We start from the raw sequence: 230,686 nt of genomic DNA on the forward strand, positions 1-230,686 counted from the left end.
TTTTCTTTTTCCTTTTTTATATCCCTACGAGCAGGAATTATCATTATTTTTCTATCATCCATTAAATCACCGCCTCTATCTTAGAATAAACATATTCAGCTTGAGCAAATGGCTCTTCATATTTTTCTTCAATTTTCTTTAAATTAAATTGTAGTCTAATTTCTAGTTTTCTATTTGCAGGTTTAAAATTTCTTCCTAATTTATTTTTTCTTTTCTCCCTTTCTTCCTGTGCTTTATGAAAGATTTCTTCATCAATAATCTTTGGATGAAATTCATCTCCTAAATAAGTTTTGTTTTTCAGTATTCTTCCAATAGAGCTATGTGAGCCTTCTAATCCAGCCATATTCCCTGATTTTTGTATAGAGAAACCTAAAAGGTAATTATTAAATATTTTTCTAATCTTTTCAGATTCTTCTTCATTAACTTTAATTTCTCCATTTTTTACTACATATCCAAATAACATATTCTTTCACTCCAGTTCTTCTTGAAAGACTAAACCACATTTCAAATGAAATTCTATTTTACTTCTTGTCTCAACAAATATATGATCTACTATTTCTCTAAAGTAATCTTCATTAAATATAGTCAGATACCTTTGATTCATAAGTAGTTTATTCAACTTATTTAGCTCTTTAATTTTAAAGGATATATCTATTTTTTCTTGAATCTTTTCTTGCTTTTTCTGATTTAAAACTTCTAATTTATTATCTATCCTTTGGATTTCTTCACTGTAAGAATTATCGTCAATTAGTTTAGCTTTAAGTAAATCATTTAATCTCTCATGCCTTCCATGAAGTCCTTTTATCTCTGCGCCTATCACTTTTATATCTTTTTCTACCATACTGCCATTGTCTTTAGTCAACTCAGTTAAAGGTTTTTCAATAACAAGTTTCCTAGAAAAAATCAACTTATTTACCATGTTTAGAAAAGCTACTTTTATATCTTCATCTCTTATAAACTTAATACTACAACTATCTGGATTTGATAGTCTAGTTTCACATGTCCAAGCTATATAAGAAGTATTATTTGTAGAATAATGAGTTCTTCTTTTAAACTTTCCTCCACAATCTCCACAAATAATCTTTCCTGAAAAGGCATATCTATTTTGATATTTTTTACTTGAGTCATTTCCTTTCTTTAAGGCGTTATATTCCATTAAGTCTTGTACTCTTTCAAAATCTTCTCTTTTAATAATTCCTTCATGATTGTTCTCAATAAAGTACATATCTTTTTGCCCTTTATTTCTTTTTCTTTTATAGTTATGGTCAGTAAATGTCTTTTGTAAAATAGCATCTCCTACATACTTTTCATTTTTCAAAATATTGTTAATCGTTCCCTCTACCCACTTTTCTCCCTTAGGTGAAGGTACATTCTCTTTATTTAATATCTCTGCGATTGAATAAGCTCCTTTGCCTGATAAGTAATGTATAAAAATATCCTCAACTATCTTTTTCTTTTCTCTATTAACCATTAAATTTCCATCTTCTACATCATATCCAAATGGAGCATAACCATGTTTATATGTTCCATTCTCTATCCTTCGTCTAAAGGACCACTTATTATTTTCAGAAATAGACATTGATTCATTTTCAGCAAGAGAACTTAATATTGTAAGGATTAATTCACTTTCCATACTCCCAGTGTTCAGGTTTTCTTTTTCAAAGTAAATAAATACGCCTAGATTCATAAGCTCTCTTACTATCTCTAAACTATCAATTAAATTCCTTGAAAACCTTGATATTGATTTTGTTAGAATTAAATCAATTCTTCCCGCTCTTGCATGCTCTAATAATCTTAATAAACCTTCTCTTTTTTCTACTGATGTTCCTGTAATTCCTTCATCATAGTAGACGTCTATAAATTTCCAGTCTGGATTTTTAGTAATATAAGAATAATAATGTTTCTTTTGATTTTCTAAACTTTCCAGTTGGTCATTACTTGAAGTCGAAACTCTAGCATAGGCAGCAACTTTCGTTTTTAGTTTCTCTCTTTTCTCTTTATTAACATCTAGTTTTCTTACCTTTTTCAATCTTTCACCCCCTTTTTGCAGTGTGTATATTACCTCTTAAACCAGTTATTAGCAACGGTTTAAGGCAATAGTTCCATTAAGAATGGTGTGTATTCTTCCTTTAATAATTCTTTGATTTTTGAATGTTCTTCCTCATCAATTAAAGCTAGTTCTAACATATTATCTATAATATTTTTAGCTCTAAAATAATCAATTTCGTTATAAATTTCATTTTCAGTCATACTTTTCCTCCTAAGCTACGTTACAGATTTATAAAAATTAATTCCTTCATAACTCTTAGGACAAAAAGTGTGATTTTGAGTAAAAAAATAAACCTATGAGAAAAATCCCATAGGTTTTGTATTCTTATACTCTTTTTCCATAATCAAGACTAATCCATCCAAGTCCTGATTTTAATCTTCCCCATCCTTTTAATGAGCCTTCCCCTGTCTTTACTTCTATTATTGTAAACACTCCTTTCCCAGTATACCTACCTATCGTCTTATAATTGACTCCAGGTCCTGTTCTTATATTTAGGTTAGATATATCTACTTTAAATAAAAAGGAAGATGTGTTGGAATTATGAATGGGTAATTTAGCTTCATTATTTAATTCTTTCCTTACATCTTCTCTAAATGTATTCATATCTTTTCCATGTTTTGGAAACCAATGCATAACATCTGAATGATTTGATGCGATTCCTTTAGAGTATCCTTCACTGTGACAAATAATATTTTTCTCATTTAAACCATACATCTTACATAAAAAGATACAGAGTTCTACTGCTTCTCTATATACTTTATTGAAATACTCTCTATCCAATAAATTATCTTCACAAATTTCAAAACTTATATAACTGTTGTTTCCACTACCACCACAGTGCCAAGCTCTGTGATTCCATGGAAGTGTTTGATACGTTGCTATAGTTCCGTCTTTTAATTTTCCAATAAAAGCATGGACACAAACTTGTCTTCCATCGGGATAATACCTATTCCAGTGATTGCCATATTTATTTACTCCTAAATTTCCATCATCCGGTCCTACATATCTTTTTAACCAAGAATTATTAGCTCCCGTTGAATGAACCATAATTCCAGTTGGTTTTATTTTTACTCCTGCTATATAGCAAGCATTTTTAGTTAAGATTTTCTTTTTAAGATTCACTACTATCCTCCTTATTATGCAGTTGTATTAATATTTCTTTTAATTTCTCAGGTATTGGAAGTCCAACTGTTGATGCATTTTCTAGTAAGGAAATCCCCTCATTTGAAAGATAAAAGAATATTACTGCAGTTCTAAGGACAGCATTTCCTTCTTTGAGAAGATATAGATCTAATAAGTTGGCCACTCCTACTACTATAAATATAATTATCTTCTTGATTATCCCTTTTGCCCCTACACGACTGGAAAGTCTTTTTTCAACAATCGCTCTTAATATTCCAGTAATGTAGTCTACAGCTATAAAAATAATCAGCACATAGATAAATCCATCTATCCCTCCTAAATACCATCCTAAAAAGCCACCAATGGTACTAAATATTATATTTATAAAATTGTTATTTAACATCTTATCTACTCCCATGACTTTCTTTGTTTTCCTTTAATTTCCATATATTCATTTCCATATTTAATATTATCTACAAAAGTAATATCATAATTTTTATCTCGAAATGTAATTGTTGTATCTTCATCTACTTCAGGGTTATATCTGATTATGAATTTAACCTCCTTGTGTAATTGGAGCTGTGCTGCAGCAAAATATTCCTCCCCATGTAGATTTGTTACATAAGCCCAAACTTCACCTATTTCAACAAGTTCTTCCTCACTATTTCCCCAATCATCTTGAGTAAATTCTGATTTTTGAAGTTTAATTCTATGCTTTAACCTTCCAATATTCATTAAAACACCTCTTTCCTATGTGGATAAAGAACTGCTCTCATCATCTTAATCAGTAAGTTTAAATCTGCATTTTCTCTATTTTCATAAAGATAGGCCACCCCATATAGGATGGCCTGTTTAATACCTTCAGGAATGGTTTCGTATTCAGAAATTGGATGTCTTAGAATATTTTCACAAATACTTTGAGAAGTAACCATTAAGCTAGAAATCAACTCATCTTCTATGTCATTATCTACTCTAAGATAAAGCTTTACATTCTTTAAATCCAATTCCATATTAAGCACCTTGTTGGATTACTTTTATTGCTTCAGGTAGTATTAATTTAGCATCTACTCTTTGAGAACCTAAAAATCCCACTTGTCCATTCGTTGCATATAATTCGTTAAGTCTTTTAAAACTTCTACCCTGTCTATCAGCAATCCAGTAGAAAGAAAAATCTCCAAATAAAACTGTTTTAGCAGATGCTGCTATTTCAGGAATAAAAGAAGATGTATAAACTGGACGATTTAAAATTTTATCTGGCTCTCCTGCACTTACTGATGGTTGCCAAATATATTGTCCATTAGTATCTTTAAGCTTTCTGATTTCCTTTAATGTCTTTTCATTCATCAAGAATACTGAATTTTTACGGTATCCTTCTTTTATGCTGTAATATAAATCTATTAAGTTATCAAAAGTAATTTTTGCTCCAGCTGAAGTAGTAACAGATACTTCTGCTCCACCTATTTCAGATAAAATACCAGTAGGTTTTCCTTTCCCATCTCCTATAAAGAATGCTTCTTCTTCCTTTGTACCTATTCTTCTAGCAAACTCTCTTGCAATATACTCTTCCATATTAAAAGCTGAATCATTTAATAATTCTTCAGATATTTTTATCATAGTCCCTAATTTATGAGCACCTAGCGTCACTTGGTCGAAAGCTACATCACTTTCTTCATAGACTCCTTCCTCTGCTATCCAAGATGCAGTACCCTTTGTTGTTGCTACTGGAATTAGTCTTTCTCCATAAGAAGTTTGAATGGTCTTTGCTATTTTTCTAAGGATATTTTCTTCTTCCAAGCTTTCTATAATCTGTCTTTCAAATTCGTCTGGTACTAAATACCCTCCTTCAGGATCCGTTCCTACTTTTAGTGAATTTATTAATTCAGGATTCTTGTGTCCTTTCATAGTATTCCAAAAGGCTTTACTATACTCCTTATTATCATCTTTTTTACTTGGGTTATTTAATAATATATCCCTAATTGGCCTATTCAACTCTAAGTCAATGCCTCGCTGTCTTTCCAATCTATCAATTTCTTTTCCTAATGCTACTACTTCTGACTCCATTTCTTCATAGGTTTTTGTATCTTCTTTTGATAATACTTCTGAACCCTTTTGATGCTCGTCTAAAAAAGCTTTCGCTTTATCCCATAAGTTTGCTCTCTTTTCTCTTAATTCTATAATTTTATTCATGATTTACCTCCTAAGTAAATTTAATCTTTTCTTTAAAGTTTCTATATTGGTTCTATCTGCATTTCTCACTTTCATTTTTTGTAAAAGCGAATTTGATACTCCTCGTCTTGAAAATACAAAGTTTGATGCTATGTTTTTTCTTTTTCCATCTTCCATTACTAAATCAGCAAATCCCATTTCTATTGCCTTGTTTGAATTCATCCAAGTTTCCGCATCCATTAGTCTAGAAATATCATTTCTATTTAATCCAGTTTTTATTTCATAGGCATTAATAATGGATTCTTTCACTTCTGATAACATATCTATTGTCTTTTTCATTTCTTCGCTATCTCCAATGGCTACAGTAAAAGGATTGTGTATCATCATTAATGCAGTTGGTGCCATTTGTACACTTGTACCTGCCATTGCAATAACAGAAGCCGCTGATGCTGCTATGCCATCAATCTTTATAGTTATATCTCCTTTGTAGTCCATAAGCATTGCATAAATTCTACTAGCAGCAATACAATCTCCACCTGGAGAATTTAACCATATTTCAATATCTCCAGTATCTGAAAACAACTCTTCTTTAAAAATATTTGGAGTTATATCATCGTCATACCATGACTCTTCAGCTATAACTCCACTAAAGAATAGTTGCCTTTTCCCTTCTTCATTTTTTACAAAGTTCCAAAACTTATTCAATTTTTTCCTCCTCTCTGTACAACTACACATCTATTCACCTCGTCCATTTGGCCCTTGCTCATAGTGTGAGACTGTATCTGACCTACCTTCCACTTCATTTTCTTGTGGGGGTAGGTCATTATAAAATGAACCCGACTTAGTTAAAGGAAGCATATTCCCATTTACTAAGTACAAATCTCCACCTTCTTCCTTTGGTATTTTATTTAAGTTTTCCAATTCTCTTATATCGTTTGCACTCATCCAGCCATTTTGCCTTCCTACTGCATATCCATTCATACGGCTTTGATAATCTCCTCTTAGCAAACCATCTAGATTGAATTTAATAAAAAGCTTTTCTTTTTCTTTTGGAAGTAATAGACTTTGTTGCATTGCTTGTTCCCACCGAATCACCCAAGGATCCAATGTATATTTCACAAATTCAAGAGATTGTTGCTCAATATTTGAAAAACTGGATTTCTCTAAATCTCCTACCATATGAGGTGGAACTCTAAAGATTCTAGCTATTTCATTTATCTGAAATTTTCTCGTTTCTAAAAATTGTGCTTGATCTGGAGGAATGGACATTGGTGTAAACTTCATTCCTTCTTCTAATACCGCTATCTTATTTGCATTGGATTTGGAAAACTGTGTTTGCCAACTTTCTCTAAGCTTTTCTGGATCCTTTACTATTCCAGGATGTTCAAGTATTCCTCCAGGATTTGCGCCATTAGAAAAGAATGTAGCCCCATATTCCTCTGTTGCTAGTGCCATTCCTATTGCGTTTTTTGCCATAGCAATTGGTGAATATCCAATTAGTCCATCAAATCCCAACCCTGGTATATGAAGGACTTCTTCTTTCCTAAGAATTATTTTTTCAGTCCTTCCAAACTCATCTTTTTCTCTAGTGTATTTGTATTCAAGCTCTCCTCCTGCACTTCTTGATACTTCAATTTTGCTTGGTATTAATGGATAAAGTGCCACTATTTCATTTCTTCCGTTTCTAATAATTTGTGCATAAGCATTCCCCCATAAAAGAAGATGACACATCATAGTCTCTCTAAAAATAAAGGATGTCATTTCATGATTTGGCTCATCGTGTAAAAGGCGGTATAAGGAGTGATTCACTTTTTTTTCTTTTCCTCCATCATCTGTATATCTATATAAATGTAGAGGAAGACCTGCTATACTCTCAGCTAAAATTCTTACACAAGCATAAACTGCCGTTTGAGTTAAAGCAGTCTGCTCATTAACTAATTTTCCAGATGTTGTTGGTCCAAATAAAAAAGATAAGCTAGAACCAATTCGATTCCTAGGCTTATCTCTAGAATTATTTGTACCTTTATAGGTGAACAATTTTTTAAATATGTTAATATTATCATCTCCTTCCTTGCATCAAAAAAGCACCTACTACTTAGTAGATGCTCAACGTAAATCATTGTTTTGTTAATTTCTTTAATCCTAATATATAAGACAAATTTTTTATTACTAGACCATCATCTGCCTTTATGTTTTTCTTTTTTCTTTTGTTGCTTTAATTCAAATATTCGCTTAGATTCTGCTAGTTTCTCCTCTTTGCTCTTCTTTTTACGTATTTTCTTATTCTGTTCATGTTGCAATTGCAGAGCTTGCTGTGACTTTGTTCCAACTCCAGTATCTTTAAGTTGTTTCTTCACATATCGCTGCATTCTTTTAGGATTTTTCTTTTTTTCTGTTACAACATCTTCTATAGATGAACTAAATTGTAAATTATCATAATATTTCAATATAAATTCATATACTTCATAATCCTTTGGTTCAGAACCAAAGGTAACCTTAGCTACTGATAATTTTCCTTCCTCTCTCCTTTCAAATACTCCCACCCAAAACGGATTTTCAAAATACACTGTAAGTTTACTATTCATCATAGTCCCTCCTTTGTTGGTAAAAACAAAGAATGGACAACCCGGAGGGGCAGGTTACTTACCCTGTACTAACAAACAGGACGGCCGGGCTACCTACCGGCTCTAGTACATCTATTATGTACATTGCGTTTTTTCCTTTGCACTCATATAATTTAGAATTTTTTCTTTATTAGAATAATATCATATAAAAAACACCTCAAACATTACATAGATAATAATTCTTTTTGTTTCTTCTTGCTAAGAGATGAAAATACTAGGTTATAAGATTTATCTAACATCTCTCTTAGTAAATCGTCTGATATATTACCATCAACTTTAACAGAATTCCAATGAGTCTTATTCATATAGTAGCCTGGAATGATATCCTCAAACTGTTGTCTTAAAAAGTCTCCCTCTGAAGGTTCTAATTTAAGTGTAATATAATATGGTTTATCATCTTTGTCTAAACAGATAGCTACAAATAATTTATCTGCAATAGTATATCTAATCCAATTCCATTCCACTTTCAAATCTTTTTTAGCAGCTTTTTTATTCAATAAATACTCATCAATCCAATCATACTTCATTTTCTCACCTTATTCATTTTATTTTTAATAACCACTTTTAAAAATATAAATTTATCTTTCAAAAGGTTTGTTAAAAGACCCTATCTCAATTAAATTTCCTTCTGGATCTGATATAAAACAAGTTCTCTGTCCCCAAGGTTCCGTTGTGGGTTCTAACACTGAAACAGCACCTTTACTTAATACTTCTCTATATTTTTTGTCAACTTCCTCAAAGCTATCAACATATAAGGCAATTTCAAAGTGTCCATTAAACCCTTTTATATACTCATATTTTCTACTTGTCATCTTTTCAAAATTACTTCTTTCATACAATAGAAAAAGGGTTCCATCTTTAATTAAGTAAACATTATCTGCGTCTTCATCTTCTTTAATTTCAAATCCTAATACATCTCGGTAAAATCGAATCATTTTAGGCATATCGTTTACGAACAATCCAAATCCATCTAGTTTCATTTTTTTCTCCTTTAAAGTAGAATTTATCTTTATCATCATATTACCATAATAAAGATTATAAATCATTACATAAACAATAATCCTCTATTATCATAGACACTTTCTTCATTGTTATTCCCACATCTTATTGCTCTATCTAGTGCCATAACAGTTGCCACAACTCCATCTATCTTTTCCGTTGATTTTTCTTTGTCAGGTTTTATATTTCCAGCTGGATCTGTTCGAATAAAAATATTATCCATCATCCACCTTAATACAGGCTGTCCTCCATGAGCTATTTTCTTTTCAAGAGTTAATTTCATAAGCTCTTTAGTTGGAGGTGACATATCTTTAAAACCTTGCCCAAATGGTACTACTGTAAATCCCATACCTTCTAAATTTTGAACCATTTGAACTGCTCCCCATCTATCAAAGGCAATCTCTCTAATATTATATATTTTGCCTAAATCTTCTATAAATTTCTCAATAAATCCGTAGTGAACTACATTTCCCTCTGTTGTTAAAAGATGTCCTTGTTTTTTCCATAAATCATAGTTAACTTGATCTCTTGAAACTCTTAGTTCCAAGTTATCTTCAGGTAGCCAAAAATATGATAGTATATAATATTTATCTTCTTCATCTAAGGGTGGAAAAACTAAAACAAATGCTGTTATATCCGTAGTACTTGCCAAGTCTAAACCACCATAACAAACCCTTCCTTTTAGTTCTTCTGGTTTAAACTTAAAAGCACATTCATCCCATTTATCCATTGGCATCCATCTAATAGATTGTTTTACCCACTGATTAAGTCTTAACTGTCTAAACGAGTTTTCTTCTGCTGGGTTTTGCTTTGCAGAATTATATGCATCTTCAACTTTTTCCATTGGAACCGTTATTCCAAGAGACGGATTTGCCTTTTTCCATACTTTTGAATCTCCCCAATCTTCATCTTCTTTTGCTCCGTAGATAACTGGATAAAAAGTAGAATCTGTTTTTCTTCCCTCAATAATATCTAAAGCCTTTTGATGAGTTTCATAACAAATAGACTGTGTATCTGTTCCTGCCGTTGTAATTAGAAAGTATAAAGGTTGAGCTCTTGCATCTCCCGAGCCTTTCGTCATTACATCAAAAAGCTTTCTATTAGGCTGAGTATGAAGTTCATCAAATACAACTCCATGAATATTAAACCCATGCTTTGAGTAAGCTTCAGCAGACAGTACCTGATAAAAACTATTTGTTGGTAAATATATAATTCTTTTTTGAGATGCTAATATCTTAACTCTTTTTGATAAGGCTGGACTCATTCTAACCATATCTGCGGCCACATCAAAAACAATTGTAGCTTGTTGTCTATCAGCAGCACATCCATATACTTCTGCTCTTTGTTCTCCATCTGCACATGTTAAAAGTAGTGCTACTGCAGCTGCAAGTTCTGATTTTCCTTGTTTCTTAGGTATCTCTATATACGCAGTATTAAATTGTCTATATCCATTTTTCTTTACTACTCCAAATAAATCTCTAATAATTTTCTCTTGCCAATCAATAAGTTTAAATGGTTTCCCAGACCATTTTCCTTTTGTATGTTTTAATAATTCTATAAATGCAACTGCATAGTCCGCTTTATCCTTATCATAATAGGAATCTTCAGCCATAAATTTTGTTGGTTTATATTCTTTTAATGCTCTCATCCCATATAAGTCACCTCCCAAAGTTAGGGTATAAAAAAATAGAGCATAAGCCCTATTAAAAAGTTATTTTTACTATTTATTCTATCCTATTTGAATAAGGATCAGTACTATACCATAAAGCAATCTCATTTTTTGTATCTCTTGTCCAAGTTATAGCAAAGTCAAAATTTCGTTCACCGCAATTACTAAAAACATCAATATCAAATCCATATTTCATAGGTATTTCTTTTTCTTCCTCTATAATAATTCCGTCAAATTCATAGACTCCTTTATATTCATAAATTCCATTTTTATAAAATCCACCAAAATCTCCTTCTACACCAAACATAAGCAAAAAATTTTCATGTTCAAGCGAAAAAGTTTCTTGAAATTCTCCACCCGCATAATCTAGAGAAAAATCTTCTTCTGTTTCAATGATAAATTTAATGTTATGTTTATTTCCATCTGGTTTAAAATTAAATCTCAATGTTAAGGCTTCTTCAATTCCATTCCATTTTTTATCTATTAATGTTCTGTAAACCATAAAATCTTTTTGATTTCCATCAAAAAACATTTTAACTGTTCCAATTGGAATTATTAATTTTTTAGTTAAAAATGGTACTTTTTCATATTTTATTTTAGGAAACATTTTCTCACCTCTTAAAAAGATTATAGTTAATTCTATAGAATATATTCTACTTATCTAAATTTTATAAACTATTTATTTTTTACTATACATTACTTAGCTATTATTATAATATCTCACATTTATCAATATTGTAAACAACTGACAAGCTACTACCATTATCCCAATTCACCATAATTGAACCTATATCATCTACTCCAATTACTGTTCCTTCTGTTTCTATAGGTGGTGCATATAAATCATCCATTTTGACAAGTTTTACTCTTGTTCCTTTCAAATAAGTTTCTCTTAAATACTCCAATGTCTTAGTATCAATCAAAACCACTCACTCCTTTAATGACATATTCGCTCTAAAAGGTGTTAATATCAAGTGTTTCAGACTTTATTTGTTGGTACTATTTATCTCATAGTAAGAAAGTTTTGCACCATCTCTTATTACAAAAATATCTGTTGTTTTACCAACTTGTTCAATATATCTTTTTACAATGACGTCAGAATATTTTTCATCAAGTTCTATAGTGTAACAGATTCTATCTGTTTGCTCACAAGCAATAAGTGTTGAGCCACTTCCACCAAAAGGATCTAAAACAATAGAGTTTGTCAGACTTGAATTTAATATTGGGTAGGCAATTAATGGTATAGGTTTCATTGTTGGATGGTCCTTATTCTTACTTGGCTTATCAAACTCCCAAATAGTTGATTCTTTCCTTCCTGTATACCATTTATGTTTACCTTTTTTCTTCCAACCGAAAAGAATTGGTTCATGTTGCCATTGATATGGACTTCTTCCTAAAACAAGGGATTGCTTTTTCCATATACAAGTTCCAGACAAATAAAACCCTGAATCTTCAAATGCTTTTCTAAAATTTAGTCCTTCTGTATCAGCATGAAACACATAAATAGAACCATCATCTGCTAGGTACTTTTCCATATTTAAAAAGGAGCTAAGCAGAAATTCATAAAATACTGATTTTTCCATGTTGTCATTTTTGATCTTTCCTGCTTGACTTTCATAATTCACATTATAAGGAGGATCTGTTACAACTAAATTTGCTTTATTTCCGTCCATTAGTTCCATATAAGTTTCTTCTTTTGTACTATCTCCACAAATGAGTCTATGTCTTCCTAAAATCCAAACATCACCACTCTTACTAATAGCTGGGTTTTTAAGTTCGTCTTCTACGTCAAAACCATCATCTTTAATTCCGTCTTTTAAATCATCTTTAAATAACTCATCTAGTTCATAAGGTTCAAAACCCATAATGGAAAGATCAAAATCAACACCTTCAAGTTCAGTAATTAAATCTGTTAGTTTTTCTTTATCCCAATCTCCACTAATTTTATTTAAGGAAACATTAAGCGCTTTTTCCTTATCTTCATCAAGTTCAACTATTACACAGTCAATTTCATTATGTCCAATATCTTTTAATACCTTTAATCTTTGATGACCTCCAACAACTCTACTTGTAGTTTTATTCCAAATTACTGGCTCCACATATCCAAAGGTTTCTATTGAACGCTTTAATTTTTCATATTCTAAATCTCCAGGCTTTAAATCAATTCTCGGATTATATTCAGCAGGTATAAGTTTATCGATAGCAATCTTTTTAATGTCCATAACTATCCACCACTTTTTTTAGCTTTCCATACTTAACTTGCTCCCATGGAAATAAAATTGAATTAAAATGACCATAGCAAGCAGTATCTCTATATATTGGTATCTTTAAATCTAAATAATCAATCATTCCATTTGGAGTAAGAGAATAATTGTCCTTTATTATTTCAACTAAAATATCATCAGGTACAATTCCTGTTCTAAATGTATTTATATTTACTGCCACTGGTTCAGCTTTTCCTATTGCATAGGATAAAGCTACTTCACATTCTTCTGCTATTTCATCAGAAACTATCTGCTTTGCAATATGTCTTGCCATATAAGCAGCTGTTCTATCTACCTTTGTTGGATCTTTTCCACTGAAGGCACCTCCACCATGAGGTCTTCCTCCATAGGTATCAACCATTATTTTTCTGCCTGTAAGACCTGTATCTGCATCAGGACCACCTTCAACAAATCTTCCACTTGGATTGATTAAAATTTCTGTTCTATCATCAATCTTAATATTAGTAAAAATAGGTAGAACTACTAAGGACATAATTTCTTCTTTTAAAATATCTACATTTTTAAATTCCGAATGTCTAATTGAAAGAACTACACTTTCCACTCGTTTTGCTTTTCCATCTTCATATTCAATGGAAACTTGAGACTTTCCATCTGATAATATGCCCTCAATTATTCCATCTTCCCTTAGCTTATCGAATCTTTTACATATTTTATGAGCATAAACTAATGGTAGTGGAAGTTTTTCACTAGTTTCATTTGTGGCATAACCATACATAGTCCCTTGGTCACCAGCACCTAGAATTGAAAATATTGAAGTTTTCTTCTCCCTTTGCTCTAGCGAATAATCTACTCCTGTTTTTATATCTTCACTTTGTTTATGAAGATACACATGAATTTTATATTTTTGAGTTTCATAACCTAATTTCATTAAAACATCTCTTACAATCCATCTAATATCTAATTTTTCTTTACAAGTGATTTCTCCAGCAATTATAATATGACCTCTCGTTGCCATAACTTCTACTGCAACTCTTGAAGCACGATCTTTCATTAATGCCCAATCTAAAATAGCATCGGAAATTTGGTCACATAATTTATCTGGGTGTCCTTTACATACACTTTCTGCTGTTAATAGAGTTTTCATATTTTCTCCCTTCTATTCATTTCTTCTTAATAATCTCTCCATTGCATCTTCTCTAGGATTCCCAGTAAATGCAGTAAGAGAATTTTGTTTTACAATATCGAATATTTCAAACCATAGTAGATTTGCTTGCTTTTGAAAAGACTGACTCATACTTACAAAAGGACTAGCTATAGCTCCTCCAGTTGTAGGATGCTTTCCTAAAAGTCCATATTCACTAATAGCTTCTTCACATTGAATAAACCTGGCAAAAGCTTGAGAGTATGATTCTAGTAGTCTGCTATTAATTAACTTGTCACATCCTCTTTCTTTAAGCCACATCCATGTTTCCTTAAATATTTCATCTGCTCCTAGAGGTTTTCCATCTCTTTGTTTCTGTGAAAGATACTCTGATGGATCAGGCATATCTTCTCCAAATAAATCTGAGTCTACATATAGTTCATTTGTTTCTAAAATTGTACTTTTGGGAAAGTCTGGAATATCCATTATTTCTGTTGCTTTTCCCTTATTTACTTTATCGATCAGTGGTTCTGGTCTTTCTCCAGCTCTAGGCCTTCTACCACCTCTGTACGTTCCATCTCTTGCGATAGTATCCCCTCCATCTTTATCGCTCACATCGTCCTTTCAGTCCTTATTCACGGTGTAAGACTGTATCTGACCTACCTACAAAATCACAGATTTTGGGTTAGGTCATTAATACCCTGTTTGAACTGCAATTTTTGTGCGTGAGAGGCCCCCACCGTTCCCTTTTTGCCTTCCTTTTAGAGATTTGACCTCCCCCTTCAACTCCTTCTCCATCGGTCACCCTCAAGGGCTGTAATCCTTGAGTGACATGATTTACAAAGTGCCATAAGATTTTCTTCATCATGTGTACCTCCTTTTGATAAAGGTACTATATGATGGACTTCTTCTGCAGTCTTTATTCTTTCTTCTTTTTTACACTGCTCACAAAGTGTATGGGACTTAATATATTTATCTCTAATCTTCTTCCAACGGTATCCATATCTTTTCTTTGTTTTTGGATCTCGTTTATACTTCTCATAATGTCTTCCTGTTTCTTTTTTATGTTTGTCACAGTAGCGTTCATGTACTAATTCAGGACATCCTGGAAAAGCACATGGCTTTGCTGGTTTTCTTGGCATCTACTTCACCTCATAAAAATAGCCCTGGAATTTATATTCCAAGGCTTTATATATTATTTTGCTATCTTAATACTATCATAAGCCTATACTCTCTTTCTATCACATTTACTCTCCTCTTTTGGAATTTGAATTTGTCCGATGGCCTTATTGTGAATCCTAAATATATGTTGAATACTAAAGTTCATATCAACTGCAATTTGCTCAAAGTTTAAGAAACAAAGATATCTCTTTTCTAAAATAGTCTGGTGCTCCTTATTCTTAATTTTATTAATTACACCAATGATTTCTCTTTTTAAATCAACCAACCGAATAATGTCTTTATTAATTTCTTCTTGCAATGTAATTATCTTTATAATGGTATCTTCCATTTTAGATGTACTTTCATTTCTACTTCTAGGCATATCAGATAATGTGGTAGTGGCCTTTGTAGCTAATGAATTTAACATATCAATTTGCTCTATCTTATTGTTTATTCTTTCATCTAAATAAAAAGCTTGAGATAGGTATTCTTTTGCATTCAATCAACCACCTCCAAATTAGCTTTCACTGCATCAATTAACAAATCTTGTGTTCTTTCCTTTAGTTTTAGTGCTTTCATAACTTTTTCATCAATTGTATCCTTCGTAATAATATGATGAATTACTACATTTTCCTTTTGTCCTTGTCTATTAAGTCTAGCATTAGTTTGTTGATATAACTCTAAGGACCATGTAAGTGAAAACCATATTAGTGTTGAGCCTCCTGCTTGAAGATTTAGTCCATGGCCAGCTGAAGCTGGATGTATTGTAGCAATAGGAATTCTACCTTGATTCCATTCTTTAATATCAGAACTTGTTTTTAATTCCCTTACTTTCATTCTTTCTTTAATTCTTTTGATATCTTGCTTGTACCAATAAGCGATTAACACTGGTTTCCCATTTGCTCCTTCAATTAAGTCTTCAAGTGCATCTAGTTTTCTATCATGAATCTTTATACTATTTTTATCTTCATCATAAATAGAACCACTGGCCATTTGAAGAAGTTTATTTGATAAAGATGCAGCGTTTATTGCATCTATTTCTTTGTCTTTTAGTTCCACAACTAACTCTTTTTTTAGAGTTTCATATATATTTCTTTCCTTTTCATCTAATTCAACTACAACTTCATTTATTATTAACTTTGGCATTTTAAGATAATCTTCTGCTTTCATGGATACTGTTATATCCGATATTTTTTTATAAATTGATTCTTCTGCAAATTCTCTAGGTTTATAGGAATATATGATATTGCCATTTCGTTTATCTGGTTTAAAATATATCTCTCGATATTGCGTGATAAATCTTCCTAGCCTTTTACCCATATCAAGTAATCTAAATTCTGCCCACAAGTCCATTAAACCATTACTACTGGGAGTGCCAGTAAGTCCTACTATTCTTTTTACCTTTGGTCTTACCTTTATAAGTGACCTAAACCTTTTTGATTGATTAGACTTAAAACTTGATAATTCATCAATGACTAACATGTCATAGTCAAAAGGTAGATTTGATTTATTAATTAACCAATCTATATTTTCACGATTGATTAAATAAATATCCGACTCTTCTTTAAGTGCTTTTATCCTTTCTTCCTTTGAGCCAATTGCTACTGAATATTTTAGAATGTCTAGGTGGTTCCACTTTTCTATTTCATCTGGCCAAGTATCTCTTGCAACTCTTAGTGGTGCAATTATTAATATCTTTCTAACTTCAAAACTATCAAAAAGTAAATCTTTAATCGCTGAAAGGCTTATAACTGTCTTTCCTAACCTAAGCCCATATCAAGGAATATAGCAGAGATTGGTTTTTCTTGAATATAATTAATAGCATACTTCTGATATTCGTGCGGTATGAACTTCACTAGGCATCACCTCCCATAGTTTTAATGATATTTTCTATATCTCTTTTATTGTCTAAAATAAAAACCTTAAATCCTAAATTTCGTAGTTGTTCTATTCTTCTTACCTGTATTGGTCTGGGTACTTCTTTAGGCCTTTTTACTTCAACAAATCCTACTTTGCCTTTAGGAAATAGTAAAATTCTATCTGGTACTCCCATCATGGAGGGTGTAATAAATTTAAGACATTGTCCTCCATGTTTCTTACATTCCACTACAAGTTCTCTTTCTATCTCTTTTTCTAACATAAAACCTCCATTTTATGGGAAAGTGTAGGTCTGTGTAGGTGTTATCTATACCTTTTTATATATATAATTTTTTTATTTACTATATAATACCTATAGAAATAACTTACACGACCTACACTATTAAGCAAATTCAGACTTTAGTTTTAGTCCTAAGATTATATTTCCTTTATTAGTTCGCTTTCTTTTATATCCTTCAGATTCTAAAGCATTATAAAAGTCTGAAGTACTTCTTGTGTACTCTCCTGTTCGCATACAAAATGACCTATACTCACTGTATAGCTCTCCTGACTTCTCACTAAAGCTTGGATCTGTTTCACAACAAGTCTCAAAAAATCTTGCTATCCAGTCATTATCCGATTTATATTTCTTAATGGCATTGATAACTTTCTGTGGTAAACTTATTTTAAATTCCTCAGCAATTACTTTCTTTGCTCCTTCAATTATCCAATTTAAAATAGCTCCACCAGAATTTTTATATAAATAATCTGTATAGTTCTTTATGTCGGACTTGCCTTCAATTTTCGCCTCAAAGGGAATAACGATAAGTCTTCTCCATGTTCCTTCATCAATTGCTCCAACCTTAGGTAGATGATTGGTATATAGGACCAGAGTATGAGAAGGTGTGAATTTAAAAGGTGCTTTAAATTTCTTCTCAGCATAAATTTCATCTGTAGAACACAACTGCTTTACATTTGCAGTGGAAAGTCTCATTCCTTCTTCTAGTTCCGATGCAATTAATAATCTCTTTCCCTTTGTTTCTGCTAACTCTGGTTTAGCATTTCTTTTACATCCTACTGTCAAAATATCTGATGATATTGAACCGCTATACGTTCCTAAAACTCTAGATATAACGTTCCAAAATGTTGACTTTCCATTTCTACCATCCCCATAGGCAATTATCATTGCTTCTAAATACACTTTTCCTACTACTGACATTCCTGCAATTTTCTGAACATAATATATTAAGTCCTTATCTTTGCAAAAGAAAGTATTTAAAGCATCCTCCCATAGCTCTTTACCTTCTATATTAGGATCAATGCTTGTCTGTTTTGTAATAAAATTAGATGCATCTTTCCCTATATCTGCTCCATCTAAAAGATTGATAGTATATGTTGGTGTATTTAATAAAAACTCATCTCTATCTAGTTCAATCTGTTCTATTTCAACCATGGGCATTACTTCTTTTGTTGTGGCATTAATAAATCTGGTATCTCCTCGTTTTATTGCATACTTTTGATAATTTACTGCAATCTGATATTTTTCAAAGGAATTTCTTTGCTCTATATTAAATAATTCTATTGCCTTTTTAGTAGATAGACTCTCAATTAAATCTAGTGCTCCGTTTTTCTTCATTTCCTCTCGTAACTCTAAAAGCTTAATCGTTGCTTCTTCAAGTTGTCTATTCACCAATTCTTGCGAAAGTGCCTGTGCTTTTAAATCTGACTCCTCCCAATATGACCCGTTGTAGACTAAAAACTTTGTAGCTGGTGAATATCTAACTATATCTCCAAACTCTTTAACAAAAACCTCTGCTTGAGAAAGGTCAGAATACTGCTCTGGCTTTAATTTAAAATCAACAGCATACTTTCCAGGTGGAATATATCCCTCTTTGGAAGTTATTTTATTTCCAAACTTTAGTGCTGATTTCCATATCTTTTCAAGCTCACTATCCTCCAGTGGTGGTGAGCATAAAGCAGCTTTTTCTTCAAAAAGCTTTCTTGCCATGTCAGTGTTTCCATATCTTATTAAGACTCTTCCAGCATAATGGCTCATTGAAGAATTTCTATTTCCTTCAAGAATTAAATCTTGCTCACTATCCCATGACTTAAAATCATCTTTTATTGTTTCAGTTACATACTTTTCCCCTCTTATAACCTCAACTTTAGGTTCTTCTACTCCAAAAAAGAATCTTGCACCATCTAATGCATTTTTATCAAAAAACGGAAAATATTCTGACAGTTCTTCTTTTACCATAGTATAGACATCCACTTCTTTTATTAATGGAACTGGAAAGTAAATGTGCATTCTTGGTCTTGCTTCTTTTCCATATTTTGCCCTATTGTGATTTCTGCTATATACAACATAAAACTCCGTATTAGGAAATGAATATTTCACATCCTTAATATCAATCCAATCCTCTGGACTTTCAGAGTGATCATTATCTATATCCATTGGAATACAATCCGATTCTAAAAAATTATCTTTAGAGCGATAGTTATTTTTGTACCTGGCCATAACATGGTCATAACTTGCTGCTTTTTTAAGTGACGCTATATCTGTAATATCTATTTCTATTGGATAGAGGCAATTTTTACTATTACCTCTATCCCTTGATACATATAATCTCAATGCTTATCCTCCTTCTCTATAGAATAAGAACTTAATCCTTTTGATAAAATTTACATTCAAATCCATCTGCATCAAGAACAAGACCATCTGCCCAATCTGGCACTACTCTCATTACTTGATTTACTTCTTCTATACTTGATTTGTTTTCTTCTATTTCAATGACAACTTCATCATGAACATGCATTACAATATGAAAGCCTTTATTTTCTAGTCTTAGCATCGCTTCTGCTAATATATCTCTTGATACTCCTTGAACAATATTTTCTACAAATTTACCTCCATAGGATTCAATTCGCCCCCATTTATTTCCAACTATTGTTCCTTCATAAGTTATAGACTCTCCAGCAAAACGGTTAACTCCAATTCTTGGCTTTACATAGGAAAGGTTTCTTCCACTTGGTAGTCTTATAAAGAGAATTCCTTTCTCATAAGAAAAAACTAGTTTATTAAACTTTTCTTTAGAGCGACTTTTTATCACTCTTTTTATTACTGTATCTATATCCCACCATAGTTTTACAATATTAGGATTTGCACTTCGCCAGGAATCAACAATGTCTTGTAATTCTTCTTCATTTAAACCCATCTCTATGGCACCCATAGCCTTTAATGCCCCAACTGATCCATTATATCCACAAGCAAGCTCTGCAATTTTACCTTTCTGCCTAAGTTCACCATTAATACCATGTTTTACTACTGGTACACCGAACATTTGACTAGCCGACTGACAATAGATGTCTTCACCTCTTGCAAAAGCATCCATTCTCCACTCTTCTCCAGCAAGCCATGAAAGTACCCTAGCTTCAATAGCAGAGAAATCCGATACTATAAATCTACATCCATTTTTTGGAATAAAGGCAGTACGAATTAACTGTGATAAAATATCTGAAGGACTTTCATATAGTAGTTTCAAGGTTTCAAATTCACCATTTCTAACTAATGAGCGAGCAAGCTCTAAGTCTTTTAGATTATTTCTCCTTAAATTTTGCACTTGAATTAATCTTCCAGAATAACGTCCTGTACGATTCGCTCCATAAAACTGAATAAGTCCTCTTTCTCTTTTATCTTTACCTTTTACATTTTTCATGGATATATATTTCTTTACACTTGATTTGGATAGTTCTTGTCTAAGTTCTAATACTTCTTTTATATCTCCTTTAGCTGTTTCAAGCGCCAATTCTACATCTTTTTTAGCAAGAGACTTTATTTCTAAACCTTTATCGTTTAACCATTTTTTAAGTTGAAGTGGTGAATTTGGATTCTCAAGTCCAGTTAGTTCTATTGCTCTTTTCATATTTTCTTGATATAAGTCTTCGTCAAGTTTTATAGCATTTTCAACTAACACTTCATCTATCTTTATTCCTCTGTCATTTATGTTTTGGTCGATATGATAATTGTCCCATTCAAACTTTGGCATTGAAAAATGAGACAACCTTTCATGGATTTTAAGTTCTGTTTCCACATCTCTTTTGTTATATTCTTTGAAGGTTTTCCATTTTCCCAAATCATCTTTAGGTAAGTTTCTTGTTCTCATATAATTTTCTTTAGTTGGTTTACAAGGCATGGAGAAATATCTAATTAGAGCTTTTCCTTCATTCATCTTTTGTTTATCTAGATTTAATACTTTCCCTACTTTTTCAAGTGATAGTGGTAGTCCTAAATAAGCTGACCAAACCATAGTGCAATACCAAGATTCTGTACTTAAACTTTCACCTAAAAACTTTGATAAACATACTCTTTCAAAATTTGCATTAAAGGCCCATTTTTCTATATTTTCATCTTTAAGGGCATTCATTATTTCTTTAGGAATCTTCTCTCCCTGTGCTAAATCAATGACCTCGACTTCACTATCATCAATGGAATAGGAAAAGAGAAGGACTTCAAAGTCCCTACTCTCAGCATATTTATATACTCCACATTTTGTTAAGTCCTTTGATGCAAAAGTCTCAATATCTATCATTAATTTCTTCATTTGTTTTCTTTCAACTTTTTCTTTACATAGACATAGGCATCAACGGCATTTTTAATTACAAAATTTGCTAATAATATTCCTATAAATATGACAATAAACCAATCTAGTATTTGCATATAGTTACCTCCTATGATAAAAAGTCATCATCGTTAAAAGATTCAAAATCTTCAGATGCATTCGTTCTAGCTCCTAAAGGTTCTCCATCTTTTATCTTCTGAATATTACCAAGTCCACAAGCGATTCCTTTATTACCATTTACATTAAATGCATAAAAGTTAATGGATACTCTTGCATAAACACCGCTGTATACTTCCGATCTATCGAGAATCGGCTCAACACTTGCATCAACTATTTGTGGTGCAGTCATAGAATTAGCATTAATAAAATATGCATCTTGATAGGCTTCATCATCCTTCTCAATATCTCCATCCCTTAATGGAAGTTTCAATGCTTTCTTATTTGGCTTTTTGCCACCAAATTTTCCAATGCCATCCTCAATTGCTGCATCAATTGCTTTTTCAATCTTTTCAATAGTTTTTGTATCTGACTTTGGAATAATAATTGACACTGAATATTTTTCTTTACTTCCATTGATACTCTTAGGCTCCCAAACATTTGCATAGCTTAATCTCACTGTTCCAGTTACTACTTTTGTTAAATTTGTCATATTAATTTACCTCCATATATTTTGCTTTCGTCAGTTTCTTTAGCCAAATCAAAGATTTGGACTTCGTGACATCTGACCTACCTACAACCCACTATCGTTCGTTGGGTTAGGTCATAAAATTCTTCTTTTACTGTTTCTATTTCTTCTCTCTTATCTGATCTAGATACCAATGTCGGTTTTCCCTTAGGCTTTTCTAAAAGATCAGATAATAATTCATTAAACCTTTCTTTTCCAAGTAACTTAGTCATCGCTGTAATACCTAATAGTTTTTCTTCATAAGGATTTAACCCTTCTTTTATTACAATGTCAGCTACTTTTTCTTCATTTACATATTTTCTATTACTTCTACCTTCAACTAATTTATAGTTTTTCCACTTCTTACCTTCTAGTGCTTTTCCTAGAGCATAGTCTTTAATATCCTTACTCCATGAATCAATTTGATCTAGTATTTCCAATATCTCCTCTATTTCAGAATCTGAAAGTAGAGGTGGAAATTTAAATTCTTCTTTTGCAATTTCAAGAGCTACTTCTACTCTTTTCCTACAAGTATTTTTTGCCTTGCAGAACCTACACCACTCACCACTTTTATATTCCCCTTCACCTTTGTATGCCAATTCTGCCTTAGGTTTTATAACTTCTTTGGCCCATTTATATAGCTCTATTGGAGTTCTTGTAAATACTGAAATGTTCTCTCTTCTAGGTTGATAGATATGCATTGTCACTGTTTCAATATCATAAATATCGTCAAATAAATTTAGTGCTCCTAAAGAATAAAGCATCAATTGACTATTGTTTTCTGCATCTACTAAAATTCCTTGGCCATGTTTATAATCAATAATATGAAGTTCTCTATCTCCAAGAATGATACAATCTGCTGTTCCAAAAGAATCTTTAGCAAATTTAGATAAATCAAGTCTTTCTTCTATTAGGACTAATGGCTTTTCATACTTAGAAATTATTTCAAATACATAATTTACATAACCTTCGGCGCATTCTTCCATCTCATCATTGTAAAAGTCTAAATCATGAATTGATTCCTTAGTATCCATTCCTAATACTCTTTTTAATTTGTTTTCACATAACTGATGTGCGTTGGTTCCTTCTAACGCATATTCACTAGTCTTTTCAGTAAATTCTTCTGAAAGTCTTACGCTTGGTGGACAGTTTATCCATCTATAACTTGCAGATGCTGATAATATTGCATGACTCATCTAAGGTCCTCCGCATCTTTTAATAAAGCTGAGAAATGTTTTTCATCTATTTGTGATAATTTCTTCGCCCCATATTTTTGAAGCAGTTCTCTTATTTTTTCTGTATAGCCTGCTCTAGATTTATCAGCTAATACTCTTCTTACATCTTCAAGAGTGATTGATTTTTGTTTTAAATGTTCTTCTATTGAAATTTGACCGTCTATCTCAGGTGTAACTCCTTGTTGTTTATCAATTTCAATAAGTAGCTCATTTATACTACTTATAAGACTTTCTGCATCTTTTTTGATTTCTTTTAACAGTTTTTCCTTTGACATATTCATCCTCCTTTTCACTTTTTTCCATAATTTGTCTTGCTAGTTTTCTTGAGACAATAGATATTGCCATCAAACTTTGAGCCATTTCAACTTTTGACTTATCTGTCATTTAAAAAGTCCTCCTTTCATAATTCTTAGGACATCCAATCTCTTTTTGAGTAATTCATTTAAGAGAAGTTTCTTCCTTCATATCTCTTAGGACTTTCATTTCTATTTTGAGTAAAGAACTGGAGACTAATCTCTCCAGTCCTCCATTTTTTCTTGAATTATTGGTAATAGCTTATTCTTTACATTGTTCACTGTCTTCTGAGAGCACCTTACTTCTTTTGCAACTTCTCTTTCTTTCATTTCATATATAAGAAGTAGTTCCATAATTTTTTGGTCTCTCTCCTGAAATTCAGAAAGAACTTCATATAATGCTTCTTTTAAAAGATTAAACATAGCTACCTCTTCAATATTTATCTTTGAAACAATCTCAAATCCCGCTTCTTCCTCTGCTCTTTCTAAAGATAAAGGAAGTCCTAAAGGTTTATTATTTGTAAACCCATCTTCTATGCTTGCAACTTGAACATATTCATTATTTTTTGATTTTGATAATTTGATTGTTTCTTTTTCTCCCAGTTCCTCTAAGTTTTTATATGCACGTTGTATTCGCTTTTTTTCTTTCCAGACAGGTTGCATGTATGCCTTGTACACTTCTTCACTTACTTCCACTTCTTTGCCTTGAATTTCTAAATATCTCTTTTCCATTTTTTGTCCTCCTGAACTAGCCAGGTGACATCAAGGCAAAGAATAAAAATAGGTCTGGATTTCGATACACCAGACCTAGATATAGCCAAAGAGGGTACACTAAGATAAGGCTATCGATACAGAACTTCCTAACTTTTTTCTTAAGTTAGAAATCCGTATAAATATCCTTTGCCTTAATGTACACTTCAGGCTGAAATATTATTTATTTGTACATCTACTATATAAATAGAATTTCCATATATTTTTACTATTTCTTTTTGAAATTCCTATTTATAGCTATATTCTATGTTGTATTATGTAATTAGTCCCGGACATGAAATGTCCGAAAACATGCATAAAAATAACCCTATAACAGTAATTTATAATTTACTATCATAGAGTTATCTCTAAATTCAGATATAAAAAAAAAACGGACATGAAATGTCCGAATTTAAAAAAATATTTTTAAAAGTTTTTTGAAAGAGGATCTAAATTAAGTGATTCTAATAATTTATTTGCTTCATCCACTGTTTTACATATGTTTAATATCAAAGAAAGCGTCTGCCCTTCATCCATTGTTTCAGGAATTTTACATGGTGATATGTCTATTAATCTCTTACTCACTGTAGGTGGAAGTTCTAAAGCTATACATATTGCTATTAAAGTTCTTATTGATGGGTTTGCTTCCTCTTTTTTATATCTACGTATTGTCTTTTCATCGCAATAAGATTTTTCTGCTATTTTCTCTAATGTCATATTACTTTCTTTAATTAAAAATTCCAATGCTGGTCCAAATGCAGATGGCATGTTTCTTAAAAGTTTTGTTGTTTGACTTACATAATTAGCTAGGGCTTGTTGTGAATTTTCATTCTCCCCTTCTTTAGAATTAAAATTAACTTGAAAACTAAATTCTTGATCAATTACTCTACATAAATAACATTCTGTATAAAATCTTCCAAGTTTGGACGAAGTATGTAAAACTTCTATTTCAAAAACTAAACAACACTCATTCATATTTGATTTTGCATAATTTGTAAGTTCATATTGTCCAAAAAAGTTTTTTTGAACATACTTAGGATCATCTAAAATCACATGGGCATCAATATAAGCATATACACCACTATCTATCAATTCTTTTAAACTTGGATTTTTAATATACTCAATTGCCAAGTCTATTGTGTCTAATGAATAAGTTTCATTTTCTTTCAATTTATAGTTTGAATCATAGTGTGGTTCTATATATCTCCCATTTAAATATATAAAAGCTCCCTTTGCTTCTTCAAAACCCGTATCTATCATTCTTATTTTTGCTGACTGTTTAGATACGCCAAAAAATTCCGATAAATCACTAATTACATCTTCTATAACATCTATTAAATTGTCTGAGTTAGATATAGTTAAATTCTTCCTTATATATTCTGAACACTTTATTTTAAATGTGGTTATAGGCATCTGTATTCTAGGAGCAAGTGAATTAGCTTGCCACTCCATCCACTTTAAGCTTTCTTGATCTTTATCTCCAACTTCTCCTGTTACTTTGCATGAAATCATATTTAAATCTGAATTATAGAGTCTCTCTAATTCAAAACCTTTTTTATGAAACCTCCAATGCACACATTCATGAATAATAGTATTGTTTACACTTCCTATATTTCTTAAAAAGAAGATATTAGGATCTACTATTATAGTCCCTTCTTCGAAAAATATTTTATTAATTTCTCCATCAATAAATGTTTCAATAGTACATGGCTCAAATATTATAGATCCAAATACAGAGTTATCATCACTTATCTCATGTTCTTCTATTTCTAATCCTAATCTATCAGCTAAAACAACTGGATTTACTGGAACGATATTCTCTTGATCTAATACTTCAGGATAAAATTTTTCTAAGAAATCGGTCGCAATATTATCAAGGTTGTCTTTTTTCATATATGGTATTAATGTCTCTGATAACGGATTTTTTAATTTTGGCTCCAAATTATATTGATTAATATCTAGTATGGAAAAATCTTTAAATCTATTTCTAACAGATCCTATACATTTTACAATAATCCATGGATAGATAATATCAAAATCATCGCCCTGCCTTCCATATTGTGTTAATGCTATTTCAACTTCAGATATAATATAAATTAAAGAGTCACTATCATATGATGCATCAATATGTATATTTTTTATAATTATGTTCATAACTTCTGAATCGTCAAAATTTTCCATCTTATAAGATAATGTTTCCAAATATTCTTTATTATTTTGTGTATATTCAACTATTTTGCCACTTATTTGATCAAATAAATATTTCTCAATATAATCTTTTATCGATATACTCATATGATTCATCCCTCCAATTATATCTAATAACTTTTAAAATTTTATTTATATTTTATACTTTCCTACTCCACTAATATTAAAAATTTGAAAATATAAATATTAATACTAGTTAAAAAGATATCTTATTAGTATTTTACAATAGATGTTTTAAACACTATAAGATATCTTTTTTAACAAATTTTTATTATTAATAACTACTTTCTATCAAACTAATATTTTCTAATTTATAACGTTCACCATATATACTTAAAATATCTTTTGAAAAATTTTCAAAATTCAATTCTGAATATTCAAGATCAAAATCTTTTTTTAATAGATTATCTTTTTTTAATTCTTCAGTTGACGAATATAACTTGGGAACCTCTTTATTAAAATCAACTATTAACAAAGCTACTCTTTCATATCTATATTTTTCATTGGATCCATCACTTAATGTTCTATTATTCATTGCTGTGAAAAAGGAAATATACTTTTCAAGATTTATTCTTTCTTTTTTAAATCCAATTCTATTTTCTTTGATTAGTTCTTCATCATATTCATGGGTAGGTATTAAATAAACCTCACCTAATACTACTTTAGGATATCTCAAGTGTAGATTAAGTGATTCAGCAAATGTTCTTTCAAATAGTGTATCTGAATTTTTAGCTACACTACTCATCTGACTTCTGACATTAATTATAAGCATATTTGAGGAATATTCCATTCCGTACTCATCAGTAATACCTTCAAAATTTAATGGACCCCAATCTATTTTAACTGGTTTCTTTTCATGATTTCTAGGTAATACTGTTATATCTTGATTTTTTTGTTTCAAAAATCCAGCAACTTTAATTTCTGGTTTAGTCTCATATAGTCTAGGATAAACTAAATCTGGATCAACCTTATGTTTAATTAACTGTTCTTTAACAGCATCGTGTATCAAGTTAATAAGGGTAGATGATCTGATTGCACTAGTTTTTCCCTTAGTTCCACCTTCCATGATTGATTTTTCAAGTAAAGTTTTAAATTTTACCAATTGCGAATCTATAAATTGCATTTTCCACCACCTATATTTATATTATATAGATAGTTTATCATACATGAATTTGATTTAATAGATTTAAAGCTTACAAATTAATTGAATAAATACTTTGTATATATTCATCTAACTCTTTTCCTGTTAGTTCTTTAATTTTATTTACTTCTGCTTCTGATAAAAAAGGAATCGTAAAATTTTGGATATATTTTTTTTGATAACAAAAATAGCCTCCTTCTATCGGGTAACTAGTATTTTTAATATAATAATCCATAACACTTGAATTTAATATTTTTTGCATGATTTCTAACTCAAACTCATTGTTTTCATATATAGCATATCCATTACAAAATAATGTACTATCATTATTATCATACTTGAATTTTGGAACATTTGAGAATGTTGGAAATAAAAGTTTTTTCCCAGAATTTTTCAAACCTTGTGTTCTTCCATAAGCATACCACTTAACTGAATTTCTCTTTCCTTTATCCCTTCCATCCAATATATTTTTTTGAGCTAATAAATATTCATATGTAAAAGGATATTTAGAAATAAATTCTTCCTCTTCAATAATTTGCAATACACCTTTTTCAAATTTATAAGGAAATATTATATATCTCTCTGCTTCTTCTAAGCTGTTTACTTTTTTTAATTCTGGTACTTTATATATTTTTCTTATTAAGCCACTTTCAATATTATATCTTTTTTCTCCAACTATTTTATAGTACCCATCAAAATCTTTATCTACCATATATACATTATCTCTTAATGTTGCTATTCCAGTTCTTATATAAGGTTTTAAACTATACTGCTGCCCTTCAATCAAATCTAAATTATTTCTAATAGTAGTATCTACTAATTTCCATGAATGAGAATCCAAATTATTGATACTAATTTTAATTGTTCTTTTCTCTAATTCTAATTTGTTTTCTAGTATTTTTTCAATTTCTTTATTTTTTTCTAATTTAGTATATAAAAAATTTGATTTAATTGTATTTCCTAATTTAATAATACAATTATACGTTCTAACTGGTTTAAATAGCATGTTGTCTGTAAAGTCTATAACATGTTCAATAGATTTTTTTTCTGTTAAATACTTTCTTAATATTTGGGCAGAAGAAATAGTAAAAATATTATTTGGAATTATAAATGAAATTTTACTTTTTCTATTCCTTAAATAATTAAATGCATTTTCAATAAATGCGTAAAAAATATTGAAAACTCCTTTATTACAAGTTATATAATTGGTCTTTAAAAAATCAATTTCACAATCCTTCATATCATGAATGTTGTAATATGGAGGATTCCCAATTATATAGTCAAATCCTTCAACTCCAAATTCTTGAATCCAGTTTATTTTTAATGAGTCTGCTAATAGTAAGTTTGTTTTTAAAAGCTCTGTGTTTTCACCATTCATTAAGCATAAAATTTCCAATACAATATTTGTAATATTAATACAATTTATATCTATATCTATTCCAAAAATATTATTATTTACAATATCCACAAAAGATAAACCTGTTTTTTTGTTAATTATCTCAGCCGCTGAAACTAAAAAAACCCCTCCTCCGCATCCAGGATCTATTATTTTTGTATCTTCATTAAATTCTTCTAAAATATTTACAATAAAATCAGATATATACTTTTTTGTATATACAGTCCCTACACTCTCATTTAAATGAAAAGTGATCCTCTCTAATTCATCTATTAAATCATATAATTTCATATCTTTTATTTTCAAGTCTATCTCACATTTCATTTCTAATGTCAATAACTCGTTTTCTTTGTTTAAATTTAACATTTTAAAACTTGTATGATCTAGATTATTATTACTAAAAAAACTATAAACAGTATATCTTATTAGCTGTTCTCTTATTTTTTCTGCTTCTATTATCATAACCACCTCTTTCGTATTACTATTACTTTTATATCATTTAGTATCGTACCATTGCTTTTTATATTTATCAACTACTGTAATATGCTAATTCTTGCATATAAGTATAGATTTTGAAATTAAAACTAATATAACTAATCTTACCTACATTTTGATAATTATTCACTACAATTTTATAAAAGTAATTATTTTCACATTTTGATATATTTCCAAATACTCTAGCATTTTTTATCTATATTTTATAAGATCAATTTGAAAACTCCTTACAAAAAGATTATCAGGTTTGCTATTAAACATTACTATTCTTTGTAAACCTGTATCTTCAGTACTTTAATATTATTTCCTTTCAATCAATGCAACACACTCCACATGCATTGTATTAGGAAACATATCGCATAATTCTATTTCTTTAATTTCAAATTCATACTCTTTCAAATATTTCAAATCTCTTGAAAATGTTCCAGGATTACATGATATATATTCTATTTTATTTATTTTAGATTTACCTAATATTTCTATCAAATTTCTATCTAATCCCTTTCTTGGTGGATCTACAACCACTATATCTATATCATCTTTTAATAATTTTTCTATTTCATTTTCACTTTTACCATGAATAAATTTAACATTTTTTATATTATTTAATTCTTTATTATAGTTTGCATCTTTTACTGCATCCTTTACTATTTCTACACCTATTGCTTCTTTTGTTTTATTTCCAAAATATATAGTTGTTGTTCCTATTCCACAATATAAATCTAGTAGTTTTTCTGTTCCTTTTAGATCCATTTGTTTTAGTGCTATATCATATAATTTCTTTGTATTTTTACTGTTTACTTGAAAAAAAGATTTTGGAGAAATTTTAAATTTATAATCTCCAATCATATCTATAAATTCTTTTTTAGAATATATTAAATTTACCTCTTCTCCCATAAACTCGTTATTTTTCTTTTTATTTACTGAATAATATAATTCTATTATTTCTTCTATTTGTTCTAATTCTTCAAATAATTCCTTTTTATTTGAAAAATTCTCTTTTGCTACTGTTAATGTTAATTGAATTTCATTTAAATAATTACTTCTTATGGTTATATTTTTTATTATTCCTTTATTTGTTTTATGCTCATAACCTTCTATATTGTATTTTTTTACTAAATTTGAAATTTTTTTCATTACCTTATTAATAGCAATACTTGCTACTATACATTTGTCTATGGATATTAATTTATGAGATTTTTTATAATAATAGCCTAAATTACATTTTGAATCTACTTTTAATTCAATTTTATTTCTAAAGTTACAAGGATTTTCTAAACCTATAATATTTGTATTATCTACATTAAAATTACCTATTCTAGATATTTGATTTTTAACTAAATTTTTCTTAAGTTCTAATTCCTTTGAATAATCTGTTTCTTGCATTGTACAACCTGTGCAAACTTTTGCATATTCACATTTAGAATTTATTCTATAAGAACTTTTTTCAACAGTTCTAATTCTTTTTCCAATAATAAAATTTTTCTTCTTTTCTAAAACTTCTATGTCTACTATTTCATCTATTACTGTATCTTCTGCAAAATAAACTAAATTATCCTTTTTAGCTACTCCATTTCCTTCTTCTGTTATATCTATTATTTTTAAGTTTTCTACTTTCATATTGACCTCTATTCTTTACTTGCCTTTCAATTATACCATGTCCCTTATGATATATTATTGTCTTTTACTTTATATATACTATAATTTAGTTATTTGTAGATTGAGGCTAGAAATCCAATATCTATAAATAATAAAACAGAAATTACATTTATCAAGTAAATATTTTAATAATTTATATTAAATTTGATGTTATACTATATTCAGGTGATTATATGGATATAAAAATTGAAAAACTAAAATTAGAAGATGCAAAAAAATTATTTGAATTTGAAATATATAATAAAGAATATTTTGAAAAATTTGTTCCTAGCAGAAGTAATGATTATTTTAATTATGACTCTTTTTTAGAAATATTAAATACTTTATTAATTGAGCAACAAAATGCCATATCTTTTTTCTACTTAATAAAAGATATGAATGATAATATTTTAGGAAGAATAAATTTAACAGATATTAACTATTCTGAAAAATCTGTAGATTTAGGCTATAGAATTGGAAAAGATTATATTGGAAGAGGAATAGCTTCAAAAGCCTTGAATTTTATAATTAATGCTATAGATACTAATACAATTGAAATAATCAATTCTAAAACCACTACAAATAATATTGGCTCACAAAAAGTTATGTTAAAAAATAATTTCAAATTTTTATATGAAGATAAAAACGAGTTTATTTTTAATGAAATTAGAGAAAAGTTTGTATATTATAAATTAGAAATAAAAAAATAGAGACTAAGTCTCTATTTTTATTTTATCACTTTAAATGAATTTAAAATTTTATCAACTGTATCAGTTTCTTCATAATAAGAATCATATCCAATAAGTGATATTATAATGAATTCTTTTTCATCTTTATCTATTATATATATTTTTGCTGTACTCAAAATATCTACATTATCCACATAAGCTTTTAACTCTGTGGCGTTAAAACTTCCTATTTTTCTAGAATTTTTTGTAATATCATCTTTCTCTAATTCAAAATCCTCATCTTCTATTAATTCATTTGTTATTTCTTCAACTACATTTTCTTGTGTAGGAAAATCGTCTTTACTTACAGAATATATATATATTCCTATTGGATCTATCTCTGCTGAAAACAACTCTTCGTTTGAAACATCTACAGAAAATTCTTTTGGTAATCCTATACTATAATTTTTATCTTCTAATTCAAATTCATTAGTTTTTAATGTAACTTCTTTATCTTTTACCTCTTTAGTTATATCTTCTTTTGTATTCTCTTTACTTTCGCAACCTGCAAAAATAAATAGAGAAAAGATTAGTATAAATATGAGTTTTTTCAAGTTTATCCCCCCAAATATAGCACCTATACAATTATATTACTATAATTTAATTATATATACAATTTTTCTTTACTTATAACTTTAATCTGTATCTAGCCAAGCTTAAATTGTATAATACAATACTTTTTTACATGCTATAATTTTAATACTATAATGAGGTGAATCATGAATAAAAATTTACAAATTTATTATTTAGGTATAAAAGATGCTATTCCTATTGGATTAGGATATTTTGCTGTATCATTTTCTTTTGGGTTACTCGCAAAAAATTTTGGTTTAACAGCTTTTAAGTCTTCATTAATATCTCTAACTAATTTAACTTCAGCTGGACAATTTGCTGGTATTGAAATTATTAATAAAAATAGTCCCTATATTGAAATGGCTATTTCTCAATTAATAATTAATTCAAGATATCTTTTAATGTCTAGTTATCTATCACAAAAAATAGCTTATAATACCGCTTTACCTAAAAGGTTACTTATGGCTTTTGGAATTACTGACGAAATATATAGTTTGACAATTTCAAATCCTAGTAAAATATCTCCTTACTATATTTATGGTGCAATGTCTATTGCTATTCCTTGTTGGACTCTTGGCACTTTAACTGGAGTTATAGCTAGCAATGCTTTAAATCCTAAAGTAGCCTCCTCGTTAAACATAGCTTTATATGGAATGCTAATTTCTGCAATTATTCCTTCTACTAAAAACAACAAAATTATTACTGGAATAATAACTATTTCAATGTTCACTAGTTTTCTATTGAACATAGTTCCGGTTGTAAATAATTTTAGTCCTGGTATTAAAATAATAGTACTTTCTCTTTTAATTACAACATTTGCCGCAAAATTATTTCCTCTAAAGGAGTATGAAGATGAATAATATATATATTTACATACTAATTATGGCTACAGTAACCTATTTAATAAGAGCTATACCATTAACTTTAATAAGAAAACAGATAAAGAACAATTTTATAAAATCTTTTCTATATTATGTACCTTTTGTTACACTTTCAGTAATAATATTTCCTGATATTCTATATACTACTAATAGTATATTTGCTTCTATAACAGCTTTTATTATAGGTATTATACTATCTGTGAAAAATTTAAATATGATAATAACTTCTGTATGTATGTGTCTTATAGTATATATATTAGATTTTATTATTCCTATAATATAAAAATGAACTTAAATTGAAGTAAGTTCATTTTTATATTATATATTTATATTTGCATTTATCTTATTAAGAAATATAACTTTTTGATGTTGTTAATTTAATAACTTCCTGATTTGTTAAAATTATTTTCTCCTTATCGACTTTCTCAAGTTTAGCAATACACTTTTACAAATTGAAAAAATAATAAAACCATTACTACTAAAAATATTTTTCCATTTACCAAGTTTCTATTTCATATCCATCAATTCTTTCAAATTTTGTGGCATATTATTTACCAAAGCCTTTGCCAAGTATTTAGTTGGAATAGTGCTATCATTTTTTATCCATTCTAATATTGTATATGCAAAACCATATGTAAAAAAATTCAAAGAAAATAATAATTCTTTATTATTTATAATAGTTTCGTAATTATAATTAAAGAAGTACTTTACAATATTTTCCTTTGTTTTCTTTATGTACCATCTGGTAAAACTATTACTTTGATCTAATGTAATAATTTGTCTATAAAAACTTTCATTCAATAACATTAAATCAAGATACATTTTTAAAGCATTTAAGCTAAACCCAAATTTCTTCATATATTCATGCCCTATTGATACATTACTAATATGAATATAATAAATTAAATCGTCTATATCACTAAAGTATCTATAAAAGGTTTGTCTTGAAAAATCACTATTAGAAACTATATCTTTAACAGTAATTTTATCCACAGGACTATCTTTTAATAGTTTCAAAAAAGATTCTACAAATTTCACCTTAATATTCTTGGATTTATTCATTTACATCCCTCTCTCGTTATTATCCATTATACTATATAAAAGATAATTTTTTTCTAATTTTAAATACTCTAATATTTTTAAAACATAAGTTTCATAATTAAAAATTGTAAGTTAAAAGTTACATTTTATATTATTGTAAATTAAAAGTTACAAATTCTATTAGTATAAATTGATTGAAAAAAAAACATATGAGAAAATATATTATATCTTAAGTAATTATTTCTTATTAACTACATAAAAACATTTTTTAAATGCTAAAATGTGATTTTTTAAGAAAGGAGGAAAACGATAACTTATCACATTTGCAATATTATATGAAATATTACATTAGTTCACTACTCATTAATGAGTTTAAGTTTTTGGTATTAATTGTAGAGGATATCTACAGAAAACATCAAAAATATGTGTTGAACTGTCTCAGAATACAATTTTACTTATGGTACTCATCTGTTATTAAACGATTAGCAATTTGTAAATTTAGTAGAAAATTCTCTAATTAGTATATTTGATAATGATTATGTATATAATATAAAAACCTACTATTGGGACTAAAATTCTACTGTACATTTAAAAATTATTCCTTAAACATTTGTATTTATTAAGTAATCTATTGGTCGTATTATATATCTTTATCAAAATATAAAATTTGATTTATATGAGTCACAGTTCATAAAAAGTGTAGCATTGATTACAAAAGTTACACTAGATTTTTAAATAACTAAATAACCTAAGGAGGTGTTTATTGTGGATAAAATATCTACGAATTATATTGATAGTAAAGAAAATGAATTAATTGAATTAGCAACAAAGATTTGGGAACACCCTGAAGTTGGATTCCATGAAGTAAAAGCTTGTGAATGGACCGCTGAATTTTTGAAAAAAGAGGGATTTGATGTTGAGGTTGGAAGCTTTGGAGTTCCTACATCAATAAGAGCTACTTTTGGTAGTGGAAAACCTGTTATTGGGCTTCTAGGAGAATATGATGCTCTTCCTGGAATGAGTCAAAAAGTTAGTACAAAAAAAGAAGCTGTTGAAGATGGTGCTCCTGGTCAAGCATGTCAGCACAATTTACTAGGTGTAGGTCACGTTGGAGCTGCCATAGGATTAAAAAAAGAAATGGAAGAAAATGGTCTTAAAGGTACTATTGTGTTCTATGGCTGTCCTGCTGAAGAAACCCTTACTGGTAAAGGTTTTATGGCTAGAGGTGGAGCGTTTAAAGATTTAGATGTTTCATTCTCATGGCATCCAGGAACATCTAATATTGTAATGAGAGGTACCATGACAGCTATGAATACTTTTAAATTACATTTTAAAGGTATAACAGCACATGCTGGTGGAGATCCTCATAATGGAAGATCTGCTCTTGATGCAGTAGAGCTTACAAATGTTGGAATAAATTATTTAAGAGAGCATGTAACAGATGATGTTAGAATGCACTATTCAATTACTAATGGAGGTCAAGCACCAAATATAGTTCCGGACAAGGCATCAGCTTGGTATTTTGTCAGAGCTTTAAGTAGAGAAGCTGTTGTTGATACTTATGAAAGAATGATAAAAGTAGCAAAAGGGGCTGCCATGATGACAGAAACAGAAGTTGAAGTTGAATACCTAGGAGGATGTTATAATACTCTAAGTAATAATGTTCTTGGTGATCTTATATTTGATGCAATGAATGAATTACCTGTTCAAAATTGGTCTAAAGAAGATATAGAATTTGCTAAAATATTAGAAGAAACTAAAACAAATAAATCTGGTGTTTTTGAAAGTGGAGAAGTTGGCGAACAATATTTATATAGTGAGAAACCTTTAAATATTTATTCTGATAGTTTTGGTTCTACAGATGTTGGTGATGTTCAACACTTAGTTCCTGGTATAATGTTTATGACAGCGACAGCTAATATTGGTGCCGCTGGACATAGTTGGAACAACACAGCTTGTGCTGGTAACTCTATTGGAATGAAAGGTATGATTTTTGCAGCTAAATCTATGGCTAAAGCTGGACTAAAAATATTAGAAGACCCTAGTTTAGTGGATAAAGCAAAATCTGAATTCGAAAAATCTATGAACGGAAAAACTTACATTTGCCCTATAACTGACGATATTAAATTACCTGAGTAATTTAATTATAAACATTAAAAGAAACTTTCCTCAAAAAAAGAAACTTCTAAATAGAAGTTTCTTTTTTATTTTTTAGTTCATTTAATAGAGATTTTACAGACTTCATTTTTCTAGGATCTACAAATTCTTCTTCTATTTCAACTAATGGTCCTAGCACAAAATTCCTATTATATATATCTATATGTGGTATATGAAGATCCACTTCATCTACTATCTTATCTTCATAATAAATAATATCCAAATCTATTGTTCTAGGTCCCCAAGTTATTTTTCTAACCCTATCTAATTCCCTTTCTATATCCATTAACTCATTTAATAATTCTCTAGGAGATAAGTCAGTTTCTACTTTTATTACCAAATTCAAAAAATTTTCCTGCTCAGTATATCCATAAGGTTCTGTTTCAATTACTGAAGATTCCTTTAATATTTTTCCAACTCTTTTAGAGATTAAATCAAGTGCAGATTTAATATATTTTTTTCTTTCTCCAATATTAGATCCTAACGCTATAAAAGATATCATATAAGCTCCTCTACCATTCTAACAGCATCTAGATTTTCTTTTACATCATGTACTCTCATAATCTCTAAGCCTTTAAGCTTAGCATATACGGAAACCCCTATTGTTCCAAATAATCTATCATTTGCATTTTCTAGACCTAATGTCTTACCTATAAAAGTTTTCCTAGAAACAGCTAATAAATGTGGTACTTCTAATGAATTAAAATACGATATATTTTTAAGCAGTTCTATATTATGTTCTGTAGTCTTACCAAATCCTATCCCTAAATCTATTATTATTTTTTCCTTACCTACTCCATTTTCACATGCATAATTCATTTGTTTCTTTAAAAAATCATAAACATCTTGAACTACATTGTCATATTTAGGTTCTACTTGCATAGTTTTAGGTTTTCCATTTATATGCATTAAAATTAATGGTACATTAGATTTTGCAACTATATCAACCATTTCTTTATCAAAAGTTAATCCTGAAATATCGTTAACTATATCTACTCCTGCTTCAATAGCTGCTTTTGCTGTTTTAGCTCTATAAGTATCTACTGAAATTAAAATATCAGGATGGAGTTCTTTTATTTTTTTTATAACAGGACAAACTCTAGCTATTTCTTCTTCCGCTTCAACTGGCTCAGAGCCTGGTCTAGTTGATTCTCCACCAACATCTATGAAAGTTGCTCCCTCATTTATTAATTTAATAGACCTATTAATTGCATCATCTATATTATAAGTTCTAGAACCCTCATAGAATGAATTAGTTGTTACATTAACTATTCCCATAGCTTCCATTTTAGTAAATTCTCTTCTTGTTCCATCTTTTAATATGATATAACTCATTAATTCATATCCTCACTAATAATTTTTGCAAAAGCATTATGATTATGTATACTTTCAAAACTTTCAACTAAAATTTCATATTTTTTAGATATATTTTCTTTTTCTAATTTCAATTTCACTTCTCTGCAAACGTCTTCTACAAATCTAGGATTATTGTAAGCATATTCTGTAACATATTTTTCATCTGGTCTTTTTAATAATGCATATAGTGGTGAAGATGCTGAATCTTCTGAAATTTTCACTAAATCTTCAATCCATATAAATTCATTGGATTTTACAGTTATTGAAACGTTTCCTCTTTGGTTGTGGGCACTAGCTTCAGATATTTCTTTAGAACAAGGACATAAAGTAGTTACTGGAGTTATTACTGTCATCTCAAACTCTAACTCCTTATCTAACCAAGCTTTATAATTTACTCCTACATTTATATATGATATTTTTTTAGAAACTGGTGCTTCTTTTTTTATAAAATATTCAAATTGTAATTCTATAAAACTTTTTGTAGCTCCTAATTTTTCTTGAATTATTGATAGTATATTTTTTATGTGATTTAAATCTATTCTATTATTTTCCTGTATAATGTCTACAAATCTAGACATGTGCGTTCCTCTTTGTTCAGGATCTAAATCTACAGATAAACTAATTTTTGCATGAGTTGTCTGCCATTTACCATCTTTGTTTTTTATTTCAATAGGAAATGTTAAATCTTTTATTCCTACTTCATTTAAATATACTCTTCTTGTATCTTTTTGTTGCTGTACATCAATCATGACTACCCCCTATACACTAGTCCAGAAGTTTTTGTTTCCCATACCTCTATTTCATATAATTTACAGTTATCTCTTTCAACCATTGGATATAATTTATCCCAAATGTAAACTGCAATATTTTCAGCTGTTGGCTGTGTAATAAAATTATTAATATAACTATGATCAAACTCTTTTAAAATATTATCTTTAACTAAATGTTTCAATTCTACAAAGTCAAAGACCATATCTTCGCCATCTCTAGTTCCTTCAAGTTTAACTACCAATTTATAAGTATGTCCATGTAATCTTTCACATTTACCTTTATAATGTATCAAATTGTGTGCAGCATCAAACTCAAACTCTTTAATTAAAATCATACTATTCTCCTTAAATATATATTTCTAATACTCTTAAAATGCTTTTTAACAAATTATTTTAATTATCTCAATATTTTTCAACAATATATTTTCTAAGCTGAGAAATAAGATACAAAGAACCTGTTACTAAGATTATATCATCTTCCTCATAATCTAAAATCGCTTTATCTAAAGCTTCCCTTGGTTTAGGATAAACTTCTAAATTAAAAGTGAATTCTCTTAACTCTTCTTTCATATCATAAACCGTCATCTTCCTTGATTCAAATGGCACTTCTGTTAAATAAAATTTTGCTGGAAGGCTTGAAATTTTCTCAAATATATTTTTATGTGATTTATCTTTTAATACTCCCATTACTACTCGTAATTTATTAAAATTACTATTTTCAAAAAAATTAATTAAATAATCTATTGCATCGTCATTATGTGCTCCATCTAAAATAATTTTTGGAGTACTAGATATTATTTCTAATCTTCCTGGTAATTTTGATTTCTTTAATCCATTTCTAATATTCTCTTCAGAAACATCTGCTAATTTTCTATCTACTAAACTTTCAATAGCTAATAATGCTAATGAAGCATTATATATTTGATGTTTTCCTAGCATTTTTATTTCTAACATTTCATATTTTCTGAAGTTAAATATATTACCATTCGAATTTTGCTTTACAATTTTAATATTCTTAAAATCTAATATATTAAATTTACTATTTTTTTCTATACATACATCTTTAATTACATCAGTCGCCCTATAATCAGATGGATAAACTATAACATTTTCATTTTCTTGTATTATTCCTGCTTTTTCATAAGCTATTTCTTCAATAGTATTTCCCAAAACCCCTATATGATCCATAGAAATACTTGTTATTATAGATAATAACTTATCTCTAAAAATATTAGTAGCATCGCTTCTTCCTCCAAGACCTACTTCTATTATTGCATAATCTACTTTTTCTTCCTTAAAATAAAGTAGCATTGCAGCTGTCATAGCTTCAAAAAAAGTTATATAGTCATCATTTTGAGATTTTATTTCCCAATTGCTTTTAACATATAATAAAAGATCATACAATTTTATAAAACTTATGTATTTATCATTTATTTTTATTCCATCATTGTATCCATCTATATTAGGACTAGAATAAACTCCAACTTTATGTCCTGCTTCCAATAAAATAGACTTAATATAATTACTTACTGAGCCTTTTCCATTAGTACCACCAACATGAATTACTTTTAAACTTTTTTCAGGACTGTCAATATATGAAAGAAGTAATTTCATTCTATCTAGTCCTAAATCCATTCCTTGTCTATTCCAGTTGTTGGATTCTTCAACAAATAAGAATTCACTTATCTCTTCTAAAATTTCAAAATAAATATTTGTTTGTGCCTTGTTCATTGTACTAATATCTAAATTCTTTATATCATTATATATTTCAAAAATATTTTCTCCATGATTTAATTCTATAATATTATTATCTTTCAATTTTTTTATTATACTGTTTTTATTAACATTTACAATTTCACTCACCTAAATATCTCCATATACTAAACTTCTAACTAAATAAACTGTCCCTTATATATTAACACTTTATAAATAACTTTTTAATTTATTTATTTTTTCACAAATTTATACTATTGCAAAATAAAAACACCAGTATAATACTGGTGTTTTTTGAATATTTGTAAAAATATAAATATTATCTTTTTGAAAATTGTGGACTCTTACGAGCTTTCTTTTGTCCGTATTTTTTACGTTCAACTTTTCTAGGGTCTCTAGTTAAGAAACCTGCTCTCTTTAAAGTTGGTCTTAATTCTGCGTCAACTTCTAACAAAGCTCTAGCAATTCCATGACGAATAGCACCGGCTTGACCTGTGTATCCACCACCTTTAACATTTACATATACATCATAGCTGTCTATGTTTTCTGTTAAAGTTAAAGGCTCTCTAGCTATTACTTTCAAAGTATCAAAATCAAAATATTCATCTATTGTTTTTTTGTTTATTATAAATTGTCCATTACCTGGTACAAGTCTAACTCTAGCAACTGATGTCTTTCTTCTTCCAGTTCCTAAATATTGTATATTAGCCATTATATATTCCTCCTATTCCTTATATGTCTAGAACTTCTGGTTGTTGTGCTTCGTGATTATGATCAGGACCTGCATAAACTTTTAACTTTTTATACATTTGTCTTCCTAATTTATTATGTGGAAGCATACCTTTAATTGCTAGTTCTAATACCTTTTCAGGCTTTTTATCTAATAATTCATTATAAGAAATAGATTTTAACCCACCTGGAAATCCAGTATGGTGTCTATATACTTTTTGTTCTGCCTTGTTTCCTGTAACTCTTATCTTATCTGCATTGATTATTATTACATAATCTCCTGTGTCTATATTAGTTGAAAATATAGGCTTATTTTTTCCCCTTAATATAGCAGCAACTTCACTTGCAAGTCTTCCAAGTACTTTGTCTGTAGCATCTACTACATACCATTTTCTTTGGATATCGTCTGCTTTAGCAACATAGCTTTTCATTTTTTACCTTTCCTTTCCTTTTTTACAATATTTTGACTATTTAGACATCGCTGTCAAAAAGCGATTTTTCTCCCACCAAGCATTTAATTAATCGCACCCTTGGCCACTGGCGATTTTTTGAATATTATTAAAAAGGACTGGAGAAGTCATTTTTAACACCAAATAAGTATATAGTAATTTTAGTATTTTGTCAATTAAATATAATCTCTTTTGTTTAATATGTTATAATTATTTGTACTATAATTTTAATAAAGAGGTTGTAATGAAAATTTTAATATCTACAGACGCTTACATACCTATGGTTAACGGAGTTGTAACTTCTGTTAAAAACTTAAAAAGAGAGCTATCTGCAATGGGACACGAAGTTAGAGTACTTGCTTTATCTCAAACTAAACATTCTTATAGAGATGATGATGGAACTTATATTGGTTCTATCGACTTTTCTAAAATATATCCTACTGCTAGAGTTTCTTTGAAATCTTCTCATACGCTAGTAGATGATTTAATTGATTGGAAACCAGATATTATACATACTCAAAGTGAATTTTCAACTTTTCACATTGCAAGAAAAATTGCGAACAAGTTAAATATACCTATGGTTCATACTTATCATACATTATATGAAGAATATACGCACTACTTTTCCCCTAGCAGAACTGCTGGAAAATTCATTGTTCGAAAATTAACTAGAAATATTTATAAAAAAAGTAATGCTATGATTGTACCTACCAAAAAAACTGAAAAAGTTCTTAATAGTTATGACCTTTATGATAATATTTATACCGTTCCAACAGGATTATCCTTAGATAAGTTTAATTTCCGATATGATAAGGAAGAGCTTGAACTTCTACGAGAAGAATTAAATATTCCTAATGATTCTAAAGTTTTAGTTTCTGTTGGTAGAGTTGGAAAAGAAAAAAATCTTGAAGAACTTATTGACTTTGTTAATATGTTTGATAATAAAAATATTGTTTTAGTGATTATTGGAGATGGACCTAACAGAGAATTTTTAGAAAAAGTGGTAAAAGAGTTAAAACTTCAAAATAATATTATATTTGCTGGCATGATACCAAATGAGCAAATAAATATATATTATCAAATGGCAGATTTGTTTGTAAGTGCATCTACTAGTGAAACCCAAGGTTTAACTTATTTGGAAGCTTTAGCTAATGGTGTACCTGTACTTTGTAGAGATGATTTATGTTTAGAACAAGCTGTAGTAAATGGTTTTAATGGTTATAGATACAATACTTTTAAAGAATTTAGCAAATATTTAAACAATTTAATTAATGATAGTACTTTATATGATAAACTTGCTATTAATGCCGAAAAAAATGTACAAGAAAAATATTCAGCTACAGCTTTCGCAAAAAATATTTTTGAAATATATAAAAAATTTGTTGATTAAACCAAATTTATTTAAGTTTAATTTTAGTTTGTTATAGTATAACTATAGTATTATATAATTAAGAAGGGATTTTTATGAAAGAAAAATTATACAAATTTATGGCAGGTAGAAATGGTGCTAATCAATTTTCAAGATTTTTATCAATAACCGCATTGGTATTATTAGTTTCAAGTTTAATTAGTAGCATGGTTTTTAAAAACAATGTTGGCACATTTCTTTCTTATATGGCTCTTCCAATATTACTATATTCTAATTTTATAGTATTTTCTAAGAACCTTACAAAAAGAAGGGCTGAAAATCAAGATTTTTTAAATTTAAAATATAAAATATTTCATAAGTTTAAAAATATCAAAACTAGATTCTCTCAAAGAAAAGAATATAAATTTTTCAAGTGTTCTAATTGTAAAACTTTGCTCAGAGTTCCTAAAGGTAAGGGAAAAATTAAAGTTCACTGCAAAAAATGTGGAAATGATATGATAAAGAAAAGTTAATTAACTTTTCTTTTTTTATTTTGTAAATGCTTAAAAATATGTTATTTTTATATTTGAATTTCAAATATTATTATGTGAGGATACAAATGATTAATAAATTAAATATAAGTGCAAAAAATGTTATAAATAATTTACGTGAGTTAGCTGAGCTTACTTCAGATGATAACGGCGCTCAAAGACTAGCTTGGACTGATACTTGGCAAAAGGCTAGAGAGTGGTTTGAATTTAAAGCTAAAAAATCCGGTGCTAAAGTTACAATAGATTCAGCTGGGAATATGTGGGCTAAGTTAGAAGGTGTTTCGTCTGAAGCAATAGCTATTGGTAGTCATATTGATAGTGTTCCTAACGGTGGTTGGCTTGACGGTGCTCTAGGTGTTGTCGCTGGCTTAGAAGTTCTAAATCTCTTTTCTAATTACAAGCCTAAAAAAACCATTTATGTTGTTAATTGGGCAGATGAAGAAGGTGCAAGATTTGGTAGAAGCTGCTTTGGGTCTGCTGCTGCTTGTGGAAATATTACAACAAAAGAAATGGCTGCAAGAATAGATTTAAATGGAATAAAATACGAGGAAATTATCAAAGAATATGGTGTTAATCCTAATGAAATTCTAAATTCATCAAATGAATTCAAAGAGTACAACATAAAAAAATATTTAGAACTTCATATTGAACAAGGTCCAGTTCTAGAAAACAAAGGTAAAGATGTAGCTTGTGTTTATGGTGTAGCTGGAGTAGAAAGACATTATTTTGACTTTGTAGGACAATCTGCTCACGCTGGCTCCTTCCCTATTTTTGACCGTAAGGATGCTTTTTTAGCAGCTGCTGAATCGGCTTTAGAATTTAGAAAAATAGCCTTAAAATATGATGCATTTTGTACTGTTGGAGAAGTTTTTATTTCTCCATGTGTCACTACAATAGTTCCTGGTCAATGTACAATATCATTAGACCAACGCACTATAAATAATGACGATTTAAAAAGTATGTTTACAGAAGCTAAAGAAGTAGCTTCTAGAATAGCTAAAGAAAATGGTGTAAATGTTACCACTAGAAAAATCCATTCTATAGAACCTGTTTTATTTGATGACAAGTTAGTAAATCTATGTAAAGAGTCAATCAAAGAAGAAACTGGATATGATTTTTCAATCTATTCTGGTCCACTTCACGATGCTGTTGAAGTAGCTAGAATTATGCCTTCTGTTATGATGTTTGCAATGTCAGAAAATGGACTATCCCATACAAAAGAAGAAAACACACCTAATAGTAGCTTAGAAACTGCCATTAGAGCATTTTTAAGATTATCCAATAAAGTTATTAAAGATTAATATATGAAATATAAATAATAGTTATTTAACAATTATTTATATTTTTTGTTTTATTAGTAATACTTTTTTATCAATAAACTTAATTTAGAATTGGTCAACTTTTAATATTTCCTATATAATGATTGAGTAGAAAATATAAACGGATGGAGGTGTTTAAAATGATTTTAAACAAAGGTAAGAAAACAAATGCTGCTAATAAAAAAGAAATTGAAAAAAATCTACACATCGCAGCAATGCAGGAAGAAAGCTTAATTATCTCTAGATTAAAAACTACTAGCACAGGACTTGATCAAGAACAAGTTTTAATAAACCGTGAAGTTTATGGAGATAATAAAGTTACTGAGCGAAAAAAAGATTCTACTTTAAAAAGATTATTTGATTCTTTTGTAAATCCTTTTAGTGGAATTTTGTTTTTCTTAGCTATAATCTCAATTTACACAGATATTATTTCCCCTGATCCTGAGGATAAAAATGCAATATCTGTAATTATAATTACATCTATGATTATAATTAGTGGGATGCTTAGATTTGTTCAAGAAATTCGCTCTGGAAATGCAGCAGATAGTTTACTAAACCTTATAAAAACAAAATGTACAGTTCAACGAGATGGTAATCAAGAAGAAATATTACTAGAAGACTTAGTCGTTGGAGATATTGTACATTTATCTGCAGGAGATATGATTCCTGCTGACATAAGACTAATTCATACAAAAGACTTGTTTATTAGTCAATCATCACTAACTGGAGAAAATGAGCCCGTCGAAAAGACTTCCAAAAAAGCTGAAAATGAAGAATCTTTAACTAATTATACTAGTTTAGCTTTTATGGGAAGTAATGTAATAAGTGGCTCTGCTTTTGGACTGGTAGTGGCTACTGGTGATAATACTCTATTTGGAATGATGGCTAAAGACATTCAAAAAGAACCTGTTGTTACAACATTTGAAAAAGGTGTTAACTCAGTTTCTTGGGTATTAATTCGTTTTATGTTAATAATGGTTCCAATAGTTTTTTTAATTAATGGTTTTACTAAAGGTGACTGGATACATGCTTTCACATTTGCTATTTCAATAGGAGTTGGACTTACTCCTGAAATGTTGCCTATGATTGTAACAACTTGCTTAGCTAAAGGTGCTGTTGCAATGTCAAAAGAAAAAACTATTGTAAAGAATCTAAATTCTATTCAAAATTTTGGTTCAATTGATATATTATGCACTGATAAAACAGGTACTATTACTCAAGATAAAGTAATTCTTGAATATCATTTAGATATTGAGGGAAAAGAAAATACTAGAGTTTTAAAACATGCCTTTTTAAACAGTCATTTCCAAACGGGATTAAAAAACTTAATGGACATTGCAATAATAGAATCTACTGAAGATGAAAAAGAAAAAGAAACTTCCCTACAAGACTTGGATAAAAAATATAGAAAAGTAGATGAAGTACCTTTTGATTTTAATAGAAGAAGAATGAGTGTTGTAGTTGAAGATTCTAATGGTAAAAGACAAATGATAACAAAGGGAGCTATTGAAGAAATGCTTTCTATTTGTGATTTTGTAGAATATCATGGAGAAGTAATCGAACTTACAGAAGAAGTCAAAGAAACTGTATTAAAAACTGTTATCGACCTTAATGGTGACGGCATGAGAGTTTTAGGAATTGCTCAAAAAACTAACCCTGCACCTATTGGTGAATTTTCAGTAGATGACGAAAAAAACATGGTTTTAATAGGATATTTAGCATTTTTAGATCCACCTAAAGAATCTACTAAAGAAGCTATTGAAGTATTAGCTGAATATGGAGTAAATGTTAAAATTCTTACTGGTGACAATGAACATGTAACAAGATCAATTTGTAAAATGGTAGGTCTAGAAGTTAATAGTTTACTAACTGGTTCAGATATTGAAAAAATGTCTGAAAAAGAATTGAAAAAAGCTGTTGAAACCACTTCTGTATTTGCAAAAGTTTCACCTTCTCAAAAAGCACAAATAGTAGAGCTTTTAAGGGAAAATGGTCATTCCGTTGGATTTATGGGAGATGGAATTAATGATGCTGCTGCTATGAAAGCATCTGATGTAGGAATCTCTGTAGATACAGCTGTAGATATTGCCAAAGAATCTGCTGATGTAATTCTACTTGAAAAAGATTTGATGGTACTTGAAAAAGGAATAATTGAAGGTAGAAAAACCTATGCTAATATGGTTAAATATATCAAAATGACAGCAAGTTCAAACTTTGGTAACGTGTTTGCTGTTTTAATAGCAAGTGCTTTTATACCATATAATCCAATGACAAGCATACAATTAATCTTTCTTAATCTAATATATGATATATCTTGTACTGCAATACCTTGGGATAATGTTGATAAAGAATTTATAAAAGAACCTAAACAGTGGGATGCCTCTGGAATAGTAAGCTTCATGTTATGGTTAGGACCTACTAGTTCAATATTTGATATTTTAACTTATGTTGTTTCTTATTTTTTAATATGTCCTATATTTGTACCTGGTGCAGAAGGAAGACTATTTAACGCTATACCATTATCTGAAGAATCTGTAAGAGATACCTATGCTATGATGGCACAAGCTATTTGGTTTGTTGAATCTATGTGGACTCAATCATTAGTTATTCATATGATAAGAACTCCAAAAATACCATTTATTCAAAGTCATGCATCATTCTCTGTTACTTCATTATCATTAGCAGGAATAATAATTGCAACAATGATACCATTTACAATTTTTGGTGAAATGATAGATTTATATCCTTTCCCATTACAATATTTTGTAGTTTTATTAGCGACTGTTGCTCTATATATGATATTAACAACTATTGTTAAAGATAAATATATAAAACGATATGGTAAATTACTCTAAAAAAAGCTGGAATTAAATTCCAGCTTTTTTTATTATATTAATATATTTGTTTCATATACAGTAACTTTTTATTACTTAATATTATATTCAAAATTACTATCAATATCCCTTATCAGACTTTTATTTATAATTTTTTAATAAACATACAATCACTTTTAAAATAATGATAACTGCTTATTTTCTTTCTTATATTCACTTATAATATCCTTCATATTATATAAAATATTATGTTTATTACACTCTTTCACAAAAATATTTGCTAATTCTTTAGTTCTTAATGCATTATGCATATATGCTGTTGATGGGTATTTTTCATATTTTTCTAATACATTCGGAAATTTTTCTTTCAATTTTTTATAATAATATTCTTTTTGAATATCCCTTAATGTTACTCCAAACTTAGGGTAAATAAATTTTACTTTGCATTCTTTTGCTTTTCTAACAATATTAACTATATTTTCTTCACTATCTGTTATAAAAGGTAACATTGGTGTCATTAAAATTCCAGTGTATATACCATTTTTCGATAATTTTTTAATAGTATCAAATCTTTCTGAAAAAACGCTAACAAAAGGTTCTATCTTCTTTGAAATATTGTCATCATATGTTGTAATAGTCATTTTTACAATACAACTTTGCTTATTAGTAATATTTTTAAAAATATCAATATCTCTAGAAACCAAACTACTCTTAGTTTCCAAAGACACTCCAAAATTGTATCTTTCTAAAAGCTTTAATGCTTTTCTAGTAACTTCCAATTTATTTTCAAATTTATTGTAACTATCTGACATAGCTCCTATTCCTACTACACCTTTTTTCTCTTACTTCTTAATTCTTTTTCTAAAATTTCTATACAGTTCTTTTTTACTCTTACCTTATCAAAGTTTTCAATGCGATATTTTTCACTTCTGCTATCACAGTATATACAACCATGGTTACATCCTCTATACAAATTCATATTATAGTCAATTCCAAACCAGTTTTCTCCATATTTACCTGCTGAACTAAGTATTGATTTAGCTTCTATAGTTTCCACAATATCACCAATTCCAAATTTAATTATCGCTAGTATAACATATTTTTTATTAATTTTTATAATTTTAGGTAAAGAAAACTTTACATATCAAAAATATAGTAGTATAGTTAAGTAAAGATATCTTTACTTAAGAGGTTGTAAAATGAATGTACATAATAGAATTAAGCTAATTCGTGAAGAAAGAGAAATTCCACAAAAAGATATGGCTGCTGCTTTAGGAGTTTCTAGACAAACTATGACTGCGATTGAAAATATGAAATATAATCCTAGTCTTGAACTTACTTTAAAAATATCAAAGTTTTTTTCTTTACCTGTGGAGGAAATCTTTGAATTAATTGAGGAGGGTTAATTAAAAACTATGATATACAAAATATGTTTATTTATATTTTTTTCATTTGGTATATTTATGTTCTACAGCGTTGGTAATTTAATTTATACTTTATTTAAAGTTAGCAAAAAAGAGTATGACGAACTTCAAAGAAAAACAATTCTAGACAGTTTGGCTTGTAGTATGCTATTGATATTATTATTACACTTAATACAATTTATTGTTGGTTCTGTCATTGGAACTTACTATCCTGTAATAACACCTGTTATTAAGAATTTCAAAATAAACTACCTTTCTTGGAATGAAGGATTTTTATCAATTAACAGCTTCTTTTTTGACTGTACAATTATAAGTATCTCTTATATAGTGTCTAAATACAAAAATGGATTAATAAGCAAAAAACAATTTCTAACTCCTATTTTTATTATTTTTACAGTTATTTTTATAATTATTTTAACTATGTTAACTTCAAGTATTTATAATGCATAATAAATATTTACAATTATTTTGACTTTTTTTATACTTTTTGATATATTACCTTCTATCAATGCTATTTGTTTGCTAGTTTCTTTAAATATTAAATAGCTAAAATACTTTTAAACTAGAGACAGTTTTTTCTGTCTCTTTTTTTATACATATTCTCAGAAAGACGGTGATATTATCAAATTACTATCAAAATATTTAAAAAGAAATAAACTCTCTATTTTTCTTTGTTTTATAGGTGCTTTTGGATTTGTTGTTACAGAAATAGGAATTCCAAAATTATTTGCAGATGGAATTAGTGCTAGGTTTATGAATGGAGACACTAAATATATTATTATTTTGGCCTTGAAAATGTTCACTTGTGCAATAATAGGAATTATTTTATTAATCTTACTAGCATATATTTCAAATAAAATGACTTCAAGAATAGTAAAAGATATGAGAAATGATTTGTTTTCACATATCCAAACTTTTTCAAGAGAAGAATATGAAAAACATAATATTTCAAGATTAATAACCAATATAGTTAATGACTGTTATATTATTATGCAATTTTTAATTATGATAATAAGAACTGGTTTTGTAGCTCCACTAATGTTTGGATTTAGCTTCTTTTTTATATTTAGAGAAAGTCCTAAAATATCTTTTTTTACAATAGCTACAATTCCATTATTACTAGTAGGTGTATTTTTTGTAAATAAAATAACTCGTATACTTTCTAGTAAGCAACAAAAAAAACTAGATAATATTAATCAAAATATGAGAGAATCTTTAACTGGACTTAGAGTTATTAGAGCATTTAATAGGGAACAATTTCAATTTAATAGATTTGAAAATCTTAATAATGACTACGCAAGTTATTCTAAAAAGTTATTTCAAAAAGTTGCCTTAATATCCCCTATATTTACTATTATTTTTTCTATTTTAATGATTACAGTTGTTTATTTAGGTGCTGACTATGTAGATAAAGGAATCTTAGAAATAGGTTCTATGTCAGCTTTTATAGAATATGTATTTCATGCATTGTTTTCTTTTTTAGTTTTAGCAAATGTACTTGTTATGTATCCTAGGTTCTCCGTTGCTATTAATAGAATATATGAAGTTATTAATACTTCTCCTACTATTTATACTAAAGAAAAAAATGATTTAAAAATTACTAATGGAAAAATAGAATTTAAAGATGTAAGTTTTTCATATGCTGATAGTTCTAAAGAACATGTTATTGAAAATATAACTTTATCAATTAATCCTGGTGAAACCATTGCTTTTATTGGTAGTACAGGAAGTGGTAAATCTACTTTAATAAGATTAATACCTAGGATTTTTGATGTTTCAAAGGGAAATATTTTAATAGATAACCACGATATTAGAGATTATAGTTTAGACGAATTAAGAAGTAACATCGGATTTGTTCCTCAAAAAGCAGTTTTATTTTCTGGAACTATAAAAGAAAATTTATTATTTGGAAATAGAAATGCCACTATGGAAGATTTAGAAAAAGCATCCTATATTGCACAAGCTAAAGAATTTATAGAAAGTAAAGAAAATAAATTTGATGAAATTTTATCTGAAGGTGGAACAAATCTATCAGGTGGACAAAAACAAAGACTGTGTATAGCTAGAGCTTTAATAAGAAAAGTGCCTATATACATTTTCGATGACATTTTTTCAGCCCTTGATTATAAAACAGATGCAACTTTAAGAAGAAGATTAAAAGAAGAAATAAAAAATTCTACATTTCTAATAGTAGCTCAAAGAGTTGCTACTATAATGGATGCAGACAAAATATTTGTTTTAAATAATGGAAAAATCGAAGGTTGTGGAACCCATAAAGAGCTTTTAAAATATAGTAAAGTTTATAGAGAAATCGCTGAATCTCAGCTGTCTAAGGAGGAGTTGAATTATGAATAGTTTTAAAAGACTTTTTTCATATATAAAACCTTATAAATTTAGATTTAGTATATCTATGTTTTTCTCAATACTTTATACTTTTACACGTTCAAGTCAACCATTTTTAATAGGTCTTGCTATTTCACAAGTTGCTAAAGACATCGGAAATGACAATCCTATAAATTTAAATTATATATTTTTCATTGTAGTTTTATTAGCTATTACTAGTATTTTAGATACTATTGGAGATTATTTTTCAAATTATATTTTATCTGATGTTGTTCAAAAAAGTATGAGAGATATAAGAAATGAAATTAATATTAAAATTAATCTACTTCCTGTTTCATATTTTGACAAACATAAACAAGGTGATTTATTAAATAGAATTACGACTGATGTTGACGTTGTAAGCAACGCAATGCAACAGGGGGCTTTAAAAATATTAACTTCAATACTAATACTTCTTTTTAGTATAGTGTTTATGTTTATACGTTCTCCTTTTTTTGCCCTTATTGCCTGTGTAATATTTCCAATTTGCTTTTTAATATACAAATTTTTATATAAGAAAAGCCAACCACTATTTAATGAATTACAAGACTCTCTTGGTGATTTGAATGCTTATACAACAGAACATCTTTCAGCTTATGAAGTAATACAACTATTTGGACAAGAAGAAATAGTAATTAACGATTTTAAAAAAATTAATAAAAGAATAGAAGTCGGTGGATTTAAATCTAACTTTATGGCTAGTATTACAAATCCTATACTAAATCATATTGTTCATTTAGCATATATTGGATTATTTATAGTTATTGCTATGACTATTTTAAATAAACCTCTCTATATTGGTGGATTTTTACTTGCCTCAAGCATCGACGTTGGTGGACTTCAGTCTTTTATACAATATGTTTGGCAAGCAAGTAGCCCTATCCAAGATATAACTCAACTATCAAATGTGTTTCAAGCTGCTGTTGCTTCTTGGAAAAGAGTCATAGACTTCTTAGATGAAAAAGAAGAAATTTTTGAAGATTTACCTGTTCCTATGAATTTAGAAAGTGCAAAAGGTAATGTTAATTTCAATCATATAGCTTTTGGATATTCAGAAAATAAACTTTTAATGAAAGATGTAAGTATAAATGTAAAAAGTGGTCAAAAAATAGCTGTAGTAGGCGCTACTGGTGCTGGTAAAACTACTCTAATTAATTTATTAATGAGATTTTATGACTTAAATGGTGGTTCTATTACAATTGATGGAGTTGACATGAATAAATTTACCAAAAGTCAATCTCGTTCATTATTTGGATTAGTTTTACAAGATCCTTGGTTATATCATGATACAATAGCAAACAATATTCGTTTTGGTAATTTAGATGCTACTGATGAAGAAATTGTTGAAGCAGCAAAAATAGCAAATGTAGACCATTATATAAACACATTGCCTCAAGGATATAATACTATTTTAAACGAAGAATCCTCTAACATCTCTCAAGGACAAAAACAGTTAATAACAATAGCTAGAGCACTTGTAAAAAATCCTAAAATTTTAATATTAGATGAAGCAACCAGCTCTGTAGATACAAGACTTGAAGTTCTAATACAAAAAGCTATGGAAAATGCAATGAAAAATAGGACTAGTTTTGTAATAGCTCATAGACTTTCTACTATAAGGGATGCCAATTTAATACTAGTTATGAGTAATGGTTCTATCGTAGAACAAGGAACTCATGAAGAATTATTATCGACAAATGGAACCTACAAAGAATTATATGAAAGTCAATTCTCTACTGGTGTTGTAGAATAATTTTATTAATTATATAATTTGTTTAATAAAACAACTTAAGGAGAAAATAATGAAAGAATATAAATTTGTAGAAGTCGAATTTACTGGATTAGTTAAATCAACACTATATGCTCATAGAGAAATTATAGAAGAGTATGCTAAAAAAGGTTACACATACATTAATGCTATACCAACAGAACTTGTTGGATATGGTTCCATTAAAAAAATGGATTTAGTTTTTGAAATAGAAAAATAAATAATTTATAAAAAAACAAGCTAGATAGTCTAACTTGTTTTTTTATATTTAAATTTGATTTTTAACTAGCTTCATTAATCACTAATTAACTCTTTACCATTTAACATATTTTTACATATAAATAGGATTAAGAAAGATATTAAGAAATTCATTACTAAAGGAACATAAGTTATTAAGTTCATAATATTTATTCCTGCTTTCATAGTAGGTAGAATCATTACTACTATAACTACCACTGAAGGTATAAAACAAATAGCTATTATTAGCATTCTCAATAAACCTTCTAAAACTTGATTTGATCTACTTTTAAATATTTTTAAGGCTAAAACCGTACTACTTGTAGTCAAAAATGCAAAACCTAAGAAAGTAATAGCATAAAAAATAATATTATAAATATTTTCTTTCAATATTATTCCAGAAATAACTACTGCTAAAATAGAAGAAACTCCTGTTTTTACAATTACTGGTAGTATAATTGCTATAAGTTTTTTTAGTGGTGAATCTGGTATTAAATATATCATATAATTTTCAAATTCTTTTTTTAACCCCTGATTTTGTGGAGACACAAATAAATATAATACCAACATATACACTACCATCCCAAATGACCCTGAAAAAGCTCCTATCGCAACATATGCAACTATTATAATAATATCTTGAAAAGAAACTAGTTGATGTGTTTTTTTGAGCTCTAAGATAGTTCTTGAAAGTAATGCCCATGCTCCTTTTAAAAATTTAGAATTTTTTAGATTTTTCTTTTTAACTTTTGTAGATGTTGAATTATCTCCAGCTTTAATTCTTTTTCTATATTCACTAAATTCTACTGCATCTGACAATGCTTTTTCTTGATAATTTCCTTTGAAATTTGTAAATAAAAAGTAAATTATTAACGATATAATTGCTAACAACAACAACCCTAATGCTGTAAAAATGTAGTTTTGTTCAATAAAGGATACCATTGCAAGTTTTCCCCAACCAAATATTGGAACAAAATAAAACATTTCACTCATTATAAAATATTTAAATGCTTCATTAAAATCCATACTATTTTGTATGATTTGTATAACAAATGGTATAGCTATGGCTACTACAAATAATCCCCCAACTATTTTTGAAATATTTTTAAATTTAGAATAACAAATTTGTATTATATATAAATAATCTATTAATAACATAAAACAAAAATTTATCATAAAAACCACTAAAAATGTAATACCTAACATTAATGGTGCAAATTTAATATTTGAAAATGACATAATTCCTAAAAATAAAGATAATAGGCCATAAAGTACACTAAATAAAGCTATATTAGCCATTAAATACTTCATTTGTTGCTTTTTACTAAATGGTCCTGAGAATAAATAAAAAGCATCATTATCATAAAAAAGTGCTTTTCTTGAAGATAGCAATGTGAACATCATCATTAAAGCAGTAAATCCAAGTATTATCATTATTGTATTTTGCACATCAAAATTTGCAGTATTCGCTATTGTATCTTTAAAAAATAAAGTACTTACAAAACTTACACCATAAAATAATACAATAAACACTGTAAATATAGCACTTGATGGTTTTCTGAATAAATTTCTAATTATACCTTTTTGTTTATTAAACCATAATTTTTGTAAAGCTGTCATAATTATTCTCCATCTGTATAAGTGAAAAATATATCTTTTAATGTATTTTCACCTAGTTCTTCTCTTCTTACATAATGAACTACTTTACCATGATGTAATATGTATGCTTCATCCCATTCATGTAACATGTCTATAATATGTGTACTCATTAAAATTGCACAGCCATCTTCTCTAAGCTTGTGTAATATTTTAAAAGTATCTTCTATACTCGCAGGATCAAGACCTATCATGGGCTCATCTACTAGTAAGGCTTTAGGCTGTATCATTAAAGATAACACCATACTTAGTTTTTGTTTCATACCCTTGCTAAGCTCTTTTGCCAAAGACTTTCTCTTTTTTACTAATTTAAATAGTTTAATATATTCATCTGCTATATCTTTATAATTATCAATCTTATAAGCACTTCCAATAAAATCAATATGCTCATCTACTGTTAATAAGTCAAATAATACAGGTACTTCTGGAATATATCCAAAGTTTTTCTTTGCTTCTAATGTATCATTCTTATAACCACAAATTTCTATATTTCCATCAAATTCTAATAAATTTGCTATAGATTTAATAATCGTAGATTTTCCTGCTCCATTAGGTCCCAATAGTACAGTTATTTTCCCTGGTAAAGCTTCCATACTCACATTATCCACAGCTTTGAATTTGCCATATTTTTTTGTAACTTTTTCTAAATTAATCATTCAATACCTCCTTATTAATATATTAACATATTAATACAATCTTTCAAATATTTTTTGTTAATATACTTAATTACTTTGGTAATAACTATAATAAATAATATTTATTATTATCTGGAAGTTTGTCTCTTCCTTATTTTAAAATTGAATAAAAAAAGTAAAAAACTACGATAATTGTAGTTTCTTACTTTTTAAAATTTCTTACATACTTACACTTTTCATAAAAATTTGTTATATCATTTTTCATTTTTATAAACTGCCTAATTCTTATAAATAAGACAACAAACACAATATATATAAACTATAAACGTTCTCTTATTAATAAGAATTGTACGATTTAATGTTTAAATACCCTTTGTAGAAATTTTGTTTTATTCATTTTTTCTAATTACCTTTTTTGAAAAAAACTTCTAAATCCCTTAATCTTTTGAATCTAAATAAGGTTTTATATAATCGGAATAGTCTTTCATCCAACTTATACTATTCCATTCTCCAGTAGGATTGTTTCTATCATTTTTTTGTTTTTCACCTAGAGAGGAACGGCCATTTTTGATATGCTCTTCTAATTTAGACATTAATTCTTTTACCACTTCTGGATATTCATTTATAACATTATTTAACTCTCTTGCATCTTCTTTTATTTTAAACAGTTCACAAGGGCCATAATAAAATAATTTTGCTCTTAAATCAGATCCACCATCTTCTACCATATTTAATTTCCACTCAGATGTACGTATAGAAAATCCTCCATTTGCAGAACTACTAATTAAACTATCTCTTACTTCTGTATTTTCTCCATTCCATATAGATAAATTTGAAAATGAGTCTTCTGCTGTTTTATCATCCAATTTTACTCCTAATAATTCTGCGAATGTAGCAAAAAAATCAGTATGACAAATCATTTGCTTTGCTATGCTTCCCTTTTTTATTAGTTTTGGATAACAGACAATTGTAGGTTCTCTATGCCCACCTTCCCATATATCCATTTTATGACCACGATAAATTCCGCTAGGATTATGGCCTAATTTTTTTAATTTAGGGAAATCCGCTATACCTGAAGCACCATTATCACTAGTAAATACAAAAACCGTATCTTCAAAAATACCTTTGTTTTTTAGAGTAGATATAATTTCTCCAATATATCTGTCCAGTTGTAATACAATATCTCCATAAGAACCTATTTTTGAGCTACCAAAGGCATTTTTATCTGGAAGAATAGGTCCATGAATTAAATGACATGGATAATATATAAAAAATGGATCTTCTGATTCTGAATAATCATTTATTAAATCTAATACTTTTTCTTGCATTATATTTGGGCATTCATCATGTTTGTATTTATCACCTATCACACCTAACTGCCAATAATGAGGCTGTTTTGCAGTTTTTCTATCTAAATTGGGTATGCCAGTTACCTTATATGGAATTTCTGTAGCTTTATCGTTCTCTATATACACAAAAGGTGGTTGATCCAGAGAAGCCGCAGTACCATAAAAATAATCGAATCCATATTGGTTAGGACCAAACTTAATTTTTTTGCTATAATCAATATCTATTCCTTCTACTGTGTAGGTATTATAAGTAGGATCAAAAATATTGTCTCTTCCGAATAAATATTTTTTATCTATATTGTCTGGATAATTTTCAGGTATCAATTCATAAGCATCAAAATCCGGATATTCCTTATACACCCAATCCATTCCTAAATGCCATTTTCCAACAGCTGCTGTATTATATCCTTCATCCTTAAAAAGATGTGCTATAGTCTTTCTATCATGTTCAATAAGTGTTTGAGAATCTCCTTTTAACAACGACGATTTTAAAGATGAACGCCAGTTATATCTTCCTGTTAACAATCCATACCTAGAAGGTGTGCAAAGACTACTTGAAGAATGAGAATTTTCAAATCTCATTCCCTCTTTTGCTAAAGAGTCAATATTTTCTGTTTTTATTTTTCCATCTTGATTAAAACAAGATACATCTCCTATTCCTAAATCATCAATTAACATTAAAATAACATTAGGTTTCTTTTTTTCCATTTTTATCCCCTCTTTTTCAAAGTTTGAACAACATCAGCAATATCATCTTGGCAAGAAATTAAAAAATCTAGATATCCACAATAATTTTCCTCATTATTTAAATACATATTGTACCTTTGACGCTTACAACCGCCTCTACAAATATTATATATTGAACAATCTTTGCAATATTTTGAAATTAACTGTTTAGAATTAATAAAATTTTGCATTGATGAATTGTAAAAAATATCTCTAATTGTATTTTTTGTAATATTCCCCGAATAATAATCATCTAATACATAAAAATCGCATGGAAAAACATCTCCATTTGCTTCAATTACATACTGAGGACTACAATTTCCAGTAAAACCACAATTTGGTGCTTTACCATTTTTCAAAAGAGAAATAACATTATCAAAAAAATTTATACTTATGTAATTTCCTCTATCCCATTCTTTTTTCCACAATATAAACAATTCTTTATAAAAATATGCAAATTTTTCAGGTGTAAGTGTGTAGCTTGATTTTTTTTCTACATAAAGCTCATCCATACATGGAATAAATTGAATGTATTTTATTTTTTCATCTAATATAAATTGAAATATTTCTCTTGGGTATTCTGCCATTTCATTAGTTAATACAGAAAGTATATTATAATCTACTCTATATTTTTCAAGGTATTTTTTAGAATCCATAACTTTTTGAAAACTTCCCTTGTCATTTAAAGTAATTCTATTTTTGTCATGAAAATATTTTGTACAATCAAGCGATAATCCAATTAAAAAATTATTAGTTTTGAATAAACTACACCATTTGTCAGATATATCTATTCCATTAGTTTGCAAACTATAACTTACATTGTTTTTGTTTATATTTTTACGTTTTACATAATCTATAAAACTCTTATAAAATTCTATTTTTATAAGAGTGGGTTCACCTCCTTGAAACGCAAAATTGACACTATCACCTTTCTCCAAATCAAGAAAAATATTATCTATTAATTTTTCCATTACAGATTTAGTCATTTTCCCATAATTACGAATTTTACGATTTTCAATTTCATCTTTGTAAAAACAATATTTACATTTCAAATTACAACTTCCAGAAACTGGTTTTATTAAAACAGAAATATCCTTCATATCTATTAACTACTTTCCTTAAATATATTCATTCTTTTATGTAGACAAACTAATATAAAAATATATAAAAATATTTATTTAATATCTATACCCCTACATTATTTTGTTCAAACAATATCTTTATAAAAGGAGTATATAAACAAGTATTTACATTCTTCATACTATAATTAGCATTATTAATCATAATTTTATAGGAATATAATATATTTTCAAAGAAATCCTTATCAAAATTATGACTTTTGCATATAAAATATTATTTAAAATACTCATTTGAGTTTATATATAAGATTAAGAATATTTCAACTTTAAAATGAAAATTTAAGTATAAAAATCTCATTAAAATTTTTCGTTATCTTTTTTTGAAAACGATTGACAATTGACGTTGTATGAATTATAATTTGAGCTTGAATGTATATAATAAAAAAACAAATAAAAGGGGAATATAATCATGAGTAACGACAATGTAGTATTAGCAAGAAACACGGAGAACGCTCCAAAAAGTTCTATAAGTTCACAAACTGTAGCTTTCTCTCATTATAATAATCTTTCAGCTCAATTACCTATTGATCCACAAACTGGTAACTTAGTATCTGGTGGCATTAAGGAGCAAGCTGAACAATGCTTTAAAAACATCAAATCTATTGTAGAAAGTATAGAACATACTATGAATGATGTTATTAGAATAACTATTTTTGTAAAAAATATAAAAGATGTAGATGCTGTTAATGAAGTTTATAAAACTTTCTTTGCAACTTATCTTCCATCAAGAACAGTAGTTGCTGTTAACGCTTTACCTATGAATGCTTTAGTTCAAGTAGAAGCTCTTGTTTCAAACGGAGTAGGAACAATTCCTAATGCACCACAAGCAGGAGATCTTATAAAGCTTACAAATAACACAAGTAAAGCACCTATATGTCCTTTATCTACACAGACTGTTGCTTTTTCACATTATAATAATATTTCTGCTCAATTACCTATTGATCCTTCTACTGGAAGATTAGTAATTGGTGGAGTTAAAGAACAAACTAGACAATGTTTAAAAAATATTAAAACTATTTTAGAAAGTATTGATGTCCCTTTTGATGATATAGTAAAAGTGACTATATTCCTTAAAAATCTTTCAGATGCTGATACAGTAAATGAAGTTTATACAACTTTCTTCCCAGATTCAGCAATAGCTAGAGCTGTGGCTTATGTTCCTGCTAGAACAGTTGTTTCAGCTTCTGCATTACCAATGGATGCACTAGTTCAAATTGAAGCAGTGGTATCTCATGGAGACGGTACTCCACCTCAAGCTATAGAAGATAGACATGGAATTATAGTAGAAGCAAATAACACAAAAGATGCTCCTATAAGCTCTCTTTCTACACAAACTGTTGCTTTTTCACACTATAATAATATTTCTGCTCAATTACCTATTGACGCAAAAACTGGTAAAATTGTAGATGGTGGAATTAAAGAACAAACTGAACAATGTTTAAAAAACATAAAGTCTATTATAGAAAGTGTTGACCATGTTATGGAAGATATGGTTAAAATTAATATTTTCCTTAAAAATATAGAAGATATTGATGCTGTAAACGAAGTTTATACAAAATTCTTCCCTAATGGAACGCCTGCAAGAAGAGTTGTTGGTGTATCTGAATTACCTGAAGGTGCTTTAATTCAAATTGATGCAATCGCAGGTAACGCTGAAGGAACACCACCTATCGTATAAAATATTAAAAATTTAAAATAGCTATCTCTAATTATGAGATAGCTATTTTTATATTAATAATAGTTTAGTAAAATAAAAAACTATTATTCTACATTATAGATTCATATTTTCTAAATTTTTTAATATTCATTGCTATGTAGCATCATAGTACTATTTTAAATATCTTCCTTTTCAAGCATCTATTCAAACTAAAATCATTATAAATAATAATATTATTAAAATTCAATTTGAAGATAATAGTACTTTAAATCTTCACAATTTTTATATCTCTTTGTTTTATCTGAGCTTAATCCATTTCCAACAAAAGTCTTCAATGATTTATTTTTGATACTGTCTATATTCGTCTTACCAGTCATTACAAAGCACAGTAATCGTGTTAAAGCATACGTTTCATGTAAAATACTATAGTTGTTAAACCCCTCTAATATTAACTCAGGATCATTATAGTATCCTTTAATTTCTGTATTAAAAGATGTTATATTTAGTTTAGGATTCTTGATAAGACCAAAATCAGATACTTTAGCTACTACAATATCCTCATAAATTTTAACAAGAACATTCTTAGGGCTTATATCTCTATGAAGTAATTGCTTAGAGTGAATATAATCAAATGCTTTAAGAATTTGCAAGCAAATTCCTCGCCTTTTAGTTATTGATAGTTTAGTATTATTTTTTTCTATATACTCATCCAAAGTATAATCCATATATTCCATTGTATATTCGTTCTTACTTTCATTATATTTATAAACTTCAAGAATATATGGAGATTTACATTCATTCAAATAATTAAATTCTTCACGAAAACGACGAATTTCTGTATCATTTAATGACTTAATCGCCCTTTTTAAAGCAATTTTTTTGTTATAACTTTTATCAATGTAGCTATATACATTCGCATAAGAACCTTGTCCAATTAACTTTAAGTTGTACGAAGTAGTAACACTTCCTGAAATTTCAATAGTTTCTGACATTTTAAATATAGGAATTGTATAATATAAATCTATTTTTTCCATATAAGGTGGAATTTGACTTCCCCCACTTGAGCTAAGAAACTCAAGACATTTTTCAATTTTAGAAAAATAATAGCTATCAATATCAAAAGAATATTTAGATGATTTCAAACCTCTTTGCAAACTTTGAGTAACTTCAAGAATCTTGATTAAATCTCTACTAGAATCAGCCCAAAAATGTGCTCCATATTCATTAGTTGGAAGTCTATTATTCATTAATTTAAATAAAGACACCATATTGGAATGTAAAGTAGAAAATATTTTTCTTAAACTTTTATTATAAACTCTATTATATAAATATAAAAATTCTATATTTTCCAAGTGTATCAATTCTCTATATTGTGACTCTATAAAGTTTTCAAAATCCAATTTAAACACCTCTATCAATTTATATTATAAAAAAGCAACAAGTCTAAATTAGACTTGTTGCTTCTGGCACCCCCAACCGGACTCGAACCAGTGAATCTCCCTTAGGAGGGGAGTATTATATCCAACTTAATTATGGGGGCAAAATTTAAAATCCTAACAGTGTTGCTGATGTATCAAAAATATTCGAAACAAATCTTTTTACTCTAGTCCCAAAAGAAGCTGCTTCATAATCTTCTTTTACAATTAAATCAACATTATATACTTTACCATTATTTGCTTTAATTGACAATGCTCCTATAGAATCTCCCTTTTTTAAAGGTAATTCTATATCTTTTTTTATATTTTTATTTACTTTTATTCCTTCACTCTCATCATACAATAATTCTAGTTTTTCGGAAGGGTAAGTTTCTATCTTACCATTTGATACCTTATTTAATTTCACTATATCGTAAAGTTCATCTTCCTTTACTATTTCTGCATAGTTATAATTTGAGCTGGTGTAATTTATAATATTTTCTGTTACTTCTTCTCTTATTTCCTTTGTTTCTGCTCCCATTACTACTGAAATAAATCTAAAATCCTTTATTTTTTCATTTTTTATAGGTTTAAATGTTGATACTAAACAAAAGCCAGCTTCATCAGTTGTCCCTGTTTTTAAACCATCTACTCCAGGTATTGTTTTTATAAAAGGTATTGTACTTTCTCTTTTAAATTCTAGGTTTGGAAAATCTAGTGATATAGTAGAAGAAAGCTTTAATATTTCTGGATGTTTTTCTATAGCATATTTAGACATTGTGTATACATCTTTTACCGACATTGTATTTTCTTCTTTAGTTATACTGTCTGGCAGTCCATGAGAATTAACAAACTTAGCTGTAGTAAGTCCTATTTCCTTTGCTTTGTTATTCATTAATTCTACAAATTTTTCTTCTGAACCAGATATCTTCTTTGCCAAAGCATAAGCTGCATCATTTCCAGAAATTACTATTAATCCTTTTATTAATTCATCTACTGTTGGAACTTCTCCAACCTCTAATAATAATGATGAACCATCCACAGCCTGAATATCATCTGTTACAGGTACTGTATCTGTAAGTTTTATAGTTCCTTTATCTAAAGCTTCTTTTACAATTATATATGTCATTACTTTTGTAATGCTTGCAATAGGAAGTACTTCTTCCTCATTATATGAATTTATGATAGTGTCTGTTGTGACTTCACCAATCATATAACCTTTTGTTTTATCTTCAAAATTATCCATTGAAGCTAATGCTATATTTGGATATGTAAATATAAAAAGTAATATAAATGCTAGTATATGCTTAATTTTCTTCATTTCAACACCTCCTTATCATTATACAATAAAGAAAGTAAATATTGAACATTGTTACCATATTGTAAACTTTTGACAAATAATATGTTTAATTCTTTAATATGTAAAAAATAGACATCGTACGATGTCTATTTCCTTTACTTTGTTATTTTTCCTAATCCATTCATGTATGGCTTTAACACTTCAGGTATAGTTATTGTTCCATCTTCATTTTGATAATTTTCTAATATTGCTGCAAATGTTCTTCCTACTGCTAATCCTGAACCATTTAATGTATGAGCAAATTTAACTTTTCCATTTTCATCTCTATATTTAATATTTGCTCTTCTTGCTTGAAAGTCCATAAAATTACTACATGAAGATATTTCAACATATCTATTATAGCTAGGCATCCAAACTTCTATATCATAAGTTTTTGTTGAGCTAAATCCTAAATCTCCTGAGCACAGCATAACCACCCTATAAGGTATATTCAATTTCTGTAAAACTTCTTCTGCATCTTTAGTTAATTTTTCTAATTCGTTAAAACTTTCCTCTTGAGTTGTAAACTTAACTAATTCAACTTTATCAAATTGATGATTTCTTATTAATCCTCTTGTATCTCTTCCTGCAGAACCTGCCTCCGCTCTAAAACATGGTGAATAAGCAGTATAATGAATCGGTAATTTTTCTACATCTAAAATTTCCCCACTAAATAAATTTGTTACTGGAACCTCTGCTGTTGGTGCTAAAAACAAATCTTTAGCTGGAACATAAAACATATCGTCCTCAAATTTCGGAAGTTGACCTGTACCAAACATACTGTTTCTATTCATCATAACTGGTACCCATACTTCTTCATATGTTTGCTCTATCGTGTGTAAGTCTAACATAAAGTTAATTATAGATCTTTCAAGTCTTGCTCCTTGACCTTTGAATACTGAAAATCTTGAACCTGCAATTTTAGTAGCTCTTTCAAAATCTAAAATATCTAAGTCTACACCTAAATCCCAGTGTGCTCTTAGCTCAAAATCAAATTTTCTAGGCTCACCCCATTTTCTAATTTCAATATTTTCTGTATCGTCTTCACCATCTGGTACTTCTTCTGAAGGTGTATTAGGAATACTTGATAAGTAATTGTAAATTTTTTCGTCTAATTCTTTAACTCCTTCATCTAATTTTTTTACTTTATTAGAAAGCTCTTTCATTTGAGCAAATATTTCTGTTGTATCTTTTCCCTCTTTTTTCAACATTGGAACTTGTTTTGAAATCTTATTTTGCTCAGCTTTCATATTTTCAACTTCTTGAATTATTTCTCTTCTCTTATTATCAGTATCTAAAAGTTCTTGAATCGGAAAGTTTCCATGTCTTTTTTCTAAAGCTTTCAGTACCCCTTCTTTGTCATTTCTAAGTCTCTTTATATCTAGCATAATTCCTCCTTATATGTTTTTATTAAGTTTTACCTCAACTATTTTGTATTTTATTAAGTTCATAAAACACCTTTTACTTAACAAGGTATAATAAAAAAACAAAAAACTCATCCCTCAAAAAGGGACGAGTTATACCCGCGTTGCCACCCTACTTACGATAAAATATCGTCACTTAATTGGCCTTAGCTCAAGGACGGATTCTATAGTATTCAATATTTGTTTACACCAACCACAAACTCTCTATGCTTGAATAGTTATATACTACTTCCTATCATCACTATATTAAATTATGAATAATTATAGCATATATAATATTTATTAACAAGTTTCAAACTATGCTACACTTTTCAAATGTTAATTATACATATTAAATATTCTTTAAAATCTCAAATATTTGATATGTATCCTCTACTATATAATCTGCTCTGGATATCTCAAGTTCTTTTTTGCTACCATAACCATAGGTAACACCTACTGTCTTTAGTCCAAATGATTTTCCACCTAAAATATCATATTTTGTATCACCAATCATATATGCTTTTTCTATTTCAATTCTATAATTATCTAAAATATACTTAATTACATCTGTTTTTTTAGATATTTTATGATCTAAAGTTGCTCCTGAAATAAAGTCAAAATATTTAGTCAATTTATGTTGTTCTAAAACTCTTCTAGCAAAAATTTCTGGTTTAGATGTGGCAAGAATAATTTCATTACCTTTATCTTTTAATTCGCATATTACCTCTTCTATACCTTCATAGATGAAATTTTCATATAATCCATTATCTTTATAGTATTCTCTATAAATTTGCATAATATCATCTGCTTCTTCTTCAGAAAAATTATAATGTTTAATATATGAATCTATTAATGGTGGTCCTATAAAATCATTTAATATTTCTTCTCTATTTTCTTCTATTCCCAATTTTTTTAATGAATACTTAATAGAGCTTTTTATTCCTTTTCCTGAATCTACTATTGTCCCATCTAAGTCAAATAAAATATATTTTTTATCCATATATACCTTCTTTATTTAAATTACAATTTCTATAATTTCTCTAGGACTATGTACTATATAATTAGGACTAGCTGATTCTAACTCTTCAATAGTACCATATCCATATGAAACGCCTATAGTTTTTACTCCAAATCTTTGACCTGTTAAAATATCATAATTTCTATCCCCTATAAAATATGAATTAGTTAAATCCAATTTAATAAGTTCTATAAATTGGTTCATTAAGTCAATTTTAGTTACTTCATAGTTATTCCAGTCTATTCCTACAATGTTATCAAAATTTTCAAATATACCCAGATTTTTCAAAATCCTATAAACAAATACTTTGGGTTTTAAACTAACTATTGCAATTTTATATCCCATTTTTTTCAATTCTTTTATTACATCAATAATGCCTTCATAAATTCTAGCATTTAATACCCCTTGCTCTTTGTAATAATCTCTATAAAAACTCACTAAATAATTAGCCACTTTTTCATCTACCTTGAAATACTTCATGTATGAGTCTATTAATGGATATCCTATAAATTGATTTATTATTTTTTCATCTACTATATCTAATTTAATTTGTTTTAAGGAATATTTTATAGATTCTTTCATACCTTCAAAAGAATCTATAATTGTGCCATCCAAATCAAATATAATATATTTATCTATCATATTCATCATCTCTTATTTCTATTACTACAATTTTAGATACTATCATAAATAAAAAAGAAGCTTTGCGCTTCCTAATTATTTCTAAATCTAGTAAGAAATTCTTTAGTTCTTTCATTTTTTGGATTTTCAAAAATTTCTTTAGGAGTTCCTATCTCTGCAATTACCCCTTTATCCATGAAACAAACTCTTGTAGATACATCTTTTGCAAAATCCATCTCATGTGTAACTACAACCATAGTTATTCCTGATTTAGCTAAATCTTCCATTACATTTAAAACTTCTCCAACCATTTCTGGATCAAGCGCAGAGGTTGGCTCATCAAATAATAATACTTCTGGATTCATTGATAGTGCTCTTGCTATAGCAACTCTTTGTTTCTGTCCTCCAGATATTTGTGAAGGCTTAGCATTGATATATCCTTCCATACCTACTTTTGATAAATATTCCCTTGCAATTTTTTCTGCTTCATCCCTGTTTCTCTTTAATACTTTTACTTGTCCTACTATGCAGTTTTCCAATATTGATAAATTATTAAATAAATTGAATTGTTGAAAAACCATTCCCACTTTTGCTCTATACTCGTTTTCATTAAAGGAACTATCCATAATAGATTTATCATGGTATAGTATATCCCCTCCAGTAGGTTCTTCCAATAGATTTATACACCTTAACATTGTAGATTTCCCTGATCCTGATGAACCAATTACAGAAACAACTTCTCCTTCAGAAATTGTCATAGTAATATCTTTTAAAACTTCAACATCTCCAAAACTTTTTTGTAATTTATTTAATTTTATAATATTATTTCCCATGTACAGCACCTCCTGTACTTGATTCCATTACAAAACTTGTTGTATTAAACATTTTCTTTTCAATCAATCTTAATATTCTAGTAGTTGTAAACGTAAGCACAAAATAAACAATAGCTATTATTATATATGTTTGGAAATATAAATTAGTTGTCCCTGCTACAGATTTACCCATAAAGAATAATTCAGTAACTGATATTACATTTAAAACTGATGTATCTTTTATATTTATAACAAATTCATTCCCTATTGAAGGTATTATATTTTTAATAGCTTGAGGTAATATTACACTTATCATAGATTGAGAATGAGACATGCCTATTGCTTTGCATGCTTCGTACTGGCCATTGTCTATAGAATTTATTCCACCTCTAACAACCTCTGACAAGTATGCTCCAGTATTTACCGACACTACCAATATAGCTGTTGGAAGTATCTCTGTATTAATATTAAATGCATACTGAATTCCATAAAATATTAGCATAGCTTGTACCATCATAGGTGTTCCCCTAAAAATTTCCACATAAGAAGCTAATAAAAAATTTATTACTTTCATTATATAATATTTAAATGCATTTTTTTTCTTGTTTGTTTGAATATTTCTAACTACTGCTACTAATAATCCAATTAGAAAACCTATTAAAGTTGCAGATATGGCAATTATCATAGTATTACCAACTCCGCTTAAAAATAACGTTCCATAAGTTGTTACTATGTTTTTCATCTGCTGCCAAAAACTAAGTTTTACTGGCTCTTTTCCTTCTTCAACTGTATCTTGAAGTTTAACTGCTTTATCCATAATATCAAGTCTTTCATCTTCAGAAATTCCTGATAATACACCATTTATTTTTGATGTCAATTCACTATTTTTCCTTAGCCCAACGGCTATAGAAGTATCTTCTGAACTAGTTTCGAATCCTTTACCTTTTTCAAATTCAACAAAAGTTAAATCAGTATTAGCAGCAGTTGCTGATAATGCTCCTGGTCTCTCTGAAACATATCCATCTACTTTACCTGTTTTGGTATTAAGTATCATAGTAGAAAAAGTATCCATTGCATTCTGTTTTTTTACACCTTTTATTTGATCTATTACGGTATAATGAAATGTACTTAATTGACCTGTAATTTTAGCACCTTTAAAATCTTGTATTGATTCTGCTTCTGCATAATTACCTTCTTTTTTTACAACTATTACTAAGTCAGATGTATAATAATTTTCTGTAAAATCAATTTCCTTTTTTCTTTGTGCAGTTGGAGACATACCTGCAATTATTGCATCTATCTTTCCACTTTGAAGTGCTGGTATTAAACCATCCCATTCTATTTTTACAATTTCTAATTTCAAGTCCAATTTATCAGCAATTTTTTTTGCCATTTGAACGTCATATCCATTAGCGAATTCTCCCTTGCTATTGGATACCTCTATTGCATCATTTTCATCATTTGGCTGAGTCCAATTAAATGGTGCATAGTTTACTTCCATTCCGACTCTAAAAACTCCTTCTGTTGTTGTAGTTTCTGCCTTACTTATTGGGATATTAAAAAATAATCCTGATAAAAATACTAAAACTAATGAAAATGAAAAGAATTTTTTAAAATTCATTCTAAACATTTTTTCAATCCCCCTTATATATAACTTATATCAGTATACCATAATTTATTGATATATACATTTTTAATTTATTTACTAAGCAAAATAAAAAATAAAGTATTTATTGTGTAAATACTTTATTTTATGGAGAATAATAAACTGTTAATTTATATAAGTTTATTAAATTATATAGCTTAAAAACACTCACTAAAAATATTATTAAAAATTTAAATTCTATTCCAAAAGATTGAAGCATTATTGATATAAATAACATGATACCAATTAATAAGTTTAAAGTTATTAATTTATGTGTTGTCTTAAGATATATATCTATTTCTTTTATATACTTTAATACTATATTAATTATAAATATAGGTATTACTAATAAAAATATTTCATTTATAAATTGAAATAAATCTCCAAATATTTTTATTTTGTATAATTCTATATACATTTCAAATAAAAATAAACTAAATGTTATAAAAATTATTATAGAAAAATATTTAAAACTCTTTTTATGATTAAATAACCCTCTACTTCCAGAATATAAAAGATAGATCCCTACTATATTAAGTAAAATTGTCCTGATATTATCTTTTTCTATGAGATATAATGGATTTAAATATATCAAAAGTATTCCTATAAATATCTTTAACATCGTTCATCAAGCCATTGTATATAATTTTTTATTACAGTATCTTTCTTTTTTTCATTAAAAATTTCGTGATATAATCCAGTATAAATTTTTAATGACTTATCCTCTGAAGATATATCGTTATAGAATCTTTTGCTTGCTTCTTTAGATACAATTTTATCATCTCCTCCATGCCCTAAAAAGCAAGGATAACTGTACTTATTTATATTTTTAAATATATTTTCTGTTGCTTTTACTGTAAATTGATTTAAAAAACCTATTGTTGCTTTTTTTAGTACTAAAGGATCATTTTTGTATTCTTTGACAACTCTTTCATCTGATGATATATAATCATCTACAAGATTTGGAATATAAAACCTCTTAAATGGTCTTGAAAGCATTCGCATAAGTGGTTTTTTTAATCCTGATGCAGCATTAATATATCCCAGAGCTGCTCCTGAAAATAATTGTCCGTTTAATATATTGGGGAATTTTATACCGAAATTAGCAGTTATATTTCCACCCATACTATGGCCTAATGTAAAAATTTTAGTTTCATTATTTCTTTCTTTTACATATTCTACAATTTCAAAAAGATCATCTATCATATCCTTATAACTTTTCATATGTCCAAGTTTACTCGAACTAAGTCCATGTCCTCTAGCATCATATCTAAAAACAGAATATTTTTTTTCATTTAGAATCTTTGTTATATAATCGTATCTACCTATATGCTCTGCAAATCCGTGTACTATTACTATTACTGCTTTAGGGTTCTCTATATAATTTTCTTTATATCTTAAATTTACACCATCTTTAGTAACAAAATATTTATCCATATATATATATCTCCTCTAGTATATAATATATAAAAAAAAAAGTTAAAGCAATGCTTTAACTTAATAATATATTTCCATTAGATATAATCCACTTGCTGCTATAGTTGGACCTGCAAATACCCTATTTTTTTCTTTAAAAGCATTTTTTATCCAGTTTATATCCCTTTTGCCTCTTCCCACTTCAACTAAAGAACCTATAATAATTCTTATCATGTTCCTTAAAAAGCTCTCTGCTTCAAAATAAAATATTATATCATTTCCTTCTTTGTGTATTTCTAACTTATCTATTTGTCTAATAGGATTTACTTTTTCAGTATTTTTAGAAAACGATGTGAAATTATGTCTTCCTAAAAATAATTTTGAACATTCAAGTATTTTATTTAAATCTAAATAGTAAGGGATATGTCCTTTATAATTTCTAAAAGCAGGATGCATGAACTGTTCATTATTTAAAATATACTTGTACATTTTACCTTTTGCCGAAAATCTAGAATGAAAATCCTCTCTTGCTTCTTCTACTTTTACTACTTGAATTTGATCTTTAGTTAAATAATGATTTATTCCTGTCAATAGAGATTTATTGGTAACATTATTCTTTACCCTTATATTTATTACTTGCCCATATGCATGAACCCCTCTATCTGTCCTTCCTGCTGCAATTATATCTATATCTTCTGATAAAAGATAGTTGATAGCTTTTTGTACCTGACCTTCAATTGTTATCAGATTATCTTGTTTTTGCCAGCCATAATAATTACTGCCATCATATTCTAATGTCAGTTTTATATTTTTCATATAAGATACCTAGTGCTTATTATTACAGCTAAAAATATCAATAACAAAATTATTCCAACATAATCCCTTTTTTGATATTTCAATTCATTTAATCTTGTTCTTCCTTCTCCACCTTTATAACATCTCGCTTCCATAGCTGTCGCTAGTTCATCAGCTCTTCTAAAGGCATTTATAAATAGCGGTACTAATAATGGAACCAAACTTTTAGCTCTTTTTAATATATTTCCTGACTCAAAATCAGCTCCTCTAGCTGTTTGAGATTTAATTATTTTATCTGCTTCTTCAAATAAAGTAGGAATAAACCTTAATGCTATAGTCATCATCATTGCCAATTGATGTGAGGGAAACCCAATTTTTGATAGAGGTGTCATCATAGACTCCATTCCATCTGTTAAGGATATAGGGCTAGTAGTTAAAGTTAGTAATGAAGTTCCCAAAACCAAAAACACTAACCTTAGTGCCATAAACACGGCTGTTTTTAAACCTTCTTTTGTTATATGAAATATCCAAAATTCGTATATTACTTCACCTGTTGTCATAAAAGTATTTATAATAAATGTTAATATAATAATAAAATATAATGGCTTCAATCCCTTAAGTACAAATTTTACTGGTATTTTAGTAATTTTTAATATAGAAAAAATTACTAGTGCAACTGGAATATATACTGGTATTTTATTTATCATAAATATAGCTATAATATAAATAATAACAGCCATAATCTTTACTCTTGGATCTAGTTTATGAATTATACTATTTCCAGGAAAGTATTGACCTATTGTTATATCTTTAAGCATCTTTACTCTCCTTTAAATAATTTTTTAATATTCCGTAAGCCTCTTCAACAGTTATGACATCTGTTGGAATATTTGCACCTTTTTCTTTCAATTTAAGCATAAATTCTGTAACTTGAGGTACATCTAGTCCTACTTTTATTAACTTATCAGGTCTTGCAAAAATTTCTTTTGGAGTTCCGTCCATATATATTTTTCCACTATCCATAACTATAATTCTATTCACTAGTCTAGCTACATCTTCCATACTATGTGAAACTAAAACAATTGTCATATTATGCTGTTCATACAATCTTCTAATCTCATCCAGTATCTCATCCCTTCCTCTGGGATCTAACCCCGCTGTTGGTTCATCTAAAACTAAACAATCGGGTTTCATAGCTAAAACTCCCGCTATTGCAACACGTCTTTTTTGTCCTCCTGAAAGCTCAAATGGAGACTTGTTTTTTATATACTCAAAGTCTAATCCTACTATCTCACATGCCCATTTAACTCTTTCTTCGGTTTCTTCTTCTGTACATCCAATATTTGTAGGTCCAAAAGCTATATCCTTGTATACTGTTTCTTCAAATAACTGATATTCAGGATATTGAAAAACTAGACCTACTTTTTTTCTTATTTCTATTTTATCTTTGCTTTTTTCTGATGTATCAATATCATCTACATAAACTTTACCTTTAGTTGGAATCATTAATGCATTTAAATGTTGAACTAGTGTAGATTTTCCACTTCCAGTATGCCCTATTATTCCTATAAATTCATTTTTTTTAATATTTATTGATACATTATCTAAAGCTACTTTTGAGAAAGGATTATCTGCATTATATATATAAGAAACTTTATCAATTTTTATTTCCATACTTCATCCACCAACTCATTTACCGTTAAAACTTCATTATCAATATTGAAGCCACTCTGATTTAATTTAAAAGCTAGTTCTGTAACTTGTGGTACATCTAGTCCTAATTTCTTCATCTTTTCTACTTTAGAGAATACTTCTTTAGCTGTTCCTTCTAGCTCAACAAGTCCATCGTTCATTACAAATACTCTATCGGCTAAAACTGCCTCTTCCATAAAATGAGTTATATGAATAATGGTTTTTCCCTCTTCATTTAGTTTTTTTATAGTCCTTACTATTTCACTTCTACCGTTTGGATCTAACATAGCTGTTGGCTCATCTAATAATATACAATCTGGGTTCATCGCTAAAATTCCAGCTATTGCTATTCTTTGTTTTTGTCCACCTGAAAGAAGAGCAGGTGAATGCATTTTATACTCATACATATCTACTGTCTTTAATGCATTATCTACTCTTTCTCTTAATTCTGGCATTGGAACCCCTAAATTTTCAGGTCCAAATGCTACATCTTCTTCAACTATAGTAGCTACAAGTTGATTATCTGGATTTTGAAAAACCATTCCGCAAGTTTTTCTTATTTCCCATATGTTTTTTTCATCTTTTGTATTGAGACCATTAACAATTATATCGCCTTCAGAAGGTATCATTTGTGCATTTATGAGTTTAGCTAAAGTAGATTTACCACAACCATTATGCCCTAATATTGCTATAAATTCTCCCTTTTTTATATTTAAATCTATTCCCTTTAAAGCTTTAATTGAATTTGCTTCATCTTCAGCATCATAATTGTATTTTAAATTTTTAATTTCTATAATATTTTCATCCATAAGTACTCCTACACTTTACTAGAATACTATACCATAACAAATCTTTAGGTACAATTCTAAAGATTTATTTATATTCTGCTCTTTCTCCACCTATTAATTTTGGTCTAATCCTTGCACCTGTTACTTTAGCTTCTCCTATATAATCTGGTTTTATTCTAAGGGGTATACAAACATGCTTCATATGCATACCAATCATTGTAAGACCTATATCTAATCCATAATCTGCCTTTATAAATTCTACTACTACAGGATCTTTAAATAAGCTATATGAAGCCGTTGCAAAAGAACCTCCAGCTTTTGGCTTTGGTACTACTGTAACTATTTCAAAATTAAATTTTTCTGCAACGTTCCTTTCAACTACTAATGCCCTATTTAAATGTTCACAGCATTGTGCCGCCATATATAATTTATTTTCTTCACATAATTCTATTAATGTTTTAGAAATAGTTTCTCCTATTTCATAATTTGAATTTGTTCCTATTTTAGAACCCATTACTTCACTACTACTACATCCTATTACTAATAATTTTTCTTTTTCAAATTTGCACTGTGATTTTAAAGATTCAAAAGATTCTCTAATTTGTTTTCTAAGTTCTTTCATTTTACACCTCGTAATAAAAAAGCTGGGTATACACCCAGCTTTGGTTAAATTTCTTCTAAAGTTTCTATAACTTCTTCAGAATCGTCTACTTCTTTTCCTTCATAGTTTATTTCAATATTATCATATCTTTTAATACCAGTTCCCGCTGGAATTAATTTACCTATGATTACATTTTCTTTTAAGCCAAGTAGATAATCTTCTTTCCCTTTTATTGCTGCATCCGTTAAAACTCTAGTAGTTTCTTGGAATGATGCTGCTGATAGGAATGAATCTGTTGCTAAAGAAGCTTTAGTAATACCTAGTAGTGTTCTATATCCAACAGCTGGATTTTTGTTTTCACTATTAAGTTTTTCATTTTCAATTTCAAAGTCTCTTATATTTACCATACTACCTTCTAAGAAATCAGAATCACCGGCATCTTCAATTTTTACTTTAGATAACATTTGTTTTATTATAATCTCAATATGTTTATCATCGATGTCAACACCTTGAAGCCTATATACTTTTTGAACTTCTTTAGTTATATAATCCTGAACTCCATCTGGTCCTTTTACTTGAAGAATATCATGAGGATTAACTGAACCTTCTGTTAGCAAATCTCCCTTTTCAATTCTATCTCCATCTTTAACTTTTATTCTAGCACCATATGGTATTGCATAGATTTTTTCTTCTCCATCATCACTAGTTACTAAAATATCATGTCTTTTTTTATTGTCTACTACTTGAACAGTTCCTGCAATTTCAGTAATATATGCAAGTCCTTTTGGCTTTCTAGCTTCAAATAATTCTTCTACCCTTGGAAGACCTTGAGTTATTCCTACTCCAGCTATACCTCCAGAGTGGAAAGTTCTCATTGTAAGTTGAGTACCTGGTTCTCCTATTGATTGTGCTGCAATTATACCAATAGCTTCCCCAATATTTACAGGCTTACCAGTAGCAAGGTTTCTTCCATAGCACTTAGCACAGGCTCCATGAGCTGACTTACATCCTAATACTGACCTTACTTTTACTTCTGAAATTCCTAATTCCTTGATTTTATCAGCAATTTCTTCTGTTATCATTTGATTCTTTTGAACTACAAGTTCTCCAGTTTCAAGATTTAGAATATCTTCAAAAGCATATCTACCAATAATTCTAGAAGCCATTTCTTCTATAACTTCTTTGCCTTCTGTAAAATCTTTAGCAACTATATACCTATCTGTTCCACAATCATCTTGTCTTACTATTATATCTTGTGAAACGTCTACTAATCTTCTTGTAAGATATCCTGAGTCGGCTGTTCTTAATGCTGTATCAGAAAGTCCCTTTCTAGATCCATGAGTTGATATGAAGAATTCTTGTACAGATAATCCAACCCTAAAGTTTGATTTTATAGGAATTTCTATAGTTCTACCAGCTGCAGAACTCATAAGTCCCCTCATTCCAGCTAACTGTCTAATCTGATTTGTGGAACCCCTAGCTCCTGAATTAGCCATTATAGCCAAGTTATTAGTTGGATCTAAATCTTCAAGTAATGCTTTTGTAACATCATCTGTTGCCTTATTCCAAATATCTATTACAAATTCATATCTTTCATCTTCAGACACAAGACCTTTTCTCAATAAGCTCTCATATTTTGCAACTTCTTTGTCAGCTTTATCTAGAATTTCTTCTTTCTTAGCTGGTACATTTATGTCACCCATGGATATTGTAAGTGCAGCTATTGTAGAATACTTATATCCTACAGACTTAATGTAATCTAATAGTCTTGCTGTCCCAATATTCCCATGTTTTCTAAAGCATGCATCTATAATATCTCCTAAAGTTTTCTTGTCAACTAATTTGTCAATCTCTAATGAATATTTATCTTCTTCCCTATTTACATACCCTAGATCTTGAGGAATACCTTCGTTGAAAATAAATCTTCCTACAGTTGACTCAACTAGTTTACCCCTATCATCTTCAGAAGTTTTTATTCTAACTTTAACTCTAGTATGAATTGACACATCCTTATTTACATAAGCTCTTGTCATTTCATCATAATCTTTAAATATTTTTATTTGTTCTGGCTTTTCATCTATATCAGATGTTAAATAATATGCACCAAGAACCATATCTTGAGATGGCGTTGTTATAGGTCTACCATCTTTTGGTGCTAAAATATTATTTGTAGACATCATCAAAAGTCTTGCTTCTGCTTGAGCTTCTACCGATAAAGGTAAATGTACTGCCATTTGGTCCCCATCAAAGTCAGCATTATATGCTGTACATACCAACGGATGTAATTTTATAGCCTTTCCTTCAACTAGCATAGGTTCAAAAGCTTGAATTCCCAATCTATGAAGTGTAGGAGCACGATTCAATAAAACTGGATGATCTTTTATAACTTCTTCTAAAACTTCCCATACCTTATCATTTGCTCGTTCAACCATTTTTTTAGCATTCTTTATATTATGAGATATTCCTTGTCCTACAAGTTCTCGCATTACAAATGGCTTAAATAACTCTAATGCCATTTTCTTAGGTAATCCACATTGATAAAATTTCAAGTTAGGTCCTACCACTATAACTGAACGACCTGAATAATCTACCCTTTTACCAAGCAAGTTTTGTCTAAATCTACCTGTTTTTCCTTTAAGCATATCTGATAAACTTTTAAGTGGTCTGTTTCCTGGTCCTGTTACTGGTTTACCCCTTCTACCATTATCAATTAAAGCATCTACTGCTTCTTGAAGCATTCTTTTTTCATTTCTGACAATAATATCTGGTGCACCAATATCTAATAATCTTTTTAATCTATTATTTCTATTAATGACTCTTCTATACAAATCATTTAAGTCAGAAGTAGCAAATCTTCCACCTTCAAGTTGAACCATAGGTCTTATATCTGGTGGTATAACAGGTACTACATCCAATATCATCCAATCTGGTTGATTTCCAGATTGTCTAAAAGCCTCTATAACTTCTAGCCTTCTAACTATTCTAATTTTCTTTTGACCTGTAGCTGTTCCAAGTTCTTCTTTTAATTCTTCATATTCTTTTTCAAGATTGATAGAAAGCAATAATTCCTTTATTGCCTCTGCTCCCATTCCTGCTACAAAGTCAACACCTTCTGTATATTTCTCACAAGCTTCTCCGTATTCATATTCTGTAAGAAGCTGTTTTTTATATAAATCTGTTTTTCCTGGATCAATAACAATATAACTAGCAAAATATAAAACTTTTTCCAATGCTCTTGGACTCATATCTAAAAGCAATCCCATTCTTGAAGGAATTCCTTTGAAATACCATATATGTGAAACTGGTGCTGCTAATTCTATATGTCCCATTCTTTCTCTACGGACTTTAGATTTTGTTACTTCAACTCCACATTTTTCACAGATAATCCCTTTATATCTAATTCTTTTATACTTACCACAGTTACATTCCCAGTCTTTTGTTGGGCCAAATATCTTTTCACAGAAAAGTCCTTCTTTTTCTGGTTTTAACGTTCTATAATTTATTGTTTCAGGCTTCTTCACTTCACCATAAGACCATTGTCTAATTTTTTCTGGAGAAGCCAATCCTATTTTCATTGAATCAAAAGTATTTAATTCTTCCAAGGAGTCTCTCCTTTCATAATATAATGACTACTATTACATAAATTCGTTATTATTAGTTATCTAGTTCTGTATCTTTTTCAATTACAGTAAATCCAAGTTCTGAATCTGTTTTATTTCCTTCACTTTCATAGTCATTAACTATTTCTTCTGTTTTAGTATATTCATTTTCTATACTATGGAAATCAACTGATTCTTCATCATTTTCTTTGAAAAATACTTGGTCCTTCTTTTCATTTAATAATTTAACATCTAATGAAAGTGACTGTAATTCTTTAATTAATACTTTGAATGATTCTGGTATACCTGGTTCAGGAATATTTTCTCCCTTTACTATAGATTCATATGTTTTAACACGTCCTACAATGTCATCTGATTTAACAGTTAATATCTCTTGTAATGTATGTGCTGCACCATATGCTTCTAAAGCCCAAACTTCCATCTCTCCAAATCTTTGTCCTCCAAATTGAGCCTTTCCACCTAGTGGTTGCTGAGTGACTAAAGAATATGGGCCAGTTGAACGAGCATGTATTTTCTCATCTACTAAATGGTGAAGTTTTAACATATACATATAACCAACTGTAACTTTATTATCAAATGGTTCACCTGTACGACCATCTCTTACCCTAATCTTTCCGTTTTCTGGATATCCTGCTTCTTTAAGAGCTTCTAATATATCCAAATCGCTAGCTCCATCAAATACTGGAGTTGCAACTTTCCAACCCAATTTTTTAGCTGCCAATCCTAAGTGAACCTCTAATACTTGTCCTAGATTCATCCTTGATGGAACTCCTAATGGATTTAAAACTATTTCTACTGGTGTACCATCATCTAAATAAGGCATATCTTCAACTGGTAAAATCCTTGAAACTACCCCTTTGTTACCATGACGTCCACACATTTTATCTCCTACCTGAATTTTCCTCTTAGTAGCTACGTAAACTCTTACAACTTGATTTACCCCTGGTGATAATTCATCTCCATTAGCTCTAGTATAGACTTTTACATCTACTACTATTCCTGTTTCACCATGAGGAACTCTAAGCGAAGTATCTCTTACTTCTCTCGCTTTTTCACCAAAAATAGCCCTAAGAAGTCTTTCTTCTGCAGAAAGTTCAGTTTCTCCTTTAGGAGTAACTTTACCAACTAAAATATCACCACTAGTAACTTCTGCACCAATTCTAATAATTCCCCTGTCATCAAGATCTTTTCTTAAATCTTCCCCTACATTTGGAATATCCTTAGTAATTTCTTCAGGTCCTAATTTTGTTTCTCTTGCTTCACTTTCATGTTCTTCAATATGAAGTGATGTTAAATGATCATCTATTACAAGTTTTTCATTTAATAGCATAGCATCTTCGAAGTTATATCCTTCCCATGTCATAAATGCTATTAAAATATTTTTACCTAAAGCTATTTCACCATCTTTAGTACTTGGACCATCTGCTATAATATCTCCAACTTTTACTTTATCTCCGACCTTTACTATTGGTCTTTGGTTAAAAGTTGTACCTTGATTAGATCTTTTGAATTTTAATACTTTATATCTCTCTACTCTTTTATCACTATCTCTAGTAATCTGAATTTCATTGCTTGCTACTTTTGTTACTGTCCCATCTGTCTTACTTAAAACTACTACTCCAGAATCTTTTGCTGCAGTATACTCTATACCAGTACCAATAATTGGCGCCGATGTTTCTAGTAAAGGAACCGCTTGTCTCTGCATGTTTGATCCCATTAGTGCACGTGTAGCATCATCATTTTCCAAGAAAGGTATCATAGCTGTACCTACAGAAACTATTTGTTGAGGACTTACATCCATATAGTCTACTTTCTTTTTAGGATAAATATCATTTTCACCGTTATACCCACGTCCAAGAACTCTTTCGTTTATAAATTCTCCATTTTCATCTAATGGTTCATTAGCTTGAGCTATTATGAAAATATCTTCTTGGTCTGCTGTTAATAGGTCTATTTTATCTGTAACTATTCCATTTTCTACTTTTCTATAAGGAGTTTGTAAAAATCCATACTCGTTAATACTAGCATAAGTAGTCATAGATGTTATAAGTCCAATATTTGGACCTTCTGGAGTTTCTATTGGACAAATTCTGCCATAATGTGAATCATGGACATCCCTTACTTCTGCTCCGGCTCTATCTCTACTTAAACCTCCTGGTCCAAGTGCTGACATTCTTCTTTTATGTGTAAGTTCAGCTAATGGATTTGTTTGATCCATGAATTGAGAAAGCTGACTTGATCCAAAAAACTCTTTTATAGATGCTACTACTGGTCTGATATTTATTAAAGCTTGAGGTGTAGCTAAATCTGGATCTTGAGTTGACATTCTTTCCCTTACAACTCTTTCCATTCTTGAAAGTCCAATTCTAAATTGATTCTGTAAAAGTTCACCTACCGCCCTTACTCTTCTATTTCCTAGATGATCTATATCGTCTACTTCTCCAACTCCATAGAATAAATTAAACTCATAAGATATACTAGCTAATATATCTTGAGGTGTAATATGAATAGGGCATAACTCTTGATAGTTTTCTTTTATTGCATTTTTAATATCTTTTTCATCTTCATAATTTTCTAAAATTTCTTTCATTTTAGGATAATAAACTTTTTCTGATAATCGCATGTCAGATATATCAAAATCAATATCAAATGCATTTATATCAACAAATCTATTACTAATTACTCTTATCGTGTTTTCGTCTTTTACTACATCTAGATAATAAATTCCGGAATCTTCAATGTTTTTTGCTGTTTCATTGTTTATATACTCATCTTTAGAAACTAGTATTTCACCAGTTTCTTCATTTATAACATCATATGCTGCATAAGTTCCAACTATTCTATCTACAAGTGATAGCTTTTTGTTGAATTTATATCTACCAACTTTCGCTAAATCATATCTTCTACTATCAAAAAACAAGTTATTAATTAAAGGTTCCGCTGATTCTATTGCTGCAGGATCTCCTGGCTTTAACTTCCTATAAATTTCAAGTAAAGCTTCTTCTCTTGTATTCGATACTTCTTTTTCAAGCGTTGCTCTTAATTCTTTTGTATCCCCTAATGCTTCTATTATCTCTTCATCTGTTGGGAATATTAGCGCTCTTAGTAATGTAGTAACTGGCAATTTTCTAGTTCTATCAATCCTTACACTAATTACTCCATTTGCATCTGTATCATATTCTAACCAAGCTCCTCTATTAGGAATTACTGTTGAAGAATATAATTTGTTACCAGATTTATCAATTTCTTCTCCAAAGTATACCCCTGGCGAACGAACTAGCTGACTTACTATTACTCTTTCAGCTCCATTGATTATAAATGTTCCACTTTCAGTCATTTTAGGGAAATCTCCCATAAAGACCTCTTGCTCTTTAACTTCTTCTGTGTCTCTGTTAATTAATCTTACCTTAACTTTCAAAGGACAAGAAAAATTAGCATCTCTGTCTTTAGCCTCTTGTTCAGAATATTTTGGAGTATCTTCTAGATAATAGTCAATAAATTCTAGTACCAAAGAACCTGCATAATCAGAAATAGGACTTATATCATCAAATACTTCTCTAAGTCCATCTTTTAAAAACCAATCATAACTATCCTTTTGCACTGCTATTAAATTAGGAAGATCTAGAACTTTCTGAATGCGAGAATAACTAACGCGCTCTGTGTTTCCGTACTGTTCTTTATGCATAAGCAATCCACCTCTCTAAAACGAAAAAGAAAAAATAATATATAAAACTTATACTTTTCTACATAATTATCCACTTTTAATATTGCATCTACATATTCTATCACAAATATATTCTACTATCAACTTTTTTATTGTTTCTAAATTTAAAATAAATAAAAAAAGAAGATTGGTTATAATCAATCTTCTTTTTTTATTTATTTTTTCTTTTCTCTGTTTCTCTTTAAATCTCTAGCTATTAATTCATCCAAAACTAGTTCATATCCTTCTGCTCCATAATTTAAATTTCTATTAACTCTACTTATAGTCGCAGTAGATGCTCCAGTTTCTTTTTCAATTTCATTATAAGTTTTTCTTATTTTTAATAGCTTAGCCACTTCTAACCTTTGTGTTATTGAATGAAGCTCCCTTACAGTACAAACATCTTCAAAGAATTTATAACAGTCTTCTTTATCCTTCAACATTAATACTGCATCAAAAAACTCATCAAGCTGTTTGCTTTTTAATCTTGACTCTTTAGTCAATGTATCACTCCTATCTAGAATAGACCAACAATTTCCCCAGTTGGTAAAACATCTATGTTATTTGCAGCTGGCACTTTTGGAAGTCCAGGCATAGTCATTATATCACCTGTTAAAACAACAATAAAGCCTGCCCCTCTAGATACTCTTAAATCTCTTACTGTAACAGTAAATCCTGTTGGTGCTCCTAATAACTTAGGATCATCTGAGAAAGAATATTGAGTTTTAGCCATACATACTGGATAATTTTCTAAACCTAAATCTGAAATTTCTTTTAATTTCTTTTTAGCCTTTGATGTGAAGTCTACGCCATCTCCACCGTATATATTTTTAACAATTGTTTCTATCTTTTCTTCTATAGATTTACTATCATCATATAAATAATGGAAGTTATTTTCGCTATTTTCTACTTTATCTACTACAATTTTCGCTAAATCAACAGCGCCTTCTCCACCTTTTGCCCAAACGTCACAAATAACAGCTACTGTTCCCGCTTCTGTAGTCAATTCTTTTAATAATTCAACTTCTTTTTCTGTGTCAGTTGGGAATTTATTTATTGCAACAACAACTGGAATTCCAAAGCTACCCATATTTTTAATATGTCTCTTTAAGTTTTCAAAACCTTTAGCTAATGCTTCTAGATTTTCTGTTCCTAAGTCTGCCTTAGCAACTCCCCCGTGATGTTTTAAAGCTCTTACTGTTGCAACTATTACTGTTGCATCTGGAGTTATTCCTCCTAAACGGCATTTAATATCGAAGAATTTTTCTGCTCCTAAATCACCACCAAATCCAGCTTCTGTAACAGTATAATCTGCTAATTTCATAGCCAATTTTGTAGCTACTACAGAGTTACAACCATGTGCAATATTTGCAAAAGGTCCACCATGTAAAATAGCAGGAGTATTTTCTAAAGTTTGAACTAAGTTAGGGTTAATAGCATCTTTCATTATTAAAGCTACTGCACCTTCTGCTTTTATATCTTTTGCATAAACTGGTTTTCCATCATAAGTATAAGCAATTAAAATATTAGAAATTCTTTCCTTTAAATCTTCTAAACTTGTACTTAAGCATAAAATTGCCATTACTTCTGAAGCTACTGTAATATCAAATCCATCTTCTCTTGGAACACCATTAGGTTTTCCACCCAACCCAACTACAATATTTCTTAAAGCTCTATCGTTCATATCTAGAACTCTCTTCCACAATATTCTTCTAGGATCAATATTTAATTCATTTCCTTGTTGCAAGTGGTTGTCTAATAATGCTGATATTAAGTTATTAGCTGTAGTTATAGCATGGAAATCTCCTGTAAAATGCATATTTATATCTTCCATTGGAACTACTTGTGCGTATCCTCCACCAGCTGCTCCACCTTTAACTCCAAAACTAGGTCCTAAAGAAGGTTCTCTTAAAGCTGAAATTGCAGTTTTGCCAATTTTATTAATCCCCATTGATAAACCTACATTCATAGTAGTTTTACCTTCTCCTGCTGGAGTTGGATTAATTGCTGTAACTAAGATCAACTTACCATCTTCTTTATCTTTTAATCTATCTAGTAATGTTAAATCTACTTTAGCTTTGTAATTTCCGTATAAATATAAATCATCTTCCTTTATGCCTAAACGTTTGCCTATCTCTATAATTGGTTCCATTTTGGCTTCTTGAGCTATCTGTACGTCTGTTTTCATTTTATGCCTCCTTAAATTCTTTCCTGTATTAATATAATAACAACTTTTTCTAAGTAAAGCAATAGCAACAAAAAATATTAAGTATTTTTAATATTTAAAGTCCGAATGTACTTAATTAAGATTACCAATAAGTTAATGGATCAAGTAAAGGACTTTATAGTGATTTACTTGATCCATTAAAATTATTTTTTGTTCTTTTTAGATTTATACCTTAAATCTGCATTTAATATTTTCTTTCTAAGTCTAAAGCTTTTTGGAGTTATTTCTACTAATTCATCTTCTTCAATAAATTCTAAAAGTTCTTCTAAACTCATACGTTTTGGAGGTGATAATTTTAAAGCCTCATCTGCTGAGCTAGATCTAATATTTGTTTGTGCTTTTTTCTTACAAACATTTACCTCAAGATCTAATCCTTTAGGGTTAGATCCAATTACCATTCCTTCGTATACTTCTTCACCTGCAGCTACAAATAGAATCCCTCTGCTTTGTGCAGCATTTAATCCATATGCTGATGCTTGTCCTGTTTCAAACGAAATCAAAGATCCTGTACTACGTCTAGGTATATCTCCTCTTAATAGTGCATATTCTTTAAATTCAGAATTCATTACTCCACTACCTTTGGTATCAGAAATAAATTCTTGACCATATCCTATTAATCCTCTAGTAGGTATATCAAATTCCAGTCTTGTATATCCACCTTGAGATGGTTTCATATTTGTTAGCTCAGCTTTTCTTTGACCCAATTTTTCTATTATTGTTCCAACAAACTCTTCATCTACATCAATAGTTATTGACTCTATAGGTTCTAATGTTTTTCCATCTTCATCTTTTTTAAATAAAACTTCTGGTTTAGAGACTTGGAATTCATAGCCTTCTCTTCTCAAGTTTTCTATTAATACAGAAAGATGTAACTCTCCTCTTCCACTAACTCTAAATGAATCAGTGCTACCTGTTTCTTCAACTCTTAAACTTACATCTGTTTCCAGCTCTTTGAATAGCCTATTTCTTATTTGCCTACTTGTTACAAATTTACCTTCTCTACCTGCAAATGGACTATTATTAACTAAAAAATTCATCGCTAGAGTTGGTTCTGAAATTTTTACAAAAGGTAGTGCCCTTACATCTTCTGGTGAACAAATAGTATCTCCTATACTTATTCCTTCAACTCCTGTAACTGCTACAATGTTTCCTACTGAAGATTCATTAACTTGAATTCTTTCTAATCCTTCAAACTCATATATATTAGTTATGTTTATTTTTTGGTTCGTTTCTTTATTATTATAGTTAACTATATATGCTAAATCATGTTCTTTTATAGAACCAGCCTCTATTTTACCAATACCTATTCTTCCTACATATTCACTATAATCTGTTGTAGATATTAATAGTTTAAGTGGCTTATTTATATCCCCTTTTGGTTCTGGTATATAGTCTATTATAGTTTCTAACAACACAGACATATCATTAGTTTTTTCATTATAATTTTTCGTAGCATAACCTTCTCTTGCAGATGCAAATATAAATGGGGAGTCCAAATATTCTTCTCCAGCATTTAATTGAATAAATAAATCTAAAATCTCATCTATTATTTCTTCAGGCCTTGCTTCTTTTCTATCTATCTTATTTATACATACTATTGCAGGTAAATTTAATTCAAAAGCTTTCTTTAGCACAAACTTAGTTTGTGGCATTGGTCCTTCAAAAGCATCTACGACTAAAACTACCCCATCTGCCATCATAAGAACACGCTCGACTTCTCCACCGAAATCAGCATGTCCTGGAGTATCTATTATATTTATCTTATAATCTTCATACTTAACAGCTGTATTTTTTGAAAGAATAGTTATTCCTCTTTCTCTTTCAATATCGTTACTATCCATTACTCTGTCTTTTACATCTTGGTTTTTTCTAAATACACCACTAGATTTCAATAATCCATCTACTAGTGTAGTTTTTCCATGATCAACATGGGCTATTATTGCAACATTTCTTATCTTGTTTTTTAATGACATCATTTCACTTCCTTAATATTCAACTTTAAAAGTATAACACTAATTGGCAAAAAAAAATAGAAGCTGTTTATAAATACAACTCAGCTACTATTTCATTTTTATTAATTATTAATTTATCTGTAAGTTTTTTTACTATAAATAACCCTCTACCATAAGTTTTATCTATATCTAAAGTATATTTTTCTGAATCACACTCTATTCCATTGCCTTGATCTTTTACCCGTATTGCTATTTTTTTATTTTTTTCTATTTCCACACAAAGATAAACTTTTTTATTGCAGTCACATTTATTACCATGCTCTACTCCATTTACCATTAGCTCTGCAATTATAAGTCTTAAATTATATAGTAATTCTTCATTATCAAAATATCTAGAAATATTATTAGTCATAATTTTAGCAATGTTTGTAGCATTTAACACATTACTATTAATATATTCCTCAAATTTATACATCCCTATCACCATTCTATTTTTACCCCAAGTTTTAAAATATATAACAAATATTTGGCATATAAATATTAATATATTTATTAAGTGTTTAATAAAATATTTTAGGGTATAATTGTAATGTAGAGTTATGAAAGGAGAGGATATTATTATGAAAAGATATGTTTGTCAACCTTGTGGTTATATTTATGATCCAGCTGAAGGAGATTCTGAAGCTGATATAGCTCCAGGTACAGCTTTTGAAAACCTTCCTGAAGACTGGGTATGTCCAGTTTGTGGAGCTGAAAAAGATATGTTCGAACCAGAAGATTAATTAAATTATTTATAAAAGTGACTTTAAAGTCACTTTTATTTTTTTACAAAAAAAGAAGTGCATAAGCACTTCCTTATTTTAATCAAATCCTTCACCAAACTCTATAATATTTTCTATTTGTTTTAGTACCAATTCTAAATTGATCTTTTTTTCTGAGCTATATGGAATAATTAAATCTAGATCTTTCACCTCTAAAGTTTCTGCTATTGTTTCTAAATTTTTTTTCCACTTATTTTTAGATATCTTATCTAGTTTATTGGCAATTACAAAACCTGTAAATCCAAATGACAAAATCCATTTATACATCTGAATATCATTAGCTGTAGGCTTGTGTCTTATATCCACAACTAGAATTACTTCATACAAATTATTTCTATTATTTAGATAAGTTTCTATTATTTTAGCCCAGTTATCTTTTTCTGATTTAGATACTGAAGCATACCCATAACCTGGTAAATCTACAAGTCTAAATTCTTCATTAATATTATAAAAATTTACCGTTCTCGTTTTTCCTGGTTTAGAACTTGTCCTAGCTAAATTCTTCCTATTAATTACTGAATTTATAAAGCTAGACTTTCCTACATTAGACCTTCCAGCAAATGCTATCTCTGGCACATTCTCCTCTGGATACTGACTTAGCGTCGCTGCAATTGTATCCAATCTACTACTTTTTATTTTCATCATTACTCCATTTTTAATGGATTATTGTCTAGCTGCCATTTCATTATTGAATATATATAATCCTGACATACTTCCATTTATTCTTTCTAATCTTTCTATAATGTCATTAAAAGATGCTTCTTCCTCAACTTGCTCTGATATATACCAACGTAATAGGTCTTCTGTTGCATAATCGTTAATATCCCTAGCTTCTTCAAATAACATTCTTATTCTTGATGTAACTAGTTTTTCATGCTCTAGTGCTGATTTGAATATATCTTCTAAACTGTCATACTCAGATTTTGGTTCAGCAATAGCCTTTAATTTTACATTATAGCCTAAATCTAAAAGATAAGCTTTTAATTTATCTGCATGTTCTAATTCTTCTGCTTCTTGTTTATATAAGAAATTCGCATATCCTGACCAACTATTTATTTCACACCAATGAGCCATAGCCCTGTAAATATAAGCTGATTCTAATTCAAAATTATACTGTTCATTTAGATTGTTTAATAAATTTTTGTTATCCATTTTTATCTCCTTCTTTACTTTTATTATTTTCAATATATAAATTTAAATAAATTCACATATTCATACTAACTTAAATAACCTGCTCCAATATTATACCCTATTATCTGTTAAAATAACTACATAATCTATTGATTTTTAGAATATTACATTGATTTATAGTATAATATTAACAATAATTGTGTAATTTATCAGCTATTAGGAGAAAATTTATGAAAAAAAATAAAAAACGTAAAAGTAATAAAAATATAAGTTTAATCTTTCTGTTTTACTTACTTGTATTCATAACAACCTTGTTAATATATAAACCTAATGAGTTAGATATAAACTCAACAGAGAGTGGTGAAATAATAACTCTAGACAAAAATAAAAAACAAGAAGAGTTTGATTTTATAGTAGAATTTTTAAAAAATGATTATCCATATTTATCTATTAACGAAAAATATATTAACAATACTTTAGATAATATAATTTCAAATTATGAAAATAAATTGTTAGAAACAAAAAGTGATGTTGAATATGAAAAAACATTGCTAGATTTTTTCGAAGAATTTAAACAGCCGAATTTATTTCTAATAGACTCAAAAAAATACTTTACTTATAAATCACAATTAGAGGATAATTCCGACTCGCCGTGGTCTTTAGTCTTAAATGATAAAAATGTATTAGCAAGGTATAGTGAATATAAAGACACTTCTGATGATACTTCTTCAGAAAGTGGAATATCTATGGAAATAATAAACGAAAATAAAACAGCTTATATTAAAATACAAGATTTTAATCCTCTAGCTATAAAAAAAGATTCTAGTTTATTAACTGAATTTATTAATGGATTAGATGGTTATTCCCATTTAATTATTGATATAAGGGATAATAATGGTTCTTCTATAGAATATTTATTTGAAAATATAATTACCCCTTTAGCACATAATACCTTGGTTATGAATTCGGTTATTCTAGAAAAAAATGAAAAATACTCAGAATTTTTAGACTACTATAATTCATATAGTTATTTTGACCTTGATGATAAATTTTATAAATCCAATAAAATATCTGGTAAAGATATAAGCAATGATAAATTAGAAAATTTTCCTCTTTACAAAGAATATAAAATAAGAATACAGGAAAATAAAGATAATTTATTTGACGGAGAAATTTATATACTTCAAAATAAAAATACAAGTAACGCTGCTGACTTTTTAAGTCAATTTTCTAATATTACAGATTTTGCAACCACCGTTGGACAGTTCACTTCTGGAAATGGTATTAATTTAAATAATGCATTTATAAAGTTACCTTACAGTAATTTTGTAATATCTACCCCTATTGGAATGGGTATAAACGAAGAAGGTTCTGCAAACACAGAATATGGTACATATCCTGAAATAGAAATAAAAGAAAATTCTGACTCTTTAGAAGTTTTACTAGAAATGCTAGATTAGTAGCATTTCTTTTTTTATTTGTTAAGTAATTTATCATACATTTGTTGAAGTCTATCTTCATTCTTGTAAATTTTATAAAAAGATCTATGATTTCCTATTCTGTAAAGTATTTGTTCGTCAGTATTTGATTCATTAAGTTTTGAAAATAAATTTAAGTATTCGTTCTTATCTAGTTTCGAAAAAAATTCTAAAGGATTATTATTTTTTATCGCTAGACCTTTATATTTATTAAGTTGATTAAATATATCAAAATCCATTGTATGTTTCTGACTTTCAAAAATGTTATATAAATTATATTTTTCTTTTAAATCTATTTCAAAATATGAATTTACAATTGAACAAGGCAATAAATTACTAACCTCATACAAAAAAATATTACCTTTAAAGTCAACTCTTTGTAAAGAAAAATATAATATCCTGTTAATCCATCTATGTTCAGTATGTGCATCAAATGGCGATACTATGAATATATTATCATATTTTTTAGATATTAATTTTTCTTCTAATTCTATTACTGCAAATTCCTTATAATTTTCAACATCGTTATTCTTAACTTCTAGTATTGATAAATCATTTAATTTGAGTACTTCTTTTAATTTATAGGCTTCTTCTTTTCTAAGTTCCTTAGTATTTTGTTCCTTCTTGCTTAAACTTCCTCCACTGTCTGTCATGTATAATAAATCTACAGTTTTATTATTAAGAGTATTTTTTAAAAATATTCCTCCTAATCCTATAACTTCATCATCTACATGTGGAACTAAAACTAATGTATTTTTTAAAGATTTATTTAAATCCATCTTAACTAGATTTTCTTTATCCACTTGGTAGTTAGTATATATTTTTTTTATTTCACTAATATTTTTCAATTTTATTGGATAATATAGCAATTTAGCTAATATATCTTTAATTCCCATTATTTATTACCACTTTTCTAAATTTTTTTCCGAATAATTTTAATATAAAAATTTTACCATAATTTTCAAATCCAATTTTATAAAACATTCCCTTAGACTTAAAATTTATATTATCTACAATAACGTATATAATTTTATATTTTCCTAAAGAATTTTGTAAAATAGAATCTATTAAATTTGTTCCTAATCCAAATTTCCTGTATTTTTCAAAAATATAAACATCATAAATATATAGTTCATCATGACTCAATTTGCTTTCATAGCCTGTCAGTCCTTCTTTTATTTCTTCTGTCATAGTCCAGCTATAACCAGCTATCTCGTCTTCGTAATATATGACATATCCAATATTATTTAAACTATCTATCTTTTCATAAAATTGTTTATATTTAGTATGAGTAAATTCTTCTGTGCTCTCTTTTAATTCTTCTATTATTTCCCTATTTATTTTTTTTATTTTATAAATCGTTTTTTTTATTTGTAATTTTTCAATATTTAACTTCATTAAATAATTCTTAGAATAAAATCTACTAGACAAAGAAATAAATACTCCCTTTATTCCCTTGTCCTTAATTTTTTTTAAAATCTTATTCATTATATTATGTCCTTTAACTTTCTTAGTTTATTAAATAATTTAATCTTAAGATTTAAACTAACAAATTCATCGTATTCATACACAATATTATTTTTATTTGCCCATCTATATTTCCATGGATATCTTCCAGCTCCAAAATCATAAATTCCTTTAAATTCTTTATTTATTAAATATTTAAATGTTTCTATATACAATGTATTATTGGGTCTATAATCATAGTATTTATAATTGTAACCTGTATTCCATTCATAATATATATCATCATATAAATAACAAATTTTATAAACTATTATTTCTTCATTTTCATTTTTTAATAAAAATATAACTACATTTTCATTGTCTATTATTAATTTACTGTATATATCTCCTTTAAAATCATCTGATAATATACTATATCTACTAGTTCTATTTTTTTCCTTATTTAAAAAATCTTGTTCTTTCTGGTGAATATCTGAAATATCAGCAAATATTTTTTCGTCAATTTGATTTCCTATTAATATTTCAAAATTGTATTTAGCATCCCTTAGTAGTCTATTTTTATAATTTTTCATATTTTTAGATATATTAATATCATTTAATTTATATATTTCAGAAAAATCCAATTCAGGAACTTCTACAAGATAATTAAGTGAATTATTTAGTTTGTCATTGCTTAAAATATAGTTCGCTAATTTAGACTGAAATTCAATATAACTTAAATTTATTCTATCAAATCTATCTCTGTTTTTTTCTATAAAACTAAATATTTCTTTGAAATATAAGTTAGATTTTCCATTTTCACTTATTATAATATCAAAATAATCTCCAACACCTATAAACTTTAACTCTCTAATTTCTCCTATTTTGGTTTTTCTCTTTTCAATATACAAAGGAGCTACCGATAAAAGTTCTGTATTTTTTTCTAAAATCACTATAAAAAGTTCATTATTTTTATTTACAACTTCTTCTATCCAATATTTCAAGTAATTAAATGTTGAATAATATTTTACATTTGAACCATCTTCTAATTCTTTCCACTTTTTTTCAATTCTTTTTAATTCATCTAAGTTTTTTATTATTCTTAATTCCATTTAATTTGCTCAACCTCATATCTTAATATATAAACTCTTTATCTAGTTTTATATTTCATTTTTTTTAGTTTTTTTAATTTATTTATAGAATATAGCCCTGTTATTATAATTATTGAAATTTCAGTTATAATCATCCCCTCTACAAAACCAGGAGATTTATATTTAAACTCTATTTTCTGATTACCTTCATCTAGGTAAGCCCCCACAAAAGCTTCTTTATATGGAACTATTTTTTTTTTCTTTCCATCTACATAAAGTTCCCAGCCTTCGTTATATGGAATAGAAGTGAAGAAATACCCATCATTTAATACCGTAATATTTCCTTTTATATTCGAAGAACTATATTCATCAATATTAATAATTTCACTTGAAAGCTTTTCATATCCTTGTTGAAATACTTCTTCATTTAATAATGCTAATTTACAATAATAATTTCCATCATCTTCATCTATTAAATCAACTGAAACTTTAACTTTATCGCCCTTTTGATAATATCCAGAAGGTATTACTGTATTTTCTCTAGTTTCGTATTCGTTAAGAGCATCTTCTTTTCCTATTTTTACTTTCCAAACCAAATTTTTATCAGACTCCAAATAATAAAATCCTGTTTTTGGTATATTATACTCTATTTCTATTTTTCCTTTTTCCTGACCTTCGTCCATCTTATAATCATAAGTATCATTTAAGGAATTAAATAATTCTATATTTTCAAATGTTACATTGCTTTTACTTATAATATTAAAAACATTATCTTTTATTCCTGTAAAACTTTTGAATAATGTATTTTGATTATTTATTAAACCACCAGCATAATTTACATTAGGCGAATTTTTATCTACCATGAAACCTAAAGGTAAAGCTTTATGATTTCTATATAAAAACGTATTATTTTCTTTATCTACCAAATCCATAGTAAAATTATCATTCAACTTTTTATTTTTTGATACTAAATATTTTATATCAAATATAGAATTCGTTACTGGAGAACCATAATTATAAAAATATCTGTTACTAAGTGGATATGATGGTATTCCTATATCATCTAAAAACTTTGAGATTCTAGCATCTATAGTTGAAGAAAAGAATGATACTCCATTATATTGGTATAATGGCGGGTCATTAAATGTAAATCTATCAACAACTTCCATTCTATAAAATTTACCTTTTTCTTTTTTATCAGCCTTTTTCACTAGCGCTTCTATTTCAGATCTATTTTGGTGAAATTGAGAATATGTTGTTTTACCAGCTGTGCTTAGCCCTATAAATGCATTTGCTGTTATTTCTGCTATTATTAATATAAATAAAATTATTCCATATACTTTTTTAGTTTTGTAATTTTTTAAATACAACAATACTAAATAAACACTAAATAATATTATATTAGCTATTAAAATAGGTAATTCTCTATTTCCTGCAAGTAATACAACTATACCCAAACTCATTATTCCCAGTGCAATAAATTCTTTACTAGCTAGCTTGTTTAAATTTTTGTACCCTTTGTATGACAATACGATTACAACAAAAGAAAATATAAACGTAAATCTATAAGGAAGCATATTAGTGTATCTTAAACCATGCCATATATAATTTAATATATTTATATTTGTACTAAGTATTAGAAAAACTAACACCATAAATGATAATATTTTTTCTCTTAATTTTATTTCTTTTGAATAATAATAAACTACCAAAAGAAATAAACAAATCAACCCTGAATATATATTTGGTAATCCCTCTGTGACAGTTGGATAATTAAATGCCAACATATTTGACAATACATCTAAAAAGGATTCATATATTTCCATTTCTCCCTGAAATGGACTGGCTGTTTTGTACACCTTCCCTAGACCTATGAATGTAGGTATTAAAATCCATGCACATAAACCTGCTGATAGTAAAGATGATCCCAATACAGCAAATCCCTTTTTTATAAAATTAGTAAATTTTACTTTTATATTTATTGAATAGAAAAAATAAAAAATCACTATAAATATACATATAAATATACTCATATAGTAATTTGTCAACAAACATAAAGCTAGTGACCCCAAGTACAATCCATACTTATTTTTTGTAATAGCTTGTTTTAATCCAAGTGCTACAAGTGGGAGTAATGAAACTACATCTAACCACATAATATTCCAATAATATCCTGCTAGAAATCCACAAAATGCATATAGTAAAGAAAAAATCACGACTGTATAATCTTTTTTATTGTATATACTTTTCAAATACATCAAGCAAAATAAACTGGCAAAACTTATTTTTAAAGAAATTAAAACAGCAAAAAAATAACTTAATAACTTTGCTGGGACTAATATTGATAATAAATTTAAAGGACTTGCACAGTAGTAAGCCATTAAAGATAAAAAATCTGTCCCCATTCCCATATGCCATGAATAAAATATAGATTCTCCTTCTAGGATTTTTCCTCTTAATTCAGCTAAAAATTGATAATATTGGTGATATGCATCTACAACAAGTATCTGATTATCACCGAATGGATAATATTTAAATACAATATATAAAATATTTAATATGATAAACGGTATAGCAAAAGCTAATATATGAAAATAATTTTTATTGTTTCTTATTTTATTAATAATTTTTAAAAACATAATCCCTCTCCTAATCGTCTATGAATATTATAACTTAAAAAACAATAAAAAAAGGATAGGTAACTATCCTTTTATAAGATTTATTCTAATGAATCATTTATTAAAGCTGTTGCTTCAATTTCAATAACTGCATCTTTTGGTAATTTAGCTACTTGAACTAAAGCTCTAGCTGGTTTATGATCACCAAAGAAGTTTGTATAAACTTCGTTAATAGCATCGAAATCAGCAATGTCTTTTACAAAAACTCCCACTCTAGCTATATCTGTTAATTTTCCACCTGCAGCTTCAATAATTGCTAAAACATTGTCTAAGCTTGTTTGAGTTGCTTCTTTTACTTCTGTAACTAAGTTACCATCTTTGATTGGTAATTGTCCTGATACTAAAACTGTATCTGCTCCTTTTAATCCTCTTGTTCCTTGTGAATAAGGACCAATTGCTGCTGGTGCTTTGTGTGTTGTAATAAATTCTACGCTCATTAAAATTTCTCCTTTAAATCTATATTTTTTTACTCCAAAGTCTTTCTAAATCATAGTACTCTCTAAACTCTGGTGTAAATACATGTACTATTATATCACCTAAATCCACTAGAATCCAGTTCCCATCTCTATAACCTTCTTTACCTAGTAAATCAAGGTTATTTTCTGTGGCTATTTTTTCTACTTCATCTGCAATAGATTGAGTTTGATTTGCAGTATTACCTGTAGCAATAACAAAATAATCTGCTAAAGCTTGTCCATTTTCCAGCTCTATAACTTCAATATCTTTAGCTATCTTTTCTTCACATGCTTCTTTTATTAAGTTTATCTTATCCTTCAACATATCCTCCTAATAAGCTATTTCTTAGTAATATAGTATTAATTGAAATTTCTTGATTTCTTTTTATTAAGTATAATATAGTATTATTTATACTTAATATTATAGCACTATTTAAATCTAATAATGATTTTTCTCTAATTTTCTTTACATTATTGTAATTTCTTCCAATTTCTGTCTTATCAGCTAAGTATAACACCTTTTCAAAATCATTCATATTTAATCTTCCTGTAGTATGATATATTATAGCGTTTAATATTTGCACATCTTTGATTTTGTATTTATTTTTAGCCACTATAGCTCCTAATAAGCAATGCTCCAAAAAAGGATTACGAAATTCTTTAAATTCTTCTTTACTTATTAATAAATTAAATTCTTCAGAATACAAATTTTTATAAGTATCCTCTTTTCCTTTTGCACAGTCGTGTAAAAGAGCTGCTATTTTAATTTTTTCTTTATTTATATTATATAAACCTGCTAATTCAATAGATTTTTCGACAACTCGTAAAGTATGTTCGTATCTAGATTTTTTCAATTTATCTCTCAAATCATTTTGAATATCTTCAAATCTACACATATAACCCTTCTTTTTCTATATATCTAAAGGTATTATATTCCAAATAATATCTTGGATTTTGCCCATTTCTAAATCTTTCTCTAATATTTGTTGATGAAATATCCAGAAAAGACGTTGGAATTTCTTCTATATTGTATCCTTTTAAATTTAATTCAACTATTTTTTCTCGAAGTAGCTCTATGTTTTTATAAGATCTTCTAGCTACTAATATTTTTGTTTCAGATAAAAATTCTTTATACTTATACCAACTTTCAATACTCATTAAAGAGTCTTCTCCCATTATAAAATAAATTTCTTCAATACCATATAATGACTTTAAATATTTTACAGTTTCAAAAGAATAGCTTCTTGATTTTTTGTTTATTTCAAAATCCGAAATTTCAAAATTGTCATTATTGCTAGTTGAAATCTTAACCATTTCAAATCTTTTATGACTTGATACTATTTCTCTATCCTTATGAGGAGGTGTACCTGCTGGCATAAAAATTATTCTATCTAACTTTTTAAACTCTAATGCTTCTTGAGCTATTGCCAAATGTCCTATATGGATAGGATTAAATGTCCCCCCCATTATAGCTATATTTTTATTTTGGCAATTCAATTTTCTTTTCCTTAGATTCTCTGTAAACAACAAATTTAGATCCTATTATTTGAACAAATTCTGCATTTAAATTATCCAAAATAGTTTCAACTATTTCATTTTTATCATCCAAGTTATTATTTAATATCTTTACTTTTATTAATTCTCTCTTCTTTAGTAAATCATCTAATTGTTTCAAAGTATTCTCTGAAATTCCACCTTTACCAATTAGTAAAAGAGGTTCCATATCGTGAGCTAACCCCTTTAGATACGCTCTTTGTTTTGGATTAATCATATATCCTCCTAGTCAAAATATTCAAATTCCATTTCACCAACTATAACATAGTCTCCATCTTGTATCCCATTTTCTTTTAATTTAATAAAAACTTTTTTATCTGTTAAAACTTTTTGGAAATGTTTTAATGCCTCATTGTCTTCAAAGTTAGTTCTATAAACTAAATCGTCTATTAAAGGTCCTGTAACTATATAAGTATTATCTCTTTTAGTTATTTCATAATCAGGCTCTTTTTCATCTTCAAATGGAATATATTCTTCATCATATGTCTCATATTCAAATCCTACTTCTTTTAATATTTCCCATATTTTATATTTTAATTTATCTATTCCCTCTGTTGTAGCTGCTGACATTTCTATTATGTCATCTACTCTATCTACAAAAGCGTTTTTTATACTCTCTAGTCCTTCTTTTGCACCTTGTAAGTCTATTTTATTTGCAACTATGATTTCTTTTTTATCAGCTATTTTTATATTGTATGATAATAATTCTTTTCTTATTGAATTATAATCATCTACAGGGTTCCTACCTTCACTGCCTGAAGCATCTAATACATGAACCAATACCCTAGTTCTTTCAACATGCTTTAAGAAATCAAATCCAAGCCCTACTCCTTCACTAGCTCCTTCTATGATACCTGGAATATCTGCAATAACAAAAGATTCTCCCTCTCCTATTTTTACTACTCCCAAATTAGGTTCTAATGTTGTAAAGTGATAATTTGCAATCTTAGGCTTAGCTTCGCTAATTATTGAAAGTATAGATGATTTTCCAACATTAGGAAGACCTATCAAACCAACATCTGCTATAAGTTTTATCTCTAATTTAACTATCCTTTCTTGCCCTTTTGTACCAGGTTCAGCAAATCTTGGAGCTTGTCTTGTAGAATTAGAAAACTTAGCATTTCCTCTACCGCCTTTACCTCCTCTACAAACAAGATATTCTTCACCATGATACTTCATGTCATGAATTACTCTATCTGTATCGTAATCCTTAATTAATGTACCTATTGGAACTTTAAGATATAAGTCTTCTCCTTTTTTACCGTACATTCTTTTAGTTCCACCATTTTCACCATTTTCAGCTTTGTAATGTCTCTTATAGCGAAAATCCATAAGTGTTCTTATACTCTCATCAGCAATGATGTAAATACTTCCACCATTACCACCATCACCACCAAAAGGTCCTCCTGATGGTTCAAACTTTTCTCTACGAAAAGCTACTGCTCCATCTCCGCCTCTTCCTGCTTTTAATTCAATTTTTGCAACATCTATAAACATATTTTTACCTTTTCCTTTAACTTTATACTACTATACTACAAATTGTGAAATAAAAAAGCAACACTAATAAAGTGTTGCAAATTTTTAAGCTAACTCTTGTCTTGGGTAAACTGAAATTTGTTTTTTATCTTTACCCTTTCTTTCGTATTTAACTATACCATCAATAGTAGCGAATAAAGTATCATCTCCACCTTTACCTACATTGTTTCCAGGATGGAATTTAGTACCTCTTTGTCTTACTAAAATATTTCCAGCAAGAACAAATTGTCCGTCACCTCTTTTAGTACCAAGCATTTTTGCAGCACTATCACGACCATTTTTAGAACTACCTACTCCTTTTTTACTAGCAAATAGTTGTAAGTCCATTTTTAACATATTATCGCACCTCCTCGTATTCGACGCTAATATATTCATTATAAGTATCTTTTATACTGTTTAAAGCTAATTTTAAACTATTTAAAATCAGCGACGTAGATTCTACTTCTTTACTTGTCATACCTTCATATCTAATTTTAAGCTTACTAATATTGTTATCAATTTCGTAATCTATAAACTTCTCTACTTTTACTATTTCTGTCAAAGTATTAATTGAATTTATAAAATAAACTGAAACTGCAGAGCATACAATATCTTTTCCACTTTCGTCAAATTCAGCATGACCTTTTGACTTTATTTCAATAATTCTATCATCTTTATCTAAAGTCAAAACAATTTCAATCATACTAACCTTCTATAGCTTCAATTTTAATCTTAGTGAAAGGTTGACGATGTCCTTTTTTCTTTCTATAGTTTTTCTTAGGCTTAAATTTAAAAACTATTACTTTCTTACCTTTGCCTTGAGCTTCTACTGTAGCTTTTATTTTTGCTCCTTCTACATTTGGACTTCCAACTTTAACATTGTCTCCATCAGCAATTAAAAGTACATTATCAAATTCTACAGTTTCTCCAATTTCAGCATTTAATTTCTCAACATAGTAACATTTTCCTGCTTCTACATTATATTGTTTACCACCTGTTTGTAATACTGCGTACATTTAGTGCACCTCCTTATTTTAAGACTCGCCAGGATAAGGTGACTATGCTTTAAAACCTTGCCTGAGCGGTTACACACTCAATTAGTATATAGTAATCTTATTTAATTGTCAATCTTTATTCTTGTTCTAATAAATTCTAAAAGTCCTATATTTGAGATACCATAAAATTTTATTTGTGTATATTCTTTTAATTTATTCTCAATAAATTTACATAAAATTTTCATATCTTTTGATTTAATATTTATTATATCTATCAAAATAATTCCACTAATATCTCTAAGCTCTACTTGTCTTATACTTTCTGATATAGCTTCTTTATTTATTTCTAAAAAATTTGTATCTTGTCCACTATTTACATCAATAACTGTTAAAGCTTCTGTATTTTGTATTACAATATTTGAATTTTGAAGAATTTCAATTTTTTCTTGTTCAAGACTTAATAAATCTTTTGATATATTTTCATCATATTCATAATTATAATTTTCTTCATAAATTATTTCTTTATCTTTAAAATATTCTTTTAGACTATTAAATTTTTCTTTATTGTTTGTTATTATATAATCAAATTTACCATCTATAAATTCATATATATATTTTATATTTGAATAAATTTTTCTAGGTATTGGTAAAAATTTAGATTGTTTTATAATAAATTTATTTATATTTTTTAAAGAATAATTTTCTTCTTTTAATTCTTCAATAGCATAATTCAAACTATCTGTTCTAAATGTAATTCCTTCAAAAGTTGATAAATCATTTTCTAATATGAATTTTTCTTTAATTTCTTTTTTTATTTTTTTTGAAAAAGTATTCTTCTTCCTATTTGGGTAATAAACTAATTTTTTACCTGATATTGAATAATCCGTTGTAAATTTATCGAATTTATTTGAATCTGTCTTTTTATATAGTTGTACTATAATTTCATTCCCTAATTTTACACCTTTAGGAATATGTCTCTTTTCAATACAAGCTTTTACATCTTTTTCTATCTCTATAATATAACCTTTGATACTATGAAGTTCTTTTGTTACCTTAGCTATATAAACATCATCTCTTAGCGAATAATCGTTAAATATATTTAATTTTTTTAGTTTATTATTTTCCGATAAACCAATAATGGTTTTATTATTATCTGTATAAATAAAATAATATTTCATTACAAGTTAAAAATTCTTTCTATTATATTTCTGTCCATTTTGTATTCTGATATTCCCAAGTATACTTCCCAAATTTCATATAAATCTTCATTGCTAATATTACTGTCTATTAACTTGTCTGCAATAACTATATATCCTTCTTTTTCTATTTCTTCTTTTTTTCTTCTATTAATTTTACTTCTAACAATCCTATTATTTATAAAATATTTTTTAATATTTTCTATGTTTTCAATGTTCTCACTTATTAGTTCTACATCATCTACTAGATTTATTTTTCTTAATTCCATATTTAAAATTAAATAATCATAACCTTTTATATTGTTTAATTTTTTATAATCTTCATCTTTCAATGTATATTTATCTTTTTTAAAAGCACTTGGAAGAATATCTAAATTATCGTTTACTTCTGTTTTTCCTTGTTCTAAATTACAAATTTGTGAAAAATAATCTAAATTGTCATAAATAATATAATTTTCTACTTCAAATAAAATTTCCAAATCACGATTGTCATCCATGTTCACTACTAAAACTTTTGCATCTTTAGATAAAAAACTAGAAAGACTTGATATGTACAAGTTCTTTCTAGTTTTATCTTCAGATGAAATACATACTATTTTCATCTCTACCTCTAATTAATCAGCATTAGCCTCTACTTGCCCATCTTCTGAATTTCCAGAAGGTGTAACTTCCATAGCAGCTGCCATAATATCTCTAAACATCGGTGTAATATTTGACGATGTACCTGCTTGCGTTACTACTGCAACTACAACATATTCAGGATTGTCATATGGTGCAAAACCTATTGTCCATCCATATTCATCATATTCTTCACCTGTTACTGGATTTTTAGTTCCTACCTCTGCTGTACCAGTTTTTACTCCAAGCTTAAAAGGTAACTTTCCATATATTTTTGCTTGTGACCCAGTTTCAGCTGCCATTTTTGTACCTTCTCTAATTATCCTTAAATAATCATAATCATCTAGATTCAGTCTTTCTGGCGATGGTGAATTTTTGTAAATATATTCTCCATCTCTACTACTTACAACTCTATCAACTATACTCAATTTATTTTTATATCCATCATTTGCTATAGTTGCCATGTATCTTGCCATTTGTATTGGAGTGTAGGCATTTTGTCCTTGTCCTATAACAACGTTTAAACTATCACCTTGCAACCACTTAGACTGATCCAAGAAATTATATTTTACTTGATATGAAAAAGAGTCTTTTTCATTTTCTTTCTTTCTATCAGGATCAAATCCTAGTTCTTCAAGTCTCTTCTTAATTTCAGAATCAGAAATTGATGGTTCATCTATCCAATTGCTCATTTCTGTTATTTTTTCGTTTAATTCTTCCTCTGAAGTATCAGAATCTTTTAAGAAATACTTAGCATTTTCTTGCAAATATTTAACATACAAATTCTTATATGTTCCTAATTTAACTTTTCTATCAGGTAAAGTTCCCAAACTTTCTGCTGGCATATTTATATCAATTCCAGTTTTTTCTCCTAGTCCTAAAGACTTTGCTGTTTCTGATATATCATCTACTTTTAACTGAAAACTTGAACCATCTCTCGAAGCTGATGACAAACCTTGTACAAGATTAAAATAATAGTAGTTACAAGAATCTCTTATCGCTTCCCTTATGCTTTCATTTCCATGAACAGATCTAGATCTATTCCAAATAGCACATCCAAAAGTTCTTCCTCCAACATCTATAAAACCTTGACATTTTAAAGTAAAGTTTGGACTTAATCCACTTTTTAATCCTGCTAAGGAAGATGCTAATTTAAAAGTAGATCCTGGCTGTATTGCAGATTGCATTGATATATTTAAAAGTGGTCTTGCTGCTAACAAATCTTTTTCATTTTTGGGGTATAGACTCTCCCAATCACTCGAAGATATTCCCGTCGAAAACATATTTAAATTAAAGTCTGGTTCATTTGCCATTGCAATAACTTCTCCTGTTTTTGCATTTAGCACAACCGCTGCTCCACTAGTCGCTTTTGAATAGGAGTTTCCTGAACTAGATCTAGAAAGAGTTGTATTTCCCCAGTCTGAATTATAAACACCATCTCCTTGCAAGGAACTTATAGTTTCTTTTAAAGCCTTCTCTGCTGCATCTTGTATATTAATATCTATTGACGTGTAAACATCATTTCCTGGTATTGCCTTAGTCTCACTTAAAGTTTCTGTTGTATTTCCCCTATTATCTATTAATACTCTCTTCTTTCCATTTGTACCTTTTAATGATAATTCTTGACTTTCTTCCACACCTGTCTTACCAACTAATGAATCCTTAGAATAATTTTTGTTACTAATATATTTATCAATTTCTGCTTGAGTAGAGATTTTTCCCATATATCCAATAGCATGAGCTGCAAGGTCTCCGTTAGGATAATATCTTATAGATTCTGAATCTACAAAAATTCCTGAATCATCACTAAAGTTTTCCTCTATCTTAGAAAATGTGATTTTACTTATATTATATGTAAGATCTAATGGAGCATATCTTAAATCTCCATGCTTAGAAATTCTATCATATAGTATCAGCATATTATTAGTATCATATTTCGAATACTCTACTATATCTTCTTCGTCAATTCCAAAGTTCAATGTATTTTCTTTTATAGCTTCATATAAGTCCTCAACATTATCTTCTTTTGAATTTAGTTTATTTGCCTTATATAAATCATCAATGTTTTTTTCATAACTATAACCCCATTCTGTAACACTTATTCTTGGAGTTATATTCTTTTGTGTATTTATTGATTGAGCTATGAATTTTATATCATCTGATGTTACAAATTCTTCTAATAAATTATTATCTATAATTAAACTTTTTAATTTATCTTTTGCTGTTAGATTTTTATCTTCATAACCCTTTTTATAACTTATTATGGCTTGGGGATTGTCTTTGTCTTTCTCATCTATAGTAACTTCTAGATTATTGTCAATGTTGTTTTTATTTAATAGTTTTACTGCCTTTTCAGCTGGAATTATAGCAGGTTCTTCTGAATTAACTTTTAATGTTACATTTGTTAACAAATCATCTATTGAAGAATTTCTCACAATTTCTGTAAAATCAAACTTAGCACTTGTTTTCATCGTTATATTTGAATAGGTTTTTGATAGTGAAGATTTTGTTTCCAATAGTTTTTCCTTATCTTCTAAACCTATTTTTTCTATTACTAAATTATCTTGAAGGTTCTTCTCTTCTATAACTTTATATGCTAGCTCTCTTCCAAGAGGATGATTTAGTATATTTCTTATTATACTTTCATCATTTTTCACATAATTACCCAAAAACTGATATGGAGTTTGTCCTTCTTTATATCCATTTTTTTGCAAAAATTCATTCTTAGTGTCTGTAAACTCAAGATTTCCATAACCTGAATCTAAAGGTATATCTAACCCTTTTTTCTTAATAGAATTAATTACTCTATCTACTACTCTAAAATTATATACGCCTTGTTTCGTTTCTTTAGAATATTCCTTGTTTATTATCTCCAACATCAATTCGTTGTCTTTTATTATCTCAACCGTTTTATTAATAGGAGATAAATCTTCCTTTGTAAAATCTTTCTCACTTTTAAAAGTTATTAAATTTAGTGCTATAGAATACCCATCATTATAGTTAGCTCCATCTTCTTCTAGCAATCTGCTTAATTTCAACAAGTTTTCATTCTTTGTTTTTTGATCTAATTTGCTAAAATCGTCTTTCATTATTGAAGCTGTATATACAACTTTGTTACCTGCTAATAATTTTCCGTTTTTATCATAAATATTTCCTCTAGGTGCTATAACTTCAACTTCCCTTAACCTTGAGTTTTCTGATACGTCCCTATAATAATTTCCTCTAACCAATGTTAAATAGCCTAATCCTATTATTAATAAAAACATCATCAAAAATAAGATTATTTGTACAGCATAAAATCTATCATACCCTCTATATTTATTTATTAACTTTTGTATTCTATTTCTGATTCTATTCATTTTTTCTCCATTTATAATCTGAATCTAGGGAAAACAAAAATTTTCTTAAATAAATGGAATACTAATACATACAACAATGAATTAATTATAATTTCTATAATTATTGGTCCCAAAATATAGTTTAATAAAACTATATTTTGTCCTATTAGTTTACCAATTAAAACATTGCCAATATAGCTTCCTATTGTTGCTATAATTGTCAATATTAATCCACTTCTAACATAATCTTTGTTTATTCCAACTTCTGAATTTCCTATTATAAAGCCTATCACAAAATATATTAATGCTCTAACACCTAATATTTTAGAAAAAAGTATATCTTCTATTAAACCTATAATAAGTCCACTAAATCCTCCAAAATATGGTCCAAATCCTATTGATAGTCCAATTACAACTGGAATAGATAAATTTGCATGCACTCCAAATATATCTATTCTAGATACTACCGTTGTTTGTAAGATTAAATTTATTAAGACTATTATACATATTTTTAATTTATTCATCTTTTATTTCCTGTTCGTTATTTAATACTAAAACTCTATACATATTTTTGAAATTAACTGGTGATTCTATTACAACTTTTTTCTTAACTGCATCATCTTCTACTATTTCTTTAATTTTACCTATATATAGATTTGGTGGGTAAATTCCTCCAAGACCAGATGTATATATACTATCTCCAACTTCTATAGAAGCTCCTGATTCATACATATATCCATTTATAATATTTCCATCTCCTCCTGAAATAACACCTATTTCTCCATTTCTAGAAATTTTAAAAGATACCTTGTTGCTTCCATCCATTATTGAAGTTACCTTTGAAAAGTTAAGTCCCACTTCAGTTACAGTTCCCACTAAGCCTTCTACTATTACATCATCTTCATTTAAAACACCTTGTACTATTGTATCTTTTTCCTTTACCCCAGCCATACTTCCCTTGTCAATATTAAATCTAGAGTATATATTTGAAGGATCCAAACTTGTAATATAAGCTTTTATTAAATTTAATTTCGAATTCTTTATTAGTTCATACTCATCCTTTAGATATTCTTGATTATCTATAGTTTTTTCCATATTCTCTACTTCTTCTTTGAGTTTTATATTCTCCAAACTCAATTCTGAATTTTCTCGTCTCATATCAGCAGATCCAAAAACAAATTCAAACCCTTCAATAACCTTTGAAGAAGTAAAGTATATAACTTTTGTAATCGGTGTAGTAATTGTAGCTATAACATTGCCTCCAAAAGATATAATCTTACTATTTCCATTGCTTGTAACAATCAAAGATATTAAAAATAGTACCGTTATTACAAAAATTATACCTTTTCTTTTTTTGTTGCTATATCTGAATTTATCGTTCATCTTTATTACCTATCAGTATCCTTGTTTTTTTAGACAAAACTTTTAGAGCCTTTCCTACACCTATACCTGTAATATTAATCGGATTTTCAGCAACTGAAGTATGAATCTTAACATTTTCTTCTACCGCTTCTGCTAGTCCGTCAAGATTTGAAACTCCTCCACATAAAACAATACCATCTATTATTATCTCTCCTGAAATTTCTGGTGGAGTTTTCTCAAGCACATCTCTAATAGATGATAAAGTTTCATTAACAAGAGGTATTACACAATCCAATAAACTTTCTGCTTTTATTTCTAAAGTCTTTGGCATACCTGTTACTAAATCCTTACCACTAATTATCGTAGTTCTTTTTAAATTTTCATTTTTTAAAGTACAAATAACATTTTTTATATATTCACAAGTAGAATTTCCTACTAACAAATTATGTTTCTTTTTAATATAGCTTCTAATGTCCCTATCTACATTATCCCCGCCATACTTTATAGATTTACTAGAAACCACTCCTGCTAAAGATATTATTGAAGATTGTATTGTACCTGCTCCAATATTTGAAATTAAATGTCCTTTAGGTTCATTTATATCTAATCCCATTCCAATAGCCGCTGCAATGTTTTCTTCGACCAATAATACATTTCTACAACCTGCATAAATGACTACATCTTCTACAGCTCTTTTTTCAACATCTGTTAAAAAAGACGGAACTGTAATCATTGCTCTAGGCTGAAAAACAGAAAATCCACTATTAGCTTTTTTCACAAAAAAAGTTAGCATGGCTTGTGTCAATTCAAAATCTGCTATAATTCCATTTTCCAACGGTCTTACTGCCATAATATTTTCAGGAGTTTTTCCCAACATATTCTTAGCTTCTATACCTACTGCTAAAACCTCATATGTAGTCAAATCTATTGCAACAACTGAAGGCTCATTTACTAATATATTTCCATTTGCATCAGATATTATAGTATTTCCTGTTCCTAAATCTATACCTATATCTCTTGCAAAAAATCTTAATAAAGATGGCATTTTTTTTACTCCTTAAATAATTTTTTCTCTTTAAAACTCAAAAATTGGCCATCACCAATAATTAGATGGTCCAAAACTTTTATTCCTATAATATCTCCTGCTTGTAATAACCTTTCTGTTATAAGTAAATCTTCTCTACTAGGTTCTATATCACCACTTGGATGATTATGAACTAATATAATTGAATTAGCACTTTTTTTAATTGCAGGTTTAAAAACTTCTCTCGGATGTACTAAAGACTCATTCAAAGTTCCTTTTGATATAAATTCCTTTGAAATTATCTTGTTTTTTGTATCTAAAAGAAGAATATAAAAATATTCTTCTAGCTTATGTTCTAACTCATACCTGAAAATATTGGCAACAGAAGTAGGACTATTTATTTTATATTCTTGTATATTCTTTCTTATATTAAGTCTTCTACCTAATTCTAAAGATGCTAATATTCTACAAGATTTAGATAATCCAACACCCTTAATTTCCATTAATTCATCCGTTGAAATATCCATATGATTTGCCTGTGATTTTATTTTTAATAGTATACTTTTAGATAACTCTACTGCATTATGTTTTTTTGTTCCAGTACCTATAATTATTGCAAGCAATTCTTCATCTGAAAGAGAATCTATTCCATATAGAATCATTTTTTCTCTAGGTCTATCCTCTAAATCTAAATCTTTTATTCTAGCATAATACTCAATTTTATTTTTTGTATCTATCATTTCAACACCTTAATAAGTTTATCTGATATAAAAATAGAAGATAGTCCCACAAAATAACCTGTAAAAACTCCTAAAATTAAAAGAGCTGGTAAATATATAAATATATTAAAATTGTTTAACACTATACCTGCAACAAATAGTTGTCCAACATTAAAAGAAAATGATCCTAATTCGCTAATTCCTACTGGACTTAAATATTTTCTAAATTTCCAATATGCTATTCCCATAACTATACAACTTAATATAGCACCAGTTAAGCTGTAAGGTAGGGATGCTACTTTTCCTGTAACTAAAACTAATAACATGGATTTTAAGACTGTAACTATAATAGCTTCTTTTAGTCCAAAGCAAATTATTGTAACCAAAATCACTACGTTAGCCAATCCTAATTTCGCTCCTGCAATTGGAACTGGTAAAGGTATAATTGCCTCAAACATAGAAATAGCTAAAGCTAATGAAACTAAAATAGATAAAAATACAATTTTTTTCATAATCAATAATTTATTGCATCTAGTTCTGTATTCTTTTCATTATTTTTGATTTGTATAATTAATCTATTTGGAATACAGACTATCATTTCTCCCATATTTTCAATATATCCTTGTTTAACATCAAGCTTATCTGGACAGCTAGCCTCTATTACATGAATTTTGCCATTTCTTATTTCTATGACATTCTTTCCAAATTTTGTCTCTATAGGATACCTTCCATTTGTATTAGAATCTATTAATATTTTTTTTATTTCTTTACTGTCTACCTGTATGCTTATATATTTATTTTCACTATCAAAATTTGATTTTTGGATTTTAAAAAATAATAATATTGCAATAATTACTATTGCAATAATTACTATTTTATCACCTTTTGTTATTATTTTTTTCATAGAATATTCATTAATAAGTTTATCATTAAAAAATACCTTTTACAAGGTTATAAAAAAGAGAACCTTATAAGATTCTCTTTTTTATAACTAACTATATTTATTTATTTTTTATTGCAAAAGCACCTTCATAATCTATTATTGTATCTCTTGGACATTTAACTATACACATGCCACAATTTATACAATCATCAGTATCTATATATGCTAAATTATTTGTTACTGTAATAGCATTTACTGGGCATTCTTTTTCACATATTTTACATCCAATACATCCAACTTCACAATTTGATCTTACATCTTTACCCTTATCTTGACTGTTACATAAAACATATACATCTTGATCGTAAGGAGTAAGTTCTATAAGATTTCTTGGACATATTCCTATACACATCTCACAAGCTGTACATTTTTCTCTATCTACCACAGCTACACCATCTAATATATGTATTGAATCAAACTGACAGACATCAACGCAAGTTCCACATCCTAAACAACCTGATGAACAAGCCTTGTTTCCCCCTTGTAAAGATGCATTTACTCTACAATCTCTAATTCCTGTATATTCAAACTTACTCTTAGCGCATTCTTCAGTACCCTTGCATTTTACAAAAGCTACTTTTTTTGCTGCAGCATCTCCTACTCTTCCTAAAAGTTCTGAAAGTCTTTCTGTTAAATCAGCTCCTCCTACAGGACAAGATGATAATGATGCATCGTCATTTATAATAGCAGCTGCTAAACCATCACATCCAGGAAAGCCACAAGCTCCACAATTAGCACCTGGTAATTCACCTCTAACCGCTTCAACCCTTTCATCAACTGGTACATAAAAAAACCTAGATGCAACATATAATATTATTGCAAATAAAATTCCTAAACCTCCTAGGACTGCTAATGCTATTAATATACTATTTATATCCATACTGTCCCCCTATTTTACTAAACCTGCAAATCCTAAGAATGACATCGCCATTAGTCCTATAGCTACTAAAGCTATTGGCACTCCTTTAAAAGATTTAGGCACATCTGCTAATTCTAACTTTTCCCTAATTGCCGCTAAAAATACAATTGCAATAAAGAAACCTATTGAAGCTCCTATAGCAGAAGCTATCGTTTCAATTAAGGTATATTCTTTTTGTATATTAGCTATGGCTACTCCTAAAACTACACAGTTTGTCGTTATTAATGGCAAGAATACCCCTAGAGCACTATATAATCCTGGTGTCATTTTTTTCAATACCATTTCTACAAATTGAACCAATGTAGCAATTACAAGTATGAATACAATTGTTTGTGTATATTCCAATCCCAGTTTATTAAGAATTAAATGCTGTATAAAATAAGTAACTATTGAAGCAATAGTTATAACAAAAGTAACAGCGGCTCCCATTCCTGTGGCAGTTTCAGTCTTAGTAGAAACTCCTATTAAAGGACAAATACCTAAAAATTGACCAAGTACAAAATTGTTAACAAATATATATAATATTAATATTTTAAAAACACTTGATAATATTTCCATTTCTATTCATCCTCCTCTTCTGCTTTTTTCTTTCTTTTATATAAAATGTAATTAAATGCTGCCAATATAAATCCTAAAAGAATAAATGAACCTGGTGCTTGTCCTATGATTCCTATAGGTTTTATTTTATCTCCACTAAGAAATTCAAATCCAAATATAGATCCTGCTCCTAAAACTTCCCTAAACAAAGCTAAAATAGTTATAACTAATGTATATCCTATACCATTTGCTACACCATCTACTATAGATTGTACTGGTCCAAATTTTGATGCAAATCCTTCAGCCCTAGCTAAAATTATACAGTTTACAACTATTAAAGGAATAAATATTCCCAGTTGAGCATATAACTCGGGCATATAAGCTTTTATTACTAAGTCTACAATTGTAACAAATGTTGCTATTACAACTATATAACAAGGAATTCTAATATCATCAGGTATAAAATTTCTAAGTACTGAAATTACCAAATTAGATAATATTAGTACAAACATCAAAGATACTCCCATCCCTAGAGCATTTATAACTGAAGTACTAACTCCAAGTACTGAGCATAAACCTACTAATTGGATTAAAACTGGATTATTCCCTATAATTCCATCTTTTAATATTTTTTTAAATCCCATAGTAATCCTCCTATTCTGCAATAGATGCTAATGCATCCACGGCACCATTAAGTCCATTTAATATTGCTGTTACAGATATAGTAGTTCCCGAAATAGCTTGTATTTCATTTTCTGAACTTGGATTAGTTGCAGATACCATTTCTTTATCCATGTTTTTTCCCACGACAGAACCTATAAATGGCTCTTCTGTAACTTGACTACCAAATCCTTTTGTTTCTGAATGACTTAATACTTTATATCCTGTTATGTTATGGTCTTCTTTATTTACTCCTATTACAAAAGTAATATCTCCACCATATCCACCTTTTCCTATTGTTTTAAAAACATATCCTATTATATCTTCTCCAGAATATGCAAATACTATATCATCAATATTAGTATTTGCCTCTTTTATTTTTTCTAGTTCTTCTTTTGTATCTACATCCATATCTCCTATAGATTTAAAAGAATCTGCGCCTTCAAATACAACCTTTAAAGAGTCGGCATATTCTTTCTTAGCTCTTTCCTCAATAACAGGAGATGTAACACCGTTGACTAATGCTAGCAATACTGCTGCAATAGCTGTGATTACAAATAATTTCACTGCTAAAACTATAGCATTTTTCATTATTTCTTACCTCCTCTACCATATGATTTAGGAGTAGTTAATTTATCTATCAAAGGAGTTGCAATATTCATTACTAGTATTGAATAAGACACTCCTTCTGGTAATGAACCGAATTTTCTAATGCACGCTGTAATAATACCACAACCAATGGCAAATATTATTTGTCCCTTTTTACTTACTGGAGCTGTTGCATAATCTGTAGCCATAAAGAAAGCTCCTAGTATTAAGCCTCCATATAAAACTTGGTTTAGTAATTCATTAGCAGGTATTCCTACTAAAAATAACATAACCACTGTTGTCAATATGTATAATAAAGGTATTCTTATTGAAATTACTTTTTTAAGCAATAAGTATCCTGCTCCTATCAATAGACAAACTGCTGATACTTCACCTATGGTACCTGGCATATTCCCTACAAATGCATCCATCAAGGTAACCTCGCCACCAGCTAAAGGTGTAGCTACAGTTACCGCATCTACTCCAAGTTTTGCATGTGGAGCAGTAAAAGACCCCATTTCTAATGGCCATGATGCCATTATAGCTGCTCTACCTGCTAAAGCAGGATTCATAAAGTTACTACCTATTCCTCCAAATAATTGCTTTACTACTATAATTGCAAACAAACTTCCAAAGGCTACCATATATAATGGTATATTTACGGGTACATTATATGCTACTAAAATCCCCGTTACAACTGCTGATAAATCTGTAATAGTAACTGGTTTTTTTGTTATCTTTTGAAAAATTAATTCTGATAATACCGCTGTTATTACTGAAACTAATGTAACTATTAGAGCTCTAATTCCAAAGAAATAAAATGATGCAGCAAGAGCTGGTACTAAAGCAATAACAACATCCCTCATTATTTTAGAGCTTGTATTAGCTGACCTAATATGTGGTGTTGCTGATACTGTCAGAATTTCATTCAATTTTGAATCATCTATTTTATTAATATTATTCTCCACAATATCCCTCCTTACTTTTTACTCTCTGTTGCGCGTAATTCTCTTTTTCCATGTCTTATTGACTCTACTAATGGTCTTTTAGAAGGACAAACATATGAACAAGATCCACATTCTATACAATCCATTACGTTTAATTTGTTTGCTTCTTCAAATAAATTATGAGATATATTTTGCTCCAAATATAATGGTAGCAATAAAGCAGGACAAACATCCACACATTTTCCACATTTAATACATGGACTTACAACTGGTGGTTTGGCCTCTTCTTTGTTCATAACTATAATTCCGCCATTAGCTTTTAAAGTAGGAGATTCTATTGTAAATTGTGCTTCTCCCATCATTGGACCACCAATTATAATTTTACCAGGTTCTTCTTTAAACCCTCCACAAAACTCTAAGATTTCTTTTATAGATGTCCCAACTTTTACTAATATATTCTTAGGATTAGCTATTGCTGATCCTGTAACTGTAACCACTTTTTCGTAAAGTGGCTTACCTAATACTACTGCATCATATATTGCTGCGGCAGTACTTGAATTTATTACTTGAACTCCTTCTTCAGTCGACCTTAATGAAGCGGGCATTTTCATATTTAATACTGAATCTATTAGCCTTCTTTGGTCACCTTGTGGATATTTTGTTTTTAGTACTTTTACATTTATATTGTCATAATTTTTAGATGCTTCTTTTACCTTAGATATTGCTCCTGGCTTATTATCTTCAATTCCTATGTATCCATTTTTAGCTTCCATAGCTTTTAAAACAATATCCAATCCTATAACTACTTTTTCTGGATATTCTTCCATAACTACTTGATCACCTGTTAAGTAAGGTTCACATTCAGCACCATTTACAATTACATGATTTATAGTATCTTTAGGATTTCTACTAATTTTTACATGAGTAGGAAAACCTGCTCCTCCAAGACCTACTATACCTGCCTCTCTTACCCTTTTTACAATTTCTTCTGGTTTTAAGTTTTTGTAATCATCATTGTAAGATTTGAAACCTAGCTCTTCTTCTCCGTTTGATTCAATAACTAGTGCTTTTGTTTTTACACCACTAACTGTTATTATTTCTTCAATTCCTTTTACGACACCACTTACACTTGAATGAACTGGCGCAGTTATGGTAGCGTTTGCATCCCCCACTTTCTGACCGACCTTTACTTCTTCTCCAACCTTTACCAGTGGATCACAAGGTGCACCAGTATGCTGATGTAAAGCTATTTTTACAAATTTTGGACTCGGTCCCTCTTCTATTTCACATTTATTGGTAAATTCTTTAAAATCATGCATATGAATTCCACCTTTAAATGTTAACTCCTTATCCATAACACCCCTACCTTTCTCAATTGTATTTTGGTGCAGAGAAAGGGATTTGAACCCTCACGAGCTGTACTCACTACCCCCTCAAGATAGCGTGTCTACCAATTCCACCATCTCTGCATATCAATTTATATATTAAATTTGATATAACTAATATTATACCAAAATTAATTAAAATTCATAGATAAAACTCTTTATCTGCTTAAAATAATTTTTAAACCATCTAAGCGGAGATTTCTCCATTCCGTCTTCTAGAGTTTCCCCTTTATAATACCTAGTATATACTTCGTATTGTTCATCTACTTTTACTACATAATTTTTAGCTTCTTTTATAGGTATATTTTCTAAACCTACACCATTCTTTCCTACTATTCCGTCTTTTATCCAATTATCCACATTTCCCATACCTCCATTGTATGCAGCTATGGCTAAATCATTATCTTGAAAATGACTTATTAAGTATGAAAGATAATATGTTCCAAGTTTTATATTTGTTTCAGGATCTTTTAAAATATCGTCTGAATAATCAACATCTATTTTTTCGGCCACCCATTTACCTGTATCTGGGATTATTTGCATTAATCCAACTGCATTCATATGTGACTTTACATCTTCTTTAAAGTTACTTTCTACTTTTATTACTGACATAATTAACAAAGGATCAACATCATATTCTTCAGAATATTTATTTACATAATTTGTATATTCTACTGGTCTTGTCACTGTACCATAAGATACTATAGCAAAACTAGTTAAAATACCCAATATAAATAAAACTAATATAAATATCAAAAATCTTTTAACTATCTTCATTTAACCTCTCCATCTTTAAAATTTCATTAACTTGCTTTTTTAAATTAACAAAATCATAATTATTTTCTATTATATAATCTATACTTTTCTCAAAGCTCATTATATTCTTAATATTATACATTAAATGTTTAGCTTTTGCTCTAGAAATATCATTTCTTTTAATGAGTCTCTTAATCTGTATTTCCTCTTTCACATTTATAAATATAATTTTATAATTTGCTATATGCTTTTGTATTATTTTTTCTACCTTATAATATAGAGGCAACTCTATGAAAATAATATCTTTATTACTGCTTTTTATTATTTCATATACCCTATCCATTACTAAAGGATGTACTTCACATTCTAACTTTTTTTTCTTTAATTCATCATTATATACAATGTCTCCTAGTTTTTTTCTATCTATTTTATTATCTTTAATAATTTCCTTGCCAAAGCAACTTGCTAATTTTTCTTGGACTTCTTTCTCTTCATATAGCAAATGAACTATTTTATCTGACTCTATTGTTAAAAATCCTTTTTCTTTTAAAATTTTAACTACTGAACTTTTCCCAGAAGCTATAGAACCTATTATAAAATAAATTTTCTTATTTTGAATCATACCAACTATTTCCCACATTTATATCCGCTCTTAATTCTACATTTAATTTAACAGCATTTTCCATAGTGTTCTTTAATAGTTTTTCCACTTTTTCAACTTCATCATCAAAAGTTTCTATTATTAATTCATCGTGAACTTGTAGTATTAATTTTGACTTAAATTTTTCTTCTTTTAATTTATTATAAACTTGTACCATAGCTATTTTTATAATATCTGCTGCTGACCCCTGTATTGGAGTATTTAGAGCAACTCTTTCACCAAAGCCTCTTATATTAAAATTTTTAGAATTTAATTCTGGAATGTACCTACGTCTATGCATTATTGTCTCAACATAACCCTGTTCTTTCCCTATTTCAACTATATCCTCCATATATTTTTTTATTCCTTTATAGGTATTAAGATAGTTTTCAATATATTCTTTTGCTTCTTTTCTTGTTATTTTCAAGTCTTGGGAAAGACTATAATCTCCTATACCATAAACTATTCCAAAGTTTACAGCTTTAGCATTTGAACGGTCTAACGAAGTTACTTTGTCAATGTCTACGTTAAAAACCTCTGAAGCTGTTTTAGTATGAATATCTATATTATCTTTAAATGCATTAAGCATTATCTCGTCATTTGCTAAATGTGCTAAAACTCTAAGTTCTATTTGTGAATAATCTGCATCTACTAATTTTTTTCCTTCTCCTGCAACAAATGCCTTTCTTATTAATCTTCCCTCTTCTGTCTTAACAGGAATATTTTGTAAATTAGGATCTATAGAACTTATTCTACCTGTAACTGCAATAGTCTGATTGAATGTAGAGTGTATTCTTCCATCTTCTCCTACTAATTTTAATAATCCTTCTATATATGTTGAATTTAATTTCTTAACAGTTCTATACCTTAAAATTCTTTCAATTATTTCGTGACTTCCTGTTAATTTATCAAGTACTTCTGCATCTGTAGAATATCCTGTCTTTGTTTTTTTAATTACTGGTAGATTTAATTTTTCAAATAAAATTTCTCCTAATTGTTTAGGACTATTAATGTTAAATTCTCCACCTGCATCTTTATATATTAATTTTTCTAGCTCTTCTATTTCTTTGTCAAATTTAATGCCTAAATCTTTAAGGTATTCTTTATTAACACTAAACCCTTCAAACTCCATACTTGCAAGAACTTTAACTAATGGTAATTCAATTCCATAGTAAAGTTCATGCATTTCTCTTTCTTCTAATATATCTATTAATGATTTTCTCAAATCTTCCGTAACAGACATATACATGGCTATATATTTCCCTAAAATCTCTTCTTCAACATCTAAGTAGTTTTTCTTTTTCTTTCCCTTTCCAAAAACTTCCTCACCTGAAATTAAATCTCTATTTAAATATATTTTTGCTGCTTTATCTATTTCGTATTTAGACTTTGAAGGGTCTATTAAATATTCAGCTATAGTTAAATCTTCATAAGGTGCTTTTATTTCTATTTCATTTAAAAAGGTATAGTAAAAGTCAGATTTAGAATCGTAACTTATTTTTGTAATACTGTCATTTTCAAACACTTCTTTAAAATCTTTTACTACATTTTTTTCTTTTAAATTAAATATGCTTACTTCATCTTCTCCTATAATTTTTATTGCCAAAATTTCTGGACTACTGTAAATATAATTATCACCATTGTAAAAAATATGAAATACGAATCCTTCTTTACTACTTTTTATCTTTGAAATAATCTCGGAACTATCATTTTCAAATTTAAAATTAAAATTTTCTTCATATTCTATTTCTTCTAATGGAAGTTTTTTTATAAAAGAATTAAATTCTAACTTTTCAAATTTTTCTTTTAAATCATTAAATTCAGGGTCTTTTGTTTCATATTTTTCAAGTTCTAAATCCATAGGTACATTTAAAAATATTGTTCCTAACTTTTTACTTAAATAAGCCAAAGTTTCATTTTCTTCTAATTTTTTCTTTAATGCTTTTCCTGAAACATTATCTATATTTTTATATACTTCTTCTATTGATCCATACCCTTTTATTAACTTTAAAGCTGTCTTTTCTCCAACACCTGGAACACCTGGAATATTATCAGAGGCATCTCCCATTAATCCTTTAACATCTATTAATTGTTCAGGAGTAAGCTCATATTTTTCTTTAATTGCATCTAAATCGTATATTTCAACTTCTGAAATTCCCTTTTTAGTTAATAAAACTTCTATATTATTATCAACTAACTGAAGATAATCTCTGTCTCCTGTTACTAAAAGAACTTCATATCCTTCTTCTTCACCTTTTTTTGCTAAAGTACCTGCTATATCGTCCGCCTCATATCCATCTTGCTCTTCAAACACCACATTCATAGAATTTAAAATATCTTTAAGAATTCCAAATTGACTACTTAGTTCTGAAGGTGCTTTATCTCTATTTCCTTTGTAAGCTTCATAGTCTTCATGTCTAAATGTAGGTGCAGATCTATCAAAAACAACTACTATATTATCTGGTCCATATTGTTCTACCATTTTATAGTACATATTTAAAAATCCATAAACTCCATTTGTAAAAATACCATCTTTAGTAGTTAAATTTCTTATTGCATAAAAAGCTCTAAAAATCAAACTTGAACCATCTATAATCATAAATTTCTTTTTCATGTTTCAATCCTCCATATAGAAGTATATTATATTATCAACTTTTGGTAAATGCAAAGCCTATTTTATAAAACTAACTGTAACTACGGATAGATTTGTTTACTTAAAAATGCTATAATTAATAACGTATGGGGATGATATTGGTTTCGACGGGGATACTGAATTTAGAATAGCGAGCCGTTTTCGTCTATAAACGTAAAAAAAGGACAAATAAATATAAACGCTGAAGATAGAAATTTAGCATTAGCTGCTTAATAGCAGCCTAATAGTCAATTTAAGCTTTCTCGCAACTTAAATCTGACTTCATAATTAGCGAGACACTTAACTGAGAACGCTTCAACTCAGTTATAGTATTAAGAAGCTACTTGATATATCAATTTGTTAGTTGTTTGATATTGATGGAAATTTAATGCAACTAACTGCGCTCGGAGAGATTCTTTTGGATGTATTTTCGGACGTGGGTTCGACTCCCACCATCTCCACCAACAAGAACTAAAACGCTGAAATATCAACGACGTGGCAGGTATATATGTTATAAATGTCCTACCAGTGTCCTACGAATAAAGAGATTTGATTTTCTTAAGTCATATCTCTTTTTTATTGTCTAAAAACATAATGAATATTTATGTATATATTTAAGGAATAAATTATTAATAATTTTATAGAAAACTTTAAGAAAACACTTGACTATATACTTTTAATAGTATATAATATAATTAGCAAATGAGAAAGGAGGAATTAAAATGTGGCTGACATAATAAAAGAAGCTCTAGCAATAGTAACTTTGATAGTTGGAATTCGATATACTTTCCACAAAGGCACCGAATTAAAACTAAAGAACAAGCTACTACGCAAAGAGCTTAACAAGAAGAAGCGGAGGGATTAACCTCCTTCCCTTCTATCTTTCTTCTATTATACCACATTGAAATAGATCTATGTTTAAATATATAGCTGTAATTTTAATAATAGTGTTACTTGTTTTGTCAGTTAGAGCATTATACTATTTTATTAAAAACAAAAAAGTTAAAAAGGACATTAAAAGATATGATAAAAAATAACATAAATAAATTACTAGATAGTAAAAAAATAACCATATACAAAATAAGTAATGATTTAGATACCCGATATGCCACTATGCATGACTTAGTTAATCGTGAAGATTTATCAAAAACTAGATTTGATATTTTAGTTAAAATTTCCAGATATTTAGACTGTTCGGTTGAAGATTTATTTGAATATGTAGAGGGAGATAAGTAACTCCCTCTTTTGATGTTTAAATATACACATTCCTTTTAAAATACCCCTTATTTACTCTTGTATTAAGTAAGAGGTATCAAAGTATGGCTTGATTCTATAGGGTATTTTACTGTTTTTTCAGTTTTTAGAAAAAAACATATATTCTCTAATAAACATTATTAACATAACGATAACCGCTATAATAATATATATTTTTCTTAATGAATTAAAGTATAAATTTAGAAATAATATAAATATGATAAATATCAAAGCATCTATTATGCTCCATTTTTTACGCATATGCTTTTTTGAAAAATATATGTCTTTTATTAATATTATTGTAATAGGGATTAAATAAAAATATTCATTCACTTTTTTCTTCCAAAAAATGAACATGGTTAAAACCATTAATATATTCAAAAATAAATTTATATTTAAAGCTGTTGATTTTTTTATTTTAAATTCCCTCATTATTTATCTCCGCAAACATACACAATCCTTTTTAAGGCATCCCCTCTAAATTAACTACCTTGCCTGTAGCTGTATGACTTTTTATAAAACCAGTATAATTACTATTCTTATAAAAAGAAGTTTTTGATCTTCTTTGGTATTTGAGAACTAAGTGACCTTTCTTGTATTCTCTTTGTTCTGAAACTATTTTTATATAGACATTAGGTATTTTTGATTGTAAAATATGAGTTGTTATGCCAACAACAACAGCTGTACCTGCACCCATTTTAAGAATCGAACCTATAATGGCTGAAACAGCTGCTACCCCTAAACCTATTAAGAATACTTTATCTGTTTTAGTAGTCCCCGCATAATGCCATTTATTCCAAGATGCTGCCGCTCTAGCTACTATCCCTGTATTAGTAGTTGCTTTATCTTCGTTAGCATTTGTTTCTGTTCCTAATTCAATTTCTTTAATTATATCATCATTTTCTTTAACTACGATTTTATTTTCAACATTTTCAACTTCTATAATATCATTACTTTTATTATTGGTAATTTTATATGAATACTCACCATTACCATCTATAAATGTCTCTGCAATAGATGTACTGCCATCTTCTTCTATAAATGATGTTTTCTCATAATTTTCATTTTTCTCAAGTACTTTATAGTCCACGCTTGCCAATGCTTTTGATGGTACTACTGATATTAAACTAATCGTAACAAACATTAGCAATCCAACTATTCTTTTTACTTTGATTTTCATTTATTATTCTCCTAACTTTTTTATTTTTTATACAATCGATTATATTAATTTTAGTATACTGTAAATCATTTTTTTACTTAACAAAAACGAATATTTATATTTGAAATTTTGCTTTTATATTACTATTAGTTCATTTTGTTATATTTTGTTAATTTTCTTTCAAAAACAAGTAATTATTCCTCTTGTTTTGTAACAAATCAAGCTCCAAATTTGTAATATATATATTACCCTTTTTAATTCCATCAAAAAAAAAGGTAGGTTTTACCCTACCTATCTTCTACTCATCTATTTTATTATATTTATCTGTAGATACTTTTATAACCGAGCCTATAAAAACTGCAATAGCATTTATAACTATTACAGCTATTTCAGTATATTCAAATGAAACTGCAGCTCCTACTGTTCCTACTAATGCTGATAATGCGGGTAACAATAATATTGCTACCCATTTTAATATGTCATATGTTTTATTACTTATCATAAATATCCTCCTTATACCTTATATGTCTTTTTAAAAAATACCATGTCGCATACATTTAATTTTCTTACTTCTTTTAGTATTTCTGCTCCTGTTTTTCCAGGTACAAAATAATTCAAATATCCTGTATGACTTCCTTTTGAATCTCCTAACCCTATAATGTAATTTATTTTTCCTTTAAGTCCTTCATAATTAAAGTCTCCACTATAAGTTACTACTGGATTGTATGATGGATAAAATTTATTTCTTAATATTCTTAAAGCTTCTTGGTAATCATCGTCTTTATTGAATTTATTAAGTGCTGATATTACTACCGGTGGTTTTGTACCAAAATTACTCATAAAATCATCTCCTTTATCATTATTTGTATTTATTGTGTTATTTGTACTTCCAGTTGCGGAACCGCCTTTTTTCAATTGGTTATAGTATTTTTGTACTAAATTTTTAAAACGTGTCCAACCTAAATCTAAAGTTTTATGAGGACAATATTTTCCAGAATAATCTTGATGTTTTGTTAGTCTATCCATTCCCCAACCATACTGAACTAATAGTTTTGCAGCTAAGAATGCACCATTATCCTCAGCTTTTAAGAAAGTAGCAGTATCACTTTTACTACGACAAATTTCTATTCCTATTCCATATCTATTACCTGTACCGTTTCCATCTCCAGCGTGCCACCCATTCCTATTTAAAAGAATGCCTTGTATAGCTTCTTTTTCGTCAACAGCATAATGGAAAGAAACTTTATTATTATTTCTTATCATGTACGAAATTTCATTTAGTGCTGAAGCTGAATTTGATGTGTTGTGTATAACTAATCTAGTTGGATTCATTGCATAAGGGCATTTAATTTTATATTTACTAGATGGAACAAGCATTTGAACTATTCTTAAGCTTTTACTCATCGCCTTCACCTTTTCCGTCCAATGAGCTTCCCTCATAATTATCTGTTCCATTTTTAATTCTTTCATCTTCGGTTATTTTCCCCAACTCATCGTCATATTCTATAACTTCATCTGGTTCTAAACCTATAAATTCTTTACTCATTTAATCACCTCTTTATTTCTTCTTTAACTATTTTCAATCTTTGCACTTCAGAATATAATCTCTCTGCTGTACCATTTCCGCCCAATTGCTTATATGGTTCAAATAGATATCTTAAATCTTCTAAATCGTCCAATGTTACACTTCCTTTTTCGATAAGTTGAATTGTTGTCATATATATCTTGTTGTGTAATATAGCAAGTTGAGTTTTTTCTATAAGCATAATTCTTTCGTTGGATTTTTCTATGTTTGTCTTTTTCCAATTGAGGTATTTTTTTAGTATTCCACTTATAGATAATCCTGTTATTATTAGTACTATCGTATTAATATTTGAAATAATTTTTAAAAAACTTTCCATTTCTCACCACCTTTTAAGCAATAAAAAAAGACACTCTATGTTGTCTTAAATTGAGTAGTTTAATACTATATTCTGTGAAACTGTGCCATCTATTTTATTGATAACCTCTGATTGTGTTGCCTTTATATATGCATTCAAGTTTACTTTTCCACTTTCCGTTATTTCAGCATATATTAAATGAACTGTTAGAGAATCAAATCTATAGGCTGATGATGTCCATTGGCTTATTCTTGGTCTAAAATTTATTGGTAAAACCCAACTTCTTACAGTAGCTGTTGGAGTCCCAGCCTTTATTATCATATTTACTTGATTTCCAAATCTCTCCAAACTGTAATTAGTAGATGTATGACTTATATTTACTGGTTTGTCTGTTAAATTGTTATAGTTAACTTTCGGTAGTGTTATAGGTGTTTTACTTCCATTATTTTTTGTTAATGTTATTGTTTCACCACTTATAGAAGCATTTGTATACATCTGTGTTAAGTCTGGTTTATTTATCAAATCATTGTAACTACCACTAAACCCTTTAGGAAGATTTAATATAATACTTGGTGTACTAACATCTTTTTCAAACCACGCTTCCAATGTATTATCTATAGAGTTTATAGTTAAAGTTTTTATATGATTAGATGTAATATCTTTCAAATTATTTAAATCTAAGGCTATTTGCCCTAAATCTCCATCTGATAAATCATTTTTAATATCTTCCCATGCAGATATAATTTCATTCATCTTTATAGTTCTTTGCTCTTCATTATAATTGTGGTTTGAATCATTAGTGATGAAATCTTGAAATTGTAAAGCCCATCTTTCAAATGAACTCCTTCTATTCTCTTCGGAAGATATCCTCGTATTTTCATTTGCTATCCTAGTGTCTTCATTTGTTTGAAAAACTTCGAATTTGCTAATCCAGTTTTTAAATTCTGTTGTCCATTTATTCCAAGTTGCCTTCCAACCTGTGGCTGTATTTTCAATTATATTCCACCAGTTGTTAAATGTAGTTGTTCTTTCTTCGTGTGCTTGTTTTCTTGCTTCTTCGGTTTCAAATATATCATTCATAGATGCTTTTACTTCTTCTGCTCTTTTTGCACTTGCTTCTGCTTCTGTTGCACTTTTTGTTGAAGTTTCTACATTGGCATCTATCTTTTCTATATTTTCTTCTAGATATTTAGCTACGTCATATATAGGTACTAATTTGTTGTTAATCTCTATATATTCATCTTTTATCTTTTTAACATCTTCTTGAAGTGGCAATACTTCATTTTTAATTTCTATCGCTTTTTCTAGAAGCATTTCTGCTTTTTCATTAGCTCCATCAAGTAACACAAGTATTCGTTTCATATACTCATAATCTATTTGTAGGTTTATGTCGTCAACATCTCTTATTCTTCTGTCTTTGTATATTTCTAATGTACCTACTTTAGTTAATACAGTTCCTGTATCATCTGATAAGAATAATTGATAGTATGCTCCTGTGTCCCAATGTTGAAGTGATTCACTTGTGAGTAATACATCAAAAGATTTGTCTTCTTGTCTAATTCCTTCTAATTCGTACTTATCCCATTTTGTGATAATCAACATCTTAAAAGTATATCCTTCTGTATTTACTACTTTGTTATTTTCGTCTGTTATTAAGAAGTTTAATACTCTTCCAGTTTCATTTTGCCCTACTTGGATTTCTTCTCTATATCCTTGGGTGAAACTAACTTTGTATTTATTTTCTCCTATCTCTTTTACACCCATTTATACCTCCTTTCTATACTCTGTTTTCCAAATATTTTAATCTTTGCTCTATATTAGCAATCGAGTATTGCTTTCCGTTTTGAATCCACAGCCCACCTTCTATTATTGGACATTTAAGTCTAGGAGTTGTCATCCCATCCAAAGCTGTGACCTTTTTAAAGAATCTAATTGGATAATCTCCATACATATCAGCTGAAGAGTGTTTATTATTCATATCAAAAACCATATATGGTCCAATTTTACCTTGATTATATTCTCCGCCTTGGATAGTACTTGTTATAGCCAAATACCTATTTCCAAAGTGCGACCAAGATCCACCATCTCCATAGGAATTAAGCTCAGTAACTTTTTCTCCGTCATTCGAAGGGCTATAAAATGTAATTTCAGGACCAGAAATCTCTATTGCTTTTTTTTGGTTAAACTGCGTTTCAATATCTCCTTTTAGGAACATTTTCCCTTGGTCATCTATTCCGAATATTCTTTTTCCAGAAAAGCTATATATGTTATAACCATAGTTATTTAACGTAAATGATGAACTTGATCCATCAGGACGACCTTTCATTTCAAAGGTTCCTTTATCTAAATTTAATATTACCGTTCCTTTTTTATCTTGTAATGTACCAGCTTTTATTAAATCCGCAGTTAAAACACCAGTATTTATAAAATCCGCTACTATTCCGCCTTTTATAGTAATAGCTGTTGAAAAAGGACCATTATATCCATTACTAGAAAACCCTATTCCTTCTTTATTCATACGAATTACATTCTTTGCTTCTGCAATATTGCTATTGTCCATAATTAATATTTCATAAGGTTTATTGTCAGCATCTTTCCTAGTTATTACATGACCGCCTTTATTTCCAGTTATTACATCTTGTGCGTATTGCATTGCACCTGTTAAAAAGTCTGTTGCTTCATCAATTTTGTTATTTAATTGATTGAATGTAAAATTCATAGATGATAAATCCCTTTTAAAGTTTCCTATAACAAGTGATTTATACCTTTCACCCAAAGCATCATATTTGTACTGAACCACTTGTGATTTTACATCAATCCCTAACTTAGGAACTTTGACAGTAACATAATCATTCAAATTTAATGTTTGTAAAAAATTTAGTTTTTTGTATGCTTCCGTTTTAGAAAGTTCTACAAAGTCTACTTTCATACTTATAATGGGTTCATCAATTTTATTTTCACTAAATTGTTTTTCAGCTCTATCTCTTACAAGAGCTTCTATTTCTTTAATCGGTAGTTCCTTTTCCTCTTCTTCAAGTGTTACCCTGTATTCTTTCACTCTGGGTATTGGATATTTATCCTCTAATGGACTATCTATATATTTTTCAGGAAGATAGTATACTTTATTTCCTTCATCAACCCATGTTGGTAATAGTGATGTGACAACTTCTGATGTATCCAGTTCGTCTTCTATTCCTATTAAGTTTTTGCCATATTCTATGATATAACCATTATCCTTGCCATCAGCTAAAATATTTATATCAAAATTATCTCTTTCTAAGAGTCCTCCCCACTTATCTAGTATGCAATTATCACTTCCCATAATTGCTTCTACTGGGTTTTTTCTAATATAATATGCTGTATTGTAAACTTGAAGGTTGCTATATCCTCTAAATCTGTGCTCTACTTTTGCATTTTCCAATATATAATTCAAAGCTCCCATTGCACTTGTTTCTACAGGTCTAACATCTAACAAGAAATTTCCACACAAATCATAAAAGATATGCTCTGCATCAACTAATATTTCATTAAGAGTCTTTGTAGCCTTCGTAATTCTAAATAACTGTTCACCTCTTGGAGTTTGAACTTTTAATATGTTTAATTCTTTCAATAAATCTACATATTCCAAAGAGGCTTCTAACCCTAAATTAAACATGCCATTTGTCTTCTCTTCAACTTCACAACTATATGGTTTTATAACTGTACCATTATGGGTGAAATCAGTTTCCAATTGATCGTATACTTTTACCATAATCTGCACCACCTAGGCTTTATTTCAATATTACAATTTATTCTTTTTATAGTATTTTCCCCCTTTTTTAAAACAGGAAATAACCCTTCAATCTTTTTTTCCTTTTTATCATATTCTGAATAACAAACACCTAATTCACTATCAATGAAAGCATGGTCAATCACATCATACACTTGTATATAATTGTTACCAATCCAAAAAGAGAGATTACCTTCTCCCTTGAGTTTTATTAAAGGTTTAGCCGGTATAGAGTATTCGTTGTACAAAGTTAATGAATTTTCTTCCAAAACTATAGCATTTTCACCTACATCTAATCTGAAAAATGGTTGTATTTTAAAAGGGACTTCAATATATCTTGTATTAAGTCCCCTTACCTGTACTATTTTATAATCATCATATACACTTGCTTTGTAAAATCCTCCTGGCTCTCTAGATATTTTCAAATTTCCTTCTCCAGTTAGCCAGTCGTCAAAATTAACATTTCCATCTTTATCGTATAAAGTAATTGTCCTAGTATATCCATTGTATTTTCCTGTACGTTCAATAGGTGTATCGGAGCGACCTGGGATATTGTCATATATTATTACTTCTTCTTGAGGTTTAACTTTCTCCCCTATATCACTAACATAAAGGTTTCTAAAATCCATGTTACTTTTTCCTTTAAATTCTATTTTATCCAAGACCAACTCCTCCTATCTCTCTACGATTTCTAGATTCTATTTCCTCGCTTATTAATGGTGCTAAAACTCTAGCTAAAGTTCTATCTCCTATATTTATATTTATAGGTTTGGATATTTTCTCGAATAATGGTACCAATGCTGAATAATCGCTATTTCCAGTAAAACCTAATTCTTTTAATGCACTTGCTAATATACCACTTAATTTCTCTATTGGTAATACAGCTTCTGCTCCTGCTTCTCCTACTCCATGAACGCCATTTGGGGTGTTAAATAACGTTGGGCTTTGAAATATTGCTCCATCTTTGTGCCACTCTATTCCAAATGTTGGAACTTGCGGAGGTGCTAAAGAAAATTTACCATTTATTACAATTTTAGGCAGTTTCAAATCTGGCAATTTCCATTTGAATTTAAAGAAACTTTTTATTTTATCGATAGCTTTTTTAACAACATCTCTTGCGCCATTTATTTTGTCTGAAATAGCTGTTTTTATTCCATTGAAAATGGTACTTACTGTATTTTTAGCAGAATTAAAAGCTGTTGATATACTTGTCTTTATTCCATTTACTACTGTTGATACCTTAGTTTTTATTCCATCCCATATTGTGGAAATAGTTGTTTTTATACCATTTACTATTGTTGATACGGTATTTTTAATAGCATTCCATACTGTAGATATCACAGATTTTATACTATCCATTACGGTAGTTACTTTTGTTTTTATAGCATCAAAAACGGTGCTTATAGTTGAACTTATTGCATTTATAACTGTAGATACTGTGCTTTTAATACCTTCCCATATAGTTGAGAAGAATGTTTTTATCCCTTCCCATATTGGAGTTATAAAATCTCTTATAGCTGTCATTACGGTATTTATAACTTCTGATACTGCATTTATTGCAGAGCTTACTTTTTCTTTTATATACTCCCAAGCTCCTATTATTATTTCTTTACAATTCTCCCAGATAAATCTAAATGGTAATGTAATCAAGTCAAAAGCTAATCCAAAAATCTCAGCAATAAACTGTATAGCTACACTTATAATATTTGTTATAGTCTCCCAAGCTATTGATACAGCTTCTGTAATTCCTGTCCATATACCAGTAAAAAACTCTACTATTCCAGTCCATATTCCTACAAAGAATTCCTTAATTGCATTTAATTTTTCAGAAAAGAAAGTTGATATTCCTTCCCATATTCCTACGAAGAATTCTTTTATTCCTGTCCAAAAACCATCCCAAGAAGTTCCAAACCAACCTAATACCACATCTACTTGAGCTTTTATTTTATCTAAAAATCCTTTTAATGTATCTATTACACCTTTCCAAACTGAACCAAATACATCCTTTATTCCTTGCCATACTCTATCCCAATCACCTTTGAATATTCCAATGAATATATCTAATACACCTAAAATTACACCTGTAACAGTCTCTATCGTATTGGCAATTTGTTTAAATGCATACTCAAATACTGGTGCTACAAAATCACAAAAAGCCATCCATACTGCTTTAATAACATCTGTGATACTTTCAAATTTAAATCCAAGTTCATTTAATCTATCAACTATTCCTTGAAAGAATCCAGAAAGAGTATTTTTTATTCCTTGCCATATGCCAGTTATCTTATTTCTAAATTCTTCATTTGTTTTCCATAAAGTTATAAAAGCAGCTACCATTGCTACAATTACACCAATAACAACTCCTATTGGTGCACCAAGACCAGCGAATACTCCTTTTAAACTTCCTAGAACTTTAGCAAGTCCTGCTGAAGCACCACTTGTAGCGGAAACTCCTGTTTTAACAACAGCTAATGCATTTGAAAATATACCTATAACCGAAAAAATCTTAGAAAACACTAATAATAGAGGCCCTATACATGCTGCTATAGCTCCAAAAGTAACTACCATTTTCTTAGAGCCATCAGACAAATTATTAAATTTATCAACTAAATCTTTTATCCATCCCGCTATTTTTGAAATTGCGGGAGCTAAAACATCCCCTATTGAAATAGCAGCAGTTTCCAAAGCACCTTTCATTTCTTCAATAGCCCCGCCAAGTCCACCATTCATGGTTTCAGCCATTTCAGCAGCTGCGCCTTCTGAATTATTAAGAGAGCCTGTCAATTCATTTATCTTGTCTGGTCCAGCATCCATTAATGCCAACATTCCAGATAGGGCTTCTTGACCAAATAATGTTGTTATTGCATTTTGCTTTTGTTCATCGGTTAAACCACTAGTTTTGCTTTGTAATTCTCCAATTATGCTACCTAATGGTTTCATTTTTCCTTGAGCATCAAAGAACTCAATTCCAAGCTCTCCCATGGTTTCTTTCATAGCCTTAGTAGGTTTAGCTAGCCTACTAAAAGCACCTCTAAGAGTTGTTCCTGCTTGTGAACCTTTTATTCCTGCATCTGACATTATCCCTATTGCTGATGCTGTTTCTTCTATACTTAACCCTAAAGCTGATGCTACTGGTCCAGCATATTTAAAAGCTTCCGCCATATCTACAACTTCAGCATTAGTGTCTGCCGCTGCTCTTGCAAAAACATCTGCGACGTGTCCTGTTTCCGATGCATCTAAATTAAATTGTCTTATTGCAGTTGCCGCTGCCTCTGATGCTAAACCCACATCTTTACCACTAATTGCAGCTAAATCTAAAACCCCAGGCATTGCTGACATAATTTCTTTGACTTCAAAACCTGCACTAGCCATATTTTCAAAACCTACCGCTGTTTCTGTCGCACTAAATACTGTAGAAGCTCCCAAATCCAAAGCCTGCTTTTTAAGTGCCTCAAATTCTTCTCCAGTTGCTCCCGATATAGCTTGAACTCTTCTCATCTGACTATCAAATTCAACAAATGTCTTTGTAGAAGCAGCTGCTATTGCTGTTAAAGGTAACGTAACTCCTTTAGTTAAAGCACTTCCCATTTTCCCAGTTGTTGAACTAAGTTTGTCCATCTTTCCAGAAAACTGGTTTAGCCCAGAACTAACATTGGCATATTCATTTGCAAATTCTTGAGCTGTCGTTTTAGTTTCTAGCAATTCTTTTTCAAGTTTGTTTACTTCTGTGGCATTCTCGCCATATTCAGCCTTAGTTAATTCCAATTGTTGTTCAAGGTTTTTAGTTTGAGCCGCTGTATTTTCCATTGCAGACTTAAGATATTCTTGTCTGATTTTTAATTTGTCAGATTCTTTGGCATTATTACCTAAACTAGCAATCTGTAAATCATATGACTTTGACAATTTTTCAGCACTAGACTGTAATTTTTCTTGTTCTCCAGAAAGTTCGCTCAATTTGGATTTTCTTTCCTCACTTGCTTTAGCAGCTTCTCTTTCTGCTGGAGTTAAATTATCCAATTGTCCTTTATAAGACTTTATTTGGTTTTCTGCTTTTAATACTTCTCTACTTAAAGCATCATACTCATCTTGTCCTATATCTCCTCTTTCTAAGGCAGCAACTGCTTGCTCTTGTGCTATTTTTAATGTTTTTAGCTTTTCTTCCGTATTTGATATAGCTTCAGATAAAACTCTTTGCTTTTGTGCTACAAGGTCAAGATTTCCTGGATTAAACTTTAAAGACTTTTCTATGTCTCTTAATTGTTGGTTTAAATCTCTTGATGTTTTATTAACATCCTTCAAGGCTGATTGTAGTTTGGTGGTATTCCCGCCAATTTCAACCGTTATTCCTTTTATATTTCCTGCTATATTTCTCACCACCTTGTTTTTAGACATAAAAAAAGACAACCTATAAAAGTTGTCTTTAAGTTATATTTAAAAGTTGTCAAAATCTGCTTGTGTTGCTTTTATTACCATTGGTTTATCTTTTTTCTTTTCTTCTGAATGATACGAATTATTATAGGTAATTATATAATCGTTAATTTGTCCTATTTCCATATCCTTAAAATCTTCTATAGATAAACCCCTTTGTGTTGCAGCAACCATTATCATATCGATCGTTACTTCTTCATCGGACTCTGTTTCTTTTTTTTTGATTCTATAGTTGTAGATAGTGAATTTAATAAATCAGGGAATACTTTACCTACAACATCAAATATAGGAAATTTTTCAAAACTGCCTAACCAAGATTCAAAATCTCCTATATTTTTATCAGCTGTTAAAGCCAAAGCGTATAAGATTTTATATACATCTAAAAGCTCTATATCTTCAGCATTATCTAAAACTTGAGGTAATAAAGAAACAATACCAGAAATTCCAATCTCTGATTGACCATTGCCATCTTCTTTTATTACTTCTGTTAATGGAACAATAGCTTTTATCATTGGCATTATGACTTTTAGTACATCTTGCTTAAATACCTTCTTGTAGTTGAATGCAAATATTGCACTACAACTAAATTTCACATCCCTATTATCTATTTTTACAGTTATCATTTATTAAGCCTCCGGTGTTGTAAATACTGGTTCATAAGGAGCATCGAAAAACTTAGCATATGCTTCTGGGTTTCTGTCCTCATATAATTTAGCCTTAACTAACTTATCTTTTAATCTAGGCATCATTTTAAAAGTAAATACATTAGCGGTAGGTTCTACACTTTCACCTTTTGTTGTTTTTTCGTCAGATGGTCTTTGGCTCATTGAGCAATAAAAACCAAATACTCTGGCATTATTTTGATCCCCTATAAATTGAAAAGATATTCCAAAATTCTTTTGTTTAGCTTCTGACGATTCAATTAAAGCTCCGTTGTTATCCTTTATAATTCCAAGTATTTTTGTTTCCATTTCTTCTGGTAATTGATATGATTCCCATTCTCCTTCATATCCACCATTTGCTGATATTGTTACATAAGCAGAGTTATCAGCGTATATTGTTGAACTATCCCCTATAGGAGATAATTTCATTGTTACAGCTCCCAAAACCCTTATTGGTGTTTTAGCATATTCTATATCTTGTCCATTCTCATTTTCTATTGGCCATATGTGTACATTCTCTATACCATATTCGTATTTATTATTTTTCCCTTCCATTTGTTTCCTCCTTAAATGTTGTAAATTATTTCAAATATATTTTCTTCAGAAATAAAAATATCCTCGGATTTTTCCCAAGGATATTCATTTTCATTTAATATATTTTCTATTGTATTTTCTATTTTTTCATCTTTCTTTTCAAAATAAAGCTCTAATCTATAATTGTTTTTTGAACTGTAAACCGAGTTATCAGCTTCTATTTTTTTAACTCCATCACCCAAGTAAACAATATAAGGTGGAGTTAACTTATCTTTATTTCTCCCATATTGAATAGGTTTATTTAAAGCATTTTCTATTAATTCAAATATTTTATTCATTTTCTAATAGTTTTTTAACTCCTTTCTCATACTCTTCAACCATAAGTTTTTCAGTTGGAGCAAAGTGAGGAGTTGCAGAAGTTCTTCCACCACTTCTTGTAGCAGCTCCAAATTCTGTAAGGTGAGTTAGACTCGGTATTTTTTCATTATGGAGTACAAAAGTATTATTTACTCCTAAATATTGTGTAGTTATAGAGAAACCCTTGTAATACTTAGGTCTATCTCTAGGTGCAAGTTTTTTTATTTCTTTTAAACCTTTTTCAGCAACTTCTGCTCCTAAATTATCCAATCCACTTCTGACTCCAGAAACATATTCATCGATTATACTACTCAATTCTTTATCTAAATTAATTGCCAATTTTCTCACCTACTGTAAGTTCTATATAATCATTGTTTCTATAAGTTTTTAATACTTGTAATTCTTGATTTTTATATATCACTTTCTCTTGCCCTTCATATTCAAAATCGTGTAGTACCAGAATATATGAAGGTTTAAGTCCTTGACTTCCTGCATTATAAAACTCTACCCTAGATATGGATTTTTCATTGCAAAAAACCTCTGCTTCAACTTTCTCTTCTATGTGATTTTTAGATTCATCATATCCTATTATCTTTACTTCTACTAAAATTACTACTTCATCAAATGTCAGCATTTTTATTACCTATAATGAGATTGTGTAGCCTCCATTGTAAGTGCCTTGGTAGTCCGCTTTGCTCTCCTTTGTTTTCATATCTGTAACAAGCATAATCAGCTATAAACATTTGATGTGTTAGATTCTTAGAGTCTAGTATTAAACCTTGGATCTCTTTTAATTCTTTTTCGAGACCATCTATAATAGCATTTAGATAATCATCTCTTTTACTACTAGATATTCCCAATCTAGCCTTTACTAACTCTAGTGTTCCCATATTATCAACACCTTTATTTTTCTTTTGTTTCTTCTTTTATTTCTTCAACAAATTTTCCAACTTTCAAAATTTCTTCATATCTTTTTTTGGATATGGAAAAGGTGTCTCCAACATCTCGGATAACACCTTCTTTTTTATCTTTGAATTTTACTTTAGTTATTACTTTCATATCTAAGCCTCTGGTGTTGCTGATTCTGTTTTAAACACAACTCTCTTGAAAAAGTTTTTGTGAACCACTTTACCATCGTGTCTTCCAGTTACTTTGAATCCAGTTTGTTCTTCAACCCATTTTAATCTATCATTTGTGTCAAAAGTAGTTCCTTTTCTATCAGCCCATAAATATCCATTTTTGAAATCTCCTACAACCACTTCTCCTGTTGGTACTGTTTCAGATATTCTTATTGGCGTACCATCTGGTAAAGTTTGTCCTAATCCATATACAATCTTTCCATTTGCATCTTTACCATATGTTTCTGGTAAAACTTTTGAATAGTATGTGTTTCTATTCATTACAGCGATTGTCTTTTCTGGTACATAAGGTAAAACTTCTCCATCTGCTCCATAGCCTAAACTTCCCACAGCTTCTAATATTCCTAAAATATTAGTTATTTCTGATGTTTCAGTTACTAAAGTTCTTATTCCTTCTGGTTGTTTCTGTGCTTCTCCTAAACCATTCATTATAGCTTCATCTTTAAATTTAGCTATTGCTTTGGCAAATTCTTGCTCTATATAATTAGCAAAATCAATCATAGAGTCTTCAATTAGTGCATTACATACAAATACATATCCTCCAAGTTTAAACCCGTCTATTTGTATTTGATTTAAAGCTCCTAGTGTTGATTCTTGTAATGCTGAACACATTTCAGTCCAGAATAAAGTTGGAGAACCACTATTCATTACTAATCTTGCAGTACCTTTTAAGTTAATAGTATTTACTTCTTTAGTTAATACTGCGTAATCTCCTACTCTATGTTGTATAGCCAACATAACTTCTTCAGGAATTATTAAGTTGTGATTTTCTAACCCTCTTTTTTCTACTACTGCTATTCTTAAGTTTTCGTAGAAATCTCTTACTTCTGGTGTTGATAATCTATTTAACATTTGTTCCCTTGTTTCGTATTTATTTACTTTCAATATTTTGTCCCCCATTCCTCTTGTTTTAAAATTTGCATTAAAAAAAGAACGCTCACCATCAGTTTTTTCTACTTCTGAAGTGGGTTCTTTAGTTTCTGTTTCTTCTTTTTCTGCCTCTAAGTCTTTAATTTCTTTTTCTAAAGTTGATATCTTAGTTTCTAAGTCCAATAATTTTTTAGAATGTTCCTCAACAGTTTCTTCAACAGTTTTCTTTTCATCGTCTGTTTCTGCTTCGTTAATAGCTTCTTCTATTTCTGCTTCCCTCAACTTTAATTTTTCCAATTCTTCCTTTGTTCTTTCAAGTTCTAAGTTTTTATCTTTAATATATTTATTTAACATTAGTGCTCGTAGTGCCATTTTTTAACCTTCCTTTCATGGTTTCTCTCCATATTTTATTTTGTGTTTCTTCTAATTCTTTTAATTGCTTTTGTCTAGCAGCTATATTTGTCGTTGGGTATGCCGGAAATGTAACTGGACTAACCTCAAATAAGTCAATATCTCTAATCGTTATTTTTGTTGTTCCATCTGAACGATTTTCTATTCCCTCATCTAAAATATAAAAACCAAATGAGCAAGCATTTATATCCCCTCTTTCAATACGATAGTAAATATCTCTTGCTTCATTATCGTTTAAATTTATCCTAACTTTTCCATACAATCCCTTTTCATCAGATTTTAATTCTAAAGTATTATTACCTGTTCTCCCCAACACTATAGCTGTATCATGATTAAATAGACATCTAACATCTTTGCCTTTTAAATTCTTTTCAACAGCTTCTCTTGTTATTTCTTCATATACTCCTGAATAAAGTTCTGTTTCTTCGTTATACCTTATAAAGTAACCTTCTATTATTTTTTCATCTTCATTCTCAACACTTCTAAATTCCGACATAAAATTCATTACTCTATCATTCAATATAATCACCTCCTAGCTTGCTCTGATTTCCTATTTTTTCTATCGGTATAAAGTTTTCTAGTATTACTATTTCATCAAGCCCTTCTTTTGGACTAAGCCCGACCCAATCTCTTACTTCATTACCTGTCATAATTCCTTTTACATATAACTCACTCCCTAAACTTCCCAATTCTTGTAAATCATACGCATATAAAGACCTTGAATTGAATTTAAAATATAAATTAGAACTTATTAGTAGTTTCTTTGTTAGCTCTTGCTCAATGGCTTTTGCAATTGTCAAAACTCTAGTACGAATAAAATTGTTGTATTCCTCTTTGTTAAACTCTCCTACTCCCAATAAAAAAGCAGGTATACCGAGTATTCCTGCAACTGTTAATTTATCTAATTCAATTGTGTCTGATATGGCTATGTCATTTAATGTAAGAGGCTTAACTTGTTCTACTTCTAAAAGTTCCGTTGGGATAATCCAAGGCTGTCCAGCTTCAGAACTCTCTAAAAATTTCTTGTATACTCCATTCCTTCCCTCATCCGAACTTAATTCGGCAGTATTTGAATCAACTTTTACTATCAAACTCGGTATTACTTTATTACTCATAAATTCATTAATAGTTTTTTGTGACTGTCTTAAGTTTTTAGCAACATCTTTTAAAACTACTTTGTAACTTTCACCTTTATATGGTTTATCCATTTTAGGATTTATAACAAAATGTAATAGTTCATCATGTCTATAGATTTTGCCATTTATTTTTATACTATACCCATAAACTTCTTCTTTGAAAGATACTTTACTTTGATTTACAGGGTACAAGTCCATAATTATATCTTTCTTTATTTTAGGATATACAACAGAATTCCCCTCAAATAATAAAGTTTTTACAATCCAATGCACCCAAGTTTGTCTTGTCATATAACTACATGGGTTTACGTCTATCTTTTTTGATAATGTATTTTTTACTCTCTTATCACCATTGTCTGTATTCTCTATAAGATGAATTGTCATATTTGAAATTAAATCTGCTATTCTTTCAATAGCTGTTCTTATTTCTGGACTATCACTTAATCTTGTATAGCCTGGAACACATAATGTATTATTATCACTTTCAATCCACCATTGCATATATGGATTTTCAATTGTTGGTTCTGCTCTTGCTTTTATTCTTTTAAATGGATTCCACAATATTAATCACCCTTTCCTAACCAGCCTCTAGCTGTTTTTCTCTTTTGTAAGTTATTAAGCATTCTACAAGCAGCAAACACACTTGCGTCAAATAAGTCTATTCTCATTTCTGCCATTACTTTTTCATATTGAATCATATCATCTGTTTTTTCTATACCATGAACATTTTCAACGCAGTATTCATATGCTTGTGAATGTAAATAATATAAGTTACCCGCTATTGCTTTTTGCTCTATTCTTCTAAATCCTTTAGTTTTATTTATAAACAGTTGCGGTTCATCTATTATGTTAAACTTGTTTTGTTTCATATACAGAAAGAACTCTTCACTAAACTTTTTGTCAAACCCAATTTGTTTTATATTGAAACCTTTATCTCTCATAGCTTTAAACCATTCAATAACATCGGTGTAATCTGTTATATTTCCATTAATCATTGTAAGCCAACCATCGTCTTTCCAACCAAACAGTGGTATATTGTCTTCTTCGGCTTTCAAATAAGCTCTAGTTACTGGAAAGAAAGCGTGAGTTATTATTATGTCTACATCTTTATATGACCCATACAAAGCTGTCGCTGTTAAGTCATGAAACTTCGCTAAGTCAGCACCACCAAACCATTCAATATTTAATTTTAATAAATCTTCAATAGTCCAATTATATTTACTATCTGAATTTTTAAATGTATCTAAATTAAAATAAGACCTTGTAGATGATGTATAAATGTTTAATGACTTAGCCAGAAAATCTTTTCTTTGCTGAGGATCATTCTGTGCTTGCATTGCATCATTTATCATATCCTGAGGTCTTATTGAAACCTTATATGCTGGATTTGCTTTTTCATGTTCAATTGGATTTGTAAAATCTACATTTCCGTCTTTATCTTCATCAGCTTTTGCTATAAATACAAAATATTGTTCATCTTCTATTTGTTTAGTAAGTATCTTTTTACAGTACTGCAATCTCCTATAACAAAAAGAATTCATATTATCTCCTGCAGTTGTAATTCCTATCATTAGTTTATTAGAATAAGCTTTCATAGCTTCTTTTATAATATTGTATTGCTTTGGAGATTTATAAGCATGCAATTCATCAGCTATTGCTATATTACAGTTTAATGAATCCTGTCTATCTGGATTTGCTGCTAGTGCTTCTATTCTCATAGAACCATCGGCAAACTCTCTAGCTATAGAATGTTCGGAGTTATTATCTAATATTCTAAAACTATCTTCATCTTCTCCCATTTGTTTAAGATTAAACCTAATGAAGTTAAAACTTTCTAACGCTTGTTTTAATGCTGCACCAACTATGTAACATTTAGCTCCAGACTCTCTATTGTATAAACTTAAAGCCCATGCCAAAGCTGCTGCGAATGATGTTTTTATATTTTTACGAGGAATAAATATAAAAGCCTCTTTAAATCTTCGTATGTTTTTGCCTTTTATCCAAAATCCCATAAGATTATATATAATATATTTTTGAAAAGGTTCTAATAAAAAAGGCATTCCTCTTAAAGGAGTGCCGTCTTGTTTTTCGCCTTGCATATTTACAAATGAATTTTCTATTATATCTATTACTTTTTCAGCTTCCAAAGGTCTAAAATCATATTTATTACTTTCTATATCTTCTTTAAATCTTTTACAGCCTTCTATTTGTTCTTTATTAGCTAGTTTTTTACCTATTATAATATCTTCAACATATTTTATTACCAAATCATAATTTTTGTAAACTAAATTTTTATTTTTTACTTTAGCCAAGGTTTGCCAACATTATATCTAATTTTGATGTACTCTTTTTTTCTGCTGAAATACTTTCTAAAGATTTTGGATTTAACCCAAGTCTATCAGAATAAGTAACTATGTCTTTTCTTAAACTTTCCATCGCAGAATAAAGAGGAGTTTTTCGCATATTTGTTGCACCAGCTTTATTTGTATATTCTTCTTCTATTTGGTAATTACTATTTTCAAATTGTTTTTCAAAAGAAATGTATTGTCTTAGCAAACCTGCGTATATACCTATTATTCTATTATACTGAGTTTTATATATCCCTAATTCTTCCATTTCTTTTATTGTATCTTTCTTTAACTTTTCAATTGTTGGTAATCTTGTTTTTTTAGTCGCCAATTCAACACCCCCTTTTGATAATTAGTCGCATAGTTGGAAAAGGCTGACCCCCCTCGTTCCCTGTTAAGTTAATTTCGTTCCTGTTAGGTAGGGGGATATTTTATTTTTAATTCTTTCAGTCCATTCAAGTCCAAGTTTAGTTAATTCTCCAGTTGTCCTATTATGCATTTTGTTGTGACAATCTTTGCATAAACTTATTAAATTTAATTTATTCCAAAATAAAAAAGGAAACATATCAGCTATATATATATGATGTACTGTGTCAGCTTGCTTTATCTTTCCATATCTACTACATTGCTTACAAAGATAATCATCTCTTCTCAACACACACTCTCTAGTTTTAATCCAACGCTTTGATTTGTAATTGTTACTCATTCTCTTTTATATATTCCTCTGTCCATATTTTTTGAATTAATGTTACTACTTCTGGTGTGAGCTTAGTTATATCTACACCCATGTTATTTAATAGTTGTGAGTTTCTTTTCATAATCAATATATTCCTCATTACACTTGTAAGCAATGATGCTACTTCCATATTAGTTAATTCATTCAGCAATGCTCCATCTAGTATATGTTGATGGAGTTTATCTATTTTATTTTGTTTTTCTTTATCTAACATATTAGACTCCTTTAATATATTTCTCTGTCCAATGAATCAGCATTACCCCTGTGTCCTTAGTTGTTATATGCTTAGTATTTATCCCCATATATTCGCACGCTTCTTTATTCTCTGGTAACTGCATTACCTTAAGCATTATACTTGATAGTGTTGCAGATACTTGTTCAGCAGTCATACCCTGCTCATTTATGTAATCTATTATCTTACTATCTAGGTTATTCATTTTAATTTTATCTATCATTTAATCCTACCTTTATTGACGTTGTAATATCTTTCCTTTTTATTCAACTTTTTAAATTCTTCTTCTGTGAGTATCCTTTGTACTGCAATCTTCAATTCTTTGCTATAAGGATACTTATTATTATCAATTAATCTCCTACACTTTTCTGCCATTTCTCTTGTGTGAAAATGAGCGTGTTGCTTATACTCTCCATGCTCTCTCTTTAAAAGATATGGTCTTTCTAGCTTAGGAGTATGTATTATTGATAGGTTCATAATTCCTCCCGTTACATATCCAGCGCCCTCCCGCTTATAACTTTATGATATGTATTCTCCCACTCTATTTGAGTAACCTGTTATTGACTTATTCATATATTTTATATATTATGTAGTTGCCTAGTTTTTCATATGTAAACTTCCTATTAATATGTATGCTAGGTACTAGAGCCTCTTGGTAGGCTCTTTTTATTGCACTAAAAAAGACACTCTTAGCGAATGTCTAATTTAGAAATAAATTTAATATAAATATAAAAAGGATTATATGAACTCTTGCTTTGGTGCACCACATGAGATTTGCACTCACATTCTGTTAATAACCGCATTATCTAACTATGCTATAGTACATAATAACCTCTACACAGGGCATACCTGCCTATAAAGGAGTAGAGGTATTGTCATCTAATTAGGCTAGAAGAATATAAATAGGTCAACAGATTGATTACCGGACTTTCAATCTCCGATTATCTTCTAGCTGTATCACATTGCATCATGTAACGATATACACAAGATAATTTAAAATAAACTATCTTGGTTGGTTCTAACACGAACCGTTCCCTCATTCGATAGAGATATCTCTTCAACTATCGCACTATAATTATATCATAAGTGTTAGAACGCTAATAGACCAAAACGGTCGGATTTTACAATTTAAGTAATTCTAGTGCTATTTTATGCTTATCTTGGACTGTAGTTTTACCTAAATGTATTTTTTTTGATATATTTTTAAAAGAATATCTATTGTAATATCTTAGCTTAATAATTCTTATCATATCTATATCGTTTAAATCCTCTATAGCTTTATCTGTCTTGTTAATCTTAGAATGAATTTTCAATATCCTTTTAATTATTCCTCTTTCCAAATCTACCATATTAGCTATTTCATCTGCCATATCTGGACTAGTACCACCTTTAGGCATATCCGAATATGTAATAGCTTGAACTCCTACCTTGCCATAACATTTTATTCTGATTTCATTTAATTGATAGTATAGCCTCTCTAGTTCTTCTTGGTAATAGCTATAGCTTCTAAGTATCTTCTTCTTTTCTTCTATGTTCAATTAACCACCTCTAAAAGCTGCTCGTCTAGTTGTCCTATCGCTAATCTATGCTTTCTTTTTATAGTTCTTTCACTAAGATATAGCTTTTCTGCTATCTCGCGTATTGTCATTCCATCAATATATTTAAGTTTCAATAATCTTTTCATATCACAATCGTCTATGCTATCTATAGCTTTTTCTATTTTTCTTTTTGTTTCCTTACTTGTTTTTATAAAGTTAATCAACTCGTTAATTTCATCTAAATATGAATCTATATAATCATCAAACATTCTATAGTCGTTATCCTTAGGCATATCTCTAAGTCTTATAGCTCTAGGAACTTTTAAATCTTCTATTCTTCTTTCTAAGTATTGTAATCTACTTTCTTTTCTTCGTATTTCTTCCTCTAGGTAATTAAAACCTCTTAAAATATCCTTTCTTTTTTCTATTTCAATATTCGCAAACAATTAATCACCTCTAAGTTTCAGCCCATTCTTTAACTTTTCCAAAACTACCAAACATCTTTTTCTTTACTACCTTTTCATTCTTTACCTTAGCTACTACATATTGGTTTTCATTAATCATTGTGTAGTAAATACCATCTTTACCACCATATGCTATTAGTTTATCCATCTTGCGCTCATATATTTGTTGCATTTAATTACCTGCTAAAAAGGTACGTCATCAGGATCTAGTTGAAACGCATCATCACCTAGACCAAAGTTGTTCCCTTGTTGGTAGTTCCCTTGATTAAATCCTGCGTTACTTCCTTGATTATCCCCTTGACTGCCTATAAATTCCACTCTGTCTGCTACTACATCAGTTCTGTATATTCTATTTCCGTCTTGCCCTTCATATGAGCTAGTTTGTATTCTACCTTGTAAAGCTACCTGTCTACCTTTTGATAGATAATTAGCTACTAATTCAGCAGTCTTGCCCCATGCTATGCAACTTATGAAATCTGCAGTCAGCTGTCCGTTTGCTTCTGCTTCTGCTCTTTTGTCTTTTGATAGTCCTCTATCCACAGCAACGGTAAACCTACACATAGCATTTCCACCTTGTGTATATCTTAATTCTGGATCTCTAGTTAATCTGCCTATTAAAATTACATTATTCAATGTTGTTCTTCTCCTTCAAGTCTTTTATTAGTTTATCTTGCTCTTTTATCTGTTCTTCTAGCCTTGTGTTTATAGTGTTTATTCTCTGTCTTTGTTTCCCTGTAGTGTAAACACTTTCTACAAATAAAAATAATGCTATTAATACTATTATTGTTTGCCAGTTAATTCTATCTTTCATCACTTTCCTCTTATACAAATATTGTTGGCGGTTCTGGTAATTCATCTTCTAATGGTCTCCACATATGTAAACAATGCTCATGTAAATTTACATAGTTAGATTTTTTAGGATGATATTGTACTACTGTTTCATCTTCTTTGAAAAAGATATCTTTTATGTAATTCATCTCATCCCAAGTAGGAGTTTTTGATTTCTTACTTACAGAACAATGCTCCCATCCACCACCAAAGCTAAATACTATAAAGCAAGTCCCGCCTTTAGGCACTTTTATATGTCCACATAATCCGTCCTTGCCTTCTTGTTTTACTTTTAATTTTTCCTTTATTTCATCTATATCTTTCATTCCTTATCCTCCAATTTCGCCCTTAGTCTTATATTTTCTAGCTTTAATCTCTCTTTTTCGTCTTGCAATCCTTTATTCTCTTTTACAAATCCAATAGAAGCTATCACAAAAAATATAGCTATTGTCCAGCCTATCGTTCCAATTATTGCTGATACCATTTAGTCCTCCACTCTCTCAAATACACAGTCTAGTTTTAAATCTGTAATATCAACGTTTATTGACCTTATTAAATCTAATCCTTTTATTTCCCATGTACCTATAGAATCCTTAACCTTGCTAAGGCTTTCATAATAACATTCGCCTATTGTCCCATCTTTTATCTTTTCTAAAACTTCGTCTTCTGTTAATTGTCTGTACGATACCATTTAGTCCTCCTGTAATAGTTCTGGATTTTCTTCTAATTCAGTTTTAAGTTGTATTTTTAAGTTATCTAGTTCAGTTACTGCATCATCAAAAACATCAACAAGTTCATCACTTATTAATCCCAAATCATTAATCTCCCAACAAATTTTTTGCATAACCTCTAAATCATCTTGTACAACATTATCAATAAATTTTAATACATCTTCTACAAACTTATTTCTATTATCTATAGCACTTTTACTCATATTATCCACTCCTTTTTAGGACTTACATTTGTTACATTTTGTTAGTTAATTTCTTCCATTTCTATCTCTATTCTTGGATTTATTGAGTAATATTTCCTCGCTCTTAAATCGCATATCAAATTATCGTCTTTGTAAGCCAGTTCATTTAATGCATCTAGTACAAGTTTTATATAATTATCTATATCTGGTCTTGTTGTAGGTCTGATTATCTTATCTTCCATTAACTTAAGTCTTTTCTTGCTTGTGCTTTTAGGAGGTTTCTTATAGAAATCAACTATTAAACTTATTGGCTTATCTTCATAATAAATCTTATCTTTAGTTAACATCTTCCAAGCCATTTGTAATGCTATTTCAGCATTCTTTGTCTTAGCTGGTGTATATGTTCCATATCTTGATAATCTAGGTCTGCCTTTAGCTACTGGCTCACCTTCTATTACTACTTTCAATCAAATCTCCTTTATCTCATAACAAAGCGGATATTTATGTATCGTAAAAAGTATCCCTTTGTCTGTTCTTCCTAAGTAATAGTTTCTGTATTCTCCTATAATCTTTCCTTGATATTTGGTAAATAATTCTTCTTTGCTATTGGTGTTATCCGTAAGACTATATTTCTTTCCTACCTCTAGTTTTATTCCTGGTACTTGTTCAGCCTTTGTATAACCTTTGTAGTTTTTTAGATATCCTTTTCTTTCATGCTTGTACTTGATTTTGTTTCTTTTCAGTACTTTTCTTAAGTTCTCTGTACTTTCGTTTTGAATATTGAATATCTCCGTTAGTTCTTTTATAGTCTTGGTCCCGTTATAGCTTCGTATCTTATCAAGGTGTTCTTCTCTTAATTCACTTACATACATTTACTTCTCCATTTACTTTAATATTCTTGTGTTATAATCATCTAAAAGGAGATGATTGTTTGAAATTAAATCTTGATTGTATTAGAGATATTCTTCTTCAATTAGAAAACCTTGAATTTGATAGCTACACTACAACAAGCAAACTATCAGAAATTCTAAATTATTCTTCTGATGAAATTGAATATTCTTGTTTAAAACTTTATGAAGCTGGATATATTGATGCAATGGTAATTAAAACAATGAACAGGTTTCTTCCAGGAATAAAATCTATACATGATATCACTTATGATGGTCACGAATTTTTATCAACAATTAGAGATAATAACAACTGGAAGGTCATAAAGGACAGGGCTAAAACTATTGGAGTATTTTCCCTAAAAACTATCTCTCAAATAGGAGTTTCTTACATTAACTCTCTAATTAATAATCCAAATCTTTAAATTCTACATATAAAGTTGGGGTAAATTCAGTTATTCCAGCTTCCTTTTTTTCTATTCTAAATTCTTTCATCGTTTTAAGTTCACATCCATCTAGAAATACTTTTTTATCTTTAATTTCTAATTTCGGGAATATTGTCTCTTTATTATCCATTCTCATAAATACAATTGTCCTCCTGTTATTTTCCTTACCTCGTTAAACTTTTAAATTAGGTACATATCTCTGTAGACACTTTTTTTCTTCTTCTGTTAATTCTTTTTTTGAAGAAGGTTTGTAGAATCTACCTTTTTTCTTGTTAGTTCTGTAAGTTCCACCTAATATATTTATAAAATTATTATTATCAACAAACCAATTAAAAGATATTGCAAATCCATTAACCTTACCTTGAAGATAATCTGATTGTTCTATTTCCTTCATAGCTTTTAATATTGCTTCTTCTCCATGGTTCTCTATTAAACTTTTTATGGATAGATAGATATCATTATTTTTAGATATAGGTTCTATTTTTGATATTTTAGATATTGAATTCCACTTATCAATTATTTTTGAGTAAGTTAAATTATTGGACATATCTATATCTCCTATATCTTTAATATTATTTACTTTATCTTTATCTTTATCTTTTATATCCTTTAATATCCTTTGTGTACTTACTGCAACATTAACTCCTGTTTCTTCTTCATTAACTTTAGTTTCCGCAACATTAACTCCTGTTTCTTCTTCATTAACTTTAGTTTCCGCAACATTAACTTCTGTTTCTTCTTCATTAATTAAAGAAACTAATAAGTATTCTTTTTTTACATAATCATTTTTTCTTTTCTCTGTTGCTAAGAAATATCTTTCTTGAATTCCCTTTGAAGTTAAAATGTTATAACTTTCAAACAAATTTTTATTAAAAAAATCTACCTGTAAAGCCTTAGTCAATGTTTCATTTACTAGACCCTCAGTAACGCCAATACTATCAGCTATTAAAAAAGGTACATCTTCATTCCACCACATGTAATACCCTTCGTCTTTGTAGATATTACCGAGCAGATAAAGCAGTACTGTCATTGAACTTGCTCCACAACCTCTTATTATTCTTTTAATTTTAATGTCTTCTAAGATATCAACATCTAGGGGAAAATAGTCTAAGCCTTTTTTTGCTGGTCTTGCCATTAAATCCCTCCCCTTAACAAATCTCTATTACCTTGCCAATAGCTTTTTGTATCTCTGTTTTTATATATCTTTCATCAGAATTGGTATCTGATAAATGTGTTATATATATTTTCTTTGTTCTTTCTAGGTCGGTACTAGCTAAGAACTGTAATAATGTTTCTAAGCTCATGTGAGATTTAACTACTCTATTTCTCCATGTAGAGTTTATGTCTTTATCGTCTAAAAATTTCTTTACATAATTGCACTCAACCATGTAATAATCTATATTTTTAAATGTATATCTGCTGTAAATTGTATCTGTAAAAAACACTAGTCTTTCACCTGTTTTATTACTCTCTATTAAAAAACCTATTGGCTCTGCTACATCATGAACTGTATCAAATGCCATTATGTTAAAACTGCCTATTTTAATGCTTTCTTTAGCTTTAATTAGTTTTACTGTATTTTCAGTAATACCTAATGCTTCTTTAGTTCCTTTGCTCATTACAAGCCTAATTCCTTTGTTTAATAAGTCTTTGTAGGCTTTGCTATGGTCTTTATGCTCATGTGTTATTAAACACGCTTTTATACTTGATATTTTAAAATTTAACGCTTCCTGTATTTCTTTATAAGAGATACCACACTCTATTAAAAGTGAAGTATCTCCATCATCTATTTTGTAGCAGTTACCTTTACTACTGCTTGCTATTACTTGTATATTCATATCTTTTAGAAAGGTGCTTTTTTAGTTGCTTTATTTCCATCTTCTGATTCTTCTTTTACTTCTTCATACTCTGCTTCTATTGGTTTTCCGTCTAATATTTCTCCTGTTTCTGAATCTACGTTAGATGGAAAGTCTAAAGGCTCTCGATTAGCTTCTAAGTTAATACTTTCTTGTATTTCGTTGTCTGTATCTTGATTTATTACATTTTGCATTTCTGTACTTAATATTCCGTATCTACTCAACAATTGTCTAATTACAGTCTTTTGTCCCATTAAATCAAATTCAGTTTTCCATGGTGAGTATTTGCTAGAATAGGCTGGACTATATTTTTTTCCGTGTGTTTCTACTTCTTCTTTTGTTAGATACAAAGCCTTTTCAAATCCATTTATCAGTTTGAGGTATGCAAAATATCCTAGTACTTTATCTGATTTCGGCTTTCCATTAATTCTAAATACTCCTGTTAAATAATCTTCTTCTACTTCCATTCCTTCATATATCATTCCACCGTTAAGGTTTGCATATTGTCCACTTCTCATAGCTAGCTGTATTAAACCTTTATAACCTATTGTGAAAGTAGGTTTGTTTTTATAAGGAACGATATATGCATATCCTAAATTCTTATTTATTGGTAAATTTAAAGTTGCTGCCTTTAAAGCTTCCATCATAACTTCTTGCGCATTACAACCTTGTAAATAACTATCTGAATTATATAAATCTATCAAACTTGCTATAAATGGGCCCGCATTTTTATTTAATGCATTTTCAAACATTCCCTTTACTTTGTCACTTTCTAATAAAGCAGACATTTGCTTAGTTGGTGAAACTTGTCCTTGCTGTATATTTTGTACTTGATTATTTGCCATTGTATTCTCCTTTATTTAATTACTAATTCTTTATCATCACTTACTACAAGTCTTATTACTTGACTATCTGTTTCTTCTAAATGATTTACACTTTCAGCGTTATCTATAAATATTGGTGTATTTATTTTGTAATGGTCCGCTAATGTGTTTATAATGTCTATTCCTGCATTTATCTTCATAGCGTTGTTTAAATCATTGAATGGTACATTGTTAACTGTAGATTCGCACACTTCATTTATCCCACCATTTATTTGGGTTTCAAATAGTTTAAATTTAACTAGACTAAACTTTGAATTTATATCATCAGATATATAATCTACTTTTACTTTCATAAATTGTTCACATAGATAAATTATTTCTGATACTCTGTCGTATTCTTCTCCTAACTTAGCTTGCTGTTCTTCATATTCAGCTATTTTCTTGTCTGCTTCTTCATTTACTTTTTCAAAAGCTAACTGTGAGTTTATTTCTCCTAGTTCTTTTTCTAACTCACTTTTTTTCTCTAATAGTTCTGTATTGTCTGTTACATCAAAGTTGTTTATTTCTTCTTTTAATTTTTCTATTTGTTCTGTTATGTCATGATATTCTTGTGGTATTATTTCTTCTACTGGTTCTGTTGGAATATTGTCTTGGATTTGCTTTAATTCATCTTTTTTTAGCTCTATTTTTTTATCAAAATCTTGTATATCTTTTTTTACTATTTCAATCTTTTTTAATATTCCATCTGCTTTATCTGAAATATCGCTTAATTTATTACTTTTAATTAAATTTATTTTTTCCTGAATACTCTCTATTGGTAATTCTTGATTACAAGTAGGACAATGAGTTTCTGCTGCTATTTCCATTTTGTCATTAGCATAATTCTCGTATTTTTCTCTAAGCCCTATTAATTCAGCATTAAGTGTTTCTAAAAGTTTTAATTCAGATTTTTTATCAGTTTCAACCTCTTTAATATAGGTGTTGCAATGTTCTATCTTCTTATTTCTATCTGATATTTCTTCTTGATACTTCCTTTTAGCTTCTCTGTTCTTCTTCTCTACTTCATTAACTATATTTTCTTGCTTTATAATTAATTCTTTTATTTGTAACTGCTTATCTTTTAGTGCTTCTGAATTATTTTTCTTAGCTAAATCATTGTCTATTTTTTCTATTGTTCCTACTATAATTCTTTTTCTAAACTCCAATTTGTCAAAGTCTATATCTGCTCTTTTGCTGTCATATCTTTCATTTATCTTTATAGGAAGTAATTCTAAATCCTTATTTATATTAGATATAGTCGCTTTGTTTATTTTCATTAAGTCGTTTATATCTCTAGTAGCTAGTAGCTCTCTTAAAGGTTCTAGTTCCTTATTTTTATCTATAATTTCATCTATACTTACGTCATTTATTAATGATAGGACCAACTCTCTTTTTTTCTTAGTGTCTAAATTTATATTGAAATGTAACGGATTAGATAACTGTTTAAACTTTTCCTCTGTTATTAAAGCTTCTATTCTTGCTGTATATTCTTTTAGCTTTAGTAGAATATCATTTATAAAATACTCTGTTGTATGTCCATTAAATTCTTCTGTTTTAGATCCTCTCTTTTTAGTCCACTTTTCTTTAAATACTTTCTTTAATTTAAGCGGAACTTTTTCATCTTCACTTACTATTAAGAACTCTCCTTCAACAGAATGTTCTAAGTTGTGTAATGGTTCTCCATATTTTCCTATCGTCTTTATATTAAAATCTGTTTTATTTTGACTATCTTTGTTCCAAAGTAACCAGCTGTAAGCATCATATATTGTCGTTTTCCCAGATGCATTTTCTCCTGCTATATTGGTTATGTTGTCTTTAAATTCTATTACTTTATTCTTAATTCCCTTAAAGTTTCCAAGGGTTAGTTTTTCTAATATTATGTTCATTATTTACTCCTTATATTTTTGCTATGCTATAATATTTTTGAGGTGATATCTATGGAATTAACTCCACAAATACTTAAAAAAATATCTTGTATACTTGCTGAACTTACAACAGGTTCTAAAATTACTTATATGTTTCAAGTTTTAAATATGGATAATGATTCCACTATTAGTACCAAATGGAATAGAATTTATAATTCTATATCTCAAAACTTAAACAAATTTAATGACTCGTCTATAGTTATAAAAGTCATTGAGTATGTTTTTGCTGATAAAATGCATGATTGTAATTCTTCTGAATGGCAGTCAGCTCTATTTGATATAAATAAAGTAATTCAGTATCTTGGTTTGAAAGTTAATGATTCAGGTAAAGTAGTTAAAACTATTAAGGTTGAAACTTTTTCTGATGGTCAAAAGAATTTCAATATGATAAAAGATAAATTATCTTTGTTTGAAATCCATCCTCTTATACTAAATTTATGCAATCCTGAAATAGTTGAAGAAAATTATTTTCATCTAATTTTAGAAGCTTCTAAAATTCCACTTAATAAAGTTAGGCAACTTACCGGCTCAAAATCTGATGGTAACACTCTAATAATTGATAGTTTTAACCATAAAAAACCTTTAGTTGTTCTAAATAGTTTAAGCACTCAATCTGAAAAAAGTGAGTATTTCGGACTAAAAGCTTTACTAAATACTATTGTTTACTTTTATAGAAATCCTAAGGCTCACGAGTTAAAAGCTTACAATCCATCATCTTCAGAAGACGCTATCAAAGCTTTACTTATGATTTCAGATGCCTTATTCTTGCTTGACAAGTGTTACCCTTCCTATCTTGTTAAATAAAATATTTCGATCCGCTTCTTCAACTTCTTCAACTAGACAAGTTACAATTACGCCTAGTTCTTTTTCTAATTCAGTCTCTAACTTTCCATCTATGTTGGATATATCCTCTTTGAAAAATAATACTGAATCTTCAATATTCCTAGATAAAATAAGGTCTAATCCTGCAAGATAATAAGTTTTGTGATTAACCAATACTTTTAATACATATATTTTTAATTGTTCTTTCATACGCTTATCTCCTAGAATGGTCTTTCCAATATATCTATCGTTTTATCTTTTCTATCTATTAATGTTATAAATGCATCTTCCAACGCATCATCTAAACTCATATATCTTTCTTTCATATTGCTTTTAGCTATTCTTTTTAAATCATCAACTCTTGCTTTTATATCCATGTAGTTGTCAGCTTCTTCTTGAGTATTAAATTCTTCTTTTCCTACATAAAATTTAGTTTTTTCTAAAATTTCCATAATTTACTCCTTTTGTGATATAATCACGTTAAGTGAATATTTAATAATATTTGGTTAAGCCTTTTAGTTGTTACCGCAGCTAAAGGCTTTTTTTCTCTTCATCTTTGTATTTCTCTTCTTCCTCATTAATTTCTTTTATCTTCCATATGCATATTGTTATTGTTGAAACTAAACTTATTGCTGCAAATAACCAAAAATGTAATGGTGCAGCTGCTAATATTTCCTTAATCATTGTTCAGCTCCCTAATGTTAATCCTATGTTGTAGAATATATATATAATTCCTATACATGCTACTGCTCCTATTGGATATAACCACCAATTTTTTTGTACATTTCTACTATGCTTTAGTTTTCTTTGCATTGTTTTCTCCTTATTCAACATTATTTTCTAGCCATTCAATCACCTTTGATGTGATAGCTTTTTTACCTCCAACATTAATCATTGGAAATCCTTTAGTTTTTAATAATGTTTGAGCTGCAAATGGTGTTATATCTAACCAATTGCTAAGTCCAACCTCATTCAATAATGGTGGCACTTCTTTGAGTTTCAACTGTAATTCCGCTTTTTCTTTCTGCTCTTTTGCTAATTGCAATTCTGCTTCCAATTTTTCTATTTTCCATTGATATATTTCTTCTTGAGATATTCCTGGAAAAGTTGTTATGTTATTTTGTTGTTTTATGTTTTCCATTAGTCCCTCCTATCTTTTGTTATGCTATAATCATCTAAAAGGAGATGATTTGTTTTATGAGTTTTTTTACTTTTATAACTAAATTTTTACCTGTGATAATTTCTTTCATTGCCCTCTTCTTGTCAATAATCGCTTTTAAGAGAGATTATGTTCCATTGACAATAATTGACCCGACAGTAGTTACTCTTTCTGCTGAAATTCATTCATCTATTACTAAAACTAATTTTAGTAAAATTAAAAACAACACCGAATATATTTACATTAGCTTTCGAATAATTAATCCTAGAGCTACTAATTTGTCAATTTTTAATATCAACGTTCTTGATTCTCAAGACAACGAAATTAACTTTATTAAAAAACTTCATTTCCAAGATATGGAAATACAAGATTTATTTCTTCACACTAATGAAAAGTTAATTCGTAAATTAAATATTCCTGAAAGTATTTACCAAATGTATGGTAATAACTCTTTTAATGTTTTAGACTTTTTGATTGAAGCTGACTCTTTAAAAGGTTCTAAAACTGTAAAAATATTTTTCAGAGATACAAGACCTACCTTTTTAAAAAAATATTCTAAAGAGGTAAAGAGTGACGTTGGTGGCTTGAAACATCCTTATCATTTTTATGAGCTTCCCGTTTAATATATGGTTCACTTAATCCCTCTAATTTTTTAAATGCGTCCCAATCATAACACCCAAGTTTTTTATAATTTACTTTTTTAATTGTACTTCTTGACCTTTTATTTATTAGAAATATACTCAAAGAAATTATTAATGCAATTATTGAAATTATTAGTGGTAGTAAACTATTCTTCATTATTTCTATCCTGCAATTCAATATGTTTATAAGCTAAATCACCTATATATTCGTTTAAAATATCTTCAATAATACTTGTGACTTGAGCTTTTTTAGGAAGCTCTTTTTTTAATATTTTAGCTATTTCATCAAAAATATTTTCTACATTTTTTTGTGGTACAGTTACATCCTTCTTTGTATTTCCAAACTTATATATTCTTTCCTTTGAGTTTTCCCAAATTTCCATTAGTCCCTCCTTATTCAATTTCTAGAAATCTTATAATTTCTTTTCGTTTATCTTCTGGTTTCCTATTTTTCTTTAAAATATCGCTAACATAAACTTTGGATATTTCTAGTTCAGTTATTCACTAACAACTTTGTTTCTATTTTTTAGAAGTGGAGGGTAAAAAAATATCATTTATTGAAACATCTAAAGCTTTTGCAATTTTTTCTATATTTTCGTATTTGGCTTTTTTTAATTTATTGGTATCATTTTCATAAAGAGTTATTGTTCTTGTAGTTAAACCTGTTAATTCTGCTAATTGTTCTTGAGTTATGTCTTTTTCACGTCTTAATTGTCGAACAGTTTTTTTACACATTTAGTATCACCTCTCTTCTGTAATTATTATTATACACTTCTATTTTTTAGAAGTCAACATTGTTTTTCTATTTTTTAGAATTATTTTACTAGAAATCTATTTCTATTTTTTAGAATTTATGTTATAATTTAGTAAATAAATAAGGAGTAATTAATATGTCAAATAAAATATTTCCTAAAAATCTTAAATATTTAAGAGAAAAAAATGGATTTGAACAATTAGAATTAGCTAAAATGGTCGGTAAAAAAAGTGCCTCTGCTATAAGTGAATGGGAGAAAGGTATTCGTATGCCTAGATTTGGAACTCTGTCAGATTTCGCTAAAATATTTAATATAGATATTGATGACTTAGTTTCTAAAGATTTGACTAAACCTGAAGTAGAAATACTAGGAAAACTTTCAACTATGAATCCCTATAAGTACATAGATGATCCTGTATCCGCAGGTAGTCCCGAGAGGATAGAAGGACAAGGTTACACTCAAATCTATATACCAGACAATTTAATGGGTAAATATGCAAATAGTCCTAATGTAACTATTATGAGAGTAAATGGCGATTCAATGAATAAAATAATACCAAACAAAAGTGTAATAGGTATTTTGACTAATATCTCAGCATGTGATTTAACAAATGGGGATATAGTTGTGTTTAATGACAATTATAACTATTCTGTTAAAAGATTTTATAAAAGTGATAACAGAATTATTTTCAGACCAGAGTCTACTGATGAAGTTTTTACAGATATAGTTTTTGATACAGAGTATGAAAATGTTGAAATAATTGGAAAGGTTATTATGTATAGTGTATTATTATAATAAGTGTATTTTACACTAAATATATTTTAGGAGGAATGTGTATGGGATTGTTTGATAAGAACACCGACAGCAAAAAGTTAGATGAATTTGCTAAAAAACATCAACTTAAAGGGTTGTTAGATGATGAAGATTTAGTTCTTTTAAATAGATTGACTTATACTTCTGTTGCAAATGAAGGAATTAAGGTTGATCAAAATTATTTAATAATATGCCAATTAGCTAAGTTGAATAAAAATATTGAAAAAATGAATAAACTATTGGAGGATAAATAATGTTACCTATAATTGGAGTTATATCTTTTGCTGCAACCATAATCTTTGCTATCCTTATAAAAAAAAGCAAAGGAAAAAAAGAAGATAATAAAAGTTTTAAAATTGGATTAGTAATTTCTGCAATTGTATTTATAGTTTGCTTGATTAATACACCTGATAAAAAAGATAATAAAGATAAATCTAACAAGCCTACTTCTAAAACTGAAGAAAAAAGTACAGAAAAAGAAACTAAAGAATCAATTGCAAGTAAAGAAACTGAGGCACCATTTTCCAATAAACAAGATACTCTTGATAAAATTGGAATAAAAATTTTCGGCGATGATTATAAAAATGCAAAAATGAACTGGGATTATACCACTATTAAATATAAAGAAGATGGAAGTATTGACGAGGAAAATTCAACAATTGATTACCTAGCCGTTGATGTCAAACTATCTGACAATTTAACTGAAAATATGACCATTAAAGGATTCCTTATGAAAGTTTCTGACTATTTAAAAACCACTATAGATGTAAATTATAATAGAGTTTTCATAGGAGCAAAAGCTGAATTTAAAGATCAGTATGGTAATTTAAAAGAACAATATGCTGTTAAAATAATATTAAACAAAGAAGAAGTTAATAAAATTAATTTTGAAAACTTCGATTATAAAAATTTGCCAGACATCGCTGAATCATTTGATGTTCATAATGGAATTAAATATAATTTAGACTAATAAAATAAAAAAAAGCCCCCATGCTGTAACATGAAGGACTCAAGGATATATGAATATACCCCATAACTTAATGTAATTATATCATATATCCTCTATTTATATAAAGGAGGTAATTAATCATGTCTAGAAACAGAATCAAAAGTAATGGTGAGGGTTCAATAAGATGCGAAATAAGAAATGATAAAAAATATTTCATAGCTAGAGTTACCGTTGGATATGATAATAACGGAAAACAAATAAGAAAAACATTTGGAAGTTTTAAGAAAAAAGATGTAGTTGATAAAATGACAGCTTTACAGCATCAAGTTAATCAAAATTTATATATAGAAGATAATCAAGCAAAGTTGAAAGATTGGTACTTTAATTGGCTTTTTGAGTATAAACAAAATAAATTAAAGCCAAATTCTTTTAAAAAATACGAAGGTTACTATAGAAATTACATAGCAGACAGTACTATTGGCAATAAAAAACTTGCTGAATTGAGAACTATAGACTTTCAAAAATATTTTAATATTCTTCTAGAAGATAATTCTATCGGTCTAGTTACTAACATCAAACAAACAATATCTACATCTTTAAACGATGCAGTAGCTATGGGAGTAATAAATAATAATTATTGTAGATATGCAAAACTTCCTTCAGCAATTAAAAGAGATAAGTTCACAGTATTTACGAAAGAAGAACAAACGAAATTCATTAAAGAATTGGCTAGAGAAGAGTACGAATTGCCTCTATCTTTTGCTTTAGCTACTGGCTTAAGGCTTGGAGAACTTTTAGCGTTAACTTGGGATGATATAAATTTATTCAATAGTACAGTAACTGTTAACAAAAATCTATCTAAAGCATATGTAATCAATAAAGATGGTACAAGAACACTTAAAACTATGATTTTAGAGCCTAAAACTCAATCAAGCTATAGAACAATACCATTTCCTAGTTTATTTAATTCTAAGCTCAAAAAATGGCAAACCAAACAAAAAGAATACCGATTATATTTAGGAGAAGTATATCAAAATAAAAACATAGTTTTCCCTAATAATATAGGCAACTACATGGATAATAAAAAACTTCCACGAGCTTTTAAAAAAGTTTTAGAAAAAGCAAATATAAGAGATATGAATTTCCACAGTTTACGTCACTCTTATGCTACTAGACTTTTTGAAGCTAATGTACCTATGAAAACAGTTCAAAGTTTATTAGGTCATAAAGACATACAGACAACAATGAATATTTATACTCATGTTATGAATGAAGATAAGACGGATGCAGTAGAAAGCATAGCACATTTATTTGGTTAAAATGTCCTACGAATGTCCTATAATTATTAAAAAATGTTAGAAAAAGTTAGTATTTAATAAAATCCGAGAGTAAATAAACGTTGATATTGCAATATTTAAAAAAATAATAGAATATCTTAATTGTATCCTTTAAATTCCCACCATCTCCACCAATTAAAAGTATTCATTTGAAATATTATTGATTATAGGCTGTTTATTCAAATAAATATACTACCATTTGAAAGATATAGCATTTAAAATGTATATCTTTATTTTATTGTCCAAATCTACATATTGATAGTTAATGTATATCAATATATATTTATTAACTTAGTCATTAAAATTATTTATACTGTCTTTTAACTTATCCTATTCTTACTTACTATAATTCTAATGTTTTGCCTTATATTTATTAAAAATCATGATATACTATTCTTGTGAGATATTATTTATTAATTATTCATATATCAATATCTCAATAATTTAATATTACTTTTTTGGAGGTGAATAATATGAAAAGTTTTTACGAAAAATATTTCACTAAACAAAAGATGATGCGTACTGTTTTAATACCACTTGTAATTATAAGTATTTTTGCTATTTACAATTTTGGTTGGCGAGTTTTAGCATTACTTTTAGTGAATCTTTTAGTTTCTATTACTGTAGAATACTTGTGTGAAACCAAAATTTACAAAAGGAAAAAAATTTCTGAAGCAGTTATTATTACAAGCATTTTATATACTATGACTTTACCAGTCTCATTACCATTTTGGATGTCTGGTGTAGGCATTGCTTTCGGAGTATTCTTTGGCAAAATGGTATTTGGAGGTTTCGGTAAAAATATATTTAATCCTGCTTTAGTTGGAAGAGTTTTTGTTTATATAAATTTCCCTAACCCACTTACTATTGCATGGAATGAAGCTGCTAGTGGTTTTCCAGGAGGATTTGGAGTATTTACTTTACCTAATATAGATGCATTATCTACTGCAACTCCTATGTTAGCATTTAGAAACGAAGGAATCTTTTCAGATATTATCAATTTATTTATTGGAAACATACCAGGAGCAATTGGTGAAACGTCTAAAATTTTAATAATTTTAGCAGGGATTTATTTAATTTATAAAAAAGTGGCTTCTTGGCAAATTATGGCTGGCTCTATTTTAGGTTTTGCAGCATTATCTACTGTATTTTACTTAATTGGAATTGAGTCTGTTCCTAATCCTCTTTATGGAATACTATTTGGAGGCTTCTTATTTGGTACTGTATTTATGGCAACAGATCCCATTTCAGCTGCTAAAACGGTTCCAGGAAAATGGATTTATGGAATTATCATTGGTGTAGTTACTGTAATTATTAGAGGATTTGCACTATTCTCTGGTGGTATGATGTTTGCTATTTTAATAGGAAACACTTTTGCACCTATTATAGACTATGCTGTAAAAAAAATTAAAGCTAGAAAGAAAGCTAAAGGGGCGGTGGCGTAATGTCTAAGAAAAAAAGTATAATTTATCCTGTTCTTTTCATGGCTGTAATAGCTGGTATTCTTACTTTAATATTAGCTGGCGTAAACTATGCCTCTTTACCTGTAATCGAATTTAATCAAGAAATTGAATTAAAACAAAAAATACTTACTGTATTTGATGTTTTACCAGAAAATGCTTCTCCTGAAGAAATTGATTCTACATTTAATGACAAGGTTAAAGAGGAAACGTTTGAGAACAAACCACTTTATATTTTAGAAGAAAACAGTAAAACTGTTGCATATGCCGTTCCTTTTAACGGTCCTGGACTTTGGGGAGGTATTGAAGGCTACTTAGGCATTACTTCGGATTTAAAAACTGTAACAGGAATTGAGTTTATAAAACAAGAAGAAACTCCTGGCCTTGGAGGAAGAATTTCTGAAGATGATTATAAAAACCAGTTTAGAAATTTAGATATTTCAGATTCTTCTAGTGGTAATATTATTATTAATAAACCAGCACCAGGTGGCAATGTAGACGCTATTACAGGGGCAACTCAAACTTCTACTTTCGTTGTTAATATGTTAAACGAAGATATTTTAGCTTTTATTAAAGCAAGGGAAGGAGTATAGTATGGCTGGAAAACAAAATTATAAAAAAATAGTGTCAGATGCACTACTGTATGATAACCCTGTACTTGTTCAAGTTATAGGTTTATGCTCGACTTTAGCAGTTACAAACTTTGCTATGAACTCACTCGTTATGGGAGTTGCGTTAGCTGTTGTTACGGCTTTCTCTTCTTTTTCTATATCTTTATTAAGAAATATTACTCCTAAACATATTCGAATGATGGTTCAAGTATTTATAATTTCATTTTATGTAATATTGGTAGATATTTTCTTGAAGGCATATATGCCTGAAATGAGTAAGACATTAGGTCCCTATGTTGGTCTTATAATTACCAACTGTATAATAATGGGAAGAGCTGAAGCTTTTGCTATTGCAAATAAACCTATCCCTTCTTTTGTCGATGGTCTTATTTCAGGTGTTGGATACACGATAGTTCTATTATTAATAGCTGTAATAAGAGAATTTCTTGGTTTTGGTACTTTATTTGGAATAGGTATTATGCCAGAATCTTTTACTCCATGGACCATGATGGTCATGCCTCCAGGAGCATTTTTCATCTTACCAATAATTATGTGGATAGCATATAACATTAGAAATAAAAAGGAAGGAGCTAAAAAATAATGACAATACATCCATTAGTAATATTTTTTGCATCAATATTTACAAGTAATATGATATTTAGCAATTTCCTAGGAATGTGCTCATTTGTCGCTGTTAGTAAGGAAATTGAAACTGCTACAGGACTTGGTGTAGCCGTTACTTTCGTTATAACTGTAACTACAATAATAAACTATTTCTTGTATGAATTAATGGTGATGTTTGGTATTGAATATTTAAGATTTATAGTATTTATTATCTCTATTGCTGCTTTTGTACAACTTTTAGAGATGATTTTGGAAAAATATGTTCCAAACCTATACTATGCCCTTGGTATATTTTTACCCTTAATCACTGTTAACTGTGCAATCCTTGGAGTTTCTTTATTTATGGTTATTAGAAACTATAATTTTGCACAAACTGTTGGTTTCTCTATTGGTTCTGGACTTGGTTGGGCTCTAGCTATAATTTCTATGGCTGGAATTAGAAGTAGAATTAATGAAAACACACTACCTGAAGGACTTAGAGGAGCCCCTATTACTCTTATTATTACGGGAATAATGGCTATGGCTTTTATAGGTTTTTCTGGAATAGTTCAAATATCGTAGGAGGACGAAATGAGTACAATTTTAATAACTACAGCAGTAATAACTGGTTTATGTGCTCTTTTTGCCATTATCTTAACTATTGCTGATAAATATATCGCCAATTATGGTGAAGTTGATTTAGTCATTAATGAAGAAAAAACTTATACCATCGACGGTGGAAATACATTGCTGGATTCTCTTAGAAATGAAAAGATTTTTATCCCCTCTGCTTGTGGTGGAAAAGGGTCTTGTGGTTACTGTAAAGTAAAAGTTATAGAAGGTGGAGGACAACTTCTTTCTACTGAAAAACCTTGGCTTACAGAAGAAGAACAAAAAAATAATATGAGACTTTCTTGTCAATGTAAAGTTAAAGAAAATATGAAAATTGAAATTCCTGAAGAACTGTTTAATGTTAAAGAATATAAAGTAAAAATTGTAGATATTGAACCTATGACTGACAAAATTAAGAAGTTTAGATTTGAACTTCCAGAAGGTGAAAAAATTCAATTTAAACCTGGGCAATACGTACAAATTAAAGCCCCTGAATATGATGGAAATACTGAAGAAGTATATAGAGCTTACTCAGTAGCTTCATCTATTAAAGATGATAACCACATCGAACTATTAATTGGTTATACTGGTGGTATTTGTACAACTTACATGCACAACTTCGTTGAAGTTGGTACAGAAATAGATTTAAATGGCCCTTATGGAGATTTCTATTATCACGATGATGATAGTGAAATAGTAATGGTAGCAGCAGGTACAGGTTTTGCTCCTATACGCTCTATTTTATATCACATGAAAGATAATGATATAAAAAGAAAAGCTAGATTTTATTTTGGCGCAAAAACTGAAGATGACTTGTTCTTATTAGACGAAATGAAAATGTTTGAGGAAGAACTTTATGATTTTAAGTTTATGCCTACCCTTTCTAGAGTTTCTGAAGATTCAAATTGGTCTGGCGACAAAGGAAGAGTAACAAATTCTATTGACACGTACTTGGAAAATGGAGGTAATTATACAGCATATCTTTGCGGTAGTCCTGTAATGATAAGTTCTATAGTTGAATCTCTTAATAAAAAAAGCGTACCAAACGAAAAAATTTACTTTGATGAATTTTAATTTATTAATAAAAAAGGCTGGGATATCCCAGTCTTTTTTATATTTTATTATTTGCATTTTAAATTAATAATCTATCCAAATAACCCCATATTCTTCCAGTATGGTATTACTGCTATTACTGTTATAAGAGAAACAACAAAATATACTATCCCATATTTCGTTAAATGTTTTTGAGACCAACCTTTTTCTTTCATATTGGATTGTGCTACTAATGCAAACATATTTGTATAACTTAAGAAAAAAGAATTCATTGCTATACAAAGTAATGGTAGCCATATCAATGGATTTATTTTATAACGTGAAAATACTTCTGGGGATATTGCAATTATTATTGCTACTGTTGGCGCAAATCCTGCTATATCTACAAAACGCCATAAAAACATTATTACTAGTACTATTGGCATAAATATCCAAGGACTACTTGATATAGGATACAGTAATTCCACTAAAATATCAGACATCCATTTAGATACTCCTGTTTCAGCAAATACACTTCCGAAGCTCATCGCTGTACCTATGAATATTACAAGATCCCAACTTATACCTGTGCTTATATCTTTTACTTCTATTATCTTGGTTGCTGTAAGAAGAAAAAGTGCCATTAAGCATACTGATGCATCTGGTATTTTGTGAATTGAATTAGTTACAAAAAATAAAAACGATGCAACTAATATAATTGCTGTTATTATTTCTTCTCTTGTTATCGTCCCTAGTTTTTTATATTCATTTAAAAATACATTTTTCCCAATATTTAATTTTTCTGACGGTTTTAATACAAAATAAGATGCTATTACTGTTAAAGCACTTATTATTACAATAGGTAATAGTAAAACTTTTGCCCACGAATTAAAAGTTACTAACCCTCTTAATTTCGGAACTGCTTCATAAAATCCAGATAACATCGGTCCTGCAAGGGAACCTGTTTGCCATCCCAATCCAGGTATAATTGCCATTATCCAAGCTGTTATTAATATTAGCGATCTTCCTTTTGAATTATATTTTAATTTGCATATCTCTACACATTGTAATGCTATTGGCATTACAATTACTACCCTTACTGTTATTGATGGTGTAAGTAGGGAAAGTATTATTCCTATTATCATCCACATTAATAAAATATTTGGATATGTTACTTTTATACTTTTCATACCAAAATATGCTATTCTTCTTCCAAGACCTGTCTTTGCTAGAGCTACTCCAAAAAAAAGAGCTGGTATTAATGACCATAATGCTGTACCTGAAAACCCAGAAAATACAATATTTGATGGTACACCTATCGCAAGTAAACCTGCCATAAAAAAACAGCCACTAACTGAAAACGGAAGATTGAAAGGCTTAAATATCCAAAGTCCTATTGTTATTAACAATAACATTACTGTTAAATGTCCTGTTTTATCAAGTTTTGAATCAAATACTTGACCTATACCTATAACTCCCCCCGCTAATACAAACATTAAAAATCCAAAATATTTTAATATTCTTAAATTTAACTTTCTTTCCATACTTTCCTCCTAAGTATATATCATCTTATTCTAGTATTGTTTCATATTTTTACTTATCGTTTATATGAAACTTATTAAAGAACATATTATAATTCCTATAATAACATATTCTTTAATAACAAATTTATAAAAAAACAGAATGCCTATACACTCTGCTTCTTTACTTGGTTAATATTAATTGATATATATTATATATAAACTTTTACCTATCTTCCCTAAAGTAATTTGTTCCTGTACCTTCTGGTTTCGAATGTTCTTTTATTTGTCTAATGCTCGTTATTATAAGAACTATAATTGTTGCAAAATATGGTAACATATCATAAATTTGTAGTGGTATTCCTGGTATTTGAACATACATCCTAAGTATTGTTAACCCTCCAAATATAATTCCACAATAAATAGCTCTTATTGGACTCCAAGTTGCAAATATTACAAGTGCAACTGCTAACCAGCCATATCCACTTACTGAATTATGAACCCATACTCCAGCACATGTTACCATTGAAATATAAAGTCCACCTAGTGCACATATTCCTCCACCTACTATCGTAGATATATATCTATATTTAGTTACATTAATTCCTGCTGCATCTGCTGTTCCTGGGTCTTCTCCTACGGCTCTTAAATTTAACCCTTTTCTTGTTTTATTAAGGAAGTATGCTAATATTAATGCCAATATAACTGTAAAATATACCATCCAATTATATTGAAATAATAATTTTCCTAATATTGGAATTTTTGAAAGTGGCCCCAAATTTATATTTCCAAAAGCAGCTTTTGTAGCATCTGACACAGCAACAAATCCACCAGCTTTTCCACTCAGATACTCTCCTACAAAATTCCCGAATCCTGTACCAAATATTGTGAGTGTCAATCCTACAACATTTTGATTTGCTCTTAACGATATAGTCAAGAAAGAGTATATTAAAGCTCCTAGAGATCCTGCTAAAAATGCAACTACTACTCCTACAATCACCGCTCCAAATCCTTCTATTCCTAAAAGTTTTTCAGCGTACCAACTAGCTCCAAGTCCAGTTGCTGCTCCCATAAACATCATACCTTCAACTCCAAGATTTAAATTTCCTGATTTTTGAGTTAAAGTTTCTCCTATAGTTCCTAGAAGTAAGGGAGTTCCAGCTAGTACTGCTGCATTTATTAAATTTAGTAATACATTCATACTACTCCTCCTTTACTTTCTTTCTAAATATTACTTTATAATTTATAAAGAATTCTGATCCTAACATGAAAAACAATATTATTCCTGTTAATACAGATGCCATTGATGCAGGTATCCCATGAGTGGTTTGTATATTACTAGCTCCTCTTTCTAAAAATGCTATAAACAATGACATTAGAACCATTATAAAAGGATTTAAATGTGACATCCAAGCTACTGTTATAGCAGTAAATCCATCTCCTCCTGCTGTATTTTCAGTTAATGTTCCATCTGCTCCAGCTACTTGTAAAAATCCAACTATTCCACATAATGCAGCTGATATAAACATTGTTCTTATAAATATTTTACCTACGTTCATACCTGCATATTTTGCTGTATTCTCCGAACCACCAACAACTGAAATTTCATATCCTTGTTTTGTTTTATTTAGGTAAATATAAGATATTATCACTATTACTAGCGCTATTATCCAACCTATATGTACTCCTAATATTTTAGGTAATCTCTCATCCATTGTAAAGTTTCTTATCTTAGGAAAAGTAGTTCCCTGAGCTTGCCATCCATCTCTATATTGTAGTAATCTTACAAATTGCAAAGCTATATAATTAAGCATAAGTGTAAACAATGTTTCATTAGTATTCCATTTACTTTTGAAAAATGCTGGTATAGATCCATATAGCCCACCTGCTATTATTGCAGCAAAAAACATTAATATTAACTTAGGTATCTTTGGTATACTTTCTCCATATACCACTATTGCAGTAGCTGCTATACCTCCCATTAATATTTGTCCTTCACCTCCTATATTCCAAAATTTCATTTTGAAAGCATAAGAAACTCCAATTCCCGCTACCAGTAGTGGAATAGCAACTTTAATAGTCTCTTGTATTCTTATTTTTCCATCAAATGCTCCATTTACCATACTAGAATATATCTCTATCGGATTTTTACCTAATATCAACATTAACAGTCCTCCTGTTAGTAGTGCCAATAATATAGCTACAACCCTTATAATGATAGCATTTGCTTTACCTATATCTTCTTTTTTTACTATTCTTATTAGAGGTTCTTTTTTTGTTGTTTTAACAGTACTATACATTAGAAACCTCCTGTTTTTTACCCATCATCAATAGTCCAATATCGTCTTTTGTAACCTCTCTAGGATCTACAATATTCATTATTTGTCCATTATACATTACTGCTAATCTATCAGATATATCCATTAAAACATCTAAATCTTCACCTACAAATATTACTCCTACTCCTCTTTCTTTTTCTCTATTTAATAAGTCATATATTGTATATGAAGAATTAATATCAAGGCCTCTAACAGGATAAGCAACTATTAATATTTCTGGATAACTTTCTATCTCTCTGCCTACTAGAACTTTTTGAATATTACCTCCCGATAGTTTTTTTACTGGTGTTTTTATTCCTGGAGTTTTTATTTCTAAGTCTTCAATAACTTTTTCTGATATTCTTTTTGATTTTCCATAATCTATAAATATACCCTTATCTCCTTTATAGTTTTTTAATATCATATTATCATCAATTCCTAAATCTCCAACTAATCCCATACCCAGTCTATCTTCTGGCACAAAACCAATGTTGAATCCCTTTTTAGAAATTTGTTCTGGATTCATTCCTAAAATATTAAATTTTTTACCTTCCCTATATAAATTAACAACTCCTCTTTTATTTTTGTATAAACCATATACACATTCACACAACTCTCTTTGACCACTTCCAGAAATACCCGCTATACCCAATATTTCTCCTGCTTTCAAGCAAAAATTTATTCTATTTAAAACCTTATATCCTTCTTCACTTGTTGCACTAAGGTCTGTTACTTCCAATAGTTTTTTATTAAATTTAGTCCTATTTCTTTTTATACTTAAATCAACTTTTCTTCCTACCATTTTTTCTGTAAGTTCACCACTAGTAGTTTCTTCTGTTATTACAGTATCTATGTATTCACCTTTTCTCAAAATAGAGACTCTATTTGAAACCTCTAATACTTCATTTAATTTATGTGTAATAATTATTATAGCCTTACCATCATCTCTCATAGTTTTTAATATTTTAAAAAGTTTCTCTATTTCTTGAGGGGTTAAAACAGCAGTAGGCTCATCTAATATTAAAATATCCGAACCTCTAACTAATACTTTTAATATTTCTACAGTTTGCTTTTCAGAAACAGACATGTTATATATTTTTTTGTTTAAATCTATTTCAAAACCATATTTTTTGCATATTTCTGAAATTCTTTCATTAATAACTTTTTTATTGTATTTTTCTGTTTCTGGTAAAGTTAATATAATATTTTCTGCTGTAGTAAAAACATCAATTAATTTGAAATGTTGGTGTATCATACCTATTCCCAAATCAAATGAATCTTTTGGAGACTTTATAGACACTTTTTCTCCTTTAATAAATACCTCTCCACTGTCAGGATAGTATAAGCCTGCTAGCATATTTACTAATGTTGTTTTACCACTTCCATTTTCTCCAAGTAAAGCTAAAACTTCTCCAAATTTTAAATCTAAATTAACTTTACTATTTGCAACTGTAGAGCCAAAAGTTTTTGTTATATCAACTAATTTAACAGCTAATTCACTTTTCATAGCTCCTCCTTAACCTATAATAGGCAGAGTCTCCTCTGCCTATTTACCATTTTGTCATATTTCTTATTAATTCCCTATTCTACTACAGTAATTCCTTCTAAAACATGTTCGAAAGTTGGTGCTGACTGTGGCTCCTTAAATGTTTCTCCTTCTTTTACTACTTCTTTTCCTTTATTATCTTTTAATGGTCCTGTAAATACATCCCAATCTCCAGATTCAATTTTAGCTCTGGCTTCTGCTATTTTTTCTTCTGTACCTTCTGCTACAATTTTCTTATTCAAGTCAGATATATCCACAACTTTATCTTTTAATCCCTTGCTCCAATCTTTTTCTATCTTCTCACCATTTAAAACTGCATTTGTTGCATATTCTAAATATTTTGACCAATCCCAAACTGCTGATGTTAAAGAAGCTTTCGGAGCTGCTTCTATCATATTGGAGTTATAACCAACATGGAATACACCATTCTTCTCTGCTGTAGTTGCTGGTGCTGTAGAATCACAATGCTGTCCTATAACATCACACCCCTTATCTATTAATGCTTTAGCTACTTGTGCTTCTTTAGTAGGGTCATTCCATGAGTTAGTGTACATTACCATCATTTCAACCTCAGGATTTACACTTTTTGCTCCTAAATAAAAAGCATCAAATCCACTTATAACCTCTGCAAATGGTTGTGCTGCAACATATCCAAGTTTATTGCTCTTTGTTTTAAGACCTGCTGCTATACCTGATAAGTATCTAGCTTGGTATATTTCTCCAAAATAATTATGTACATTTTCTAAATCGCTATCTTTTGACTTATATCCTGTTGCATGACAGAATTGAATTTCTGGATATTCCGAAGCTACATTTAAAAGATAATCTTCAAATCCAAAGCTTGTTGCAAAAATTATATTACAACCTGATTCCGCGAGTTCTCTAATAGCAGTTTCAGCTTCCGCGCTTTCTGGAATATTAAACTTATTTATTACTTGATCTTCTTTTAATCCCAATTCCTTTATCATCTTCTCTGTTCCTAAATTGTGGTTGTAAGTATACCCTTTATCGCTTGGATCAGAAATATGTACAAATCCTATTTTTATATTTTCTTTAGAAATAGCATCTCCTGATTTTTTTCCATCTTCTCCTGTTGATTTTTTAGAATCTCCTCCACATGCCGCTAATGCAAACATCATTAAAATTGTCATTAATAATAATAATTTTTTCTTCATCTTTCCACCTCTCTTTGAATAAATAATAGCATTAACTTTTAATTTCGTCAATTTAATAACATTCATTTTCCTTAATAAAAAACAGATAGGAAATTATTTTCCCTATCTGTTTTGTGAATAGTTATTCATTTTAATGTTTTTCAAATATTCTTTTTACAAATTTACCATATCCTTCTTTTGCCACTTGTTTCCCTTTTTCTACTACTACTTTTCCTCTTATAATTACAGTATCTACCTTAAAATTCGACTTAAATCCCTCATATCCCGTATAGTCTACTGCTGAATGTCTATTATTCTCTGATATAGTATATTGTTCTTTATTGTATATTACAAAATCTGCATCAGAGCCAATAGATAAATTGCCCTTTTTAGGATATAACCCCATAATTTTAGCAGGATTATGAACCAGCAAGTCTAGTAAACGATTAATAGAAACTCCTCTTTTAGTTCCCTCTGTTAAAATAATTTCCATTCTTTCTTCCACCCCTGGTGCTCCTCCTGGTACTTTTTTGAAATCATCTTTATATTTTAATTTATGTTCTTTAAACATAAAAGGACAATGATCTGTTGCAATTACATCAACATCTCCATCTATTATTCCCTTCCAAAGAGCTTCAACATCTTTTTCTTTTCTAAGTGGAGGTGCCATTATATATTTTAAACCTTCTACTTCATCTAAATATTTATCTTCAGTCAAGGTTAAATATTGTGTACATGTTTCACAATAAATATTTTTTAATCCATTTTTTCTCGCTTTCTTTATTTCTTCTAATCCTTCAGATGTAGATGTATGAACTATATATAATTTAGGATCTCCAGCTATTTTTGATAAATAAGCAAGTCTATTTATTGCTTCTGCCTCAGTTACATTTGGTCTAGTTTTTGCATGATAAATAGGCTCAAAATGTCCTTCTTTTTCAGATTCTTCTCTTAAAACTTTTATTGATCCATCATTTTCACAATGCACACATACAACTGTACCTGTTTCTTTTGCCTTTTGTAGAACTTTAAGTATTTGATCATCCTCAACTTTTCCACCATAAGTTGTATATAATTTCAAACTAACTATTCCTTCATCATATAATGTTTGTATTTCATCTATCATGCTATCTTCAGTCTCTTGCATTACTCCATGAAAGCTAAAGTCAATTATAGGTTTGTCTTTTGAAATTTCATGGTAATGATCTACCATTGATTGTAAAGATGAACCTCTCTCTAAAAAACCTATATGGTCTACTACTGTTGTTGTTCCTCCAAAAGCTGCTGCAACAGGACCTGACTTCCAATCATCTACTGCTACAAATTCTCCTAAATCTAAGTTAAAGTGAGTGTGTACATCTATTCCCCCTGGAAGTAATATTTTTCCAGTTCCATCTATTAATTTTTCTGCTTTTACTTGTAAATTTTGCCCTATATTTTTTATAATTTCATCTTCTGCATATATATCTGCTATAAAATTATCTTTTCCATTATATATTTCTATATTTTTAATTAATATACTCATAAAATCACCTTCCATTGTTAAAATCTATATCTATTATATCACCTTTTAATATAATCTATTTATTGATTAACAATATTTATATACAAAAAATACAGTTCATTTATTATTTAACTTAGAACTGTATTTTCTGCATTCAATTATTTTAATTTTCTAACTTATATATATAGCCACAATTTGTATCAATATGATTTAAAAATAAAAGTAATCTTTCATATAAAGGTTGTATCTTTTCTCCAAAATGATTCTCTAACAATTCTCCAATTTTTTCTATTGAATTTACTCCATCAATTAGTAAAAATACATAGCTAGAATATTCATCTAATTCTGTTTTTCTATATTCTGGTATTTTAAACCCAATTTTTCTAAAAAATCTTTGTATTTTATGATTTTGTATTTCAAGAATTGTTACAATTCCATTTTCATCTGTTTCATAAATTATAGAATCATTCTTATTGTAAACTATATTTAAAACATCTTCATTTGTTTCCATATATTATTTTTTCTTCGCTTTGTACTTATTTATAAATAAGTATGTTAATACTACTAAAACTACTAATAGTATAGTTGCCATCCCATTTCCTGCTGCAAAACCAGTAGGTTCTCCTGGAGTTACTAAACCTGATACTTTAAAGATAATACCAATTAATCCTATAATAGAACCTCCTGCAACTAATCCAGATGATAAACTTACTCCATTAGACACTTTTGCATCTCTATTTTCTTTATTCTTAGTTGTTTTTTCTATTAATACACGAATTAAAGCACCAACTAATATAATAGATGTTGTTGAAATTGGTAAGTAAAATCCAATAGCTACTGTCATTATTGGAAGTTTTAAAAAGAACATTACCAAACCAAGTATCAAACCAACTATAATCATTACCCATGGTAATTTTCCTGAAGTTATACCAGATGTAAGTGTTGCCATTAAATTTGCCTGTGGCAATGCAAATGGAGGTTTATCTCCTGTTATAGCCAATTGATCAGCTAATATAATTAATGTACCAACTACAACTATTACACCAACTATACCTGATATTAAAAAAGCCTTATCCATTTCACTTTTCTTTCCACCAATTATATATGTTGATTTTTGTGATTGAGAATATCCTCCAGCCATAGCTATTGCAACTACTATAAATGTAGCAAATAGTAATAAAGATCTATTGTCTTTAAGATCAGTCCATCCCATTATTACAAATATAAGTGTTATTATTACTAATGAAGCAATAGTCATACCAGATACTGGAAGATTAGATGTGCCGATAGTTCCTGTTAATCTACCTGAAACTATAACAAATAATGCAGCCAATATAAGGGAAATAATTACTCCAACTACTGCCATCAAAATTCCATCTGAAATTAGAACTGATCCTACAATCGCAAATAAAACTCCTAATATTAACATGAATTTTACTGAGGATCCTTCACCATTAGATGAAGATGATTTAGCTTTCATAGTCTCCTTTATAGAAGATATTATTGTTGGAATAAGTTTAACTGCACCTATTACTCCTCCAAAAATCATCATTCCTGCTCCAATGTATTTTAGGTAACTTCCTGAAATAGCATTAACATCCATATTGGCTATCTCTGCTGCAGCATCATTCCAAATTGGAATTCCATCTTTTGCCATATCTGAAAAATATCCAATTAATGGCATAACTCCTAAATTAGCTAATATAGATCCTGCAAACATAGTTAAAGACACATCTAATCCAACTATAAATCCAATTCCTAATAAAAGAGGGTTTACTTCCAATTCCATTTTAAACTTATAGAATTTATTTCCTACAATACTTATTACATTATTTGCTACATTTAAAAATGATGTGGTTATTAAAGTTATAACACCACTTATAGCAAATCCTATTCCCATGTACTTAACTGAATCTCCACCAGTATCTGATGCAACTAGAGTTTCTGCTATAGCCATTGACTCTGGATACATTAACTTTCCATGTTCTTCTACTATTAAAAACTTATAGACTAATGCTGTAACTCCAATACCAAAAAGAACACCTGCCACGCCTACAATTAGTCCTTCAATAAAAGAAAGTTTACTTCCTATTAATATAACAGCTGGTAATACAAATATCATACCACTAGCAACTGATTCTCCACCACTTGCCATACCTTGCACTAAGTTTTTACCAAGAATTCCCTTTTGTTTAGCAAAAACAGATATCAAGGCAGATCCTATTATAGATCCAGGAATACCTGCTGCTACTGTTAACCCCGCTTTCATTCCAGAATATGCTGTAGAAGCAGCAAAGACAGCAGCAAGAATAATACCTATAATTATTACTTTCATGTTCATACCAGACTTGTTTTTATCTGTTATATATGGAACATAATCCTTGCCGTGTACTCCACCATAAGCTTCCTTAGATAGTTTTTTATTACTCATCTAAATACTCCTCCCTTAAAACAATTTTACAGCAATTTTTTAATTAAATGCGTACTAAAAAAACGATTACTTTATTTTATCAAATATACTAATATAGTATAAACTCTTACATAAACATAATTATTTTAATTTAAAATATACTACACTATATTATATGTATGCCAAAAAGTATAGTTCAAATATTATTTTCCTGAATAAAAATTAATATTTTTTATTTTTGTCGTTATTTTTTTATCCTTTTTTTTCAATAAATTAGATAATTAACGTAATAATACTCATTTAACTTTAGTAATTGTTGCTTTTTTATTATAGCACTGTGAACTGCAAAATACCACTTTTTTATTTAACAAAAATAATTATCCCTTAATTATAACGATTTCTTAATCATATTAGTATAAAATTCCAAATTCAAAAATCCTTGTATTTTCAAAAAAAATGATGTATCATATTAATTGTTAACAGAAATATATTCGTTATCAGTTAAAAATATATTTAATATTTATACATATTTTTGTATTTTATTGAATATGTTTTTAATTATTTTAGTATATTTCTTAAAAATTAAATATTTTATAAATAGGAGGCTACAACAATGAATAATTTAAGTAATGTTGAACCAAAAGAAGTTATGAAATGGTTTTACGAAATTAATCAACACCCTAGAAGTTCAGGAAACGAAAAAGAAATTAGTGATTTCTTAGTTAAGTTTGCTAAAGATAGAAATCTTGAAGTTTACCAAGATGAAATATTAAATGTAATAATTAAGAAGCCAGGCACCGCAGGTTATGAAAATTCCGAGCCAGTAATTATACAAGGTCATATGGACATGGTCGCTGTAAAGGCTGACGATTCCAATCACAATTTTGATACTGACCCAATAGAAATGATTGTTGAAGATGATATAATTAGAGCCAATAAAACTACTTTAGGTGCAGATGATGGTATTGCTGTTGCATTTGGACTTGCACTACTTGATTCAGATGAGTATGCTCATCCACCTATTGAATTATTAATTACCACTAATGAAGAAACTGGTATGGATGGAGTTTTTGCTTTAAAATCTGACCACCTTTCAGGAACACGCTTATTAAACTTAGACACAGAAGAAGAAGGAGTTTTATTAGTTAGTTGTTCTGGTGGTTCAAATATAAATACTACTTTTAATATCGAAAAACAAGAAACTACATCTAAAGCATACGAATTAACAATATCAGGATTAAAAGGTGGACATTCAGGCATGGAAATTATTAAGCAAAGAGCCAATGCACTTAAAGTACTTGCAAGACTTTTAACTTCTGTTAAAAATGATATTATTTTAGCTAATATTGAAGGTGGTATTAAACATAATGCTATACCAAGTGATGCAAAAGCAACAATAGCAGTTAATGACTTTTCTAAAATTGAAGATACTTTAGTAACTCTTGCTAATGAAATTAAAGAAGAGTATAGAGTTGAAGAACCAGGTTTTACTTTTGAATATAAGGTAACTGAATGCAAGGAAACTTATACCAAAGAATTAAGCGATAATATAATTGACTATTTAATGATTCTTCCAGATGGAGTTCAATATATGAGCAAAGATATCGAAGGCTTGGTACAAACTTCAATAAATAATGCAATCATAGGTGAAAATAATGGCAAGATTGAAATTGTTGCATCTGTGCGTTCTGCTTCTGCTAGCTCTTTAAGAGAAATTCTCACAGTTGTAAATGTATTGGCTAAAAGAGTTAATGCTGAAACTAAAGAATCCTCTGCTTATCCAGCTTGGGAATATGAAGCTAATTCAAAATTAAGAGATATATCAATAGAAACTTTTAAAGAAGTTTATGGTAAAGAACCTGAAATTTCTTCAATTCATGCTGGATTAGAATGTGGATTATTAAAGGGCTTATTACCTAATACAGATATGATTAGTTTTGGTCCTGCAATTTCTGGAGCTCATACTCCTGTTGAACAAATGAGCATTTCATCTGTTCAAAGAGTTTGGAACTACACAAAAAAATTATTAGAAAATTTAAAATAACCAAAAAACAAATTACTTTAGTTTATGTACAAAAAAGCAGCTATGAAAATAGCTGCTTTTTTTATGTTTAAAATAAAAAATTGGTTGATTTAAATCAACCAATTTTTGTTTATTTTTCCATTTCATCTCTTTCAGCTTGTTCTTCAGCTAATGATTTTTGTGGTAATATTAAATTTAAAGTAAATACTACTAATGTAGCTAATATAACTGGTGATGAAACAAATATCATTGAGAACCAATCTGGGAATGTGTAGAAAGCTGCTTTACTAATTTGAGTAATTCCCATTCCTAATGCAACTCCAAGTCCAACTATCGTTGAATTCCTTATAGATAATTCTTCAGAAGTTATTAATTTCATACCACTCATTGTGATTTGAGCAAATACTGAAACAGTTGCTCCCCCAATTACAGCCTGAGGAACAGTAAGCATTAATGCACCAAATTTAGGTAAAAATGCTGCTCCTAAAATAAGCGCTCCTGTTATTTTAAATACTTTTAAACTTACAACTTTTGTCATTGCTACTATACCAACATTTTGACTATAAGTTGCTGGAGGTAATGCTCCTATAAGTGATCCTATTGCTGAAGCTACTGAATTGGCTTTTATTCCACCTGAAATTTCTTTATCTGTTGCTTCTCTATCCAAACCACCTATTGTAGTTGATGAAATATCTCCAACGGCTTGTACAGCATTAACTACAAACATTACTACCATTGTAGCTACTGCTGCACCTGGGAATGATGGTTTATATGGCATTAACTTAGGTAAATCAAACCAATTTGAATCTGTAAATGTTTTGAAGTTAATCATTTTTATGATTTGCCCATCAGCATTTTTCATTGGTTCTAAAAATGTGTCAAATCCTAATGCAACAGCATATCCAACTACAATTCCTATAAGTATAGCTGCTAATTTCATATACCCTTTTGCAAACATATTACAAATTAAAACAACTGATAATGTTACTAATGCTACAACCCAAAATCTCCAGTTTCCAAAAGGTACTGCATCTGACTGTCCTGCAATTCTTCCTACATTATTTCCACCTGCCATATAATTTAAAGCTACAGAATATAATGAAAGTCCTATTGTAAGCACTACTGTACCTGAAACTATTGGTGGGAAGAATTTTCTAATTTTCCCTATCAACATTCCTACTATAAATGCTGCTATGGCCCCAACTAGCTGTGCACCCATTACTGCTTCTATTCCATAATTTTTTCCTATCTCATTTAAAACTGGAATATATGAAAATGAAACTCCAATAATTAAAGGTAATTTAGCTCCAACTGTTAATACTGGTATTAATTGCAAGAACGTTGCAATAGCAGCAATAAACATACCCGCTTGAATTAAATTTACTTTATCAGCATCAGTAAAACCGTGTTTTGATGCTAATGTTCCTGCTAAAACTATAGATGGTAGTGTATTTCCAACTATCATCGCTAAAAAATGTTGTAGTGATATTGGTAAACATTTACCAAGACTAGGATTACTATCCATCACGAAAAGTGATTCACTTTTGTTTTGTTTTCCTTTATTCAATTTATCCCCCTGTATTACATAATTACATAAAGTAATTTTAATAAAGTACGATATAAAAATATAAATACAATATAAAATATGTAATTATAAAATGTTTTTATTTTTATACTATGTAGGAAGTAGACTAAACTACTTCCTATTTAATATTACATGTGTTTCCAAACTTTTACTACTGCTTCTTTTGATTTAGCATGAATTGCTTGGACATCTACATTTGTCAATTCTCTGTTTTTCATTACAAATTTACCATTAATCATATTATCAATAACAAGTCTACCTGTAAATCCAAATAATGAATGTCCATACCAGTTATTAGCATTTATCGGAGTATGCGGGAAGTAATCTAAAGTAATTAAATCTGCATATGCTCCTTTTTCTAATGTTCCTACTGGCTTATTATAATATTGAGCTAATATCTTAGGATTATTTTTGAATTGTGCTTCTATAGCTGGCATAAATCCTACTCCTGGTTTACAAACATTATGTGATTGTAAAATATTAGCAACTTTTAATGATTCAAACATATCATTTGTATAAGCGTCTGTACCAAGTCCAACTACTATTCCTTCTTCCATCATTTTTATAGTAGGAGGTGCTCCAATAGCATTGTTCATGTTTGATTCTGGATTTGTAACAACCTTTGTATTTGTATGCTTTAATATATCCATTTCTGCTTGACTTACATGTGCACAATGAACAGCCAAAGTATTTGGTCCTAACATATCAAAATCATGAAGTCTATTTACTACTCTTTTTCCATGTTTTTCTAAACACTCATATTGATCTTCAATTCCTTCAGCTACGTGAACATGATATCCGTCATAAACGCCTTCCATAGCTTCTCTTGATTTATATAAAGTTTCATCAGAAACTGTAAAAGAAGCATGGATTCCAAATAATCCTTTAACCATATCCCCTTTATCATCTTCTTGACAAGCTTTTATAAAGTCAACATTTTCTTTTATACCTTTTTCTGCTATTTCCATTCCATCTCTATCTGTTACTTCGTAACATAAAGATGTTCTCATTCCTGTTTCTAAAGCAGCTTCTCTAATTGTAAATAATGAACCTTCTACTGAATTAGGACCAGCATGATGGTCAATTAAAGTTGTAACACCATTTTGTATAGACTCAATATAAGTAGTTAAAGCATTTAATTTAACATCTTCTGTAGTAAGTAATTTATCTAATCTCCACCATTGATTTTCTAATACTGTATAAAAATCTGTAATTGGTAAACTTGGAGCCATTCCTCTTCCATAAGCACTGTAAATATGTGAATGTGCACAGATCATACCTGGCATTATTACTTTACCTTTTACATCTACTACTTCTTCATTTGGGTATTTCGCTTTAATGTCTTCAAAGTTTCCAACATCTTCTATAACGTTATCTTTAACTAAAACTGCTCCACAATCATAAAAATTGTTTTCAGCATCATTAGTTATTAATACACCATTACCTATAATCATTAGTTTATCTCCTTTTTAATGGTTCAATTTATATCAAGGATAATGAATTTAATCATTATCCTTAATATTTATATTATTTTACTTTACCAGTTGGTGCCCAGTAATATTCGTAATTTTTTAATAGAGTATCTAAGAATTTAGCTAAAGTATCTGAAATGTTTCCATCTCCTAAAGTATGCTCAACTATATTTCCATTTTCCACTCTTACTTTAAATTTATTATCAGCTATTCTTAAGAAACCTACATTTGTTGAATCAACAAAATCTGCTTCAGTCCAGAATACTGTTATTTTATCTTTGTATGGTTTTCCAGCTGTTGGACAGAATACTGCACAGTTACCACATTCGTTACACATTCCATCAATGTGAACTATTTGGTGTCCTGTTTTAAATCCGTCTATTTCTATTGCTACGTTTGCTCTATTAGGACAAACTTCTGTACAAATTTCACAGATTTGATCACATTTTAAACAACGACTTCCTTCTTCTTTTCCTTCTAATGGTCTTTGTAATATAGCTCTTTTGTCATATATCACTTTGTCATCTTCTGGAACGTTGAATATTTCAAAGTCATTTTCTAATCCTTCTTTAGCTAAAATATCTAATGCTGCAAATTTAGCATCTGCCATACCTTTAACTATAGTAGAAGCCCCTGCTTTACAGTCTCCAACTACATAAACATTTTCAATACTAGACTCTCTAGTTTCAAGAACTTTAACTCTTCCTCTTTCATCTAAGTTTATTCCATTAGATTCAAATGCAGAAGTATCAACTTTAGCTCCTGTAGCTCCTATTACTGTATCAAATTCTAATTCTAAGAATTCTCCAGTTCCTTCAACAGACTTTCTGCCAGAAGCATCCCAGTCACCAAGTTTCATCTTTTCACATTTTAATACTTTGCCATCATAGCTTAATGGTGCTGTTAATTCCATAATCTCTATATTAGCTGCTTTAACAGCATTTACTTCATCTTGAGTTGCTGGCATGTAGCTTTCAGTTCTTCTATATACAAGAACTACTTCTTCTACTCCTGATTGCATTTTTGATAATCTAGCACAGTCCATTGCAACATCTCCTGCTCCAACTACTGCTACTTTCTTACCTAAATCCATACCTTTTCCAGATCTCATTTCCCATAAGAAGTCTAGGGCATCTACTGTATTTTCAGCACCTTCTTTAACTGGAGCACTACCATTTTTCCAAGCACCTGTTGCAACTACAATATAATCATATTCTTTCTTTAATTCAGCATAGCTTTCAGTTACTTCAGTATTAAATTTAAATTCAACACCTTGAGCTTCTGCTATTCTAAAGTCTCTATTTATTTGCTCATCAGAAATTCTAAATTCTGGTATAACATGACTAATTATTCCATATGGTTTAGCTAATTTTTCAAATACAACAACATTCATACCGTTTCTTCTTAAATAAGACGCTGCTGCAATTCCCGCTGGACCTGCTCCTATAACTGCAACCTTTTTATCAGATTTTAAATCAGATTTTTTAATTTCTGTAATTAATTTTTCTTGTGCGTTATCAGCAGCTATTAATTTCATATCTCTGATTTTTACTGATTTTTCATAGTCAACTCTTGTACAATATTCTTGACAGTGATGACTACAAATTTGTCCTAATATAGTAGGTGCAGTATTATCATTAGCTATTACTTTTATAGCTTCTTCATATTTTCCTTCTGAAACTAATTTTAAGTATTCAGGAATTTGTTGGTTAATTGGACAACCACCATCTTTACATGGAGCTTGAAAACAATCAGTTAATTCTAATTCTTTTGTAGTTTTTCTTGAAGTAACTTTATCTCTATATAACTTTCCATTTACAGGATTAGACTTTACATCTTCAGCATATTTAGATAATGCTTCATAATCTATTCCTTTAAATTCTGGTGTTAATAAATCTTCTGTTTCTTTTGCTAATTGGTTAAATCTTGGGTATCCACCTGGTTTTAATATAGTAGTAGCCACTGTTATTGGTTGAACACCTGTTTTGAATAATTCTCTAATATTTAATCCGTCAGCACCACCTGAGTAAGAAATTGGTAATTGACCTTTAAACTCGTTAGATAATTTAGCAGCTAAGCTTATTGATAATGGATATAATGATCTACCTGACATATACATTTCTTCTGAAGGTAATTCATTTCTCTTAGTATCAACCGGACAAGTATTAGTTATTTTTAAACCAAATGCTAATCCTTCTTCTTTAGAAGTAGCTGTTAACCTCTTAAACATTTCTATAGCATCTGCGTATTGTAAGTCATTTTTATAGTGGTGATCTGTAAATGAAATATAGTCAAATCCCATGCTGTCTAATGTTTTTCTTACATAGTCATAACCTAACATTGTTGGATTACATTTAACAAATGTATTTAAATGTTTTTCTGTTAATAGGTAATGAGCAATTTTTTCTATCTCATCTGCTGGACATCCGTGCAATGTAGATAATGTTATAGATCTACAAATATTTGGAGATATAGCTTCTAAATCTTCTTTAGTAAATTTACTAAATTTATCTATATTTTCTGCTAAATACTCTTTACATTCATTAAATATAGGAGTATTTGAAGCATCTTTTAATCCTTCTATGTAGCCATTAACTTTTTCAGATTTTATTCCTGCTAAGTCATAACCAACTGACATATTGTAAGCAAAATCTTTGTAGTCAGCTAATCCAAATTCCTTAGCTAATACCTGAATAGCAAAATAAGCTTTAGTGTATTCATCAAATGCTTGTTGAACTGTCAACTCTGTTGACCACTCACAGTTGTAACACTCATCTTCTGCAAAGATACATGGTCTAGCTACTGCATTTTGTATTTCTTCACCATCCATAATTTGAACAGTTTTTATTTCCATGAATCTTGCTCCTGTTAAGTATGAAGCAATGATGTTTTGAGTTAATTGGGATTGTGGACCTGCTGCAGGACCAACTGCTGAACCCATTTTATCTCCTAATACTGTTGTAATATATGTTCCTTTTTCATTTCTATAAAACTTATCTTTGTGAACACCAAAAACAGTTTCTTGATTTTTGTATTCACTTATACACCATTCCATTATTTCTTTAAATGGAATAGGTCTCATAAATTCACTCATTTTTTATCCCCCTATTTTTTCTGTGCTTATTTTACACTTATCCAAGTTCCAGTTTTTCCTTCAAGACCTTCTGAAGCTTTTTCTAGTGATGTAATTAAAGATTTTCTCCCTTCACCTGACTGTGCAAATTCCATTGCAGCTTGAACTTTAGGTAACATTGATCCTGGTGCAAACTCATTATTTCCTATATGAACATTCGCTTCTTCAATATTCATTGAAGATAACCATTCTTGTTCAGGAGTACCAAACTTAACTGCTACTTTTTCTACAGCTGTTAAAACTATAAAGTTATCAGCATTCACTTGTTTTGCCATTACACAACTAGCAAAATCTTTATCTATTACAGCTCCTACTCCTCTTAAGTGATTTCCTTCCTCTACTACTGGAATTCCACCACCTCCACAAGCTATTACTACTTCGCCAGCATCTAACAAAGCTTTTATAGTATCTATTTCAACTATTTGTTGTGGTCTTGGTGAAGCTACAACTCTTCTATACCCTCTTCCTGAATCTTCTACAACTGTCATTCCCCTTTTAGTTGCATCTTCTGACTCTTCTTTTGTCATGAATGGTCCAATTGGCTTTGTTGGATTTTTAAAAGCTGGATCATTTTCGTCAACTATTACTTGAGTAATTAGTGCAGTAACAGTTTTGTTTATTCCTCTATTTTTTAATTCTTCTCTCAAGGCATTTTGTAAATCGTATCCTATATATGCTTGACTCATAGCAACACACATGGATAGTGGCATATATGGATATTTTGAATCTACTTTTCCATACTCTGTGAAAGCGTTATTTATCATTCCAACTTGTGGTCCATTTCCATGAGCTACAACTACTTCATTACCAGCTTCTATTAAATCAGCTATTGCTTTTGAAGTATGTTTAACAGCTTCCATTTGGCTAGCTAAATCATCCCCTAAAGCATTGCCTCCTAAAGCTAAAACTACTCTATTTCCCATCTTTTCCTCCTAAAAAACTAAACTGAATATACCCTATTAAGGATATATTCAGTTTTTTACTTTTACTTAATTAAATTGAATTATTTTCTGTGGTTTTCAACAAAAATTGTTGGTAATGCTGCATAAACTGCTGCACATGTTACTAAATCTTGTTTGAAACTTACTTCATTTGGAGCATGAGCTTGATCTTCTGCACCAGGTCCAAATCCTATTGTAGGAATATTATGTCTACCCATTGTTGCAACACCATTTGTAGAGAATGTCCACTTATCAGTTAATGGTCTAGCACTTCTCTTAGCCATTTCTCTTTCTGGTCCAATTCTATCATTACCATAAAGTCCTTTGTATGACTCTTCTAAAGCTTTAGTTACTTCATGATCTTCTGGAATTACCCAAGTTGGGAAGTAACATTCTTGCTCATATGATAAACCAGTCCATGATGGTCTGCTGTATTTGTACATAGTAACTTTAGCACCATGTTTTTTAGCAGCTGGAAGATCTTCTATTTCTTTAATACATGATTCCCAAGTTTCTCCTGCAGTCATTCTTCTGTCAAGTGAAATAGCACATGAGTCAGCTACTGCACATCTTGAAGGTGAAGTATAGAAGATTTGAGAAGTAGTAACTGTACCTCTACCTAAGAAATTAGCTTCTTTCCACTCTGGATTATACTTTTCATCTAACATTTTAACTAAACCTTTGATTTCTGTTGAATCAGCAGCATCATTTTCATTCAATTTTTCAATGTCTAATAATATTTCAGCCATTTTATAAATTGCATTATCTCCTCTTTCAGGAGCTGAACCGTGACAAGATACACCAGTTACTTCTACTCTGATTTCCATTCTACCTCTTTGACCCCTGTAGATTCCACCATCTGTTGGTTCAGTTGAAACCATGAAATCCGGCTTAATATTTTCTTGTTCAATCATATATAACCAACAGTTTCCGTCACAGTCTTCTTCTTGTACTGTACCTGTTACTAATGCTGTGTATTCATCTGAAAGCATGTCTAAATCTTTCATTATTTTAGCACCATAAACAGCTGATACTATACCACCTAATTGGTCAGAAGTTCCTCTTCCTCCAATTTCAACGTCATTTTCAAATCCTTCATATGGATCAAATTCCCAGTTGTCTCTATTACCAATACCTACTGTATCAATATGTGCATCAAAAGCGATAAGAGTTTTACCTGTTCCCATTTCTCCTAATACATTACCTTGTTTATCTATCCAAGCCTTGTTAAAGCCTACTTTTTCCATTTCTTCTTTAATTCTTTTAGCTTTAGGACCTTCTTCACAACTTTCTCCTGGTAGAGCAATTAAGTCTCTAAGGAATTTATTCATATCTGCTGCGTAACCTTCTGCTGCTGTCTTAATTTTTCCAAAATCTACTGCCATTGGTAAAATACCCCCTTGATTTAAATTATTTATTATTATTATCGTCTATTAATCTACTATCTAGCAACTCTTGCTTTGTTTTGATCTAATAAGCTTTGTAACATTTGCTCAGGATTCTTAACTTTTTGCATAAACATCATAGCTGCTATTATATATGGTTTGTAGCTTGCTTCTTTATATAGAGGAATTCTGTATCTATCAAATACTGATTCATCAACTTCACCTAATTCACAGCTTAAACCAGTAATATCTGCTGGTAAACAATGCATGTATAAAGCTTTACCGTCTTTAGTAGTTGACATCAATTCTTCTGTACAAGCCCAATCAGTATGATTAGCATTTTGCTTTAATAATTCTTGCTCTAATGCATCAATACCTGCTTGATCTCCTTCTCCATAAAGAATAGTTCTTTTTTCCATAGCTGCAAATGGAGCCCAGCTCTTAGGATAAACTATATCAGCATCTTTGAAAGCTTCCGCCATTGAGTTAGTTTTTGTGAATTTACCACCGTATTTATCAGCATTAGCTTTTGCTACTTCTTCAACTTCTGGCATTATCTCATATCCTTCTGGATGAGCTAAAACAACTTCCATACCAAATCTTGTCATAAGTCCAGCAATACCTTGAGGTACTGATAATGGCTTACCATATGATGGTGAATAAGCCCAAGTCATAGCAATTTTCTTTCCTTTTAAGTTTTCTATTCCACCAAATTCATGAATTATGTGTAACATATCTGACATTGATTGAGTTGGATGATCTATATCACATTGTAAGTTTACTATAGTAGGTCTTTGCTCTAATACTCCATCTTTGTATCCTTCTTCTACATAGTTAGCAACATTAACTTGGTAAGTGTGACCTTTTCCAATATACATGTCATCTCTAATTCCAATAATATCTGCCATGAAAGAAATCATGTTTGAAGTTTCTTTTACTGTTTCACCGTGAGCTATTTGTGATTTTCCTTCATCTAAATCTTGAATCTCTAATCCTAATAAGTTACAAGCTGATGAGAATGAAAATCTTGTTCTTGTTGAGTTATCTCTAAATAAAGATATTCCTAAGCCTGAATCAAATATTTTTGTGCTTACATTATTTTCTCTCAAGTATCTTAAAGCATCTGCTACTGCAAAAATAGCTTCTAATTCATCTTGAGTTTTATCCCAAGTTAAAAAGAAGTCGTTTTGGTAAAGATTAGAATATTCTAATCCTTTTAATGTTTCCATTAATTCATTAAAATTAGTGTTCATGTTCATCTCTCTCCTTAAAATTTTCATTAAAATTTATATAAATAATCCAAAATCAGATTATTTTTTCAAGTTTTCATCATTTGGATATAAACCATTCCAAACTAGTTCTCTATATCTTAAAGCATCAGTATTACCTTCAGTGCTTATACACAAGATTATTGAGTCTTCATTTAAACCTATTTCTTCTTTAATTTCTTTTAAATCATCTCTATACATCAATTGTGAAACAACTCCCATAGTAACTGCTCCACTTTCTCCTGAAATTATATCTGGATCTCCTTTTATAGGATTTCCTAATATTCTCATTCCATGAGCCGCTGCTGAATCAGGCACTGATAAGAAATGCTTTGTATATGATCTTATAACATCCCATCCTATAGTACATGGTTCTCCACAAGCGAGACCTGCCATTATAGTTTCCATTGAACCTGTTACAAATGTTATTCCACCAGACTTAGCTGATCTAAATAAACAATCTGCCTTATTTGGCTCTACTATTGTAACTATTGGTCTTTCATCTTCGTATATAGAAGCAAAAAATCCCGTTACCGCTGAAGCCATAGATCCTACTCCTGCTTGTAAGAATACATGAGTTGGTTTAGTAGCTGCTAAAGTTAATTGTAAATATGCTTCATAAGCCATTGTTAAGTAACCTTGCATTATCCAAGTCGGTATATCTTCATAGCCTTCCCACGCTGTATCTTGCACCATAATCCAGCCTTTTTCTTCAGCCATTTGGTTTGCATATCTTACACAATCATCATAGTTTCCTTCTAATATTTCACAAGTAGCATTCTCCGCCCTTATATTTTCAGCCCTCTCTTGAGTACTTCCTTTAGGCATAAATACTACCGCTTTTTGTTTTAATTTGTTCGCAGTCCAAGCTATTCCTCTACCATGATTACCATCAGTAGCTGTAACAAATGTCAATTCTCCAATTTCTTTTCTAGTTTCTTCAGAAATTAAAACTTCATATGGTAATTCATCTACAGTTTTACCTAGTTTGTCAGCTATATATTTAACAACAGCGTAACTTCCTCCTAGTACTTTAAAAGCATTAAGACCAAATCTGAAAGATTCATCTTTCAAGAAAATATCTTTAACTCCTAAATATTCTGCCAACCCTTTTAATCGATGTAGTGGAGTTGGTTCGTATTCTTTGAAACTTGAGTGGAACTTAACTGTTTGCTTTGCTACTCTTTCGCTTAAGAAACTAAGAGAAGTTTTATCTTCTTTATTTGCTAAAGTAGCAATTTGATAAGTGTTTTGCATTAATTTCATCCTTTCATAATAACTTGAATTCTCATTTATTTATATGCAATTTGCGTGCCAACTTGCACCTTATTGTCCACTAATTATAATACGATATAAAAGGCTTTAAAGCAAATATTTTATGTTCTTTTTTAGTTAAATCGATTTCCTTTTCAATAACATTTAATCATACTAAAATAACATTGTCAACGCTTTTATCATATTGATAAATTATATCATATTGATAAAGATTTTTCACATTGATTTTCGTTAGATTTGCAACATAAATAAAAATAATTTTATCATATTGATAAAATTATTTTTATTTATGTATTTTTATATTTTTCTATACAATGTAGCTATTCCAATCCCCAAAGCTTTTGCCGCTTTTCTTTTTCCTTCTGTTGTATTTCCATAATAACTTATAGCTTTGCTTATTTCATTTTTTTCCAGATGTGCTAAAGGTACGATATTTTCAGTGTATTTACTATGTTTTTTATTTGATTGAACTATATTTCTTGGTATTGAATGTATCGTAATTATTCCACCTTCCATCATATTCACCATGTATTCGACAGCGTTTTCCAGCTCTCTTACATTACCAGGCCAACTATAATTAATTAATATATTTAATGCATCTTCTTCTATTTTATAAAAATTTTTACTAAATTGTTTTCTGTAATAATGCAAAAAATGATAAATTAATTCTTCAATGTCACCTTTTCTTTCTCTTAATGGAGGAATATCTATAGGTATTACATTTAACCTATAATATAGATCTTCCCTAAATTTATTCTCAGTTATCATATCTCTTAAACTTTTATTAGTTGCAGCTATTATCCTTACATTTAAGGGAATTACTTGATTTGATCCTATTCTCGTAACTTTTCTATCCTGTATCACTCTCAATAGTTTCGATTGTAGATAAAGTGGCATATCACCTATTTCGTCTAAAAAAATAACACCATTATTAGCAAGTTCAAATTTACCTATTCTTCCGTTTGGATCAGCTCCAGTAAAGGCTCCTTTTACATATCCAAATAATTCACTTTCTAATAAAGCTTCCGGAATTGCTGCACAGTTTATAGCTACAAATCTTTTATTGGCTCTATCAGAATTTTGCCAAATCGCTGTAGCCACCATTTCTTTACCTGTTCCACTTTCTCCAGTAACTAATACTGTAGATGTAGAATCTGCAACTTTTATAATATCTCTCTTTAATTCTTCTGTCTTTTCGCTAGTTCCTATTATATTTTCTATGCTTTTAGCATTAATGATAGAAGTCATAGCATAAATATTTGATTGAACTTGTTTCATGTCTCTAAATAATAAAACTTTATCATATTCGGGATTTTGTGGTATATCAAATACATCTCCTATTACTGTATTTACATTTCTCCCTATTCTAACTCTATATTCTTTACTATTACTAACAGTATCTCCTGTTGGCTCTATTTTTATATCTTCGTTAGAAATAATTCTATTTATACCTAATTGTTTTTTTGCAGAACGATTAATTGTATTTACTCTTCCATCATTATCTATTATTATTGCACCTTCATCCATATTTCTTATTATTATTTCTAACATAGAAACCATGGCTTGTTTATTCATATCTTCTTTTTTCTCTGATGCTTTTAGACTTATAAATTCTGCTACTTGCTCTAAAAAATCCAAATATTTCTTTAGATTGCTTTTTATTTCTTCTCTAGAATCCTTAGTATTACTCATCATACCAATTACTCCTATAATTTTCTTATCTAGAATTATAGGAATAGATATTTCAAAGTTATTTTCACAACCACTTATTCTACAAGTATTAGAAATCGAATCATCTACTGGATTATCCATTATTTGGCGTTTTCCAGTTTCCATAACCTCTTTGTATATTTTTTTATTTACTCTTTCGTATCTTTTTGTAAATATTCCTGTACCAGCTATTCTTTCAAAGTTATGATCAACCACTTCAACATCAACATCTATCATTTCAGATATTATTTTTACATATCTTTCTACAAAATTTATTATTGTACTAAGTTTAAACAAATTTTTCTCCTTTAAAAATCTATCTCTTCTAATAATTCCTCTAATTTCTTGTCCATTTCTTCTACAATATGTTCATAGTTTTTTATAAGGTTTAATCCATCTTCTGTCAAAGTAGAACCTCCCCCTTTAGCTCCACCTATCTCTCTTTCCATAAATTGCTTTTTAAATGCTTTTTCACATTTTTTTATAACATTAAATGCCTTACTATAAGACATCCCCATTTCTTGAGCGGCTTTATTTAATGAACCTAACTCTCTAACTTTTAAAAGAAGTGTATATGGACCTTTTCCAAATACTTTGTCACCTTCTAAGTTTTCAATGATTATTCTATTTACTCCCTTTAGTTTCATTTTTACTCCTTTTTCAATTTTTCTTTTATTTCAACATACCAATTTGGATATATATTGTTAAAATCGTTGTAATAACTTGATAATTCTTCAGTTTTTAACATAACAACATCATTATTTATTTCTTTGCAAAATTTAAATTCCTTACCTAAAGTTTCTATTATTGTATACAAAGCTAAAGTTTTAAAAAATAATCTACTTGGTTTTCCTCCAAAATATCCATCAATTAATCCAGCTGAATAAGCTTCATCTTTATAATAGTTTATATTTATATCTTTAAATTCAAAATATGGATCTGCAATAAAAATATCTTGTATACCAAATAAATATATCTTACCATCATCATCTACTGGAATATCTCTTATATTATTAAAGGAAAATATCTCTATAGTGTCTCTGTCGAATATCAAGTATTTATTTTCCTTTACATAATCCATTAATATATAATCTTTATCTCCTATATATTCACATAATCCATATTCGTGGAATATATAGTTTATTTTATGGTTATAACTTTTTTCCCATTTTAAGTCTGTAACTTTATGTGATAGTTCATGGTATTTTTTTATAGTTTCGCCAATATAATATCCTAGTTCATAATTATCTTTATCTATATCTGACCTTTTAACCTCTGTAATATAATCTGTTATTCTATAACAAATTCCAAGATTACATATCTTCCCAGCATCTAATATAGAATATAATTTTCTACCACTTTTTATTAAAGTATCTATTTTGTTTTTTTTATCCAAAACACTTCCGTATTTATCTATTGGAAATGTTCTTAAACTAAATTTCTTATCTCCAGATTCAATTACAAAAATATCCTTTGAAATCTCTGAAACATTTATTCCTTCTCCATATTTTTTAAAGAATTCAATTTCCTTAATATACTCATACTTTTCCATAAACTCTCCTGATTTATCATTTTAATAATTTACTTAATTTTATCATAAAGAATAAATAAATAGTAATATTTCGACAGTGTGTTTTTACTTATTTTTAAGCAATGATTTAATTGACGGAAAATGATTGACACAAATTGATATAGCATGTAGAATTTATTATAAGAAATAATAAATTAGAAGGATAATTTAATTCAGGAAAATGTTTTTCTATATTTATTTCTAAATATTTAAAACTTAAAAGGGAGAGGATAATTTTATGAGCGAATTTTCGTACATTGCCCAAAAAAAAGATAAGAACTTTAATATGAAAGGCTCTATTGAATTCTTTACTGAAAAAGAAATTCAAAAAGCTTTAAATTTTCATAAAAGTTTTGATGGCTTCGCTGAAACAGATTTAGTTCAATTAAAAGATAGTGCTAAAAGGCTTGGTCTATCTAATATTTATGTAAAAGATGAATCTTCTAGGTTTGGAATCAATTCATTTAAAGGATTAGGAGCTGCATGGGCTATGGGTAATTACATAGCTGAAAAGTTGGATATTCCCATTGAAGAACTTCCTTATGATAGAATGATTTCTGATGAGATAAGAAAAAAATTAGGTAATGTAACTTTTGCTAGCTGTACTGATGGCAATCATGGAAGGGGAGTTGCTTGGGTAGGACAAATGCTCCAACAAGAAGTAAAAATATTCATGCCTAAAGGATCAGGATCCGATAGAGTGAAAAATATAGAAGCTCTAGGAGCAGAAGTTATAGTTACAGACTTAAACTATGATGATACTATTCGTTTCGTAATGGATGAAGCAGATAAAAATGGTTGGATTATCGTTCAAGATACTTCTTGGGAAGGTTATGTAGATATTCCTAAATGGATTATGCAAGGATATTCAGCATTAGTCCTTGAAGCTTATCAACAAATAGAAAGAGATAATTTACCTAAACCAACTCATGCATTTTTACAAGCAGGCGTTGGAGCTATGGCTGGAGGTGCTTGTGGACTAATTACAAACCTTTGCAAGGAAGATATGCCTACAACTATTATCTTAGAGCCTAATGAGGCAGCTGCTTTTTATAAGTCTGCTGTTGCAAATGATGGAAAAAGACATTTTGTTACAGGAGATATGCCTACTATTATGGCAGGGCTTGCATGTGGAGAGCCAGGAATAATCGCTTGGGATGTAATTTCAGAGTTTGCTGATGGATATGTAAGTTGTCCTGACTGGATATCAGCAAACGGAATGAGACTTGCTGCAAATCCTGTTGGTAATGATAAAAGATTCATTTCTGGAGAATCTGCTGGAGTATCCTATGGTCTTACTAACGAATTAATGATTAACGAAGAATTAAAAGATATTAAGAATCAAATCGGTCTTGACGAAAATTCTATTGTTTTATGCATTAGTACTGAAGGAGATACCGATGTTACAGCATACCAAGACATAGTTTGGTATGGTAAATATAACAAATATTAAAATAAATATAAAAGGAGAGATGAAAGACAATGTTTGAATTACTGAATTTAAAAGTAAATGAAGAAAAAAGAAAAGAAGTTGCTAAGTATGCTAAAGAAAGAGGAATTAGAATTCCTACTTTAGCTCAAATGAAAGATCCTTCTAAAATACCTGCAGATGTTAAAGAAAAATTAAAAACTGTAGGTCTTTGGGACGTAAACCCTCTAAACCTATATAGAGTTTCTTGGAAAAACGAACCTAAAGCAGAAGGCGGTTTATATCAAGATCTTCCTAACTATGTAGAAATTCCTTCTGTTGTTTCAGGTGTTAAATCAAAAATATTATTTATGTCTGGAAAATATTTTCCAACAGGCTGCCATAAAGTTGGGGCAAGTTTCGCTTGTTTAGTTCCTAGACTTGTAACTGGACAATTTGATCCTAAAACACAAGAAGCTGTTTGGCCTTCTACTGGTAACTACTGTAGAGGTGGAGCGTTTAATGCAGCATTACTAGGCTGTAAATCTATAGCTATACTTCCTGAAAGTATGAGTAGAGAAAGATTTGACTGGTTAGAAGAATTAATCAAAACTTACGGTGGAGAAATATTCGCAACTTCTGGTTCTGAGTCAAATGTTAAAGAAATTTACGATAAAACTTGGGAATTAATAGATGAAAGAGGAGATGGAGTAGTTATCTTCAACCAATTTGCTGAATTAGGTAATCATTTATGGCACTATGAAGTAACTGGTGAAGCTATGAATGATTTATTCTTATCTTACAAAGCTAAAAATGATAAAGCTAACTTCTTTGGAGTAAACTTAAACTCAGGTTCTGGTGGAAGTTTAGGAGCTGGAGATAAAATTAAAGATTTACACCCTAATGCAAAAATCACAGTTTCAGAAGCATTACAATGTCCTACTTTATTGGACAATGGATTTGGTGATCACAGAATAGAAGGAATTGGTGATAAGCATATTCCTTGGGTACACAATGTTAAAAATTCAAACTTAGTTACTGCTATTGACGATGAAGATGCTGTATCATTCTTTAGAATTCTTAATGATCCATTAGGACATGATTACTTTAGAAGTTTAGGTGTAGACGAAGATACTATCGATAAATTTAAATATATCGGTATTTCTGGAGCTGCAAATATCATTTCATGTATAAAAACTGCTAAATACTTTGAAACAACTGAAAATGATATCTTCGTAACAGTTGGTACTGATTCAGCTGAAATGTATCAATCAAGATTAGAAGAGTATAATGCTGAAAGAGGAGCATTAGATGCTAAACAAGTTGAAATAGATCATAACGTTCATGTTCTTGGTTTAAAAACTGACAATATGTTAGAATTAAGATACACTGACAAGAAAAGAATTCACAACTTAAAATACTATACTTGGGTTGAACAACAAGGTAAAACTGCTGAAGAACTTAATGCTCAATGGTATGATTACGATAATTACTGGACTAAACTTCATACTATGGGACCTGAATTCGATAGAGTTATTAACGAATTCAACGCTTTAATAGATGAAATGTAATTCAAATTTAAGACAGTCTTAAGACTGTCTTTTTTATTTGTTTTCAAGAGCAAAAAATATTTTCATTAATTTAATATTTTAAATAAAAAAAGCCTATAGTAAAACTATAAGGCTTTTTTTATTACTTCTTCAATTTCAGAAGTAGTCTCTATATTTAAAATATTGTCTGCAAATTCTTTAGCATCTTCCATAGAAATATTTATTATTATATCTTTCATCTTTGGAATATTTGCAGCTGGAGCACTAAATTCATCTAATCCCATGCCTAAAAGTAACTTTGTAGCTTTAGTATCTCCCGCAAATCCTCCACACATTCCCGTCCATTTTCCCACCTTATGGGAAGCTTCTATAACTTGTTTTATAGATCTTAAAACAGCTGGATTATATGTGTTATAAAGATTAGATATCTTATCATTCCCTCTATCTACAGCTAAAATATATTGAGTTAAGTCATTTGTTCCTATACTAAAATAATCAACATATTTTATTAAGTCATCAGCTATAATAACAGACGCTGGTGTTTCAACCATAATCCCTACTTCAATATTTTCATCAAACTCTATATTCTCATTTTTTAACTTTTCTTTAACTTTAGTTAATATTTCTTTGACTCTTTTAATTTCTTCTACAGATATTACCATAGGTAAAAGAATTCTTACTTTTCCAAAAGCTGAAGCTCTTAATATAGCTTTAAGTTGAGTTTCAAAAATTTCTGGCATATCAAAACAAATTCTTAATGCTCTCCAACCTAAGAAAGGATTTTCTTCTTCAGGAAATTTGAAATAAGATAAAGACTTATCTCCTCCAATATCTAGAGTTCTAATTATAAGAGGCTTTCCATCCAACATCTCTGCTGCTTCTTTATATACTTCAAATTGTTCTTCTTCTGTAGGAAAATGATCATTTTCCATATACAAAAATTCCGTTCTAAATAATCCTACTCCTTCAGCACCTTGGGATAAACCTAATTTTAAATCTTCAATATTACCTATATTACAAGCTATTTCTACTTTATGATTATCTTTTGTTATTGCTTCTTTAAATTTAATAGCTTCCAATCTTATTTTTTCTTGTTTAATCTCTTCAACTTTTTCTTTGTATTCTTTTATAATGTTTTCTTCTGGATTTATATATAGTTTGCCTTCATAACAATCTAAAATTAAAAAATCTCCTTCTTTTACTGATGAAGATACATCTTTCATTCCAACTAATGCTGGTATCCCCAAAGTTTGAGCTATTATTGAAGTATGAGCTGTTTTTCCCCCTAGGTCCATAGCAAAGCCCAATACCCTATCTTTGTTCATTAATGAAGTATCAGTTGGCGTTAGCTCTTTTGATACAATTATAGAATCCTCTGGTAAATCCGATAAATTTTTAGGCTTTATTCCCTTTAATTTATATAATAACCTCTCTCCTATATCCTTATAGTCTGTGGCTCTTTCCCTCAAATATTCATCATCTAAGGACTGCATCATAGTTACCATTTCTTTTATAGAGTCATCTAAAGCTTTTTCAGCATTGATTTTATTTTTAATTTTTTCTTCTACTGTTTCTAACAAGAACGGATCATCTAACATACCTATATGAGCATTAATAACTTCCTGTTGAGTTTCTGTTGAAACTTCAGTATTATTTAATTCTTCACTATATTCTTCTACTGCTTTTTTAAATTTATCTATTTCACCATCTACTTGGTTATCTTCTATTTTTAAATTACTTATTTCTAAATCTTCCTTAATAAATAAATAAGCTTTACCTATAGCAATACCTTCTGAAGCGACTATTCCAATTTTATATTGTGACATATTACCTCCTAAATAAATAAGGGATGCTATTAAGCATCCCTTATTATAAAATTAATCCGCTAGATTCTCAATAAATTCTAATAATTTATCTAAGTTTTCTTGTTCGTCGTCGCCATCTATTCTTACAGTAATTTCAGTTCCTTTAGATATTCCTAAAGCCATAACATTAAAGATACTTTTAGCGTTTGCTGTTTTTCCGTCTTTTATAATTTCAACTGTTCCGTCAAAATTTTTCACAAATTGCACAAGAGACGCAGCAGGTCTAGCGTGTAGCCCCGTTTCATTTTTTACTACAATATTTTTTTCTACCATTTTTCCCTCCTTGAACATAGCTTGTTTATACTCACTATTGATTTTATCATTCGCACCTATTAAAATCAATCTATTACAAAACTTATTTTATTTCGTTAACAGTTTCTCTTTCAACTATACTACTAGGTAAAACTGTTCCTTTTTCAATACTAATACCATCTTTTAATTTTTTAATTATCTTTCTCATAGCAACAGCTCCATAATCATAATATGGTTCTCTTACTGTAGTAAGTCTAGGTCTATAAAGAGATGCAACTTTTATATCTCCAAATCCTGCAACAGATATATCTTCTGGTACTCTTTTATTATTGTCATAACAATAATTTAAGAAACCTACTGCTAGACCATCCTCAGAAAAGAATACCGCTGTAATCTCTTCGTCTTCTATTAGTCTCCAGATTTCTTCTCCATATTTATACCCTTCTTTGTCTGTTACACCCGTTACCGTAATTTCTTTTGGTATAAATTTATTTTCATTCATTGCTTCTTTGTAGCCTTTTAACTTCTCTTGACCTATTTTAGCATTTTGATATTCTTTTACAAATAATATTCTACTATGCCCTTTTTCTATTAAAAACTCTGTCATTTCTTTAGAGGCTTTTTTATAGTCTACAGTTACACTATATGTCTCATTATAATTGTAAAATTTATCTAATTGTATAAAAGGTATAGTTTGATTTTTAAGCATGTACACAACTTCTGGTTTAGCATCTTCTGATATTAAAACTATTCCTTCTACTTGCTTTGTAAACATAAAATTTATTATTTTCTTCTCTTGTTCTATATCTCCATAGCTACTTGATAAAAGGATATCATAATTATACATTCTTCCTACTTCTTCTATCCCTCTTATCATTTCAGCCATATATGATATACCTATATCCTTAACAATTACACCTATTAAATTAGACCTTCTCATAACCAAAGAACGCGCTAATTCATTTGGTTTAAAGTCTAACTTTTTTATAGCATCTAATACTTTACGCCTAGCTTCTGGACTTACTGGCTTAGAATCATTCATAACTCTAGAAACTGTCGAGATTGAAACTCCTGCCAGTTTAGCTACGTCTTTTATTGTTGGTGATGACATTTTTTCACTCCTTTGAATTTGCAAATACTTTTGCTTTATAATCTGACAGTTTAAATTCCATAGGTAATTCGCCTGCATATTCTCCATCGACATCTACTTCTATAGATGAATCTGATGTCATTTCTATTTTCTTAGCATGAAAGTACCTAACATCATCATTATTGATATGTCCTCCTGATAAAACTTGTAAGAATACTTGTGCTAAGTCAGTAATCTTATCCAAGCTTTTTATTATAACACAATCTAAATATCCATCTGAAACCGAAGCATTTGGAGCAGCTTTTTTAAACCCACCTATAGATGAAGAATTTGCTATTAAAAATAAATATACATTATCTTCATATTCTTTATCGTCAATCTTATATTTAAGATTAAAGTCATTTGTGATTATATCCGGAATAATTCTTATACCCTCTGCTACATATGCTAGCCTACCAAACATAGCTTTTGAACCTTTAGCTGTTTCATGACCTACATTTGCAAGTAATCCACCTGCTGCCACATTAATAAAATTTTTTTCTCCAGCTATACCTATATCTACATTAATAAACTCATCTTCTTCTATTAACTCCGTTAAAGTTTTCGAGGATGTGTCTAAACCTAGATAATAGGCGAAATCGTTTACTGTGCCAAGAGGAAATATTCCTAATTTCATATTTGATTTTACTTTTACTAATCCGTTAACAACTTCATTGACTGTTCCATCACCGCCACATGCAATTACAATATCAAAACCATCTTTATCTGCTTTTATCGTTTCTTCATATGCGCTATTTTGTCCTGTTGTATAAACTTTTTGTATTAAATAACCTTTATCTAACAATTTACAAGATATGTTATCTATAGTTTTCTTATTGCCTTGACTACCTGAAGTTGGATTATATATTATCTTAATTTTTCTCACAATTACCTCACATAATAGCATATTATCAAATAATGCGATTATTATCAATAAATTATTTCGAAAATTTGTCACAGAATCAAAAATAAAGAGAGTAAACTCTCTTTATTTTTTTAACTTAGATTTTACATAATTTATAATTTCTACTATGTATCCAATATAATCTGAATAGCCTAAAATATTACTTCTTAAATTGTCTGCAGTATCAGTTACTGTTTCAGAAACAAAATCTACAGTATCTGTAATATCTCCTACAGTATTCGTTACATCCTCTACAGTTTCTTCTACATTTATCATAGTTCTATTTACGCTAGAAGTTATACTTTTAAACTCTGGAGAAACATCACCTATAAGTCTATCTGTTTTTTCAGTTATTCCTTCAACATTTTCCATTATATCTGGTAATTTTCTCATAGTAATATCTATTTCAGTTCTATTTTTTTCAATTATAGTATTAACCTTACTAATTGTACTAATTAACTTTACCAAAAATATTACAAATGCTACTGCTAAAATAGATAGGCATACATACAATATAATTTGAAAAACCTCAATTGTTTCCATCATTTATATTTCTCCTACTCTACTTCTTCTTTTATATCCTTAGCTGCATCTTTCACAATATTTTTTACGTTTTTTCCCGTATCAGATACTTTTTCTAGCTCTGTAGTTCCTCTTTCTTTAAATTCATTGTATTTATCTTTAATGTCACCAGCTATCTCTTCTGTTTTATATATTATGTTGTCTTTTGCTGTATTAATTCCATCTTTTACTGTTTCTTTTGTATCACTTGCAAAATCTTTTATATCTTGCCTTGTTTCTTCTCCTGATTTAGGCGCAAATAAAACACCTGCTGTTATACCGACTATTGCCCCCGCAGCTGTTCCTAATGCAACTTTTCTCGCTGTTTCTAACTGTTTCTTTTTAATTTCCCATCTAACTTGTCTTTCTTTTTCTCTTTTTTTAGCTTCTAAATAATCTACTAGACTCATTTCTTCCTCCTATTTTATAATCTTGGATATTGTTTACCCTATTAAGTAATGTATAAATCATATAATTGTAAAAAAAAAGCAACTATGTTGCTTTATCCCAGTGTTAGCCTGAATATTAGTAACCTTCAGTATTTGAAGGTGGGTTGACTGTCTTAAATGTCTAAAGTCCACTTAAAGAGGCATTTTATCTAATTAAGAACTTCCATCGTCCCTTATATTAAGCGTAGGTATAATAGAGCAGGCTCTAACACTTAGGATACATTTATTATACAAAACAATAATTTATAAATCAATCTCTATTGATATATTGGAAAGTATTTTGGAACTTTACAAAAAATATCCTCAAAATCATTCCCCTCTTTTACATATATCTTGTATTTAGAACAATGTAGAAAGTATGTATCGTATTTATTATCTTTTGTTCCATATAAATTATCACCTAGTAACGGATAACCTATGCTCTCCATGTGTACTCTAATTTGGTGTGTTCTACCTGTATGCAAAATAAATCTGACTAAAGTATTACCTTCTTCTACTTTTAAAGAAATATATTCTGTTTTAGAGTACTTGCCATAATTATTTATTTCACTTTTTATTCCCTCTCTAATTATCGATTTTTCTATAATTCCTCTTCCCTCTAACTTACCTTTTACTATACCTGTATATTCTTTTAATGTATTATTTTTAATTTTCTCATTTTCAAAAACGCCTTGAATATATTTGTTTTTAAAAACTATAACTATTCCAGATGTATCTCTATCTAGCCTATTTAAATACCTAATTTTAGAAGAAATATTTTTGATTTTAAATATGTAAGATATATAATTAGCTAAAGAAATATCTTCATTCGATGTCATTGAAATCCCTCTAGGTTTATTCACTAACAGCAAATCTTCATTTTCATACAAAATTTCAATATTATTTTTTACTGGCTTATAATTATTTTCCTCAATTTCTATAATAAGTTTAATAGTGTCTTCTTTGCCTACTTTATAATTTCTTCCAACTATCTTATCATTAACATATATTTTTTTATTCTTATAGCAACTTATAAATTGATTTCTTGAAATCATATTGTCTTTAAAAATATCTTCTATTTTTTTTAAGTTTCCATTATTTTTTAAGTAAAAAAAGCTTTGATTCATATAAATTAACCTCTCGTTTTGGTATAATGAACTAATGAATGGAGTTGATTTAATTTGCAACATAAAAAAATCATAAATCTTTATCCTAATAACAATCATAAATCTTTGTCTATTAGTTTACAAGTGCAAGATAAATTCGAAACTAGAGGTTTTCAAGTTTCCTATGAAAATAATCCTAATGCAGATTTAAATATATGCATAGGTGGAGATGGAGCTTTTTTAAGAGCCGTACATAAATCTGATTTTTCTAATATACCATTTGTAGGTATCAATACTGGACATTTGGGATTTTATCAGGAAATTTTAATACCTAATATTGAAAATTTTATAGATGAATATTTAAAAAGCAACTATGAAATAGAAACTTTAGATTTGCTGGAAGCCAGAGTTCATTTTTCTGATGATAGTGAAGCTTTAATTTTTAATGCTTTAAATGAATTTGTAGTAAAATCTAGTGATTCTTCAATTATTCACTTGGATGTTTTAATAGATAACAATCACCTTGAGACTTTTGCTGGAGATGCACTACTAATTTCTACTCCTTCCGGCTCTACTGCTTACAATTTTTCTGCTGGTGGATCTATCTTGTATCGTTCTTTAAAAGGATACCAATTAACACCTTTAGCACCTATAAACTCTAAAGCATACAGGTCATTACTAAATTCCATAGTTATCCCTAGTATGTCAACTTTAAGAGTAAAAGTTAGAAATGAAGATAGTGATAGTAATTCCACTTTAATAATAGATGGTATGAGTAATGAATACGATAATTTAAATTATATAGACTTTAAAACTTCAACTAAAAGCATTTCTAAGTTAACCTTCTATAAAGATTGGTATTGGCTGAATATTAAAGATAAATTCTTATAAAAAAAGTATTGAATAAAATTCAATACTTTTTTTATTTTCCCAAACCCAATTCTAAAGATCTTTTAATTATCTTTCTAGCTATTGGAGCTGCAACTTCTCCACCAGAATCTCCACTATCTTCAAGAACTACAGCAACTGCTATTGTAGGGTTTTCTGCTGGCGCAGTCGCTATGAACCAGGCATTTGTAGAATCTTTGTCTTTTCCTATTTCTGCTGTTCCTGATTTACCTGCTACGTCTACTCCCCTTATATATGCATTTCCTGAACTATTCACCATAGATACCATATCACCTAATATTTCTTGTGCTATTTCAGGAGTTGTTACATTAGATAAAACTTTTGCTTCAGTCTTAGACTTAACCTCTTTTTCAGGAGTTCTAATTTCTTTTACTAAATATGGTTTCATCATAACTCCATTATTAGCTATTGCTGATGTAGCCATTGCCATATGAAGTGGAGTTACTACTAAGTCATCTCCTTGACCAAAAGAAGTTCTTGCTAAATTAGATTCTTCCATTCCTTTATCAATCCCATTTGTAGACTTTACTGTTCCTAGATCAAATGTAAAATCTTTTCCAATGTAAAATTTTTCTGCAACTTCTTTTAAACTGTTAGCTCCAATTTCAACTCCTAATGTTCCAAAATAAACATTAGAAGACTTTATTATAGCTTTTTCTAAATCTGTTCTACCATTTGCTTTTCTATTTACGTTGCCAAAAGTATAACCACCTATAGTAGTTTCTCCTTCATCTTGAATAGTCATATTCTCTATTTTATCTTGATTTTCAAGTATACCTGTGGCTGTTATTATTTTAAATACTGACCCTGGAGTATATTTACCCTGAGTTGCTCTGTTCAATAGTTTTGACTCATTGTCCTTATCTGCTATTATTTCATTCCAGTCCGCTGTAATTGTTGTTGGATCAAATATTGGATTTGATGCCATTGCGTATATTTCTCCTGTTTTAGGATTCATAGCAACTATAGATCCTTTACCTTCATCACTTAACAAATCCGTGGCTAACTCTTGTAATTCAGTATTAGTAGTTAATATTAAATCATTACCTTCTTTGTCGTCTTTTATTAATTTTTTCAAGTCTGATAAAGGTGTATCTTTTTTTATAGCCAATAGCTCATCTCTATAAGTACTTTCTAATCCAGATGTTCCATAAGACTTTGAATTATATCCTGTTACAGGAGCATAAGTTTTACCATAAACAAATTCTCTGTAATTATTTCCATCACTTTGCCTTTTTGTACTTACTAATATATTTCCATCTCTATCATATATAGTCCCTCTTTTTACTTTATTTTCATCTACAGTATTTCTACTATCATATTGACTATATTGTTTATTATTTTTTAATTCTTTTGATTTTACTATTTGAAAATAAGTCATATATAAAATCAAACCAACAAAAAGAAATACAAATGCTGTAAAAACTATAAGTATCTTTTTATTATATTTTTCCATCAATCCACCATCTTTCCTCGTGTATCGGAAGAACTATACTGTAATATCCCCAAACATATAAAGCTGGAAATCATAGAACTACCTCCATAACTTAAGAAAGGAATAGTTATACCCGTCATAGGTATAAGTTTTAATACTCCTCCTATCATAACTATAGCTTGCGTCGCAAATAATATTGATATTCCCATAGCTACAAATTTGAAGAAGTAATTTTGTTGCTCCATAGCTATTTTAAATCCTCTATAAACTAGAATCATAAATAACATTATAATTCCCATACCTGTAAATATTCCCATTTCTTCTACAATTGCAGGAAATATAAAGTCTGAAGTAGCTATAGGTATTAAATCTGGTCTACCTAGTCTTAAACCTGTACCAAAGAAATCTCCTGCTGCAATAGCAAACAGAGATTGTATTATTTGATATCCTTTCCTTCCTGGATCTCCCCAAGGATCTAACCATATTGTAACTCTAGTCTGTATATGTTCAAACATAAAATATGCAATTATAGCCCCTATCATAGCCAATAAAATATTTGCTATGATAATTTTTTTATCATAATTGAACACAAAAAGAGAGATTATATATATAGCATAAAATATTACAGCTGACCCTAAATCTTTTTGAATAAAAAACATTCCTATTAAAATATATGAAACTATCATATACACATAATTTCTATATTTGAACTTGCTTAAAAATTTTGTGTTTACTTGAAATGAAGCTGTGAAGAAAACAAATAATATCTTAGATATTTCCGAAAGCTGAAAGCTAAATCCTCCAATTCTTATCCAGTTGTTAGCTCCATTCTTATATGTTCCAAATAGTATTGTTATTGCAAACATAGCAAAACATCCAGCAGCATAAAGAACCGTTAGATTTTCCCAACCTCTAAAAGACTTCAATATATAGTAAACAATATAAAATAATACTGTTCCACCCATATACCAAATTATTTGTTTTATACCTTCTCCTGAATTTATCCTATAAATCATTATTATTCCGATACTAAATAGCATCGAGGCTATTAGCATTAAGTAGTTATCCCCTGTTGTTATCTTAGAAATTATCCTATTTGAAAAATTTACTACAGCCATGTAAATAATAAAAGCTAACAAACTTTTAGTCGTAAAATTTTTTCCACTTGAAACTAAAACTAGGCTAATTGTTAGTATTTGGAACCAAAATAATAATCTAGACGGATTTTTAAGTTTTTTATCTAGCCCTTTTGAGCCAATTTTCATAAATCTTTCTTTAAGTGATATCTTCTTTTTTGCTTTGTTCTTTACTTTACTTTTACTCATCAGTATCACCATTTACAAATAAGAATTCAACTTGACCTATATCTATAATATCTTTATCTCTTAATTCAACAGCATTTTGAATTTGCTGACCATTTATATAAGTACCATTAGCTGAATTTAAATCTTGAATAAAATAAATTCCATCTTCTTTTGTAATTCTAGCGTGTCGTTTTGAAATAAACCTATCCTTTAAAACTATGTCATTTTGGTCAGTTCTACCTATAGTGGTATTATTACCTATAAAATAATGTTCTTGTGTTTTAAATGGCAATTTTTCCTTCCTATTAATAAGTTTTAAATATGTATCTGCTACATAATTCATATTATTAATACCTTTTATGTCCAAATAAATCATTTTTATGATATTAAAAATAAAATAATATATTATAATTACAAATACATACTTGAAAATCATCCCCAGTAATTGGTATAATGTTAGGTTTTCTGTTAGCTGAAAAGAAAAAATACCTTCCAACACATCTATAATTAATTCAAATAATTTCATACTATCTCCCATAAATTTTGATATTACTATTTTACATTAAAATTATCATTTTTCATATAACATAGCTAAATTGTAATAATTTTTTAAACATTATAAAAGAGTATATCATATGATATACTCTTATACGAAATTTACTATTCCATTGTCAAAATTTTTTATTCTAGCCAAAGATTCTAATTTATAACCTTGTTCTCTAATTATCTTTCCACCATCTTGGAATGCTTTTTCTATTAAAATTCCTATTCCCTCAACTGTAGCACCTGCTTGCTCACACAGACTAATTAAGCCTTCTATTGCTTTTCCATTTGCTAAAAAATCATCAATTATTAAAATTCTTTCACCTTTTTCAAGAAAATCTTTAGCAACCATTATGTCATAATTTATATCTTTTGTATAACTATATACCTGTGCTTTATAAACATTATCTCCTAATGTTTTGGATACTGTCTTTTTAGCAAATACAACTGGTGTTTCAAACTTTACTCCACAAGCAAAAGCTATACCTATTCCCGATACTTCTAAAGTAAGAATTTTATCAATTTTTTTATCTTTAAATCTTTCGTAAAATTCATCAGCTAACTCTGTAAATAACTGAGGATCTATCATATGATTAATAAATCTGTCTACTTTTAAAATATTTTCCGGAAGAACTGTTCCCTCTTCTAAAATCTTTTTTTCTAATGGATTCAATATTACACTCCTCTTTATATTAATTTTATTTTTATTTATATGCTTCAAGTTTCTTTAATTGATCTTCTGTAAATTCATATGTATCTTCCATTGAAGTTACTATTTCTGAAATTTCTTCCTTTGAAAATGTTTTATCTTTTATATAACCATCTAATTCATTTGTAATTTCTGTGAATTCTTTATCTTCCATTTTTAAATCTTCCATAGCACCATCTGATGAATCTTCAATTAAAGTTTCTGCTTCTTCCATTGTCATAATATCATCTTTACTTGGAGCTTTAAATTCATCTTTACTATTTGAGTGTTTCATTTCCATTTTCAATGAAATTGTCTGTACATCTTCTTCTTTATTGTCCACACCCATCTTCATGTAAATTTCTGATGTCTTTTTGCTTTTATTTATTCCTATATTCAATTCAAAAATATCTATAACATCAAAATCCGATTCTTCAATCTCCGGATAGTCTGGATAAACTTCTATAATATATTTTTCTAATTTTTTAATTATTTTTATTATATCTTCTTTTTCAAATTTACAAGTTAATGTTCCATCTTTTTTTGAAAACTTAGATTTATCCATTTTTTCAATGTATTCTTCAACAACTTGTTCAATTTTTTTTGTATTTTCTTCTATCTTGTCCTTGTTTTCTAAGTCTTCTTCTGATAGTTCTGATAAATCTATGTATTTACCTTTTAATGAATCACTTAATTCACCATTTTCATTTTCCATACTCATAGATGAATACATTATATCTGTAATTGCAGTAACATAATTTGCTGACATGTATATCTTGTCTTTGTCTGTAATAACTTCAAAAGGAATTTCAACGCCCAATGCATTTATATTCATATTCATCTTAGCTGAAGTATCATCTTTAGTTAAAACATTTCCCGATATACTGACATCTTTCAACTGTGTTACCATTGCATTCATGCTAATATTGTTTTTTGCATTCTTACTTAACTCAATATCATCTATTGACATTTTATATTCTGCAAAATTATATTCTTGAATAGATTTCATAGATTTCAAAAATTTATTTTGCACACCACATCCTACTGTTGTAATAGCTATCATAGTTACCATCAGCAGCATAGTTATTTTCTTTTTCATATACACACCCCTAATATTATTTAATATTATCAAATTTTGCTTTTATAGCACTTGCTGTGATTTCTATATTATCCCTTACTTCTTTTTTTGTAAAGCCAATTGTGTAAATGTATGTTTTAATTTTAGGCTCTGTGCCAGAGGGTCTTAGTGCATACCAAGAACCATCATCATAATAGAATTTTAGAACATTTGACTTTCCCATATTTTTAATATCTTTTAAGAAATCCTCTACTTTTACTAGCTTTTTATATCCAATTTTTTCTATTGGACTTTCTCTAAACTCTTCCATTATCATTTTTATCCTACATTGTCCTTCTAGTCCTTCAAGCACAATAGAATTTAATTGTTCATCATAATATCCATACTCATTATATAATTCTTCCAAAATATCTAATAAACTTTTATTTTGATTTTTATAGTATCCAACCATTTCTACAATAATCATTGCAGTGCTTACAGCATCTTTATCTCTTACAAAAGTTCCATAATTAAATCCTATGCTTTCTTCAAATCCAAATATAAAAGTTTTGTCTCCAGTAATATCATATTCATTTGCTTTTGCTTCAATATTCTTGAAACCAGTTAAAGTCTCTACCATTTCTATATCATATTTTTCTGCAATTTTACTTCCTAAATCTCCTGTTACTATAGACTTAACTATAACTCCATTTTTAGGCAAATTGTTTTTAGTACTTCTTGTTGATAAAATATAGTTTATTAAAAGAGCTCCTATCTTGTTGCCATTTAAAAAAACATATTCTCCTTTTACATCCCTGACTTCAACAGCTATCCTGTCAGCATCTGGATCTGTAGCTATTAAAATATCTGCTTTCACTTTTCTCCCAAGATCTATTGCATATTTAAAAGCTTTAGGATCTTCTGGATTAGGATAACCAACTGTTTCAAAATCCGAGTCTGGTAATTCTTGTTCTTTAACAACATAAACATTATTAAAATCTCTCTCCTTTAAAATCCTACTAACAAATTTATTTCCTGTACCATTTAATGGTGAATATACAACACTTATATTTTTATCTACTTTTTCATCTTCTATACTTAATGTCAAAATATCTTTTATATATGCATCATCCAACTTCTCACCAAAATATTCTACTACTCCAATTTCAAAAGCTTCTTCTAGGTTCATGGTTTTTATACTAGAAAATTTTTCTACTTTATCTATATTTCCTATTATTTCTTCTGCTATATTATCTAGTATTTGTGAACCTTCTTTCCAATATGCTTTGTAACCATTATATTCTTTAGGATTATGACTAGCCGTAATCATTATTCCCGAAATAGCTTTGAAATATCTAATAGCATAAGATAATACTGGTGTTGGTCTTATTCTGTCTGATAAATAAACTTTTATACCATTTCCTGCAAGTACACTTGCTGCCACCTCTGCAAATTCTTTCGAAAAATATCTTACATCATAAGAAATTACGACTCCTTTTTCTCTAGCTTCTTTTCCCCTAGATAATATGGTATAAGCAAGCCCTTGAGTAGTTTTAGCTACAATATATTTATTCATTCTATTTGTTCCTACTCCAATTTTACCTCTAAGACCTGCAGTACCAAATTCTAATGATTTATAAAATCTATCCCTTATTTCTTCATCATTATTTTTTATACTTAATATTTCCTCTTTAGTTGGGTTATCAAAAAAATCATTTTTTAACCATTCTTCATATACTTCTCTATATCCCATTATTTCTCCTATTTATAATAAATTAATCCTTTATATAAAGATTTACTGTTTATCCATTCATTTAAATCATATATTCTTTTCTCTCCATAATTTAGAACTGTGACTTCCAATTTGCCATTATCATATCTTCTAATTTCTGTTATGCAAACCCATCTGTTTTTTAATTCTTCTATTTTAGAATTCCAAGTCATCATCAAAACAGGATTATTAGAAAATAATCCACTTTTTATATATTCAAAAGCGGACTCGCTATTCCATTTCCAGTAATTTTTCATCAAATGCATTTTTTTACCCTTTATATTTGTGAACTTTCTTATACCTCTATTCATTTGATATACAGTAAATATTCCAAGGGGTGTAACTCGAATACATTTTTGTAAATATGTCGCAAATTCCATATAATTTTCATAATTTAATTCTTTATCAAATAGCATATTATACTCTTTGTTAACCTTAGAAATATATATTAACATATTTGCTGCAGCAATTAACCCACTACCTTTTTCGGCTAAATAATGACTTTTATTGTATTCATTAAACCATTTTTCATTTCCACCAATGGATGAACCATTAAATTGAAGTATTTGTTCAAAATCTTTTAATTCATGTTTTTCAATAATTTTCATAATTCTATTCTCTACTTTAATTAAAGTTTATAATTTTTATTCTTATATTTTAATTGATTATATCATAATATTTTTCAACTAAATTATATTAATAATTTTATCTTAAGATTAACTTGACAATTCTTACTTTATTTATTATTATAGTTTCAATAATTTACTATGAACTAGGTTTTTATGATTTTTTTATTTTAGCGAGTTGAAAATGGTGAAAGTCAACATAAAATACCATAAAATTAGGACTAGGGAGTTCATATTGCAAGTATATTACAAGTAATATGCGTTAGCCGCGTTAAGGTTTGAGTGGATATTTTATATCAATTAGAGTGGCACCGCGGAATTTTCGTCTCTTTTCTTTTATGGAAAGGGACTTTTTATTTTATTTAGGAGGAATTATGAAAAAGAAAATTTTATCACTATTATTATTAGCAGTTTTTGCCTTTACTGCTTGTGAAAAGGTAGAAGAAAAGCCTAAAAGCAATGATGCTAAAAACCCAACAGAAACTACTGAAAAAGCTACAGAAGCAGTTAAAGCTTCCAGTAAAGACTTAGAAAAAATGAGAGAGGCTTATGAAGTAAAAGTTGATGAGTTAAAAGCAGAAGATTATTCAAAAGACAGTACTATGAATAAAATTCTTACAGATGGAAAATTAATTGTAGCTACAAATGCTACATATCCTCCGTTTGAGTTTATGTTATCTGTAGATGGTAAATCAACAGAAAATGGAATCGATATGGAAATGGCTAGACTTCTTGCTAAAAAAATTAATGTAGAATTAGAAATAGTAGATACTTCATTTGAAAGCTTAGTTGCAGGAATAAGCAATGGAATGTATGACCTAGTCTTAGCTGGAATGAATAAAGACCCTGAAAGAGATGAACAAGTAGACTTCTCTGATGACTATTATTCACCTACTTTAACTTTATTGCAAAGAAAATCTGACTTAGATAAATATAAAGAAGCTTCAGATATTCCAGATAGTTTTAAATTTGGAAACCAAACTGGAACAGTTCAAGAAAAAGTTACAAAAGTACAATTTCCTGAGACTATAAAAAATTCTTTATACCTAGAAAGTTATACAGACTTAACTATGGCTTTAGAAGCCGGTCAAATTGATGGAATATTATTAGAAGATGTTATCGCTAAAGCTTTTGCTTCAAATAACTCTGCCCTTGCTATAAATGAAAATATAACTTATCCTGGAGAATCAGGTTTTGCTATGGCTTTTAAAGAAGGAGATAAAGAATTCCAAGAATATTTAAATTCTTTCATTAAAGAAATTAAAGATAATGGAACTTTAGATAAAATATATAATGATGGTGCTAAACTAGCTGGCTCATCAATGGAAGACCAATAATTTAAAAGAGTTTGAATTTTCAAACTCTTTTACTTTGTAAAGGAGAATTTATGAATTTAAGTATAAATGATTTTAGTAAACTTCTAGATTCTAAAGATTTATTTATAACAGGCTTGAAAAATACTTTGCTATTATCTGTTATAGGTATATTTTTTGGTATCTTACTCGGTTTAATTTTAACTTTATTTAGACTATCGAAATTTAAAGTTTTAAGAGGATTTTCTTTAACCTATCTTGAAATTATAAGATGTACACCTTTGATGGTACAAGCTTTCTTTATATATATGGCAACGCCAGAACTAATAGGCTATAGATTCTCTCCATTTTATGCTGGAGCAATAGCAATGTCTTTAAATAGTGCTGCTTATGTTTCAGAAATTATTCGTTCTGGAATAAATTCTGTGGATAAAGGACAAATGGAAGCTTCTCGTTCTTTAGGCTTAAGTTATGTAAAAACAATGAGATATGTAATAATACCTCAGGCTGTAAAAAATATACTCCCTACTTTAGGAAATGAATTTATAGCTATAATAAAAGAAACTTCTACGTTAACAATTATTGGTGTAGCAGAAATTATGTTTAATACAAAAAGAGCTCAAGCTGCATCTTATAAAGCAACCCCTGCTATAATTGTTGCAATGATACTATATTTTGTAGTTACTTTTACATTATCCAAAGTTATTGCAAGAATTGAAAGGAGGATGAAGGTTAGTGATTAAAGTTAAAAACCTCCATAAAAGTTTTGATAAAAAAGAGGTCTTAAAAGGCATTGATATTGAAATAGAAAAAGGTGAGGTTGTAGTTATAATAGGTCCTTCTGGTTCTGGTAAAAGCACATTTTTAAGGTGTTTAACAAGACTTGAAGAGCCAACAAAAGGTCAAATATTTCTTGAAAATGAAGAAGTTACAAATAATAAGACTGATATTAATCTAATTAGACAAGAAATGGGTATGGTTTTTCAACATTTTAACCTATTTCCACATCTAACAGTCAATGAAAATATAATTTTAGCTCCAACCAAAGTTAAAAATATATCTAAAGATGATGCTAGAAAAATTTCTGAAGATTTATTGAACAAAATGGGACTTCCTGAAAAAATAGACGCTTATCCAAGTAGCCTATCTGGTGGTCAAAAACAAAGAATTGCTATAGCAAGAGCTTTAGCTATGAGTCCAAAAGTTATGCTTTTTGACGAAGCTACTTCTGCTCTAGATCCTGAAATGGTAGGAGAAGTGCTTCAAGTTATGAAAGATTTAGCAAAAGATGGAATGACTATGGTTGTGGTTACACATGAAATGAATTTTGCAAAAGACGTCGGAAGTAGAATTGTATTTATGGATGAAGGTGTTATCTTAGAAGAAGGAAACCCTCAAGAAATATTTAACAATCCTAAACATAACAGAACAAAAGACTTCTTAAAAAGAGTATCTGATATTTAAAAAGAGTTGATAAAATCAACTCTTTTTCTCATTATCTAAATATCTAGATAAATCCATCATATTATCTTTTATTTCATTTAAATTTCTCTTTATATCGAAGTATTTTTTACTGTCTATATCTTTAAATTTGATAGATAAATTTCTATTTTGAATTCCCTTTATTGTATCGACTAAGCTCTGAAATTCAACAATTAAATTTTCTTCCATAGATTCTTTACCTAATTCTTTATATTCAGTTTTTCCACTATAATCTATATCAAACTCATCAAATAAATTTGGAATGATACAGTTGAATCCCAGATTGTTTTTTACTGTACTACAAAACTGTACTTGTTCATCATTTTCTCCGTGAACAACAAAAACCATTTTAGGTTTTTCTTTAAACCTGCTTAACCAATCTAATAACATAGGTTCATCTGCATGACCAGAAAATCCTTTTAAACTATGTATACTAGCCTTAACTGCTATTTCTTCACCCAATAATTTTATTTCTTTTTTACCATCTAACAATAGTCTTCCTAAAGTTCCATTTGCTTGGTATCCTACAAACACGACTGCCGAATTCTCATCCCATAAATTATGCTTTAAATGATGGCGTACTCTACCAGCTGTTGCCATTCCAGAAGATGATATAATAACCCTAGGAAATCTAACTTTATTTAAAGCCATAGACTCCTCAGTGGAACTTACATACTTTAAATTTTCAAACTCAAATACACTATCTCCTGATAATATACGATCTTTGGTTTCTTTATTAAAAAAATAAGTATTTTCCATAAATGCTTCAGTAGCTTTAACTGCCATAGGACTGTCAATATAAATCGGTATTCTTTGATGGTACGCTATTTCTTCATTATTTTCATAATAATTGTTTAGCTCATAAATCAACTCTTGAGTTCTTCCAACTGCAAAAGACGGAATTATTACTGTACCACCTTTCATTGATGTATCATTTATAATCTTTATTAAATCTAAAACATTTGTTTCAAGATTTTCGTGAATAGTATTCCCATATGTAGATTCCACAATTACGTAGTCAGCTTCCTCAATATAAGATGGATTATTTATTATAGGCTTATTAGGCATTCCCAAATCTCCAGAAAATACTATCTTGGTTGTTTTATTCTTTTCTTTTATCCATATTTCAACTATTGCTGATCCTAAAATATGTCCTGCATCAGAAAATCTTACTGTTATATTTTCATTTATAACCACAAGTTCATCATAATAGCAAGGTTTAAGGTTATTTAAAGAAGAAATAGCATCTTTACTTGTATACAATGGTTCTATTAGTGGTTTACCTGCCCTCATTCGTTTTTTATTTTCCCATTGCGTATCAGATTCTTGAATTTTTGCACTGTCCAATAACATAATATTACATAAATCAACAGTCGGTTTTGTAGCATATATACTTGAAGTAAATCCCTCTTTTACAAGCAATGGTATCCTACCACTATGATCTATATGTGCATGAGTTAAAATTGCAAAATCTATCTCTGATGGTTCAAATTTAAAAGGTTCTTTATTTAAATTCTCTTCTTCGGATCCTCCTTGAAACAACCCACAGTCTATTATAAACTTTTCATTTTCTGTGGTTATTAAATAATTTGAACCAGTTACCATTTTTGCAGCTCCTAAAAACTGTATCTTCATAAAACCTCCTAATATGCCCTTTCATACTGAGTTAAACAATTATATTTTAACTTATTTTTATCTACATATTCCATCAATAATTTTGGATTTCTAAGTAATCCTCTTCCAACTGCAACTAAATCACATTTTTCATTTTTTAAAATATACTCCGATAAATTATAATCTTCTAAAAGTCCTACTGCTATTGTAGGTATGTCACACTCTTTTTTTATAATATTTGAAAATTCCACTTGATATCCAGGATATACGTCAATATCTGTCTCTATTAATCCACCACTAGAAACATGTACTATATCAATGTATTCTTTAATTTCATTAATTATTTTTACCATCATATGTATATCTATTCCATCCTCAATATAATCAGATGCAGATACTCTCAATGATATAGGCTTGTTTTTTGGCCAATATTTTTTAACTTCTTCTAAAATCATTTTCAAAAAAAGAATTCTATTTTTTAACTCTCCTCCATAATTGTCCTTTCTTTTATTCGTGATTGGAGATAAAAATTGATGAATTAAATATCCATGTGCTGCATGAATTTCTATAATATCCATTCCTGCTAAATTTGCATATTTAGCAGATTTACCGAAGGAACTTACAACGTATTCTATTTCTTTTAAGCTCATTTCTTTTGGAATATTGTACGTATCTTTAAAATCTATTTTTGATGGAGCATAATGTTCTAAGTTTTTTACTCTTGATTTTCTTCCAGCATGTGCCAATTGAATTCCACATGCTGAACCATATTTGTGAGAAAAATCAACTAAATTTTTTAATCCATCTACAAATTTTTCATTCCATATCCCTAAGTCATCATCCGTTATTCTACCATTTTCAGTAACTCCTGTAGCTTCTATAATGATTAAACCAACCTGTCCTAGTGCAAACGAACCATAATGTGCTTTATAAAATTCATTTACATATCCTTTTTCTGAAGAATACATGCACATCGGTGGCAAAACTAATCTATTCTTAAGTTTCATATCTTTTAATTTATATTCTGATATTATTGACATAAAATCACCTCTACTTAGATTTTACCATTTATTCATAAAATAAAAAAACTACTTCACAATAGTGAAGTAGCTTTTTAAGAAACTTGTTCAAATTGGCTATTATATAAATCTGCATAGAAACCATTTTTCTGCATTAATTCCTCATGATTTCCACTTTCTATTATATCGCCTTCATTCATTACAAGTATTAAATCAGCATTTTTTATAGTAGATAATCTATGTGCAATTACAAATGATGTTCTGCCAACCATTAATTTGTCCATGGCTTTTTGTATTAATATTTCTGTTCTCGTATCTACCGAACTTGTAGCTTCATCTAATATTAACATTGGAGCATTTTCAATCATTGCTCTAGCAATAGTGATTAACTGTTTTTGCCCTTGAGATAGAGACGTTTTATTATCTAATACAGTATCATATCCTTTAGGTAATGTCCTAATATAATGATCTATACCAACTGCTTTACAAGCTTCTACTACCATATCATCTGAAACATTTTTCTTACTATAAATTATATTCTCTTTTACTGTCCCTTCAAATATCCAAGTATCCTGTAATACCATACAAAATAATTCATGAACATTTCTTCTGGTTATTCTACTTATATCAACCCCATCTATCTTAATATCACCACTGTTCAATTCATAAAATCTCATCAATAAATTTACTAGTGTAGTCTTTCCTGCACCTGTTGGGCCAACTATAGCAATTTTCTGCCCTGCCTTGGCTTCTGCTGAGAAATCATTTATAACTATTTTATCATTATTATAACCAAAATGTACATTTTCAAAATTCACATTTCCTTTTACTGTCTTTGGTTCAATCTTTTCTACTTTATCTTTTTCTTCATCCATTTCTTCTTCATCTAAAAATTCAAATACTCTCTCTGCTGCAGCTGCTGTCGATTGTAGACTTGTAGCTGCTTGTGCAATAGTAGTTAAAGGATTTGTAAATTGTCTAATATAAACCATAAATGCAACTATAACGCCAAAATCCATATTGCCTTTTGATACCATTACTGCTCCGACTACAGATACCGCAACATATCCAAAATTTCCTACAAATCCCATTATAGGATTCATTATTCCTGATATAAATTGAGACTTCCATGCTGAGTTATATAAATCATTGTTTATATTATCAAATTCTTCTTTAACCTCTCCCTCTGCATTATATACTTTTATAATTGTATGGGCTCCATACATTTCCTCAACATATCCATTCATCTCTCCTAGTGAATTTTGTTGTTGCATAAAATATTTTTGAGACTTTGTCATAATAACTACCATCATAGCAAACCCTATTATAGTAGCTCCTATTGCAGTAAAGGTAAGAATCACATTGGTACTAAACATCATATACAAAGATCCAAAAAACATGACTACAGCTCCTGCTAAAGATCCTATACTCTGGCTTAAAGACTGACTTATCAAATCAACATCATTTGTAACCCTACTCATTACATCTCCCAAAGTATTTGAATCGAAGTATCTTAATGGCAATTTATTTATTTTTTTTGAAATATCTCCTCTCAACTTTTTAGAAATACCTTGAATTACAGTTACCATAAAAAACTCTTGAATATATAATAATCCAGCACCTATTACATATAATACTATAAGAGTGAAACATATTTTTTCTATAGCTTTAATATCTACAGTTCCCCTAATACCTTCTAGTATAAGGTTAGTAATTTCTCTTAGTTTTTGAGGCCCTTTTAAAAGTAATATAGTCCCAACAAACGAAAAAATTATTGCTAAAATAGTTTTCACAAAATATTTCTTAAAATATCCTATTAACTGACTCCACGCCTTCTTAAAATCTTTAGGTTTTTGTGCTGTTCCACCCTTTTTACTATTCGGAATATTCCCAGGAGATTTATGACTTATTTCTTTTTTTCTTCTTAAATCTTTTTTATTTTTCATTAAGCTCCTCCTGTGATAATTGTGATTGTGCAATTTCTTGATAAACCTTACAATTTTTTATTAATTCTTCATGTTTACCATAACCAACAACTTTCCCCTCTTCCATTACCAATATTTTGTCTGCATTTTTTATTGAACTTACTCTTTGGGATACTATAATATTTGTAGCATGTCCTGTTTCTCTACTTAAAGCTTCTCTTAATCTCTTGTCTGTCTTCAAATCAAGGGCTGAAAAAGAATCATCAAATATATAAATTTCTGGATCTCTTGCTATTGCCCTAGCAATTGATATTCTCTGTTTTTGTCCGCCTGAATAATTACTTCCACCTTGTGCTACATATGCATTTTCTCCATCTTCTAATTTATCTACAAACTCTGAAGCTTGAGCAATGCTTAGTGCTTTCTTAACTGATTCTTCTATTATTTCTCCCTTTCCATTATCTCCATACACTATATTACTTCTTATTGTTCCTGAAATTAGTATTGCTTTTTGTGGAACATAGCCAATGTAATCATTTAATGAATTTAGATTATAATCTTTTACATTAATTCCGTTTACTAAAACTTCACCTTCTGTTACATCATAAAATCTAGGTATCAAATCTACAATTGTACTTTTCCCACTTCCTGTAGACCCTATTAAAGCTAAAGTTTCACCTGGCCTTACTTTAAAGTTGATATCTTCTAATACATTTTCTTCTGCATCTGGATATTTAAATGAAACATTCTTAAACTCAACTTCTCCTACATTGTTTTCAGCTTTCTCAATTTTACCATCTGTAATATTTGGAACGGTATTCAACACTTCATTAATTCTATTTGCAGAAACTTGAGCTCTTGGCATCATTATAAATATTATTGTCAACATCATAAACGACATTACTACCTGCATAGCATAAGAAGAAAAAACTACCATGTTACTAAATATAACTCCCTTTTCCATCATAGCTCCAGCATTTAATATTAAATAAGCACCTATCCAATATATTGCTAAACTAATACCATTTATAAGTATTCGCATCATAGGGTTTATCATTCCCATTAACCTACCTGTAAACATATTATTTTTAGTCAAATTATCATTTGCAATATAAAATTTATTCTCTTGGTACTCTTCCGCGTTATACGCTCTAACAACCCTAATCCCTGTCAAGTTTTCTCTAGTTACTCTATTTAAATCATCCGTTAATTTTTGTACCTTTTTAAACCTTGGTATTGCAAAAACAGCTATGATAGCTATCATGACTAGCATTATTACTACAGCAATTAAAGTAGTAGTTGACCATTGCCAATTTTTATTATAAATTTTCAAAATCGCCCATACAGCCATTATTGGAGCTTTTATCATTAGCTGTGCTCCCATAGCCATAACCATTTGTATTTGAGTTATGTCATTTGTAGATCTTGTAATTAAACTATCTGTCGAAAATTGTTTAATTTCTTCTTTTGAAAATTCTTGTACTCTGTGAAATACTGTTCCCCTTAATCTCATTCCAAATGTAGCTGCTATTTTAGCTGCAAAGTAGCCACAAACAATGGCAGAAGCTAAACTACCTAATGCACATACCACCATTTTTATGCCAATAGCAATTATCTCACTAACCTCTCCCTGTTTGTTAAGTATAGTAGTTATTTTTGACATATAATCCGGTATTCTTAAATCTAAAAATACCTGTATCGATATAAAAACTACATTTATTAGAAAGAAAGCCCATTCTTTAGGCTTTAAAAATCTTAATAACTTTACCATTTATTTTATCCCCTCTTGAATATCTTCCTTTAAATTTTCAACTATTTTATCCACTACATTAAAAAATATTTCTAAATCTTTTTCATCTATATCTTTTAATAAAATATCTTCTATTTCTTTCTTACTTTTTAGAACATTTTCGTTTAGAGTCTTTGCCTTATCTCCTATCATAATTTTCTTCAATCTTGCATCTTCTTTAACAGGCTCTCTACTTATTAATTCGTCCTCCTCCATAGAAGATAAAATTTTTGATAATCTTGATTTCTTTATAGAGAATTCCTCTTCTATATCTTTTTGAAAAATTTCTTTCCCTTTATTTTCAAATATATATTTTAAAATAATTCCTTTTATTATAGGCATATTATTGGTATGTTTTCTTTTAAACTTTTCAAATCTCATATCTAATAATATATTAAGATTTTTTAATTCTATAATTATCTCTCTTTTCAAGTTATCACTTCTTTTCTGAATTTAGTTAGTGTGCTAATAGTTTGCATGGAAACTATTATAGTTTTTTTTAAAGTTTTTGTCAATAAAAAAATAGCATCTTAATGATGCTATTTATAAATTATCTACTATTCGGTAAATAAAGATGTTGAATAGTATCTATCTCCACTATCTGGAAATATAACAACTATATTTTTATTTTCAAATTCTTCTCTTTTAGACAATTCAATTGCTGCATAAAGAGCAGCTCCTGAAGAAATTCCTACAAGTATTCCTTCTTCTTTTGCCAGTAATTTGCCATATTCAAATGCCTTTTCGTTTTCTACTGTTATTACTTCATCATAAATATTTGTATTTAAAATCTTTGGAACAAAACCTGCACCTATACCTTGAATTTTATGAGACCCCGCCTCACCTTTAGATAAAACTGGAGATGTCGATGGCTCTACTGCTATAATCTTAATATTACTATTCTTATTTTTAAGATATTCTCCTGCTCCAGTTATTGTTCCACCTGTACCAACTCCAGCTACAAAAACATCCACTTTTCCATCTAAATCTTCCCAAATTTCTGGACCTGTTGTTGATTTATGAGCCAATACATTTGCCATATTGTCAAATTGCAAAGGAATATAAGAGTCTTCCATTTCTTCTCCTAATTCTTCTGCCTTAGCTATTGCTCCTTTCATACCTTTGTCACCTGGAGTTAATAATAATTCAGCCCCTAATGCTTTTAGAATATTTCTTCTTTCTACCGACATAGTTTCTGGCATAGTTAGTATAATCTTATAACCTTTAACAGTTGCTATTGCTGCAAGACCTATTCCCGTATTTCCTGAAGTAGGTTCAATTATAGTATATCCTTCTTTTAATTCTCCACTTTTTTCTGCCTCTTCTATCATAAACTTAGCCGCTCTATCTTTAACGCTTCCCTCTGGGTTCAAATATTCCAACTTTGCTAATATATTTGCTTTTAACCCTAAAGATTTCTTTATATTATTCAATTCTAAAATTGGTGTATTTCCTATAATATCTAAAATGTCTTTATATATTTTAGCCATATCATTCTCCTTTTCTATGTTTTGGTTACATACATTATATTACCCAAGTTAATAAAAATAAATATTTTTTTATAGTATAATTGGTTATATATTTATACTATGGAGGATTAATGAATAATTTAATAGAAAAATTATATGAAAAAAGAAATTTAAATGATAATGAATTTTTTGAAATTCTTAAATCTACAACTTATGATAATAACCTTAGATTATTAGCAAATAAAAAAAGATTAGAAATTTATGATAATTTTGTATATATAAGAGGACTAATTGAAATATCTAACTACTGTAAAAACAATTGTTTCTACTGTGGTATAAGATCTTCTAACAAAAATGTTGATAGGTATCACCTAAATAAAACTGATATATTAAAATGTTGTCATGAAGGTTATAAACTTGGATTTAGAACTTTTGTACTTCAAGGTGGAGAAGACGTTTTTTATACCGATGAAATATTAATAGATATTATATCAGAAATTAGAAATAATTTTATGGACTGTGCAATTACTCTTTCTTTGGGTGAGAGAACTTATGAAAGTTACAAAAAATTATATCAAGCAGGTGCAAATAGATATTTATTGAGACATGAAACTGCAAACTCTTTACATTATAATCAGCTTCACCCAAAAAACATGAAACTGTCTAACAGACAAGAAGCCCTTTTTAATTTAAAGAAAATAGGTTTTCAAGTAGGTTCTGGAATGATGGTTGGTTCACCATATCAAAGATTAGAATATATTGTTGAAGATTTAAGGTTTTTACAAAAACTTCAGCCTGATATGATTGGAATAGGTCCTTATTTAACTCATAAAGATACACCTTTTAAAAACTTTGAAAATGGAGATATGAATTTAACTTTAAAATTAATATCTATATTAAGATTAATGTTTCCTTATTCTCTAATACCTTCTACTACTGCACTTGGCACCATTCATCCAAAAGGTAGAGAATTAGGATTACAAGCCGGTGGCAATGTTGTGATGCCGAATTTATCTCCTTCCAATGTTAGAAGCAAATATGAACTGTACAATAACAAAGTTTATTCTGGTTCAGAGGCTGCTGAAAGTATTGCTAAACTAAAAAAAGTTGTTCACGATGCTGGTTATGAAATTATCGTAGCTAGAGGTGATGTAAAAAAAAGCAGGTAGTACTAACTACTTGCTTTTATTCTATAACTATTAGAGTAAATATGATATCTTTCATTTCTTGCAAATCCACATAAGGTTATACCCATATCTTTTGCTATTTCTATTCCTAAGTTTGTAGGCGCTGATCGAGATATTATTATAGGAATCTCCATTTTACAAATTTTAAGAACTATTTCCGAAGATAATCTCCCCGTAAATACTATTATTTTATTTTCCATTGATATATTATTTAAAAAGCAATATCCTGCTATTTTATCTAAAGTATTATGTCTTCCTATATCTTCCATAAAACAAATTACTTTTCCATCTTCAATTAAAGCTGCACAGTGAACTCCTCCTGTTTTTTCAAAAAGTTCTGCTTTTTGCTCTAATAATCCTATTTGTTTTGTTATCTGAGAATCTAAAACACTTATATTAGATTCATTTTTTTTACATAATATTGCATCATTAGCATAATAAAATGATGTTCTAGCTCTACCACAACAACTATTAAAGCTCTTCATAAAATATCGAGTTTCTAATTCTTTATTGAATCCTTCTATATCTATTAAAATTTTATTTTCATTTTCTAATACATAAATATCTTTTAATCTATTCTTATCTCTTAAAATTCCTTCCGACCATAAAAATCCTACTGCCATTTCTTCCAAGTTAAATGGTGAACATACAATACTTGTAAACTCTTCATCGTTCAAAAATATAGCATAGGCTTTTTCTTCTACAACTAATTCTTCACTATCAAGAATTTCTCCATTTTTATATGTTTTTACATCATAATTCAAATAATTTTTATTCATTAATACCTCTTTTAAAAATCTACTTCTTTAACAATTTTCAAAAACTCTTTAACTGCTTTGTTCAAAAACTTATTTCTTTTATAATAGAAAGAAATATCTCTATCTGATTCATAATTATTTAGTTTATACAAGTTAATATTAGGATTTGGTCCAACATTTTTTATTAAAAAATCACTTATAAAAGAAATTCCTATACCATATGAAGTTAAATTATACGAAGTAATTTGTTGCTCTATTTCAAGTATAACTTTAGGCTTTATATTTTCATATATAAGTTTTTTATTTGCTCTTTTCCTCGTGTCATTTCCTTCTTTTAAAAGTATAAATGGATCATTTTCAAAAATCTTAAGTGGTATTGAATCCACTTCATGTTCTAAAAATCTACCAGATTTAACATCTTCATATTTTAATGCAAATTCTTCAACTGCTTTATTTGATTTCATTCTTTTAGGCACTGCTAATAATATATTATCCTTTTGCTGGAATTGCTTACAATATTCTGTTTCATCATATTTATAGTTATCAATTGCAATATCTATAGTTCCATCATCTAAATATTTCATTAAGTTTGATGATTTAGCTTCAATTATATCTATATTTATTTTCGGATATCTCTTTATAAACTCTGAAACTATTGGTGGTAACATATAAGAAGTATATTGATGAGTTCCACCTATCCCAACTTTGCCTGCCTTTAGATCCTCTACATCATTTATGTATTCGCTAAAATTACTCTCAAGTTGTAGTATTCCTTCAATTGTTTTTATATATTTCATTCCAATTTCTGTAATACCTATAGGTTTTGTCGATCTATCAAAGATATCATAACCTATTTCTTTTTCTATTCTTTTTATTGTACCACTTAAAGAAGGTTGTGAAATATACAAATTATTTGCCGCCTTAGAAAAACTTCTTTCTTTATATACTTCATATACATATTCTATTCCTGTAAACATTATAACTCCTAACCTATACTTATATGATATTATTTGTATTTGATTATATAGTATTCCAATAATAAAATATAATCAAGAAAAAGATAGATTAATTATTTAATTTAGGAGGATTATCATGAATAAATATAGATTAGAATCTGACTCTGTAGGAGAACTTGAAGTACCTAAAGATGCATATTATGGTGTTCAAGCCTTAAGAGCAAAAAACAATTTTAATATTACTGGCAGAATAATTCACAAAAATTTAATTATAGCTCTTGCTGAAATAAAAAAAGCTTCCGCTTTGACAAATACTCAAACCGGTGAACTTGATACAGCAATAGGTAATGCTATTGTTAAGGCTTGTGACGAAATTATTAACGGAAAATACCATGACCAATTTATCGTAGATCCTATTCAAGGTGGTGCAGGAACTTCAGCCAATATGAATGCAAATGAAGTAATTGCCAATATAGCTTTAGAAATACTTGGAACTGAAAAAGGAAACTACTCTTTAGTACATCCTAATGATCATGTAAATATGAGTCAATCTACAAATGATGTATTTCCAACAGCTGGAAAAATATCTACTATTAGATTGTTACAAGGACTTAAAGTAGAGGTTAAAAGACTATATTCTGAGTTAGTAAAAAAATCTGTTGAGTTTAATGATGTTATTAAAATGGGAAGAACTCAACTTGAAGATGCTGTTCCTATTACTTTAGGTCAAGAATTTAAAGCATACAGTGAAGCTATAAAAAGAGATATTAAAAGAATCGACTTAGCGATAGAAGAATTAGAGCATGTTAATATGGGTGCTACCGCTATAGGTACAGGTATAAATGCTAGTCCAGAATATATAGCAATGATAGTTCCAAATCTAGATAAAATAACTAATTTAAATTTAAAACAATCATTAAATTTAATAGACGGAACTCAAAATTTAGATGGGTTTACAATAGTATCTGGATATTTAAAAGCATTAGCTGTAAGTTTATCTAAAATTGCAAATGACTTAAGATTAATGAACTCTGGACCTAGAGCAGGACTATCTGAAATAAATTTACCTGCTAAACAAAATGGTTCTTCAATAATGCCTGGTAAGATAAATCCTGTTATTCCTGAAGTTATAAATCAAATAGCCTTTAACGTTATAGGTAATGATACTACTATTACTATGGCCTGTGAAGGTGGACAATTAGAATTAAATGCATTTGAGCCTATAATATTTTATAATCTATTTGAATCTATTGAAACTTTAACTAATGGAATAAAAACATTTACAGATAATGCAATAATCGATTTAGAAGCTAACAAAGAAAATTGTAAGAGACATGTAGATAATTCAATAGGATTAATAACTGCAATAAATCCTTATATTGGATATCAAAAATCTGCTATGATAGCTAAAAAAGCTTTGAAATCTGGTAAAACCATTAAGGATATTGTAGCTGAATTTAACATAATGTCAGAGGATAAATTAAATACTATTTTAAATCCTTATGATATGATTAAACCTAAGGAAAAGTAATAAATATAAATTTTACCAATAAAGAAAAAGATCTTACTTAACTAGTAAGATCTTTTTCTTTATTGGTTTATTATTTTTTCTTTACAGGACTTCCTAGCGCTTCATCATAATCTTCCTGTAGTATTTTTTCATTATAGAAAGTTGAGTTTTTCTTAAGCTCTTCATCTATATAATCAAACCCATATTTTTCTAATAATGTTTTTTCTCCAGAATATAAGTTAACTCCTAAACCTAATTTATTACCTTCTATTTCTGCTCCAATACTAGCTAATATTGTTGGAGCCATATCAAATGTTGAAAAATTTCTATTTTTATTATTTTTAGCTTCTATTCTTGGATTTATTATAGTATTGTAAACTGTTCTTTCATAGTTCTCTACCATGTTATTTGTATAGAAATTATCTTGCATTCCTAAGTGATCACCTATTACAACTATAGTAGTATCTTCATAAAAGTCTTGTTGTTTTGCCCATTCTATAAAATCACCTATTTGACTAGATGAATGTGAATACACATTCTCATATTGTGTATCATATTTTAAAGGTGCTCCTTCTTCCAAGTAACCATCTCTATAGTGTGTATTTACTGTTTCTATTACTAAATTAAATGGTTTATCTTCTTGAGCCAATTTTAAAGCTTCTTCTTTAGACCACTGGAATAAATGTGAATCATCATATCCCCACCAAACTTTATCTTCCCTGTTATAACGTCCAGTATTACAAGCGTAATTAAAATCAAAAATCTTATAATTTCCATGTCTTTGATATAATTGTTTTTTTCCACCAAACTCAGCTTCTGACCCCATAATAACTTCCATATTATATCCTTCTTTTTGAAGAATATCTCCTAATCCATAAGCTCCTTCTAAGAATTTTTCTGACTTATAGTCATTATTAGCAAATCCTTTTATTGGAAGTCCTGTTTGAGAAGCTGTCATTCCTGCTACTGTCCAAGATGTACCATCCAATTGTTTAAATCCACCAACTTTATCTGTATCTGAAAAGTTAGTGTTATTTTTAGCATATTCTTCAAGTTCAGGCATTATAGTATAATTCCAACCACCGCCTGCTTCCTTACTTAAAACAGCATTTTCCATAGACTCTGAATATATAATAATTAAATTTTGCTTTTTATCTGGAAACTTAATATCTACTTTACTAGCATCTACATAGTTTTCCTCTATCATCTTAGATTCTACAAAAACAGCCTTTACATATTCATCGCCATTTAACATAACAAATGATACTGAAAAAGAAAATACCATTAACACCATAGCATAACCTATTTTTATTCTGTGTAATTTCTTTTCAGAAACTTTTTTCTTTTTCTTTAGTATGTGTATAGGTAATAATAATAATAGTGTCAAAATTATAAATGGAATTATACAAGTCTTAATACCTTCTATAACAACAGTTGGTTCAGCTGTTTCAACACCTTTATTTAAGTGATACATTATCTCTTTTAGCCCTTGTCTTTTATAGTTCATAGAAATATAAATTGTTGCCATTATTATTAAAGACGACAAGCCAAATAAAATCCCCGTTAATATATTACTAATTTTTTTCATAACCTCTCCTTAAACGTATTTAAAATTTTTATTTTTATTTTTTGATATATTTTTTATAATACATATATCCTAACAGTAAATATACAGATACTAACAGAATATATATTATTATTTTAAAATTGGAAATAACTTCTATGTTAACAAATAGTGAACTTAGTGTTTTTATCACAACAAATATCAATGCTAAATAAAAAATCACATTTACTAGTATACTATTTTTTTTCATTAATTCCCATCCTAATTATATTTGTATAGTTGTAATAATCTTCGTTGCTAAAAACATTAAAAATTACTTTTTTTATATACTTTGACCTATTTAAAAAATCATTTACTGTTCCTATAGCTATTCTCGCTGCTAAATCTTTAGGAAATTTAAATTCACCTGTAGATATCGAGCAAAATACTATAGATTCCAACATATTTTTTTCTGCTATCTTTAATGATTCATAGTAACATGAACTAAGTAGTTTCTTGTCTTTATCTTCTACTTTCGCATCTACTATAGGCCCTACTGTATGTATTACATACTTACTAGGTAAATTATATCCTTTTGTAATTTTCGCCTTGCCAGTAGGTTCATCAAATCCTTGGCTTAACATTATATCATAACACTCATTTCTAAGTTGAACACCTGCAAATGTATGTATTGCATTATCTATGCAGTAATGTAAAGGTAGTCTACAACCAAGTAGTTTTTTGTTAGCTGCATTTACTATAGCATCAGCTTTAATACTTGTAATATCACCTTTCCATAAATACATTTTATTTGCATTTTCAATATCCAAAGATGCTATTTTTTCTAAGGATGTTAAACTATCAATATCTACTATTCCTTTTTCAAGAATTTTATTTTTAAGATATTTATCTTGAATGGACAAAAATTTTTTTGATATCTTTTGAGGTTCTCTCACATTCATTAAAGCTCTCAGTAATTTTTCACGTTCTTCTTCACTTTTAGGAATAGAATTAACACTCAAACTACTTCCTTCATCAATTAAAGTCTTAATCATAAATATTATATCTTCCATTCTATCACCTATATACTATATTACACCATAATAGATGTGATTTTGTGTCAAAAATATTACATTTTTATTACAATAATTTAACATTAGTAGATTTATTTTGAATATTCTAAAATTCATATTAAATTATATAATACTTTTCTTAAATTTTTATTAAATTTTATTATAAACAAAAAAAACACCATAATACTAATTATGATGTTTAACTAAATATTCAATTGCATCAATATATCCTTTAAATCCTCTACCCTTTATTGTTTGAATACAAGCTTTTCCAATATATGATATCTTCCTAAATTCTTCTCTTGTATCAGGATTAGATATATGGACTTCTACTGTTGGAATACCTACCGCTTTTACTACATCTAAAAGAGCTACTGAAGTATGTGTATAAGCTGCTGGATTTATTACTATGCCATCAACTTTATTATATGAACATTGAATTTTGTCTACTAAATCACCTTCATGATTAGATTGGTAAATTTCAACTTCTATTTCCATACTCTTTGCTTTTCCTTTTATTAGTTCAATTAAATCATTATATGTTTCTTTACCATAAATTTCAGGCTCTCTTATTCCCAACATGTTAATATTAGGTCCATTAATTACAAGAATTCTCATCAAATGCCTCCAATATATCATCTACTGTTTTGGGAAGATATATGTTTTTTATCTTAATATCACTAAATTCTTCATATTTTTTCTTACGCTCTTCTTTTATTTGTTTTAGTTTATTTAGTCCCCCTTGAGATAATGGTCTTCCTTTTGTTGAAAGTTTTCTTAAATCTCTATCTATTAACACTATATATCCATTTTGCTTAAGAGAATAATAGTTTTCCTTATCTAGTACAACTCCTCCTCCTGTAGATATAACTACTCCTGTTTCTTTTGAAAAATTTTCAGTTAATTCTTTCTCTATTCTTCTAAAACCAGTTTCTCCATTTATTTGAAAAATTTCTGGTATAGTCATCTTTGTTTCTCTCTCTATTTCCTTATCTATGTCTATAAACTTTCTATTTAATTTTATAGATATTTTTTCTCCAATACTACTTTTCCCAGAACCTGGCATTCCTATTAAAATTATATTTTGAGTATTTTTATAAATTTTTTTGTAAACTTCGTCCAATTTATCTTCATTAATTTCTTTATTTAAAAATATTTCTACAGCTTTTTTTGCTTGACCAACTAGCATTGGTAAACCATTAATAGTATTTATTCCTAATTCCTCTCCTTGAAGAATAAAAGCTGTTCTTGAGGGATTATAAACTACATCTGCTATAGCTTCTAGTTTTTTAAATTCTTTTAAATCTACTAAAGAAATAGCTTTTCCTGGATACATTCCCACTGGTGTACAATTTATAATTACCTCAACAAAATCATATTTACAAAGTTCATCAAATTTAATATTTCCTTTTCTAGAAATATTTAATATTTCACTTGCTCCTAAATCTTCAAGTACAACTTTTACTGTTTGAGATGTTGCTCCATCTCCTAATATTGCAACTCTTTTACCAAAAACATCAATATTTCCTTTTTTCAACATATATTTAACACCATAATAATCAGTATTATCTGCATAAAGTTTTCCATTCTCAAACTTTATTACATTTATAGCGTCTATTCTTTTTGCAATATCAGAAATATGATGACAATATTTCATTACAGTCTTCTTATATGGAATTGTTATATTAATAGCTTTCAAGTTTCTATCTTTTAAGAATTCTTCAATTTCTGACTCTTCTTTTTCAAAAAGTTCATATTTATAGTCTGCAAATTGTTTATGTATTTCAGGAGAAAAGCTATAAGATAAATGTGCTCCTAAAAGTCCATATCCTATTGGTTCTTTCATTATATATAACCTTCCTCCATCATTAAATCTAATACTACTGTTGCTGCAATCGCCTCTATTACAGGAACAGCTCTAATAGCTATGCAAGGGTCATGTCTTCCTTTTATAACTAGTTTTTCTCTTTCATTTGTATTTAAATTTATAGAATTTTGCTCTTTAGAGATTGACGGAGTAGGTTTCATTGCAACTTTAAACAATACTGGCATTCCATTTGAAATTCCACCTATAATACCACCATTGTTATTTGTTTTTGTAACAATTTTTCCTTCAATTAAATCAAAACCATCATTGTGCTCTGATCCTTTTAATTTTGTTCCTTCAAATCCACTTCCAAATTCTACACCTTTTACTCCAGGTATCCCAAATAATACTTTTGCTAATTTATTTTCAATTCCGTCAAACATAGGATTTCCAAGACCTATTGGAAGTCCTAACACTCCTGTTTGAATTATTCCACCTATAGAATCTTCCTCCATCCTAATATCATCTAATAATTTTTGCATTTTTTTAGATACTTCATTATTTATTACTGGAAATTCTGATGTTGAAGCAAGTTCAAGTTCTTTCTTTGACAAATTAACTGTATTATAAGAATCATCTTCTAAATCACCTATTGAAAATAAATGTGAACCTATATGAATATTTTTTCTTTCTAAAATTTGCTTAGCTATACCTCCAACCATACATATTGGAGCTGTAAGTCTTCCTGAAAAGTGTCCTCCACCTCTCATATCTGCAAATCCTTTGTATTTAACATATGCTGTAAAATCTGCATGAGATGGTCTTGGCACTAATTCTAAATTTTTATAGTCTTTTGAACGATGATCCCTATTAAAAATTACTCCTGTTAATGGACTTCCAGTTAAAATTCCATCTACTATTCCAGACATAAATTCAACTTTATCTTTTTCATTTCTTTTTGTCCCAAACTTATTCTTTGCAGGCGCTCTTCTATCCATAAACTTCTCTAATTTTTCTGTATCTACTTTTTCTCCTGCTGGAAAACCATCCACAACACATCCTATTGCACTTCCATGAGATTCTCCAAATATAGATACTTTTATTTTATTTCCAAAATTAGATGACATTTACTTGTCCTCCTAAAATTTCAAAGTCTTCATAAAACTTTGGATAAGATTTATTTACAGCCTCTGCATCTTTTATTAACACTTTATTCTTAGAAATTATTGAAGCAATGGTAGATGCCATTGCAAGTCTATGATCGTTAAAGGATTCTGTAATTCCACCATTTAAATCACCTACTCCAATAACTGTTAAACTCTCTTCTTCTTCTATTGCTTTCCCACCTAAATTTTCAAGCATCGTTCTAGAAGTAACAAGCCTATCACTTTCTTTCAACCTTAATCTTCTTGCATTTATAAAGTTAGTTTCTCCTTTTGCACAAGATGCTACAACTGAAAGTATCGGTAAAGAGTCTGGAACTTCTGAAATATCTAAAGTAATTCCTTTTAACTTTCCTGGACTTACTTTTACATAACTATCTCCAACTTCAACATTTGCACCAAAGTTTTTAAGTATATTTACTATTTCTTTATCTCCCTGACTAGAATTCATATTAAGTTTTCTCACCTTAATTTCTTTTCCTATAGCTCCTGCCGCTAAAAAAAATGCTGCATTAGACCAGTCTCCTTCTATTGTTATATTTTCACTAGAAGTGTACTTTTGACCCTTTTTAACTAAAAATCCATTTCCTAACCTATTAACTTCTACTCCAAATTGTTTCATTGCATCAATTGTCATCTCAACATAATTCTTAGATTCCAATTTTGTAGTTAATTTTATTTCCACATCTTCATCCAATAAAGGCGCTGCTAATAAAAGACCTGATATATACTGTGAACTAACATCACCAGGAAGTTCAAACACTCCTCCTGAAAAGCTATTTTTTACAATAAATGGTAATTTTTCTTTTGTAAACTCTGTTCCATGTTTTTCCATAGCTTCCATTAATTCTGTCATCGGTCTTTCTGGAAGTCTTCCCTCTCCGGTAAAAGAAACTTCTTTATATAAAGCAGCTGATACTGGAACCATAAATCTAAAAGTAGAACCACTTTCCATACAGTTTAAATTCGGCACTTTTTTTAATTTTTTTACTGGATTAACTGTGATATTTATTCCATTTCTTTCTATTTTAGCTCCCAACTCTTCTAGACAAGATATGGTGGTATCTATGTCTATGGAAGATTTCTCTAAAATAATTTTAGTAGGTTTATCTGCAAGTGCTGCACAAATTAATATTCTATGTCCGTGGGATTTAGAAGAAATCGCGTCTATCTCACCTGTTAAACTTTTTGGTTCTATTGAAATATCCATTTTATTCTCCTTTTCCCAGCTCTATAAATTCTCTTACTTCATCTACATTTACATTATATAATTCACATTCTCCTATTTTTTTAGGAATTATTAAATTTATTTTACTGCCTAAAACTTTTTTGTCTCTTGTTGTTTTTTCAAATAATTCATCAATAGAATAACTTGAATCTATTGGTAAATTGTTTTTAATTAATGCTTTTTCTATCTTATTGACAATTTTTTCATCATTTATTTTCTTTAATTCTGTTGCTCTAGCAATAATAGCCATTCCTGCTGCTATCGCGTGTCCATGAGTTATTTTATAATCACTACACTTTTCTATTGCATGCCCTATTGTATGTCCTAAATTAAGTAATTGTCTCTTGCCTGTGTCAAACTCATCACCAATTACAACATCTCTTTTATGCTCTACACATTTTTTTACTATATCTATAATATCTTCACTTTTTGAGTCTACTTTCCCATTTAGAAATCTATAAAATAATTCTTCGTCAAATAATACTCCATATTTTATTGCTTCTGCTACTCCATCATCAAAAATATTATCTTCTAATGTTTTGAATGTTTCAACATCGCATAGGACTTCTATTGGTTGTTTAAAAGCTCCTGCTAAATTTTTTCCAGCTTCTAAATCTATGGCTGTTTTCCCTCCTACTGATGAGTCAATTGCCGCTAAAAATGTTGTTGGGATTTGTAAATAATCTATTCCTCTTAGGTATATTGCTGCTGCAAATCCCGCTATATCCCCTACTACTCCTCCTCCTAAAGCTACTATCAAATCATTTCTATTTATTGTATTTTCTGCTAGAAATTCTAAAATATGACTTAAAGTATTTATATTTTTAGATTTTTCTCCATTTTTAAATACAAATTTATAATTTTTAATATTATTTTTTGTTAAAGATTCAGATACTTTCTTACCATATAAACTATCTACTCTGTCATCTGTTATTATTACTACAGAACATTTATTTTTTAACTCTGTAATTCTTTTTGGTATTATATCTAAAATATTTCTTCCTATAATTACATCATAATCGACAGATGTTTTTATAGGAACTTTAACAATATTAATCACCGTTCATTTCTCCTATTTCTTTCACTGTATTTCTAACTAAAGAAATTTCTTTCATTAATTTATCAAATTTACTTGGTTTTAATGATTGTGAACCATCACATAATGCTTTTTCTGGATCATTGTGTACTTCTATTAAAAGTCCATCTGCCCCTATTGCTGTAGCTGCAATTGAAAGAGGTTCTACCATCTCCCACATTCCTGCTGCATGAGATGGATCTATTATTACAGGCAAATGAGTTTTTTCTCTTAAATAAGGAACAGCTGTTATATCTAATACATTTCTTATTCCTGGTTCAAATGTTCTTATTCCTCTCTCACAAAGAATTACATTTTTATTTCCACCAGCCATTATATATTCTGCACTCATTATCCATTCTTCATATGTTGCTGAAAGGCCTCTTTTTAAAAGAATTGGTTTGTCTATTCTCCCAAGTTTTTTCAACATGGCAAAATTCTGCATATTTCTTGCACCTACTTGAAGCATATCCACTTCTTCAAAGAATGGTAAATCATCTATATCCATTATTTCACTTACTATTGGAAGTCCTGTTACCTTTTTAGCTTCCAATAATATTTCTATACCTTCAGTCCCCATACCTTGAAAAGAATAAGGTGACGTTCTAGGTTTAAAAGCTCCACCTCTAAGTAAATTTGCTCCTGAAGCTTTAACTGCTTTTGCTATTTCTATAACTTGTTCCTTAGACTCTACCGAACAGGGTCCTGCCATTACTGCAAAATTTCCTCCCCCTATTTTTACGCCACCAACTTCTACAACTGATGGTGCTGGATGAAATTTTTTATTTGCTGACTTATAAGGCTCTTGAATTCTAGTTACCGTGTCTACAACTTCAAAAGCTTTTACTGAATTCATAGCTATTGATGCTGTATCTCCTACTAATCCTAAAATTGTATAAGTTTTCCCAATAGTTGGTTGTACTTCTAATCCTTGAGCCTCTAGCCATTTAATTAGCTCTTTTGCATTTTTATCTTCTATACCTCTTTTTAATTTTACTATCATTTATCTGCTCCTTTATTTATTAAATATGATTATTAATATTATTATATAATAACTGTTCTAATTTTACTTATTTCATTCATTAATTTTTCAAACTTTTCTGGTTTTAAAGATTGTGGCCCATCACATAATGCTTTTTCTGGATCATTATGCACTTCTATCATAAGTCCATCAGTACCTATAGCTACTGCCGCTTTTGAAAGAGGCTCTACCATCTCCCACATTCCTGCTGCATGAGATGGATCTATTATTACAGGTAAATGAGTTCTTTCTTTTAGATACGGAACTGCTGTTATATCTAGCACATTTCTTACTCCTGTTTCAAATGTTCTTATTCCTCTTTCACAAAGAATTACATTTTTATTTCCGCCTGCCATTATATATTCTGCACTCATCAACCATTCTTCATATGTTGCAGCAAGACCTCTTTTTAATAAAATTGGCTTATCTAATTTACCAAGTTCTTTTAATAAATCAAAATTTTGCATATTTCTTGCTCCTACTTGAAGCATATCTACATCCTCAAAAAATTCTAACTGAGTTACTGACATTATTTCACTTACTATTGGAAGTCCTGTAACCTCTTTCGCCTTCAGTAATATTTTTATTCCCTCATCTCCCATTCCTTGAAATGAATAAGGCGATGTCCTAGGCTTAAATGCTCCACCTCTAAGTAAATTTGCTCCTGAGGCTTTAACTGCTTTTGCTATTTCTATAACTTGTTCCTCCGATTCTACTGAACAAGGGCCTGCCATTACTGCAAAATTTCCTCCTCCTATTTTTACTCCACTAACATTCACTACTGTATCTTGAGGATGAAATTTTCTATTTGCTGATTTATATGGTTCTTGAATTCTAGTTACAGAATCAACTATATCGAATGCTTTTACAGTATTTATATCTATTATAGCTGTATCTCCTACAAGTCCCAATACAGAATATGTTTTCCCTTCAGATGGGTGTATCTCAAGTCCTTTATTTTTTAGCCAGCTAATCAACTCTTTCGTTTTGATATCTTTTAAATCACTTTTTAATTTTACTATCATAACATCCTCCTAAATTTTAATATGTATATAATTATTTAAAATAACTTCCTAATTTAATAAAAAAACTACGCAGAAGTTAATCTGCGTAGTTTTTAATAGATGAATTTATACTAATGTCTAATCTATAAAACTTTTACTTTGCAGCTAACCTCAAAAAGACCTTACTAAAAAAGTTAGTAAAGTAAAAGTAAAAATAAAGGTTGTTAGCTGTTAAATTTATAGTCTTCATATTATTCACCATTTCATTTGTTATATATTTAAAAATTGATAATTTGTTTAACAATTATTTTATTACACTTAATCGTAACATAGTTTCATCTTTTTGACAATCTTTTTTTTATTTTAAAACTTAAACTAAAAATTATTATGATAGCTAAAACTAATCCAGTATATTTTAATATATTTTCTGTATTAATTTTGTCATTTGAGCTATTTATAATATCTGTTTTTTCAAAGTCTTTAATGCTATCTTGAGTTACTTCTTCTTTTCTTTCAGCTATTACTACATACCTGTGAGTATTTACTGTATATGGATGGCAAGTCACTAGCATTATCATATCTTTGCCTTCCCTAATTTTTACTTTATCTATTTCATTTGGCAATATTGTTTCTATTCCAACTACCATATAATTTAATGTACACCATGGATTAGTTATATCTATAGAATCTGCTATTGCAAGCCTTCAATATACTTGAACATCTTTTGAGTTTTATAGCCTCTGTGGGCTGCTATTACTGAATTAGTGTTTTCTCCTCCAATTGGTACTGAAGTTCTGCTCATTATTCTAGCACCCTTCATTAATACACTTTTAGAATGTCTAAAATATAAAGGTAATGTTATTTTTATCTTTGGAATATTTATACTTCCAAAGATTCCTTCCTTTATTCCTTATTCCTCTAATGAAAACTCAATGCCATCTTCTAAAAAATGATCTGCTAAACCTTCTTGCTTATTTTCAAATAGTTCATTATTATATTCTTCAATATTTTTTATCAAATATATTATTACAATAAATATACTATCAAACCATTATGTGTATAAATTTGTATTGATTTTAATTATATTTCAGTATAATTATTGTGTAATTACATAATATTAAACAATTGTGTGCTATCCATATAATTTTTATATGGGTACTTTCTAGAATTTGACTATTTTAATAAATTATATTATAGTGATAGCTATAATATAATATGACTTATAAAATGATCAGTACCTTAATTAGTAGTGTTTTTATGGGAATTACAACATTTTTTGTCAAAGCTGTTAAGTGCTTTACTTAACAATAAGACTTCTAGTGAAGAAAGGTGGTACCACGTTTAATCGTCCTTTCAGCTGGAAGATTTTTTATTTTTAGGAGGTTATTTATGATTAATTACAAATTAGAACATGATAATGTTTTTGATGAGCTGGTTGAAAGAGGATATTTTGAACAAGCAACTTATGAAGAAGAATTAAGAGAACTTTTGAAAAAAGAGTCTATTAAATTTTATATCGGTTTTGATGCAACTGCAGATAGTCTTACTATAGGCCACTTTATACAAATAATGGTAATGATAAGAATGCAAAGACATGGGCATGTACCTATTGCATTACTTGGTGGAGGAACTACAATGATTGGAGATCCTTCTGGACGTTCTGATATGAGAATGGTAATGACTAAAGAAACCATTGCTCATAATGCAGATTGTTTTGCTAAACAACTAGGAAGATTTTTAGATTTCGAAGATGATAAAGCCATTATTGAAAATAATGCTGACTGGTTACTAGATTTAAATTTTTTAGATTTTATGAGAGAAATTGGAGTACATTTTTCAGTTAACCAAATGCTTACATTGGACTCTTACAAAAACAGACTACATGATGGATTAACTTTCTTTGAATTCAGTTATATGTTAATGCAATCTTATGATTACTTAGTATTGTACAGAAAACATGGCATTAAAATGCAAATGGGTGGTTCTGACCAATGGTCTAATATCTTGGGTGGATACGATTTAGTGAGAAAATTAGAACATGATAAAGTATATGCTATGACTTTTAAGCTACTTACAACTGCTGATGGTGTTAAAATGGGTAAATCTATGAAAGGAGCAGTATGGTTAGATGAAGATAAGACTTCCCCGTATGAACTATTCCAATATATGAGAAATATTGACGACAGAGATGTAGAAAAGTTCTTGCTAATGTTGACGTTCCTACCTATAGATGAGTGTAAAAAACTAGGAGCTTTAGAAGGAGCTGAAATTAACAAAGGAAAAGAAATTTTAGCTTTTGAAATAACTAAACTTATACATGGTGAAGAAAAAGCAACTCAAGCTTTAGAAACTTCAAGAGCATTATTTTCACAAAATACTATAGATGAAAATATGCCTACTGCTGAAATGGCAAAATCCGACTTCACTAATGGCATTGGCATTTTAAATCTTCTTACTCAATTAGAATTAACAAAATCCAATGGAGAAGGAAGAAGGTTAGTTCAACAAAATGGAATTTCTATAAATGGTAAAGTAGTTAATGATTTTAGAAAAATAATAACTTTAGATGATTTTAATAATAATGAAATTATTATTAAAAAGGGTAAAAAAATATATCA

Annotated in this window: 242 protein-coding genes, 2 tRNA genes, 1 other RNA gene and 3 other annotated features (2 of these 248 cut by a window edge); of the genes, 41 read left to right on the plus strand and 204 right to left on the minus strand. The window is 29.0% G+C overall.

What is annotated here, in order from left to right; genetic code table 11:
- The 35 genes from CS899_RS04580 to rlmD form a co-directional block, all read right to left on the minus strand.
- On the minus strand, window positions 1-62 hold the 5' portion of the coding sequence (locus tag CS899_RS04580; RefSeq protein ID WP_100064984.1) for a recombinase family protein. It extends 1,507 nt beyond the left edge of the window; 62 of the gene's 1,569 nt are visible here — the first part of the coding sequence; its start codon is at window positions 60-62; the stop codon falls past the left edge of the window.
- Complete coding sequence (locus tag CS899_RS04585) at window positions 62-463, minus strand: recombinase family protein (protein WP_100064985.1); 402 nt, start codon at window positions 461-463, stop codon at window positions 62-64. Before CS899_RS04585 ends, CS899_RS04580 begins: the two co-directional genes overlap by 1 nt.
- Window positions 464-469: 6 nt before the next feature.
- Window positions 470-2,029, minus strand: coding sequence for a recombinase family protein (locus tag CS899_RS04590; RefSeq protein ID WP_100064986.1), 1,560 nt, complete (start codon window positions 2,027-2,029; stop codon window positions 470-472).
- Between the two features lie 59 nt (window positions 2,030-2,088).
- Entirely contained in the window at window positions 2,089-2,250 is a 162-nt protein-coding gene (locus CS899_RS10810) for an SHOCT domain-containing protein (RefSeq protein WP_164995850.1), read from the minus strand.
- Between the two features lie 124 nt (window positions 2,251-2,374).
- The gene (locus CS899_RS04595) at window positions 2,375-3,172 is read right to left on the minus strand and encodes an N-acetylmuramoyl-L-alanine amidase (RefSeq protein WP_100064987.1); all 798 of its coding nucleotides are present in this window, start codon (window positions 3,170-3,172) and stop codon (window positions 2,375-2,377) included.
- Window positions 3,162-3,575 (minus strand): phage holin family protein, encoded by a 414-nt coding sequence (locus CS899_RS04600; RefSeq protein ID WP_100064988.1) that lies wholly within the window; start codon window positions 3,573-3,575, stop codon window positions 3,162-3,164. The genes CS899_RS04595 and CS899_RS04600 overlap by 11 nt, the downstream gene beginning before the upstream one ends.
- A 5-nt stretch (window positions 3,576-3,580) precedes the next feature.
- Window positions 3,581-3,907 (minus strand): phage head closure protein, encoded by a 327-nt coding sequence (locus CS899_RS04605; protein ID WP_100064989.1) that lies wholly within the window; start codon window positions 3,905-3,907, stop codon window positions 3,581-3,583.
- On the minus strand, window positions 3,907-4,182 hold the full coding sequence (locus CS899_RS04610) for a head-tail connector protein (RefSeq protein ID WP_100064990.1): 276 nt from the start codon (window positions 4,180-4,182) through the stop codon (window positions 3,907-3,909). Before CS899_RS04610 ends, CS899_RS04605 begins: the two co-directional genes overlap by 1 nt.
- 1 nt (window position 4,183) lies before the next feature.
- A complete protein-coding gene (locus CS899_RS04615) occupies window positions 4,184-5,359 on the minus strand; it encodes a phage major capsid protein (RefSeq protein ID WP_100064991.1) in 1,176 nt (391 codons plus the stop codon).
- Window positions 5,360-5,362: 3 nt separating this feature from the next.
- Window positions 5,363-6,043, minus strand: coding sequence for a head maturation protease, ClpP-related (locus tag CS899_RS04620; protein WP_100064992.1), 681 nt, complete (start codon window positions 6,041-6,043; stop codon window positions 5,363-5,365).
- A 30-nt stretch (window positions 6,044-6,073) separates the two neighbouring features.
- Window positions 6,074-7,375 (minus strand): phage portal protein, encoded by a 1,302-nt coding sequence (locus CS899_RS04625; protein WP_100064993.1) that lies wholly within the window; start codon window positions 7,373-7,375, stop codon window positions 6,074-6,076.
- A gap of 140 nt (window positions 7,376-7,515) precedes the next feature.
- On the minus strand, window positions 7,516-7,926 hold the full coding sequence (locus CS899_RS04630) for a YjdF family protein (protein WP_207204743.1): 411 nt from the start codon (window positions 7,924-7,926) through the stop codon (window positions 7,516-7,518).
- A gap of 200 nt (window positions 7,927-8,126) precedes the next feature.
- Window positions 8,127-8,489: an MmcQ/YjbR family DNA-binding protein gene (locus tag CS899_RS04635; RefSeq protein ID WP_100064994.1), complete on the minus strand. Its 363-nt coding sequence runs from the start codon at window positions 8,487-8,489 to the stop codon at window positions 8,127-8,129.
- Between the two features lie 51 nt (window positions 8,490-8,540).
- Entirely contained in the window at window positions 8,541-8,942 is a 402-nt protein-coding gene (locus CS899_RS04640) for a VOC family protein (protein ID WP_100064995.1), read from the minus strand.
- Between the two features lie 65 nt (window positions 8,943-9,007).
- A complete protein-coding gene (locus CS899_RS04645; RefSeq protein WP_100064996.1) occupies window positions 9,008-10,609 on the minus strand; it encodes a terminase large subunit in 1,602 nt (533 codons plus the stop codon).
- 76 nt (window positions 10,610-10,685) lie between these two features.
- Entirely contained in the window at window positions 10,686-11,237 is a 552-nt protein-coding gene (locus tag CS899_RS04650; protein ID WP_100064997.1) for a hypothetical protein, read from the minus strand.
- A 103-nt stretch (window positions 11,238-11,340) separates the two neighbouring features.
- Entirely contained in the window at window positions 11,341-11,553 is a 213-nt protein-coding gene (locus CS899_RS04655; RefSeq protein WP_422879619.1) for a DUF4314 domain-containing protein, read from the minus strand.
- Between the two features lie 63 nt (window positions 11,554-11,616).
- Window positions 11,617-12,852: a site-specific DNA-methyltransferase gene (locus tag CS899_RS04660; protein ID WP_100064999.1), complete on the minus strand. Its 1,236-nt coding sequence runs from the start codon at window positions 12,850-12,852 to the stop codon at window positions 11,617-11,619.
- On the minus strand, window positions 12,842-13,999 hold the full coding sequence (metK, locus tag CS899_RS04665) for a methionine adenosyltransferase (RefSeq protein WP_100065000.1): 1,158 nt from the start codon (window positions 13,997-13,999) through the stop codon (window positions 12,842-12,844). The genes CS899_RS04660 and metK overlap by 11 nt, the downstream gene beginning before the upstream one ends.
- A gap of 12 nt (window positions 14,000-14,011) precedes the next feature.
- A complete protein-coding gene (locus CS899_RS04670; protein WP_479724603.1) occupies window positions 14,012-14,611 on the minus strand; it encodes a P27 family phage terminase small subunit in 600 nt (199 codons plus the stop codon).
- A gap of 167 nt (window positions 14,612-14,778) precedes the next feature.
- Entirely contained in the window at window positions 14,779-15,138 is a 360-nt protein-coding gene (locus tag CS899_RS04675; RefSeq protein ID WP_100065001.1) for an HNH endonuclease, read from the minus strand.
- Between the two features lie 83 nt (window positions 15,139-15,221).
- On the minus strand, window positions 15,222-15,659 hold the full coding sequence (locus CS899_RS04680; RefSeq protein ID WP_100065002.1) for a DUF1492 domain-containing protein: 438 nt from the start codon (window positions 15,657-15,659) through the stop codon (window positions 15,222-15,224).
- Window positions 15,656-16,906: an SNF2-related protein gene (locus CS899_RS04685; protein WP_340637867.1), complete on the minus strand. Its 1,251-nt coding sequence runs from the start codon at window positions 16,904-16,906 to the stop codon at window positions 15,656-15,658. Before CS899_RS04685 ends, CS899_RS04680 begins: the two co-directional genes overlap by 4 nt.
- Window positions 16,907-17,012: 106 nt before the next feature.
- Window positions 17,013-17,297, minus strand: a complete 285-nt coding sequence (locus CS899_RS04690) for a VRR-NUC domain-containing protein (RefSeq protein ID WP_100065004.1) — start codon at window positions 17,295-17,297, stop codon at window positions 17,013-17,015.
- A gap of 120 nt (window positions 17,298-17,417) precedes the next feature.
- Complete coding sequence (locus CS899_RS04695; RefSeq protein ID WP_100065005.1) at window positions 17,418-19,646, minus strand: phage/plasmid primase, P4 family; 2,229 nt, start codon at window positions 19,644-19,646, stop codon at window positions 17,418-17,420.
- Between the two features lie 31 nt (window positions 19,647-19,677).
- On the minus strand, window positions 19,678-21,615 hold the full coding sequence (locus CS899_RS04700; protein WP_100065007.1) for a DNA polymerase: 1,938 nt from the start codon (window positions 21,613-21,615) through the stop codon (window positions 19,678-19,680).
- A gap of 127 nt (window positions 21,616-21,742) precedes the next feature.
- Window positions 21,743-22,282 (minus strand): DUF2815 family protein, encoded by a 540-nt coding sequence (locus CS899_RS04705; RefSeq protein ID WP_100065009.1) that lies wholly within the window; start codon window positions 22,280-22,282, stop codon window positions 21,743-21,745.
- 77 nt (window positions 22,283-22,359) lie between these two features.
- Complete coding sequence (locus CS899_RS04710; RefSeq protein ID WP_100065011.1) at window positions 22,360-23,493, minus strand: DUF2800 domain-containing protein; 1,134 nt, start codon at window positions 23,491-23,493, stop codon at window positions 22,360-22,362.
- Window positions 23,490-23,807 (minus strand): hypothetical protein, encoded by a 318-nt coding sequence (locus tag CS899_RS04715; RefSeq protein WP_100065013.1) that lies wholly within the window; start codon window positions 23,805-23,807, stop codon window positions 23,490-23,492. Before CS899_RS04715 ends, CS899_RS04710 begins: the two co-directional genes overlap by 4 nt.
- Window positions 23,749-23,916, minus strand: a complete 168-nt coding sequence (locus CS899_RS10815; protein ID WP_164995851.1) for a hypothetical protein — start codon at window positions 23,914-23,916, stop codon at window positions 23,749-23,751. Before CS899_RS10815 ends, CS899_RS04715 begins: the two co-directional genes overlap by 59 nt.
- Before the next feature lie 125 nt (window positions 23,917-24,041).
- Window positions 24,042-24,557, minus strand: coding sequence for a sigma-70 RNA polymerase sigma factor region 4 domain-containing protein (locus tag CS899_RS04720; protein WP_100065015.1), 516 nt, complete (start codon window positions 24,555-24,557; stop codon window positions 24,042-24,044).
- A gap of 444 nt (window positions 24,558-25,001) precedes the next feature.
- On the minus strand, window positions 25,002-26,870 hold the full coding sequence (locus CS899_RS04725) for a helix-turn-helix domain-containing protein (RefSeq protein WP_100065018.1): 1,869 nt from the start codon (window positions 26,868-26,870) through the stop codon (window positions 25,002-25,004).
- Window positions 26,871-27,057: 187 nt separating this feature from the next.
- Complete coding sequence (locus CS899_RS04730) at window positions 27,058-27,906, minus strand: restriction endonuclease (RefSeq protein WP_100065020.1); 849 nt, start codon at window positions 27,904-27,906, stop codon at window positions 27,058-27,060.
- 70 nt (window positions 27,907-27,976) lie between these two features.
- The gene (locus tag CS899_RS04735) at window positions 27,977-29,782 is read right to left on the minus strand and encodes an Eco57I restriction-modification methylase domain-containing protein (RefSeq protein ID WP_100065022.1); all 1,806 of its coding nucleotides are present in this window, start codon (window positions 29,780-29,782) and stop codon (window positions 27,977-27,979) included.
- A gap of 333 nt (window positions 29,783-30,115) precedes the next feature.
- Complete coding sequence (rlmD, locus tag CS899_RS04740) at window positions 30,116-31,435, minus strand: 23S rRNA (uracil(1939)-C(5))-methyltransferase RlmD (RefSeq protein ID WP_100065023.1); 1,320 nt, start codon at window positions 31,433-31,435, stop codon at window positions 30,116-30,118.
- A gap of 212 nt (window positions 31,436-31,647) precedes the next feature.
- On the opposite strand from rlmD, the gene CS899_RS04745 reads away from it, so the two are divergent.
- Window positions 31,648-32,163 (plus strand): GNAT family N-acetyltransferase, encoded by a 516-nt coding sequence (locus CS899_RS04745; RefSeq protein WP_100065024.1) that lies wholly within the window; start codon window positions 31,648-31,650, stop codon window positions 32,161-32,163.
- Window positions 32,164-32,180: 17 nt separating this feature from the next.
- Here CS899_RS04745 and CS899_RS04750 read toward each other — a convergent pair whose 3' ends face one another.
- Window positions 32,181-32,735 (minus strand): PsbP-related protein, encoded by a 555-nt coding sequence (locus CS899_RS04750; protein ID WP_100065025.1) that lies wholly within the window; start codon window positions 32,733-32,735, stop codon window positions 32,181-32,183.
- Window positions 32,736-32,900: 165 nt separating this feature from the next.
- Between CS899_RS04750 and CS899_RS04755 the strand changes: the two genes are divergently transcribed.
- Together CS899_RS04755 and CS899_RS04760 are read left to right on the plus strand one after the other, a co-directional pair.
- Complete coding sequence (locus tag CS899_RS04755) at window positions 32,901-33,614, plus strand: AzlC family ABC transporter permease (RefSeq protein WP_100065026.1); 714 nt, start codon at window positions 32,901-32,903, stop codon at window positions 33,612-33,614.
- Window positions 33,607-33,918 (plus strand): AzlD domain-containing protein, encoded by a 312-nt coding sequence (locus CS899_RS04760; protein ID WP_164995852.1) that lies wholly within the window; start codon window positions 33,607-33,609, stop codon window positions 33,916-33,918. The genes CS899_RS04755 and CS899_RS04760 overlap by 8 nt, the downstream gene beginning before the upstream one ends.
- A gap of 224 nt (window positions 33,919-34,142) precedes the next feature.
- Here CS899_RS04760 and CS899_RS04765 read toward each other — a convergent pair whose 3' ends face one another.
- Window positions 34,143-34,697, minus strand: a complete 555-nt coding sequence (locus CS899_RS04765; RefSeq protein ID WP_100065028.1) for a TetR/AcrR family transcriptional regulator — start codon at window positions 34,695-34,697, stop codon at window positions 34,143-34,145.
- Window positions 34,698-35,441: 744 nt separating this feature from the next.
- Here CS899_RS04765 and CS899_RS04770 point away from each other — a divergent pair.
- Window positions 35,442-36,815 (plus strand): amidohydrolase, encoded by a 1,374-nt coding sequence (locus CS899_RS04770; RefSeq protein WP_207204744.1) that lies wholly within the window; start codon window positions 35,442-35,444, stop codon window positions 36,813-36,815.
- Between the two features lie 46 nt (window positions 36,816-36,861).
- Here the strand turns inward: CS899_RS04770 and folK are convergent, their stop codons facing one another.
- The 7 genes from folK to rplM all read right to left on the minus strand — a co-directional run bounded on the left by folK (window position 36,862) and on the right by rplM (window position 41,832).
- The gene (gene folK, locus CS899_RS04775; RefSeq protein ID WP_100065029.1) at window positions 36,862-37,335 is read right to left on the minus strand and encodes a 2-amino-4-hydroxy-6-hydroxymethyldihydropteridine diphosphokinase; all 474 of its coding nucleotides are present in this window, start codon (window positions 37,333-37,335) and stop codon (window positions 36,862-36,864) included.
- Entirely contained in the window at window positions 37,332-38,168 is an 837-nt protein-coding gene (folP, locus tag CS899_RS04780; RefSeq protein ID WP_100065030.1) for a dihydropteroate synthase, read from the minus strand. The genes folK and folP overlap by 4 nt, the downstream gene beginning before the upstream one ends.
- The gene (gene folE2 / locus CS899_RS04785) at window positions 38,168-38,938 is read right to left on the minus strand and encodes a GTP cyclohydrolase FolE2 (protein ID WP_100065031.1); all 771 of its coding nucleotides are present in this window, start codon (window positions 38,936-38,938) and stop codon (window positions 38,168-38,170) included. The genes folP and folE2 overlap by 1 nt, the downstream gene beginning before the upstream one ends.
- 2 nt (window positions 38,939-38,940) lie before the next feature.
- A complete protein-coding gene (queD, locus tag CS899_RS04790; protein WP_100065032.1) occupies window positions 38,941-39,294 on the minus strand; it encodes a 6-carboxytetrahydropterin synthase QueD in 354 nt (117 codons plus the stop codon).
- Window positions 39,295-39,361: 67 nt separating this feature from the next.
- Window positions 39,362-40,822, minus strand: coding sequence for a bifunctional folylpolyglutamate synthase/dihydrofolate synthase (locus tag CS899_RS04795; protein ID WP_100065033.1), 1,461 nt, complete (start codon window positions 40,820-40,822; stop codon window positions 39,362-39,364).
- A 169-nt stretch (window positions 40,823-40,991) separates the two neighbouring features.
- Window positions 40,992-41,384 carry a 30S ribosomal protein S9 gene (gene rpsI, locus CS899_RS04800; RefSeq protein WP_100065034.1) on the minus strand — a complete coding sequence of 131 codons (393 nt, stop codon included), beginning with the start codon at window positions 41,382-41,384 and terminating at the stop codon, window positions 40,992-40,994.
- A 19-nt stretch (window positions 41,385-41,403) separates the two neighbouring features.
- Complete coding sequence (gene rplM, locus CS899_RS04805) at window positions 41,404-41,832, minus strand: 50S ribosomal protein L13 (protein WP_100065035.1); 429 nt, start codon at window positions 41,830-41,832, stop codon at window positions 41,404-41,406.
- A gap of 262 nt (window positions 41,833-42,094) precedes the next feature.
- On the opposite strand from rplM, the gene CS899_RS04810 reads away from it, so the two are divergent.
- The 4 genes from CS899_RS04810 (at window position 42,095) to mgtA (ending at window position 47,923) form a co-directional block, all read left to right on the plus strand.
- Window positions 42,095-43,240 carry a glycosyltransferase family 4 protein gene (locus CS899_RS04810; RefSeq protein ID WP_100065036.1) on the plus strand — a complete coding sequence of 382 codons (1,146 nt, stop codon included), beginning with the start codon at window positions 42,095-42,097 and terminating at the stop codon, window positions 43,238-43,240.
- 74 nt (window positions 43,241-43,314) lie between these two features.
- Complete coding sequence (locus CS899_RS04815) at window positions 43,315-43,731, plus strand: ribonuclease P Rpr2/Rpp21/SNM1 subunit family protein (protein WP_100065037.1); 417 nt, start codon at window positions 43,315-43,317, stop codon at window positions 43,729-43,731.
- A gap of 86 nt (window positions 43,732-43,817) precedes the next feature.
- Window positions 43,818-45,050 (plus strand): hydantoinase/carbamoylase family amidase, encoded by a 1,233-nt coding sequence (locus CS899_RS04820; protein WP_100065038.1) that lies wholly within the window; start codon window positions 43,818-43,820, stop codon window positions 45,048-45,050.
- 158 nt (window positions 45,051-45,208) lie between these two features.
- Window positions 45,209-47,923: a magnesium-translocating P-type ATPase gene (gene mgtA / locus CS899_RS04825; RefSeq protein ID WP_207204745.1), complete on the plus strand. Its 2,715-nt coding sequence runs from the start codon at window positions 45,209-45,211 to the stop codon at window positions 47,921-47,923.
- 155 nt (window positions 47,924-48,078) lie between these two features.
- On the opposite strand, the gene CS899_RS04830 is transcribed toward mgtA, so the two are convergent.
- Window positions 48,079-48,714, minus strand: a complete 636-nt coding sequence (locus CS899_RS04830; RefSeq protein ID WP_207204746.1) for an SPL family radical SAM protein — start codon at window positions 48,712-48,714, stop codon at window positions 48,079-48,081.
- Between the two features lie 14 nt (window positions 48,715-48,728).
- Window positions 48,729-48,959 carry a radical SAM family protein gene (locus CS899_RS10935; protein ID WP_207204757.1) on the minus strand — a complete coding sequence of 77 codons (231 nt, stop codon included), beginning with the start codon at window positions 48,957-48,959 and terminating at the stop codon, window positions 48,729-48,731.
- A 142-nt stretch (window positions 48,960-49,101) separates the two neighbouring features.
- Between CS899_RS10935 and CS899_RS04835 the strand changes: the two genes are divergently transcribed.
- From CS899_RS04835 to CS899_RS04855, 5 genes are all read left to right on the plus strand, one after another.
- Window positions 49,102-49,308 (plus strand): helix-turn-helix transcriptional regulator, encoded by a 207-nt coding sequence (locus CS899_RS04835; protein WP_100065040.1) that lies wholly within the window; start codon window positions 49,102-49,104, stop codon window positions 49,306-49,308.
- Window positions 49,309-49,317: 9 nt separating this feature from the next.
- On the plus strand, window positions 49,318-49,776 hold the full coding sequence (locus CS899_RS04840) for a hypothetical protein (protein ID WP_100065041.1): 459 nt from the start codon (window positions 49,318-49,320) through the stop codon (window positions 49,774-49,776).
- A 213-nt stretch (window positions 49,777-49,989) separates the two neighbouring features.
- Window positions 49,990-51,681 (plus strand): ABC transporter ATP-binding protein, encoded by a 1,692-nt coding sequence (locus CS899_RS04845; RefSeq protein WP_277985530.1) that lies wholly within the window; start codon window positions 49,990-49,992, stop codon window positions 51,679-51,681.
- The gene (locus CS899_RS04850; protein ID WP_100065043.1) at window positions 51,674-53,461 is read left to right on the plus strand and encodes an ABC transporter ATP-binding protein; all 1,788 of its coding nucleotides are present in this window, start codon (window positions 51,674-51,676) and stop codon (window positions 53,459-53,461) included. The genes CS899_RS04845 and CS899_RS04850 overlap by 8 nt, the downstream gene beginning before the upstream one ends.
- A 49-nt stretch (window positions 53,462-53,510) precedes the next feature.
- Window positions 53,511-53,696, plus strand: coding sequence for a DUF4177 domain-containing protein (locus CS899_RS04855; protein ID WP_100065044.1), 186 nt, complete (start codon window positions 53,511-53,513; stop codon window positions 53,694-53,696).
- A 74-nt stretch (window positions 53,697-53,770) separates the two neighbouring features.
- Here the strand turns inward: CS899_RS04855 and CS899_RS04860 are convergent, their stop codons facing one another.
- From CS899_RS04860 to CS899_RS04875, 4 genes are all read right to left on the minus strand, one after another.
- Window positions 53,771-55,333, minus strand: a complete 1,563-nt coding sequence (locus CS899_RS04860; protein WP_100065045.1) for a putative ABC exporter domain-containing protein — start codon at window positions 55,331-55,333, stop codon at window positions 53,771-53,773.
- A 2-nt stretch (window positions 55,334-55,335) separates the two neighbouring features.
- Window positions 55,336-56,025 (minus strand): ABC transporter ATP-binding protein, encoded by a 690-nt coding sequence (locus CS899_RS04865; RefSeq protein WP_100065046.1) that lies wholly within the window; start codon window positions 56,023-56,025, stop codon window positions 55,336-55,338.
- A gap of 416 nt (window positions 56,026-56,441) precedes the next feature.
- Window positions 56,442-58,061 carry a sulfatase family protein gene (locus CS899_RS04870; RefSeq protein ID WP_100065047.1) on the minus strand — a complete coding sequence of 540 codons (1,620 nt, stop codon included), beginning with the start codon at window positions 58,059-58,061 and terminating at the stop codon, window positions 56,442-56,444.
- Window positions 58,062-58,063: 2 nt separating this feature from the next.
- Complete coding sequence (locus CS899_RS04875; RefSeq protein WP_100065048.1) at window positions 58,064-59,179, minus strand: radical SAM/SPASM domain-containing protein; 1,116 nt, start codon at window positions 59,177-59,179, stop codon at window positions 58,064-58,066.
- Window positions 59,180-59,627: 448 nt separating this feature from the next.
- On the opposite strand from CS899_RS04875, the gene CS899_RS04880 reads away from it, so the two are divergent.
- Entirely contained in the window at window positions 59,628-60,896 is a 1,269-nt protein-coding gene (locus tag CS899_RS04880; protein WP_100065049.1) for a RidA family protein, read from the plus strand.
- A gap of 215 nt (window positions 60,897-61,111) precedes the next feature.
- Here CS899_RS04880 and CS899_RS04885 read toward each other — a convergent pair whose 3' ends face one another.
- From CS899_RS04885 to CS899_RS04985, 20 genes are all read right to left on the minus strand, one after another.
- A complete protein-coding gene (locus CS899_RS04885; RefSeq protein ID WP_100065050.1) occupies window positions 61,112-62,275 on the minus strand; it encodes a protein kinase family protein in 1,164 nt (387 codons plus the stop codon).
- A 64-nt stretch (window positions 62,276-62,339) separates the two neighbouring features.
- A tRNA-Arg gene (locus CS899_RS04890) sits at window positions 62,340-62,415 on the minus strand.
- 5 nt (window positions 62,416-62,420) lie between these two features.
- A complete protein-coding gene (locus CS899_RS04895) occupies window positions 62,421-63,611 on the minus strand; it encodes a D-alanyl-D-alanine carboxypeptidase family protein (RefSeq protein ID WP_100065051.1) in 1,191 nt (396 codons plus the stop codon).
- A gap of 134 nt (window positions 63,612-63,745) precedes the next feature.
- On the minus strand, window positions 63,746-65,017 hold the full coding sequence (gene serS, locus CS899_RS04900) for a serine--tRNA ligase (protein WP_100065052.1): 1,272 nt from the start codon (window positions 65,015-65,017) through the stop codon (window positions 63,746-63,748).
- Between the two features lie 117 nt (window positions 65,018-65,134).
- Window positions 65,135-65,301, minus strand: a binding site (T-box leader).
- An 83-nt stretch (window positions 65,302-65,384) separates the two neighbouring features.
- Complete coding sequence (locus CS899_RS04905; protein WP_100065053.1) at window positions 65,385-66,035, minus strand: HAD hydrolase-like protein; 651 nt, start codon at window positions 66,033-66,035, stop codon at window positions 65,385-65,387.
- Between the two features lie 15 nt (window positions 66,036-66,050).
- Window positions 66,051-66,695 carry an HAD hydrolase-like protein gene (locus CS899_RS04910; RefSeq protein WP_164995853.1) on the minus strand — a complete coding sequence of 215 codons (645 nt, stop codon included), beginning with the start codon at window positions 66,693-66,695 and terminating at the stop codon, window positions 66,051-66,053.
- A 71-nt stretch (window positions 66,696-66,766) separates the two neighbouring features.
- Window positions 66,767-67,507, minus strand: coding sequence for an amino acid ABC transporter ATP-binding protein (locus tag CS899_RS04915; RefSeq protein WP_100065055.1), 741 nt, complete (start codon window positions 67,505-67,507; stop codon window positions 66,767-66,769).
- Window positions 67,497-69,116: an ABC transporter permease subunit gene (locus CS899_RS04920; protein WP_242491870.1), complete on the minus strand. Its 1,620-nt coding sequence runs from the start codon at window positions 69,114-69,116 to the stop codon at window positions 67,497-67,499. Before CS899_RS04920 ends, CS899_RS04915 begins: the two co-directional genes overlap by 11 nt.
- A gap of 630 nt (window positions 69,117-69,746) precedes the next feature.
- Window positions 69,747-70,568: an alpha/beta hydrolase gene (locus CS899_RS04930; protein WP_100065057.1), complete on the minus strand. Its 822-nt coding sequence runs from the start codon at window positions 70,566-70,568 to the stop codon at window positions 69,747-69,749.
- A 60-nt stretch (window positions 70,569-70,628) separates the two neighbouring features.
- Window positions 70,629-71,363, minus strand: coding sequence for a tRNA pseudouridine(38-40) synthase TruA (gene truA, locus CS899_RS04935; RefSeq protein ID WP_100065058.1), 735 nt, complete (start codon window positions 71,361-71,363; stop codon window positions 70,629-70,631).
- A complete protein-coding gene (locus tag CS899_RS04940; protein WP_100065059.1) occupies window positions 71,360-72,160 on the minus strand; it encodes an energy-coupling factor transporter transmembrane component T family protein in 801 nt (266 codons plus the stop codon). The genes truA and CS899_RS04940 overlap by 4 nt, the downstream gene beginning before the upstream one ends.
- Window positions 72,153-73,016, minus strand: coding sequence for an energy-coupling factor transporter ATPase (locus CS899_RS04945; RefSeq protein WP_100065060.1), 864 nt, complete (start codon window positions 73,014-73,016; stop codon window positions 72,153-72,155). Before CS899_RS04945 ends, CS899_RS04940 begins: the two co-directional genes overlap by 8 nt.
- On the minus strand, window positions 73,007-73,843 hold the full coding sequence (locus CS899_RS04950) for an energy-coupling factor transporter ATPase (protein ID WP_100065061.1): 837 nt from the start codon (window positions 73,841-73,843) through the stop codon (window positions 73,007-73,009). The genes CS899_RS04945 and CS899_RS04950 overlap by 10 nt, the downstream gene beginning before the upstream one ends.
- A gap of 64 nt (window positions 73,844-73,907) precedes the next feature.
- On the minus strand, window positions 73,908-74,444 hold the full coding sequence (locus tag CS899_RS04955; protein ID WP_100065062.1) for a TIGR01440 family protein: 537 nt from the start codon (window positions 74,442-74,444) through the stop codon (window positions 73,908-73,910).
- A gap of 44 nt (window positions 74,445-74,488) precedes the next feature.
- Complete coding sequence (gene rpoC, locus CS899_RS04960; protein WP_100065063.1) at window positions 74,489-78,025, minus strand: DNA-directed RNA polymerase subunit beta'; 3,537 nt, start codon at window positions 78,023-78,025, stop codon at window positions 74,489-74,491.
- 52 nt (window positions 78,026-78,077) lie between these two features.
- The gene (gene rpoB / locus CS899_RS04965) at window positions 78,078-81,728 is read right to left on the minus strand and encodes a DNA-directed RNA polymerase subunit beta (protein WP_100065064.1); all 3,651 of its coding nucleotides are present in this window, start codon (window positions 81,726-81,728) and stop codon (window positions 78,078-78,080) included.
- 194 nt (window positions 81,729-81,922) lie between these two features.
- The gene (locus tag CS899_RS04970) at window positions 81,923-82,249 is read right to left on the minus strand and encodes a YerC/YecD family TrpR-related protein (RefSeq protein ID WP_100065065.1); all 327 of its coding nucleotides are present in this window, start codon (window positions 82,247-82,249) and stop codon (window positions 81,923-81,925) included.
- Window positions 82,250-82,263: 14 nt separating this feature from the next.
- Window positions 82,264-83,934, minus strand: coding sequence for a formate--tetrahydrofolate ligase (locus tag CS899_RS04975; protein ID WP_100065066.1), 1,671 nt, complete (start codon window positions 83,932-83,934; stop codon window positions 82,264-82,266).
- Window positions 83,935-84,116: 182 nt separating this feature from the next.
- Window positions 84,117-85,949, minus strand: a complete 1,833-nt coding sequence (gene typA / locus CS899_RS04980) for a translational GTPase TypA (protein ID WP_100065067.1) — start codon at window positions 85,947-85,949, stop codon at window positions 84,117-84,119.
- Window positions 85,950-86,013: 64 nt separating this feature from the next.
- Window positions 86,014-86,400, minus strand: coding sequence for an ATP-binding protein (locus tag CS899_RS04985; protein WP_164995854.1), 387 nt, complete (start codon window positions 86,398-86,400; stop codon window positions 86,014-86,016).
- A gap of 145 nt (window positions 86,401-86,545) precedes the next feature.
- Here CS899_RS04985 and rd point away from each other — a divergent pair, with 145 nt between their 5' ends.
- On the plus strand, window positions 86,546-86,707 hold the full coding sequence (rd, locus tag CS899_RS04990; protein WP_100065069.1) for a rubredoxin: 162 nt from the start codon (window positions 86,546-86,548) through the stop codon (window positions 86,705-86,707).
- A 78-nt stretch (window positions 86,708-86,785) separates the two neighbouring features.
- On the opposite strand, the gene yihA is transcribed toward rd, so the two are convergent.
- Complete coding sequence (yihA, locus tag CS899_RS04995) at window positions 86,786-87,388, minus strand: ribosome biogenesis GTP-binding protein YihA/YsxC (protein ID WP_100065070.1); 603 nt, start codon at window positions 87,386-87,388, stop codon at window positions 86,786-86,788.
- A 21-nt stretch (window positions 87,389-87,409) separates the two neighbouring features.
- On the minus strand, window positions 87,410-87,898 hold the full coding sequence (locus tag CS899_RS05000; protein ID WP_100065071.1) for a ferritin: 489 nt from the start codon (window positions 87,896-87,898) through the stop codon (window positions 87,410-87,412).
- Between the two features lie 209 nt (window positions 87,899-88,107).
- On the opposite strand from CS899_RS05000, the gene CS899_RS05005 reads away from it, so the two are divergent.
- Window positions 88,108-89,337, plus strand: a complete 1,230-nt coding sequence (locus CS899_RS05005; RefSeq protein WP_100065072.1) for a S41 family peptidase — start codon at window positions 88,108-88,110, stop codon at window positions 89,335-89,337.
- Window positions 89,338-89,351: 14 nt separating this feature from the next.
- On the opposite strand, the gene CS899_RS05010 is transcribed toward CS899_RS05005, so the two are convergent.
- The 32 genes from CS899_RS05010 to polA form a co-directional block, all read right to left on the minus strand.
- Complete coding sequence (locus tag CS899_RS05010; protein WP_100065073.1) at window positions 89,352-90,251, minus strand: PIG-L deacetylase family protein; 900 nt, start codon at window positions 90,249-90,251, stop codon at window positions 89,352-89,354.
- Window positions 90,241-90,843 carry a GNAT family N-acetyltransferase gene (locus CS899_RS05015; RefSeq protein ID WP_100065074.1) on the minus strand — a complete coding sequence of 201 codons (603 nt, stop codon included), beginning with the start codon at window positions 90,841-90,843 and terminating at the stop codon, window positions 90,241-90,243. The genes CS899_RS05010 and CS899_RS05015 overlap by 11 nt, the downstream gene beginning before the upstream one ends.
- Entirely contained in the window at window positions 90,843-91,913 is a 1,071-nt protein-coding gene (locus CS899_RS05020) for a GNAT family N-acetyltransferase (RefSeq protein WP_100065075.1), read from the minus strand. The genes CS899_RS05015 and CS899_RS05020 overlap by 1 nt, the downstream gene beginning before the upstream one ends.
- A 38-nt stretch (window positions 91,914-91,951) precedes the next feature.
- Window positions 91,952-94,531 carry a YfhO family protein gene (locus CS899_RS05025; RefSeq protein ID WP_100065076.1) on the minus strand — a complete coding sequence of 860 codons (2,580 nt, stop codon included), beginning with the start codon at window positions 94,529-94,531 and terminating at the stop codon, window positions 91,952-91,954.
- An 80-nt stretch (window positions 94,532-94,611) separates the two neighbouring features.
- Complete coding sequence (locus CS899_RS05030) at window positions 94,612-95,007, minus strand: RidA family protein (protein WP_100065077.1); 396 nt, start codon at window positions 95,005-95,007, stop codon at window positions 94,612-94,614.
- A 19-nt stretch (window positions 95,008-95,026) separates the two neighbouring features.
- The gene (gene rsfS / locus CS899_RS05035) at window positions 95,027-95,347 is read right to left on the minus strand and encodes a ribosome silencing factor (protein ID WP_242491871.1); all 321 of its coding nucleotides are present in this window, start codon (window positions 95,345-95,347) and stop codon (window positions 95,027-95,029) included.
- Window positions 95,337-95,921, minus strand: a complete 585-nt coding sequence (yqeK, locus tag CS899_RS05040) for a bis(5'-nucleosyl)-tetraphosphatase (symmetrical) YqeK (RefSeq protein ID WP_100065079.1) — start codon at window positions 95,919-95,921, stop codon at window positions 95,337-95,339. The genes rsfS and yqeK overlap by 11 nt, the downstream gene beginning before the upstream one ends.
- Window positions 95,914-96,522 carry a nicotinate-nucleotide adenylyltransferase gene (nadD, locus tag CS899_RS05045; RefSeq protein ID WP_242491872.1) on the minus strand — a complete coding sequence of 203 codons (609 nt, stop codon included), beginning with the start codon at window positions 96,520-96,522 and terminating at the stop codon, window positions 95,914-95,916. The genes yqeK and nadD overlap by 8 nt, the downstream gene beginning before the upstream one ends.
- The gene (gene yhbY, locus CS899_RS05050; protein WP_100065080.1) at window positions 96,506-96,796 is read right to left on the minus strand and encodes a ribosome assembly RNA-binding protein YhbY; all 291 of its coding nucleotides are present in this window, start codon (window positions 96,794-96,796) and stop codon (window positions 96,506-96,508) included. The genes nadD and yhbY overlap by 17 nt, the downstream gene beginning before the upstream one ends.
- A gap of 8 nt (window positions 96,797-96,804) precedes the next feature.
- Window positions 96,805-98,076: a GTPase ObgE gene (gene obgE, locus CS899_RS05055; RefSeq protein WP_100065081.1), complete on the minus strand. Its 1,272-nt coding sequence runs from the start codon at window positions 98,074-98,076 to the stop codon at window positions 96,805-96,807.
- 84 nt (window positions 98,077-98,160) lie between these two features.
- The gene (gene rpmA / locus CS899_RS05060; RefSeq protein WP_100065082.1) at window positions 98,161-98,451 is read right to left on the minus strand and encodes a 50S ribosomal protein L27; all 291 of its coding nucleotides are present in this window, start codon (window positions 98,449-98,451) and stop codon (window positions 98,161-98,163) included.
- Window position 98,452: 1 nt separating this feature from the next.
- Entirely contained in the window at window positions 98,453-98,797 is a 345-nt protein-coding gene (locus CS899_RS05065; RefSeq protein ID WP_100065083.1) for a ribosomal-processing cysteine protease Prp, read from the minus strand.
- A gap of 1 nt (window position 98,798) precedes the next feature.
- Window positions 98,799-99,110: a 50S ribosomal protein L21 gene (rplU, locus tag CS899_RS05070; protein ID WP_100065084.1), complete on the minus strand. Its 312-nt coding sequence runs from the start codon at window positions 99,108-99,110 to the stop codon at window positions 98,799-98,801.
- 11 nt (window positions 99,111-99,121) lie between these two features.
- Window positions 99,122-99,191 (minus strand) — a sequence feature (ribosomal protein L21 leader region).
- Window positions 99,192-99,211: 20 nt separating this feature from the next.
- A complete protein-coding gene (locus tag CS899_RS05075) occupies window positions 99,212-100,267 on the minus strand; it encodes a ribonuclease E/G (RefSeq protein ID WP_100065085.1) in 1,056 nt (351 codons plus the stop codon).
- Window positions 100,267-100,887: a P-loop NTPase family protein gene (locus CS899_RS05080; protein ID WP_100065086.1), complete on the minus strand. Its 621-nt coding sequence runs from the start codon at window positions 100,885-100,887 to the stop codon at window positions 100,267-100,269. The genes CS899_RS05075 and CS899_RS05080 overlap by 1 nt, the downstream gene beginning before the upstream one ends.
- Window positions 100,888-100,899: 12 nt before the next feature.
- On the minus strand, window positions 100,900-104,262 hold the full coding sequence (locus CS899_RS05085; RefSeq protein WP_100065087.1) for a penicillin-binding transpeptidase domain-containing protein: 3,363 nt from the start codon (window positions 104,260-104,262) through the stop codon (window positions 100,900-100,902).
- 11 nt (window positions 104,263-104,273) lie between these two features.
- Window positions 104,274-104,765 (minus strand): rod shape-determining protein MreD, encoded by a 492-nt coding sequence (gene mreD, locus CS899_RS05090; protein WP_100065088.1) that lies wholly within the window; start codon window positions 104,763-104,765, stop codon window positions 104,274-104,276.
- The gene (mreC, locus tag CS899_RS05095; RefSeq protein ID WP_100065089.1) at window positions 104,758-105,624 is read right to left on the minus strand and encodes a rod shape-determining protein MreC; all 867 of its coding nucleotides are present in this window, start codon (window positions 105,622-105,624) and stop codon (window positions 104,758-104,760) included. Before mreC ends, mreD begins: the two co-directional genes overlap by 8 nt.
- Complete coding sequence (gene mreB / locus CS899_RS05100) at window positions 105,614-106,648, minus strand: rod shape-determining protein (RefSeq protein WP_100065090.1); 1,035 nt, start codon at window positions 106,646-106,648, stop codon at window positions 105,614-105,616. The genes mreC and mreB overlap by 11 nt, the downstream gene beginning before the upstream one ends.
- Window positions 106,649-106,653: 5 nt before the next feature.
- Window positions 106,654-107,367, minus strand: a complete 714-nt coding sequence (gene radC / locus CS899_RS05105) for a RadC family protein (RefSeq protein WP_100065091.1) — start codon at window positions 107,365-107,367, stop codon at window positions 106,654-106,656.
- The gene (locus CS899_RS05110; RefSeq protein WP_242491873.1) at window positions 107,364-107,858 is read right to left on the minus strand and encodes a Gx transporter family protein; all 495 of its coding nucleotides are present in this window, start codon (window positions 107,856-107,858) and stop codon (window positions 107,364-107,366) included. Before CS899_RS05110 ends, radC begins: the two co-directional genes overlap by 4 nt.
- Before the next feature lie 2 nt (window positions 107,859-107,860).
- Entirely contained in the window at window positions 107,861-108,250 is a 390-nt protein-coding gene (locus tag CS899_RS05115; RefSeq protein ID WP_100065093.1) for a NusG domain II-containing protein, read from the minus strand.
- Window positions 108,251-108,347: 97 nt separating this feature from the next.
- Window positions 108,348-109,169 (minus strand): RnfABCDGE type electron transport complex subunit B, encoded by an 822-nt coding sequence (locus CS899_RS05120; RefSeq protein WP_100065094.1) that lies wholly within the window; start codon window positions 109,167-109,169, stop codon window positions 108,348-108,350.
- Between the two features lie 9 nt (window positions 109,170-109,178).
- Window positions 109,179-109,760 carry an electron transport complex protein RnfA gene (locus tag CS899_RS05125; RefSeq protein ID WP_100065311.1) on the minus strand — a complete coding sequence of 194 codons (582 nt, stop codon included), beginning with the start codon at window positions 109,758-109,760 and terminating at the stop codon, window positions 109,179-109,181.
- An 8-nt stretch (window positions 109,761-109,768) separates the two neighbouring features.
- The gene (gene rsxE, locus CS899_RS05130; RefSeq protein ID WP_100065095.1) at window positions 109,769-110,389 is read right to left on the minus strand and encodes an electron transport complex subunit RsxE; all 621 of its coding nucleotides are present in this window, start codon (window positions 110,387-110,389) and stop codon (window positions 109,769-109,771) included.
- 10 nt (window positions 110,390-110,399) lie between these two features.
- A complete protein-coding gene (locus tag CS899_RS05135) occupies window positions 110,400-110,996 on the minus strand; it encodes an RnfABCDGE type electron transport complex subunit G (protein ID WP_100065096.1) in 597 nt (198 codons plus the stop codon).
- Window positions 110,996-111,961 (minus strand): RnfABCDGE type electron transport complex subunit D, encoded by a 966-nt coding sequence (locus CS899_RS05140; RefSeq protein WP_100065097.1) that lies wholly within the window; start codon window positions 111,959-111,961, stop codon window positions 110,996-110,998. The genes CS899_RS05135 and CS899_RS05140 overlap by 1 nt, the downstream gene beginning before the upstream one ends.
- A gap of 11 nt (window positions 111,962-111,972) precedes the next feature.
- Window positions 111,973-113,295, minus strand: a complete 1,323-nt coding sequence (rsxC, locus tag CS899_RS05145; RefSeq protein ID WP_100065098.1) for an electron transport complex subunit RsxC — start codon at window positions 113,293-113,295, stop codon at window positions 111,973-111,975.
- A gap of 28 nt (window positions 113,296-113,323) precedes the next feature.
- Window positions 113,324-113,409, minus strand: a tRNA-Leu gene (locus tag CS899_RS05150).
- Window positions 113,410-113,460: 51 nt separating this feature from the next.
- Window positions 113,461-114,102 carry a lytic transglycosylase domain-containing protein gene (locus CS899_RS05155; RefSeq protein WP_100065099.1) on the minus strand — a complete coding sequence of 214 codons (642 nt, stop codon included), beginning with the start codon at window positions 114,100-114,102 and terminating at the stop codon, window positions 113,461-113,463.
- A complete protein-coding gene (gene coaE, locus CS899_RS05160) occupies window positions 114,089-114,721 on the minus strand; it encodes a dephospho-CoA kinase (RefSeq protein ID WP_100065100.1) in 633 nt (210 codons plus the stop codon). The genes CS899_RS05155 and coaE overlap by 14 nt, the downstream gene beginning before the upstream one ends.
- Entirely contained in the window at window positions 114,690-117,335 is a 2,646-nt protein-coding gene (polA, locus tag CS899_RS05165) for a DNA polymerase I (protein ID WP_100065101.1), read from the minus strand. The genes coaE and polA overlap by 32 nt, the downstream gene beginning before the upstream one ends.
- A gap of 127 nt (window positions 117,336-117,462) precedes the next feature.
- Here polA and ssrA point away from each other — a divergent pair.
- From ssrA to CS899_RS05175, 3 genes are all read left to right on the plus strand, one after another.
- Window positions 117,463-117,817: a transfer-messenger RNA gene (gene ssrA, locus CS899_RS05170) on the plus strand.
- 260 nt (window positions 117,818-118,077) lie between these two features.
- The gene (locus tag CS899_RS10820) at window positions 118,078-118,218 is read left to right on the plus strand and encodes a hypothetical protein (RefSeq protein ID WP_164995855.1); all 141 of its coding nucleotides are present in this window, start codon (window positions 118,078-118,080) and stop codon (window positions 118,216-118,218) included.
- 158 nt (window positions 118,219-118,376) lie between these two features.
- Window positions 118,377-118,589: a helix-turn-helix domain-containing protein gene (locus CS899_RS05175; RefSeq protein ID WP_129582285.1), complete on the plus strand. Its 213-nt coding sequence runs from the start codon at window positions 118,377-118,379 to the stop codon at window positions 118,587-118,589.
- Window positions 118,590-119,070: 481 nt separating this feature from the next.
- Here the strand turns inward: CS899_RS05175 and CS899_RS05185 are convergent, their stop codons facing one another.
- The 37 genes from CS899_RS05185 to CS899_RS05345 form a co-directional block, all read right to left on the minus strand.
- Window positions 119,071-119,787 (minus strand): hypothetical protein, encoded by a 717-nt coding sequence (locus CS899_RS05185; protein WP_100065104.1) that lies wholly within the window; start codon window positions 119,785-119,787, stop codon window positions 119,071-119,073.
- A gap of 277 nt (window positions 119,788-120,064) precedes the next feature.
- The gene (locus CS899_RS05190; RefSeq protein ID WP_100065105.1) at window positions 120,065-120,268 is read right to left on the minus strand and encodes a phage holin; all 204 of its coding nucleotides are present in this window, start codon (window positions 120,266-120,268) and stop codon (window positions 120,065-120,067) included.
- A gap of 11 nt (window positions 120,269-120,279) precedes the next feature.
- The gene (locus CS899_RS05195) at window positions 120,280-121,170 is read right to left on the minus strand and encodes a peptidoglycan recognition protein family protein (protein WP_100065106.1); all 891 of its coding nucleotides are present in this window, start codon (window positions 121,168-121,170) and stop codon (window positions 120,280-120,282) included.
- Window positions 121,163-121,312 carry a hypothetical protein gene (locus CS899_RS10825; protein ID WP_164995856.1) on the minus strand — a complete coding sequence of 50 codons (150 nt, stop codon included), beginning with the start codon at window positions 121,310-121,312 and terminating at the stop codon, window positions 121,163-121,165. Before CS899_RS10825 ends, CS899_RS05195 begins: the two co-directional genes overlap by 8 nt.
- A gap of 4 nt (window positions 121,313-121,316) precedes the next feature.
- On the minus strand, window positions 121,317-121,667 hold the full coding sequence (locus CS899_RS05200) for a hypothetical protein (protein ID WP_100065107.1): 351 nt from the start codon (window positions 121,665-121,667) through the stop codon (window positions 121,317-121,319).
- Between the two features lie 45 nt (window positions 121,668-121,712).
- Window positions 121,713-123,410: a hypothetical protein gene (locus CS899_RS05205; RefSeq protein ID WP_100065108.1), complete on the minus strand. Its 1,698-nt coding sequence runs from the start codon at window positions 123,408-123,410 to the stop codon at window positions 121,713-121,715.
- Between the two features lie 13 nt (window positions 123,411-123,423).
- Entirely contained in the window at window positions 123,424-125,397 is a 1,974-nt protein-coding gene (locus CS899_RS05210) for a phage tail spike protein (protein ID WP_100065109.1), read from the minus strand.
- A complete protein-coding gene (locus CS899_RS05215; protein WP_100065110.1) occupies window positions 125,391-126,077 on the minus strand; it encodes a hypothetical protein in 687 nt (228 codons plus the stop codon). Before CS899_RS05215 ends, CS899_RS05210 begins: the two co-directional genes overlap by 7 nt.
- On the minus strand, window positions 126,070-129,807 hold the full coding sequence (locus CS899_RS05220; protein ID WP_100065111.1) for a phage tail tape measure protein: 3,738 nt from the start codon (window positions 129,805-129,807) through the stop codon (window positions 126,070-126,072). Before CS899_RS05220 ends, CS899_RS05215 begins: the two co-directional genes overlap by 8 nt.
- Before the next feature lie 39 nt (window positions 129,808-129,846).
- Entirely contained in the window at window positions 129,847-130,023 is a 177-nt protein-coding gene (locus CS899_RS10830) for a hypothetical protein (protein ID WP_164995857.1), read from the minus strand.
- Between the two features lie 8 nt (window positions 130,024-130,031).
- Window positions 130,032-130,466, minus strand: coding sequence for a hypothetical protein (locus CS899_RS05225; protein ID WP_100065112.1), 435 nt, complete (start codon window positions 130,464-130,466; stop codon window positions 130,032-130,034).
- Window positions 130,467-130,469: 3 nt separating this feature from the next.
- Window positions 130,470-131,060, minus strand: coding sequence for a major tail protein (locus tag CS899_RS05230; protein ID WP_100065113.1), 591 nt, complete (start codon window positions 131,058-131,060; stop codon window positions 130,470-130,472).
- Window positions 131,061-131,071: 11 nt separating this feature from the next.
- Window positions 131,072-131,377, minus strand: a complete 306-nt coding sequence (locus CS899_RS05235; RefSeq protein WP_100065114.1) for a hypothetical protein — start codon at window positions 131,375-131,377, stop codon at window positions 131,072-131,074.
- Entirely contained in the window at window positions 131,370-131,735 is a 366-nt protein-coding gene (locus CS899_RS05240; protein ID WP_100065115.1) for a hypothetical protein, read from the minus strand. Before CS899_RS05240 ends, CS899_RS05235 begins: the two co-directional genes overlap by 8 nt.
- Window positions 131,725-132,030, minus strand: coding sequence for a phage head closure protein (locus CS899_RS05245; RefSeq protein ID WP_100065116.1), 306 nt, complete (start codon window positions 132,028-132,030; stop codon window positions 131,725-131,727). Before CS899_RS05245 ends, CS899_RS05240 begins: the two co-directional genes overlap by 11 nt.
- On the minus strand, window positions 132,017-132,286 hold the full coding sequence (locus tag CS899_RS05250) for a phage head-tail connector protein (RefSeq protein WP_100065117.1): 270 nt from the start codon (window positions 132,284-132,286) through the stop codon (window positions 132,017-132,019). The genes CS899_RS05245 and CS899_RS05250 overlap by 14 nt, the downstream gene beginning before the upstream one ends.
- Before the next feature lie 13 nt (window positions 132,287-132,299).
- On the minus strand, window positions 132,300-132,455 hold the full coding sequence (locus CS899_RS10835; RefSeq protein ID WP_164995858.1) for a hypothetical protein: 156 nt from the start codon (window positions 132,453-132,455) through the stop codon (window positions 132,300-132,302).
- A gap of 2 nt (window positions 132,456-132,457) precedes the next feature.
- Window positions 132,458-133,777: a phage major capsid protein gene (locus CS899_RS05255; protein ID WP_100065118.1), complete on the minus strand. Its 1,320-nt coding sequence runs from the start codon at window positions 133,775-133,777 to the stop codon at window positions 132,458-132,460.
- Entirely contained in the window at window positions 133,749-134,336 is a 588-nt protein-coding gene (locus tag CS899_RS05260) for an HK97 family phage prohead protease (RefSeq protein ID WP_242491874.1), read from the minus strand. Before CS899_RS05260 ends, CS899_RS05255 begins: the two co-directional genes overlap by 29 nt.
- Window positions 134,329-135,513: a phage portal protein gene (locus tag CS899_RS05265; RefSeq protein ID WP_242491875.1), complete on the minus strand. Its 1,185-nt coding sequence runs from the start codon at window positions 135,511-135,513 to the stop codon at window positions 134,329-134,331. The genes CS899_RS05260 and CS899_RS05265 overlap by 8 nt, the downstream gene beginning before the upstream one ends.
- Window positions 135,514-135,515: 2 nt before the next feature.
- Window positions 135,516-137,264 carry a terminase large subunit gene (locus tag CS899_RS05270; protein ID WP_100065119.1) on the minus strand — a complete coding sequence of 583 codons (1,749 nt, stop codon included), beginning with the start codon at window positions 137,262-137,264 and terminating at the stop codon, window positions 135,516-135,518.
- Window positions 137,257-137,631 carry a P27 family phage terminase small subunit gene (locus tag CS899_RS05275; protein WP_207204747.1) on the minus strand — a complete coding sequence of 125 codons (375 nt, stop codon included), beginning with the start codon at window positions 137,629-137,631 and terminating at the stop codon, window positions 137,257-137,259. Before CS899_RS05275 ends, CS899_RS05270 begins: the two co-directional genes overlap by 8 nt.
- A gap of 63 nt (window positions 137,632-137,694) precedes the next feature.
- Complete coding sequence (locus tag CS899_RS05280; protein WP_100065120.1) at window positions 137,695-138,006, minus strand: HNH endonuclease; 312 nt, start codon at window positions 138,004-138,006, stop codon at window positions 137,695-137,697.
- Window positions 137,999-138,250, minus strand: a complete 252-nt coding sequence (locus CS899_RS05285) for a hypothetical protein (RefSeq protein ID WP_100065121.1) — start codon at window positions 138,248-138,250, stop codon at window positions 137,999-138,001. Before CS899_RS05285 ends, CS899_RS05280 begins: the two co-directional genes overlap by 8 nt.
- A 1-nt stretch (window position 138,251) precedes the next feature.
- Window positions 138,252-138,491: a hypothetical protein gene (locus tag CS899_RS05290; RefSeq protein WP_100065122.1), complete on the minus strand. Its 240-nt coding sequence runs from the start codon at window positions 138,489-138,491 to the stop codon at window positions 138,252-138,254.
- On the minus strand, window positions 138,488-138,745 hold the full coding sequence (locus tag CS899_RS05295) for a hypothetical protein (protein ID WP_100065123.1): 258 nt from the start codon (window positions 138,743-138,745) through the stop codon (window positions 138,488-138,490). Before CS899_RS05295 ends, CS899_RS05290 begins: the two co-directional genes overlap by 4 nt.
- Window positions 138,746-139,389: 644 nt before the next feature.
- A complete protein-coding gene (locus CS899_RS05300) occupies window positions 139,390-139,806 on the minus strand; it encodes a hypothetical protein (RefSeq protein ID WP_100065124.1) in 417 nt (138 codons plus the stop codon).
- Window positions 139,803-140,252 carry an RNA polymerase sigma factor gene (locus tag CS899_RS05305; RefSeq protein WP_100065125.1) on the minus strand — a complete coding sequence of 150 codons (450 nt, stop codon included), beginning with the start codon at window positions 140,250-140,252 and terminating at the stop codon, window positions 139,803-139,805. Before CS899_RS05305 ends, CS899_RS05300 begins: the two co-directional genes overlap by 4 nt.
- A 10-nt stretch (window positions 140,253-140,262) precedes the next feature.
- Entirely contained in the window at window positions 140,263-140,418 is a 156-nt protein-coding gene (locus CS899_RS10840) for a hypothetical protein (RefSeq protein WP_164995859.1), read from the minus strand.
- Between the two features lie 35 nt (window positions 140,419-140,453).
- A complete protein-coding gene (locus CS899_RS05315; protein WP_100065127.1) occupies window positions 140,454-140,903 on the minus strand; it encodes a single-stranded DNA-binding protein in 450 nt (149 codons plus the stop codon).
- Window positions 140,896-141,081 (minus strand): hypothetical protein, encoded by a 186-nt coding sequence (locus tag CS899_RS05320; protein WP_100065128.1) that lies wholly within the window; start codon window positions 141,079-141,081, stop codon window positions 140,896-140,898. Before CS899_RS05320 ends, CS899_RS05315 begins: the two co-directional genes overlap by 8 nt.
- A 10-nt stretch (window positions 141,082-141,091) precedes the next feature.
- Window positions 141,092-141,424: a DUF7694 domain-containing protein gene (locus tag CS899_RS05325; RefSeq protein WP_100065129.1), complete on the minus strand. Its 333-nt coding sequence runs from the start codon at window positions 141,422-141,424 to the stop codon at window positions 141,092-141,094.
- Complete coding sequence (locus CS899_RS10845; RefSeq protein WP_164995860.1) at window positions 141,421-141,582, minus strand: hypothetical protein; 162 nt, start codon at window positions 141,580-141,582, stop codon at window positions 141,421-141,423. The genes CS899_RS05325 and CS899_RS10845 overlap by 4 nt, the downstream gene beginning before the upstream one ends.
- Window positions 141,583-141,789: a hypothetical protein gene (locus CS899_RS05330; protein WP_100065130.1), complete on the minus strand. Its 207-nt coding sequence runs from the start codon at window positions 141,787-141,789 to the stop codon at window positions 141,583-141,585.
- Entirely contained in the window at window positions 141,790-142,032 is a 243-nt protein-coding gene (locus tag CS899_RS05335; protein ID WP_100065131.1) for a hypothetical protein, read from the minus strand. It abuts the gene before it with no gap.
- A gap of 41 nt (window positions 142,033-142,073) precedes the next feature.
- The gene (locus CS899_RS05340) at window positions 142,074-142,478 is read right to left on the minus strand and encodes a RusA family crossover junction endodeoxyribonuclease (protein ID WP_100065132.1); all 405 of its coding nucleotides are present in this window, start codon (window positions 142,476-142,478) and stop codon (window positions 142,074-142,076) included.
- A complete protein-coding gene (locus CS899_RS05345) occupies window positions 142,479-142,883 on the minus strand; it encodes a hypothetical protein (protein ID WP_100065133.1) in 405 nt (134 codons plus the stop codon).
- A gap of 59 nt (window positions 142,884-142,942) precedes the next feature.
- Here CS899_RS05345 and CS899_RS05350 point away from each other — a divergent pair, with 59 nt between their 5' ends.
- Complete coding sequence (locus tag CS899_RS05350; RefSeq protein ID WP_164995861.1) at window positions 142,943-143,323, plus strand: DUF2513 domain-containing protein; 381 nt, start codon at window positions 142,943-142,945, stop codon at window positions 143,321-143,323.
- On the opposite strand, the gene CS899_RS10850 is transcribed toward CS899_RS05350, so the two are convergent.
- Genes CS899_RS10850 through CS899_RS05370 form a run of 5 tightly spaced genes read right to left on the minus strand, consistent with a single transcriptional unit; the run spans window position 143,304 to window position 147,949 of the window.
- Window positions 143,304-143,480: a hypothetical protein gene (locus tag CS899_RS10850; RefSeq protein WP_164995862.1), complete on the minus strand. Its 177-nt coding sequence runs from the start codon at window positions 143,478-143,480 to the stop codon at window positions 143,304-143,306. The two genes, CS899_RS05350 and CS899_RS10850, sit on opposite strands and share 20 nt — an antisense overlap.
- Before the next feature lie 36 nt (window positions 143,481-143,516).
- Window positions 143,517-144,479, minus strand: a complete 963-nt coding sequence (locus tag CS899_RS05355) for a DUF4373 domain-containing protein (RefSeq protein WP_100065135.1) — start codon at window positions 144,477-144,479, stop codon at window positions 143,517-143,519.
- 13 nt (window positions 144,480-144,492) lie between these two features.
- Window positions 144,493-145,182, minus strand: a complete 690-nt coding sequence (locus tag CS899_RS05360; RefSeq protein ID WP_100065136.1) for an MBL fold metallo-hydrolase — start codon at window positions 145,180-145,182, stop codon at window positions 144,493-144,495.
- A 5-nt stretch (window positions 145,183-145,187) separates the two neighbouring features.
- Window positions 145,188-146,045, minus strand: coding sequence for a recombinase RecT (locus CS899_RS05365; RefSeq protein WP_100065137.1), 858 nt, complete (start codon window positions 146,043-146,045; stop codon window positions 145,188-145,190).
- Between the two features lie 11 nt (window positions 146,046-146,056).
- Window positions 146,057-147,949: an ATP-binding protein gene (locus tag CS899_RS05370; protein WP_100065138.1), complete on the minus strand. Its 1,893-nt coding sequence runs from the start codon at window positions 147,947-147,949 to the stop codon at window positions 146,057-146,059.
- Between the two features lie 51 nt (window positions 147,950-148,000).
- Between CS899_RS05370 and CS899_RS05375 the strand changes: the two genes are divergently transcribed.
- Window positions 148,001-148,792, plus strand: a complete 792-nt coding sequence (locus CS899_RS05375; RefSeq protein ID WP_100065139.1) for a TIGR02391 family protein — start codon at window positions 148,001-148,003, stop codon at window positions 148,790-148,792.
- Here CS899_RS05375 and CS899_RS05380 read toward each other — a convergent pair.
- From CS899_RS05380 to CS899_RS05390, 5 genes are all read right to left on the minus strand, one after another.
- Window positions 148,748-149,020 (minus strand): hypothetical protein, encoded by a 273-nt coding sequence (locus CS899_RS05380; RefSeq protein WP_100065140.1) that lies wholly within the window; start codon window positions 149,018-149,020, stop codon window positions 148,748-148,750. The genes CS899_RS05375 and CS899_RS05380 overlap by 45 nt on opposite strands.
- 11 nt (window positions 149,021-149,031) lie before the next feature.
- Complete coding sequence (locus CS899_RS05385; protein ID WP_100065141.1) at window positions 149,032-149,262, minus strand: hypothetical protein; 231 nt, start codon at window positions 149,260-149,262, stop codon at window positions 149,032-149,034.
- A gap of 79 nt (window positions 149,263-149,341) precedes the next feature.
- Window positions 149,342-149,494, minus strand: coding sequence for a hypothetical protein (locus CS899_RS10855; protein WP_164995863.1), 153 nt, complete (start codon window positions 149,492-149,494; stop codon window positions 149,342-149,344).
- Between the two features lie 3 nt (window positions 149,495-149,497).
- A complete protein-coding gene (locus CS899_RS11060) occupies window positions 149,498-149,623 on the minus strand; it encodes a hypothetical protein (RefSeq protein WP_277985529.1) in 126 nt (41 codons plus the stop codon).
- A gap of 10 nt (window positions 149,624-149,633) precedes the next feature.
- Window positions 149,634-149,951: a hypothetical protein gene (locus tag CS899_RS05390; RefSeq protein WP_100065142.1), complete on the minus strand. Its 318-nt coding sequence runs from the start codon at window positions 149,949-149,951 to the stop codon at window positions 149,634-149,636.
- A 56-nt stretch (window positions 149,952-150,007) separates the two neighbouring features.
- Between CS899_RS05390 and CS899_RS05395 the strand changes: the two genes are divergently transcribed.
- Entirely contained in the window at window positions 150,008-150,592 is a 585-nt protein-coding gene (locus CS899_RS05395) for a hypothetical protein (protein WP_100065143.1), read from the plus strand.
- Window positions 150,593-150,756: 164 nt separating this feature from the next.
- On the opposite strand, the gene CS899_RS05400 is transcribed toward CS899_RS05395, so the two are convergent.
- Together CS899_RS05400 and CS899_RS05405 are read right to left on the minus strand one after the other, a co-directional pair.
- Window positions 150,757-150,993, minus strand: a complete 237-nt coding sequence (locus CS899_RS05400; protein WP_100065144.1) for a hypothetical protein — start codon at window positions 150,991-150,993, stop codon at window positions 150,757-150,759.
- 136 nt (window positions 150,994-151,129) lie between these two features.
- Window positions 151,130-151,345 (minus strand): helix-turn-helix domain-containing protein, encoded by a 216-nt coding sequence (locus CS899_RS05405; protein ID WP_100065145.1) that lies wholly within the window; start codon window positions 151,343-151,345, stop codon window positions 151,130-151,132.
- Between the two features lie 155 nt (window positions 151,346-151,500).
- Between CS899_RS05405 and CS899_RS05410 the strand changes: the two genes are divergently transcribed.
- From CS899_RS05410 to CS899_RS05450, 9 genes are all read left to right on the plus strand, one after another.
- Window positions 151,501-152,160, plus strand: a complete 660-nt coding sequence (locus tag CS899_RS05410) for a LexA family protein (RefSeq protein WP_100065146.1) — start codon at window positions 151,501-151,503, stop codon at window positions 152,158-152,160.
- 41 nt (window positions 152,161-152,201) lie between these two features.
- The gene (locus tag CS899_RS05415) at window positions 152,202-152,432 is read left to right on the plus strand and encodes a hypothetical protein (RefSeq protein ID WP_100065147.1); all 231 of its coding nucleotides are present in this window, start codon (window positions 152,202-152,204) and stop codon (window positions 152,430-152,432) included.
- Window positions 152,432-153,148 carry a hypothetical protein gene (locus CS899_RS05420; RefSeq protein WP_100065148.1) on the plus strand — a complete coding sequence of 239 codons (717 nt, stop codon included), beginning with the start codon at window positions 152,432-152,434 and terminating at the stop codon, window positions 153,146-153,148. The genes CS899_RS05415 and CS899_RS05420 overlap by 1 nt, the downstream gene beginning before the upstream one ends.
- 119 nt (window positions 153,149-153,267) lie before the next feature.
- Window positions 153,268-154,446 (plus strand): tyrosine-type recombinase/integrase, encoded by a 1,179-nt coding sequence (locus CS899_RS05425; protein WP_100065149.1) that lies wholly within the window; start codon window positions 153,268-153,270, stop codon window positions 154,444-154,446.
- A gap of 491 nt (window positions 154,447-154,937) precedes the next feature.
- Entirely contained in the window at window positions 154,938-155,909 is a 972-nt protein-coding gene (locus CS899_RS05430) for an RnfABCDGE type electron transport complex subunit D (protein ID WP_100065150.1), read from the plus strand.
- Complete coding sequence (locus tag CS899_RS05435; RefSeq protein ID WP_100065151.1) at window positions 155,909-156,517, plus strand: RnfABCDGE type electron transport complex subunit G; 609 nt, start codon at window positions 155,909-155,911, stop codon at window positions 156,515-156,517. The genes CS899_RS05430 and CS899_RS05435 overlap by 1 nt, the downstream gene beginning before the upstream one ends.
- 1 nt (window position 156,518) lies before the next feature.
- Window positions 156,519-157,136, plus strand: a complete 618-nt coding sequence (locus CS899_RS05440) for an NADH:ubiquinone reductase (Na(+)-transporting) subunit D (RefSeq protein WP_100065152.1) — start codon at window positions 156,519-156,521, stop codon at window positions 157,134-157,136.
- Window positions 157,136-157,720 (plus strand): NADH:ubiquinone reductase (Na(+)-transporting) subunit E, encoded by a 585-nt coding sequence (locus CS899_RS05445; RefSeq protein WP_100065153.1) that lies wholly within the window; start codon window positions 157,136-157,138, stop codon window positions 157,718-157,720. Before CS899_RS05440 ends, CS899_RS05445 begins: the two co-directional genes overlap by 1 nt.
- A 9-nt stretch (window positions 157,721-157,729) precedes the next feature.
- The gene (locus CS899_RS05450; RefSeq protein ID WP_100065154.1) at window positions 157,730-158,824 is read left to right on the plus strand and encodes an NADH:ubiquinone reductase (Na(+)-transporting) subunit F; all 1,095 of its coding nucleotides are present in this window, start codon (window positions 157,730-157,732) and stop codon (window positions 158,822-158,824) included.
- A 71-nt stretch (window positions 158,825-158,895) separates the two neighbouring features.
- Here CS899_RS05450 and CS899_RS05455 read toward each other — a convergent pair whose 3' ends face one another.
- From CS899_RS05455 to CS899_RS05490, 8 genes are all read right to left on the minus strand, one after another.
- Window positions 158,896-160,326: an SLC13 family permease gene (locus CS899_RS05455; RefSeq protein WP_100065155.1), complete on the minus strand. Its 1,431-nt coding sequence runs from the start codon at window positions 160,324-160,326 to the stop codon at window positions 158,896-158,898.
- Window positions 160,327-160,528: 202 nt separating this feature from the next.
- Window positions 160,529-161,503 carry an ABC transporter permease gene (locus CS899_RS05460; RefSeq protein WP_100065156.1) on the minus strand — a complete coding sequence of 325 codons (975 nt, stop codon included), beginning with the start codon at window positions 161,501-161,503 and terminating at the stop codon, window positions 160,529-160,531.
- A 1-nt stretch (window position 161,504) separates the two neighbouring features.
- Window positions 161,505-162,602: an ABC transporter permease gene (locus CS899_RS05465; protein WP_100065157.1), complete on the minus strand. Its 1,098-nt coding sequence runs from the start codon at window positions 162,600-162,602 to the stop codon at window positions 161,505-161,507.
- On the minus strand, window positions 162,595-164,127 hold the full coding sequence (locus CS899_RS05470; RefSeq protein ID WP_100065158.1) for an ABC transporter ATP-binding protein: 1,533 nt from the start codon (window positions 164,125-164,127) through the stop codon (window positions 162,595-162,597). The genes CS899_RS05465 and CS899_RS05470 overlap by 8 nt, the downstream gene beginning before the upstream one ends.
- Window positions 164,128-164,201: 74 nt before the next feature.
- The gene (locus CS899_RS05475) at window positions 164,202-165,341 is read right to left on the minus strand and encodes a BMP family ABC transporter substrate-binding protein (RefSeq protein ID WP_100065159.1); all 1,140 of its coding nucleotides are present in this window, start codon (window positions 165,339-165,341) and stop codon (window positions 164,202-164,204) included.
- Window positions 165,342-165,471: 130 nt separating this feature from the next.
- Window positions 165,472-166,845 (minus strand): dihydropyrimidinase, encoded by a 1,374-nt coding sequence (gene hydA / locus CS899_RS05480; RefSeq protein ID WP_100065160.1) that lies wholly within the window; start codon window positions 166,843-166,845, stop codon window positions 165,472-165,474.
- A 142-nt stretch (window positions 166,846-166,987) separates the two neighbouring features.
- Window positions 166,988-167,335, minus strand: a complete 348-nt coding sequence (locus tag CS899_RS05485; RefSeq protein WP_100065161.1) for a PqqD family peptide modification chaperone — start codon at window positions 167,333-167,335, stop codon at window positions 166,988-166,990.
- 3 nt (window positions 167,336-167,338) lie between these two features.
- Entirely contained in the window at window positions 167,339-169,255 is a 1,917-nt protein-coding gene (locus tag CS899_RS05490; protein WP_100065162.1) for an OPT family oligopeptide transporter, read from the minus strand.
- 592 nt (window positions 169,256-169,847) lie between these two features.
- On the opposite strand from CS899_RS05490, the gene CS899_RS05495 reads away from it, so the two are divergent.
- Window positions 169,848-171,278, plus strand: a complete 1,431-nt coding sequence (locus CS899_RS05495; RefSeq protein ID WP_100065163.1) for an aminoacyl-histidine dipeptidase — start codon at window positions 169,848-169,850, stop codon at window positions 171,276-171,278.
- 109 nt (window positions 171,279-171,387) lie between these two features.
- On the opposite strand, the gene CS899_RS05500 is transcribed toward CS899_RS05495, so the two are convergent.
- The 10 genes from CS899_RS05500 to CS899_RS05545 form a co-directional block, all read right to left on the minus strand.
- On the minus strand, window positions 171,388-172,782 hold the full coding sequence (locus tag CS899_RS05500; RefSeq protein WP_100065315.1) for a uracil-xanthine permease family protein: 1,395 nt from the start codon (window positions 172,780-172,782) through the stop codon (window positions 171,388-171,390).
- Between the two features lie 188 nt (window positions 172,783-172,970).
- The gene (gene ssnA / locus CS899_RS05505; RefSeq protein WP_100065164.1) at window positions 172,971-174,296 is read right to left on the minus strand and encodes a putative aminohydrolase SsnA; all 1,326 of its coding nucleotides are present in this window, start codon (window positions 174,294-174,296) and stop codon (window positions 172,971-172,973) included.
- Between the two features lie 73 nt (window positions 174,297-174,369).
- Window positions 174,370-177,408: a putative selenate reductase subunit YgfK gene (gene ygfK, locus CS899_RS05510; protein WP_100065165.1), complete on the minus strand. Its 3,039-nt coding sequence runs from the start codon at window positions 177,406-177,408 to the stop codon at window positions 174,370-174,372.
- A 26-nt stretch (window positions 177,409-177,434) separates the two neighbouring features.
- Window positions 177,435-178,370, minus strand: a complete 936-nt coding sequence (arcC, locus tag CS899_RS05515; RefSeq protein WP_100065166.1) for a carbamate kinase — start codon at window positions 178,368-178,370, stop codon at window positions 177,435-177,437.
- Window positions 178,371-178,450: 80 nt separating this feature from the next.
- Window positions 178,451-179,773 carry a YgeY family selenium metabolism-linked hydrolase gene (locus tag CS899_RS05520; RefSeq protein ID WP_100065167.1) on the minus strand — a complete coding sequence of 441 codons (1,323 nt, stop codon included), beginning with the start codon at window positions 179,771-179,773 and terminating at the stop codon, window positions 178,451-178,453.
- Between the two features lie 56 nt (window positions 179,774-179,829).
- On the minus strand, window positions 179,830-181,026 hold the full coding sequence (gene ygeW, locus CS899_RS05525; protein WP_100065168.1) for a knotted carbamoyltransferase YgeW: 1,197 nt from the start codon (window positions 181,024-181,026) through the stop codon (window positions 179,830-179,832).
- Window positions 181,027-181,083: 57 nt separating this feature from the next.
- A complete protein-coding gene (gene dpaL / locus CS899_RS05530) occupies window positions 181,084-182,298 on the minus strand; it encodes a diaminopropionate ammonia-lyase (RefSeq protein ID WP_100065169.1) in 1,215 nt (404 codons plus the stop codon).
- A gap of 315 nt (window positions 182,299-182,613) precedes the next feature.
- Window positions 182,614-184,323: a sigma-54-dependent Fis family transcriptional regulator gene (locus CS899_RS05535; RefSeq protein ID WP_207204748.1), complete on the minus strand. Its 1,710-nt coding sequence runs from the start codon at window positions 184,321-184,323 to the stop codon at window positions 182,614-182,616.
- 11 nt (window positions 184,324-184,334) lie between these two features.
- A complete protein-coding gene (locus tag CS899_RS05540; protein WP_100065170.1) occupies window positions 184,335-184,673 on the minus strand; it encodes a winged helix-turn-helix domain-containing protein in 339 nt (112 codons plus the stop codon).
- A gap of 2 nt (window positions 184,674-184,675) precedes the next feature.
- A complete protein-coding gene (locus CS899_RS05545; RefSeq protein WP_100065171.1) occupies window positions 184,676-185,578 on the minus strand; it encodes a hypothetical protein in 903 nt (300 codons plus the stop codon).
- 256 nt (window positions 185,579-185,834) lie between these two features.
- Here CS899_RS05545 and dpaL (CS899_RS05550) point away from each other — a divergent pair, with 256 nt between their 5' ends.
- The gene (gene dpaL, locus CS899_RS05550) at window positions 185,835-187,049 is read left to right on the plus strand and encodes a diaminopropionate ammonia-lyase (protein WP_100065172.1); all 1,215 of its coding nucleotides are present in this window, start codon (window positions 185,835-185,837) and stop codon (window positions 187,047-187,049) included.
- A gap of 29 nt (window positions 187,050-187,078) precedes the next feature.
- Window positions 187,079-188,575 carry a pyridoxal-phosphate dependent enzyme gene (locus CS899_RS05555; RefSeq protein ID WP_100065173.1) on the plus strand — a complete coding sequence of 499 codons (1,497 nt, stop codon included), beginning with the start codon at window positions 187,079-187,081 and terminating at the stop codon, window positions 188,573-188,575.
- A 104-nt stretch (window positions 188,576-188,679) separates the two neighbouring features.
- Here CS899_RS05555 and ptsP read toward each other — a convergent pair whose 3' ends face one another.
- From ptsP to CS899_RS05590, 7 genes are all read right to left on the minus strand, one after another.
- A complete protein-coding gene (gene ptsP / locus CS899_RS05560) occupies window positions 188,680-190,380 on the minus strand; it encodes a phosphoenolpyruvate--protein phosphotransferase (protein ID WP_100065174.1) in 1,701 nt (566 codons plus the stop codon).
- Between the two features lie 51 nt (window positions 190,381-190,431).
- Window positions 190,432-190,692 carry an HPr family phosphocarrier protein gene (locus tag CS899_RS05565; RefSeq protein ID WP_100065175.1) on the minus strand — a complete coding sequence of 87 codons (261 nt, stop codon included), beginning with the start codon at window positions 190,690-190,692 and terminating at the stop codon, window positions 190,432-190,434.
- 82 nt (window positions 190,693-190,774) lie between these two features.
- Entirely contained in the window at window positions 190,775-191,782 is a 1,008-nt protein-coding gene (locus CS899_RS05570; protein ID WP_100065176.1) for a LacI family DNA-binding transcriptional regulator, read from the minus strand.
- 4 nt (window positions 191,783-191,786) lie between these two features.
- Window positions 191,787-192,686, minus strand: coding sequence for a diacylglycerol/lipid kinase family protein (locus tag CS899_RS05575; protein ID WP_164995864.1), 900 nt, complete (start codon window positions 192,684-192,686; stop codon window positions 191,787-191,789).
- A gap of 102 nt (window positions 192,687-192,788) precedes the next feature.
- Window positions 192,789-193,250, minus strand: a complete 462-nt coding sequence (locus CS899_RS05580; RefSeq protein WP_100065178.1) for a DUF948 domain-containing protein — start codon at window positions 193,248-193,250, stop codon at window positions 192,789-192,791.
- Window positions 193,251-193,261: 11 nt separating this feature from the next.
- Complete coding sequence (locus CS899_RS05585; protein ID WP_100065179.1) at window positions 193,262-193,675, minus strand: YtxH domain-containing protein; 414 nt, start codon at window positions 193,673-193,675, stop codon at window positions 193,262-193,264.
- Between the two features lie 296 nt (window positions 193,676-193,971).
- Complete coding sequence (locus CS899_RS05590) at window positions 193,972-194,820, minus strand: RluA family pseudouridine synthase (RefSeq protein WP_164995865.1); 849 nt, start codon at window positions 194,818-194,820, stop codon at window positions 193,972-193,974.
- A gap of 54 nt (window positions 194,821-194,874) precedes the next feature.
- On the opposite strand from CS899_RS05590, the gene CS899_RS05595 reads away from it, so the two are divergent.
- Window positions 194,875-195,690: an NAD(+)/NADH kinase gene (locus tag CS899_RS05595; protein WP_100065181.1), complete on the plus strand. Its 816-nt coding sequence runs from the start codon at window positions 194,875-194,877 to the stop codon at window positions 195,688-195,690.
- Between the two features lie 31 nt (window positions 195,691-195,721).
- Here CS899_RS05595 and CS899_RS05600 read toward each other — a convergent pair whose 3' ends face one another.
- The 7 genes from CS899_RS05600 to CS899_RS05630 form a co-directional block, all read right to left on the minus strand.
- Complete coding sequence (locus CS899_RS05600; RefSeq protein ID WP_242491876.1) at window positions 195,722-197,164, minus strand: peptidoglycan D,D-transpeptidase FtsI family protein; 1,443 nt, start codon at window positions 197,162-197,164, stop codon at window positions 195,722-195,724.
- A complete protein-coding gene (locus tag CS899_RS05605; RefSeq protein ID WP_164995866.1) occupies window positions 197,164-198,468 on the minus strand; it encodes an FtsW/RodA/SpoVE family cell cycle protein in 1,305 nt (434 codons plus the stop codon). Before CS899_RS05605 ends, CS899_RS05600 begins: the two co-directional genes overlap by 1 nt.
- Entirely contained in the window at window positions 198,461-198,973 is a 513-nt protein-coding gene (locus CS899_RS05610; RefSeq protein ID WP_100065184.1) for an FHA domain-containing protein, read from the minus strand. The genes CS899_RS05605 and CS899_RS05610 overlap by 8 nt, the downstream gene beginning before the upstream one ends.
- 120 nt (window positions 198,974-199,093) lie before the next feature.
- On the minus strand, window positions 199,094-199,663 hold the full coding sequence (locus CS899_RS05615) for a xanthine phosphoribosyltransferase (RefSeq protein ID WP_100065185.1): 570 nt from the start codon (window positions 199,661-199,663) through the stop codon (window positions 199,094-199,096).
- 31 nt (window positions 199,664-199,694) lie between these two features.
- Window positions 199,695-200,777, minus strand: a complete 1,083-nt coding sequence (locus CS899_RS05620) for a hypothetical protein (protein WP_100065186.1) — start codon at window positions 200,775-200,777, stop codon at window positions 199,695-199,697.
- A gap of 16 nt (window positions 200,778-200,793) precedes the next feature.
- Window positions 200,794-202,488 carry a phospho-sugar mutase gene (locus CS899_RS05625; protein ID WP_100065187.1) on the minus strand — a complete coding sequence of 565 codons (1,695 nt, stop codon included), beginning with the start codon at window positions 202,486-202,488 and terminating at the stop codon, window positions 200,794-200,796.
- Between the two features lie 8 nt (window positions 202,489-202,496).
- Window positions 202,497-203,114 carry a hypothetical protein gene (locus tag CS899_RS05630; RefSeq protein ID WP_100065188.1) on the minus strand — a complete coding sequence of 206 codons (618 nt, stop codon included), beginning with the start codon at window positions 203,112-203,114 and terminating at the stop codon, window positions 202,497-202,499.
- 150 nt (window positions 203,115-203,264) lie between these two features.
- Window positions 203,265-203,465: a binding site (T-box leader), on the plus strand.
- A gap of 41 nt (window positions 203,466-203,506) precedes the next feature.
- Here CS899_RS05630 and CS899_RS05635 point away from each other — a divergent pair.
- Genes CS899_RS05635 through CS899_RS05645 form a run of 3 tightly spaced genes read left to right on the plus strand, consistent with a single transcriptional unit; the run spans window position 203,507 to window position 205,909 of the window.
- Window positions 203,507-204,469 carry a transporter substrate-binding domain-containing protein gene (locus CS899_RS05635; protein WP_164995867.1) on the plus strand — a complete coding sequence of 321 codons (963 nt, stop codon included), beginning with the start codon at window positions 203,507-203,509 and terminating at the stop codon, window positions 204,467-204,469.
- Between the two features lie 50 nt (window positions 204,470-204,519).
- Window positions 204,520-205,188, plus strand: coding sequence for an amino acid ABC transporter permease (locus tag CS899_RS05640; RefSeq protein WP_100065190.1), 669 nt, complete (start codon window positions 204,520-204,522; stop codon window positions 205,186-205,188).
- Window positions 205,181-205,909, plus strand: coding sequence for an amino acid ABC transporter ATP-binding protein (locus CS899_RS05645; RefSeq protein WP_100065191.1), 729 nt, complete (start codon window positions 205,181-205,183; stop codon window positions 205,907-205,909). Before CS899_RS05640 ends, CS899_RS05645 begins: the two co-directional genes overlap by 8 nt.
- Before the next feature lie 15 nt (window positions 205,910-205,924).
- Here the strand turns inward: CS899_RS05645 and CS899_RS05650 are convergent, their stop codons facing one another.
- The 6 genes from CS899_RS05650 to cysK form a co-directional block, all read right to left on the minus strand.
- Window positions 205,925-207,562, minus strand: coding sequence for an MBL fold metallo-hydrolase RNA specificity domain-containing protein (locus tag CS899_RS05650; RefSeq protein WP_100065192.1), 1,638 nt, complete (start codon window positions 207,560-207,562; stop codon window positions 205,925-205,927).
- 8 nt (window positions 207,563-207,570) lie between these two features.
- On the minus strand, window positions 207,571-208,581 hold the full coding sequence (namA, locus tag CS899_RS05655; protein ID WP_100065193.1) for an NADPH dehydrogenase NamA: 1,011 nt from the start codon (window positions 208,579-208,581) through the stop codon (window positions 207,571-207,573).
- Between the two features lie 74 nt (window positions 208,582-208,655).
- The gene (locus CS899_RS05660) at window positions 208,656-210,506 is read right to left on the minus strand and encodes an ABC transporter ATP-binding protein (protein WP_100065194.1); all 1,851 of its coding nucleotides are present in this window, start codon (window positions 210,504-210,506) and stop codon (window positions 208,656-208,658) included.
- Window positions 210,496-212,256, minus strand: a complete 1,761-nt coding sequence (locus CS899_RS05665; RefSeq protein WP_100065195.1) for an ABC transporter ATP-binding protein — start codon at window positions 212,254-212,256, stop codon at window positions 210,496-210,498. The genes CS899_RS05660 and CS899_RS05665 overlap by 11 nt, the downstream gene beginning before the upstream one ends.
- Window positions 212,257-212,706 (minus strand): MarR family winged helix-turn-helix transcriptional regulator, encoded by a 450-nt coding sequence (locus tag CS899_RS05670; protein ID WP_100065196.1) that lies wholly within the window; start codon window positions 212,704-212,706, stop codon window positions 212,257-212,259.
- A gap of 125 nt (window positions 212,707-212,831) precedes the next feature.
- Window positions 212,832-213,764 carry a cysteine synthase A gene (gene cysK, locus CS899_RS05675; RefSeq protein ID WP_100065197.1) on the minus strand — a complete coding sequence of 311 codons (933 nt, stop codon included), beginning with the start codon at window positions 213,762-213,764 and terminating at the stop codon, window positions 212,832-212,834.
- A gap of 110 nt (window positions 213,765-213,874) precedes the next feature.
- On the opposite strand from cysK, the gene hydE reads away from it, so the two are divergent.
- Window positions 213,875-214,912 (plus strand): [FeFe] hydrogenase H-cluster radical SAM maturase HydE, encoded by a 1,038-nt coding sequence (gene hydE / locus CS899_RS05680; protein WP_100065198.1) that lies wholly within the window; start codon window positions 213,875-213,877, stop codon window positions 214,910-214,912.
- Between the two features lie 2 nt (window positions 214,913-214,914).
- Here the strand turns inward: hydE and fdhD are convergent, their stop codons facing one another.
- Together fdhD and CS899_RS05690 are read right to left on the minus strand one after the other, a co-directional pair.
- Window positions 214,915-215,709 (minus strand): formate dehydrogenase accessory sulfurtransferase FdhD, encoded by a 795-nt coding sequence (gene fdhD, locus CS899_RS05685; protein ID WP_100065199.1) that lies wholly within the window; start codon window positions 215,707-215,709, stop codon window positions 214,915-214,917.
- 11 nt (window positions 215,710-215,720) lie between these two features.
- Window positions 215,721-216,665, minus strand: coding sequence for a LysR family transcriptional regulator (locus tag CS899_RS05690; protein WP_100065200.1), 945 nt, complete (start codon window positions 216,663-216,665; stop codon window positions 215,721-215,723).
- Between the two features lie 115 nt (window positions 216,666-216,780).
- Between CS899_RS05690 and CS899_RS05695 the strand changes: the two genes are divergently transcribed.
- Complete coding sequence (locus tag CS899_RS05695; RefSeq protein WP_100065201.1) at window positions 216,781-218,175, plus strand: aspartate ammonia-lyase; 1,395 nt, start codon at window positions 216,781-216,783, stop codon at window positions 218,173-218,175.
- A gap of 70 nt (window positions 218,176-218,245) precedes the next feature.
- Here CS899_RS05695 and CS899_RS05700 read toward each other — a convergent pair whose 3' ends face one another.
- The 11 genes from CS899_RS05700 to CS899_RS11070 all read right to left on the minus strand — a co-directional run bounded on the left by CS899_RS05700 (window position 218,246) and on the right by CS899_RS11070 (window position 228,975).
- Window positions 218,246-219,742 carry an LTA synthase family protein gene (locus CS899_RS05700; protein WP_100065202.1) on the minus strand — a complete coding sequence of 499 codons (1,497 nt, stop codon included), beginning with the start codon at window positions 219,740-219,742 and terminating at the stop codon, window positions 218,246-218,248.
- A gap of 212 nt (window positions 219,743-219,954) precedes the next feature.
- Window positions 219,955-220,770: a protein-ADP-ribose hydrolase gene (locus CS899_RS05710; RefSeq protein ID WP_100065204.1), complete on the minus strand. Its 816-nt coding sequence runs from the start codon at window positions 220,768-220,770 to the stop codon at window positions 219,955-219,957.
- Between the two features lie 186 nt (window positions 220,771-220,956).
- Entirely contained in the window at window positions 220,957-221,388 is a 432-nt protein-coding gene (gene aroQ, locus CS899_RS05715) for a type II 3-dehydroquinate dehydratase (RefSeq protein WP_100065205.1), read from the minus strand.
- Window positions 221,369-222,616, minus strand: a complete 1,248-nt coding sequence (locus CS899_RS05720) for a shikimate kinase (protein WP_100065206.1) — start codon at window positions 222,614-222,616, stop codon at window positions 221,369-221,371. The genes aroQ and CS899_RS05720 overlap by 20 nt, the downstream gene beginning before the upstream one ends.
- Window positions 222,616-223,704 carry a chorismate synthase gene (gene aroC, locus CS899_RS05725; RefSeq protein WP_100065207.1) on the minus strand — a complete coding sequence of 363 codons (1,089 nt, stop codon included), beginning with the start codon at window positions 223,702-223,704 and terminating at the stop codon, window positions 222,616-222,618. The genes CS899_RS05720 and aroC overlap by 1 nt, the downstream gene beginning before the upstream one ends.
- The gene (gene aroA, locus CS899_RS05730) at window positions 223,694-224,950 is read right to left on the minus strand and encodes a 3-phosphoshikimate 1-carboxyvinyltransferase (RefSeq protein WP_100065208.1); all 1,257 of its coding nucleotides are present in this window, start codon (window positions 224,948-224,950) and stop codon (window positions 223,694-223,696) included. The genes aroC and aroA overlap by 11 nt, the downstream gene beginning before the upstream one ends.
- A 1-nt stretch (window position 224,951) precedes the next feature.
- Window positions 224,952-226,028, minus strand: coding sequence for a 3-dehydroquinate synthase (gene aroB, locus CS899_RS05735; protein ID WP_100065209.1), 1,077 nt, complete (start codon window positions 226,026-226,028; stop codon window positions 224,952-224,954).
- Window positions 226,021-227,046, minus strand: a complete 1,026-nt coding sequence (gene aroF / locus CS899_RS05740) for a 3-deoxy-7-phosphoheptulonate synthase (RefSeq protein ID WP_100065210.1) — start codon at window positions 227,044-227,046, stop codon at window positions 226,021-226,023. The genes aroB and aroF (CS899_RS05740) overlap by 8 nt, the downstream gene beginning before the upstream one ends.
- 41 nt (window positions 227,047-227,087) lie before the next feature.
- Complete coding sequence (gene aroF / locus CS899_RS05745; protein ID WP_100065211.1) at window positions 227,088-228,089, minus strand: 3-deoxy-7-phosphoheptulonate synthase; 1,002 nt, start codon at window positions 228,087-228,089, stop codon at window positions 227,088-227,090.
- A 314-nt stretch (window positions 228,090-228,403) separates the two neighbouring features.
- The gene (locus tag CS899_RS11065; protein WP_340637868.1) at window positions 228,404-228,763 is read right to left on the minus strand and encodes a sortase; all 360 of its coding nucleotides are present in this window, start codon (window positions 228,761-228,763) and stop codon (window positions 228,404-228,406) included.
- A complete protein-coding gene (locus CS899_RS11070; RefSeq protein WP_100065213.1) occupies window positions 228,760-228,975 on the minus strand; it encodes a sortase in 216 nt (71 codons plus the stop codon). Before CS899_RS11070 ends, CS899_RS11065 begins: the two co-directional genes overlap by 4 nt.
- A 482-nt stretch (window positions 228,976-229,457) precedes the next feature.
- Between CS899_RS11070 and tyrS the strand changes: the two genes are divergently transcribed.
- Window positions 229,458-230,686: the 5' portion of a tyrosine--tRNA ligase gene (gene tyrS, locus CS899_RS05760; RefSeq protein ID WP_100065214.1), read on the plus strand. It continues 19 nt past the right edge of the window; 1,229 of the gene's 1,248 nt are visible here — the first part of the coding sequence; its start codon is at window positions 229,458-229,460; its stop codon lies off the right edge, out of view.

Source organism: Miniphocaeibacter massiliensis, assembly GCF_900232905.1.
Lineage (GTDB): Bacteria > Bacillota > Clostridia > Tissierellales > Peptoniphilaceae > Miniphocaeibacter > Miniphocaeibacter massiliensis.

Coding starts and splice junctions, on each gene's coding strand:
- CS899_RS04585 (WP_100064985.1), bottom strand. CDS start 463: ATGTTATTTGGATATGTAGTAAAAAATGGAGAAATTAAAGTTAATGAA.
- CS899_RS10810 (WP_164995850.1), bottom strand. CDS start 2,250: ATGACTGAAAATGAAATTTATAACGAAATTGATTATTTTAGAGCTAAA.
- CS899_RS04600 (WP_100064988.1), bottom strand. CDS start 3,575: ATGTTAAATAACAATTTTATAAATATAATATTTAGTACCATTGGTGGC.
- CS899_RS04605 (WP_100064989.1), bottom strand. CDS start 3,907: ATGAATATTGGAAGGTTAAAGCATAGAATTAAACTTCAAAAATCAGAA.
- CS899_RS04610 (WP_100064990.1), bottom strand. CDS start 4,182: ATGGAATTGGATTTAAAGAATGTAAAGCTTTATCTTAGAGTAGATAAT.
- CS899_RS04615 (WP_100064991.1), bottom strand. CDS start 5,359: ATGAATAAAATTATAGAATTAAGAGAAAAGAGAGCAAACTTATGGGAT.
- CS899_RS04630 (WP_207204743.1), bottom strand. CDS start 7,926: ATGATGAATAGTAAACTTACAGTGTATTTTGAAAATCCGTTTTGGGTG.
- CS899_RS04635 (WP_100064994.1), bottom strand. CDS start 8,489: ATGAAGTATGATTGGATTGATGAGTATTTATTGAATAAAAAAGCTGCT.
- CS899_RS04640 (WP_100064995.1), bottom strand. CDS start 8,942: ATGAAACTAGATGGATTTGGATTGTTCGTAAACGATATGCCTAAAATG.
- CS899_RS04645 (WP_100064996.1), bottom strand. CDS start 10,609: ATGAGAGCATTAAAAGAATATAAACCAACAAAATTTATGGCTGAAGAT.
- CS899_RS04650 (WP_100064997.1), bottom strand. CDS start 11,237: ATGTTTCCTAAAATAAAATATGAAAAAGTACCATTTTTAACTAAAAAA.
- CS899_RS04660 (WP_100064999.1), bottom strand. CDS start 12,852: ATGGACATTAAAAAGATTGCTATCGATAAACTTATACCTGCTGAATAT.
- metK (WP_100065000.1), bottom strand. CDS start 13,999: ATGAAAACTCTATTAACAGCAGAAAGTGTATGTAAAGGACACCCAGAT.
- CS899_RS04675 (WP_100065001.1), bottom strand. CDS start 15,138: ATGCCAAGAAAACCAGCAAAGCCATGTGCTTTTCCAGGATGTCCTGAA.
- CS899_RS04690 (WP_100065004.1), bottom strand. CDS start 17,297: ATGTTAGAAAAAGAGATAGAAAGAGAACTTGTAGTGGAATGTAAGAAA.
- CS899_RS04700 (WP_100065007.1), bottom strand. CDS start 21,615: ATGAAGAAATTAATGATAGATATTGAGACTTTTGCATCAAAGGACTTA.
- CS899_RS04705 (WP_100065009.1), bottom strand. CDS start 22,282: ATGACAAATTTAACAAAAGTAGTAACTGGAACAGTGAGATTAAGCTAT.
- CS899_RS04710 (WP_100065011.1), bottom strand. CDS start 23,493: ATGAGTCATGCAATATTATCAGCATCTGCAAGTTATAGATGGATAAAC.
- CS899_RS04715 (WP_100065013.1), bottom strand. CDS start 23,807: ATGTCAAAGGAAAAACTGTTAAAAGAAATCAAAAAAGATGCAGAAAGT.
- CS899_RS10815 (WP_164995851.1), bottom strand. CDS start 23,916: ATGACAGATAAGTCAAAAGTTGAAATGGCTCAAAGTTTGATGGCAATA.
- CS899_RS04720 (WP_100065015.1), bottom strand. CDS start 24,557: ATGGAAAAGAGATATTTAGAAATTCAAGGCAAAGAAGTGGAAGTAAGT.
- CS899_RS04725 (WP_100065018.1), bottom strand. CDS start 26,870: ATGAGTATATCGATAAAAGATTATATTGAGAAATATTTATTTGATCAA.
- CS899_RS04730 (WP_100065020.1), bottom strand. CDS start 27,906: ATGCAATTTATAGATTCGCAATTGGTAAAATTTAAAACTTTACTTGAA.
- CS899_RS04735 (WP_100065022.1), bottom strand. CDS start 29,782: ATGATAATAGAAGCAGAAAAAATAAGAGAACAGCTAATAAGATATACT.
- rlmD (WP_100065023.1), bottom strand. CDS start 31,435: ATGAAAGTAGAAAACTTAAAAATAATAGATATAACAGAAGAAGGAAAT.
- CS899_RS04745 (WP_100065024.1), top strand. CDS start 31,648: ATGGATATAAAAATTGAAAAACTAAAATTAGAAGATGCAAAAAAATTA.
- CS899_RS04755 (WP_100065026.1), top strand. CDS start 32,901: ATGAATAAAAATTTACAAATTTATTATTTAGGTATAAAAGATGCTATT.
- CS899_RS04760 (WP_164995852.1), top strand. CDS start 33,607: ATGAATAATATATATATTTACATACTAATTATGGCTACAGTAACCTAT.
- CS899_RS04765 (WP_100065028.1), bottom strand. CDS start 34,697: ATGAATAAATCCAAGAATATTAAGGTGAAATTTGTAGAATCTTTTTTG.
- folK (WP_100065029.1), bottom strand. CDS start 37,335: ATGATATCTTTTATAGCGTTAGGATCTAATATTGGAGAAAGAAAAAAA.
- folP (WP_100065030.1), bottom strand. CDS start 38,168: ATGAGTTATATCATATTAAAAGATGGAACAAGAAGAGAATTTACTAAA.
- folE2 (WP_100065031.1), bottom strand. CDS start 38,938: ATGATTGATGTACAGCAACAAAAAGATACAAGAAGAGTATATTTAAAT.
- queD (WP_100065032.1), bottom strand. CDS start 39,294: ATGATTTTAATTAAAGAGTTTGAGTTTGATGCTGCACACAATTTGATA.
- rpsI (WP_100065034.1), bottom strand. CDS start 41,384: ATGGCTAATATACAATATTTAGGAACTGGAAGAAGAAAGACATCAGTT.
- rplM (WP_100065035.1), bottom strand. CDS start 41,832: ATGAAAAGCTATGTTGCTAAAGCAGACGATATCCAAAGAAAATGGTAT.
- CS899_RS04810 (WP_100065036.1), top strand. CDS start 42,095: ATGAAAATTTTAATATCTACAGACGCTTACATACCTATGGTTAACGGA.
- CS899_RS04815 (WP_100065037.1), top strand. CDS start 43,315: ATGAAAGAAAAATTATACAAATTTATGGCAGGTAGAAATGGTGCTAAT.
- CS899_RS04820 (WP_100065038.1), top strand. CDS start 43,818: ATGATTAATAAATTAAATATAAGTGCAAAAAATGTTATAAATAATTTA.
- mgtA (WP_207204745.1), top strand. CDS start 45,209: ATGATTTTAAACAAAGGTAAGAAAACAAATGCTGCTAATAAAAAAGAA.
- CS899_RS04830 (WP_207204746.1), bottom strand. CDS start 48,714: ATGTCAGATAGTTACAATAAATTTGAAAATAAATTGGAAGTTACTAGA.
- CS899_RS04835 (WP_100065040.1), top strand. CDS start 49,102: ATGAATGTACATAATAGAATTAAGCTAATTCGTGAAGAAAGAGAAATT.
- CS899_RS04840 (WP_100065041.1), top strand. CDS start 49,318: ATGATATACAAAATATGTTTATTTATATTTTTTTCATTTGGTATATTT.
- CS899_RS04850 (WP_100065043.1), top strand. CDS start 51,674: ATGAATAGTTTTAAAAGACTTTTTTCATATATAAAACCTTATAAATTT.
- CS899_RS04855 (WP_100065044.1), top strand. CDS start 53,511: ATGAAAGAATATAAATTTGTAGAAGTCGAATTTACTGGATTAGTTAAA.
- CS899_RS04860 (WP_100065045.1), bottom strand. CDS start 55,333: ATGACAGCTTTACAAAAATTATGGTTTAATAAACAAAAAGGTATAATT.
- CS899_RS04865 (WP_100065046.1), bottom strand. CDS start 56,025: ATGATTAATTTAGAAAAAGTTACAAAAAAATATGGCAAATTCAAAGCT.
- CS899_RS04870 (WP_100065047.1), bottom strand. CDS start 58,061: ATGGAAAAAAAGAAACCTAATGTTATTTTAATGTTAATTGATGATTTA.
- CS899_RS04875 (WP_100065048.1), bottom strand. CDS start 59,179: ATGAAGGATATTTCTGTTTTAATAAAACCAGTTTCTGGAAGTTGTAAT.
- CS899_RS04880 (WP_100065049.1), top strand. CDS start 59,628: ATGAGTAACGACAATGTAGTATTAGCAAGAAACACGGAGAACGCTCCA.
- CS899_RS04895 (WP_100065051.1), bottom strand. CDS start 63,611: ATGAAGAAAATTAAGCATATACTAGCATTTATATTACTTTTTATATTT.
- serS (WP_100065052.1), bottom strand. CDS start 65,017: ATGCTAGATATAAAGAGACTTAGAAATGACAAAGAAGGGGTACTGAAA.
- CS899_RS04905 (WP_100065053.1), bottom strand. CDS start 66,035: ATGGATAAAAAATATATTTTATTTGACTTAGATGGGACAATAGTAGAT.
- CS899_RS04910 (WP_164995853.1), bottom strand. CDS start 66,695: ATGATAGATAAATATATTATATTTGATTTGGATGGCACAATTATAGAT.
- CS899_RS04915 (WP_100065055.1), bottom strand. CDS start 67,507: ATGGGAAATAATATTATAAAATTAAATAAATTACAAAAAAGTTTTGGA.
- CS899_RS04920 (WP_242491870.1), bottom strand. CDS start 69,116: ATGTTTAGAATGAATTTTAAAAAATTCTTTTCATTTTCATTAGTTTTA.
- CS899_RS04930 (WP_100065057.1), bottom strand. CDS start 70,568: ATGGATAAATATTTTGTTACTAAAGATGGTGTAAATTTAAGATATAAA.
- truA (WP_100065058.1), bottom strand. CDS start 71,363: ATGAAAAATATAAAACTGACATTAGAATATGATGGCAGTAATTATTAT.
- CS899_RS04940 (WP_100065059.1), bottom strand. CDS start 72,160: ATGCTTAAAGATATAACAATAGGTCAATACTTTCCTGGAAATAGTATA.
- CS899_RS04945 (WP_100065060.1), bottom strand. CDS start 73,016: ATGGAAATAAAAATTGATAAAGTTTCTTATATATATAATGCAGATAAT.
- CS899_RS04950 (WP_100065061.1), bottom strand. CDS start 73,843: ATGGATGAAAATATTATAGAAATTAAAAATTTAAAATACAATTATGAT.
- CS899_RS04955 (WP_100065062.1), bottom strand. CDS start 74,444: ATGAAAGAACTTAGAAAACAAATTAGAGAATCTTTTGAATCTTTAAAA.
- rpoB (WP_100065064.1), bottom strand. CDS start 81,728: ATGCATAAAGAACAGTACGGAAACACAGAGCGCGTTAGTTATTCTCGC.
- CS899_RS04975 (WP_100065066.1), bottom strand. CDS start 83,934: ATGAAAACAGACGTACAGATAGCTCAAGAAGCCAAAATGGAACCAATT.
- typA (WP_100065067.1), bottom strand. CDS start 85,949: ATGATGTCATTAAAAAACAAGATAAGAAATGTTGCAATAATAGCCCAT.
- CS899_RS04985 (WP_164995854.1), bottom strand. CDS start 86,400: ATGTATAAATTTGAGGAATATATTAATAGTAATGTGTTAAATGCTACA.
- rd (WP_100065069.1), top strand. CDS start 86,546: ATGAAAAGATATGTTTGTCAACCTTGTGGTTATATTTATGATCCAGCT.
- yihA (WP_100065070.1), bottom strand. CDS start 87,388: ATGAAAATAAAAAGTAGTAGATTGGATACAATTGCAGCGACGCTAAGT.
- CS899_RS05000 (WP_100065071.1), bottom strand. CDS start 87,898: ATGGATAACAAAAATTTATTAAACAATCTAAATGAACAGTATAATTTT.
- CS899_RS05005 (WP_100065072.1), top strand. CDS start 88,108: ATGAAAAAAAATAAAAAACGTAAAAGTAATAAAAATATAAGTTTAATC.
- CS899_RS05010 (WP_100065073.1), bottom strand. CDS start 90,251: ATGGGAATTAAAGATATATTAGCTAAATTGCTATATTATCCAATAAAA.
- CS899_RS05015 (WP_100065074.1), bottom strand. CDS start 90,843: ATGAATAAGATTTTAAAAAAAATTAAGGACAAGGGAATAAAGGGAGTA.
- CS899_RS05020 (WP_100065075.1), bottom strand. CDS start 91,913: ATGGAATTAAGAATAATAAAAAACTTAGATGAATTAAAAAGAATTGAA.
- CS899_RS05025 (WP_100065076.1), bottom strand. CDS start 94,531: ATGTTTTTAAAAATTATTAATAAAATAAGAAACAATAAAAATTATTTT.
- CS899_RS05030 (WP_100065077.1), bottom strand. CDS start 95,007: ATGAGCGTAGAATTTATTACAACACACAAAGCACCAGCAGCAATTGGT.
- yqeK (WP_100065079.1), bottom strand. CDS start 95,921: ATGTGTAGATTTGAAGATATTCAAAATGATTTGAGAGATAAATTGAAA.
- yhbY (WP_100065080.1), bottom strand. CDS start 96,796: ATGATTAATCCAAAACAAAGAGCGTATCTAAAGGGGTTAGCTCACGAT.
- obgE (WP_100065081.1), bottom strand. CDS start 98,076: ATGTTTATAGATGTTGCAAAAATTGAATTAAAAGCAGGAAGAGGCGGA.
- rpmA (WP_100065082.1), bottom strand. CDS start 98,451: ATGTTAAAAATGGACTTACAACTATTTGCTAGTAAAAAAGGAGTAGGT.
- CS899_RS05065 (WP_100065083.1), bottom strand. CDS start 98,797: ATGATTGAAATTGTTTTGACTTTAGATAAAGATGATAGAATTATTGAA.
- rplU (WP_100065084.1), bottom strand. CDS start 99,110: ATGTACGCAGTATTACAAACAGGTGGTAAACAATATAATGTAGAAGCA.
- CS899_RS05075 (WP_100065085.1), bottom strand. CDS start 100,267: ATGAAATATTATTTTATTTATACAGATAATAATAAAACCATTATTGGT.
- CS899_RS05080 (WP_100065086.1), bottom strand. CDS start 100,887: ATGAAAATAGTATGTATTTCATCTGAAGATAAAACTAGAAAGAACTTG.
- CS899_RS05085 (WP_100065087.1), bottom strand. CDS start 104,262: ATGAATAGAATCAGAAATAGAATACAAAAGTTAATAAATAAATATAGA.
- mreD (WP_100065088.1), bottom strand. CDS start 104,765: ATGAATAAATTAAAAATATGTATAATAGTCTTAATAAATTTAATCTTA.
- mreC (WP_100065089.1), bottom strand. CDS start 105,624: ATGAACGATAAATTCAGATATAGCAACAAAAAAAGAAAAGGTATAATT.
- mreB (WP_100065090.1), bottom strand. CDS start 106,648: ATGCCATCTTTATTAAGATTTTTTGCAAGAGATATAGGTATAGATTTA.
- radC (WP_100065091.1), bottom strand. CDS start 107,367: ATGATAGATACAAAAAATAAAATTGAGTATTATGCTAGAATAAAAGAT.
- CS899_RS05110 (WP_242491873.1), bottom strand. CDS start 107,858: ATGAAAAAAATTGTATTTTTATCTATTTTAGTTTCATTAGCTTTAGCT.
- CS899_RS05115 (WP_100065093.1), bottom strand. CDS start 108,250: ATGAAAAAAATAATAACAAAAGGTGATAAAATAGTAATTATTGCAATA.
- CS899_RS05120 (WP_100065094.1), bottom strand. CDS start 109,169: ATGGATATAAATAGTATATTAATAGCATTAGCAGTCCTAGGAGGTTTA.
- rsxE (WP_100065095.1), bottom strand. CDS start 110,389: ATGGGATTTAAAAAAATATTAAAAGATGGAATTATAGGGAATAATCCA.
- CS899_RS05135 (WP_100065096.1), bottom strand. CDS start 110,996: ATGAAAAATGCTATAGTTTTAGCAGTGAAATTATTTGTAATCACAGCT.
- rsxC (WP_100065098.1), bottom strand. CDS start 113,295: ATGGATAAGGAGTTAACATTTAAAGGTGGAATTCATATGCATGATTTT.
- CS899_RS05155 (WP_100065099.1), bottom strand. CDS start 114,102: ATGAAGATAGTTAAAAGATTTTTGATATTTATATTAGTTTTATTTATA.
- coaE (WP_100065100.1), bottom strand. CDS start 114,721: ATGTGGGAAATAGTTGGTATGATTCAAAATAAGAAAATTTATTTTATA.
- polA (WP_100065101.1), bottom strand. CDS start 117,335: ATGAAAAAGAAATTTATGATTATAGATGGTTCAAGTTTGATTTTTAGA.
- CS899_RS05175 (WP_129582285.1), top strand. CDS start 118,377: ATGATAAAAAATAACATAAATAAATTACTAGATAGTAAAAAAATAACC.
- CS899_RS05185 (WP_100065104.1), bottom strand. CDS start 119,787: ATGAAAATCAAAGTAAAAAGAATAGTTGGATTGCTAATGTTTGTTACG.
- CS899_RS05190 (WP_100065105.1), bottom strand. CDS start 120,268: ATGATAAGTAATAAAACATATGACATATTAAAATGGGTAGCAATATTA.
- CS899_RS05195 (WP_100065106.1), bottom strand. CDS start 121,170: ATGAGTAAAAGCTTAAGAATAGTTCAAATGCTTGTTCCATCTAGTAAA.
- CS899_RS10825 (WP_164995856.1), bottom strand. CDS start 121,312: ATGAGTAAAGAATTTATAGGTTTAGAACCAGATGAAGTTATAGAATAT.
- CS899_RS05200 (WP_100065107.1), bottom strand. CDS start 121,667: ATGGAAAGTTTTTTAAAAATTATTTCAAATATTAATACGATAGTACTA.
- CS899_RS05205 (WP_100065108.1), bottom strand. CDS start 123,410: ATGGGTGTAAAAGAGATAGGAGAAAATAAATACAAAGTTAGTTTCACC.
- CS899_RS05210 (WP_100065109.1), bottom strand. CDS start 125,397: ATGGTAAAAGTATACGATCAATTGGAAACTGATTTCACCCATAATGGT.
- CS899_RS05220 (WP_100065111.1), bottom strand. CDS start 129,807: ATGTCTAAAAACAAGGTGGTGAGAAATATAGCAGGAAATATAAAAGGA.
- CS899_RS10830 (WP_164995857.1), bottom strand. CDS start 130,023: ATGATAATGGTTGCTGCAACACAAAGGGGTTTATCTATAGAAGATTTT.
- CS899_RS05225 (WP_100065112.1), bottom strand. CDS start 130,466: ATGATAACTGTAAAAATAGATAATAGGGATGTGAAATTTAGTTGTAGT.
- CS899_RS05230 (WP_100065113.1), bottom strand. CDS start 131,060: ATGGAAGGGAAAAATAATAAATACGAATATGGTATAGAGAATGTACAC.
- CS899_RS05235 (WP_100065114.1), bottom strand. CDS start 131,377: ATGAATAAAATATTTGAATTAATAGAAAATGCTTTAAATAAACCTATT.
- CS899_RS05245 (WP_100065116.1), bottom strand. CDS start 132,030: ATGCTGACATTTGATGAAGTAGTAATTTTAGTAGAAGTAAAGATAATA.
- CS899_RS05250 (WP_100065117.1), bottom strand. CDS start 132,286: ATGGGAACACTAGAGTTAGTAAAGGCTAGATTGGGAATATCTAGTAGT.
- CS899_RS10835 (WP_164995858.1), bottom strand. CDS start 132,455: ATGAAAGTAATAACTAAAGTAAAATTCAAAGATAAAAAAGAAGGTGTT.
- CS899_RS05255 (WP_100065118.1), bottom strand. CDS start 133,777: ATGGCACTACGAGCACTAATGTTAAATAAATATATTAAAGATAAAAAC.
- CS899_RS05280 (WP_100065120.1), bottom strand. CDS start 138,006: ATGAGTAACAATTACAAATCAAAGCGTTGGATTAAAACTAGAGAGTGT.
- CS899_RS05285 (WP_100065121.1), bottom strand. CDS start 138,250: ATGTTAGATAAAGAAAAACAAAATAAAATAGATAAACTCCATCAACAT.
- CS899_RS05290 (WP_100065122.1), bottom strand. CDS start 138,491: ATGATAGATAAAATTAAAATGAATAACCTAGATAGTAAGATAATAGAT.
- CS899_RS05295 (WP_100065123.1), bottom strand. CDS start 138,745: ATGAACCTATCAATAATACATACTCCTAAGCTAGAAAGACCATATCTT.
- CS899_RS10840 (WP_164995859.1), bottom strand. CDS start 140,418: ATGGATAAACTAATAGCATATGGTGGTAAAGATGGTATTTACTACACA.
- CS899_RS05320 (WP_100065128.1), bottom strand. CDS start 141,081: ATGAAAGATAGAATTAACTGGCAAACAATAATAGTATTAATAGCATTA.
- CS899_RS05325 (WP_100065129.1), bottom strand. CDS start 141,424: ATGAAAGATATAGATGAAATAAAGGAAAAATTAAAAGTAAAACAAGAA.
- CS899_RS10845 (WP_164995860.1), bottom strand. CDS start 141,582: ATGGTATCAGCAATAATTGGAACGATAGGCTGGACAATAGCTATATTT.
- CS899_RS05330 (WP_100065130.1), bottom strand. CDS start 141,789: ATGGTATCGTACAGACAATTAACAGAAGACGAAGTTTTAGAAAAGATA.
- CS899_RS05335 (WP_100065131.1), bottom strand. CDS start 142,032: ATGAGTAAAAGTGCTATAGATAATAGAAATAAGTTTGTAGAAGATGTA.
- CS899_RS05345 (WP_100065133.1), bottom strand. CDS start 142,883: ATGTATGTAAGTGAATTAAGAGAAGAACACCTTGATAAGATACGAAGC.
- CS899_RS10850 (WP_164995862.1), bottom strand. CDS start 143,480: ATGAGAATGGATAATAAAGAGACAATATTCCCGAAATTAGAAATTAAA.
- CS899_RS05355 (WP_100065135.1), bottom strand. CDS start 144,479: ATGGCAAGACCAGCAAAAAAAGGCTTAGACTATTTTCCCCTAGATGTT.
- CS899_RS05360 (WP_100065136.1), bottom strand. CDS start 145,182: ATGAATATACAAGTAATAGCAAGCAGTAGTAAAGGTAACTGCTACAAA.
- CS899_RS05365 (WP_100065137.1), bottom strand. CDS start 146,045: ATGGCAAATAATCAAGTACAAAATATACAGCAAGGACAAGTTTCACCA.
- CS899_RS05370 (WP_100065138.1), bottom strand. CDS start 147,949: ATGAACATAATATTAGAAAAACTAACCCTTGGAAACTTTAAGGGAATT.
- CS899_RS05375 (WP_100065139.1), top strand. CDS start 148,001: ATGGAATTAACTCCACAAATACTTAAAAAAATATCTTGTATACTTGCT.
- CS899_RS05380 (WP_100065140.1), bottom strand. CDS start 149,020: ATGAAAGAACAATTAAAAATATATGTATTAAAAGTATTGGTTAATCAC.
- CS899_RS05385 (WP_100065141.1), bottom strand. CDS start 149,262: ATGGAAATTTTAGAAAAAACTAAATTTTATGTAGGAAAAGAAGAATTT.
- CS899_RS10855 (WP_164995863.1), bottom strand. CDS start 149,494: ATGATTAAGGAAATATTAGCAGCTGCACCATTACATTTTTGGTTATTT.
- CS899_RS11060 (WP_277985529.1), bottom strand. CDS start 149,623: ATGCAAAGAAAACTAAAGCATAGTAGAAATGTACAAAAAAATTGGTGG.
- CS899_RS05390 (WP_100065142.1), bottom strand. CDS start 149,951: ATGGAAAACATAAAACAACAAAATAACATAACAACTTTTCCAGGAATA.
- CS899_RS05395 (WP_100065143.1), top strand. CDS start 150,008: ATGAGTTTTTTTACTTTTATAACTAAATTTTTACCTGTGATAATTTCT.
- CS899_RS05400 (WP_100065144.1), bottom strand. CDS start 150,993: ATGGAAATTTGGGAAAACTCAAAGGAAAGAATATATAAGTTTGGAAAT.
- CS899_RS05405 (WP_100065145.1), bottom strand. CDS start 151,345: ATGTGTAAAAAAACTGTTCGACAATTAAGACGTGAAAAAGACATAACT.
- CS899_RS05410 (WP_100065146.1), top strand. CDS start 151,501: ATGTCAAATAAAATATTTCCTAAAAATCTTAAATATTTAAGAGAAAAA.
- CS899_RS05415 (WP_100065147.1), top strand. CDS start 152,202: ATGGGATTGTTTGATAAGAACACCGACAGCAAAAAGTTAGATGAATTT.
- CS899_RS05420 (WP_100065148.1), top strand. CDS start 152,432: ATGTTACCTATAATTGGAGTTATATCTTTTGCTGCAACCATAATCTTT.
- CS899_RS05425 (WP_100065149.1), top strand. CDS start 153,268: ATGTCTAGAAACAGAATCAAAAGTAATGGTGAGGGTTCAATAAGATGC.
- CS899_RS05430 (WP_100065150.1), top strand. CDS start 154,938: ATGAAAAGTTTTTACGAAAAATATTTCACTAAACAAAAGATGATGCGT.
- CS899_RS05435 (WP_100065151.1), top strand. CDS start 155,909: ATGTCTAAGAAAAAAAGTATAATTTATCCTGTTCTTTTCATGGCTGTA.
- CS899_RS05440 (WP_100065152.1), top strand. CDS start 156,519: ATGGCTGGAAAACAAAATTATAAAAAAATAGTGTCAGATGCACTACTG.
- CS899_RS05445 (WP_100065153.1), top strand. CDS start 157,136: ATGACAATACATCCATTAGTAATATTTTTTGCATCAATATTTACAAGT.
- CS899_RS05450 (WP_100065154.1), top strand. CDS start 157,730: ATGAGTACAATTTTAATAACTACAGCAGTAATAACTGGTTTATGTGCT.
- CS899_RS05455 (WP_100065155.1), bottom strand. CDS start 160,326: ATGGAAAGAAAGTTAAATTTAAGAATATTAAAATATTTTGGATTTTTA.
- CS899_RS05460 (WP_100065156.1), bottom strand. CDS start 161,503: ATGAATGTATTACTAAATTTAATAAATGCAGCAGTACTAGCTGGAACT.
- CS899_RS05465 (WP_100065157.1), bottom strand. CDS start 162,602: ATGTATAGTACTGTTAAAACAACAAAAAAAGAACCTCTAATAAGAATA.
- CS899_RS05470 (WP_100065158.1), bottom strand. CDS start 164,127: ATGAAAAGTGAATTAGCTGTTAAATTAGTTGATATAACAAAAACTTTT.
- CS899_RS05475 (WP_100065159.1), bottom strand. CDS start 165,341: ATGAAGAAAAAATTATTATTATTAATGACAATTTTAATGATGTTTGCA.
- hydA (WP_100065160.1), bottom strand. CDS start 166,845: ATGAGTATATTAATTAAAAATATAGAAATATATAATGGAAAAGATAAT.
- CS899_RS05485 (WP_100065161.1), bottom strand. CDS start 167,335: ATGGAAACAAATGAAGATGTTTTAAATATAGTTTACAATAAGAATGAT.
- CS899_RS05490 (WP_100065162.1), bottom strand. CDS start 169,255: ATGAGTAATAAAAAACTATCTAAGGAAGCTTATGGTGGAGTACACGGC.
- CS899_RS05495 (WP_100065163.1), top strand. CDS start 169,848: ATGAATAATTTAAGTAATGTTGAACCAAAAGAAGTTATGAAATGGTTT.
- CS899_RS05500 (WP_100065315.1), bottom strand. CDS start 172,782: ATGGATAGTAATCCTAGTCTTGGTAAATGTTTACCAATATCACTACAA.
- ssnA (WP_100065164.1), bottom strand. CDS start 174,296: ATGATTATAGGTAATGGTGTATTAATAACTAATGATGCTGAAAACAAT.
- ygfK (WP_100065165.1), bottom strand. CDS start 177,408: ATGAGTGAATTTATGAGACCTATTCCATTTAAAGAAATAATGGAATGG.
- arcC (WP_100065166.1), bottom strand. CDS start 178,370: ATGGGAAATAGAGTAGTTTTAGCTTTAGGAGGCAATGCTTTAGGGGAT.
- CS899_RS05520 (WP_100065167.1), bottom strand. CDS start 179,773: ATGGCAGTAGATTTTGGAAAAATTAAGACAGCAGCAGAAGGTTACGCA.
- ygeW (WP_100065168.1), bottom strand. CDS start 181,026: ATGAACACTAATTTTAATGAATTAATGGAAACATTAAAAGGATTAGAA.
- dpaL (WP_100065169.1), bottom strand. CDS start 182,298: ATGCAAAACACTTATCAAATTGCTACTTTAGCAAATAAAGAAGATAAA.
- CS899_RS05540 (WP_100065170.1), bottom strand. CDS start 184,673: ATGAAACTAAAGGGAGTAAATAGAATAATCATTGAAAACTTAGAAGGT.
- CS899_RS05545 (WP_100065171.1), bottom strand. CDS start 185,578: ATGGAAAAGTATGAGTATATTAAGGAAATTGAATTCTTTAAAAAATAT.
- dpaL (WP_100065172.1), top strand. CDS start 185,835: ATGAGCGAATTTTCGTACATTGCCCAAAAAAAAGATAAGAACTTTAAT.
- CS899_RS05555 (WP_100065173.1), top strand. CDS start 187,079: ATGTTTGAATTACTGAATTTAAAAGTAAATGAAGAAAAAAGAAAAGAA.
- ptsP (WP_100065174.1), bottom strand. CDS start 190,380: ATGTCACAATATAAAATTGGAATAGTCGCTTCAGAAGGTATTGCTATA.
- CS899_RS05565 (WP_100065175.1), bottom strand. CDS start 190,692: ATGGTAGAAAAAAATATTGTAGTAAAAAATGAAACGGGGCTACACGCT.
- CS899_RS05570 (WP_100065176.1), bottom strand. CDS start 191,782: ATGTCATCACCAACAATAAAAGACGTAGCTAAACTGGCAGGAGTTTCA.
- CS899_RS05580 (WP_100065178.1), bottom strand. CDS start 193,250: ATGATGGAAACAATTGAGGTTTTTCAAATTATATTGTATGTATGCCTA.
- CS899_RS05585 (WP_100065179.1), bottom strand. CDS start 193,675: ATGAGTCTAGTAGATTATTTAGAAGCTAAAAAAAGAGAAAAAGAAAGA.
- CS899_RS05590 (WP_164995865.1), bottom strand. CDS start 194,820: ATGAATCAAAGCTTTTTTTACTTAAAAAATAATGGAAACTTAAAAAAA.
- CS899_RS05600 (WP_242491876.1), bottom strand. CDS start 197,164: ATGGAAAAATATAATAAAAAGATACTTATAGTTTTTACAGCATTTGTA.
- CS899_RS05605 (WP_164995866.1), bottom strand. CDS start 198,468: ATGAGTAAAAGTAAAGTAAAGAACAAAGCAAAAAAGAAGATATCACTT.
- CS899_RS05610 (WP_100065184.1), bottom strand. CDS start 198,973: ATGAAATTATTTGAATTAATTATAGATGTGTTGGAAGGTATTTTTTCT.
- CS899_RS05620 (WP_100065186.1), bottom strand. CDS start 200,777: ATGAAAAAGAAAATAACTATGCTGCTGATGGTAACTATGATAGCTATT.
- CS899_RS05625 (WP_100065187.1), bottom strand. CDS start 202,488: ATGGGATATAGAGAAGTATATGAAGAATGGTTAAAAAATGATTTTTTT.
- CS899_RS05630 (WP_100065188.1), bottom strand. CDS start 203,114: ATGAAAATTATTGAAAAACATGAATTAAAAGATTTTGAACAAATACTT.
- CS899_RS05635 (WP_164995867.1), top strand. CDS start 203,507: ATGAAAAAGAAAATTTTATCACTATTATTATTAGCAGTTTTTGCCTTT.
- CS899_RS05640 (WP_100065190.1), top strand. CDS start 204,520: ATGAATTTAAGTATAAATGATTTTAGTAAACTTCTAGATTCTAAAGAT.
- CS899_RS05650 (WP_100065192.1), bottom strand. CDS start 207,562: ATGAAGATACAGTTTTTAGGAGCTGCAAAAATGGTAACTGGTTCAAAT.
- namA (WP_100065193.1), bottom strand. CDS start 208,581: ATGTCAATAATATCAGAATATAAATTAAAAGATATGAAACTTAAGAAT.
- CS899_RS05660 (WP_100065194.1), bottom strand. CDS start 210,506: ATGAAAAATAAAAAAGATTTAAGAAGAAAAAAAGAAATAAGTCATAAA.
- CS899_RS05665 (WP_100065195.1), bottom strand. CDS start 212,256: ATGGTAAAGTTATTAAGATTTTTAAAGCCTAAAGAATGGGCTTTCTTT.
- cysK (WP_100065197.1), bottom strand. CDS start 213,764: ATGGCTAAAATATATAAAGACATTTTAGATATTATAGGAAATACACCA.
- hydE (WP_100065198.1), top strand. CDS start 213,875: ATGAATAATTTAATAGAAAAATTATATGAAAAAAGAAATTTAAATGAT.
- fdhD (WP_100065199.1), bottom strand. CDS start 215,709: ATGAATAAAAATTATTTGAATTATGATGTAAAAACATATAAAAATGGA.
- CS899_RS05690 (WP_100065200.1), bottom strand. CDS start 216,665: ATGTTTACAGGAATAGAATATGTATATGAAGTATATAAAGAAAGAAGT.
- CS899_RS05695 (WP_100065201.1), top strand. CDS start 216,781: ATGAATAAATATAGATTAGAATCTGACTCTGTAGGAGAACTTGAAGTA.
- CS899_RS05700 (WP_100065202.1), bottom strand. CDS start 219,742: ATGAAAAAAATTAGTAATATATTAACGGGGATTTTATTTGGCTTGTCG.
- CS899_RS05710 (WP_100065204.1), bottom strand. CDS start 220,770: ATGGAAGATATAATATTTATGATTAAGACTTTAATTGATGAAGGAAGT.
- aroQ (WP_100065205.1), bottom strand. CDS start 221,388: ATGAGAATTCTTGTAATTAATGGACCTAATATTAACATGTTGGGAATA.
- CS899_RS05720 (WP_100065206.1), bottom strand. CDS start 222,616: ATGAAAGAACCAATAGGATATGGACTTTTAGGAGCACATTTATCTTAT.
- aroC (WP_100065207.1), bottom strand. CDS start 223,704: ATGTCATCTAATTTTGGAAATAAAATAAAAGTATCTATATTTGGAGAA.
- aroA (WP_100065208.1), bottom strand. CDS start 224,950: ATGGATATTTCAATAGAACCAAAAAGTTTAACAGGTGAGATAGACGCG.
- aroF (WP_100065210.1), bottom strand. CDS start 227,046: ATGATAGTAAAATTAAAAAGAGGTATAGAAGATAAAAATGCAAAAGAG.
- aroF (WP_100065211.1), bottom strand. CDS start 228,089: ATGATAGTAAAATTAAAAAGTGATTTAAAAGATATCAAAACGAAAGAG.